At 61.3% G+C, this 227,596-nt stretch carries 198 protein-coding genes, 5 pseudogenes and 2 riboswitches (1 of these 205 running past the window's edge); of the genes and pseudogenes, 108 read left to right on the top strand and 95 right to left on the bottom strand.

The window, feature by feature from the left end; all coding sequences use genetic code 11:
- The first annotated feature begins 244 nt into the window (after positions 1-244).
- Positions 245-457, top strand: coding sequence for a phage tail protein (locus tag ACQ4W6_RS03275; RefSeq protein WP_436565750.1), 213 nt, complete (start codon positions 245-247; stop codon positions 455-457).
- A 13-nt stretch (positions 458-470) separates the two neighbouring features.
- A complete protein-coding gene (locus ACQ4W6_RS03270; RefSeq protein WP_436565749.1) occupies positions 471-1,007 on the top strand; it encodes a phage tail protein in 537 nt (178 codons plus the stop codon).
- Positions 1,008-1,091: 84 nt separating this feature from the next.
- On the opposite strand, the gene ACQ4W6_RS03265 is transcribed toward ACQ4W6_RS03270, so the two are convergent.
- Genes ACQ4W6_RS03265 through ACQ4W6_RS03255 form a run of 3 tightly spaced genes read right to left on the bottom strand, consistent with a single transcriptional unit; the run spans position 1,092 to position 3,912 of the window.
- The gene (locus tag ACQ4W6_RS03265; protein ID WP_436565748.1) at positions 1,092-3,275 is read right to left on the bottom strand and encodes an HlyD family efflux transporter periplasmic adaptor subunit; all 2,184 of its coding nucleotides are present in this window, start codon (positions 3,273-3,275) and stop codon (positions 1,092-1,094) included.
- On the bottom strand, positions 3,248-3,721 hold the full coding sequence (locus ACQ4W6_RS03260) for a GNAT family N-acetyltransferase (RefSeq protein WP_436565747.1): 474 nt from the start codon (positions 3,719-3,721) through the stop codon (positions 3,248-3,250). Before ACQ4W6_RS03260 ends, ACQ4W6_RS03265 begins: the two co-directional genes overlap by 28 nt.
- Before the next feature lie 2 nt (positions 3,722-3,723).
- The gene (locus ACQ4W6_RS03255; RefSeq protein WP_436565746.1) at positions 3,724-3,912 is read right to left on the bottom strand and encodes a hypothetical protein; all 189 of its coding nucleotides are present in this window, start codon (positions 3,910-3,912) and stop codon (positions 3,724-3,726) included.
- A gap of 250 nt (positions 3,913-4,162) precedes the next feature.
- Between ACQ4W6_RS03255 and ACQ4W6_RS03250 the strand changes: the two genes are divergently transcribed.
- The 4 genes from ACQ4W6_RS03250 to ACQ4W6_RS03235 are packed head-to-tail and all read left to right on the top strand — an operon-like array spanning position 4,163 to position 17,593.
- Complete coding sequence (locus ACQ4W6_RS03250) at positions 4,163-13,450, top strand: Ig-like domain-containing protein (RefSeq protein WP_436565745.1); 9,288 nt, start codon at positions 4,163-4,165, stop codon at positions 13,448-13,450.
- A gap of 49 nt (positions 13,451-13,499) precedes the next feature.
- Positions 13,500-15,431, top strand: coding sequence for a TolC family protein (locus ACQ4W6_RS03245; RefSeq protein WP_436565744.1), 1,932 nt, complete (start codon positions 13,500-13,502; stop codon positions 15,429-15,431).
- Positions 15,431-16,216: an efflux RND transporter periplasmic adaptor subunit gene (locus ACQ4W6_RS03240; protein WP_436565743.1), complete on the top strand. Its 786-nt coding sequence runs from the start codon at positions 15,431-15,433 to the stop codon at positions 16,214-16,216. Before ACQ4W6_RS03245 ends, ACQ4W6_RS03240 begins: the two co-directional genes overlap by 1 nt.
- A 33-nt stretch (positions 16,217-16,249) precedes the next feature.
- Complete coding sequence (locus ACQ4W6_RS03235) at positions 16,250-17,593, top strand: efflux RND transporter periplasmic adaptor subunit (RefSeq protein ID WP_436565742.1); 1,344 nt, start codon at positions 16,250-16,252, stop codon at positions 17,591-17,593.
- Positions 17,594-17,750: 157 nt separating this feature from the next.
- On the opposite strand, the gene ACQ4W6_RS03230 is transcribed toward ACQ4W6_RS03235, so the two are convergent.
- Complete coding sequence (locus tag ACQ4W6_RS03230; protein ID WP_436565741.1) at positions 17,751-19,331, bottom strand: hypothetical protein; 1,581 nt, start codon at positions 19,329-19,331, stop codon at positions 17,751-17,753.
- Between the two features lie 332 nt (positions 19,332-19,663).
- On the opposite strand from ACQ4W6_RS03230, the gene ACQ4W6_RS03225 reads away from it, so the two are divergent.
- Positions 19,664-20,071, top strand: coding sequence for a hypothetical protein (locus ACQ4W6_RS03225; RefSeq protein ID WP_436565740.1), 408 nt, complete (start codon positions 19,664-19,666; stop codon positions 20,069-20,071).
- A gap of 138 nt (positions 20,072-20,209) precedes the next feature.
- A complete protein-coding gene (locus tag ACQ4W6_RS03220) occupies positions 20,210-20,653 on the top strand; it encodes a DUF411 domain-containing protein (RefSeq protein ID WP_436565739.1) in 444 nt (147 codons plus the stop codon).
- A 101-nt stretch (positions 20,654-20,754) separates the two neighbouring features.
- Here the strand turns inward: ACQ4W6_RS03220 and ACQ4W6_RS03215 are convergent, their stop codons facing one another.
- Together ACQ4W6_RS03215 and ACQ4W6_RS03210 are read right to left on the bottom strand one after the other, a co-directional pair.
- Positions 20,755-22,986, bottom strand: coding sequence for an NADP-dependent isocitrate dehydrogenase (locus tag ACQ4W6_RS03215; protein ID WP_436565738.1), 2,232 nt, complete (start codon positions 22,984-22,986; stop codon positions 20,755-20,757).
- 484 nt (positions 22,987-23,470) lie between these two features.
- Positions 23,471-25,315 carry a beta-galactosidase gene (locus ACQ4W6_RS03210; RefSeq protein WP_436565737.1) on the bottom strand — a complete coding sequence of 615 codons (1,845 nt, stop codon included), beginning with the start codon at positions 25,313-25,315 and terminating at the stop codon, positions 23,471-23,473.
- Positions 25,316-26,019: 704 nt separating this feature from the next.
- On the opposite strand from ACQ4W6_RS03210, the gene ACQ4W6_RS03205 reads away from it, so the two are divergent.
- Positions 26,020-31,056 carry a diguanylate cyclase domain-containing protein gene (locus ACQ4W6_RS03205; protein WP_436565736.1) on the top strand — a complete coding sequence of 1,679 codons (5,037 nt, stop codon included), beginning with the start codon at positions 26,020-26,022 and terminating at the stop codon, positions 31,054-31,056.
- 384 nt (positions 31,057-31,440) lie between these two features.
- On the opposite strand, the gene ACQ4W6_RS03200 is transcribed toward ACQ4W6_RS03205, so the two are convergent.
- On the bottom strand, positions 31,441-32,610 hold the full coding sequence (locus ACQ4W6_RS03200) for a 4-hydroxybenzoate 3-monooxygenase (protein ID WP_436565735.1): 1,170 nt from the start codon (positions 32,608-32,610) through the stop codon (positions 31,441-31,443).
- A gap of 126 nt (positions 32,611-32,736) precedes the next feature.
- On the opposite strand from ACQ4W6_RS03200, the gene ACQ4W6_RS03195 reads away from it, so the two are divergent.
- Positions 32,737-33,648: a helix-turn-helix domain-containing protein gene (locus ACQ4W6_RS03195; protein WP_436565734.1), complete on the top strand. Its 912-nt coding sequence runs from the start codon at positions 32,737-32,739 to the stop codon at positions 33,646-33,648.
- Between the two features lie 102 nt (positions 33,649-33,750).
- Here the strand turns inward: ACQ4W6_RS03195 and ACQ4W6_RS03190 are convergent, their stop codons facing one another.
- Positions 33,751-34,524: an IclR family transcriptional regulator domain-containing protein gene (locus ACQ4W6_RS03190; RefSeq protein WP_436565733.1), complete on the bottom strand. Its 774-nt coding sequence runs from the start codon at positions 34,522-34,524 to the stop codon at positions 33,751-33,753.
- Between the two features lie 142 nt (positions 34,525-34,666).
- Here ACQ4W6_RS03190 and pcaH point away from each other — a divergent pair, with 142 nt between their 5' ends.
- From pcaH to pcaCD, 4 genes are read left to right on the top strand one after another with little or no spacing between them, the layout of a single operon-like run.
- Positions 34,667-35,359, top strand: a complete 693-nt coding sequence (gene pcaH / locus ACQ4W6_RS03185; RefSeq protein ID WP_436565732.1) for a protocatechuate 3,4-dioxygenase subunit beta — start codon at positions 34,667-34,669, stop codon at positions 35,357-35,359.
- Between the two features lie 13 nt (positions 35,360-35,372).
- Positions 35,373-35,891 carry a peptidase associated/transthyretin-like domain-containing protein gene (locus ACQ4W6_RS03180; RefSeq protein ID WP_436565731.1) on the top strand — a complete coding sequence of 173 codons (519 nt, stop codon included), beginning with the start codon at positions 35,373-35,375 and terminating at the stop codon, positions 35,889-35,891.
- An 18-nt stretch (positions 35,892-35,909) separates the two neighbouring features.
- Positions 35,910-37,325 carry a 3-carboxy-cis,cis-muconate cycloisomerase gene (pcaB, locus tag ACQ4W6_RS03175; protein ID WP_436565730.1) on the top strand — a complete coding sequence of 472 codons (1,416 nt, stop codon included), beginning with the start codon at positions 35,910-35,912 and terminating at the stop codon, positions 37,323-37,325.
- Positions 37,322-38,584, top strand: coding sequence for a bifunctional 4-carboxymuconolactone decarboxylase/3-oxoadipate enol-lactonase PcaCD (gene pcaCD, locus ACQ4W6_RS03170; RefSeq protein WP_436565729.1), 1,263 nt, complete (start codon positions 37,322-37,324; stop codon positions 38,582-38,584). Before pcaB ends, pcaCD begins: the two co-directional genes overlap by 4 nt.
- Positions 38,585-38,627: 43 nt before the next feature.
- Here the strand turns inward: pcaCD and ACQ4W6_RS03165 are convergent, their stop codons facing one another.
- From ACQ4W6_RS03165 to ACQ4W6_RS03155, 3 genes are read right to left on the bottom strand one after another with little or no spacing between them, the layout of a single operon-like run.
- Positions 38,628-39,824, bottom strand: coding sequence for an ABC transporter substrate-binding protein (locus ACQ4W6_RS03165; protein ID WP_436565728.1), 1,197 nt, complete (start codon positions 39,822-39,824; stop codon positions 38,628-38,630).
- A gap of 56 nt (positions 39,825-39,880) precedes the next feature.
- Positions 39,881-40,843: a PDR/VanB family oxidoreductase gene (locus tag ACQ4W6_RS03160; protein WP_436565727.1), complete on the bottom strand. Its 963-nt coding sequence runs from the start codon at positions 40,841-40,843 to the stop codon at positions 39,881-39,883.
- Complete coding sequence (locus ACQ4W6_RS03155; protein WP_436565726.1) at positions 40,840-41,871, bottom strand: aromatic ring-hydroxylating dioxygenase subunit alpha; 1,032 nt, start codon at positions 41,869-41,871, stop codon at positions 40,840-40,842. Before ACQ4W6_RS03155 ends, ACQ4W6_RS03160 begins: the two co-directional genes overlap by 4 nt.
- A 121-nt stretch (positions 41,872-41,992) precedes the next feature.
- On the opposite strand from ACQ4W6_RS03155, the gene ACQ4W6_RS03150 reads away from it, so the two are divergent.
- Positions 41,993-42,499, top strand: a complete 507-nt coding sequence (locus ACQ4W6_RS03150) for a MarR family winged helix-turn-helix transcriptional regulator (protein ID WP_436565725.1) — start codon at positions 41,993-41,995, stop codon at positions 42,497-42,499.
- Here ACQ4W6_RS03150 and ACQ4W6_RS03145 read toward each other — a convergent pair.
- Positions 42,496-43,398, bottom strand: coding sequence for a LysR family transcriptional regulator (locus ACQ4W6_RS03145; protein WP_436565724.1), 903 nt, complete (start codon positions 43,396-43,398; stop codon positions 42,496-42,498). The genes ACQ4W6_RS03150 and ACQ4W6_RS03145 overlap by 4 nt on opposite strands.
- 130 nt (positions 43,399-43,528) lie before the next feature.
- Between ACQ4W6_RS03145 and ACQ4W6_RS03140 the strand changes: the two genes are divergently transcribed.
- From ACQ4W6_RS03140 to ACQ4W6_RS03130, 3 genes are read left to right on the top strand one after another with little or no spacing between them, the layout of a single operon-like run.
- Positions 43,529-44,701: an ABC transporter substrate-binding protein gene (locus tag ACQ4W6_RS03140; protein WP_436565723.1), complete on the top strand. Its 1,173-nt coding sequence runs from the start codon at positions 43,529-43,531 to the stop codon at positions 44,699-44,701.
- A 21-nt stretch (positions 44,702-44,722) separates the two neighbouring features.
- The gene (locus ACQ4W6_RS03135) at positions 44,723-45,766 is read left to right on the top strand and encodes a Rieske 2Fe-2S domain-containing protein (protein ID WP_436565722.1); all 1,044 of its coding nucleotides are present in this window, start codon (positions 44,723-44,725) and stop codon (positions 45,764-45,766) included.
- 4 nt (positions 45,767-45,770) lie between these two features.
- Entirely contained in the window at positions 45,771-46,721 is a 951-nt protein-coding gene (locus ACQ4W6_RS03130; protein WP_436565721.1) for a PDR/VanB family oxidoreductase, read from the top strand.
- A 205-nt stretch (positions 46,722-46,926) separates the two neighbouring features.
- On the opposite strand, the gene ACQ4W6_RS03125 is transcribed toward ACQ4W6_RS03130, so the two are convergent.
- From ACQ4W6_RS03125 to ACQ4W6_RS03105, 5 genes and pseudogenes are all read right to left on the bottom strand, one after another.
- Positions 46,927-47,631, bottom strand: a complete 705-nt coding sequence (locus ACQ4W6_RS03125) for an ABC transporter ATP-binding protein (RefSeq protein ID WP_436565720.1) — start codon at positions 47,629-47,631, stop codon at positions 46,927-46,929.
- Positions 47,624-48,385: an ABC transporter ATP-binding protein gene (locus tag ACQ4W6_RS03120; RefSeq protein WP_436565719.1), complete on the bottom strand. Its 762-nt coding sequence runs from the start codon at positions 48,383-48,385 to the stop codon at positions 47,624-47,626. Before ACQ4W6_RS03120 ends, ACQ4W6_RS03125 begins: the two co-directional genes overlap by 8 nt.
- Complete coding sequence (locus tag ACQ4W6_RS03115) at positions 48,382-49,392, bottom strand: branched-chain amino acid ABC transporter permease (RefSeq protein ID WP_436565718.1); 1,011 nt, start codon at positions 49,390-49,392, stop codon at positions 48,382-48,384. Before ACQ4W6_RS03115 ends, ACQ4W6_RS03120 begins: the two co-directional genes overlap by 4 nt.
- Entirely contained in the window at positions 49,389-50,255 is an 867-nt protein-coding gene (locus ACQ4W6_RS03110; RefSeq protein WP_436565717.1) for a branched-chain amino acid ABC transporter permease, read from the bottom strand. Before ACQ4W6_RS03110 ends, ACQ4W6_RS03115 begins: the two co-directional genes overlap by 4 nt.
- A 146-nt stretch (positions 50,256-50,401) precedes the next feature.
- A pseudogene (locus ACQ4W6_RS03105) lies at positions 50,402-50,530 on the bottom strand (CoA-transferase); the annotation flags it as partial.
- 231 nt (positions 50,531-50,761) lie between these two features.
- Here ACQ4W6_RS03105 and ACQ4W6_RS03100 point away from each other — a divergent pair.
- Positions 50,762-51,622, top strand: a complete 861-nt coding sequence (locus tag ACQ4W6_RS03100) for an IclR family transcriptional regulator domain-containing protein (RefSeq protein WP_436565716.1) — start codon at positions 50,762-50,764, stop codon at positions 51,620-51,622.
- Positions 51,623-51,688: 66 nt separating this feature from the next.
- Here ACQ4W6_RS03100 and ACQ4W6_RS03095 read toward each other — a convergent pair whose 3' ends face one another.
- Positions 51,689-52,780 carry a porin gene (locus ACQ4W6_RS03095; protein WP_436565715.1) on the bottom strand — a complete coding sequence of 364 codons (1,092 nt, stop codon included), beginning with the start codon at positions 52,778-52,780 and terminating at the stop codon, positions 51,689-51,691.
- Between the two features lie 257 nt (positions 52,781-53,037).
- Between ACQ4W6_RS03095 and ACQ4W6_RS03090 the strand changes: the two are divergent.
- A pseudogene (locus ACQ4W6_RS03090) lies at positions 53,038-54,055 on the top strand (ABC transporter substrate-binding protein).
- 201 nt (positions 54,056-54,256) lie between these two features.
- Here the strand turns inward: ACQ4W6_RS03090 and ACQ4W6_RS03085 are convergent.
- From ACQ4W6_RS03085 to ACQ4W6_RS25740, 3 genes and pseudogenes are all read right to left on the bottom strand, one after another.
- A pseudogene (locus tag ACQ4W6_RS03085) lies at positions 54,257-54,459 on the bottom strand (IS110 family transposase); the annotation flags it as partial.
- A gap of 180 nt (positions 54,460-54,639) precedes the next feature.
- The gene (locus ACQ4W6_RS03080; RefSeq protein ID WP_436565714.1) at positions 54,640-56,280 is read right to left on the bottom strand and encodes a methyl-accepting chemotaxis protein; all 1,641 of its coding nucleotides are present in this window, start codon (positions 56,278-56,280) and stop codon (positions 54,640-54,642) included.
- 396 nt (positions 56,281-56,676) lie between these two features.
- Positions 56,677-56,888: pseudogene (locus ACQ4W6_RS25740) on the bottom strand (porin); the annotation flags it as partial.
- Between the two features lie 222 nt (positions 56,889-57,110).
- Here ACQ4W6_RS25740 and ACQ4W6_RS03070 point away from each other — a divergent pair.
- From ACQ4W6_RS03070 to ACQ4W6_RS03060, 3 genes are all read left to right on the top strand, one after another.
- Positions 57,111-58,289, top strand: a complete 1,179-nt coding sequence (locus ACQ4W6_RS03070) for an ABC transporter substrate-binding protein (RefSeq protein ID WP_436565712.1) — start codon at positions 57,111-57,113, stop codon at positions 58,287-58,289.
- 443 nt (positions 58,290-58,732) lie between these two features.
- Entirely contained in the window at positions 58,733-59,116 is a 384-nt protein-coding gene (locus ACQ4W6_RS03065) for a DoxX family protein (protein WP_436565711.1), read from the top strand.
- Between the two features lie 10 nt (positions 59,117-59,126).
- Entirely contained in the window at positions 59,127-60,221 is a 1,095-nt protein-coding gene (locus tag ACQ4W6_RS03060) for an FUSC family protein (protein ID WP_436565710.1), read from the top strand.
- Between the two features lie 142 nt (positions 60,222-60,363).
- Here the strand turns inward: ACQ4W6_RS03060 and ACQ4W6_RS03055 are convergent, their stop codons facing one another.
- The 4 genes from ACQ4W6_RS03055 to ACQ4W6_RS03040 all read right to left on the bottom strand — a co-directional run bounded on the left by ACQ4W6_RS03055 (position 60,364) and on the right by ACQ4W6_RS03040 (position 64,856).
- On the bottom strand, positions 60,364-60,762 hold the full coding sequence (locus ACQ4W6_RS03055; protein ID WP_495542717.1) for a transposase: 399 nt from the start codon (positions 60,760-60,762) through the stop codon (positions 60,364-60,366).
- Between the two features lie 391 nt (positions 60,763-61,153).
- Positions 61,154-62,764, bottom strand: coding sequence for a glutamine-hydrolyzing GMP synthase (gene guaA, locus ACQ4W6_RS03050; RefSeq protein ID WP_436565709.1), 1,611 nt, complete (start codon positions 62,762-62,764; stop codon positions 61,154-61,156).
- 175 nt (positions 62,765-62,939) lie between these two features.
- Positions 62,940-64,400 (bottom strand): IMP dehydrogenase, encoded by a 1,461-nt coding sequence (gene guaB / locus ACQ4W6_RS03045; protein ID WP_436565708.1) that lies wholly within the window; start codon positions 64,398-64,400, stop codon positions 62,940-62,942.
- A 27-nt stretch (positions 64,401-64,427) separates the two neighbouring features.
- Positions 64,428-64,856, bottom strand: a complete 429-nt coding sequence (locus ACQ4W6_RS03040; protein ID WP_436565707.1) for a DnaT-like ssDNA-binding protein — start codon at positions 64,854-64,856, stop codon at positions 64,428-64,430.
- 103 nt (positions 64,857-64,959) lie between these two features.
- Between ACQ4W6_RS03040 and ACQ4W6_RS03035 the strand changes: the two genes are divergently transcribed.
- A complete protein-coding gene (locus tag ACQ4W6_RS03035; protein ID WP_436565706.1) occupies positions 64,960-65,604 on the top strand; it encodes a PEP-CTERM sorting domain-containing protein in 645 nt (214 codons plus the stop codon).
- 153 nt (positions 65,605-65,757) lie between these two features.
- Here ACQ4W6_RS03035 and ACQ4W6_RS03030 read toward each other — a convergent pair whose 3' ends face one another.
- The 3 genes from ACQ4W6_RS03030 to ACQ4W6_RS03020 form a co-directional block, all read right to left on the bottom strand.
- Positions 65,758-66,096: a hypothetical protein gene (locus ACQ4W6_RS03030; RefSeq protein ID WP_436565705.1), complete on the bottom strand. Its 339-nt coding sequence runs from the start codon at positions 66,094-66,096 to the stop codon at positions 65,758-65,760.
- 186 nt (positions 66,097-66,282) lie between these two features.
- Positions 66,283-66,579 (bottom strand): RnfH family protein, encoded by a 297-nt coding sequence (locus ACQ4W6_RS03025; RefSeq protein WP_436565704.1) that lies wholly within the window; start codon positions 66,577-66,579, stop codon positions 66,283-66,285.
- Complete coding sequence (locus ACQ4W6_RS03020) at positions 66,572-67,003, bottom strand: type II toxin-antitoxin system RatA family toxin (RefSeq protein WP_436565703.1); 432 nt, start codon at positions 67,001-67,003, stop codon at positions 66,572-66,574. Before ACQ4W6_RS03020 ends, ACQ4W6_RS03025 begins: the two co-directional genes overlap by 8 nt.
- Before the next feature lie 92 nt (positions 67,004-67,095).
- Between ACQ4W6_RS03020 and smpB the strand changes: the two genes are divergently transcribed.
- Positions 67,096-67,545, top strand: a complete 450-nt coding sequence (gene smpB, locus ACQ4W6_RS03015) for an SsrA-binding protein SmpB (RefSeq protein WP_034752217.1) — start codon at positions 67,096-67,098, stop codon at positions 67,543-67,545.
- Positions 67,546-67,560: 15 nt separating this feature from the next.
- Positions 67,561-67,716 (top strand): hypothetical protein, encoded by a 156-nt coding sequence (locus tag ACQ4W6_RS03010; RefSeq protein ID WP_436565702.1) that lies wholly within the window; start codon positions 67,561-67,563, stop codon positions 67,714-67,716.
- Positions 67,717-67,845: 129 nt separating this feature from the next.
- Here ACQ4W6_RS03010 and ACQ4W6_RS03005 read toward each other — a convergent pair whose 3' ends face one another.
- The 5 genes from ACQ4W6_RS03005 to ppsA all read right to left on the bottom strand — a co-directional run bounded on the left by ACQ4W6_RS03005 (position 67,846) and on the right by ppsA (position 73,473).
- On the bottom strand, positions 67,846-68,154 hold the full coding sequence (locus tag ACQ4W6_RS03005; protein WP_436565701.1) for an H-NS histone family protein: 309 nt from the start codon (positions 68,152-68,154) through the stop codon (positions 67,846-67,848).
- Between the two features lie 652 nt (positions 68,155-68,806).
- Entirely contained in the window at positions 68,807-69,751 is a 945-nt protein-coding gene (locus ACQ4W6_RS03000) for an SPFH domain-containing protein (protein WP_436565700.1), read from the bottom strand.
- A gap of 15 nt (positions 69,752-69,766) precedes the next feature.
- A complete protein-coding gene (locus ACQ4W6_RS02995; protein WP_436565699.1) occupies positions 69,767-70,183 on the bottom strand; it encodes an NfeD family protein in 417 nt (138 codons plus the stop codon).
- Between the two features lie 175 nt (positions 70,184-70,358).
- Positions 70,359-70,856 (bottom strand): Dps family protein, encoded by a 498-nt coding sequence (locus ACQ4W6_RS02990; protein WP_436565698.1) that lies wholly within the window; start codon positions 70,854-70,856, stop codon positions 70,359-70,361.
- A 166-nt stretch (positions 70,857-71,022) separates the two neighbouring features.
- The gene (ppsA, locus tag ACQ4W6_RS02985; RefSeq protein ID WP_436565697.1) at positions 71,023-73,473 is read right to left on the bottom strand and encodes a phosphoenolpyruvate synthase; all 2,451 of its coding nucleotides are present in this window, start codon (positions 73,471-73,473) and stop codon (positions 71,023-71,025) included.
- 152 nt (positions 73,474-73,625) lie between these two features.
- On the opposite strand from ppsA, the gene ppsR reads away from it, so the two are divergent.
- Entirely contained in the window at positions 73,626-74,474 is an 849-nt protein-coding gene (ppsR, locus tag ACQ4W6_RS02980) for a posphoenolpyruvate synthetase regulatory kinase/phosphorylase PpsR (protein WP_436565696.1), read from the top strand.
- Positions 74,475-74,537: 63 nt separating this feature from the next.
- Here ppsR and ACQ4W6_RS02975 read toward each other — a convergent pair whose 3' ends face one another.
- The 16 genes from ACQ4W6_RS02975 to rpsB all read right to left on the bottom strand — a co-directional run bounded on the left by ACQ4W6_RS02975 (position 74,538) and on the right by rpsB (position 90,185).
- Complete coding sequence (locus ACQ4W6_RS02975) at positions 74,538-75,320, bottom strand: TrmH family RNA methyltransferase (protein WP_436565695.1); 783 nt, start codon at positions 75,318-75,320, stop codon at positions 74,538-74,540.
- Positions 75,317-75,955 (bottom strand): ribonuclease HII, encoded by a 639-nt coding sequence (gene rnhB / locus ACQ4W6_RS02970; protein ID WP_436565694.1) that lies wholly within the window; start codon positions 75,953-75,955, stop codon positions 75,317-75,319. Before rnhB ends, ACQ4W6_RS02975 begins: the two co-directional genes overlap by 4 nt.
- A gap of 53 nt (positions 75,956-76,008) precedes the next feature.
- Positions 76,009-77,181, bottom strand: a complete 1,173-nt coding sequence (lpxB, locus tag ACQ4W6_RS02965) for a lipid-A-disaccharide synthase (protein ID WP_436565693.1) — start codon at positions 77,179-77,181, stop codon at positions 76,009-76,011.
- Complete coding sequence (lpxA, locus tag ACQ4W6_RS02960) at positions 77,165-77,953, bottom strand: acyl-ACP--UDP-N-acetylglucosamine O-acyltransferase (RefSeq protein WP_436565692.1); 789 nt, start codon at positions 77,951-77,953, stop codon at positions 77,165-77,167. Before lpxA ends, lpxB begins: the two co-directional genes overlap by 17 nt.
- A gap of 1 nt (position 77,954) precedes the next feature.
- A complete protein-coding gene (gene fabZ, locus ACQ4W6_RS02955) occupies positions 77,955-78,437 on the bottom strand; it encodes a 3-hydroxyacyl-ACP dehydratase FabZ (protein ID WP_436565691.1) in 483 nt (160 codons plus the stop codon).
- Entirely contained in the window at positions 78,434-79,489 is a 1,056-nt protein-coding gene (lpxD, locus tag ACQ4W6_RS02950; protein WP_436565690.1) for a UDP-3-O-(3-hydroxymyristoyl)glucosamine N-acyltransferase, read from the bottom strand. The genes fabZ and lpxD overlap by 4 nt, the downstream gene beginning before the upstream one ends.
- 25 nt (positions 79,490-79,514) lie before the next feature.
- On the bottom strand, positions 79,515-80,033 hold the full coding sequence (locus ACQ4W6_RS02945; RefSeq protein WP_436565689.1) for an OmpH/Skp family outer membrane protein: 519 nt from the start codon (positions 80,031-80,033) through the stop codon (positions 79,515-79,517).
- A 52-nt stretch (positions 80,034-80,085) separates the two neighbouring features.
- Complete coding sequence (gene bamA / locus ACQ4W6_RS02940; protein ID WP_436565688.1) at positions 80,086-82,422, bottom strand: outer membrane protein assembly factor BamA; 2,337 nt, start codon at positions 82,420-82,422, stop codon at positions 80,086-80,088.
- An 82-nt stretch (positions 82,423-82,504) separates the two neighbouring features.
- A complete protein-coding gene (rseP, locus tag ACQ4W6_RS02935) occupies positions 82,505-83,866 on the bottom strand; it encodes an RIP metalloprotease RseP (protein ID WP_436565687.1) in 1,362 nt (453 codons plus the stop codon).
- A complete protein-coding gene (gene ispC, locus ACQ4W6_RS02930; RefSeq protein WP_436565686.1) occupies positions 83,863-85,047 on the bottom strand; it encodes a 1-deoxy-D-xylulose-5-phosphate reductoisomerase in 1,185 nt (394 codons plus the stop codon). The genes rseP and ispC overlap by 4 nt, the downstream gene beginning before the upstream one ends.
- Positions 85,048-85,055: 8 nt before the next feature.
- Entirely contained in the window at positions 85,056-85,889 is an 834-nt protein-coding gene (locus tag ACQ4W6_RS02925; RefSeq protein WP_436565685.1) for a phosphatidate cytidylyltransferase, read from the bottom strand.
- Positions 85,889-86,656: a polyprenyl diphosphate synthase gene (uppS, locus tag ACQ4W6_RS02920; protein WP_436565684.1), complete on the bottom strand. Its 768-nt coding sequence runs from the start codon at positions 86,654-86,656 to the stop codon at positions 85,889-85,891. The genes ACQ4W6_RS02925 and uppS overlap by 1 nt, the downstream gene beginning before the upstream one ends.
- A 98-nt stretch (positions 86,657-86,754) precedes the next feature.
- Positions 86,755-87,315: a ribosome recycling factor gene (frr, locus tag ACQ4W6_RS02915; protein ID WP_436565683.1), complete on the bottom strand. Its 561-nt coding sequence runs from the start codon at positions 87,313-87,315 to the stop codon at positions 86,755-86,757.
- A gap of 172 nt (positions 87,316-87,487) precedes the next feature.
- A complete protein-coding gene (pyrH, locus tag ACQ4W6_RS02910) occupies positions 87,488-88,204 on the bottom strand; it encodes a UMP kinase (protein WP_070347215.1) in 717 nt (238 codons plus the stop codon).
- A gap of 146 nt (positions 88,205-88,350) precedes the next feature.
- Positions 88,351-89,262 carry a translation elongation factor Ts gene (gene tsf, locus ACQ4W6_RS02905; RefSeq protein WP_436565682.1) on the bottom strand — a complete coding sequence of 304 codons (912 nt, stop codon included), beginning with the start codon at positions 89,260-89,262 and terminating at the stop codon, positions 88,351-88,353.
- A 170-nt stretch (positions 89,263-89,432) separates the two neighbouring features.
- Positions 89,433-90,185, bottom strand: a complete 753-nt coding sequence (gene rpsB, locus ACQ4W6_RS02900; RefSeq protein ID WP_436565681.1) for a 30S ribosomal protein S2 — start codon at positions 90,183-90,185, stop codon at positions 89,433-89,435.
- Between the two features lie 388 nt (positions 90,186-90,573).
- Here rpsB and map point away from each other — a divergent pair, with 388 nt between their 5' ends.
- The 4 genes from map (at position 90,574) to ACQ4W6_RS02880 (ending at position 95,717) form a co-directional block, all read left to right on the top strand.
- Entirely contained in the window at positions 90,574-91,386 is an 813-nt protein-coding gene (map, locus tag ACQ4W6_RS02895) for a type I methionyl aminopeptidase (protein WP_436565680.1), read from the top strand.
- A gap of 48 nt (positions 91,387-91,434) precedes the next feature.
- Positions 91,435-94,002, top strand: coding sequence for a [protein-PII] uridylyltransferase (locus tag ACQ4W6_RS02890; RefSeq protein ID WP_436565679.1), 2,568 nt, complete (start codon positions 91,435-91,437; stop codon positions 94,000-94,002).
- Positions 94,003-94,043: 41 nt separating this feature from the next.
- Positions 94,044-94,793 carry a pseudouridine synthase gene (locus tag ACQ4W6_RS02885; protein WP_436565678.1) on the top strand — a complete coding sequence of 250 codons (750 nt, stop codon included), beginning with the start codon at positions 94,044-94,046 and terminating at the stop codon, positions 94,791-94,793.
- Between the two features lie 153 nt (positions 94,794-94,946).
- Positions 94,947-95,717, top strand: coding sequence for a flagellar brake protein (locus ACQ4W6_RS02880; RefSeq protein ID WP_436565677.1), 771 nt, complete (start codon positions 94,947-94,949; stop codon positions 95,715-95,717).
- Positions 95,718-95,795: 78 nt separating this feature from the next.
- On the opposite strand, the gene def is transcribed toward ACQ4W6_RS02880, so the two are convergent.
- The 7 genes from def to ACQ4W6_RS02845 all read right to left on the bottom strand — a co-directional run bounded on the left by def (position 95,796) and on the right by ACQ4W6_RS02845 (position 105,889).
- A complete protein-coding gene (def, locus tag ACQ4W6_RS02875) occupies positions 95,796-96,332 on the bottom strand; it encodes a peptide deformylase (RefSeq protein WP_436565676.1) in 537 nt (178 codons plus the stop codon).
- Positions 96,329-97,222, bottom strand: a complete 894-nt coding sequence (galU, locus tag ACQ4W6_RS02870) for a UTP--glucose-1-phosphate uridylyltransferase GalU (protein WP_436565675.1) — start codon at positions 97,220-97,222, stop codon at positions 96,329-96,331. The genes def and galU overlap by 4 nt, the downstream gene beginning before the upstream one ends.
- Before the next feature lie 53 nt (positions 97,223-97,275).
- Complete coding sequence (ligA, locus tag ACQ4W6_RS02865; RefSeq protein WP_436565674.1) at positions 97,276-99,633, bottom strand: NAD-dependent DNA ligase LigA; 2,358 nt, start codon at positions 99,631-99,633, stop codon at positions 97,276-97,278.
- Positions 99,634-99,647: 14 nt separating this feature from the next.
- The gene (locus ACQ4W6_RS02860) at positions 99,648-100,820 is read right to left on the bottom strand and encodes a cell division protein ZipA C-terminal FtsZ-binding domain-containing protein (RefSeq protein WP_436565673.1); all 1,173 of its coding nucleotides are present in this window, start codon (positions 100,818-100,820) and stop codon (positions 99,648-99,650) included.
- The gene (gene smc / locus ACQ4W6_RS02855) at positions 100,817-104,344 is read right to left on the bottom strand and encodes a chromosome segregation protein SMC (protein WP_436565672.1); all 3,528 of its coding nucleotides are present in this window, start codon (positions 104,342-104,344) and stop codon (positions 100,817-100,819) included. The genes ACQ4W6_RS02860 and smc overlap by 4 nt, the downstream gene beginning before the upstream one ends.
- A gap of 205 nt (positions 104,345-104,549) precedes the next feature.
- A complete protein-coding gene (locus tag ACQ4W6_RS02850) occupies positions 104,550-105,149 on the bottom strand; it encodes a phosphatase PAP2 family protein (RefSeq protein WP_436565671.1) in 600 nt (199 codons plus the stop codon).
- Positions 105,150-105,328: 179 nt separating this feature from the next.
- Complete coding sequence (locus ACQ4W6_RS02845) at positions 105,329-105,889, bottom strand: ATP-dependent Clp protease proteolytic subunit (RefSeq protein ID WP_436565670.1); 561 nt, start codon at positions 105,887-105,889, stop codon at positions 105,329-105,331.
- 168 nt (positions 105,890-106,057) lie between these two features.
- A riboswitch (glycine riboswitch) is annotated at positions 106,058-106,144 on the top strand.
- A 26-nt stretch (positions 106,145-106,170) separates the two neighbouring features.
- A riboswitch (glycine riboswitch) is annotated at positions 106,171-106,277 on the top strand.
- A gap of 79 nt (positions 106,278-106,356) precedes the next feature.
- Here ACQ4W6_RS02845 and gcvT point away from each other — a divergent pair.
- The 7 genes from gcvT to ACQ4W6_RS02810 all read left to right on the top strand — a co-directional run bounded on the left by gcvT (position 106,357) and on the right by ACQ4W6_RS02810 (position 115,793).
- A complete protein-coding gene (gene gcvT / locus ACQ4W6_RS02840) occupies positions 106,357-107,478 on the top strand; it encodes a glycine cleavage system aminomethyltransferase GcvT (protein ID WP_436565669.1) in 1,122 nt (373 codons plus the stop codon).
- 77 nt (positions 107,479-107,555) lie between these two features.
- The gene (gcvH, locus tag ACQ4W6_RS02835) at positions 107,556-107,936 is read left to right on the top strand and encodes a glycine cleavage system protein GcvH (protein WP_436565668.1); all 381 of its coding nucleotides are present in this window, start codon (positions 107,556-107,558) and stop codon (positions 107,934-107,936) included.
- A gap of 102 nt (positions 107,937-108,038) precedes the next feature.
- The gene (gene gcvP / locus ACQ4W6_RS02830; RefSeq protein ID WP_436565667.1) at positions 108,039-110,945 is read left to right on the top strand and encodes an aminomethyl-transferring glycine dehydrogenase; all 2,907 of its coding nucleotides are present in this window, start codon (positions 108,039-108,041) and stop codon (positions 110,943-110,945) included.
- A gap of 475 nt (positions 110,946-111,420) precedes the next feature.
- The gene (locus ACQ4W6_RS02825; RefSeq protein ID WP_436565666.1) at positions 111,421-112,116 is read left to right on the top strand and encodes a PA4824 family protein; all 696 of its coding nucleotides are present in this window, start codon (positions 111,421-111,423) and stop codon (positions 112,114-112,116) included.
- A 69-nt stretch (positions 112,117-112,185) separates the two neighbouring features.
- Entirely contained in the window at positions 112,186-114,870 is a 2,685-nt protein-coding gene (gene mgtA / locus ACQ4W6_RS02820) for a magnesium-translocating P-type ATPase (RefSeq protein ID WP_436565665.1), read from the top strand.
- A 36-nt stretch (positions 114,871-114,906) separates the two neighbouring features.
- Positions 114,907-115,248, top strand: coding sequence for a hypothetical protein (locus tag ACQ4W6_RS02815; protein WP_436565664.1), 342 nt, complete (start codon positions 114,907-114,909; stop codon positions 115,246-115,248).
- The gene (locus ACQ4W6_RS02810) at positions 115,245-115,793 is read left to right on the top strand and encodes a ribonuclease HI family protein (RefSeq protein WP_436565663.1); all 549 of its coding nucleotides are present in this window, start codon (positions 115,245-115,247) and stop codon (positions 115,791-115,793) included. The genes ACQ4W6_RS02815 and ACQ4W6_RS02810 overlap by 4 nt, the downstream gene beginning before the upstream one ends.
- On the opposite strand, the gene ACQ4W6_RS02805 is transcribed toward ACQ4W6_RS02810, so the two are convergent.
- On the bottom strand, positions 115,790-117,427 hold the full coding sequence (locus ACQ4W6_RS02805) for a methyl-accepting chemotaxis protein (protein WP_436565662.1): 1,638 nt from the start codon (positions 117,425-117,427) through the stop codon (positions 115,790-115,792). The two genes, ACQ4W6_RS02810 and ACQ4W6_RS02805, sit on opposite strands and share 4 nt — an antisense overlap.
- Before the next feature lie 216 nt (positions 117,428-117,643).
- Positions 117,644-118,135: a chemotaxis protein CheW gene (locus ACQ4W6_RS02800; RefSeq protein WP_436565661.1), complete on the bottom strand. Its 492-nt coding sequence runs from the start codon at positions 118,133-118,135 to the stop codon at positions 117,644-117,646.
- Between the two features lie 339 nt (positions 118,136-118,474).
- Between ACQ4W6_RS02800 and ACQ4W6_RS02795 the strand changes: the two genes are divergently transcribed.
- From ACQ4W6_RS02795 to ACQ4W6_RS02780, 4 genes are all read left to right on the top strand, one after another.
- Positions 118,475-119,125: an HD domain-containing protein gene (locus ACQ4W6_RS02795; protein WP_436565660.1), complete on the top strand. Its 651-nt coding sequence runs from the start codon at positions 118,475-118,477 to the stop codon at positions 119,123-119,125.
- Positions 119,126-119,279: 154 nt separating this feature from the next.
- Positions 119,280-120,563, top strand: coding sequence for a TCR/Tet family MFS transporter (locus ACQ4W6_RS02790; protein ID WP_436565659.1), 1,284 nt, complete (start codon positions 119,280-119,282; stop codon positions 120,561-120,563).
- Positions 120,564-120,663: 100 nt separating this feature from the next.
- The gene (locus tag ACQ4W6_RS02785; protein WP_436565658.1) at positions 120,664-121,485 is read left to right on the top strand and encodes a substrate-binding periplasmic protein; all 822 of its coding nucleotides are present in this window, start codon (positions 120,664-120,666) and stop codon (positions 121,483-121,485) included.
- 9 nt (positions 121,486-121,494) lie between these two features.
- Positions 121,495-122,352 carry an EamA family transporter gene (locus tag ACQ4W6_RS02780; RefSeq protein WP_436565657.1) on the top strand — a complete coding sequence of 286 codons (858 nt, stop codon included), beginning with the start codon at positions 121,495-121,497 and terminating at the stop codon, positions 122,350-122,352.
- Positions 122,353-122,378: 26 nt separating this feature from the next.
- On the opposite strand, the gene ACQ4W6_RS02775 is transcribed toward ACQ4W6_RS02780, so the two are convergent.
- Positions 122,379-124,328 (bottom strand): CocE/NonD family hydrolase, encoded by a 1,950-nt coding sequence (locus ACQ4W6_RS02775; protein WP_436565656.1) that lies wholly within the window; start codon positions 124,326-124,328, stop codon positions 122,379-122,381.
- Positions 124,329-124,658: 330 nt separating this feature from the next.
- On the opposite strand from ACQ4W6_RS02775, the gene trpS reads away from it, so the two are divergent.
- The 3 genes from trpS to ACQ4W6_RS02760 all read left to right on the top strand — a co-directional run bounded on the left by trpS (position 124,659) and on the right by ACQ4W6_RS02760 (position 128,727).
- Entirely contained in the window at positions 124,659-125,735 is a 1,077-nt protein-coding gene (gene trpS / locus ACQ4W6_RS02770) for a tryptophan--tRNA ligase (RefSeq protein WP_436565655.1), read from the top strand.
- 89 nt (positions 125,736-125,824) lie between these two features.
- A complete protein-coding gene (locus ACQ4W6_RS02765) occupies positions 125,825-127,414 on the top strand; it encodes a pyridoxal-dependent decarboxylase (protein WP_436565654.1) in 1,590 nt (529 codons plus the stop codon).
- Between the two features lie 71 nt (positions 127,415-127,485).
- Complete coding sequence (locus tag ACQ4W6_RS02760) at positions 127,486-128,727, top strand: voltage-gated chloride channel family protein (protein ID WP_436565653.1); 1,242 nt, start codon at positions 127,486-127,488, stop codon at positions 128,725-128,727.
- Positions 128,728-128,743: 16 nt separating this feature from the next.
- Here ACQ4W6_RS02760 and ACQ4W6_RS02755 read toward each other — a convergent pair whose 3' ends face one another.
- The gene (locus tag ACQ4W6_RS02755) at positions 128,744-129,511 is read right to left on the bottom strand and encodes an SDR family NAD(P)-dependent oxidoreductase (protein WP_436565652.1); all 768 of its coding nucleotides are present in this window, start codon (positions 129,509-129,511) and stop codon (positions 128,744-128,746) included.
- A 115-nt stretch (positions 129,512-129,626) separates the two neighbouring features.
- Between ACQ4W6_RS02755 and ACQ4W6_RS02750 the strand changes: the two genes are divergently transcribed.
- A complete protein-coding gene (locus ACQ4W6_RS02750; RefSeq protein ID WP_436565651.1) occupies positions 129,627-130,571 on the top strand; it encodes a LysR family transcriptional regulator in 945 nt (314 codons plus the stop codon).
- Between the two features lie 41 nt (positions 130,572-130,612).
- On the opposite strand, the gene ACQ4W6_RS02745 is transcribed toward ACQ4W6_RS02750, so the two are convergent.
- The 5 genes from ACQ4W6_RS02745 to ACQ4W6_RS02725 all read right to left on the bottom strand — a co-directional run bounded on the left by ACQ4W6_RS02745 (position 130,613) and on the right by ACQ4W6_RS02725 (position 136,928).
- The gene (locus ACQ4W6_RS02745; protein ID WP_436565650.1) at positions 130,613-131,572 is read right to left on the bottom strand and encodes a cupin-like domain-containing protein; all 960 of its coding nucleotides are present in this window, start codon (positions 131,570-131,572) and stop codon (positions 130,613-130,615) included.
- 183 nt (positions 131,573-131,755) lie between these two features.
- Positions 131,756-132,499 carry a DNA-binding protein gene (locus ACQ4W6_RS02740; RefSeq protein ID WP_436565649.1) on the bottom strand — a complete coding sequence of 248 codons (744 nt, stop codon included), beginning with the start codon at positions 132,497-132,499 and terminating at the stop codon, positions 131,756-131,758.
- A 142-nt stretch (positions 132,500-132,641) separates the two neighbouring features.
- Positions 132,642-133,259 carry an LON peptidase substrate-binding domain-containing protein gene (locus tag ACQ4W6_RS02735; RefSeq protein WP_436565648.1) on the bottom strand — a complete coding sequence of 206 codons (618 nt, stop codon included), beginning with the start codon at positions 133,257-133,259 and terminating at the stop codon, positions 132,642-132,644.
- Positions 133,260-133,313: 54 nt separating this feature from the next.
- Entirely contained in the window at positions 133,314-134,552 is a 1,239-nt protein-coding gene (locus tag ACQ4W6_RS02730; RefSeq protein ID WP_436565647.1) for a DEAD/DEAH box helicase, read from the bottom strand.
- A gap of 132 nt (positions 134,553-134,684) precedes the next feature.
- The gene (locus ACQ4W6_RS02725) at positions 134,685-136,928 is read right to left on the bottom strand and encodes a TonB-dependent receptor plug domain-containing protein (RefSeq protein WP_436565646.1); all 2,244 of its coding nucleotides are present in this window, start codon (positions 136,926-136,928) and stop codon (positions 134,685-134,687) included.
- 240 nt (positions 136,929-137,168) lie between these two features.
- On the opposite strand from ACQ4W6_RS02725, the gene asd reads away from it, so the two are divergent.
- The gene (gene asd / locus ACQ4W6_RS02720; protein WP_436565645.1) at positions 137,169-138,017 is read left to right on the top strand and encodes an archaetidylserine decarboxylase; all 849 of its coding nucleotides are present in this window, start codon (positions 137,169-137,171) and stop codon (positions 138,015-138,017) included.
- A gap of 17 nt (positions 138,018-138,034) precedes the next feature.
- On the opposite strand, the gene ACQ4W6_RS02715 is transcribed toward asd, so the two are convergent.
- On the bottom strand, positions 138,035-138,940 hold the full coding sequence (locus ACQ4W6_RS02715; protein WP_436565644.1) for a LysR family transcriptional regulator: 906 nt from the start codon (positions 138,938-138,940) through the stop codon (positions 138,035-138,037).
- A 125-nt stretch (positions 138,941-139,065) separates the two neighbouring features.
- Between ACQ4W6_RS02715 and ACQ4W6_RS02710 the strand changes: the two genes are divergently transcribed.
- The 3 genes from ACQ4W6_RS02710 to ACQ4W6_RS02700 all read left to right on the top strand — a co-directional run bounded on the left by ACQ4W6_RS02710 (position 139,066) and on the right by ACQ4W6_RS02700 (position 141,742).
- Positions 139,066-139,665 carry an FMN-dependent NADH-azoreductase gene (locus ACQ4W6_RS02710; protein ID WP_436565643.1) on the top strand — a complete coding sequence of 200 codons (600 nt, stop codon included), beginning with the start codon at positions 139,066-139,068 and terminating at the stop codon, positions 139,663-139,665.
- An 85-nt stretch (positions 139,666-139,750) separates the two neighbouring features.
- Positions 139,751-140,635, top strand: a complete 885-nt coding sequence (locus ACQ4W6_RS02705) for a pirin family protein (protein WP_436565642.1) — start codon at positions 139,751-139,753, stop codon at positions 140,633-140,635.
- Positions 140,636-140,761: 126 nt separating this feature from the next.
- Positions 140,762-141,742, top strand: coding sequence for a cation diffusion facilitator family transporter (locus tag ACQ4W6_RS02700; protein WP_436565641.1), 981 nt, complete (start codon positions 140,762-140,764; stop codon positions 141,740-141,742).
- On the opposite strand, the gene ACQ4W6_RS02695 is transcribed toward ACQ4W6_RS02700, so the two are convergent.
- The 3 genes from ACQ4W6_RS02695 to ACQ4W6_RS02685 are packed head-to-tail and all read right to left on the bottom strand — an operon-like array spanning position 141,739 to position 145,310.
- Entirely contained in the window at positions 141,739-143,991 is a 2,253-nt protein-coding gene (locus ACQ4W6_RS02695) for a RelA/SpoT family protein (RefSeq protein ID WP_436565640.1), read from the bottom strand. The two genes, ACQ4W6_RS02700 and ACQ4W6_RS02695, sit on opposite strands and share 4 nt — an antisense overlap.
- 31 nt (positions 143,992-144,022) lie before the next feature.
- Positions 144,023-144,373 (bottom strand): RidA family protein, encoded by a 351-nt coding sequence (locus ACQ4W6_RS02690; protein ID WP_436565639.1) that lies wholly within the window; start codon positions 144,371-144,373, stop codon positions 144,023-144,025.
- Between the two features lie 55 nt (positions 144,374-144,428).
- Entirely contained in the window at positions 144,429-145,310 is an 882-nt protein-coding gene (locus ACQ4W6_RS02685) for an alpha/beta fold hydrolase (RefSeq protein WP_436565638.1), read from the bottom strand.
- A gap of 213 nt (positions 145,311-145,523) precedes the next feature.
- Here ACQ4W6_RS02685 and ACQ4W6_RS02680 point away from each other — a divergent pair, with 213 nt between their 5' ends.
- Both ACQ4W6_RS02680 and ACQ4W6_RS02675 read left to right on the top strand, forming a co-directional pair.
- The gene (locus ACQ4W6_RS02680; RefSeq protein ID WP_436565637.1) at positions 145,524-146,861 is read left to right on the top strand and encodes a dicarboxylate/amino acid:cation symporter; all 1,338 of its coding nucleotides are present in this window, start codon (positions 145,524-145,526) and stop codon (positions 146,859-146,861) included.
- A 243-nt stretch (positions 146,862-147,104) separates the two neighbouring features.
- Positions 147,105-147,515 carry a DoxX family protein gene (locus ACQ4W6_RS02675; RefSeq protein ID WP_436565636.1) on the top strand — a complete coding sequence of 137 codons (411 nt, stop codon included), beginning with the start codon at positions 147,105-147,107 and terminating at the stop codon, positions 147,513-147,515.
- 54 nt (positions 147,516-147,569) lie between these two features.
- Here the strand turns inward: ACQ4W6_RS02675 and ACQ4W6_RS02670 are convergent, their stop codons facing one another.
- Positions 147,570-148,220: a CoA transferase subunit B gene (locus ACQ4W6_RS02670; RefSeq protein ID WP_436565635.1), complete on the bottom strand. Its 651-nt coding sequence runs from the start codon at positions 148,218-148,220 to the stop codon at positions 147,570-147,572.
- Between the two features lie 20 nt (positions 148,221-148,240).
- Positions 148,241-148,942 (bottom strand): CoA transferase subunit A, encoded by a 702-nt coding sequence (locus tag ACQ4W6_RS02665; protein ID WP_436565634.1) that lies wholly within the window; start codon positions 148,940-148,942, stop codon positions 148,241-148,243.
- Between the two features lie 146 nt (positions 148,943-149,088).
- Here ACQ4W6_RS02665 and ACQ4W6_RS02660 point away from each other — a divergent pair, with 146 nt between their 5' ends.
- The gene (locus ACQ4W6_RS02660) at positions 149,089-149,655 is read left to right on the top strand and encodes a LuxR C-terminal-related transcriptional regulator (RefSeq protein ID WP_436565633.1); all 567 of its coding nucleotides are present in this window, start codon (positions 149,089-149,091) and stop codon (positions 149,653-149,655) included.
- Between the two features lie 144 nt (positions 149,656-149,799).
- Here ACQ4W6_RS02660 and ACQ4W6_RS02655 read toward each other — a convergent pair whose 3' ends face one another.
- A complete protein-coding gene (locus ACQ4W6_RS02655; protein WP_436565632.1) occupies positions 149,800-150,576 on the bottom strand; it encodes an SDR family oxidoreductase in 777 nt (258 codons plus the stop codon).
- A gap of 250 nt (positions 150,577-150,826) precedes the next feature.
- On the opposite strand from ACQ4W6_RS02655, the gene ACQ4W6_RS02650 reads away from it, so the two are divergent.
- The 15 genes from ACQ4W6_RS02650 to ACQ4W6_RS02580 all read left to right on the top strand — a co-directional run bounded on the left by ACQ4W6_RS02650 (position 150,827) and on the right by ACQ4W6_RS02580 (position 169,645).
- Positions 150,827-152,503 carry an electron transfer flavoprotein-ubiquinone oxidoreductase gene (locus ACQ4W6_RS02650; RefSeq protein ID WP_436565631.1) on the top strand — a complete coding sequence of 559 codons (1,677 nt, stop codon included), beginning with the start codon at positions 150,827-150,829 and terminating at the stop codon, positions 152,501-152,503.
- A gap of 210 nt (positions 152,504-152,713) precedes the next feature.
- Positions 152,714-155,383, top strand: a complete 2,670-nt coding sequence (locus tag ACQ4W6_RS02645; RefSeq protein ID WP_436565630.1) for a tetratricopeptide repeat protein — start codon at positions 152,714-152,716, stop codon at positions 155,381-155,383.
- Complete coding sequence (gene vioA / locus ACQ4W6_RS02640) at positions 155,380-156,510, top strand: dTDP-4-amino-4,6-dideoxy-D-glucose aminotransferase VioA (protein WP_436565629.1); 1,131 nt, start codon at positions 155,380-155,382, stop codon at positions 156,508-156,510. The genes ACQ4W6_RS02645 and vioA overlap by 4 nt, the downstream gene beginning before the upstream one ends.
- Positions 156,507-157,208 (top strand): WbqC family protein, encoded by a 702-nt coding sequence (locus ACQ4W6_RS02635; RefSeq protein WP_436565628.1) that lies wholly within the window; start codon positions 156,507-156,509, stop codon positions 157,206-157,208. Before vioA ends, ACQ4W6_RS02635 begins: the two co-directional genes overlap by 4 nt.
- A gap of 55 nt (positions 157,209-157,263) precedes the next feature.
- Positions 157,264-157,491: an acyl carrier protein gene (locus ACQ4W6_RS02630; protein WP_436565627.1), complete on the top strand. Its 228-nt coding sequence runs from the start codon at positions 157,264-157,266 to the stop codon at positions 157,489-157,491.
- On the top strand, positions 157,488-158,240 hold the full coding sequence (locus ACQ4W6_RS02625) for an SDR family NAD(P)-dependent oxidoreductase (RefSeq protein WP_436565626.1): 753 nt from the start codon (positions 157,488-157,490) through the stop codon (positions 158,238-158,240). Before ACQ4W6_RS02630 ends, ACQ4W6_RS02625 begins: the two co-directional genes overlap by 4 nt.
- A gap of 10 nt (positions 158,241-158,250) precedes the next feature.
- Complete coding sequence (locus ACQ4W6_RS02620; RefSeq protein ID WP_436565625.1) at positions 158,251-159,813, top strand: AMP-binding protein; 1,563 nt, start codon at positions 158,251-158,253, stop codon at positions 159,811-159,813.
- The gene (locus ACQ4W6_RS02615) at positions 159,810-160,490 is read left to right on the top strand and encodes an acetyltransferase (protein ID WP_436565624.1); all 681 of its coding nucleotides are present in this window, start codon (positions 159,810-159,812) and stop codon (positions 160,488-160,490) included. The genes ACQ4W6_RS02620 and ACQ4W6_RS02615 overlap by 4 nt, the downstream gene beginning before the upstream one ends.
- Before the next feature lie 24 nt (positions 160,491-160,514).
- On the top strand, positions 160,515-161,519 hold the full coding sequence (locus tag ACQ4W6_RS02610; RefSeq protein WP_436565623.1) for a class I SAM-dependent methyltransferase: 1,005 nt from the start codon (positions 160,515-160,517) through the stop codon (positions 161,517-161,519).
- Complete coding sequence (locus ACQ4W6_RS02605; protein WP_436565622.1) at positions 161,516-162,505, top strand: glycoside hydrolase family protein; 990 nt, start codon at positions 161,516-161,518, stop codon at positions 162,503-162,505. The genes ACQ4W6_RS02610 and ACQ4W6_RS02605 overlap by 4 nt, the downstream gene beginning before the upstream one ends.
- Positions 162,502-163,224 (top strand): class I SAM-dependent methyltransferase, encoded by a 723-nt coding sequence (locus ACQ4W6_RS02600; protein WP_436565621.1) that lies wholly within the window; start codon positions 162,502-162,504, stop codon positions 163,222-163,224. Before ACQ4W6_RS02605 ends, ACQ4W6_RS02600 begins: the two co-directional genes overlap by 4 nt.
- Positions 163,225-163,284: 60 nt before the next feature.
- Positions 163,285-163,857 (top strand): GNAT family N-acetyltransferase, encoded by a 573-nt coding sequence (locus ACQ4W6_RS02595; protein ID WP_436565620.1) that lies wholly within the window; start codon positions 163,285-163,287, stop codon positions 163,855-163,857.
- A gap of 328 nt (positions 163,858-164,185) precedes the next feature.
- Positions 164,186-167,176, top strand: coding sequence for a tetratricopeptide repeat protein (locus ACQ4W6_RS02590; RefSeq protein WP_436565619.1), 2,991 nt, complete (start codon positions 164,186-164,188; stop codon positions 167,174-167,176).
- A 112-nt stretch (positions 167,177-167,288) separates the two neighbouring features.
- Positions 167,289-168,455 carry a flagellin N-terminal helical domain-containing protein gene (locus ACQ4W6_RS02585; RefSeq protein ID WP_436565618.1) on the top strand — a complete coding sequence of 389 codons (1,167 nt, stop codon included), beginning with the start codon at positions 167,289-167,291 and terminating at the stop codon, positions 168,453-168,455.
- 98 nt (positions 168,456-168,553) lie between these two features.
- Positions 168,554-169,645, top strand: coding sequence for a hypothetical protein (locus ACQ4W6_RS02580; RefSeq protein ID WP_436565617.1), 1,092 nt, complete (start codon positions 168,554-168,556; stop codon positions 169,643-169,645).
- A gap of 43 nt (positions 169,646-169,688) precedes the next feature.
- On the opposite strand, the gene ACQ4W6_RS02575 is transcribed toward ACQ4W6_RS02580, so the two are convergent.
- Genes ACQ4W6_RS02575 through ACQ4W6_RS02540 form a run of 8 tightly spaced genes read right to left on the bottom strand, consistent with a single transcriptional unit; the run spans position 169,689 to position 176,182 of the window.
- Positions 169,689-171,776, bottom strand: coding sequence for a flagellar biosynthesis protein FlhA (locus ACQ4W6_RS02575; protein ID WP_436565616.1), 2,088 nt, complete (start codon positions 171,774-171,776; stop codon positions 169,689-169,691).
- Positions 171,773-172,912 carry a flagellar type III secretion system protein FlhB gene (flhB, locus tag ACQ4W6_RS02570; protein ID WP_436565615.1) on the bottom strand — a complete coding sequence of 380 codons (1,140 nt, stop codon included), beginning with the start codon at positions 172,910-172,912 and terminating at the stop codon, positions 171,773-171,775. The genes ACQ4W6_RS02575 and flhB overlap by 4 nt, the downstream gene beginning before the upstream one ends.
- Positions 172,902-173,702: a flagellar biosynthetic protein FliR gene (locus tag ACQ4W6_RS02565; protein ID WP_436565614.1), complete on the bottom strand. Its 801-nt coding sequence runs from the start codon at positions 173,700-173,702 to the stop codon at positions 172,902-172,904. Before ACQ4W6_RS02565 ends, flhB begins: the two co-directional genes overlap by 11 nt.
- Positions 173,703-173,713: 11 nt before the next feature.
- Entirely contained in the window at positions 173,714-173,986 is a 273-nt protein-coding gene (locus ACQ4W6_RS02560; RefSeq protein ID WP_289905390.1) for a flagellar biosynthetic protein FliQ, read from the bottom strand.
- Position 173,987: 1 nt separating this feature from the next.
- Positions 173,988-174,758, bottom strand: a complete 771-nt coding sequence (gene fliP / locus ACQ4W6_RS02555) for a flagellar type III secretion system pore protein FliP (RefSeq protein ID WP_436565613.1) — start codon at positions 174,756-174,758, stop codon at positions 173,988-173,990.
- Positions 174,755-175,120: a FliM/FliN family flagellar motor switch protein gene (locus ACQ4W6_RS02550; protein ID WP_436565612.1), complete on the bottom strand. Its 366-nt coding sequence runs from the start codon at positions 175,118-175,120 to the stop codon at positions 174,755-174,757. Before ACQ4W6_RS02550 ends, fliP begins: the two co-directional genes overlap by 4 nt.
- A 1-nt stretch (position 175,121) precedes the next feature.
- Positions 175,122-175,997 carry a FliM/FliN family flagellar motor switch protein gene (locus tag ACQ4W6_RS02545; RefSeq protein ID WP_436565611.1) on the bottom strand — a complete coding sequence of 292 codons (876 nt, stop codon included), beginning with the start codon at positions 175,995-175,997 and terminating at the stop codon, positions 175,122-175,124.
- The gene (locus tag ACQ4W6_RS02540) at positions 175,994-176,182 is read right to left on the bottom strand and encodes a hypothetical protein (protein WP_436565610.1); all 189 of its coding nucleotides are present in this window, start codon (positions 176,180-176,182) and stop codon (positions 175,994-175,996) included. The genes ACQ4W6_RS02545 and ACQ4W6_RS02540 overlap by 4 nt, the downstream gene beginning before the upstream one ends.
- Before the next feature lie 386 nt (positions 176,183-176,568).
- Between ACQ4W6_RS02540 and fliE the strand changes: the two genes are divergently transcribed.
- The 17 genes from fliE (at position 176,569) to ACQ4W6_RS02455 (ending at position 190,645) form a co-directional block, all read left to right on the top strand.
- The gene (fliE, locus tag ACQ4W6_RS02535; protein ID WP_436565609.1) at positions 176,569-176,907 is read left to right on the top strand and encodes a flagellar hook-basal body complex protein FliE; all 339 of its coding nucleotides are present in this window, start codon (positions 176,569-176,571) and stop codon (positions 176,905-176,907) included.
- 60 nt (positions 176,908-176,967) lie between these two features.
- A complete protein-coding gene (fliF, locus tag ACQ4W6_RS02530; protein ID WP_436565608.1) occupies positions 176,968-178,698 on the top strand; it encodes a flagellar basal-body MS-ring/collar protein FliF in 1,731 nt (576 codons plus the stop codon).
- Entirely contained in the window at positions 178,676-179,716 is a 1,041-nt protein-coding gene (locus tag ACQ4W6_RS02525; RefSeq protein WP_436565607.1) for a flagellar motor switch protein FliG, read from the top strand. The genes fliF and ACQ4W6_RS02525 overlap by 23 nt, the downstream gene beginning before the upstream one ends.
- Positions 179,713-180,402, top strand: coding sequence for a flagellar assembly protein FliH (fliH, locus tag ACQ4W6_RS02520; protein ID WP_436565606.1), 690 nt, complete (start codon positions 179,713-179,715; stop codon positions 180,400-180,402). The genes ACQ4W6_RS02525 and fliH overlap by 4 nt, the downstream gene beginning before the upstream one ends.
- Positions 180,399-181,709, top strand: coding sequence for a flagellar protein export ATPase FliI (gene fliI, locus ACQ4W6_RS02515; RefSeq protein ID WP_436565605.1), 1,311 nt, complete (start codon positions 180,399-180,401; stop codon positions 181,707-181,709). The genes fliH and fliI overlap by 4 nt, the downstream gene beginning before the upstream one ends.
- Before the next feature lie 8 nt (positions 181,710-181,717).
- On the top strand, positions 181,718-182,155 hold the full coding sequence (locus tag ACQ4W6_RS02510) for a flagellar export protein FliJ (protein ID WP_436565604.1): 438 nt from the start codon (positions 181,718-181,720) through the stop codon (positions 182,153-182,155).
- Positions 182,156-182,241: 86 nt separating this feature from the next.
- Positions 182,242-183,645 carry a flagellar filament capping protein FliD gene (fliD, locus tag ACQ4W6_RS02505; protein WP_436565603.1) on the top strand — a complete coding sequence of 468 codons (1,404 nt, stop codon included), beginning with the start codon at positions 182,242-182,244 and terminating at the stop codon, positions 183,643-183,645.
- Between the two features lie 69 nt (positions 183,646-183,714).
- Positions 183,715-184,104: a flagellar export chaperone FliS gene (fliS, locus tag ACQ4W6_RS02500; protein WP_436565602.1), complete on the top strand. Its 390-nt coding sequence runs from the start codon at positions 183,715-183,717 to the stop codon at positions 184,102-184,104.
- Positions 184,097-184,405, top strand: a complete 309-nt coding sequence (locus ACQ4W6_RS02495) for a hypothetical protein (protein WP_436565601.1) — start codon at positions 184,097-184,099, stop codon at positions 184,403-184,405. The genes fliS and ACQ4W6_RS02495 overlap by 8 nt, the downstream gene beginning before the upstream one ends.
- 14 nt (positions 184,406-184,419) lie before the next feature.
- Positions 184,420-185,925, top strand: coding sequence for a flagellar hook-length control protein FliK (locus ACQ4W6_RS02490; protein ID WP_436565600.1), 1,506 nt, complete (start codon positions 184,420-184,422; stop codon positions 185,923-185,925).
- Positions 185,925-186,401, top strand: a complete 477-nt coding sequence (locus ACQ4W6_RS02485) for a flagellar basal body-associated FliL family protein (protein ID WP_436565599.1) — start codon at positions 185,925-185,927, stop codon at positions 186,399-186,401. The genes ACQ4W6_RS02490 and ACQ4W6_RS02485 overlap by 1 nt, the downstream gene beginning before the upstream one ends.
- 39 nt (positions 186,402-186,440) lie before the next feature.
- Complete coding sequence (locus ACQ4W6_RS02480) at positions 186,441-187,184, top strand: FliA/WhiG family RNA polymerase sigma factor (RefSeq protein ID WP_436565598.1); 744 nt, start codon at positions 186,441-186,443, stop codon at positions 187,182-187,184.
- Positions 187,185-187,241: 57 nt separating this feature from the next.
- Entirely contained in the window at positions 187,242-188,156 is a 915-nt protein-coding gene (gene motA, locus ACQ4W6_RS02475; protein ID WP_436565597.1) for a flagellar motor stator protein MotA, read from the top strand.
- Positions 188,140-189,144, top strand: coding sequence for a flagellar motor protein MotB (locus ACQ4W6_RS02470; protein WP_436565596.1), 1,005 nt, complete (start codon positions 188,140-188,142; stop codon positions 189,142-189,144). The genes motA and ACQ4W6_RS02470 overlap by 17 nt, the downstream gene beginning before the upstream one ends.
- Positions 189,145-189,160: 16 nt before the next feature.
- Positions 189,161-189,451, top strand: coding sequence for a flagellar biosynthesis anti-sigma factor FlgM (flgM, locus tag ACQ4W6_RS02465; protein WP_436565595.1), 291 nt, complete (start codon positions 189,161-189,163; stop codon positions 189,449-189,451).
- On the top strand, positions 189,448-189,888 hold the full coding sequence (gene flgN / locus ACQ4W6_RS02460) for a flagellar export chaperone FlgN (RefSeq protein WP_436565594.1): 441 nt from the start codon (positions 189,448-189,450) through the stop codon (positions 189,886-189,888). Before flgM ends, flgN begins: the two co-directional genes overlap by 4 nt.
- Positions 189,875-190,645, top strand: a complete 771-nt coding sequence (locus ACQ4W6_RS02455) for a glycoside hydrolase family 73 protein (RefSeq protein WP_436565593.1) — start codon at positions 189,875-189,877, stop codon at positions 190,643-190,645. Before flgN ends, ACQ4W6_RS02455 begins: the two co-directional genes overlap by 14 nt.
- A gap of 7 nt (positions 190,646-190,652) precedes the next feature.
- Here the strand turns inward: ACQ4W6_RS02455 and flgA are convergent, their stop codons facing one another.
- Complete coding sequence (flgA, locus tag ACQ4W6_RS02450) at positions 190,653-191,300, bottom strand: flagellar basal body P-ring formation chaperone FlgA (protein WP_436565592.1); 648 nt, start codon at positions 191,298-191,300, stop codon at positions 190,653-190,655.
- Positions 191,301-191,554: 254 nt separating this feature from the next.
- Between flgA and flgB the strand changes: the two genes are divergently transcribed.
- The 13 genes from flgB (at position 191,555) to ACQ4W6_RS02385 (ending at position 202,745) form a co-directional block, all read left to right on the top strand.
- A complete protein-coding gene (gene flgB / locus ACQ4W6_RS02445) occupies positions 191,555-191,917 on the top strand; it encodes a flagellar basal body rod protein FlgB (RefSeq protein WP_436565591.1) in 363 nt (120 codons plus the stop codon).
- An 8-nt stretch (positions 191,918-191,925) separates the two neighbouring features.
- Positions 191,926-192,342 carry a flagellar basal body rod protein FlgC gene (gene flgC, locus ACQ4W6_RS02440; protein WP_289887204.1) on the top strand — a complete coding sequence of 139 codons (417 nt, stop codon included), beginning with the start codon at positions 191,926-191,928 and terminating at the stop codon, positions 192,340-192,342.
- Positions 192,343-192,345: 3 nt separating this feature from the next.
- The gene (locus tag ACQ4W6_RS02435) at positions 192,346-192,999 is read left to right on the top strand and encodes a flagellar hook capping FlgD N-terminal domain-containing protein (protein ID WP_436565590.1); all 654 of its coding nucleotides are present in this window, start codon (positions 192,346-192,348) and stop codon (positions 192,997-192,999) included.
- A gap of 64 nt (positions 193,000-193,063) precedes the next feature.
- Positions 193,064-194,326, top strand: coding sequence for a flagellar hook protein FlgE (locus ACQ4W6_RS02430; protein WP_436565589.1), 1,263 nt, complete (start codon positions 193,064-193,066; stop codon positions 194,324-194,326).
- 26 nt (positions 194,327-194,352) lie between these two features.
- Complete coding sequence (locus tag ACQ4W6_RS02425) at positions 194,353-195,081, top strand: flagellar basal body rod protein FlgF (protein ID WP_436565588.1); 729 nt, start codon at positions 194,353-194,355, stop codon at positions 195,079-195,081.
- Positions 195,082-195,111: 30 nt separating this feature from the next.
- Complete coding sequence (gene flgG / locus ACQ4W6_RS02420; protein ID WP_436565587.1) at positions 195,112-195,900, top strand: flagellar basal-body rod protein FlgG; 789 nt, start codon at positions 195,112-195,114, stop codon at positions 195,898-195,900.
- An 11-nt stretch (positions 195,901-195,911) separates the two neighbouring features.
- On the top strand, positions 195,912-196,574 hold the full coding sequence (flgH, locus tag ACQ4W6_RS02415) for a flagellar basal body L-ring protein FlgH (RefSeq protein WP_436565586.1): 663 nt from the start codon (positions 195,912-195,914) through the stop codon (positions 196,572-196,574).
- 9 nt (positions 196,575-196,583) lie between these two features.
- Complete coding sequence (locus tag ACQ4W6_RS02410; RefSeq protein WP_436565585.1) at positions 196,584-197,696, top strand: flagellar basal body P-ring protein FlgI; 1,113 nt, start codon at positions 196,584-196,586, stop codon at positions 197,694-197,696.
- On the top strand, positions 197,696-198,088 hold the full coding sequence (locus ACQ4W6_RS02405; RefSeq protein ID WP_436565584.1) for a rod-binding protein: 393 nt from the start codon (positions 197,696-197,698) through the stop codon (positions 198,086-198,088). Before ACQ4W6_RS02410 ends, ACQ4W6_RS02405 begins: the two co-directional genes overlap by 1 nt.
- 81 nt (positions 198,089-198,169) lie before the next feature.
- A complete protein-coding gene (gene flgK, locus ACQ4W6_RS02400) occupies positions 198,170-199,534 on the top strand; it encodes a flagellar hook-associated protein FlgK (protein ID WP_436565583.1) in 1,365 nt (454 codons plus the stop codon).
- A 10-nt stretch (positions 199,535-199,544) separates the two neighbouring features.
- Positions 199,545-200,456, top strand: a complete 912-nt coding sequence (gene flgL, locus ACQ4W6_RS02395; RefSeq protein ID WP_436565582.1) for a flagellar hook-associated protein FlgL — start codon at positions 199,545-199,547, stop codon at positions 200,454-200,456.
- Positions 200,457-200,461: 5 nt separating this feature from the next.
- Positions 200,462-201,505, top strand: a complete 1,044-nt coding sequence (locus ACQ4W6_RS02390) for a hypothetical protein (RefSeq protein ID WP_436565581.1) — start codon at positions 200,462-200,464, stop codon at positions 201,503-201,505.
- Positions 201,506-201,638: 133 nt separating this feature from the next.
- Positions 201,639-202,745, top strand: coding sequence for a glycosyltransferase family 9 protein (locus ACQ4W6_RS02385; protein ID WP_436565580.1), 1,107 nt, complete (start codon positions 201,639-201,641; stop codon positions 202,743-202,745).
- Positions 202,746-203,055: 310 nt separating this feature from the next.
- Here the strand turns inward: ACQ4W6_RS02385 and ACQ4W6_RS02380 are convergent, their stop codons facing one another.
- Both ACQ4W6_RS02380 and ACQ4W6_RS02375 read right to left on the bottom strand, forming a co-directional pair.
- Complete coding sequence (locus tag ACQ4W6_RS02380; RefSeq protein WP_436565579.1) at positions 203,056-203,739, bottom strand: DUF5672 family protein; 684 nt, start codon at positions 203,737-203,739, stop codon at positions 203,056-203,058.
- A gap of 307 nt (positions 203,740-204,046) precedes the next feature.
- The gene (locus tag ACQ4W6_RS02375) at positions 204,047-204,496 is read right to left on the bottom strand and encodes a hypothetical protein (protein ID WP_436565578.1); all 450 of its coding nucleotides are present in this window, start codon (positions 204,494-204,496) and stop codon (positions 204,047-204,049) included.
- A 177-nt stretch (positions 204,497-204,673) separates the two neighbouring features.
- Between ACQ4W6_RS02375 and ACQ4W6_RS02370 the strand changes: the two genes are divergently transcribed.
- Entirely contained in the window at positions 204,674-205,153 is a 480-nt protein-coding gene (locus ACQ4W6_RS02370) for a PACE efflux transporter (protein WP_436565577.1), read from the top strand.
- Here the strand turns inward: ACQ4W6_RS02370 and ACQ4W6_RS02365 are convergent.
- From ACQ4W6_RS02365 to ACQ4W6_RS02355, 3 genes are all read right to left on the bottom strand, one after another.
- On the bottom strand, positions 205,117-206,010 hold the full coding sequence (locus tag ACQ4W6_RS02365; protein ID WP_436565576.1) for a LysR family transcriptional regulator: 894 nt from the start codon (positions 206,008-206,010) through the stop codon (positions 205,117-205,119). The two genes, ACQ4W6_RS02370 and ACQ4W6_RS02365, sit on opposite strands and share 37 nt — an antisense overlap.
- A 71-nt stretch (positions 206,011-206,081) precedes the next feature.
- Positions 206,082-206,831: a YcbK family protein gene (locus tag ACQ4W6_RS02360; RefSeq protein ID WP_436565575.1), complete on the bottom strand. Its 750-nt coding sequence runs from the start codon at positions 206,829-206,831 to the stop codon at positions 206,082-206,084.
- 99 nt (positions 206,832-206,930) lie between these two features.
- Complete coding sequence (locus ACQ4W6_RS02355; RefSeq protein WP_436565574.1) at positions 206,931-207,767, bottom strand: EAL domain-containing protein; 837 nt, start codon at positions 207,765-207,767, stop codon at positions 206,931-206,933.
- Between the two features lie 253 nt (positions 207,768-208,020).
- On the opposite strand from ACQ4W6_RS02355, the gene ACQ4W6_RS02350 reads away from it, so the two are divergent.
- Positions 208,021-208,833 (top strand): class II glutamine amidotransferase, encoded by an 813-nt coding sequence (locus ACQ4W6_RS02350; RefSeq protein WP_436565573.1) that lies wholly within the window; start codon positions 208,021-208,023, stop codon positions 208,831-208,833.
- Between the two features lie 66 nt (positions 208,834-208,899).
- Here the strand turns inward: ACQ4W6_RS02350 and ACQ4W6_RS02345 are convergent, their stop codons facing one another.
- Positions 208,900-209,430 carry a GNAT family N-acetyltransferase gene (locus ACQ4W6_RS02345; RefSeq protein WP_436565572.1) on the bottom strand — a complete coding sequence of 177 codons (531 nt, stop codon included), beginning with the start codon at positions 209,428-209,430 and terminating at the stop codon, positions 208,900-208,902.
- 301 nt (positions 209,431-209,731) lie between these two features.
- Between ACQ4W6_RS02345 and ACQ4W6_RS02340 the strand changes: the two genes are divergently transcribed.
- Complete coding sequence (locus tag ACQ4W6_RS02340; protein WP_436565571.1) at positions 209,732-210,787, top strand: sulfate ABC transporter substrate-binding protein; 1,056 nt, start codon at positions 209,732-209,734, stop codon at positions 210,785-210,787.
- 42 nt (positions 210,788-210,829) lie between these two features.
- On the opposite strand, the gene ACQ4W6_RS02335 is transcribed toward ACQ4W6_RS02340, so the two are convergent.
- Complete coding sequence (locus ACQ4W6_RS02335; protein WP_436565570.1) at positions 210,830-211,978, bottom strand: helix-turn-helix transcriptional regulator; 1,149 nt, start codon at positions 211,976-211,978, stop codon at positions 210,830-210,832.
- Positions 211,979-212,156: 178 nt separating this feature from the next.
- On the opposite strand from ACQ4W6_RS02335, the gene ACQ4W6_RS02330 reads away from it, so the two are divergent.
- From ACQ4W6_RS02330 to ACQ4W6_RS02315, 4 genes are all read left to right on the top strand, one after another.
- Positions 212,157-213,437 carry a hypothetical protein gene (locus tag ACQ4W6_RS02330; protein ID WP_436565569.1) on the top strand — a complete coding sequence of 427 codons (1,281 nt, stop codon included), beginning with the start codon at positions 212,157-212,159 and terminating at the stop codon, positions 213,435-213,437.
- 265 nt (positions 213,438-213,702) lie between these two features.
- On the top strand, positions 213,703-213,921 hold the full coding sequence (locus ACQ4W6_RS02325) for a TOBE domain-containing protein (protein WP_034757699.1): 219 nt from the start codon (positions 213,703-213,705) through the stop codon (positions 213,919-213,921).
- 192 nt (positions 213,922-214,113) lie between these two features.
- Complete coding sequence (locus tag ACQ4W6_RS02320; RefSeq protein WP_436565568.1) at positions 214,114-215,328, top strand: AAA family ATPase; 1,215 nt, start codon at positions 214,114-214,116, stop codon at positions 215,326-215,328.
- Positions 215,325-216,065, top strand: a complete 741-nt coding sequence (locus tag ACQ4W6_RS02315) for a hypothetical protein (protein ID WP_436565567.1) — start codon at positions 215,325-215,327, stop codon at positions 216,063-216,065. The genes ACQ4W6_RS02320 and ACQ4W6_RS02315 overlap by 4 nt, the downstream gene beginning before the upstream one ends.
- Here ACQ4W6_RS02315 and ACQ4W6_RS02310 read toward each other — a convergent pair.
- The 3 genes and pseudogenes from ACQ4W6_RS02310 to ACQ4W6_RS02300 all read right to left on the bottom strand — a co-directional run bounded on the left by ACQ4W6_RS02310 (position 216,062) and on the right by ACQ4W6_RS02300 (position 218,053).
- Positions 216,062-216,502, bottom strand: coding sequence for a LytR/AlgR family response regulator transcription factor (locus tag ACQ4W6_RS02310; RefSeq protein WP_436565566.1), 441 nt, complete (start codon positions 216,500-216,502; stop codon positions 216,062-216,064). The genes ACQ4W6_RS02315 and ACQ4W6_RS02310 overlap by 4 nt on opposite strands.
- 127 nt (positions 216,503-216,629) lie before the next feature.
- Positions 216,630-216,737: pseudogene (locus ACQ4W6_RS02305) on the bottom strand (DNA-binding response regulator); the annotation flags it as partial.
- A 56-nt stretch (positions 216,738-216,793) separates the two neighbouring features.
- Entirely contained in the window at positions 216,794-218,053 is a 1,260-nt protein-coding gene (locus ACQ4W6_RS02300; protein ID WP_436565565.1) for a sensor histidine kinase, read from the bottom strand.
- A gap of 415 nt (positions 218,054-218,468) precedes the next feature.
- On the opposite strand from ACQ4W6_RS02300, the gene ACQ4W6_RS02295 reads away from it, so the two are divergent.
- Positions 218,469-219,347 carry a serine hydrolase gene (locus ACQ4W6_RS02295; RefSeq protein ID WP_436565564.1) on the top strand — a complete coding sequence of 293 codons (879 nt, stop codon included), beginning with the start codon at positions 218,469-218,471 and terminating at the stop codon, positions 219,345-219,347.
- Positions 219,348-219,357: 10 nt separating this feature from the next.
- Here ACQ4W6_RS02295 and ACQ4W6_RS02290 read toward each other — a convergent pair whose 3' ends face one another.
- The gene (locus ACQ4W6_RS02290; RefSeq protein WP_436565563.1) at positions 219,358-220,290 is read right to left on the bottom strand and encodes a DMT family transporter; all 933 of its coding nucleotides are present in this window, start codon (positions 220,288-220,290) and stop codon (positions 219,358-219,360) included.
- A 122-nt stretch (positions 220,291-220,412) separates the two neighbouring features.
- Here ACQ4W6_RS02290 and ACQ4W6_RS02285 point away from each other — a divergent pair, with 122 nt between their 5' ends.
- The gene (locus tag ACQ4W6_RS02285) at positions 220,413-221,312 is read left to right on the top strand and encodes a LysR family transcriptional regulator (protein ID WP_436565562.1); all 900 of its coding nucleotides are present in this window, start codon (positions 220,413-220,415) and stop codon (positions 221,310-221,312) included.
- On the opposite strand, the gene ACQ4W6_RS02280 is transcribed toward ACQ4W6_RS02285, so the two are convergent.
- Positions 221,309-223,240: a methyl-accepting chemotaxis protein gene (locus tag ACQ4W6_RS02280; RefSeq protein ID WP_436565561.1), complete on the bottom strand. Its 1,932-nt coding sequence runs from the start codon at positions 223,238-223,240 to the stop codon at positions 221,309-221,311. The two genes, ACQ4W6_RS02285 and ACQ4W6_RS02280, sit on opposite strands and share 4 nt — an antisense overlap.
- Before the next feature lie 279 nt (positions 223,241-223,519).
- Here ACQ4W6_RS02280 and ACQ4W6_RS02275 point away from each other — a divergent pair, with 279 nt between their 5' ends.
- Positions 223,520-223,915: a DoxX family protein gene (locus tag ACQ4W6_RS02275; protein WP_436565560.1), complete on the top strand. Its 396-nt coding sequence runs from the start codon at positions 223,520-223,522 to the stop codon at positions 223,913-223,915.
- On the opposite strand, the gene recD is transcribed toward ACQ4W6_RS02275, so the two are convergent.
- Positions 223,912-225,888 (bottom strand): exodeoxyribonuclease V subunit alpha, encoded by a 1,977-nt coding sequence (gene recD, locus ACQ4W6_RS02270; protein ID WP_436565559.1) that lies wholly within the window; start codon positions 225,886-225,888, stop codon positions 223,912-223,914. The two genes, ACQ4W6_RS02275 and recD, sit on opposite strands and share 4 nt — an antisense overlap.
- Positions 225,878-227,596 carry the end of an exodeoxyribonuclease V subunit beta gene (gene recB / locus ACQ4W6_RS02265; protein ID WP_436565558.1) on the bottom strand. It continues 1,941 nt past the right edge of the window, so only the last 1,719 of its 3,660 coding nucleotides appear in the window; the start codon falls outside the window, past its right edge — the gene reads right to left on this strand; it ends in the stop codon at positions 225,878-225,880. The genes recD and recB overlap by 11 nt, the downstream gene beginning before the upstream one ends.

The following is a 227,596-nucleotide window of genomic DNA, read 5'->3' as shown; positions in this document are numbered from 1 at the left end:
CGTGGTCAGAACGGACATGGCAGCCAGTGGAAATAAAAATCCACACTGCCCGCCGCGATTTTAATTCGATGTCAAGTGTATTTATATTAATGTTGAAAATAAATTACTTAAACGCACGCCAATCCCTTAACTTGGGTGGATTGGGGTTCCCGTTGGCTCCGGCACCCCCTATATACAAGGCAAGGCGGCCGGCGAAGAAAACCATACGCTGCTGCTCGCCGAGATACCGCAACACACCCACGTCGTGAAAGCATCGTCCACCGCTGTCGATACGACGACACCCAAGAATGCCAGTTGGGGCAGTTTTGCCGACGGCTACGCCGCCAGCGCCAACGCCACGCTCAATCCGGCGGCCATCGGCATCACTGGCGGCAGCCAGCCACATAACAATATGCAACCCTATCTGGCGCTGTATTTCTGCATCGCCACGCAGGGCATTTATCCACCACGTCCATAAAGGGGAATAGACAATGGCAGATCCATTTGTCGGAGAAATTCGGATTTTTTGTGGTAGCTTCGTGCCGCGCGACTGGGCGCCCTGCGATGGCGCAACCTTGCCACTACAACAATACAACGTGCTGTATTCAGTCATCGGCACCCAGTATGGCGGCAACGGCACCAGCACCTTCATGTTGCCTGACTTGAACGGTAAAGTCGCGCTGCACCAGGGGACGGGGGTGGGCCTGACACCCAGGGCACTGGGTGCCACGGGAGGCGCCCCCAGCGTCACGCTGATACCCGATACCATCCCCGCCCACACGCATGCGGCGATGGCGTTCGATGCCGAAGGCGCCAGCATGAATCCCCGCAATGCGGTGTGGTCGCAAAATGTCAGCGCTGGCCGCCAGCCCGTGCCTCAGCTGCAATATGCGACAACCGTGAACGCTGTCATGAGCCCGGCAGCGCTGTCGCAAGCGGGCAGCAACCAGCCCCACAACAATATGCAACCTTATCTGCCGCTGCAATTCATGATCTGCCTGTACGGCGAATACCCGTCCCGCCCATGACCGATCCAGCGCCTGCAGCAGCAGGCGCATGGCGGCGGATAAAGCTTACTCACTTCATCCGCCGCCAGTGCGCACCTCGCCCCTTTACAAGCCGCTTTCGCGTATCAGCACGCCGGCAACCTTGCGCGCACCATTCCACAGCATGCTGCTGCGCTCCCCATCGATATGCGCCACCACGGGCGCCATGCTGGCCACGCCGCCGTCGAGCTGCAAGGTGACGCGATACAAGGCTTCATTCGCCAACGACTCGCCATGCGCGCCACCGCGCGCGGCAATCGGCCCGCCATGCAAGGACGACAACATCGGCTCCGGCAAGAGGCGGCTGGCCGTGCTGTCGACGCGCACCACGGTGGCCGCCATCGCCGCCGCGTCGTGGCGGCGCGGCAGCAAGCGCGCTTGCGCGCCCACCTTCACCCTGGCGATATCCGATTCGTGCACAAACACCTGCGCCTGCCCTGCGCCGTTGCCCACCACGCGGCCCAGCACATGGCCTGCGCCCACCCATGCGCCGGGAAACAGGCCCGGATCGAGGTCGCGCACCACGCCCGCATGCGGCGCCACCACGCTCAAACGTCCCACTTCGGCGCTTTGCAGCGCGTATTGCGCCCGCGCTGCCGCCAGTTCCTGCTCCATCACGCGCGCCCGTTCATGCAGGTCGGCATTGTCGATGGCGCCATTGATCTGCCGCTCCAGCCCGGCGATCCGGCTTTGCATCTGCTGCAACTGGCTATCCACCGCGGGCGCGGCGAACCGGAACAGGGCCTCGCCGGCGCGTACCGCCTGCCCTTCCCTGACCAGCACCTGCTCCAGGCGCGCCGGCATCGGCGGAAACAGCTGGCTATGCATGTCCGCCTGCCAATAGCCGTCGGCTACCACGTCCGAGCGCCATGGCACGATCACCAGGGCTAGCAGGGCCAGCAATACCAGCCCACTGCGGGCGGCATTGCGCGACCAGCGCGCGCGCAAATCGCGCCAGACGCGCAGCTCATTCCAGATCGGACGCAAGACAAACCAGCTGATTTCCACCGCAAACAAAATCACCCCCAGGGCTTTGAAAAAGAACAAATACACGGCCGCCGCGATGCCGGTGAACATGATCAGCCGGTACAGCCACGTCGCATAGGCATAAAAGGCCAGCCAACTGGCCCGCTTTTCCAACTGCGGCTCCGGAAACGGTGCCGCGATGCCCAGCAGCACTTTCCGCAGTTGCCAGCGAGCAATTGCAAAACTGCGCTCGGACAGGTTCGGGATATCCAGCAAATCCATCAGCAGGTAATAACCGTCGAAACGCATGAAGGGATTCAGATTGATGGCCAGGGTGCTGACCCAGGTAACGGCGGCCAAAATGTACAGGGCGCTCTTGAAGCCGCCATCCGGCGCCAGGCTCCACAACAGCGCGGCCATGCCTGCCAGCAACAGTTCGGCCACCACGCCAGCGCCGCCGATGGCCAGGCGGGCACGGCGCGACGTCAGCTTCCATGCCTCCGACGTATCGGTGTAGAGCAGCGGCCACATCATCATCAGCGCTACGCCCATGGCGGGCACCCGCACGCCGTAATGCTTGCAGGTGTAGGCGTGCGCCAGTTCATGCAAGATCTTTGCCAGAGCCAGCGCCAGGCCGTAATACAGGGCGCCCTGCCACGTAAAAAAATACAAAAAAGTGCTGGAAAAGGCGGGCCACTGGTCCAGCACGCGCCATACGCCCACCAGCGACAGCAGGCCGCAGGTGATGAAGAAGCCGGGCCGAAACAGCGGTTCTACATACGCCTGCGTGCGGTTCAGAAAGGCCTCCGGCCTGACCAGGGGAATGCGGAAAAACAGGTAATGGTGTAACAGCCACTGCAGCGGCGAGGGCTTGCGCCCTGCCGCCACCTTCTGCAGGTGCGCGCGCAGCCCCACTGCGTCGGCGCGCAACAATTCATTTGCTTGCAGGAATTGCTGCACGGCCAGCACATCCTCGGGATCCGGTGCCAGCGCCGTGTCGCGCGCGACGGCGTCGCACAGCTCGCCGGCCGCCATGCCACCGCGCCAGCGCGACAGCAATTCGAACTCCAGCCAGCCGATGCGAAAAAAACGGTTGCGCACCGCATCGTGCACATGCCAGTGCGGCGCGCCGTCGATGCCGGGCGGCGCCGGCAACAGCGACAAATCTTCGCGCAAGGCAGCCAGGCGTTGCGCGGCCGGCGCGTCCTGATTGGCCATCTGCCCGTTCAGCACGCCAGCGCCGGCATCGCTCAGCTTCATGCGCGCCACTGCAGCTGCGCGCACAGGGCGTCTTCCGACTCGACGGCAAAGCCCAGTGCCAGATACAGGCGCCGGGCGCCGGGATTGTCTTGATGCACGCAGAGGCACATCTCCTGCCCTGCCGCTGCAGCGCGGCCCTGCAAGCGCAGCAATACTTCGCCCGCACAGCCCTGCCGGCGCGCCGACGGCAATACGCTGATATCGACGATACGCAAGGTAGCGGCTACGCTATTAATAACCACGCTCCCTATTGCCTCACCTTGCCTTTCAATCATCAAATATTCAGCCTCAGGATAAGTCGATCGATAAGCGGTAATTTGGGCCTTATGCTGCATTAATATCAATAAATCAATATTAATTAATTCCGCTACAAACGCCCGCAAATCATCGCGCGTCGATGCATACAAAACCTGCATAAATTCCGCATCGGCTACTGCGGCAGGACGCAATACCAGTGTGCAAGCTGCCATGCTCACGCGTCCTGCCACGCCAGCAAGCGCGCTGGAATGCGGCCTTGCATAATCGCGGCACGCTCTGCATCAAATTCGGCACGCATGAAATAACTCCTTTTCGTCACTTCACATAAGTTATCAATAGTTACAATCAGCACAAATGAACATAATACGGCATTCATCCGCGGCGCAAAAAATTTATCCGGCATTTTCTTCCTTCAAGCTTAATTGCGCGCAAAAAAACTGCCTAATCGAGTTTACAATTATTGCCTTTAAGCAGCTACAATTATTAGTTGAGAAATTACTTAGTTTTAATTTCCCGGTGATTTTTGGTGACAATTATTTTAAACGCATTCAATGCCGCCAGTTGCTAACAGCGGCAAGGCGATATTTTTTGAATAACCTACCCCCTGCTGCCGGACGCGCCACACGGCGCCTGGCAGCGCAAAGGAAGCAGCGATGAAACGATACGACGACCCCAGCGCCCTCAATCACCCCGCCGCTGCGCCAGCGCGTGCCAGAACCGGGCAAGGGTCGCCTCTGCGCCCGGCGCGCAGCATGCTGGCACTGGAAACGCGTATCGTCTTTGATGGCGCCATCGCTGCCACCGCGCTGGCCGATCCGCATGATGCAGCTGCGAGCGGACTGCACCAGCCGGCCATCGCCGGCACGGCCGTCGATGCGGGACGCACTGCCGCCGACGCGGCCCGCGCCGCCGCGCTGGCGCCCGAGCGCGCACCGGCCGAAGCCCCCACCCGTCCCGCTGGCGCCGGCACCATCGTCTTCATCGATGCCTCGGTGGCCAACCCGCAAACGCTGCTGGCAGGGCTGAAACCGGGCGTGGAAGTCGTCATGCTCGACAAGAACCGCGATGGCGTGCAGCAGATCGCCGATGCCCTCAAGGGCCGCCACGACCTCGACAGCATCCAGATCATTTCCGAAGGCAGCACGGGGCGCATCATCCTGGGCTCTTCCGTGCTCTCGGACCACAATATCGACAGCTATCAAAGCGCCCTGGCCAACTGGGGCGCCGCCTTGCGCAGCGGCGGCGATATTTTGTTGTATGGATGTAATGTTGCCGATAATCAAACAGGCGAGCATTTTGTCAACCGCCTGGCCCAGCTGACGGGCGCCGACATCGCCGCCTCGACCGACGCCACGGGCGCTGCCGCGCTGGGCGGCAACTGGGTGCTGGAAAAACATACGGGGTCGATCGAAGCGGAGAAGGCCATCAGCGAGCGCGCGCTGGCCGACTACGCCGGCCTGCTGCTGACGGGCAACGGTACCGCCGACGGCACGTATGACTTTGGCGGCACTTACGGCTCTGCCAGCGGCGGCTTCCGCCCGCTCGCCGACAAATTGAAGGTCAGCGACATGCTCGCCCAGGATGGCACCGTCCTGTTCGCCAACAGTGCGGCCGCCGCGACCGACGGGGGCGCCATCACCGCCGTCTTCAAGGCCGAAGGCGGCTCTGTCGCCAAGACCTTCACCTTCGTCGATTTCAATTTCAGCGTCACGTCGCGCGGCGCTGGCCTGAATACGCGCACTGTCGACCAGCTGGTGGTAGTGCTGACCGACACTGCCGGCAACATCATCACCACCTTGCAAATGGCCGGCTCCACGCTAACCTTGTCAACGGCGGGCAATTCCCTGAGTTCGCTGATCAATGGCGGCGTCGCATTTTCGTATGCCGATGTCGCCTCGGTCAGCATTACCATCAGCCTGTGGAAGACCACCGATCACGGCGGCGACGGCGGCGCGGCCAGCGAAATCAATTTCGCCTCCATGACGATGAGCAACATCAGCGCGGGCCCCGTCAACACGGCGCCCGTCTTCGTTGGCGCGGCCACCACGCTGAGCATCCCACAAAACGGCGGCACCTTCGACGTCAGGAGCCTGCTGCACGCCAGCGACAGCGACAGCGGCCAGACCCTGAGCTGGACGACGTCCACCGCACCCTTGCATGGCACCTTGAGCATCAGTGGCGCCACCGGCGCCTCGGGCAACACCGACATCACGCCGGGCGGCACCATCACCTATACCCCGGCGGCGGGCTACGCCGGCACCGATACCTTCACCGTACAGGTCAGCGACGGCACGTCCACCGTCACGCGCACCATCACCGTTATCGTCACGCCGGCCACGCCGGGTACACCGGACTTGGCGGCGGGCAGCGACACCGGCAACAGCAATACCGACAAAGTCACCAATGCAGCCAGCCTCACATTCAGCGGCGCCAGCGCCGCCGGCGACAACGCCAGCACGGTGCGCGTTTTCCTCGACGTCAACGGCAATGGCGTGTATGACGCCGGCACCGACGCCTCCGCCACCGCGACCGTCAACAATGGCGCCTGGACCGTCACGGGCCTGAGCACGGCCGGCGTCGGTGACGGCAGCTACAGTGTGTATGCCATCACCACGGCGACGACGGGTAGCCTCAGCAGTACCCGCAGCGCAGGGCTGGCCGTCACCATCGACAAGACCCTGCCTGGCTCGCCGAGCAACCCGATCATCATGTCCGCGGCGTCCGACAGCGGCAGTTCGAATTCGGACGGCCGCACCAATGTCACCAATCCACTGCTGCGCATCAGCCTGGCCGGCACCAATGCGGTGTCCGGCGACACGCTCGAGTTGCTGCTGGGCGGCAATTCCTTCGGCACGCCGATGCGCGCCACCCTGAACAGCACCAATATCGCCAACGGCTATATCGACATGGCCATCGTCAGCGGCAGCCTGGGCGCCGACGGCACCAAAGTCCTGGCCTCGCGCGTGACGGACATCGCCGGCAACGTGGGCACGGCCGGCGGCAGCTTTACCATCACGCTCGACACGACACGGCCCGGCACGCCGAGCAACCCGATCCTGATGGCCGCCGCCTCCGACAGCGGCAGCTCGAATTCCGATGGCCGCACCAACGTCACCAACCCGCTGATGCGCATCAGCCTGGCCGGCACCACTGCGGTGATCGGCGACACGCTCGAACTGCTGCTGGGCGGCAATTCCTTCGGCACGCCGATGCTCGCCACCCTGAACGCCACCAATATCGCCAATGGCTATATCGACATGACCATCGTCAGCGGCAGCCTGGGCGCCGACGGCACCAAGGTCTTGACCTCGCGCGTCACCGACATGGCCGGCAATGCCGGCACGGCCGGCGGCAGCTTTACCATCACGCTCGACACGACACGGCCCGGCACGCCGAGCAACCCGATCGTACTGGCCGCCGCCTCCGACAGCGGCGCATCGAACTCGGACGGCATCACCAATGTCACCAACCCCACCGTGCGCGTCAGCCTGGCCGGCACCAATGCCGCCGTTGGCGACACAGCCGAACTGCTGCTCGCTGGCGCCACCTTTGGCACGCCGGTGCGCGCCACCCTCACCAGCACCGATATCAGCGCCGGCTATATCGACCTGACCGTCAGCAGCGGCGGCCTGGGTGCCAATGGCAGCAAGGTCTTGACGGGCCGCGTCACCGACGTGGCCGGCAATGCCGGCACGGCCGGCAGTGCGCTGACGATCACGCTCGACACAACCGTCGCACCGCCGTCCATGCCGGCACTTTCCAGTGCCAGCGACAGCGGCAGCTCGAACTCCGACCGCATCACGAATGTCACCACGCCCATCATCACCGGCACGGCAGAAAGCGGCAGCACCGTCACCCTGTACGACACGAACGGCACCACTGTGCTGGGCACGACCATCGTCACGGGCGGCACCTGGAGCATCACCAGCAGCGCGCTAGGCAATGGCGCGCATAGCCTGACGGCCAGGGCCGTCGATGCTGCCGGCAATACCAGCGCCGCATCCGGTGCCCTGTCCGTCACCATCGACGCCACTATGCCCGCAACGCCAGCCGTGCCGGTGCTCGACCCCGCCAGCGACAGCGGCGTATCGAATTCGGACCGCATCACGCGCGTGACCACGCCCGTGATAAACGGCACGGCCGAAAGTGGCAGCACCGTCACCTTGTACGACAGCGACGGCAGCACCGTACTGGGCACAACCGTGGCCACGGGCGGCGTGTGGAGCATCACCAGCAGCGCGCTGGCTGACGGCGTGCACAATTTGAGCGTCAAGGCCACGGATACGGCCGGCAACACCAGCGCCGCCTCCGGCGTCCTGGCGGTCACCATCGCCACCGTTGGCGTTGCGCCCGGCGCGCTGACCCTGGACGCCGCCAGCGACAGCGGCAGTTCGAATGCGGACCGCATCACCAACGTCACCACGCCGACCATCAATGGCACCGCCCTGTCCGGCTCCATCGTGACGCTGTATGACAGCGATGGCATTACCGTGCTGGGCACGACAGTGGCCGCTGGCGGCGTATGGAGCATCACCAGCAGCGCACTGGGCCAGGGTGTGCATACCCTGACCGCCAAGGCGTTCGACGCCGTCGGCAATACCAGCCCCGCCTCGACGGCGCTGAGCATCACCATCGACACCAGCATCCCGGCCGCACCCTCTGCGCCCTCGCTCGACAGCGTCAGCGACAGCGGCGGGTCGAATTCGGACCAGATTACCAAATTTACCAACCTGCTCATCACCGGCACGGCTGAAAGCGGCAGCACCGTCACCCTGTATGGCACCGACGGCGTCACCGTGCTCGGTTCCACCATCGCCAGCGGCGGCGCATGGAGCATCAGCACCAGCACACTGGCCGATGGCATGCATATCTTGCGCGCCAAGGCCAGCGACGCGGCAGGCAACGTCAGCGCCGCCTCCGACCCGCTTTCCATCACCGTCGATACCAGTGTCGCAGCGCCGGGCACCCCCTCGCTGGCCAGCGGCAGCGACACTGGCGCCTCCAATTCGGATGGCATCACCAGTGTCACCAACCCGCTCATCAGCGGCACGGCCGAAGCCGGCAGCAGCGTCACCCTGTACGACAGCGACGGCGTCACCGTGCTGGGCACCACTATCGCCACCGGTGGCGTGTGGAGTATCACCAGCAGCACGCTGGGCGATGGCAGCCACACCTTGAAGGTCACAGCCACGGATACGGCAGGCAATACCAGCGCCGTATCCAGCCTGCTGTCCATCACCATCGATAGCAGCGCTCCCGCCGCGCCGCCCGCACCCGTGCTGTCTGCCGCCAGCGACAGCGGCGTATCGAACAGCGATGGCGTCACGAATATCAGTCGTCCAACCATCACGGGCCGCGCCGAAAATGGCAGCAGGGTCACCCTGTACGACAGCGACGGCGTCACCGTGCTGGGCACGACAGTCGCCACTGGTGGCGTGTGGAGCATCACCAGCAGCACGCTGGGCGACGGCACTCACACATTAACCGCCAAAGCCACGGATACGGCAGGCAACTCCAGCGCCGCGTCCAGCCTGCTGTCCATCACCATCGATAGCAGCGCCCCGGCCGCGCCGCCCGCACCGGTGCTGTCCGCCGCCAGCGACAGCGGTGCTGCGGATGGCATTACCCGCGTCACCACGCCCGTCATCACCGGCACAGCCGAGTCCGGCAGCAGCGTCACCCTGTACGACAGCGACGGCGTCACTGTGCTGGGCACCACTATCGCCACCGGCGGCGTGTGGAGCATCACCAGCAGCACGCTGGGCGATGGCAGCCACACCTTGAAGGTCACAGCCACGGATACGGCAGGCAATACCAGCGCCGTATCCAGTGCTCTGTCCATCACCATCGACAGCAGCGCCCCGGCCGCGCCGCCCGCACCGGTGCTGTCTGCCGCCAGCGACAGCGGTGCTGCGGACGGCATTACCCGCGTCACCACGCCCGTTATCACCGGCACGGCCGAAGCAGGCAGCAGCGTCACCCTGTACGACACTGACGGCGTCACCGTGCTGGGCACCACTATCGCCACTGGTGGCGTGTGGAGCATCACCAGCAGCACGCTGGGCGATGGCAGCCACACATTAACCGCCAAAGCCACGGATACGGCAGGCAACACCAGCGCCGCGTCCAGCCTGCTGTCCATCACCATCGACAGCAGCGCCCCGGCCGCGCCGCCCGCACCGGTGCTGTCCGCCGCCAGCGACAGCGGTGCTGCGGATGGCATTACCCGCGTCACCACGCCCGTCATCACCGGCACAGCCGAGTCCGGCAGCAGCGTCACCCTGTACGACAGCGACGGCGTCACTGTGCTGGGCACCACTATCGCCACCGGCGGCGTGTGGAGCATCATTAGCAGCACGCTGGGCGATGGCAGCCACACATTAACCGCCAAAGCCACGGATACGGCAGGCAACACCAGCGCCGCGTCCAGCCTGCTGTCCATCACCATCGACAGCAGCGCCCCCGCCGCGCCGCCCGCACCGGTGCTGTCTGCCGCCAGCGACAGCGGTGCTGCGGACGGCATTACCCGCGTCACCACGCCCGTTATCACCGGCACGGCCGAAGCAGGCAGCAGCGTCACCCTGTACGACACTGACGGCGTCACCGTGCTGGGCACCACTATCGCCACTGGTGGCGTGTGGAGCATCACCAGCACGACGCTGGGCGACGGCACTCACACATTAACCGCCAAAGCCACGGATACGGCCGGCAACTCCAGCGCCGCGTCCAGCCTGCTTTCCATCACCATCGACAGCAGCGCCCCCGCCGCGCCGCCCGCACCGGTGCTGTCTGCCGCCAGCGACAGCGGTGCTGCGGACGGCATTACCCGCGTCACCACGCCCGTCATCACCGGTACGGCCGAAGCAGGCAGCAGCGTCACCCTGTACGACAGCGACGGCGTCACCGTGCTGGGCACCACTATCGCCACCGGTGGCGTGTGGAGCATCACCAGCACGACGCTGGGCGACGGCGCGCACACCTTGAAGGTCACAGCCACGGATACGGCAGGCAACACCAGCGCCGTTTCCAGCGCTCTGACCATCACCATCGACAGCAGCGCTCCCGCCGCGCCGCCCGCACCAGTGCTGTCTGCCGCCAGCGACAGCGGTGCTGCGGACGGCATTACCCGCGTCACCACGCCCGTCATCACCGGCACGGCCGAGTCCGGCAGCAGCGTCACCCTGTACGACAGCGACGGCGTCACCGTGCTGGGCACCACTATCGCCACCGGTGGCGTGTGGAGTATCACCAGCAGCACGCTGGGCGACGGCGCGCACACCTTGAAGGTCACAGCCACGGATACGGCAGGCAACACCAGCGCCGCGTCCAGCCTGCTGTCCATCACCATCGACAGCAGCGCCCCGGCAGCGCCGCCCGCTCCCGTGCTGTCTGCCGCCAGCGACAGCGGTGCTGCGGACGGCATTACCCGCGTCACCACGCCCGTCATCACCGGTACGGCCGAAGCAGGCAGCAGCGTCACCCTGTACGACAGCGACGGCGTCACCGTGCTGGGCACCACTATCGCCACCGGTGGCGTGTGGAGCATCACCAGCAGCACGCTGGGTGATGGCAGCCACACCTTGAAGGTCACAGTCACGGATACGGCAGGCAACACCAGCGCCGTTTCCAGCGCTCTGACCATCACCATCGACAGCAGCGCTCCCGCCGCGCCGCCCGCACCAGTGCTGTCTGCCGCCAGCGACAGCGGTGCCTCGAACAGCGACGGCGTCACGAATATCAGCCGTCCAACCATCACGGGCCGCGCCGAAGCCGGCAGCAGCGTCACCCTGTATGACACTGACGGCGTCACCGTGCTGGGCACCACTATCGCCACTGGTGGCGTGTGGAGCATCACCAGCAGCACGCTGGGCGACGGCGTGCACACCTTGAAGGTCACAGCCACGGATACGGCAGGCAACTCCAGCGCCGCGTCCAGCCTGCTGTCCATCACCATCGACAGCAGCGCCCCGGCAGCGCCGCCCGCTCCCGTGCTGTCCGCCGCCAGCGACAGCGGTGCCTCGAACAGCGATGGCGTCACGAATATCAGCCGTCCCACCATCACGGGCCGCGCCGAGTCCGGCAGCAGCGTCACCCTGTATGACACTGACGGCGTCACCGTGCTGGGCACGACTATCGCCACCGGTGGCGTGTGGAGCATCACCAGCAGCACGCTGGGCGACGGCGTGCACACCTTGAAGGTCACAGCCACGGATGCAGCCGGCAACTCCAGCGCCGCGTCCAGCCTGCTGTCCATCACCATCGACAGCAGCGCCCCGGCCGCGCCGCCCGCGCCCGTGCTGTCTGCCGCCAGCGACAGCGGCGTATCGAACAGCGACGGCATCACCAATGTCAGCCGTCCAACCATCACGGGCCGCGCCGAGTCCGGCAGCAGCGTCACCCTGTATGACACTGACGGCGTCACCGTGCTGGGCACGACAGTCGCCACCGGTGGCGTGTGGAGTATCACCAGCAGCACGCTGGGTGATGGCAACCACAGCCTGACGGCCAAGGCCACGGATACGGCAGGCAATACCAGCGCCGCGTCCAGCCTGCTGTCCATCACCATCGACAGCAACGCCCCGGCCGCGCCGCCCGCGCCCGTGCTGTCTGCCGCCAGCGAAAGCGGCGTATCGAACAGCGACGGCATCACCAATGTCAGCCGCCCCACCATCACGGGCCGCGCCGAGTCCGGCAGCAGCGTCACCCTGTACGACAGCGACGGCGTCACCGTGCTGGGCACGACAGTCGCCACCGGTGGCGTGTGGAGTATCACCAGCAGCACTCTGGGCGATGGCAGCCACAGTTTGAGCGCCAAAGCCACGGATGCGGCCGGCAACAACAGCGTGGCATCGACCACGCTGACCATCGTCATCGATGCCAGTGTTCTCTCGACGCCAGAGACCCCGCAACTGGTAGGCGGCGGCACCTCGACCACCAGCACCACGCCTGTCTTCAGCGGCAATGCCGAAGCCAACAGCAATGTCACCGTGCGCAGCGATGGCCTGGTGATTGGCACGGTGCAGGCCGACGCCAGCGGCAAGTGGAGCCTGAGCGTGCCATTGGCCCTGGGTGTACACCAGATCACGGCAACTGCCACGGATGCCGCCGGCAATAGCGGCAATCCTTCGCCCGCCCTGACCCTGAACATCGTGGCGCCGCCGATACCCGTGACGACCCCGCCGCCCCTGTCGGCCCCGCCCGTGCTGGCGCTTGCGCCTGATGTGACGCCGATTGCCGCGCCACCGATCAGGGATGCGGCACAGGGCCAGGTCAGCATGTCGCCGCTGGCCGCCGTGATCGATGCCGCCAGCGGCCAGGCGGATGAGCGCTTCGGCAGCGCGCCGCCGCCGAACACCCCCTACACGCCACTGCCGCCCATCCGCACGGAGCTGGTGCTGAACCGGGAAATCAGCAATCTGTCGATCAACTCGCAGCAAGGCTTGAACCTGTCGATTCCGCGCGATACGTTCGCCAGCGCGGACGGCAGCATGCCAACCCTGACGGCCCGCCTCGCCGACGGCAGCCCACTGCCGTCATGGATACAATTCGATCCGCTCACCGGCACGTTCACCGGCAAGCCCCCAGCGGGCGAGGCGGCGGCACTGGAAATCGAAATCGTAGCGAAGGATGCCAAGGGCAACGAAGTCAAGACCGTCTTCAAGCTGCACAGCGGCAAGCAGGAAGCCGCACCGCCACAGGCCAGCCTGTCGGGCAAGGATCTGCTGCTGGCGCTCGGCCTGTCCAAGCGCGCCGGCAGCGACGCGTCGATGGACGGCGGCACGGCCTTCCCCGACGCGGTCCTGGACGCGTTGCCCGATGCCACGCAGGAGGCGTCCCAGGATGCGCCCTACGCCAGTGCCCTGAGCGGGCAATTGGCGCGCGAAGCGCAGCGCTTTGCCCGTGATGCGAATACCACCTTGCGCCACCTGGCACAACTATAAGTTGTGCCAAGAATACATGACAAGAATTCATAACCCAGGAGCATCATCGATGACTTTCCTTACCCGCGTCACCCGCACCCTCCGGAACGCACCTCCGGCAACGCTGCGCCGCCTGCCCATGGCCATTTTGCTGGGCGCCGCCCTGAGCGCCTGCAGCGTCCTGCCCGAGCCTATCGATGCGGAAACCCGCAACGCGCGCGCACGCAACGATGTCGAAACCCTGTTCAAGGACGTCGAACCGGTCACTGGCGAGGTCACCTTGCATGAGGCATTCGCACGCGCACTGAAGTACAACTACGATTACCGCCTGCGCTCGATGGAGCAAAGCATGGCGTCGAGCCAGCTCGACCTGGCCAAATACGACATGCTGCCGCGCCTGACCGTGGCGGCCGGCTACAGCTCGCGCAGCAACGACGCAGGCTCGCGCTCGGTCGACCTGACCACGGGCGTGGAAAGCAATCTGTTCTCGGGCGCCCAGGAGCGCACCCGCAACACCCAGAACGCGGTGCTGGCCTGGAACGTACTCGATTTCGGCGTCAGCTATGTGCGCGCCCAGCAGCAGGCCGTGCAAGTGATGATTGCCGAGGAACGCAAGCGCAAGGTGGTGCAGAATATTTCGCAGGACGTACGCCAGGCATTCTGGCGCGCCTATGTTGCCCAGCAAACGCTGCCGCGCATGGACGAATTGCTGAACCGGGTCAAGGAAGCCTTGTTGCGCAGCGAGCGCATGGAAACCGAACGCATGCTGCCGCCACTGCAGGCGCTGGCTTACCAGCGCGCCATGCTCGACCTGCACCAGCAGATCGTGGCGCGGCGCCAGGAACTGATACTCGCCAAGTCCGAGCTGAATGCCCTCATCAATCTACGGCCCGGCTCCGTGGTGACCCTGTCGGCCGGGCAGGAAGAGCAGGAAACGAGCAAACTGCAGCCGTTCGACGACTTGAACGCGCTCGACCAGGCGGCGCTGAACAACCGGCCGGAATTGCGCGAAGAAGACTACCGCAAGAAAATCTCCGTGCTGGAAGCACGCAAGGCACTGCTGGCCTTCCTGCCCGGTATCGAGCTAAACCTGTCGAGCAACCGCGACAGCAATAAATTCCTGCTCAATAACACCTGGGGCGAAGCCGGCAGCACTGTCTCGCTGAACCTGATGCGCGCGTTCGCCTACCCGGCCACCAAGCGGGCCCAGGAAAGCCAGGCCCAGCTGGACGACACGCGCCGCGTCGCACTGACGATGGCCGTGCTGACCCAGGTGCGCATCGCCACCCAGCGCTTCCAGGAAGCGCGCGCCGACTATTTCATCAGCAGCCAGGCGGCCAAGGTCGATGCCCGCATCGAGCAGCACACCTTGTCGGCCACCAAGGCCAGCGCCGAATCGGAAATGGAATTGCTGCGCACAGAAGTACGCGCGGCGCTATCGGAAATGCAACGCTATGTTGCCCTGGCTAACTTGCAGAGCGCGTATGCCCGCGTGGCCAACTCGGTGGGCGCCGACCTGCTGCCGGAACAGCCGCAGAGCGCCAGCGTCAGCGCCTTCACGGCGCAACTGGCGACAGCCGACCAGGACTGGCGCAAGACCAGTTTCCATACGGCCGACAACGCGCCGCCGGCGCCGCAAGTGAGCCTGGGCGCCATTGCCTCCCCAGCCGGCAGCGGCCTGGACCTGGCTTCCCTGCTGCGCGCACGCCTGCCGGAACACGGCGCCGTGGTCGCTGGCGCGGGCAGCGAGCTCACGCCCGTGGTCAGCGCCACCGCCAGCGTGGGCCAGCCCAGTGCCGGCATGCGTTCGGTCGAAGTGACGTGGCTGGTCAAGCGCGGCGACGTGGTCCTGGCCACCATTGCCTACCGCTCAGCCATTCCCGACAGCGTGGCCTCGGCCTGGCCCGTGTTCGGCCAGGCGGCGGCAGAATCGGCCGCCGCCAAGATCAGCAGCCTGCTACGCAGCGACGCCGCATCCAGCCGCCGGCAGGTGAGCAATTGATGCGCCTTTTGCACCGCACGCCGCTGGCCGGCGCCACGGCGCTGCTATCGACCCTGCTGTCGGCCAGCGCCCTGGCGGCGGCGCCAGCAGCGCCGGCCAAGGTGGCCCCAGCCGATGCCAGCAAGAGCATCCGCGTGCTCGTCGCGGCGGACCAGGAAAGCGTGCTGGCCTCGCAAATGGCGGGCCGCATCGACCAGATTTCCGTCAAGCTGGGCAGCACCATCAAGGCTGGCCAGCTCCTGCTGCGCTTTAACTGCGATGAACAGGATGCCCACTTGAAGATGGCCAACGCCGAATTTTACGGCGCCCAGCAAACCTATGAATCAAAGCTCAAGCTGCAATCGATGCAATCGGTAGCCGAAATCGACGTGCAGCAGGCCGGTGCGGCAGCGCAAAAAACCAAGGCGCAAATCCAGCTATACCAGGCACAGATGCGCCAATGCAATATCGTCGCGCCCTTCGCCGGCCGGGTCACGCGCTTGCTGGCCAGGCAGTACGCCAGCGTCAACATCGGCCAGCCACTGATCGAGATCGTCAACGACCGCAAGCTCAAGGTACAGCTGAACGTGCCTTCGCTGTGGCTGTCCTGGCTCAAGGCGGGTCAGCCGTTCACGGTGCACATCGATGAGACGGGCAAGCGCTACGAAGCGAAGGTACAGCGCATCAACGGTCGCGTCGACGCCGTCAGCCAGTCGATTGAAATCGAAGGCGACGTGCTGGGCAATCCCGACAACCTGTTGCCAGGCATGAGCGGCGTAGCCAGCTTCACGCCGCCCGCACGCTAAACGCCCCCTTTCCACGCCTCACCAGGAAGACCCTTGTCCGAAACATCGATCAATTTGCACAGTATCGGCACCCTGCTCCAGATCGAGCAGGATGTGCGCCAGGCCGGCAGCGAAAGCGCCGTCGAATTCATCGCCGTCAACGACAGCTGGCGCATCCTGCCCTACCGCCAGGCCGTGCTGTGGCGCCTCGACGATGCCGGCATTGCATCGCTGAAGCTGGTATCGGGCCTGGCTGAGCTGCCGGCCGACTCGCCGTACCGGCAATGGATGAACCAGGCCTTGCGCCATGTGGTGCCAACCTTGATTCCCGGCACGGCGCAGCGCCTGGCACGCGACGCGCTGCCGGACGCCATGCAGGCGGGCTGGGATGAATGGGCGGCGCACTGCGTCTTGCTGGTGGCCCTGCCGACACCCGTGGGCGGCAGCACCGGTGGCCTGTGGCTATCGTTGGAAAACGATGCAGGCGAGGCCGAAACGGCGCTGGTTGAACGCCTCGCCGGCGCCTACGGCCAGGCGCTGTGGGCGTGGCGTGCGCGGCCGTCCGGCTGGCGCAGCGCCGTGGCCAGGCTCAAGGCCCGGCCCAAGCGCCTGTGGCTGGCCATCGCGCTGGTGGCGCTGATTCCCATGCGCCTGACGGTGCTGGCGCCGGCCGAGATCATCGGCAAGGATGCCAAGCTGATCGCCGCGCCGCAAGATGGCGTGGTGGCGCGCTTTTTCGTCAAGCCGAACCAGATGGTGGCGGCGGGCGCGCCGCTGTTCGCGCTGGAAGACACAGGCGCGCGCAACCGCAACGAAGTGGCAGCCAAGTCGCGCGCCGTGGCGGCGGCAGAATACCTGCGCGCCACGCAGAAATCGTTCAGCGACGGCGCCAGCAAGGCCGACCTGTCATCGCTGAACGCGCGCCTGGAAGAAAAATCGGCCGAAGCAAAATACGTGCAGGACATGCTCGACCGCATCCAGGTGCGCGCGCCGGAAGCGGGCATCGCCGTGTTTTCGGACGCGAACGACTGGCTGGGGAAACCCGTGCAGACGGGCGAGCGCATCATCCTGCTGGCCGATCCGGCCAAGGTGCAGATCGCGATCCGCCTGCCCGTCGATGACGCGCTCAGCCTGGAACCAGGCGCCGCCGTCAAGCTGTACCTGAACGTGGCGCCGCTGGGCACCGTAGCCGGCGTGCTGACCCAGTCCAGCTACGAACCAACCCTGAGCAGCGAGGGCGTGGTCGCCTACCATTTGAAGGCCGACCTGGCATCCGGCGAACCGGTGCAGCGCATCGGTTTGAAAGGCACGGCCAAGCTGTACGGCGGCTGGGCGCCGCTGATCTACCACGTGCTGCGCAAGCCGCTGGCCGTGGCGCGCCGCACGCTGGGGGTCTAAGTAACCTCCAAATAAATTCTTGTTATTTCCAGCTTGCATCAACGGCGCGCTGCGTTGTTGCCCGCCGCTCGCAGTGCTCGCACTGCGTCGCGACGGGCGCCTGGCGCCACATCCGTTTCTGGTCGCCATAAATTCACAATCATTTCCCGTGGATTACTTAGCGGAACGCCTGCAGGAAGACGTCGTCATTCAGGGCCGACAGCATCTGCGTGCGCTGGGCGTCCTTTTTCTCGGTGCTCAAAGCGGCGTCGCCAGGCTGGTAAGGTGCCAGGGTCGAGACCAGGTCGCGCAGCAGCGACGTATTTTTCGGCGTGGCCAGGTCCGATTTCAGCTTGCCCATCGCGTAGGTCATGATGCGTTCCGACTGGCTGGACGACTGCTGCAAGGTCGCGTTGACGAGTTTTCCTTCCTTGTACTGCATCTGCGCGTCGCTGCTGGCAGCGTCGTCGATCTGGTGATAAGTGTAGTTCTGCGATGCGGCCGTACCGTCCAGGCGCAACTGCGTGCCGGCGGTCAGCGGCATGTGGTAGCTGGCGTTGAGCTGCGATGTCTGCTGCTGCGAAATGGCGCGGTCGTCGTAACTGCGTCCGGCCACGCTGGTGCTTTGCGCTACCTGATAGGCAAAGGCGTCCTGTTCCGACAGGCGCATCGGATTGCTCATTTTCGGCGCCTGCGATACCGACGCGCTGAAGTCGGCCAGGCCGGTCAGCATGGCACGCTCTTCGGCAGCCAGCGCCCATTTTCCTGGCGCAGCGCCGCCCGTACCGAGCTGCGTGGCGGCGCCGACATTGCTGTTCATGGCGCTGAACGCATCCTTGAACATGTCCATCAGCGCACCGTCGGCGTGGCCGCGCGATGCCGCCAGGTCAAACTGCTTCATGTAGCTGGCCATGGCCCTGGCTTGCTGATCCTGGTTGCCCAGGCTGGCGAGCTTGCTCGTGTCGACCTTGACGTCCAGGGTGCCGGCAGTGCCGCTGAAACTGACTTTTCGCTGCGCACTGTCGGCGTGGAAGGCCAGCGTCTGCACGCTTTCGGGCTCGGTATTCAATTTGACCTGGGCGCGCAAGTCCACCGACGACAAGACCTTCGCATCGAACTGCATCAGGCCGGCCAGCTTGATTTGCGGCGGCTCCTGGGCCATGCCGTCGATGGCTTCCTGGAAGGACTTAGCCAGGGCACCGAGCGCACGCGTCTCGTCCTCGCTGAGTTCACCGCTGCTGCTCATCTGCACGGCCAGGCCGTCGCCTTCGCCATCGAGCGCCAGCCGCACCTCGACCCCGCTCCTGGTAACGATATTCAGGCTCACCTTGTCCTCACCTGCGCCATGCAAGGCGCTGGCAGCATTGCTGCCGATCGCCGCGTAGGTATCGGGCGCCATGCCCGATGGCGTACGCAGCGCCGATTGCGACAGATTCGTCACGCCGCCCTTGAGCTGGTCGAGCAAGGCCGCGCCCAGGCCGCTGAAACGGCTGCCGCCAGAGTACGTGGCGAAATTTTTCGCCATCAGTTCGCTCACCGGGTCGCGCGACGAGCGTTCCCACGTCAGCGACGGCGCCGACGCTGCAGGCGCCGCCGAGCGGCCATTAGCGGCGCTGCCGAGACTTTCACGGCTGAGGGCAACAATGGTCGACGGCGTCGCCGCCGAGGCGCTTTGCGGCGCATCATCGTTGCCCGCCGTGGCGCTAACACTACGGGAAGGAGTCGGATTCCAGCTCGATAGGGAGGAAACTGTGGTCATGGTCGCTGTGCCTTGCTGAACGAAAACTATGTTGAGAAGCAATCTTGATCCACTTGAGAGCGTACGTATCTGAAGCGGACACAGCTATAACGGCATGCATTGCCAAATAATGAGTATTATGCAACATGAAAGTTTTTCATTGGTCACGCTGGCTGCAATCTGACCCCACGCGAAGAACCGTCCGACATGGACCGCATTGCCGCCGCCATGGCCGCTGAAAGAGAAGCAGTCGCCTGAGGCAAAGGGCCCGGGAGACAGCGGCCAGCCGCTGTCTCCCGGCGCAGTCTGCCTGCGCAGTCTCCCTGTATAACTGCATGTTATACTTTGCGGGCATGATACGATTCTTCACAACATGGCTGATCTTGATACTGGTCACGGCGATTCCGCTGCACGCGGGCGCCGTGCGGATGGGCTTGGCTTGCGCGCCAGCGCCGCAGCAGGCGGCGCACGGGCTGGCCGCCGAGCCTTGCCATCACCATACAGCAAGCCTGGCGACGGCCGGCGCACCATCTGAACAGCTGGCCGGGCAAGCCGGCGACGACGGCGCCACATCCCAGCATGCCACTTGCCATGCCTGCTCTGCCTTTTGCATGGCAGCGCTCATGCCGCCGGCCTGCTTCTGCGTGCCAGCCTTCACGGCATCGGAAAACGTCACCATTGCCACCGCCACCCTGGCTGCGGGCTTCATACCCGACGGCCCGCGCCGCCCTCCCCGGCATATACGCGCGCAATTGGCGTAAGCCGCCAATACAGATAAGTGCAGGAACGCCACCGGACGGTCGCCGCCCGGGGTGAACTTGCCAAAAAATAACTATTCGATACTGATGTGGCCGCATATGTGGCCATACGACATGCATTCCGACTTTGAAAGATATACCATGATCACAAACCTGTTACTGCGCGGCGCCTTCGCCGGCATGCTGGGCCTGCCCGTGCTCGCCATGGCGGCCGCCCCTGTCATCGACGTCTACAAAAGCGCCTCGTGCGGCTGCTGCTCCGAATGGATCAAGCACCTGGAAGCAAACGGTTTTAGCGTGCGCGCGAAAAATGTGGAGATGCCGGCGCAATACCGCAAGCTGGCCGGTATTCCGGACCAGCTGGGCTCCTGCCACACGGGCCTCGTGAATGGCTACGCCATCGAGGGCCATGTGCCGGCCAGCGAAATCAAGCAGCTGCTGCGCGAAAAACCCAAAGCGAAAGGCCTGGCCGTACCCGCCATGCCGATGGGCTCGCCAGGCATGGAAGGGCCGCACAAGGACCCATACGACGTCCTGCTGGTAAAAAACAATGGCAGCACCAGCGTCTACAAGCACTATAAATAAGTCTGCGGGAAAATAAAAAACGCCACCGGGATCGCTCCCGGTGGCGTTTTTTTGCAGCAAACTACCAGCGCAAGCTGGCCATGCTACCGGTCAAGACTGCATCAGATGGTGTCCAGCACTGCGTTCAGGCTGGCGCTCGGGCGCATGACGGCGTCCGTTTTCACCGGGTCAGGCAGGTAGTAGCCACCGATATCCATCGGCTTGCCTTGCACTACTTTCAGCTCCTCGATGATCTTCGTCTCGTTTTCCGCCAGAGCTTTCGCCAGTGGGGCGAAATGCGCTGACAGTTCCGCATCGTCCGCCTGGGCTGCCAGGGCTTGCGACCAGTACAGGGCCAGGTAGAAATGGCTGCCGCGGTTGTCGAGTTCGCCGGTGCGTGGCGATGGCGACCGGTTGTTGTCCAGCAATTTACCGGTAGCTTCGTCCAGGGTCTTGGCCAGGATTTTTGCCTTGGCATTGCCCGTCTTGATACCCATGTCTTCCAGCGACACGGCCAGGGCCAGGAACTCGCCCAGCGAATCCCAGCGCAAGTGGTTCTCTTCCACCAGTTGCTTGACGTGTTTCGGCGCCGAACCGCCGGCGCCCGTTTCGTACATGCCTCCACCGGCCATCAAGGGCACGATCGACAGCATCTTGGCGCTGGTGCCCAGTTCCAGGATCGGGAACAGGTCGGTCAAGTAGTCGCGCAGGATGTTGCCGGTCACGGAAATGGTGTCCAGGCCGCGGAAAGCGCGTTCCAGCGTGTAGCGCATGGCGCGCGTTTGCGACATGATCTGGATGTCCAGGCCCTGGGTGTCATAGTCTTTCAGGTAGGTTTGCACCTTCTGGATGACTTCGTTCTCATGCGGACGGTAGGAATCGAGCCAGAACACGGCAGGCATGCCCGAGTTGCGCGCGCGCGTGACGGCCAGCTTGACCCAGTCGCGGATCGGTGCGTCCTTGACCTGGCACATGCGCCAGATATCGCCTTCCTCAACCGTTTGCGTCAGCAGCACTTCGCCCGTTGCCAGGTCGGTGATGTTGGCGATGCCGCCTTCCGGCACTTCGAAGGTCTTGTCGTGCGAGCCGTATTCTTCGGCTTGCTGCGCCATCAGGCCCACGTTTGGCACGGTGCCCATGGTCTTCGGATCGAAGTTGCCATGCCATTTGCAAAAGCCAATCATTTCCTGGTAAATACGCGCAAAGGTCGATTCCGGCATGACTGCCTTGACATCCTTCGGACGGCCATCGGCGCCCCACATCTTGCCGCCGATACGGATCATGGCCGGCATCGATGCGTCGACGATGATGTCGTTTGGCGAATGGAAGTTGGTAATGCCCTTGGCCGAATCGACCATGGCCAATTCCGGACGGTTGGCGTGGCAGGCGTGCAGATCTTTCAGGATTTCATCTTTTTGCGACGCTGGCAGGGTTTCAATCTTGTCGTACAGGTTGCTCATGCCATTGTTGACATTCACGCCCAGTTTGTCGAACAGCGCAGCGTGCTTGGCGAACGCGTCCTTGTAGAAAATACGCACGCAGTGGCCGAAGACGATCGGGTGCGATACCTTCATCATGGTGGCCTTGACGTGCAGCGAGAACATCACGCCCGTCTTGAAGGCGTCGTCGATTTCCTTCTCGTAGAACTCCAGCAACGCTTTCTTGCTCATGAACATGCTGTCGATGATTTCGCCCGCTTGCAGGGAAACCTTGGGTTTCAGCACGATGGTCTTGCCCGAGGCGGTGACCAGTTCCATCTTGACATCGCGCGCCTGCGTCAGCGTCAGCGATTTTTCGCCATGGTAGAAGTCGCCGTGGTGCATGTGTGAAACGTGGGTTTGCGACGCCTGGCTCCACTCGCCCATCGAATGCGGGTGCTTGCGTGCATACTCTTTGACCGCCTTTGGTGCGCGGCGATCCGAGTTGCCTTCGCGCAAGACCGGGTTGACCGAGCTGCCGATGCTCTTGCCGTAGCGTGCCTTCAGGGCTTTGTCTTCTTCCGTCTTCGCGTCTTCCGGATAATCCGGCAGCTTGTAGCCACGGCCTTGCAATTCGCGCACGCAAGCGATCAGCTGGCCCTGGGAAGCGCTGATGTTCGGCAATTTGATGATGTTGGTATCTGGATTCTGGGTCAATTTGCCCAGTTCAGCCAGCGTATTCGGGACTTTTTGCGCGTCCGTCAGGAATTCGGGAAATTCAGCCAGTACACGCGAGGCCACCGAAATATCGCTGGCGACCACGTCCACGCCGGCCGGCGCGGTGAATTTTTTGATGATTGGCAGCAGGGAATACGTCGCCAGCAGCGGCGCCTCGTCAGTCAGCGTGTAGATGATTTTGGATTTCTGTGTTGCCATGTTTATTCCCTCGTATGCGGTGATGCCTGGTGGTTAACTTTCTTCATTCCAAACACAAGACGGTTAGCCTTGCTTTGGATGGCTAGTGTGTCGGCGGTGACGCCGTGCTTGCCCACCACGTATTTTAGACTGTCCTGAAGCTGTTTGTGTATCAGATACCGAGGAATCTTATATAAGACAGCAAATATGCCGAGGCAGACAGGCCCAGATGGCCGTTTACCTTCCTGTAACGCCCGCGAGGTATGTTTGCGGCATGTGTAAATTATTAAAAAGTTAATTTACTAAAAACAATATTGCAGCTGGCTGGGTTGCTGCGACAGTGTATTTATTTGCAACAAGCGTCTGGCGTATGAGGTCCGCATCGAGACGCCTCGTTTTTGACAACTCCGCGCCCATTCGTCAACGCCAGGCAGGCATTGAGCGCGATCTATGCCCAGGCTTCGTCATGCCAGCCCCAAGCCAGCTGGCGGTGCCACTGGCCGTCTCACGCCAGCGTGTGTTCAAGCGCGATGGTTGCCGGCAAGATCTGGTGAAGATCGAAGATGATGATTTCGTTAGCACCGGCCTTGAGCCACGGCGCCGGGCAATACAGACGCTGTTGCGGGCCAAGGTTCCAATAGCGTCCGAGGTTGTTTCCGTTCACCCATACCACACCTTTGCTCCAGTGCTGCATGTCGATATACGTATCGGCCGCCTGCTCAAGGGTGAGCACCAGTTTGAAGAACAGGCCGGGTTTCATGGCCACCGGTGTTGCCGCTTTCAATTGCGCGATGAACTGCTTGTCCATGGGTAACTGGAACATCTGCCAGTCGGCCAGCTCCAGCGCCGTTGCATTGTTCTGTTTGAATGAAACAGGCTTCAGGAGACCCTTGCGATCGACCAGATTGGGGCCGAAATTGATACGCCCCATCGCCTCGACCAGGATGTCCAGCGACGGATTCTCGCGCAAGGCCGCGATGGGCAAGGCGCCTTTTCTGCTTGCCAGCTTGAGCGGCGCCGACTTCGCTGCGGGCATGCGCGTGCGCGTGAATCCACCCATGTAGCGCTGATCGAGGAACACTGTGCCATAGTCATTGAGTTCAGGCGCACGCAATTCTCCGGCGATGTATCCCGTCAACTGCTTGCGATACAAAATAAAGCCGCTGCGCTGTCCCAGCGACTCGAACGATTGCGCATGCTCGCTGGCGACCGGGGCCGGCAAATTATCCCAGACCGAGGCAAATAGCTGCGGCGTCAAATCCGTTCCGCCGTCAAGCTGAACAGTTGGGATCGGCGCCGGAATAGCCGGCAGTGTCACTTTGAGCATGTCGCCGATCACCTTGCGATACAAATGGTAGGCCTGGGTCGGCGTGCCCTGCTCGCTGATCGGCGCAGCATAGTCGTAGCTGGTCACGTCCGGCAGGTAGTTGCCCTTGTCGTCATTGGCGCCGGCAGTGAAGCCGAAGTTGGTGCCGCCATGAATCACGTACATATTGAATGAAAAATTATTCCGCATGAGCTCGTGCAAGGCATCGCTCAGATTGACATCGCGTCCCTGGAACTGCGCCTCGCCCCAGTGGGTCAGCCAGCCCGGATACAACTCGCCGGACATCACCGGTACGGACGGATACTCGGCGCGCGCCTGCCTGATATCGGCTGCCTCGCCGCCGCTCAGGGCAATTGCGCCGCCGGCCACGTGCGTTTTATTCTTGAACAGCTGCCCCAAGCCGTCTTCGGTATAAAACGGGCCGTCGATGCCGTTCGCGAGCCACAACTGGCGCAACTCTTCCAGGTATGGTGCGTCGCTACCGAAGGAGCCGAATTCGTTTTCAATCTGCAACATCAGGATCGGTCCACCGTTGTTGATCATCAACGGTTTGATGAAACTGGCAACGCGTGCGATGTAACGCTGCACTGCCGCCATGTACTGCGGCGCCACGCCGGAGTTTGCGCGCAATCTGACGCCGGGATGGCGCAACAAATAGGAGGGAATCCCGCCCAGGTCCCATTCCGCGCAGACATATGGCCCCGGACGCATCAACACCCACATGTCTTCACGCTGGCAAAGGCGGATGAAGGCGGCGATATCGCGATTCTCGCTGTGGAAATCGAACTCGCCTTCGTTCACTTCATGGTAGTTCCAGATCAGGTAAACGGCGATCGTATTCATCCCCATTGCCTTGGCCATGCGGATGCGGTGTTGCCAGTATTGCACCGGGATGCGGGCAGGATGCATCTCGCCGCTGCGAATCTGGAACGGCATCTCGTTCAACAGGAATTGGCTGCCGTCCGCACTGAACGAGAATTTTCCGGCCGCGCCATCACCGAGTGCAGCCGCCAGCGCAGGCAAGATCGGACTCAAGGCACCCAGTGCGCCAAAGCTGCTCATTGACAAAAAACTACGTCGCTTCATCCCCTTGCCTCCGTTTTTATAGGTTAACTATTCGTCCTGCCCCCCGGGCGCAACACCGGGTTTCATTGGCGCAATTTCAATTAATCCACTATATGAATAAACGAAACCAAGGTCAACAATAAACGCAAGAATTTAACGAAAAATAGAATTGAATAGAAATTTTATCGCGGATATTACTTTCGATTTAATCGATTTTTACTTTTATTTCTTTCGATTTTATTGCGAAATTATCGAAAGCATCATTGACAGTTCGGGCAATAGCTTCGATATGTGCACGCTTTGCGAGTGAGGATAAATACGCTCGCGTCAGCACTTTTCCGGGCGATCATTTTGTATGCAAAGGGAGGCGGATCGCCAATACAAAAAGCCGATCACATGAATGTGTCGGCCTTAATATAAGTACTTGATTTTATATAGAATTCTTGCTGAAAAGTACAAGTTCGAATTAGCAATGAAGTAACCATTTATCACAATAGGCGACGAAGGCGCAAGCTAATACTATCAATGGCGATTCAAACAACGCCCATCGCAGCGCGCATTCACCCACGACTCCCTACTGATATAATTCTTGTAATCGGGAAATACTGCGAATTTTGCTCCCCTAGGCTCCCGCAACCATCTGTGCACCGCAAGCCCAGCCCATGAGCTCTTTTTTCGACTACGAGATCATCGAACAGCTGCACAGCGGTTCCCGCTCGCTAGTCCACCGCGCCAGCGCCGCCGATGGTACCGCGCTGATCGTCAAGGTGCCTAATCAGCAGTTCCCTTCTTTTCAGCAACTGGCTCAGTTCAAGCGTGAGTATGCGATTGCGCGCCGCTGCCTGCATCCAGGCGTGGCGCAGCCGCTTACGCTGCAACTGCATGGTGGGCGCTGGACGATGATCCAGGAAGACACCGGTGGCCATGCGCTCGACAAGATTCTACGCGCGCGGGTGGCAGCGCGCCAAACGCCATCGCAGCCTGCGTTGGCGCTCGACGATTTCTTCGACATCGCGCTGCAACTGTGCGCAGCGCTGGAGGAGGTCCACCGGCAGGGCGTGATCCATAAGGACATCAATCCATCCAATCTGGTGTGGAATGGCGATCGGCGTCTGCTGCAGCTGATCGATTTCGGCATTGCCTGCGAACTACCATACGAAAGCCATGGCATCGTCAATCTCCATACACTGGAAGGCACGCTACGCTACATGGCACCGGAGCAGACCGGGCGAATGAATCGGCGAGTCGATTACCGCGCCGATTTCTACGCACTCGGAGCCACCTTGTACGAATTATTGGTCGGCCATACGCCGTTCGAGGCGAGCGACGAGATGGAACTCGTGCATTGCCACATTGCGCGCATTCCGGACTGGTCGCACCCGGCGCTCACAAGCCTGCCTGGCCAGCTGCTGCCGATCCTGCAGCGGCTGCTGGAAAAAAATGCTGATCAACGCTACCAAAGCTTGCAAGGCTTGCGCAGCGACCTCGAAGCATGCCGCGCGCCACAGCCGGCGCATGCACCAAGGCTGTCCGACCACAACGACCGCTTCCTGATACCACAAACGCTGCACGGCCGCGAGGATGCGATCGCTGTACTGCTGGCGGCGTTTGAACGCAGCGCGGCGGGCGGGTGCGAGATGCTGTTGGTGGCCGGCCATTCAGGTATCGGCAAGTCAGCGGTAGTAAACGAAGTGCAGAAGCCGATCATCGCCAGGCGCGGCTGTTTTTTGTCTGGTAAATTTGACCAGCTCCAACGCGACGTACCCTATGCATCGCTGATCCAGGCCTTCGAAGGGCTGGTGCGCCAGTTACTCGGCCAGCCCGAAGAAACACTGCGGCAGTGGGCCGGCAAACTGCACGATGCCTTGGGCAGCAGCATAGGCGTGATAGTCGAACTGATTCCCCCACTGGCGTTAATCGTCGGCCCCACCGAAGCGGTACCGGCCGCGACGCCGGCACAGGCCCAGCTCCGCTTAGATCGCCTGTTCCCCCGTTTCGTCAAAGTATTCGCCTCCGCCGGGCATCCGCTGGTGCTGTTCCTCGACGACCTGCAATGGGCAGATGCCGCCACACTGCGCATGATCGAGCTGCTTATGCTCTCCTGCGACAATTGCCGCATGCTGTTCATCGGCGCGTACCGCGACAACGAAGTCAGTGCCGAGCATCCACTCATCGGGCTGCGCGACAAGCTGCTCGCTCGCGGCGTGCGCCTGTCAACGCTGGAGCTAAGCGCACTGACCGAGCCGCAGGTTGCGCAAATGGTATCGGCCACTGTGCGCAAGGCGGCCACCGACTGCACTCCACTGACCCGCATCTGCTACCGCAAGACCGCTGGCAATCCATTTTTCCTCAACCAGTTCCTGGATTTGCTCAATGATAGCGGCCATCTGCACTACCGGGCAGCCGACGATTGCTGGGACTGGGACCTACCAGCGATAGAACAAGCCAAGTACACTGACAACGTGGTCGAGGTGCTGCTTGAGAAAATCCGCCGCCTGCCCATAGCGACGCAGCATCTGCTGCAACTTGCAGCATCAAGCGGCAACCGCTTCACGCTCGACACGCTCACGCTGGCAGTTGAACGCGTGCCCTGGCACACGCAGCAAGACCTATGGCCGGCGCTCAATGCGGGACTGATCCAGCCGCTCGACGAACGCTATAAATACGTCAATGGCGTCGCCGATGCTGTCAATACTGGCGTCAGTTACCAATTTTTACACGACCGGGTACAGCAGGCAGCCTATCTGATCGCCGATGCAGGTAAGCGAGCGGCCAACCATCTTCTCATCGGTCGGTTGCTACTGCAGCACACGACGCAGGCGCGTCAGGACGAGAAGCTGTTTGAAATCGTTGAGCAGCTCAACGCCGGCCGTGCGCTGATCGAGGACGCAGGCGAGCGCGTGCATCTGGCGGCGCTGAACCTGCAGGCCGGCGGCAAGGCACGACGTTCTGCCGCGTTCCAGAAGACGCTGGAGCACATGCAAACTGGTCTCGACCTGCTGCCAGTGGAAGCATGGCGCATCCACGCCGACCTCTGGCTCGACCTGCAGCTCGGCGCGGCTGAAGCGGCCTACCTGTGTGGCCAGTTCGATACTGCCGATGAGATATATCCACAGGTTCGCGCTCGTACCCTAACGCCGCTGCGACAGGTGCGTTGCATCGTCATCCAGGCGCACCAGTATCAATTACAGGGCCGCCTTCTCGAAGCCATTGCCGTGCAGCGCGAAGGTCTGGCGCAATTAAACGTCGACATTCCACGCGATGTAGCGCACATGAAGGCGCTCTTCGGCGACATTTTCTCCGACATCGGGCTGCTGCTTGGAGCACGCGCGCCCGACACATTGATGGCTGCCGACGAAATGTGCGATCCAGGCGCGGTGGCCTCGATGCAGATGATGCAGGGCCTATGGATGGCCAGCTACTACGCCGGCCAGGCGGATCTAAGCGCGCTGATGATGGTGTCGATGACGCGACTGTCCTTGCAGCGGGGGAACAGCGATTTCAGCGCTGTCGCCTATGTCGGCTACGCGCTGATGCTTACGCTGCACGGCGACGCCTCGCGCGGCTACGACTTTGGCGCGATGGCGATGGCGCTGGCCAGGCGCCGTGCCAATCTGCAGACGCGTACACTCGCCGGCCTGATGTTCGCCGCGCTGACCAACCACTGGACGCAGCCACTACGCAGCTCCGACGCGCTGTACGAAGAAGCATTTGCCTGGGCACTGGAACTCGCTGATTTCGTTCAAGTCGGTGTGGTGGCCGCCGTGCGCGCGACCGAGCGCATTATCCTCGGCGACTACTTGCCGCACCTGATGCACGACATCGAGCACGACCTGGCGCTGATGCGCGCCAACGGCCAACTGGCGATGGCCGATTGCTGTGTCGCCGCCGCGATCCAGCCGATCAAATGCCTGATGGGCCTCCCCCCACGTAACGACAGCTACGATGATGCGACGTTCAGCGAGGCGCATTTCCTCGATCAATATGGTGATTCGCAACTGTACCGCGCCTACTACTTGCAAGGGAAAATCCGCAACGCCTACATGTTCGACGGTGACGACGCCGAAATGCTGGCCGGTCAGCTCCACATCGTGGCCCGAATCATGCGCGGCCAAGCCAAGGTGGTTGAGTCCAGCTTCTACGCCGCGCTGATATGGATGCGCGCGTTGCGGCGCGACCCTGCGCGCCTCGATGCAGGTGATTTGCTGACAGTCATCGAAGCGCTGCAGGCGAGTCTCGCCGACTGGGCCAGGCAGGGATCGGACAATAGCGGCGCCAAACATCTGCTGGTGACGGCCGAGATGGCACGCTACCGGAACGACCTGCAACTGGCCACACGCTTCTACCAGCAGGCGGTCGACGCCGCCAGCCTGGCAGGCTACGTCAACATGCAAGCGCTAGGCAATGAACTGTGCGGCGAATGCTGGTACGACCAGGGGCAAGCGCGCGTCGCCGCAGTATTCATTAAAGACGCCATCGCCGGTTACGGCCAGTGGGGCGCGCAGGGGAAAGTGGCGCAGTTGCGAGCGCGCCACGGTACGCTGCTGTCAAGGGTGGACGGACGCACTACGCAGTCGCATTTTGGCTCCCATGCGCACAGCAGTTCCGCGCTCGACATGGTTTCGCTTCTGAAAGCGGCACAGATCCTGTCGAACGAAGTCGGCCTGCGCAACGTGTTGACGCGCCTGATTTCCATCGTTTGCGAAAACGCTGGCGCGCAGGTAGCGCGTCTGCTGCTACTGTCCGATGGAATTTACCAGCTAGAGGGCGACATCGACGGCGATGTCATTACCGTGCTGCAATCGCGCCAGCTCGACCTCAACGCCGCCAGCGACCCGCAATTCCCGCTGTCTCTTCTTCGCTACGTCATCCGCACCGGCACCGAGGTGATCGAAGACAGCATCACGGGCGTCTCGCGCTTTGCCGACGACCCGTACGTACAGCAGCAGCCGCGTGCGGTCATGTGCCTGCCGATCCGGCACGGCGGCCAAATCGACGGCATCCTGTACTTCGAGAACCGGCTGGCCGAAGCCTCGTTCACGGAGGAGCGCGTCGCGTTCCTGCGCATGCTCGGTGCACAGGCAATGATCTCGATCTCCAGCGCCAGGCTACATGACAGCCTCGAACAGCGCGTCGCTGAGCGCACTGAACAGCTGGAGGACGCCAACCGCAAACTGGCGACCTTATCCATCACTGACGGCCTGACCGGCCTGGCGAACCGGCGCCATTTCGACAACGTACTGCGCACCGAATGCGCGCGTGCGACCCGCATCGGCCAGCCGTTTGCTGTCATCATGCTCGATGTCGACTACTTCAAGAGATTCAACGACCGCTACGGCCACCAGGCCGGTGACGCATGCCTGATCAGTGTCGCCCATGCGTTGGTCGCCGGCATGCGGCGCGCAAGCGACCTCACGGCGCGCTACGGCGGCGAAGAGTTTTCGATCGTGCTACCGAACACCGGCGCAGACGAGGCGCACCACATCGGCGAAGCACTGCGGTGCGCGATCGAAGATCTGAACATCGCCCACGCGAGTGCGGATGCGGGACAGGTGACGATCAGCATTGGCATCGCGATCCAGTCGGCATTGGGTGTCGCCGATCCGGACGCACTGATGCGGTTGGCCGATGCCGCGCTTTACCGCGCCAAGGATGCGGGGCGCAATTGCGTCGTTCTCGATGTTTTGTCGCGCTCTTGATCAGAGGGCGAAGCTTTCCTGCCCTCGCATAAAATTGCTCAGCGAATGACGCCGTATCTGCGCCAGTGATCATGCGCTGCCCCTTGCCAATCATGTGCATGAGCTCGATATCCGCCAGTACAAAGTAGACCACAAAGGCCTTGCGGCCAACTTCGATGTAATTCATCCGTATTCGGCGGACATCCTGTCGTGGCGGAGATCCAAAATTACACGACATGCTAAGCGGTACGCCCCCTTTAAAATGAAACCTTTGCCAACTGGACGGCTGAGGCTAGGCGCGGCACTTCGCCGAAAACAGCACCGAAGGCGACGGTGACCAAGCCGCACAAAGAACCCGCAAAGATCCGCTTTCGTTAAAAAACCAACCCGCTGCCACCTGACACATCAAAATGCACCAACGTAGTTTTCCGCCAGCGCGGTTGCCATGGCGCGCGAGCTGACGATATTTTCCAGCTCGGCGCGCTGCATCTCGCGTTCAAATGGCGTAGCGTCGGAGAAGGTATGCAGCAGGCGTGTCATCGTCCACGAAAAGTATTCCGCGCGCCAGATACGCTTCAAGGCTTTGTCACTATAGCCATTCAGGCGTTCTTCACTGCCCTGGCGATAAAACTGTTCTAGTCCGCGCGCCAGCAGTTGGACGTCGGACACGGCCAGATTCAAGCCCTTGGCGCCAGTCGGCGGCACGATGTGCGCGGCGTCGCCCGCCAGGAACAAACGCCCGGCCTGCATTGGCGTCGAGACGAAACTGCGCATGCCGATGATATTTTTCTGGAAGATGCGGCCCTCACCCAGCTTCCAGCCATTGTGGTTTTCCAGCCTCGCATGTAGTTCCGCCCAGATGCGATCATCGGACCAATTGTCCACATGGTCGCTGGGGTCGCACTGGAAGTACAGGCGCTGTACCGTGGGCGAACGCGTGCTGACCAAGGCAAAGCCCCGTTCGTGTTGCGCGTAGATTAGTTCGTCGGACGATGGCGCCGACTCCACCAGAATGCCGAACCAGCCGAACGGATAGATGCGCTGGTAGTTCTTGCGTAATTCCTGGGCTGGCATGGCCGGCCGCGCCACACCATGATAACCATCGCAGCCAATGATGAAATCGGCTTCCAGCTTACACGCTGCACCACCGTGGCGGAACGTCACGCGGGGGCGCTGCGTCTGCGTGTCATGCAGCGCCACGTCGGCCACTTCGAAAAGCAGGCAGCCTTGCGCCGCCAGCCGCGCCGCCACCAGGTCCTTGATCACTTCATGCTGGGGATAGACAGTGATGGCCTTGCCCGTCAGTTCGCTCAGGTCGATGCGGTGGCGCGCACCGCCAAAGGCCAGCTCGATGCCCTGATGCAGCGCCCCTTCGCTGCGCATCCGTTCGCCGACACCTGCCTGCGTCAGGATATCCATCGTGCCTTGCTCCAGCACGCCGGCACGAATGGTCGACTCGATATCGGCGCGCGAACGCGACTCGAGCACGACAGATTCGATGCCCTCCAGATGCAGCAGGTGGGATAATAGCAAGCCGGCTGGGCCGGCGCCGATGATCGCGATTTGGGTACGCATGGCATGTCTCCGATATGGTGTAGGTATGCCTGCATCGTAGCGGCGATGCGCCGCAAAAAACATGGATGAAATGGTTTAAAACCTGTACTATTTATACATGCCAGACTTTGCAACCACCACCCAACCATGGCCAATCAGACTTTGACATCCACGCCGGAAGTTCCCCAATTCGCCCTGTATGGCGAGCAATCAAGGGTGGGAAATGCGGAATTCGTGCATATCGAGCTGATCGAAACGCGTAGCCGGCTGTACGACTGGCATATCGCCAGGCATACGCACCCAGGCCTATTTCAGGTACTTTTTTTATTCGGCGGCCAAGTCAACGCAAGCATCAACGATGCGTTGTGGCAGCGCAGTGGGCCAGTCGCCATCACCATCCACTCCTCGGTGGCGCATGGCTTCGACTTTTCTCAGGAAGCACAAGGCTACGTGCTGACGGTGGACCAGAACGTGGTCTTCACCGTGGCGGAAAATCATGTCGACCTGTACTCTTCGCTGTTCATCGAACCGCTGGCGATCGACTTGGCCGGTGTGCCCGAAATACGTGGCCGCCTGGAATCGCTGCTGCAAAACCTGATCGTAGAGGCGGCCTGGCCCCAGTACGGCCATACGCTCATGCTGGAATGGCTGGCGCGCAGCGCCCTGCTGCTGCTGGTGCGCGTCCACGCCGAGCATCGGCTGGCAGACCAGTCGGGGCGCAGCGACTTCGAACTTTTCAGCCGCTTCCGCGCCGAGGTGGAGCGGCATTTCAAGCAGCAGTGGCAAGTCGGCCAGTACGCCGATGCGCTGCGCGCCACGCCGACGCGGCTGAACCGCCTCTGCCTCAAGCTGTCGGGCAAGTCTGCCTTCGATATTACGCAAGACCGGCTGATACTCGAAGCCTGCCGCAAGCTGACCTATGTCCCGGCCAGCATCGCCAGCATCGCCTATGAGCTGGGCTTCCAGGACCCGGCCTATTTCAGCCGCCTGTTCAAGAGACGCATGGGCATCACGCCCAAGGAGTTCCGCCGCCATCCGGCCAAGATGGAAGAAGGCTAAGTAATCCTCGGGAAATGATTGTAAATTTATAGCGAACAGAAGCGGATGCAGCGCGCCGCTTATGGAAGCTAGAAATAACAAGAATTTATTGGGGGGGGTTACTTAAAGCAAGGCGTTCAGTTCAACCTGGATCTTGATCAGCGCCGGCAGGTAGCGCTCTACCATCTGTTCGATCGGCATGCGGCCGGCGTGCACACTGATATTCATCGCCGCCACCACCTCGCCGCGGAAGTTACGCAGCGGGACTGCGATGGTGCGCAAGCCAAGCTCCAGCTCCTGGTCCACCAGCGCATAGCCCCGGGCACGGGCGCGCGCGATCTCCAGCGCCAGGCGCTCCTTGTTGACGATGGTGTGCTCCGTGATCTGCTCCGGTTGGGCACGCGCCAAAAAGGCCTCGATCTGCTCCTGCGGCAGGCTGGCCAGCAGCATGCGGCCGTTGGCGGTGCAATAAGCAGGCACCCGCGTGCCCGGCTGCAGCGTGGCCGACACCAGTTGCCCGGCACTAACGGCGGCCACGCACACCAGTTGGTCGTGATCGAGCACGCCGGCCGACGCGGCCTCCCCGAGGGAATACGCAAGACGGTACAGCAGCGGCTGCACCATGCGCGGCAAGCGCGCCGAATGCAGATAAGACTGCCCCAGCCGCAGCACCATCGGCGTCAATGAAAACAGTTTGTTCTCGTGCCGCATATAACCGAGGTGCGTCAGCGTGATCAGGTAGCGCCGCGCCGCCGCGCGCGTCAGGCCGGTGCGTTCGGCCACCTCCGCGATGTTCAAACGGCTGCGTTCCTGGTCGAAGGCGACGATCACTTGCAGGCCTTTTTCCAGTCCGGCGATCAAGTCGCGACTGGCTGGTGGGGCGATTTCAGTATCCATGATGAAGAAAGTGCCGATTGGGGCGGTATTCGCACAAATTGTGCGTATAGCGAATATAGCACGTCTTGAACACCTTGCGATGAGGTGACAGCTTGCTTACCATCACCCTCACCCTGCAGCATTACATACAAGGAGACCTGCTTTGAAATTCGACGCCATCGCGCCCGGTGTTTATCCGGAACTGATCTACCCCCCCTATAAATCGACCGCCAAGCGCGGCCCCGTTCAGCCGCCGCTGCGCCTCGCCGCAGGCTTGCCAGTAACGCAGAACATCGCGCCCTCGCCGACCATCCTCCTGCCCAACGATATGGACTTGACGGCACAGGGCGACGCCGAGCCGCTGGGCGAGAAAATCGTTGTCACCGGCCGCGTGCTGGACGAAGACGGCAAGCCCGTGCGCAACTCGCTGCTGGAAGTCTGGCAGTGCAACTCTGCCGGCCGCTACCGCCACAAGCGCGACCAGCACAACGCACCGCTCGATCCGAACTTCCACGGCTGGGGCAAGATGATGACCGATGATGAAGGCCGTTACCGTTTCGTCACCATCAAGCCCGGCCCTTACCCCTGGGGCAATCACGACAAGGCCTGGCGTCCGGCCCACATCCATTTTTCCCTGTTCGGCAATGTGTATGCGCAGCGCCTGGTGACGCAGATGTACTTCCCCAACGACCCTCTGTTCGACTACGACCCGATCTTCCAGAGCATTCCGGACCTGGCCGCGCGCCAGCGCCTGATCTCCCGCTACAGCCTTGAACACACCGTCAGCGACCAGATGCTGGGCTATGAATTCGACATCGTCCTGCGCGGCCGCGACGCCACGCCGCTGGACATCTAAGGAGAGTACACGCATGAGCAAAATCACGACATCGCAAACCATCGGCCCGTTTTCCCACGAAGCCTGGAAATGGGCGGTCGAACTGAGCGCCGCAGACCGTTTGCAAACCAGCGCGCCGACCATCATCGTCAGCGGCATCATCTACGACGGCGATGGCACCCCGATCAACGACGCGCAGATTGAAGCCTGGCAGCCGGCCGCCGCCGCTGCCGAATCCACCCTGTCCATCCCGGGCTTTCGCCGCATACCCAGCGACGACGCGGGGCAATTCAGCCTGCGCCTGTCGGTCTGCCCACAGGCACCAGGGGAACCCGTGGCCTACGTGACGGTATTCGCGCGCGGCCTGGTCAAACACCAATTCACCGCCATCTTCCTGGAAAACGACGCTGGACTGGAGCAATCGGCGATACTCGAACAAGTGCCGGCCGCGCGCCGCGCCACCCTGCTCGCCGCCCGGACAGCCGAAGGCCAGTACCGCTGGGATATCCATATGCAGGGCGAGCAGGAAACGGTGTTTTTCGACTATGTATAAATCTGAACAGGAGCCGCAGTGAGTGTATCCATCTTCGATAGCTTCCTGACCACCAGCGACATGATCGCCGTGTTCGACGACACGGCGATCGTGCAAGCCATGTTCAGTTTCGAACAGGCCCTGTCGCAGGCACAGGCCGACGAGGGCCTGCTGCCGCCTGCCGCGGCGCACGCCATCGCCTCCGTCTGCAATGCGCAGCTGTATGACATCCCCGCCATCATCACTGCCGGGCGCCGCGCCGGCAGCCTGGCGATACCATTAGTGAAGGAACTGACCAAGACCGTGGCGCTGTACGACGCCGAGGCTGCCACCAAGGTCCATTGGGGCAGCACCAGCCAGGACGTGCTCGACACCGCGATGGTGCTGGCCACGCGCGACGCCCTGCAGTTGCTGGACGACGGCCTGCGCGAGCTCGGCGACCGGCTGCTGCAACTGGCGCAACAACACCTTGCCACGCCGGTGCTGGCGCGCACGCTGATGCAGCCGGCCCAGGTGAGCAGCTTCGGTTTCAAGCTGACCGGCTGGCTCGCTCCGCTGGTACGCGCGCGCGTGCGCCTGCGCGAGTGCGCTGCCCGCGCGCTGCAGCTGCAGCTGGGCGGCGCCGTCGGCACGCTGGCCGTCATGGGCGAACAAGGCCCTGCCGTTGCCCTCCGCGTGGCCGCCCTCCTGGGCCTGAAGGTCGCCGATGCGGCCTGGCATACCCAGCGCGACGAATGGGTGCGGCTCGGCCTGGAAGTGGCGGTGCTGACCGGTAGCTTGGGCAAGATCGCCACCGACCTGAGCCTGATGGCGCAAGGCGAGATCGGCGAACTGGCGGAACCATCGGGTAATGGCCGCGGCGGTTCGTCCGCGATGCCGCACAAGCGCAATCCGGTATCGGCCATGATCGCACTGGCCGCCGCCACGCGCACGCCGCAGCGCGCTGCCGCCCTGCTGGCCAGCATGGGCCAGGAGCACGAGCGCGGCCTGGGAAACTGGCAGGCCGAACTGGCCGAGTGGCCTGGCTTGTTCCTCAGCGCGCACGGCGCCCTGCAGGCGCTGAACGATGCCTGCGCCGGCCTGCACGTCGACAGCGCGCGCATGCTGCGCAATATCGATGCGCTGCAGGGACTGGTGTTCGCCGAAGCCGCAGCTGCCTATCTGGCCGGTGCCATCGGCCGTCCGCAATCCCATGCACTGCTGGAAAAGATGAGCGGCGTCGCCCTGTCCACGCAGCGCCATCTGGCCGACGTGCTGAGCGAGGCGGTGCAGGCCGATCCCGCGCTACGCGGGCATGTCGATCTGCAGCACTTGAAGACACTGTTCGATCCCGCCGCGGCAACAGCGCCGGCACACCGTTTGGCGCAGCGCCAGTTGCAAAGCCTGCGTGGCGATATTGCCGCATTGAACGCGGTCTCCATCTACCACACCTATCCATCAGCGAGCACAGCATGAGCCATGACCCCATTGACCACGACTTCGAGCGTGGCCTGAACAACCGCCGCAGCATCCTGGGCGACGCCTGGGTGGAGCGCTCCCTATCCAACGCCAACAGCTTCAACGCCGACTTCCAAAACCTGATCACGCGTTTTGCGTGGCAGGAAATTTGGGGACGGCCGGGTCTGGAACAAAAGACCCGGCGCGCCATCGTCCTGTCGATTACCATCGCGCTGGGCCGCTGGGAAGAATTCGACCTGCACGTGCGCGCCGCACTGCTGGGCGATCCGGCCAACCGGTTGACGCCGGACGAACTGAAGGAAGTGCTGATACAGTCGGCCATTTACGCTGGCGTACCGGCGGCCAACACCGCATTTACGCATGCCATGATCATCCTGCGCGAAATCGGCCCGCAGATCGGCTACGCGCTCGAACCGATGGCGCCGGCAGCCACCCATCACCCCGGCGTCGGCCGCGAAGGCCGCAGCAGCGGCAGGCCCGCGCTGCACTACAGCGTGCGCGCCCCCCGCAACGGCAAGGCGCCGCGCCACACGGTGGTATTAAGCCATGCACTGGGCTGCGACTTGAGCATGTGGGACGCGCTGGCCAATACGCTGGCCGAAGATTGCCGCGTGATCGCTTATGACCATCGTGGCCACGGCAGCTCGGAAGCGCCTCCAGGCATGTACGACATGGCCTCGCTGTGCGATGATGCCGCCGCCCTGCTGCGCGAACTCGATACCGGACCGGTGGTATGGATAGGCCTGTCGATGGGCGGCATGGTCGGCCAGGAACTGGCGCTGCGCCATCCGGCGCTGGTACGCGCACTGGTGCTGGCCAATACCACGTCCGGCTATCCGGACGCGGCGCGGGCGATGTGGCAGCAACGCATCGCCACCGTACAGGCGCAAGGCGTGGAGACCATCGGCGATGCCGTGATGGGGCGTTACTTCACGGAGCATTTCCGCACCGGCCATGCCGCCACGGTGGCGCGCTTTCGCCGGCGCGTGGTCAGTACCGATGCCGTCGGCTACGCCGGATGCTGCCATGCGGTCGGCAACGTCGATACCACCGCGCGGCTGGGCGCCATCGCCGCGCCCACGCTGGTGATCGCCGGCGAACTGGATCAGGGCACGCCAGTGGCGATGTCGGAGGCGCTGGCGAACGGCATACCAGGCGCCCGGCTGGAAGTGTTGAAAGACGCGTCGCACCTGAGCTACATCGAACAGCCGCAGGCCTTCGGCCAGGCGGTACGCAGCTTCATCGCGACGCTCTAAGCAACTGCGGCAGCGCCTCAGCCAGGCGCCGCCGCAAACAAGCTTATGCGCCCGGATCGCGCACCTTGTCGACCTGGTCGAACTCCACGTTATAGAAGGAACCGCCGCTCGCTTCGGCCTTGCGGATATACACCGTCTGCACGATGTCGCGCGTAGCGGGGTCGATACTGACGGGGCCGCGCACGCTGGTCCACGCCATGCCCTTCATCGCCGCGAGCAGCTTCTCGCCGTTGCTGTCGCCATTGGTCTGCTTGAGCGCCTGATACAGCAAATGCATGCCATCGTAGGCGCCGACCGAATGGAAGTTCGGCCGCATGCCCTGGTTCGCTTTGCCGAATGCCTCGACATACGCCTTGTTCTCGGCCGACGGATGCGCCGCCGAGTAATGGTGGCTGCTGACCACGCCGGCGGCGGCCGGGCCGATGCTGGCCATCAGGTCGTCATCGAGTACATCTCCCGTGCAGATCAAACGTATGCCGGCCGCAGCCAGTCCCCGCTCGGTGAACTGCTTGAGCACTGCGGCGCCCTCGCCCGACGGCACGAAGACGAATAGCGCATCCGGCTTGGCATCCTTGACGCGCGCCAGGAACGGCGCATAGTCCGGGTTGCGCAAGGGTGCGCGCAGGCTGTCGATCACCTTGCCGCCGCCTTCGGTGAAGCCCTTGACGAAGACCTTCTCCGCATCCAGTCCCGGGCCGTAGTCGCTGACGAATGTCACCACGCTCTTGATCTTGTTCTTCGCCGCCCACTGCGCCATCGGCGCCGTTACCTGGGCCAGCGTGAAGCCGGTACGCACGATGAATGGCGAGCGCTGCGGGATCACTGACGTGGCGGCAGCCATCACGATCATCGGCACCTTGGCCTGCGTGGCGACGGGCGCGGCGGCAAAAGCCAGCGGCGTCAGGCCGAAGCCGGCCAGCACCTCTACCTTCTCGCGCGCCACCAGTTCCTGTGCCAGGCGCTTGGTTACATCCGGTGCGACGCCGCCGTCATCCTTCAGGATAATTTCGATCTGGCGCCCGGCAACCGTTGCACCGTGCTGCTGGATGTACAGCTTCACGGCCGCCTCGATCTGGCGGCCGGTGGAGGCGAACGGGCCGGACATCGGCACGATCAGGCCAACCTTCAAGGGTCCGGACGCGGCGCCGAAGGCCAGCGACGGCAGCAAGCCGGTCGACAGCGCAGCGGCAGCCGTGCCTAATACCAGGTGGCGGCGGTGCAAATTGATTGGTGCGGTCATCTTGTCTCCTTTATGGTTTTTTTAATAGCCTGCATGCAGGCTTGGGGGTGTAACGCTTACAGATCGAGCAACAGCAATGCGCTTTTCGAGCGCGAACAGCATGGGGTGAACTGGTCGTTGGCGGCGCGTTCCTCGTCCGTCAGGTAGACGTCGCGATGCTCGGGCACGCCATCGAGCACGCGCATCAAACAGGTGCCGCAGACGCCCTGCTCGCACGACACAGGAATGTCGATGCCGTTCTCGGCCAGCACCTCGACCACTGTGCGTCCGACCGGTATCTTGAACACCTGGCCGCTGCTGGCCAGTCTCACGTCGAACGGCGCATCGCCGCCTGCGTCCACAGGCGCTGCGCTGAAGTACTCGCGGTGCACCTGCGCCGGCGGCCAGCCCAGCGCGCTTGCGCTGGCGAGCACATGGTCGATGTAGCCTCCCGGTCCGCACACATAGATGTGGGTACCCGGTTCCGGCGCACCGAGCGAGCGCAGCGCATCGAGCTTTTGCGCGGCATCGCCGCTATCGTAGTGAAAATGCACGCGCCCGGCGAACGGCGACTTGGCGATGCGCGCGCGAAATGCCGCGCGTTCCGGCGTGCGCGCGCTGTAATGCATCTCGAAGTCGGCGCCGGCGGCAGACAGCGCTTCGGCCATCGCCAGGATGGGGGTCACGCCTATGCCGCCGGCGAACAGCAGGCTGCGAGCGGCTGCCTGCAGCGGAAAATGGTTCTTCGGCGCACCGATGGTGACGACGTGGCCCACTTCGATCTCGTCATGCATCGCCATCGAACCGCCGCGCGAAGCCGGTTCGCGCAGTACGCCGATCTGATAAGAATGACGCTCGTGTGGGCGGCTGCACAACGAATACTGGCGCACCAGGCCATCGCGCACATGCACGTCGATGTGCGCGCCCGCTTCGAAAGGCGGCAGCTCCCCTTCGACGGGAAGCAGCTCGAAGCTGCAGATGTCGTCAGCCTCGCACACCTTGGCCGTCACGCGTACTTGAAGCACTGGTGCGCCGTTCATGCCGCCACCTCCCTGGCCAGCCACTTGTCGAGCATGCGGCGCGATTGCACGCCGCCAGCATCGATATTGAGCATCAACAGCTTGCGCTCCGGGTGGCGCAATATATTTTGCTGCTGCAGTTCGAGCATGGCACGGTCTTCGCTGAATATCTGGCCCTGGCCTTCGCGGATGGTAGCCGTCAGCGCCGCGTCGTCCGGCTTGAAGTTGCGCGCCATGCCCCAGAAATACCAGTGCGTGGTTTCCGTTTCGGGCGTGATGAAATCGACCACGATGCTCGACGCCTTGTGCTGCGGCGCGGCGTCATAGCCGCCGTTGCCGGCGTGGGCCACGCCGACCTCGATCATCACGTGGCTGGGTGGCGAAAAGCGGCAGATCTGCCAGCGGTCGACCAGCACATCGTCGGCCAAGCCGTTGCCGCGCAAGGCGGCGCGCCAGAATGGCGGCGCGCTGATGTTTTCCATGTAGCGGCTGGTGACGACTTCTTCGCCCTCGACCTTGGTGGCGACCGGCGATTCATCGATTTCCTTCTGGCCGATGCTCGACGCATGCACATACGTCTCGTGCGTCAGGTCCATCAGGTTGTCTATCATCAAACGGTAATCGCAGTTGATGTGAAACAGGCCGCCGCCGTAGGCCCACTCGGGATTGTCGGCCCATTCCAGGTGATGGATCAGGGCCGGATCGGCCAGTTCCTGGTCGCCGGGCCAGACCCAAATGAAGCCGTAGCGCTCTTCCACCGCATAGCTGCCGATGCACGGAAAGCCGCGCACGCGCTGGCCAGGCATGCTGACGACCTTGCCGTCGCAACCCATCTCCAGGCCGTGATAGCCGCACACCAGATTACCGTCGCGGACAAAACCCAGCGACAGGGGCGCGCCACGGTGCGGGCAAAAATCCTCGACCGCGGCAACCTTGCCCTCAGGGCCGCGATAAAACACGATCTTTTCGCCGCACACCTGGCGGCCCAGCGGACGCTCGGCAATTTCATCGGGCGTGCACGCAACGTACCACGTATTTTTTGGGAACATGCTGGTCTCCTTCTTACTATTTTTTAAATATTCAGTACACTGAATGTCGAGCCAAGTATACTGTGTTGGAAGACGAAGTAAACTACCGATTCAAACTTTCAATGCTGCGATGCACAAGCCGATGACCAAGACCACACCGACACCACAAGCCGTGCGCGAGAGCGACCTGACCCGGATCGACGAACATCCCGGCCATTTGCTGCGCCGCGCCCAGCAAATCTCGGTTTCCATCTTCCACGATGAAGTCGGCGGCGAGCTGACGCCCGTGCAATTTGCCATGCTACGCTGCCTGGCCGATCACCCGGGCATCGACCAGGTGTCGCTGGCCGGCATCGCCGCCATCGATACCTCGACCGGCGCCACCGTCTGCGCGCGGCTGGAAGAAAAGGGCCTGCTCGAACGCAAGGTGATTCCGCACAACCGGCGCCAGCGCGCGCTGGCCATCACGGCCGAGGGAGAACACATGCTGGCCGCCTTGATCCCCGCCACCCAGCGGCTGCGCCAGCGTTTGCTGGCCCCGCTGTCGGACAGCGAGCAGCAGCAGTTCATGCTACTGCTCGCGCGGCTGGTTCACGACAACAACGAGCAGAGCCGGGCTCCGCTATCCAGGCCGGCCGCCAGCGACTAGTCCCCGCCAAACAGTTCTGCCACCACCGAGCGCAGCCAGGCGTTCGAGCCATCCTTGGCGTACTTGCGGTGCCAGTGCTGCTTCAGGTCGAAACGTGGAATCTCCAGCGGCGGCTCCACTAGCCGGATGGCGGCGAACTGCGCAAAGCTCTCCCCCACCGCACGCGGGACCGTCGCCACCAGGTCGCTGGCGGCAATCAGGAAGGGGATCGACATGAAGTGCGGCGTGGACAGCACCACGCGGCGCTCGATGCGCTGGCGTAGCAGGAATTGCTCGAACAGTTCCTGGCTGCGGCCTTCGGCCTTGATCACCGCATGCCCCATCTCCAGGAACTGCTCCATGCCGAGCTTGCGCCCGCGGTAGGGATGCGCCGCACTGATCAGGCAGATGAAGGAATGCGAAAATAGCCGCTGCTGGAAAAAATTACGGTTCTTCAGGTCTGGAAAATAACCGATGGCCAGGTCGACTTCGCCGTGTTCGAGCGCCAGCGCCAGTTCCGGCGGCGACAGCGATACCGAGCAGATCGAAGCGCCCGGGGCATCGCGCCGCAATCGATCGAGCAGCCGCGGCAAAAATGTCATCTCGCCGATATCCGTCAGCGCGAGGGTGAACTTGCGGTCGGTGCTGGCGGGATTGAACTGTTCACTGGCCAGCACATCCGTCTGCAAACGCAGGAGGATATCCCTGGTCGGATTAATCAGGCTCAGCGCTCTTGGCGTGGGCTCCATGCCGCGCCCGGTGCGCACGAACAGGGGGTCGGCCAGCGCCTTGCGCAGCTTGTTCAGCGCAACGCTGACGGCAGGCTGGCTCATGCCCAGCTTGCGCGCCGCACCACTGACACTGCTCTCCTCGTAGATCGCCAGTGCCACCGGCAGCAGGTTCAGGTCGAATGCATGCATGGAATCTCCGCGTCGCGATTGATATTTGAAAAACGAATAAATATTATGTAGTAAATTCTATTTTCAAATAATTTGATTTCCGTATGATCGCTTAAAACAAAGCGGCATAAACCACAAACGGAGACAAACCATGCATCGCATTTCCCTGGCGCTGACAGGCGCATTGCTATCCTTCACCCTGAGCGCTGCACGCGCCGAAGCACCAACCGTGCGCATCGGCGTCATCACCTCGCTCAGCGGCGTGGCCGCGCAAAGCGGCGAGCAGATGAAAGCCGGCATCGACACCTGGCTGCACATGCACGGCGCCAGCGTCGCCGGCAAGAAGCTCCAAGTCATCTACAAGGATGACACCGGCCCGCAGGCTGACGTCGCCAAACGCCTGGCCACGGAACTGATCAGCCGCGACAATGCAGACATCCTGGCCGGCTTCGTGTTCACGCCGAATGCCATGGCGGCAGCCAGCGTGGCCGACCGCGCCAAGCGCCCGATGGTGGTCATGAACGCCGCCGCCTCCTCCATTACCGGACGCTCCCCCTACATAGTGCGCACCTCCTACACGATTGCGCAATCGGTCAAGCCATTGGCCGAATGGGCGTACAAGACTGGTTCGCGGCGCGTGTTCTCGATCGTGGCGGACTATGCGCCGGGGCAGGATGCGCACACCTGGTTCAGCAGCACCTTTACCGCACTCGGCGGCACCATCATCGAGAGCGTCAAGGTGCCTTTGAGCACGATCGACTTCAGCGCCTACCTGCAACGCATCAAGGACAGCAAACCTGACGCCATCCACGTGTTCCTGCCGAACGGCCAGCCCATGGTGTCGTTCATGAAGGCCTACCGCGAAAAGGGCCTGGACAAGGCCGGCATCCGTTTCCTCGGCGGTGAAGGCTGGGCCGACGACGATGTGCTGAGTGCTGCCGGCGAAGCCATGCTCGGCATCTATAGCGCCGGCTTCTATTCCTTCTCCCGCCCCGGCGCCGATAACGCAGCCTTCCTGGAGGCATTTTCGAAGACCGTCAACGGCCGCTTCAAGCCCAACTTCCAGGCCGCTTCCGCCTACGACGGCATGGCCCTGATTGCCGCCACGCTGGTCAAGACCAAGGGCAGCGCCGAGGGCGACGCCTTCATGAAGGCGGTCAAGGGCTACAGTGCGGCCAGCCCTCGCGGCACGGTCACCATCGACAGCAAGACCCATGACATCGTGCAAACCATCTATATCCGCCGCATCGACAAGCTCGCCGGCGGCAAATACGGGGCCACGGAAATCGACCGCTACGACGCCGTCAGCGATCCAAGCAAATAATCCCCCTCGAAAGGAGTCATCATGTTTCCCTTGAATCAATGGTATGCCGCAGGCTTTGCCTGGGAATTGCAGGACAAGCCGCTGGCGCGCACCCTGCTGAACCATCCCATCGTCATGTTCCGCACCGACAGCGGCGAGGTGGCCGCGCTCGAGGACCGCTGCTGCCACCGCAGCGTGCCGCTGTCCTGCGGCTCGCTCGACGGCGGCGGCATCCGCTGCGGCTACCATGGCCTGCTGTATGCGCCTAGCGGCCTATGCATCGAAATTCCTGGCCAGCTCAAGATTCCCGGCAAAGCCCGGGTCGGCGCCTATCCCGCCATGCTGCGCAACGAGGTCATCTGGATCTGGTTCGGCGACCAGCCGGGCAGCGAGCCATCGGGCCCGCCGCCCGAAGTCGCCGCGCATGACAATCCGCGCTATCGCTACAAGGGCGGCGCCTTCCACTACAAGGCGCCCTACCAGCTGATCCACGATAACTTGCTGGACCTGAGCCATGTCGGCTACGTGCACGGCAAGACCATAGGCGGCAATCCCAAGGTGCACATGGCAGCGCCGACCACCGTCAGCGGCGAAGGCGAGCAGGTGCGCGTGGTGCGCTGGATGAAAGCGTCGCAGCCGCCCGCCACCTATACCGCGGCATGGCCGTTCAAGGGCCTGGTGGACCGCTGGCAGGAAATCGATTTCCACGTCAGCCACCTGAACATCTTTACCGGCGCGGTGGATGCGGGCAGCGATGCGCTGGACGACCCGCAGCGCGGCGGCTTCCATATGCGCGGCTTCCACGGCATTACGCCGGAGACCGACACCAGCTCGCACTACTTCTGGACCATGGCCAGCTGCGCGCACCCGGACCAGCCGGACAACGCAGAACTGGTCTACCGCCAGACCGAACTCACCTTCGAGGAAGACCGGGTGCTCATCGAGGCACAGTACCGCAACATGCTCCAGTTCGGCGACGCAACCATGATCGACATCCACGTCGACGCCGGCGCCAACCGCGCGCGCCGGATTATCGCCGCGCAGATAGCCCTGCGCACCCCGGCCGCTGCGCCTGGGATGGAGTGAGGCCATGGAAGTCATCATTGCATCGATCGCCGACAGCGGCGGCGTCAGGGTCTTCGAGCTGCGCGCAGCGGACCGTGCGCCGCTGGCGCCCTACCAGGCCGGCGCCCACATCGACGTAACGTTGGGGAACGGCATGCTGCGGCAATATTCGCTGTGCTGCCGCCATCCCGGCGACGGCTACCGCATCGCCGTCAAGCGCGAGCCTGACTCGCGCGGCGGTTCGGAATGGCTGCACACACAGGCGCGCATAGGCGATGTCGTTCGCATCGGCATGCCGCGCAACGCCTTCGCGCTGACGCCGGATGCGCAGCTGCACCTGCTGTTCGCCGGCGGCATCGGCATCACGCCTATTCTGGCGATGGCTTACGAACTGCGGCGGCGCGGCCAGCCATTCCGGCTTGCCTACTTCGTGCGCGATGAAAACAGCATCGCATTTGCCGACGAACTGGCAACGGCGCCGCTGGCCTGCGAGGATGTGGATATCTGCGTCGGCCTGTCGCCCCAGGAAAGCGCCGCGCGCATCGACGCCCTGCTCGGCGCGGTGCCTGCAAGCGGCACACATGTGTATGTATGCGGGCCCGCCGCGTTCATGCAGACGGTAGTAACACAGGCCGGCACACGGGTCGGCGCGGCCGCCGTACACAAGGAATCATTCTCTGCAGCGCCTGCCGTTGGCGGCGCGGCAGAAGCGCCATTCGTGTTGCGGCTGGCGCGCTCGCAGCGCGACATCGCCGTGCCAGCCGGCAGCAGCGCCCTGGCCTGCCTGCTCGATGCCGGCATCGAAGTCGATTGTTCATGCGAAGTCGGCGTCTGCGGCACCTGCCGTACGACGCTGCTGGAGGGCATTCCAGAACATAGGGATGTGGTGCTGAGCGCACAGGAAAGGCAGGCCAACAACTGCTTCCTGCCATGCGTGTCGCGTGCGCTCACGCCGGTCTTGACGCTCGACCTCTAGCGCAATTGCATGCGCCGTCATCAGGCCATCGTTCCTAAAGCAGATCATGGCCAGCCTCCACCCTATAAGTTACTAAACTTATAGGGTGTTTTCATTTCCAGGGCAGGCCAATCGGGCAAGCTGGCGTGCACGTCGATGGCTGTGCTTCCCGTTTGCCTTTTTTTATGCAGGCTCCGGGCTGCAAGCCCGGAGCCGCTTGGACTCGTCAGGCCGCCACCGACACCAGCCGGTCCAGCTTGTCGCCGTCGGCCAGCAAGCTGGCGCTATCGGAATCGTGCACGATGCGGCCACGATCGAGCACGATGGCGCGCTCAGTCAGCGACAGCGCAAGGCGGGCGTGCTGCTCCACCACGATGACAGACAGGCCCTCGTCCTTGACCAGCCGACGCACCACCCGCACCAGCTCTTGCACGATGATGGGCGCCAGGCCTTCCATCGGTTCGTCCAGCAGCAGGATGCGCGGATTGGTCATCAGCGCGCGCGCGATCGCCAACATCTGCTGCTCGCCGCCGGACAGCTGGTTACCCATGTTCTGACGCCGCTCCAGCAGGCGGGGAAAGACCTCGTAGACCTTTTGCAGATGCCACGGGCCGGGACGCGCCACCACCGTCAGGTGCTCCTCCACCGTCAGCGAAGGAAACATGTGGCGCTCCTGCGGCACCCAGCCCAGCCCAGCGCGCGAGCGCTTCCAGGTGGGTACGCGCGCCAGGTCGCCGCCGCTCCAGCGGATGGCGCCCCGGTGCAAACGGGTCAGGCCCATCAGGGTCACCAGCAAGCTGGTCTTGCCGACGCCGTTGCGTCCCAGCAGCGCCAGACTGTCGCCTTCGTTCATCGCGAACGACACGTCTTCCAATACGATCGACTCGCCGTAACCGGCGCTGACCTTGTCCAATGCCAGCAGCTCACGCATGTTCGGCCTCCCCCAGATAAACTTCCTTGACGCGCGGATCGGCCGCAATCTCCGCCGGCGTGCCTTCCGTCAGCACCTTGCCGCCCACCATGACCGTGATGCGGTCGGCAAAGCGGAACACCAGGCCCATGTCGTGCTCGATGAATACCACCGTGACATCGCGCGGCAATTGCGCGATCACCTCGAACAATTCCTTGCTTTCAGCCGAGGGAATACCGGCGGCAGGTTCATCGAGCAGCAGGATGGTCGGCTTGGTGGCCAGCGCCAGGGCGATTTCCACCAAGCGCTGCTTGCCGTAAGCCATGCTACGCGTGATGCTGTTGATCTCGGCCGTCAGCTTCAGGCTGGCCAGCAGGGTCATGGCTTCCTCGACCACCTCGGCCTGACTGGCCACGGTCTGGTACCAGACCGACTGCAAGCCGCGCCGTTCGCTGATCGCCAGCACCACGGATTCAAGCACCGTCATGCCCGCAAACAGATTATTAATCTGGAAAGTACGCGTCATGCCCAGCTTGACGCGCTGGTGCTGCGGCAAGCTGGTGATGTCCGTATCGCCCAGCCACACCTTGCCGCCGCTGGGTGGAAACGTGCCCGTCAGCAGGTTGATGAACGTGGTCTTGCCGGCGCCGTTCGGACCGATCAGCGCATGGCGCGCACCCGGCTGGAACGTCAGGCTAATGTCGCTGTTGGCGGCAAAGCTGCCCCATTTTTTCGACAGCGCTTCGGTGCGCAGTGTCTTCGCGGCGGTGCTCATGCTTTCTCCTTGGCAAACAATTTCTGCAGCCGCTCCAGGCCACCCAGGACGCCGCCGCGTGCAAACAGCACGATCAGCACCAGCAGCAGGCCAATATAGAATTGCCAGTAGGCTGGATTGAGGCCGGCGATATAGTCTTGCGCCAGCATGAACACGGCCGCGCCGATCAGCGCGCCGTACAGACGCCCAGTGCCGCCCAGCACCAGGATGATCATCAGTTCGGCCGAGCGCGAGAAGCCCAACATGTCCAGGCCGACGAACTGCGTGGTCTGTGCCAGCAGGGCGCCGGCCACGCCGGCGACAGCCGCGCTGATGGTAAATATGGCGCCCAGGCGGCGGTTGACGTCCACGCCGATGGCGGGCATGCGCTGGCCGCCTTCGCGGATGCCGATCAGGCTCAGGCCGAACGGCGAGTGCACCAGGCGGCGAATCAGCACGAACAACAGGAACAGCACGACAAAGCTGTAGATGTATGCCGTCTTGCCAGCGAGGTCGAATTCAAACACGCCGAACAGTTTGCCAACCACCATGCCGGACAAGCCATCGACGCCGCCCGTGATGAAGGCGGCCTTGTTGGCCGCTTCGAACAGCATCAGGCCGATGCCCATCGTAACCATCAGGCGCGTCAGGTCCTGCCCGCGCACCACCAGGAAACTGGTGACATAGCCAAATACGCCAGCCACCAGCGCCGCCGCCAGCAAGCCGCTCAGCGGTTCGCCCCAGCCATGTACTGCCAGCAGACCGGCGGTGTAGGCGCCCAGGCCGAAAAAGGCGGCATGGCCCAGCGACACGATGCCCGCATAGCCGAGGATCAAATCGAGCGACAGGGCAAACAGGCCGACGATCATGATCTGGCTGATCAGCACCAGGTAACCCGTAAAGGCAAAGTAGGCGCCCACCGGCAGCAGCCAGAAAGCGATTTCCAGCGCGCGCCAGCGGCCATTGGCCAGGCGCGGAACAGGTGCGGCAACGCGCGGTATGGCGGGAACTTCATGCATGGCGCTCATGCTTTTCTCCTGATCAGGCCTGCGGGGAAGACGATCAACAGCACCACCATCAGGCCGTAGATCACAAAGGCGCCCAACTGCGGCACATAGTATTTGCCGGCAACGTCAAAGACGCCGAGTATCAGTGCCGCCACCAGCGGTCCCTTGATAGTGCCGGCGCCGCCGACGGCGACCACCAGCAGGAAGTACACCATGTATTTCATGGGAAAGGTCGGGTCCAGGCCCAGCACGTCGATGCCCAGGCCGCCGCCCAGGCCGGCCAGGCCGGAACCGAGTGCAAAGGTCAGACTGAATACGCGGCTGACATTGATGCCCAGGCCGGCGGCCGCCGTCTGGTTATCGACCGAGCAGCGGATCTGCGCGCCGAAGCGGGTACGCTCGATCAGCAGGCCGAGGGCCAGCGTGATCACCACCACCACGCCGATCAGGAACAAGCGATAGGCGCCGACGTCCATGCCGAACAGCGAAACCTGGCCGCGCAGCCAGTCGGGCAGTACCACCGGTTGCTGGGTAGGGCCAAAGAAGTAGGTCGCGCCGGCCACCGCCATGAAGGTCAGGCCGATGGAAAACAGCACCTGGTCGAGGTGGCTGGCCTTGTACAGGCGCCGGTACAGCGTGCGTTCGAGCAGCAGGCCGACCAGCGCGGAAATGAGGAAGGCCAGCGGCAGCGTGGCCAGGAAGGGCAGGCCTAGCTGCGACAGCAGCATGACGCAGACATAGCCGCCCAGCATGGCGAAAGCACCGTGGGCCAAGTTGATGAAGTTCATCAGACCCATCGTCACCGAGAGGCCTACGCTGATGAGAAATAACAGGCTGCCGTAGGCGATGCCGTCGAATAAAACGCCGATGAAGTTGCCTAGCATGTGCAGGCCCTCCCCGCGCGCGCGCTGTGATGTGCTGTTGTCATTACTGTCTCCTGTTGTTTCTTATAGTGTTGCTCGTTACTCGTTACTGCGTGCAAGCGGCATGCTGGCAAGACCATGTCGCTAACACGTCATACCCGCTCGATGACAATCGCGAATTCGCGCGCTCCCTGCGCGATCAGCGCATCGATCAGCGCGGACGGCATGCCCGCATTGCCGAAGCCGCCGCTCATGACGTGGGCGCCGTTAGGCACATCGGCCACGGCTAGTTCCAATGACGCAAAATTTCATTGATCACGATGTCATCTTTTCAGTGAAATATTGGCTTGTAAAGCCCCATAGAATGTTCGATAATCGAACTAATTCGTTATTACCGCACAAATAAGTGTACCCACGCGTAGCTACCGCAGTCAAGTGAAACATGCGACGAACACAAACTGCGGCCACTCGAATAGAATCACCCCGTATACCGCTGCAATATCTAGCGTGCCTGCCATAACCCGACCATGACCATGCCAAAAAAAACCATCAACCGCCCTATTACCACGCCGCACGACGAGCCCATCGCGAAAGAACCGGCTGAGCGCACTATCGCCGAGGAAATTGATGCGCTGACCGACCCCAGTTTCATGACATCATTGGCGCGCGGCTTGGCCGTGCTCCGGGCGTTCAGCGACTCGCACCGCGCCTTGACAATCGCACAGATTAGCCAGAAGACAGGTATTTCACGCGCGGCGGTGCGGCGCTGCCTGTACACATTAAAGCAACTGGGCTACGCCGAAGCGGAAATGAACAATTTTTCATTGCGTCCCAAAGTACTCACGCTCGGTTACTCCTATCTATCGTCGACGCCGCTGGCGGTATCGTCGCAGCTATACCTGAACAACATCAGCCGCATCCTCAACGAGTCATGCTCGCTGGGAGTACTCGATGATAGCGAGGTGCTCTACGTCGCCCGCTCGGCCGCGTCGCGCGTGATGTCGGTAGCGCTGAACACCGGCAGTCGGCTACCCGCCTACTGCACTTCGCTCGGACGCGTGATGCTGGCGCACTTGGAGCCGGACGAGCTTGATGCCTATTTCGCAAAGACCAAATTGCGTCCGATGACCGAACGAACCGTCGTATCACAAAAGCGGCTACGTGAAATCCTGGTAAGCGTGCGCCAGAACGGTTATACGATCAATGATGAAGAACTGGAACTGGGACTGCGCTCGATCGCGGTGCCTGTGCGCGGTGCCTCGGGCAAGGTACTCGCGGCGCTGAATGTCGCCGCACAGGCGTCACGCGTCAGTGCCATGCAGATGGAACATGAATTTCTGCCGGTGCTGCAACGTGGCGCCCAAGAATTATCGGTACTGCTGCCCTAGCGGACTTGGTGCCATCTAAAGTAGAGGCAACAAGGCCACCTCTACTTTTTAACGGCAAGGCGCCGCTTAGAACGTGTGACGCAAGCCGCCCATTAAGCCGTTTTGCGTCTTGCCAACACCGACCGTGCCGCCTGCATCGAGCGAGACCGCCGAAGCACCCTTGTTCTTCATCTGGCCGATCGAGGTGTACACCGCTGTACGCTTGGACAGGAAATAGGTCACACGCGCCACCAGCATACCGACATCCGAAGAGCTAGCCTTGGTGTCGCGGTACGCGACCTGGGCATCCAATATCAGCGCCGGCGTCAGCGGATGGCTGACCCCAAGGTAGTATAGATCCGAATCAACCCGACCGGTCGCTGCGCGCGTCTTGCGATCGACCACGCCGGCGCCGATCTTGGTCTGGCCCAGCATCGCGTAGGCATTCAGTGTCGCGCGCTTGTCGGTGTTGTCGCTGCTGGTCAGCCCGCCGGCAGCGCCGACGTTGCCATTCATGACATCGTACGAGGTGCTGACGCCAAATTCCTTGCTGTCATAGGCAAGCATACCGGTTACCTGGCGGCAAGCCTTGGCATTGCCCGCCACTTCGCCGGCGCAACCGGTCGCCGACGGGCCGCCCGCAGCGGATGCGTCGCGGCCGAAACTGTAGGTCGCACCCACCGTCACGCCGGAGAATACGCCGAGGTAACCGATCGCATTGTCGCTGCGCGCATTCGGCAGGTAGGCATCGATGCTGCCGATGGCGAACAGGTTCGGGCCCAGCACGTCAGCCTTCATCGGCGCAATGTAGCTCATGTTGACCTGGCGGCCCAAAGTGATCGTGCCGAACGCGCCCTTCAGGCCGACATTGGCCTGGCGGCCGAACAGGCGCCCGCCCTGCCCGATTGAACCGGTGTCGACGCCGAAGCCGTTTTCCAATACAAACACCGCTTGCAGGCCGTCGCCGAGGTCTTCGACGCCGCGAAAGCCAAGGCGCGACGGGAACGAACCCGTCAGCGAGGGCACTTTCGTGACCGAGTCGCCTGCTGCGTTGGCATTGGTCATGTAGGCCAAGCCGCTATCGACGATGCCGTAGACGGTCACCGAACTTTGCGCCATGGCCGTGCTTGCACACAGGCTGCCAAGCAATGTCACAGCACTGCGGGTTATCTTATTCATTGTGTTGTCTCCTCCGAGTTGTAAAACGGGATGCCCTGCAAATTGCAGAATTTTTTATATTATTATTTGTGCGTTAATCGAACAATGAGCTGCTTATCGAACGGCAATTGAGATACTATTGTTCCTGTGATGCATTGTCAAGAACACCGATATGATCCCACCAAGACACTGTCGTCCGCACGCGACAATACGGTCCTTTGCCGAACCGCATGCTAATTGAAGCTATAAATAAAACACACTGGAGACTGAAGACTGAAATGATGATGAAAAAAACAGCGGTACTGGCAATGTTGGCCGGAACAGCCATGCTCAATACGGGTTTGGCGCAAGCACAGGAGACCATCAAGGTTGGTGTCATCGCCCGTTTTCCGGCCCCTTTGCCGAATATGGCAAGCAAATGGAAGGCGGAATAAAAACTTACATGGCACAGCACGGTGGTAGCGTGGCAGGCAAGAAAATAGAGATCATCATCATGAATGCAGCCACCTCAGTCATCACCACCAAGTCCAACTACATCGCGCGTTTTTCCATGACGCTGCCACAGATCTCGGCACCAATGGCCACTTGGGCGGTGAAAAACAACATTAAGAAAGTAGTGACCCTTGTCGCCGACTACGGACCAGGCATCGATGCGGAGACTGCCTTCAAGGCAGAGTTGATCAAGGGTGGTGGCACGGTGATTGAGGTGATCCGCGTACCGCTGCGCAATCCAGATTTTTCTCCGTACATCCTGCGCATCAAGGATGCCAAGCCTGACGCAGTCTTCGTCTCGTACCGGCCGGCGAACAAAGCATCGCCTTCATGAAAGGCTACCGCGAACGGGGCCTGGCTGAAGCGGGCATCAAGGTGATCGCCACAGGCGGCCTGACGGATGACCATGTGCTGCCGGCGATGGGCACGGCGACCCTGGGCGTCATCACCACCTTTCACTACTCGGCGGCGCACAAGTCACCGGAGAACGCGGCCTTCCTGAAGAGTTTTGCCAGCGCCAATCCAGGCGCTGGCCGGCCGAACTTCATGGCTGTCGGCGCGTATGACGGCATGGCGGCAATCTATGCGGTGGCGCGCAAGTTGAACGGCAAGATCGATGGCCCGCAAGCCATGGCGGTGCTGAAGGGCATGAAGCTGAACAGCCCGCGCGGTCCGATCATGATCGATCCGGCGACGCGCGATATCGTGCAAACCGTGTATGTGCGCAAGGTGGAACAAGTCGGTGGTGAAATCTATAACGTGGAATTCGATCAATTCACAAACCAGAAAGATCCGGGCAAGTAAGGAGTACGTCACCTCCAGGCAAGATAGCCGCACACCACTGGCGGCGCGCGGCCATCCGTCGCGACAGGCCAACGATGTATGCAATATAAGCACCTGTTCGGATGTAGACCGCTCAAAGTTACGCAAAGGCGGCGCGGCGCTGGCATTCTGCTACGAGGCCGGCCCCTGTGGCTATGGCATTCATCGCCAACTCACGTAGCACTGGGCAGTACGTGCTTTCACCACCTTGCGCACCCGCTGCACCGCCAGAACCGCTTGCGGCGCTACGTCTTTGATCGATTCGGCCGCCCAACAGCCTCGCAGATCGCCTCAGCATCCGCGACATCGTTCATATTTGTCTTCACCCAGGGTTTGACGCATTGCGGCGCCATCAGGCGTACGGTGTGGCCCAGTTCCTGCAGCTGGCAGTGCCCAATGGTGGGTGAGTTACATAATAACAATAACTTAATTTGGCGCGGATAAGGATGGCCTCTTCGACCCGCGCCGCGTTCTGCTGGGTCACTTCGTCCATCTGTGGAAGAAGCGGCCAAGGAAGCGCTGGCCTGAAGCCCGCCTCTTTGGCTCTACCGAGGATGTCAGAACTGCTACCACTGGTCGCTGACAGCGGCCCGCGTAGACGCAATCCGTACTGGTGTGGCGACGCTGGCGCGCACTGGCGCCGCAAGTGTCACAGCACGCTGCGTGTCGAGCTTGAAGACGCTGACCGCGTGCGCTAGGTTGCCGGCCTGCTCGCGCAGCGAACCGGCGGCAGCTGCCGCCTGCTCCACAAGCGCGGCGTTCTGCTGCGTTACCGAGTCCATCTCGCCGATGGCCTGGTTGATCTGCTCGATGCCCGCTTCCTGCTCTTGGCTGGCGGCGGTGATCTCGCTCATGATGTCGGTCACGCGCGCCACACTGGCGACGATGTCGCCCATCGTCACGCCAGCCTGGTCGACCAGCTTCGAGCCGGTTTCGACCGCGGCGACCGAGTCGCCGATCAACACCTTGATTTCCTTCGCCGCGGCGGCCGAACGCTGCGCCAAGTTGCGCACTTCAGTCGCGACCACCGCGAAGCCGCGCCCCTGTTCGCCGGCGCGCGCCGCCTCGACGGCCGCGTTCAGCGCCAGGATATTGGTCTGGAACGCGATGCCGTCGATGACGCCGATGATGTCGACGATCTTGCGCGCCGAGGCGTTGATCGCACCCATCGTGTCAACTACTTGCGCCACTACCTGGCCGCCCTTGACGGCGACGTCCGAGGCGGAGCCGGCCAGCACATTGGCCTGGCGCGCATTATCGGCGTTCTGCTTGACGGTCGACGTCAGCTCTTCCATCGAAGACGCTGTCTCTTCGAGCGCGCTGGCCTGCTGTTCGGTGCGCGATGACAGGTCGAGGTTGCCGCTGGCGATTTCGTCCGACGCCGTGGCGATGGCATCGGTGCCGCTGCGTACTTCGCCGACGATCTTGTTCAGGCTGTCGTTCATGTGCTTCAGGGCCATCATCAGTTGGCCGGTTTCGTCGCGAGCGTTGATCTCGACCGTGCTGCTCAAGTCGCCGGAAGCGACCGTCTCGGCCAGCGCAACGGCGGCGCGGATCGGGCCGGTAATCGAACGCGTGATGTACCAAGCGACTGCGGCGCCCCCCAGGATCGCCAAGGCGCCGATGATCAGCATCAGGCGATAGGCGCTCGCATATTCCGCACTCGCTGCGGCGGCCGCGTCGCGAGCCAGTTTTTTCTCCAACAGCACGATCTCGTCGACGAGGCTAATGGCGGCCGCAAGTGCCGGCGTCGCCTCTTTCAACATGTGTTCGGTGGCCTCGGCCTTGGAGCCGGCCATGCCCAGCTCGACCGTCGTGTTGGTCTTCGGCTTGCCGGCCTTGATCGATTGATCAAGCTTCGCCAGCAGATCCTTCTCGTTGTCGTTCAGTGGCGTCGCGAGCAGGATTTTCTTTGCGGCGCCATAGCGCGCGCGGGCCGCCCCCAGTCTTTCACCTTGCGCCTTTAACTCCGACGGGTCGACCAGCAGCACGATATTGGCTATCGCCAGCGAGATATCGCGGAAACCTTCGCCCATCGCGCTGGCCGAGGAAATCTTCACGTTGTGGTTGTCGACGATCTGCGTCATGTGCGCCTCGATCCGGCCCATCGAGGCCAGGCCCAGGGCGCCGACCGCGGTCAGCAAAGCAAGCACCAAGGCAAAGCCGAGCCCCAGGCGTGCACCGATTTTCAGATTTGATAATGACATGTTGCTCCTTGTCTAGTATTAACGGAAATTCAAACGAACGCAGATCGCCATCGCGGCGCCAGAGGTCTACTTAAGGCAAAAACAGAAAGTGGCAAATTGTTGATTCAACAGGTTCTTGTGGAACCCTTTCGTACCAACACATTTTTTCCTGTCTACATGCCGCTCCATGCCATCGAGCATCCCAATCAACTTGTTGTTGGTGTGCTTCTTTGTGGAACAGCAGTGGCAGCGAGCGCCTTGATCCAGCGCTCTCGGCGTGGCGCTATCTTTCGAGGCGGTCGTCGATGGCCGGCGAACCGGCGCCGTATTTGACGAACAGCAGGTAGCCACCGGCCATCGCCAGATTTTTCAAGAAATTGTTCATCTGGTTCGGATCGGCAAAGTTGGTGTGGCGTCGAGGCCTTCGACGCCCCTGAAGCCCAGGCGCGACGGGAACGAACTCGTCAGTGAAAGCATCGTGGTGATCGCGTCGCCTACGGCGTCGATGTTGGTCGTGTAGACCAGGCAGCTGCGAAGATGCCGTAGACGGTTACCGAGCTTTGCGCCATGGCAGTGCTCGCGCACAGGCCGCCCAGCGACGCCACTACGCTGCGAAATGTGTTATTCATTATGTTGCCTCCTCCGAATTGCAAAACGAATTACTTGCAAATTACATAATTTATATTGTTAATGATATGTACGACTATCGAACAATAGTCTGTTTATCGAACGACGATTGGGATATTATTGTTACTGTGACGCATTGTCAATAACGCAGTCAGGATCTGGCCTGCGACAGTGTCGTCCACACGCGACAGCAACGCCCACTACTCAACAAACTGGAGACTGAAATGACGATAAAAAAAACAGCTGCGCTGGCCATACTGGCCACAACGGCCATGCTGGGCGCGCCCCTGGCACAGGCGCAGGACACCATCAAGGTCGGTCTGATCGCGCCGTTTTCCGGCCCGTTCGCCGACTACGGCAAGCAGATGGAAGGTGGCATCAAGGCCTACATGGCGCAGCATGGCAGCACGGTCGCCGGCAAGAAGGTCGAAATCATCATGAAGGACACCACCGGCCCTGCGCCAGAGATCGCCAAGCGCCTGGCGCAGGAACTGGTGGTGCGCGACAAGGTTGACTTCCTGGCCGGCTTCGGCCTGACGCCCGAAGCGCTGGCCGTGGCGCCTATCGCCGAGCAGGCGAAGAAACCGATGATCATCATGAACGCGGCCACATCGGTCATCACCACCAAGTCGAACTACATCGCGCGGGTGTCGATGACGCTGGCGCAAAGCTCCGCGCCGATGGCGGCATGGGCGCTGAAGAACAACATCAAGAACGTCGTCACGCTGGTGGCCGACTACGCGCCGGGCATCGACGCCGAAGCCGCGTTCAAGGCGGTCCTGGTCAAGGGCGGTGGCACAGTGCCGGAAACGATCCGCGTGCCGCTGAAAAACCCCGACTTCGCACCCTACATCCAGCGCATCAAGGACACCAAGCCGGATGCGGTGTTCGTGTTCGTACCGCCGGGCGAGCACACCATCGCTTTCATGAAGGGTTACCGCGAACGCGGCTTGGCCGAAGCGGGCATCAAAGTGATCGGCACGGGCGACCTGACTGACGACCATATGCTGCCGGCGATGGGCGACGCAACCCTGGGCGTGATCACCACGTTCCACTACTCGGCGGCGCACAAGTCGCCTGAAAACGCAGCCTTCCTGAAGAGCTTCGCGAGCGCTAACCCGGGCGCCGGGCGGCCCAACTTCATGGCGGTCGGCGCGTACGACGGCATGGCGGCGATCTACGAGGTGGCGCGCAAATTGAACGGCAAAATCGACGGTGACAAGGCGATGTCGATCCTGAAAGGCCTGAAGCTGAACAGCCCGCGCGGACCGATCATGATCGACCCGGCCACGCGCGACGTAGTGCAAACCGAATACGTGCGCAAGGTGGAGAAGATCAACGGCGAGTTGTTCAACGTCGAATTCGATCGTTTCCCGGACCAGAAGGACCCGGGCAAGCAATAGCAGTACTGGGGTCGGGTCAGACATTCGGCCATTTTGTGAAAAGTGTCTGGATGTCCGGCCGCACCAACGTGATGATTGTGGGCGCCGACGAATTTTTGACCCAAGCTGCCGATTTTCGGTGATCCACGTTTGTAGCCGACAAACCGGCATGCAACAACGGTTCCAGATGTTTTGAGTTGGGTCAGTTGGAATCGGCAGCCTGGAGCAATTGGATGCCGGCGCCAACAGCGCCGTGCAAATGTGAACCTACCCTTCTAATGCGTGTTATATTTAATATCATAAAAACAGGGCTGCCTTGGTTCCCATGCCCATTGAGGGCCTGATGATGGCACGACCAGGACGATATCTGGAAGAGCCGTTTGTGCAGTGAAACATGTCTGGCTGGCGGTAATAAATGGCTGCGAGTCCCGCTCGTACAATATGACTAACCAAGGGAGCACAGAATGGACCAAGCATTGACGGTTTTGGCAAGATTTCTGATGTCGCTTATTTATATCGTATCAGGGTGGGGCAAGTTGACCGGATACAGCGGCACGCTAGGCTATTTTGCATCGATGGGCTTGCCTTTTCCCGCGGTGGTGACGCCGCTGGTCATCCTGATCGAACTTGGCGGAGGTCTGGCCTTGCTGGTGGGGTTGAAGACCCGCTGGGTGGCAGCCATCCTGGCCGCATTCAGCGTTGCTTCGGCTCTGATTGCGCACACCAATTTCGCCGATCCCAATCAGCTGAACAATTTCTTGAAAAACCTGGCGATGGCCGGCGGCTACCTGCTGTTCGTCAAGTACGGGGCCGGCTCGCCAAGTATTGATGCCAGGCTTGAGAAATAGGCGGCTGTACATGGCGGAGTTGGGCAAGTTGGCAAGGTTTCAGGCACTGCTGACGGAGGAACTGCGTCAACTGATGACGGTCCAGGCCAGCGACCGGGTATGGCAAATGCCGTTCGCGGCTGCACTCGCGTCGGGTTTGCCGCTCCTGATCGCCGCGTATTTCGATCGCCTTACGTACGGCCTGGTCGCATCGATCGGCGCCCTGGTATTTCTTTACCTGCCCAGCACGCCACTATCGCACCGCATGGTATCACTGATGGCGTGCTCGTTCGGCATGATCGCCTGCTACACCTTGGGGCTGATGAGTCATCTGTATCCGCCATCGATGATGCCGGTCATTGTTTTCATTGCTATCCTGGTGACAATGGTCTGCCGCTTCTACAACATAGGGCCGCCCAGCAGCCTGTTTTTCATTATGGCGGCAGCGATTGGCGCTTACTCGCCGATCGCGCTGCCGCAACTGCCGTTGATGGTCGGGATATTCACCATGGGTTGCCTGCTGGCCTGTCTGGTCGGTTTCGTCTACAGCGTGTATATGTTGCGGCGACATGCCCCCAAGCCGGTGCCGCACCTGCAAGCGCCGACCTTCGATTATGTTGTGCTCGACGCTGTAATCATTGGCATTGCGGTGGGCGTTTCGCTGGCTGCGGCCCAACTGCTGCATTTGGAAAAGGCCTATTGGGTGCCTGTCAGTTGCATGGCGGTGATACAGGGCGCATCATTGCGCGCCGTCTGGACCAAGCAGTTGCACCGCTTGATCGGTACCGTCATCGGCCTGTTGCTGTCCTGGGGACTACTGTCGCTGCCGCTGAATCAATGGTCTCTTTCAATAACGATGATGGTGCTGACTTTCCTGATCGAGTTGATCGTGGTGCGGCACTATGCGTTCGCGGTGATCCTCATCACGCCCCTGACGATCCTGCTTGCGGAAGCAGCCACGCTGGGGCACGGGTCGCCATCGCTGCTGATCCAGGCGCGCTTTATCGATACCATGCTGGGGTGCGCGATCGGCCTGGCAGGCGCAGTCTGTCTGCATAGCCCAGGCTTTCGCGCCGCGGCGGGCGAATTGTTACGACGATTGATTCGCTTACCGCCGATTCCTTAGGGCACCTCGAATAAGCGGAAATTCGAAGCTGGGGGGAAGAAATAGCGGCATGAAAAGCGATAACGCCGCCAATTCGGCTTAGCTCATGGCCATTTTATTCTCCGAATCTGCCTTTTTCGGCAGTCCGAATGGACCTCGGGCGTCAGAACGCCACGATCTTGGCCTCTTTCAGATAGGAAAGACGCTGCAGCTTGTATGCGGCGGCTTTCCAGTGTAGATGCAGCGTGGCGCGCGCCAGACCGATCGAGCGCAGCACCTTGTCGCCCATCTGTGCCAGACCGGCAAAGACGTGTTCGACGCGCGCACGGGTCTTGGCGATGCGCTTATTACGGCGCTCCTGTGTTTCCGAGATCGGCTTGTTTTTGCTTCCCTTGCGCTGGATGTGCATACGCCAGCCTTGCCCTTTCAGCCGCATCTCACGCTCGCCATCGACATAACCCTTGTCGGCATCGATGTCGCAGTTGGTGCTGGCCGGGTCAATCACCTCTTCAAAGTGCAGGGTGTCGTGTTCGCTGGCGGTGCTGATCTTGATCTTGCGAATGACGCCGTCGCCCTTTCAGGCATGAGACGAGATCGCCCCAGGTAAGAACGCACTCCTTCCCTGCACAACCGCCGGATTTACGCCGCCTGATCTTTGACCACAAGAGCTTCGCGGTTTCTGGCCCGCTCGCCCTGATCGGCACCGCCTTCTATCCCGTTCTTGTTCATCGGCTCGCAGTTTCGCTCCGTGCCGTGCCGCATGCGACACGTCCCCACGGTCGGTCGCCCTTCCGCAGTTGCGCTTCACTTCGTTCGCTGTGGTCAGCTTACGGCGGGACTTTCACCCACAAGAGTGCGCCCATGCTGGGCGCACAAAAGAAAAAGCCCCTGAAAAATCAGGGGCTTGGTCTCATCCATTTACCCGACGATGCCAGAGGCTGCCGGAAGCTGGATCATTCCCACTCAATGGTCGCCGGCGGCTTGCCCGAGATATCGTACACGACGCGGTTGATGCCGCGCACTTCATTGATGATGCGGTTCGAGACCTTGCCCAGCAAGCTGTGCGGCAGGTGCGCCCAGTGGGCCGTCATGAAGTCTTGCGTTTGCACGGCGCGCAGGGCCACCACGTACTCGTAGGTGCGGCCGTCGCCCATCACGCCTACCGATTTGACGGGCAGGAAGACCGCGAAGGCCTGACTGGTCGCTTCGTACCAGTTCGCTGGCAGCGCATCCGGATCGACGGCCTGGCCGGCAACGAATTCATATGGCGTGTTGCGCAGCTCTTCGATGAAGATGGCGTCGGCGCGGCGCAGCAAGTCGGCGAAGTCTTTCTTGACTTCACCGAGGATGCGCACGCCCAGGCCCGGGCCCGGGAACGGGTGGCGGTAGACCATGTCATGCGGCAAGCCCAGGGCGACGCCCAGTTTGCGCACTTCGTCCTTGAACAGTTCGCGCAGCGGTTCCAGCAATTTGAGCTTCATGGTGTCCGGCAAGCCGCCCACGTTGTGGTGGCTCTTGATGGTCTGGCCCTTCTTGCCCTTGCCGGCCGATTCGATGACGTCCGGGTAAATCGTGCCTTGCGCCAGCCATTTTGCATTGACCAGCTTGCCCGACTCGACCTGAAACACTTCGACGAATTCGCGGCCAATGATCTTGCGCTTCTGCTCGGGGTCAGAGACGCCCGCCAAATGGCCCATGAACTGGTCTTCCGCGTCGACGCGGATGACTTTCACGCCCAGGTTCTTGGCGAACATGTCCATCACCATCTTGCCTTCGTCCAGGCGCAGCAGGCCGTGGTCGACGAAGACGCAGGTCAGCTGGTCGCCGATGGCGCGGTGAATCAGGGCAGCGGCCACGGACGAGTCGACGCCGCCGGACAGGCCCAGGATGACGTCATCGGTGCCCACTTGCGCACGAATCTTTTCTACCGCTTCGCTGATGTAGTCGGGCATGTTCCAGTCCGATTTGCAGCCGCAGATTTCATGCACGAAACGGCCGATGATGGCCTTGCCCTGCACCGTGTGCGTCACTTCCGGGTGGAACTGCACGCCGTAGAACTGGCGCTCTTCGTCAGCCATGGCGGCGATCGGGCAGCTAGGCGTGTTGCCCATCAGCTTGAAGCCCGGCGGCATTTCAAGCACCTTGTCGCCGTGGCTCATCCATACTTTCAGCATGCCGTGACCTTCGTCGGTGACGAAGTCGGCGATGCCGTTCAACAACTTGGTGTGGCTGCGGGCGCGCACTTCGGCGTAGCCGAATTCACGCACCAGGCCGTTTTCCACTTTACCGCCCAGCTGGGCCGCCATGGTTTGCATGCCGTAGCAGATGCCCAGCACGGGCACGCCCAGCTCGAACACGGCTTGCGGCGCGCGCGGCGAATCGCCGTCCAGGGTGGAATTGTGGCTGCCCGACAGGATCACGCCGGCGGCGCCATAGTTGCGCACGAATTCGTCGCTGACGTCGTACGGGAAGACTTCGGAAAACACGCCGGAATCGCGCACGCGGCGGGCGATCAACTGGGTGACTTGGGAACCGAAATCGAGAATGAGGATTTTAGAATGCATGATGGGGGCTTTATCTGGTGTCATTACAAAACCGGCGCACTAGGCGCCGGTCAGGTCTGTCGCTACCACAATAGCGTAGCTGGAAAACTGTTCAGGGCAAGGCGCAGTGCCGAAGACAGTACGAATAGTACGGCGAGGCACTGGAACGCAGCCATGGACAGTTTCTCCAGGACGCTTACTCGGAGCGGTAGTTTGGGGCTTCCTTCGTGATCTGCACATCATGGACATGCGATTCGCGCATGCCGGCCGATGTGATTTCCACGAATTCCGCTTTTTCGCGCAGTTCGTCGATGGTGGCGCAACCGCAGTAACCCATCGATTGACGCACGCCGCCCACCAGTTGGAAGATGATCGCCAGCACGCTGCCTTTATAGGCGACGCGGCCTTCGATACCTTCAGGCACGAACTTGTCGGCCTTCATGGTGGCATCCTGGAAATAGCGGTCAGCCGAACCATCGGACATCGCGCCCAGGCTACCCATGCCGCGGTACGATTTGTAGCTGCGGCCCTGGTACAGGATCACTTCGCCTGGAGCTTCTTCCGTACCGGCAAACATGGAACCCATCATGACGGTCGAGGCGCCAGCTGCCAGCGCTTTCGAAATGTCGCCCGAGAAGCGGATACCGCCGTCGGCGATACATGGCACGCCTGTACCTTCCAGTGCTTCGGCCACGTTCGAGATAGCCGTGATTTGCGGCACGCCCACACCGGCGACGATACGCGTGGTGCAGATCGAGCCAGGGCCGATACCGACCTTGACCGCATCGGCGCCGTATTCCACCAGCGCCTTGGCGGCAGCGGCGGTAGCGATGTTGCCACCAATCACTTCCACGTGCGGATACTTGGTCTTGATCCAGCGGACGCGGTCCAGGATGCCTTGCGAGTGGCCGTGGGCCGTGTCGACCACCAGCACGTCGACACCGGCGGCGACCAGCAGGTCGATGCGCTCTTCATCCTTGACGCCAACGCCGACGGCAGCGCCGACCAGCAGCTTGCCCTGGCTGTCTTTCGACGCGAATGGGTGCGACGTCGATTTCTGGATATCCTTGACGGTGATCAAGCCGCGCAATTCAAATGCGTCGTTGACGACCAGCACGCGCTCGAGGCGGTGCTTGTTCATCAGGCGCTTGGCTTCAGCCGTATCGGCCCCTTCGCCAACGTACACGAGCTTGTCGCGCGGGGTCATCTTGGCGGAAGCTTCCGCATCGAGTTCCTGTTCGAAGCGCAAGTCGCGGTTGGTGATAATGCCGACCACTTCCTTGCCCTTGACGACAGGGAAACCGCTGATGCCGTATTGTTCCGTCAGGGCGATCACGTCGCGGATTTTCATGTCCGGCGGAATCGTGATCGGATCGCGCAGCACGCCTGCTTCGAAACGCTTCACGCGGGCCACTTCACGCGCCTGGTCTTTCGGATTCAAATTCTTGTGAATGATGCCGATGCCGCCTTCCTGGGCCATCGCGATCGCCAGGCGGGCTTCCGTCACCGTGTCCATGGCTGCGGACAGCAAGGGAATATTCAGGGTGATATTGCGGGTCAGGCGAGTTTTTAGGGACGTATCGGCGGGCAGAACGTTGGAGTAGGCTGGGACGAGCAGCACGTCATCGAATGTGAGTGCTTTTTGAAGTAGACGCATAGCATTTCCTATTGGCGCAAAAGCAGATTATACAGAAATTCTCGCTCCCTGTCTTAAACCTTTACAAACCACTGTGGCCATAGTGCAGATGGAAAGAGGGACTTGAATTGCCTGCCTGGAAAGGGCTGGAATGGTCTGCGTTTTCGCCCACGTTTCGCCCAAATTTTGAAGCCTTCTTGCCCCGCCCTGCTCAATCACCTCCAGCGCTCCCTCATACTTTCGCCCGTGCGGCCAGTCCAGCGCCTGATGCGAATACACGCGGCGTCCGGCCCAGCGCGTGCGGTAAGTAGGCATGAAGATCATTGCCTTGCGCAACGCGATTTCCTTGGCTGCCTGGTCCAGCGCCGACAATGCGGCCAGGCCCAGGCTGGCGCAACGGGCGTCTGCCGCGGCAATGCCGGCGTAGGAGTCGGCATTAGGCAGGCCGGTGCCAGATTCTATGATGACCACAATCATTCCTGCTGTTTTAATAATAAAAATCTATACCCTAAATACGTCATGAAAATTATCGTATAATTAATTTTAGTACCTTTCTAACATCAAAAATACGGGGGAAAAAATGAACTTACCTGTCGTTATAAAAATGGCACTCAGCGCTCTCATTTGCTGTGCCTCTATCCATGCACAAGCCACGACCTATTCCAACGTCGGGACAATAGGTAATGGAATCAACTCCCTCGGCGCTCCTGACACGACCAGTTATGGCGAAACTTTCACCTCACTCGGCGGAGTACTTCAAGATTTCACCTTTTATGCGAATTCAGGTGCTAGTGGCAACGTCGGATTGACAATTGCAGCCTGGGATGGCAGCAAAGCCATCGGGCCCGCCTTGTACACCAGTTCACCCATCGCGTACGCCGGCGGCATCCAGACGCTCGGAGCAAATGGAATCAATTTGACATTACAGGCCAATGCAGATTACATCGCATATTTAACAGTCGCGGGCATCACCAATCCAATTTCAAGCGTGACGATGCAAGGATCAACCGGCGACGGTGGCTTGGCAGGTAATTTCGTATATCTGAATTCCGATGGCGCCAATCCCCTTGGTTTGGATCAGGCGTGGAGCAACTTTTATGTAAGCAATATGACCTATACGGCGAATATCACCGCCGCCGTACCTGAGCCGGAAACCTACGCCATGCTGCTGGCAGGCCTGGGCCTCCTCGGCTTCTTGGCTCGTCGCAACGCCAAGTCGGCTTAATCGAAACCGGCGCCTGGCACGATGGCGCCGGTTTCGTTGCCAGTCACGACTGACTCATGCAAGCGCCCAGCAGCGCTTGCAATTCAGCCTTGTTTGCTGTTGCGGGGTATTTGATGCCCTTGTCATCCAGCGCAGTCTGCAGTTGCTCCTTGCTCAGGCCGGTAACTTGCGAATTGGCGACAGCACCAGCAGCCAGGGCTGCCGCTTAGTCGCGCAGACGCTGCGCTTCGACTTCGTTGGCGCGGGCTTGATCGGCCAAGCGCTGCTCCAGGTCGGCAATGCGGTCTTTCTCGGCCGCCAGCTCATGCGCGCGTTCCAGCAACTGATCGCGGGCAGCCAGCAACTCGGCCATGGTCGGATGCGCTCGGTGGGCGCGCCCAGGTCCTGGTCATCGCCGTAAGGCTCGTGCACATCGGGATTGAAGTCGGTGCGATTGACGACGACGAAATCGCCCTGCGTGCGCGGATCTGTGGATTTGATTTTGATGGTCATGGTGAATTCCGGGTGAGCCCGACGGCGCCGACGCGCAAACCGGGCCGGGTTGAGGATCGGCCTGCAGTGCTTACGCGCCGATCAGGATGCCCATATGGCGCGGCGCCACTGCTTTCACTCCCCAGGCCAGATTGACGTCCCAGCGGACCGAGCGCTTGCCAGCAAGTTTGCCGCTACCCTGCCCGCTCATGCCTTGGCAGGCTTGCTGCTGGCGCGGCGCCGGCGCGCTTCTTTCGGATCTGCCTGCAAGGGCCGGTACACCTCCACGCGGTCATGCGCGCGCAAAACGGTGTCCAACGGCTTCTTCTTGCCATGGATACCGACCATATTGATGGCCAGGTCGATGCCGGGGATGTCCTGCAGCAAACCGCTCCGCTCCACCGCCTGTTGTATGGTGGTGCCCGCAGGCACCGTCAAGGCGCGCAAAAAGCTGCTAGCGGGCAAGGCATGGCAAACTTCCACCTCGATGCTGGGCTCAGCCATACACCGTCTCGGCGCGCTTGCAGAAGGAATCGACCATGCTGTTGGCGATCATGCCGAAGACGGGGCCGATGATCTGTTCCAGCACGCGGCTGGAAAATTCATAGTGCAGGTCCAGTTCGATCTTGCAGGCGTCGTCGCGCAGCGCCTTGAAGGTCCACACGCCATCGAGGGTCTTGAAAGGACCGTCCACCAGCTTCATCTTGATGGAACTGAAAGGCACGTTCTCGTTGGACGTGGTGAAGCTATGACGCACGCCGTGGTAATGTATGCCCACGCTGGCGACGACCGTACCCTCGCCACGCTCGCGTATCTCGGCCGCACCGCACCAGGGCAGAAATTTGGGATAATCTTCCACCGCCGCCACCAGCGCGAACATTTGTTCGGCGCTGTAGCCGAGAAAAACTGATTTATGTACTACTGCCATTGAAGAACCATTTGCTATGATGTTGGATATAGTGATTTTATCGCGCTTGCGCGAGACAGTAGTTTAACCGACCCGCGCACATTTACCATCTCATGACCATAGCAGACAACAGAAAAGCATTCCACGACTACTTTATCGAGGATCGCTACGAAGCGGGCATCGTGCTGGAAGGCTGGGAAGTCAAAGCCATCCGCGACGCCCGCGTACAAATCAAGGAAGCCTACGTCGTCGTCCGCGGCGACGAGCTATTCCTGTTCGGCGCGCATATCAGCGCCCTGCCGACCGCCTCCACCCATATCCACCCTGAAGCCGTGCGCACGCGCAAGCTGCTGCTGCACCGCACGGAAATGGATAAACTGATCGGCAAGGTCGAACGCTCCGGCTATACGCTGGTGCCGCTCAACTTGCATTACAAGGGCGGCCGCGTGAAATGCGAGATTGGCCTGGCCAAAGGCAAGAAACAGCACGACAAGCGGGCCGCTGAACGCGACCGCGACGGCGCGCGCGAAGTACAAGCCGCAATGAAGTCGCATCGCCGCTAATCCAGGCATGCATGCGTGCTGCAGCAATACCAACAGCCCGGCTATATGCCGGGTTTTATTTTAGCTATTGCCAATCACCGGCAGGAAAATAAAAGGCGAGGCAATAAACGCAAAGAGGATCAGGAAATAAATAAGGTGGAAGCAAAGAATGGCATTATCGAAATACCATGAAGATAAGCGGGGATGTCAGACTGGCCCGGCAGGCCAAAGACGTACAGATAAAGAAAGTTCCGGATGCTTGTATGCTGCTCTTTACCACACCTGCCACTACACAGGACAAGCATCCGAATGAATGGTCTATCAGACCTTCAGCAGATCACGCGACTTGCCCGAATCGGTCCATTCTTTGACCCATTTCGGTTGACGGCCACGGCCAGTCCATTGCTGCGTCGGATCATTCGGATTGCGATAGCGTACAGCGACGGTACCGGTTTTAGCGCGGATACCCGTACCAACCAGGTCTTTTACCGAAACACCGACACTTTGGGCAATCGCCAGGATTTGCTCGCGTGCTTTTGAGAGATCGTCCTGTTCGCGTTTTTTCATTTGCTTCTTGATGTCATCTTGCAGCGTACGCAGTTCGGACAGGGATAAGCTGGACAGATCCATGGTATTTCCTTTGTGTGAGTTGAAAAATATAACTGAACAGTTAAATTCTATCCAATTGTAACGCGACTGAGGTGATTTTTCTTAATATTTGATTGTTTTTTACAATTATTTTACTAAAAAACCTACTTTTGACGGCCTTGACGATGCAAGCCTTCAACTCCGCAAGGTTGCGCAGCACGCGGGTAGTCCCGCCCTTCTTCCTCACTTCATCTGATCGCCATTCAATGCAGCACCATGGCGCAGCATTTATTTTGCAGTACTTTTTTCATTAAAATTTATAGCACCAATAAAGTGCAATGCAAAAAAAAACACATTGGCGCAATACCATCGCAATCGCTTATCTGCTTCAAAGTGAACACGATGCCATCACCGTATATTTACCCGCCATACTTGCCTGGCATGGCCAGATGCCCCGGCTCCATTGGAAAACAAAAATAAGCACCGCACCAGGGTTGAATACCTGAAGCACGTACAGCATAGCATAAAGACAAAATATCCAACGTTCTCGATTCCACGCAGGATTTCCCTCGCCACAGCGACATAAGCAACATCAGCACGGCGCTCCAAATGCAAACTGCCCGCTATAAAGCGGGCAGTCTTCACTCTGAACTTGCCATGAAGTTACTATTAAATAACTAGTCAAGCCTGATACTCAGGGAATGACTACGCCGCTTTTCGGCTTCTGACTTTTCACTACCTGCATCGCCGTTGCAATCAACCCGCTCATGTCGCCCAGATTGGCCGGCACGATAATCGAATTATTTGTTTTTGCCAATTGCGCAAAGGCTCCAACATACTGCTCTGCAACTTTCAAATTGACGGCATCCTCGCCACCCGGTTCGCGAATGGCGGCACCCACCTGGCGCAACGCTTCGGCACTAGCCTGCGCCAGCGCCACGATGGCCGTGGCTTGCCCCTCGGCACGGTTGATGGACGCCTGCTTCTCGCCTTCCGAACGGGCGATCGCCGCTTCACGCTCGCCGGTGGCAATATTGATTTGCTCCTGCTTGCGCCCTTCCGATGCGGCGATCAGCGCGCGCTTTTCACGTTCAGCCGTAATCTGCGCCTGCATTGCATGCAGGATTTCCTTCGGCGGCGTCAAATCCTTGATTTCATAACGCAATACCTTCACGCCCCAATTGGCCGCCGATTCATCGATGGCATTCACAATGGCCGTGTTGATATGGTCGCGCTCTTCAAATGTCTTGTCGAGTTCCATCTTGCCGATGACCGAACGTAAGGTCGTTTGCGCCAGTTGCGTAATGGCGGCAATGTAATTCGACGAACCATACGAGGCGCGCATGGCATCGGTAATCTGGAAATACAGGATACCGTCCACCTGCAATTGCGTGTTGTCGCGGGTAATGCAGACCTGCGGCGGCACATCGAGCGGAATTTCCTTGAGTACGTGCTTGTAGGCGATGCGGTCAACAAAAGGCACGACAATATTCAAGCCGGGGCCCAGTACCGAGTGGAATTTACCCAGGCGTTCGACGACCCAGGCGTGCTGCTGCGGCACCACATTGACCGTCTTGAAGACAAAAACCAATGCCAGCAATAACAAGATCAGCGATACGTTTCCAATGCTTACTTCCATAATCTACTCTCCAGGTTATCCAACAATCAAATGGCTGCCACGCACGGCACGTATGGTGTAATGACCGGCCTGCGTATCGCTGCCGGGAATCAACTCCACATCCCACAAGGCGCCGCGATACATGACCCGCGCCGCGCCATCGACCCAATGCGTTACCGCAATGCTTTGGCCGATATCGAGATTCACATTCGGATCCTGGGCCGCATCGCGCCGCGACGCCTTGCCAAAACGGCTGCGCCGCAATAACAGGGTGGCCGCCACGCCGACAATAGCCGTCGTCACGGCTTGCCAGCTGCCATTTCCGCCCACCAGCGCCACCAATCCACCCGCACTGATGCCGATGGCGATCATCAGCAGATAAAACGTGCCCGTAAACAGTTCCAGGATCAATACCGCGCCAGCGGCCACGAACCAGCCTACCCATTCAGCCATGATGCCTCCATCCTTGTGAATCCGAAAATAAAAAACCCCGCAGCCTATATAAGCGACGGGGTTTAATGCGTAGTACTGCCTGATATTAATCTTGCCACACCTATATGCAAGCAGTCTAACGCAATTCCTGATGGCGTCAATAGCCAGCGGCGAATTAGCGCCGCCGGCCAGGCATTTACTCTTCCAGCAGGCTGCGCAGCATCCACGCCGTCTTTTCATGCAAATCCAGGCGCTGCGTGATCAGGTCGGCCGTCGGCTGGTCATTGGCTTTTTCCAGCAGCGGGAACAAACGGCGCGCCGTGCGCGCGGTTGCCTCCTGTGCGGAGACCAGATGGCTGACCATGTCCAGCGCCGGTGGCACGCCATCGATTTCCTTGATCGAGGCGAGCTTGACGAATTCCTTGTAGGTGCCCGGTGCCGGATAACCGAGGGCACGGATGCGCTCGGCGATCAGGTCGAGCGCACCCCATTGTTCCGTATATTGCGTCATGAACATCAAATGCAGGGTGTTGAACATCGGCCCCTTGACGTTCCAGTGAAAATTGTGGGTCATCAGGTACAGCGTGTAGCTGTCGGCGAGCAGGCCGGACAGGCCTTCCGCGATCTTCGCGCGGTCCGCTTCGGAAATGCCGATGTCGATCTTTGTAGCTTTGGTCAGTTTCTTGCTTGCCATGTGAACTCCCGTTTCAATGTATTGGTGGAATCATTTTAGCTGATCTGGCGCAAGCCCATCGAATACAGGCGTGCGCAACATGGTTATCTTCATTTATATTGATACAGGCATAAAAAAACCCGCTGCCAGGGCATGGCAGCGGGTTTTATGGGGCGAAAAAAGAAACTTACGCTTTCAGCGCAGCCAGTTTTTGCCAGGTATCAATCACCGAGTCGGGATTGAGCGACATCGATTCGATGCCCTGCTCCATCAGCCAGACGGCGAAGTCCGGATGGTCGGAAGGACCCTGGCCGCAGATGCCGATGTATTTACCGCGTGCCAGGCAAGCCTTGATGGCCAGCGACAGCAAAGCTTTCACGGCAGGGTCGCGCTCGTCGAAGTCGGCAGCCAGCAATTCCATGCCGGAATCGCGGTCCAGGCCCAGGGTCAGCTGGGTCAGGTCGTTCGAGCCGATCGAGAAGCCGTCGAAATGATCGAGGAACTGGTCGGCCAAAATGGCGTTCGACGGCACTTCGCACATCATGATGACGCGCAAGTCGTTTTCACCGCGCTTCAAGCCATTTTTCGCCAGCAGATCGATGACTTTCTCGGCCTGGCCCAGGGTACGCACGAATGGCACCATGATTTCCACGTTTGTCAGGCCCATGTCGTTGCGCACGCGTTTCATCGCTTCGCATTCCATGTTGAACGCTTCGGAGAAGTCGGCCGACAGGTAGCGCGCCGCGCCGCGGAAGCCCAGCATCGGGTTTTCTTCGTCCGGCTCGTAGCGCGAACCGCCAATCAGCTTCTTGTACTCGTTCGACTTGAAGTCGGACAGGCGCACGATGACTTTTTTCGGCCAGAACGCGGCGGCGATGGTGGCGATCCCTTCGGCCAGCTTGTCGATATAGAACGCTTTCGGCGAAGCGTGGCCACGGGCCACCGATTCCACGGCCTTCTTCAGGTCGGCATCGATGTTCGGGTATTCCAGGATCGCGAGCGGATGCACACCAATATTGTTATTGATGATGAATTCCAGGCGCGCCAGACCCACGCCGGCATTCGGCACGGACTGGAAATCGAACGCCAGCTGTGGATTACCCACGTTGAGCATGATCTTGGTATCGAGCTTCGGCAATTCGCCGCGCGACACTTCCGACACTTCCGTTTCCAGCAAGCCATCGTAGATCTTGCCTTCATCGCCTTCCGAGCAGACTACTGTCACGAACGTGCCATCTTTCAGCACATCGGTCGCGTCGCCGCAGCCAACCACGGCCGGCACGCCCAGTTCACGCGCGATAATTGCCGCGTGACAGGTACGACCGCCACGATTGGTGACGATGGCCGCCGCGCGCTTCATGACCGGCTCCCAGTTCGGGTCCGTCATGTCCGCTACCAGCACGTCGCCTGGCTGCACGCGTTCCATGTCGGCCGCGTCGTGAATCACGCGCACAGGGCCGGCGCCGATCTTCTGGCCAATGGCACGGCCAGAAGTCAACACGGTACCCGTGCTTTTCAGCTTGAAGCGCTCTTGCACGTCGGTCGCCTTTTGCTGCGACTTGACGGTTTCAGGACGCGCTTGCAGGATGTACAGCTTGCCGTCGCGGCCATCCTTGCCCCACTCGATATCCATCGGACGGCCGTAGTGGTTTTCGATGATGACGGCGTATTTCGCCAGTTCCACCACTTCGCTGTCGTTCAGCGAGTAGCGGTTGCGCATTTCGACGGGCACGTCGACGGTTTTCACGGAACGGCCAGCTTTCGCTTCGTTCGTAAATTCCATCTTCAGCAGCTTCGAGCCAATATTGCGGCGGATCACGGGCGACTTGCCTTTTTCCAGCATTGGCTTGTGCACATAGAACTCGTCGGGGTTGACGGCGCCCTGCACCACGGTTTCGCCCAGGCCATAACTGGAGGTGACGAACACCACGTCCTTGAAGCCCGATTCGGTGTCGATGGTAAACATCACGCCAGCGGCGCCAAGGTCGGAACGCACCATGCGCTGCACGCCAGCCGACAAGGCCACTTCGGCGTGGGTAAAGCCTTTGTGCACGCGATACGAGATGGCGCGGTCGTTGTACAGCGACGCAAACACCTGTTTCATTGCGTCGAGCACGTTGTCGATGCCGACCACGTTCAGGAAGGTTTCTTGCTGACCAGCAAAAGAAGCGTCCGGCAAGTCTTCGGCGGTAGCCGAGGAACGCACGGCAAACGACATTTCAGTGTCGGAGTCGGCCACCAGTTTGGTGTAGAACTGGTCGATTTCAGCGGCCAGGCGCGGCTGGAACGGCGTTTCCACGATCCACTGACGGATCTCGGCACCGGCTTGCGCCAGCGAACGCACGTCGTCTGTGTCCAGGCCTTCGAGGCGCTGGGCGATGCGTTCGGCCAGCGGCAAGCCGCCGTTGGCGCTATACGACAAGAAGTCGCGGAATGCCTGCGCCGTGGTGGCAAAGCCACCGGGCACGCGCACGCCAGCTTCGGCCAGCTGGCTGATCATCTCGCCTAGGGAGGCGTTCTTGCCGCCGACCGATTCAACATCCGTCATGCGCAAATGTTCGAACGCGGCGACGTAGACCGCGTCCAGATCTGCCTCCTGAACCTGTTTCTCCTGCTGTTGCAATGTTGCGTTGGTCATAATGACACCCTTACTGATGATAGAAATCTTTAGGCGCAGCGCACAGACAGTCTTCTTGTTATTCTTGGCGTCGTGCAGCACAATCATACCGTTCCAGCCATTTTACCTTGTGCGGCGCAAATTGACGACGCACAATCTTGATCCGAAGACCAATGACCCAAGAACCACGCCCCCCTCTGCCCCCCGCGGCCCGCACCGTTTTCTTCGTCTCTGACGGTACCGGCATCACCGCCGAGACCTTCGGCCATTCGGTGCTGACGCAATTCGAACTGCGCTTCCGCCAGATCCGCCTGCCCTTCATCGATACCATGGACAAGGCTTATGAGGCGGCGCGCAAGATCAACGAAGCCTTCGCCGCCGACGGCCAGAAGCCCATCATCTTTTCGACCCTGGTAAAAACCGACCTGTCGGCCGTGATCCGCAAGTCCAGCGGCATGCACATGGACCTGATCCAGACCTTCGTCGCCCCGCTGGAGCAGGAACTGGGCGTGAAGTCGACGCATACCATCGGCCGCTCGCACAATATCGTCGACAGCGAGGAATACAAGAACCGCATCGAGGCGATCAACTATTCGCTGGCACACGACGATGGGCAGTCGCACAAGAACCTGTCATCGGCCGATGTCATTCTGGTGGGTGTTTCCCGCTCTGGCAAGACCCCGACCAGCCTGTATCTGGCGATGCAGTACGGCATCAAAGCAGCCAATTATCCTTTGATTCCCGACGATTTCGAGCGCGACAAGCTGCCCACGGCCCTGTACGAATTTAAGAACAAAATTTTTGGATTGAGCATTACGCCCGAACGTTTGTCGGAAATACGCAACGAAAGACGCGCTGGCAGCAAGTATGCGGCGCTTGGGAATTGCCGCTACGAGGTCAATGAAGCAGAAAAAATGATGAAACGCGAGGGTATCCGCTGGCTGTCGTCGACCACCAAGTCGATCGAGGAAATCTCCACCACGATCCTGCAAGAGATCAAGCCAAACCGCCGCGAGTATTAAGCAAGGGGTCTGACCCTTCGGGTCATACCCCAGCTCTTGCTTTTGGGTTAACAGCAGCCCGAGTTACTGGTTCTGGCGCACCTGCTCGAAGAAACACACGGCGGCGCAGGCGGCCACGTTCAGGGACTCTATCTGGCCCAGGTGGGGAATGACCACCTGGTGCGTCGCCATCGACAGCAGATCGTCAGCGACGCCCTGCCCTTCGTGGCCGAACAGCCAGGCGACGCTCTGGCGCAGGTCGACATCGTACAAGCGCTGCGTGGCATAGCCGCTGGTGGCCAGGGTGGCCACCTTCGCGCCCGATACCAGCGCGGCCAGGTCGACGTTTTCAAAGATGTCGATGACAAAATGTGCGCCCATGGCGGCGCGCAGCACTTTCGGCGACCAGCAAAATGCCGTGCCGGCGCTGCAGTACACCTGCGTGATGCCGGCGGCGGCCGCGCTACGCAGGATCGATCCTACGTTGCCCGGGTCTTGCAGGTTATCGAGCAGCACGGCCGAGACGCTCAGCGGCTGCGTCACGGCGCGTTCGGGCGTCTCGATGAGGAACATCACGCCGACACCGTGTTCCACCTGGCTGACCGCGTTGTACAGCGCATCGGGCATGCCCAGTACGTGCGCGCGCTGGCTTTCCAGCTGGCCGACGATGTCTGCCACCTCCGGGTTCTGCAGCGCGCTCTCACTGACGATGCACTGCTCCGGCATGCCGCGCAGTTGCAGATACGACTGGCACAGATGCACGCCGTCGAGCAGGGTGCGGCCCGACTTGCGGCGCGCCTGCGAACTGCCCGCCAGCTTCAGCAAATCCTTGTATTGTGCGTTGTCGCGCGAGGTGATGGTCTTCATGCGGCCACCTCTTGCGCGCCAAACAGTGCGATCACATTACGCACAGGCGCGAACGAGCGGCGGTGCACGGGCGAGGCGCCGTGCAGATGCAGGCGTTCCAGGTGCAGCTTGGTGCCGTAGCCCTTGTGCTGGTCGAAACAGTACTCGGGATAGGCGGCGTGCAAATGCACGAGGGCTGCGTCGCGTGCCGTCTTGGCCAGGATCGAGGCGGCGGAAATCGAATCGACCTTGTCGTCGCCGCCCACGATCGCCATGCCGCGCACCAGCATCACGGGGCAGCGGTTGCCATCGATCAGCGCCAGTGTCGGCACGGTAGCCAGCGCCTCGACGGCGCGGCGCATGGCCAGCATCGATGCCTGCAGGATGTTCAGGCGGTCGATTTCCTCTTCCGACGCTTCGGCAATGGCCCAGGCCAGGGCCTTGGCCTTGATCTGCGGCGCCAGCAAGTCGCGCTTCGCTTCGGTGAGTTTTTTAGAGTCGCGCAAGCCGTCGATCGGCTGGTTCGGATCGAGAATCACGGCGGCGGCGAAGACCGGGCCGGCCAGCGGACCGCGCCCTGCCTCGTCGACGCCGCAGATGATTTCATCGAGCGAGAATGGCAAGTCGTCAAACAGGCCGGGATAGATATTTTTCACGTTGAATCTTTGGTTGGAACTGCAATTGAAACGGTGTTCTGCTTACTTTCTGCTTACTTGTTGGCGGCAATGACCTGCATCACCGCGTTGGCACTGTCGCGCGCACTGTCGCGCAGCAGGCTGTGGTGCATGTCCGTGAAGCGCTGCACCAGGCGCAAACGCCCCGGCACGTCGTTCAGTTGCTGCCACACGGCTTCGGCCAACGCTTCCGGGCTGGCCGCGTTTTGCAGCAACTCGGGCACCAGGTAATCGCGTGCCAGGATGTTCGGCAAACCTATCCACGGCTGGTAGCCCATGTGGCGCATGATTTCCCACGAGGCGCGCATCATCTTGTAGGCAATCACCATGGGCTTCTTGTACAGCGCGACTTCCAGCGAAGCCGTGCCGGACGCCACCAGCACCGCATCGGCGGCGCAGATGGCCGTGTGCGAGCCACCATCGGTGAGCAAAATGTCGACGTCCTGCAAGCCAGCTTCCGCAATCAGCTGCAGGAAGTACTGGCGCTGCTTTTCACCGGCCATGGGCGCGACGAAACGCAGCGAACGGTCACGCGCCGCTAGCTGCTTGCAGGCGGCCACGAAAGCCACCGTGTTGTATTTGAGTTCGCCCATGCGGCTGCCCGGCATCAGGGTCACCACGTTGGCGTCGTCAAGCAAGCCCAGAGTGCGCCGCGCGGCCGCCTCGTCGGGCTGCAGGGGGATCATTTCGGCCAGCGGATGGCCCACGTACGTGACGGGCACGCCCGCCTTGCGGTAAATCTCTTCCTCGAACGGGAAGATCACCAGCATGTGCGAGACGGCCTTGATGATTTTCTTGATGCGTCCACCGCGCCAGGCCCAGATCTGCGGCCCGATGTAATGCACGGTGGGGATGCCGGCCGCCTTCAGCTGCATTTCCAGTCCCAGGTTGAAACCGGGATAGTCGGCGCCGATGAAGACGGCGGGCCGCTCAAGCAGCAACTGGTCGCGCAGCGCGTTCTGGATACCCTTGATCTCGCGGTAGCGGGGAATGATCTCGAACAAGCCGCGCACTGTCAGCTTGTCCAGCGACCAGTCGGAAACAAAGCCCTGTTTGGCCATGTGCTCGCCACCGATGCCGTGGAAACGCGCACCGGGCAGCTGCGGCACGAGGCCGGACAGCAACCTGCTGGCCAGCAGGTCGCCCGATACCTCGCCGGCGACGATGGCGACCGACAGGTCGCCTGCCTGGTCAGCGGACGATGCCACGCGAGGCCACGCCAAGGAATTCGCGCATGGCGCGAATGTGCGGCGCCGCTTCCGGCGCAGCCACTTCTTCTTCGAACAGGGCTGCCTTGGCTTCTTCCAGGGTCAGTCCCGAGCGGTAAATCAGCTTGTAGGCGGTGCGGATGCCGTTGATCTGCTCGCGCGTAAAGCCACGCCGCTTCAAGCCTTCGATATTCACGCCATGCGCCTGCGCCGGATTGCCACTCAGGAGCACGAATGGCGGCACGTCCTGCGTCAGGCTGGTGCTCATGCCCACGAAAGCATGCGCGCCAATCTTGCAAAACTGGTGCACATTGGCGAAACCGCTCATAATGACCCAGTCGCCGATCTCCACGTGGCCCGCCAACTGGGCGTTGTTTGAAAAAATCGTGTTATTGCCAATCAGGCAATCGTGCGCCAGGTGCACATACGCCGAGATCCAGTTGTCATTGCCCAGACGCGTCACGCCGCCACCCTGCACCGTGCCGGTGTTGAAGGTACAAAATTCGCGAATCGTGTTGCGGTCGCCGATTTCCAGGCGCGTCGCCTCACCGGCCCATTTTTTGTCCTGCGGCTGCGCGCCGATGGATGAAAACTGGAACAGGTGGTTGTCCGCGCCTATCGTCGTATGACCGTCGATCACCACATGCGGACCGACCTTGGTGCCGGCGCCGATGCGCACGTGCGGACCGATGACGGAATACGGACCCACCTCGACCGAGCTGTCGAGCTCGGCCTTCGGATCAATCACTGCCGTAGAGTGGATGGCCGCCATGTTACCGCCCCGCTGGCTGGCTCGCGTCGAGCGTGCTGCGGATGGTGCACATCAGTTCCGCTTCCAGCGCCACTTTGCCGTCGACCGAGCCGACAGCCTTGTATTTCCAGATGCCGCGCGAGACGCGCAGGATTTCCACGTCCATCTTCAGCTGGTCGCCCGGTTCGACAGGACGCTTGAAGCGCGCATTGTCGATGCCGACAAAATACACTACCGAGTTTTCATCGGGTTTCACGCCCATCGTCAGGAACGACAGCAAGGCCGCCGTTTGCGCCAGCGCTTCGATCATCAGCACGCCGGGCATGACTGGCTTGTGCGGGAAATGGCCCTGGAAGAACTCTTCGTTGACCGTCACGTTCTTGATGGCGGTGATGGATTTGTTCGCTTCCCAGTCCAGCACGCGGTCAACCAGCAGCAGCGGATAGCGGTGCGGCAGCAGCGATTTGATGGCCAGGATGTCGAGGGTCTTTTTTTCAGTAGTCATTTTTCGTCTTGCGTGGTCAGTGTTTTAATTGTTTTTTCAAGCGCGCGGATTTTTTCGCGCATGCTTGACAGGTTGCGCACGATGGCGGCGCTCTTTTCCCAGTCGGCGTTCTTGGCCAGCGGGTAGAATCCCGTGTACTGGCCCGGTTCAAGAATCGAACGCGAGACCATGCTGCCCGACCCGACGTGGACGCGGTCGGTGATCGTCAGGTGGCCCAGCACCATGGCGGCGCCGCCAAAAGTGCAGTATTTGCCGATGATGGCGCTGCCCGCCACGCCGACGCAGCCGGCCATGGCCGTGTGCGCGCCGATATGGCAGTTGTGGCCAATCTGGATCTGGTTGTCCAGCTTGACGCCGTCTTCGATGATGGTGTCGGCCAGTGCGCCGCGGTCGACGGTGGTGTTGGCGCCGATATCGACATCGTCACCGATCACTACCCTGCCCGTTTGCGGAATTTTGATATACACGCCGCCTTCGTTGGCGAAGCCAAAACCATCGGTGCCGATCACGGCGCCCGAATGGATGATGCCGCGCTGGCCGATCACGCAGCGCGCGTGGAAGGTCACGTTGGCGAACAACTGGGTGCCGGCGCCGATCACCGCATCGCGGCCCACTACGCAGCCGGCGCCAATGCTGCAGCCGGCGCCAATGACGGCGCCCGCCTCGATCACCGCATGCACGCCGATGGAAGCGCTGGCGTCCACCTGCGCGCTGGCGTCGACAAAGGCGCTCGGATGGATGCCTACTGGGGCCTTGATTTCATGCAGGGCGGCGAAAAACTGCGCCGCGCGCGCGAAATACACATAGGGATTCGGTGTGACGATACGCGCGCCGGCGTAGTCAAAGCCGATCAGCGCAGCGTCGGCCGGCGTCAGGATCAGCGCGGCAGCGCCACTTTGCGCCGCCTGTGCGCGAAATTTACTATTGCTGAGAAAGCTGATGTGCGAAGCGCCGGCGTCGGCCAGCGGTGCGATACCCGTTACTTCCAGGTTGGGATCGCCCGCCAACTGTCCGCCGAAGCGTTCGACCAAGTCTCCTAGTCGAGTGCCCATCTTGATAACCTTTATTCTGTTGCTGTTACTTGTCCAGCGCCTTCAAGACCTTGTCGGTGATGTCGATGCGCGGGCTGGCCCACAGGGCTTCCTGCAGCACGATGTCATATCCTTCGATATGCGCCAGCTGCTGGATGATGGTATTGGCTTTTTCCGCGATGGCGCTGCGCTCTTCATTCGTGCGCTGGTTCAGGTCTTCGCGAAATTCACGCTGCAGGCGCTGCAATCCCTTGTCCAGCTCGAAAAAATCGCGCTGGCGCTTGCCACGCTCCGCCTCGCTCAGGGTCGGCATGTCCTTTTCCAGGGCCTCGTTGGCCACCTTGAGACGGGCAGCCAGTTCCTGCACGGCTTTTTCACGCGAGCGGAACTCTTCGGCCAGCTTGGCGCTGGCCAGCTTGGCCAGCCTCGATTCGTTATAAATACGTTCGCTGCTGATCCAGGCGATTTTCGACTCCTGAGCCTGCGCCTGCACCGGCAACAGCGAACTCCAGCACAATGCAATCATGGCAAGGGTCTTGGGCAGGGTAGCGGATGCGGTGTTCATGATACTCCATGGTCAAAAAGTGAAAGCTGGCGCCTGGTTCGGGTGAGCCCGGTCAGAAACCGGTACCCATCTGGAACTGGAAACGCTCCAGGCGGTCCGTCGGCTTGGCGTTCAGCGGCTTGGCATAGCTCAGCTTGAGCGGGCCCACCGGTGAAATCCAGCTGATCCCCAAGCCAGCAGAATAGCGCAATTGCGAGATCCGCATCTTTTCGCCTTCCTGGTAAACCTGACCGCCGTCAAGGAAACCGAACCAGCGCAGGCTGCGGTCATTGCCCGAACCGGGGAATGGCATCTGCAGTTCTGCATTGCCGATCAGGCGCGAAGCGCCGCCCAAGGCATCGTTGGTGGACGGTTCGACCGCGCCCAGCGAGGAACTCAGGTAGCCGCGCACCGAACCGATACCGCCGCCGTAGAAGTTCTTGAAGACAGGATAGACGTGGTTGCCGATACCATGGCCGTAATCGAGTTCGCCCTTCAGCGCCAGGGTGACCTTGCTGAACAACGGACGGAAATACTGGTGCTCATAGATGGCACGGAAGTATTTCTGGTTGCCGATCAGGTCAGCCTCCAGGTTGATGCGCTGGTAGCGGCCGACCGATGGCGTCAGGGCACTGTCGCGGCTATCGCGCTGCCATGCCGCCGTCAGCGGGATCGAGTTGGTGGTGGCCGTACCGATACCGTCGGATGGGCCGCCGTTATCGATCACATACTGTTTGAAACGCACCGGGCTGGTGATATCGGTTTCGATTTGCGAGCGCTCGGCGCCGATGCCGAAGAAGATGGTGTCGACTTCCGAGAACGGCACGCCGAAGCTGACGCGGCCACCCGTTTGCTTGATCTTGTAGCTGCCGATGTTGAGCGCCGGCGGTTCCGTCGTGCGCAGGTAGATTTCGAAGCTGCGCGAGATGCCGTCGTCCGTGTAGTACGGATTGGTCTGCGAAAACGCGATGGTGCGGCTGTAATGGCTGGTATTGAGTTCAATCCCCACCGTGTTGCCGCTACCGGCAAAGTTGGCCTGCGAAATCGAGGCCGACAGCGTAAATTTCTCTGATTGCGAGAAGGCGCCGCCGATCAGGAAATTACCGGTCGGTTTTTCCACTACCGTCACGTTGACGTCAACCTGGTCGGTCGTGCCCTGCGCTTCCGGCGTGTCGATGGTCACGTCCTTGAAGTAGCCCAGGCGGTCGACACGGTCGCGCGACAGCTTGATCTTGTTGCTGTCGTACCAGGACGATTCGAACTGGCGGAATTCGCGGCGGATGACTTCATCGCGCGTGGTGGTGTTGCCAGCGATGTTCATGTGGCGCACGTAGACGCGCTTGCCCGGATCGATGAAGAAGGTGAATGCCACTTCATGCTTTTCGCGGTTGATCTCGGGATTGGCGTTGACGTTGGCAAAGGCGTAGCCGAACGTGGCCAGGCGGTCCTGGATGCGCTTGTTGGTCGCCGTCAGGCGCGCGCCCGAATAGATCTCGCCTTCGCGCATCAGGTTCAGGGCTTTCAGCTCTTCTTCGCGGCCGAACATTTCGCCTTCGAACTTGGTGCCGGAGACTTTGTATTTCTCGCCTTCGGTGATGTTGATGGTCAAATAAATGTCTTTTTTATCGGGCGTGATGGAGACCTGGGTCGAATCGACCTGCATCTCAATATAGCCGCGATCGAGGTAGTACGACTTGAGCGATTCAATATCGCCCGTCAGTTTGGTCTTCGAATACTGGTCCGCCTTGGTGTACCAGCTGAACCAGCCGCCCGTGTTCAGGGCCAGCTGCTCGCGCAGTTCCTTGTCCGAGAAAGCCTTGTTGCCAACGATGTTGATCTGCTTGATGCGGGCCACGTCGCCCTCGTCGACGGCGAACACCACATTGACGCGGTTGCGCTCGATCGGCGTGACGGTGGTGGTGATCTTGACGCCGTACAGGCCATGCGACAGGTACTGGCGCTTGAGCTCCTGCTCCGCGCGGTCGACCGAGGCCTTGTCGAAAATCTTGGCTTCACCGACGCCAATTTCCTTCAAAGCCTTGACCAGCACGTCTTTTTCAAATTCCTTGGTGCCGGTAAATTCCACGCTAGCGATGGCCGGGCGTTCCTCGACCAGCACCACCAACACGTCGCCATCGACTTCCAGGCGCACGTCCTTGAACATGCCCGTCGCATACAGGGCCTTGATGGCGGCAATACTCTTCTCGTCGGAGAACGTCTCGCCGACCCGCACCGGCAGGTAAGCGAAAACGGTGCCCGCCTCGGTACGCTGGATCCCTTCGACCCGGATGTCCTTGACGGTGAACGGCTGGACGGCCAGCGCGTGGCCGGCACAGAAGGCCATAACGGCAGCGCCGATCAGGCTGCGGCGAAAGGAAGGCAAGACAAAACGAGCAGAATGTAATTTCATTGGGGTTATTCAATGGTAAATCAATGGACAACATACACAAAAGATTGCTTGTGCGACTCACTCAATGGCATCAACCATCGCCTTAATTAAGCAGCCGCAATACGTCATTAAAGACGGCAAGCACCATCAAGGTCAGCAACAGACCGATCCCCAGGCGTTGGGCAATCTCGCCTACGCGTTCCGGCACGGGGCGTCCGGTCAAAACTTCCAGCGAATAATACAGCAAATGCCCGCCATCCAGAACAGGAATGGGTAGCAAATTCATCACGCCCAGACTGATACTGATGAAGGCGATGAAGCTCAGGTAGCTTACCAGGCCAATGCGCGCCGTCTGGCCCGCGTAATCGGCAATGGTAATGGGCCCTGTCACATTCTTCAGCGAAACCTGGCCGGTAATCATTTTACCCAGCATTTTCAGGCTCATCACGCTGGTATCCCAGACCTTGGTGGACGCCTTGCCCACCGCGGCGAACGGGTCCGATGCCACAACGATCATATCCGGCACCTGGCCCAGTTTCGCCTGGATCTTACCAACTGTTACAGCTCCCTCTGGCCCGGCACCCGGCACGGCTTGCGGCGTGATGGGCAGGGTCAAATCCTGTCCCTGGCGCAAAAGTTGCAATTGCAAGGTCTGCCCCGGTGCCCGGCTCAGGGTAGCGATGATGGCCGCCACGTCATGCATGGGCTTGCCGTCGATGGCCAGGATCTCGTCGCCCTTCTGCAAACCGGCGCGCTCGGCAGCGCCACCGGGCAGGATTTCCATCATGGTGGGCGCCGAACGGGCCAGGGTCAGGCCCAGCTTACCCAGTACGTCGCCTTCCAGGTCCGTTTCCGTCACGCTGGCCGTCGGCAAGGTCGCTTCCTGCATGCCGCGGTCAAAACGGCGCACATCGATGCGCGCCGGCTGCTTGTCGAGGGCGGCCTGGATCAGCTCCCAGCGCAGGTCGGACCAGCTGGCCACGGCCTTGCCATTGACCGATTCGACGATATCGCCACTGCGCAAGCCGGCCGTGTAGGCAGCCGTCTCTTCGGCAACAGGGCCGAGTTTGCTCGACGGCTCTTCGATGCCATACATGAACAGGCCCGCGTACAGCACGATGGCGACGAGGAAATTGGCCAGCGGACCGGCAGCGACGATGGCAATGCGGCGCCACACGCTCTGGCGCGTGAATTCACGGCGCAATTCATCTTCCGGCAAGTCACTGAGGTCTTGCGCGCGGCTGTCGAGCATGCTCACATAGCCGCCCAGCGGCAGCGCGGAAATGGCCCATTCCGTCTGATCCTTGCCAAACTTGCGCGAATACACCACTTTACCCATGCCGATGGAAAAGCGCAGCACTTTCACGCCGCACCAGCGCGCCACCAGGTAGTGGCCCAGTTCGTGCAAGGTGACCAGCGAACCCAGCGCGACGATAAACGCCAGCAAGGTGGTAATGAGCGTCATGCGGCCAGCCTGGTGGCGATATACGCCTGTGCCGCCGATCTGGCCAGGCGGTCCTGCTCCATCACTGCCTCGATGCTGGAGGCAGCGCCGTGCGGCACCGTTTCGATCACGTGCGCGATGACGCGGTCGATCTGGCGGAAGCCTATCTGTTCGTCGAGGAAGGCTTGCACGGCCACTTCATTGGCCGCGTTCAACAGGGCCGGCGCCGTGCCGCCCGCGCGCAAGGCGTCAAACGCCAGTGCCAGGCAAGGGAAACGGCGCAAATCGGGGCGTTCGAACTGCAAGGTGGCCACTTGCGCCAGATCAAGCTGCGCCACGCCGGAATCGATACGCCGTGGATACGCCAGCGCATGTGCGATCGGCGTGCGCATGTCCGGGTTGCCCAGCTGTGCCAGCACGGAACCGTCGATGTACGAGACCATCGAATGGATCACGCTTTGCGGGTGGATCAGCACCTCGATCTGCTCGGCCGGCGCGCCGAACAGCCAGTGCGCCTCGATCACTTCCAGGCCCTTGTTCATCATGGTGGCCGAATCGACGGAAATCTTACGCCCCATGGCCCAGGTCGGATGCTTGCAAGCCTGCTCCGGCGTCACGCTGTCGAGGGTCGCGACGTCGCGCGTGAGGAACGGGCCGCCAGAAGCCGTCAGCACGATCTTCGCCACGCCGGCGGCGCCCGGCGCGCGGCCGTAGGCGTGCGGCAGGCACTGGAAGATGGCATTGTGCTCGCTGTCGATGGGCAGCAGCACGGCGCCATTGTCGTGCACGGCGTCGATGAACAGCTGGCCGGACATGACCAGCGCTTCCTTATTGGCCAGCAACACTTTCTTGCCGGCGCGCGCAGCAGCCAGGGTCGGCGCCAGGCCGGCGGCGCCGACGATGGCTGCCATCACGCCCGTCACTTGCGGCGCGCTGGCGATGGCGCACAAAGCCTCCACGCCGTAGTCGACTTCGGTAGACACGCCCTGCCCGCGCAGCAAACGCGTCAGTTCAAGGGCGGCGGCGGCCGTGGCGACAACGGCGCGCTGCGGACGGAACTGCAGGCATAGTGCAGCCAGCTCGGCTACACGGGTATGCGCGCTCAGCGCATAGACGCTGTATTGCTCAGGATGGCGCGCGAGCACGTCCAGTGTGGACACGCCGATCGAGCCGGTCGCGCCAAGGATGGTGATGTATTGCATGAGTTTCCTTAAAGCCAGCTGGCCACCAGGGCGGCAAACGGCAAGACCGGGATCAACGCGTCGATACGGTCAAGTACGCCGCCATGGCCAGGCAGCAGCTTGCTGCTGTCCTTGATGCCGGCACGGCGTTTCAATTGGGATTCGAACAGGTCGCCGACGATGCTGGCGGCGACGATCAGCAGCAGCACCAGCAGGGCCACCAGCGAGCCGCGGCGCAATTGCAGCTGCACGGCGAAGGTGTCTTGCAGCAGCGGCAGCGATGGCGCGGCGACGATGGTGATGGCGGCAATGACCAGTACGGCGATGCCGCCGCCGATGGCGCCTTCCCAGGATTTACCCGGAGAAATACTTGGCGCCAGCTTGCGCTTGCCGAAGGCCTTGCCCGAGAAATACGCGCCGATATCGGCGATCCACACCAGGGCCATCACGGACAGCAGGAACAAAGGGCTATGCAGGAACAAGGCGATGATGGCCACGAAGCAGCCAACGATGGTCACCGGGTACACCACGCTGAGCAAGGTGTTGCCCAGGCCTTTCGTGGGAGGCAGGCCCGTCGCCAGCGACGGCACGAAGCGGATCAGCCAGATGGCCACGCACAGGGCGAACCAGAAATTGAGCTGCGCCATGCCGTTGCCGACAAAAAACGTATAAGCGAAGGCGGCGGTCCAGACGACAGCGATTAGCAGCGCCTGGCGATTTTTGAAGAGTCGGAAACTTTCCCACACGGCGGCGCCGAAGAACGCCGTGGCGATCACGGCGAAAGCGGGGAAATAATTAAGATACAGAACCGGCAGCAAGACCGCCAACAAGACCAGGGCGGTGATTATGCGTGTTTTCAGCATCAGTTTGTCTTTTCAATTAATTGCGCGCTGGTACGGCCAAAGCGCCGTTCGCGCTGCTGGTAGGACGCGATTGCTGCGTCGAGGCAGTCGACATTGAAGTCGGGCCAGAAAGTGTCAGTGAAAAACAACTCAGTGTACGCCAGTTGCCACAGCAGGAAATTGGAAATGCGCTGCTCGCCGCCCGTGCGGATGAACAAGTCAGGCTCGGGCGCATAGGCCATGGCCAGGTGGGGTGCCAGTTGCTCTTCCGTATAAGCATGCCCGGCAGCCTGGCCATTGGCTGCCGCCTCTGCCGTCATTTTGTTCACCGCCTGCATGATGTCCCAGCGGCCACCGTAGTTGGCGCAAATGCTTACCGTCAAACGCGTGTTGCTCGCCGTCTTGCGCTCGGCATTGGCAACCAGCGCTTGCAGCTGCGCATTGAAGCGCGACAAGTCGCCCACGACCTTCAGGCGGATATCGTTAGCATGCATTTTGACCACTTCGCGTTCGAGCATGGTGACGAACAGACGCATCAGCATCGACACTTCCTCTTCGGGACGGCGCCAGTTTTCCGAACTGAAGGCAAACAGGGTCAGATATTCGACACCCCGGTCAAGGCAAGTCTCGACGACACGGCGCACGGCGTCAGCGCCCTTGACGTGGCCAGCCACACGAGGCAGGAAGCGCTTGGTTGCCCAGCGGCCATTGCCATCCATAATGATTGCCACATGGCGCGGCACCGTGCCCACCTCCGGTACTGCCGTTGTCGAACTCGAATAGATCATGAAAACACGAATACCAAAAATAAAAGATAGCTATTATGCGCCAAATAGCACTGCCCGGAAAAGCAATGCTGTTCCGGGCAGTGTGGAGCGGCTGAAAACTAGACCGTCAGTACTTCTTTTTCTTTATCGACAACCATCTTGTCGATGTCGGCAATAAACTTGTCTGTCAGCTTCTGCACTTCGTCCGACGAGCGGCGCTCGTCGTCTTCGGAGCAGGCTTTTTCCTTGACCAGTTTTTTCAGCGATTCATTGGCATCGCGGCGAATATTGCGCACGGCAATTTTTGCATCTTCCGCTTCGCTCTTGACCAGCTTGACCATTTCCTTGCGGCGCTCTTCCGTCAGCGCAGGCGTTGGTACGCGGATCATGTCGCCCTGTGCCGATGGGTTCAGGCCCAGGTCAGCATCGCGAATGGCTTTTTCGATGGTGGTGGCCATCTTCTTTTCGTACGGCTGCACACCGATGGTACGCGCGTCGACCAGGGTCACGTTGGCAACCTGGGTCAGCGCCGTTGGCGAACCGTAGTAATCGACCATCACGTGGTCCAGGATACCCGTATGCGCGCGGCCGGTACGCACTTTGGCCAAGTCGGCCTTCAGTGTTTCCAGCGACTTCGTCATGCGTTCCTGGGTACTTTTTTTAACGTCAGCTAAGGACATGCTGCTCTCCCGTATTAGGACGCCTGTCAAAACCTACTGCGCGTCGGTATAGGCGGCCTGCGATGCTCACCGTACCTTCGTACGGTTGCGCTTCTCAGCCACCTCTCCCTTCCGCTCGCTACGGTTTTGTCAGACGTTGTTAGTGATAATTAATCTTAAAATTGCATCTTATTTACACGTGCACCAAGGTGCCTTCATCTTCGCCCATGATGACGCGCATCAGTGCGCCTGGTTTGGTGATCGAAAACACCTTGATCGGCAGTTTCTGGTCGCGGCACAGGGCGAATGCGGTGGCATCCATCACTTGCAGGTGCTTGGAGATGGCGTCGTCGAACGTAATCGTGTGGAACAGGGTGGCGTTCGGATCCTTCTTCGGATCGGCCGTGTAGACGCCGTCAACCTTGGTGGCTTTCAGGACAATTTCGGCGCTGATCTCGGAACCGCGCAGGGCAGCTGCCGTATCGGTGGTGAAGAACGGATTGCCGGTACCGGCGGCGAAGACGACAACTTTACCTTCTTCCAGGTATTGCAGGGCTTTCGGGCGGACGTACGGCTCGACAACTTGCTCGATGCCGATGGCCGACATGACGCGCGCGGTGATGCCCACGTGGCGCATGGCATCGGCCAGGGCCAGTGCGTTCATCACCGTGGCAAGCATGCCCATGTAGTCGGCGGTGGCACGGTCCATGCCTTGCGCGCCGGGCGCTACGCCACGGAAGATATTGCCGCCGCCAATCACGATTGCCAGTTCCACACCCAACTTTGCCACCTCGGCCACATCGGCCACCATGCGCTCGATCGTGGCGCGGTTGATGCCGTAGGGATCATCGCCCATCAGGGCTTCGCCGGACAACTTGAGGAGGACGCGCTTGTAGGCTGGTTTTGACATGAGCTGGGGCTCCATAAATGAGATTATTCGAGTATGACATGGCGCAGCGCCTTGCAGCGCCGGATAGGCGCGCGGGCTGCCCATGCTTGCGCCCGGCACGACAGGTGCGGGCGGGCCAAAAAAACGGGCCTCTCGGCCCGCTTTACTTACGCTCCCTGGGAGGCAGCGATCTGTGCTGCGACTTCTGCTGCGAAGTCGTCTTGCTTCTTCTCAATGCCCTCGCCCACGACGTACATGGCGAAACCTTTGACACTGGTGTTAGCCGCCTTCAGCATTTGCTCAACCGACAGCTTGTCGTTTTTCACGAAAGCCTGGTTCAGCAGGGAAACTTCTTTCAGGTACTTCTGTACGGAACCTTCCAGGCGCTTGGCCAGGATTTCCGCCGATTGCGCTGGCTTGCCTTCTGCAGCCGCTTTCACTGCGTCTTCTTCGGCTTTCAGTTGTGCAACCGAACGCTCTTTTTCGATCAGTTCCGCAGGAACTTCGCTCGAAGACAAGGACACTGGCTTCATTGCAGCGATGTGCATGGCCACGTCTTTACCAACTTGCTCATCGGCACCGTCGAATTCGACGATCACGCCAATGCGCGCGCCGTGCAGGTACGACGCCAGCTTGTTGCTGGTTTCGAAACGCTGGAAGCGGCGGATGGTCATGTTTTCGCCGATTTTGCCGATCAGGGCAGCGCGCACTTCATCCAGGGTCTTGCCATCGAGTGGCAGGGCCAGCAGGGCAGCTACGTCAGCCGGGTTGTGTTCTGCGACCAGACGGGCGGCATTGTTTGCCAGCGCCAGGAAGTCGTCGTTTTTCGCAACAAAGTCGGTTTCCGAGTTCACTTCGACCAGGGCGCCTACGCCATTGGCGATGTAGGTTGCCACTACGCCTTCAGCGGTGATGCGTGCCGATGCTTTCGATGCCTTGCCGCCCAGCTTGACGCGCAGGATCTCTTCCGCACGTGCCATGTCGCCATCGGCTTCGGTCAGTGCTTTTTTGCATTCCATCATTGGTGCGTCGGTTTTGCCGCGCAATTCGCCTACCATCGCTGCTGTAATCGCTGCCATGTGTTTCTCCTGATTCGGTGAGTCAATAGTCGCGGCCCGGGCTTGCGTCGCGCGCTTGCGCCTAGCCTGCATATTACTATCGTTTTTTTGTTAAAAAAAAGGGGGAGCTGCTGCCACCCCTTTCCCTTACTGCTGTGCTTACAAACAGCTATCTTGCGATAGCCTGGCCATTAAGCCTGTTCGTTAACTTCGACGAATTCGTCGCCAGCGGCTGCTTTAACCATTTCAATAACTTCGTTACCGGCAGCTGCACGGCCTTCGATGATTGCATCTGCAACACCGCGAGCGTACAACATGATGGCTTTCGAGGAGTCATCGTTACCAGGGATCACGAAGTTCACGCCTTCTGGGGAGTGGTTGGTATCGACAACGCCGATGACCGGGATACCCAGTTTAGCTGCTTCGGTGATCGCGCCTTTGTGGTAGCCGACGTCGACGACGAAGATTGCGTCAGGAATGCCGCCCATATCCTTGATGCCGCCGATCGATTTTTGCAGCTTGATCATTTCGCGGGAGAACATCAGCGCTTCTTTTTTCGACAGCTTCTCAACCGAACCGTCTTCGACCATCGCTTCCATGTCCTTCAGGCGCTTGATCGAGGTTTTGATCGTCTTGAAGTTGGTCAGCATACCGCCCAACCAACGTTGATCAACGAAAGGCACGCCAGCGCGTTGTGCTTCAGCAGCGATGATTTCGCGCGCTTGACGCTTGGTGCCAACCATCAGGATGGTGCCACGGTTTGCAGCCAGTTGACGCACGTGCTTCATTGCGTCCTGGTACATCGCCATGGTTTTTTCCAGGTTGATGATGTGGATCTTGTTGCGATGGCCGAAGATGAACGGTGCCATTTTTGGATTCCAAAAACGGGTTTGGTGACCAAAGTGGACACCGGCTTCCAGCATTTCGCGCATTGTTACGGACATTATTAACTCCAGGGTTGGGTCTGGAATCCGATCAGTCACCATACAGGCACCCTTGTCGACCGGATTCGCGTGTTTATATAAATTAAAGACACTGTTTTACTGCATTGCTCAAAAGGGAATTCAAGCAACCCGGGATTCTACACCGAAATGGCCGCTGCATCAAGTGTGCGCTGCAAATCGCGCGCAGGTGGAAAACACCCGGCGCACCAGCTTGGTGCAATCGGAGGCGGCGCCGTCCTTTCATCCACAAATCCCCCTCGGCCATAGGAAGGAGGCGGCGGATTCAGGGCGCCTCGTTTATAATTTCGACATATTTGCAGACTTTCCCCACTCAGCGGGCATCGTCTGTGCTTTTCACCCGAATATCTTGCAGATTGCGAATCACACCATGTCCACCATCCGTATCAATAGCGCCGCCGACATCGAAGGCATGCGCGTCGCCGGCAAGCTCGGCGCCGAAGTACTCGACTACATCACGCCTTTCGTCAAGGTCGGCGTCACGACGGGTGAACTGGACCGCCTGTGCCACGAATACATGCTCAACGTGCAAGGCACCATCCCCGCCCCGCTGAACTATTGCCCTCCTGGCTACACGCCCTACCCGAAAGCCATCTGCACTTCCGTCAACGACGTCATCTGCCACGGCATTCCCGGCGACAAGGTCCTGAAAAGCGGCGACTCCGTCAACCTCGACATCACCGTCATCAAGGATGGCTACCACGGCGACAACAGCCGCATGTACCTCGTCGGCACGCCGACCATCCTGGCCAAGCGCCTGTCGGAAATCACCTACGAATGCATGTGGCTGGGCATCGCCCAGATCAAGCCGGGCGCCCACCTGGGCGATATCGGTCATGCCATCCAGCAACATGCGGAAAAAGCCGGCTACAGCGTGGTGCGCGAATTCTGCGGCCATGGCATCGGCAAGGTCTTCCACGAAGAACCGCAAGTATTGCACTACGGCAAGCCAGGCACGCTGGAACGCCTGGAAGCGGGCATGATCTTTACCGTCGAACCGATGATCAACGCGGGCCGGCGCGAGATTCGCGAAATGAACGACGGCTGGACCATCAAAACCAAGGACCGCAGCCTGTCGGCGCAGTGGGAACACACGGTGCTGGTGACGGATGCGGGCTATGAAGTGCTGACCGTCTCGCCAGGCATGCCGCCAGCGCCGGCCTTGATCCTGAGCAAGGCCTGATTTCAACGCCTGATTCTTTAATCACACGCACCGCCACCCAGGGCCCAGATGAAAAAGCAAATTCAGGAACAGCTGAAACAGCAACTGAAAGCCGACCGCCAGGTCGTCGTCGCCGCCTTCCAGGCCGACGGCAAGCCCGAAAAACTGCTGCGCAGCTTGCGCCACAGCGTCGATGGCGCGCTGGCGCGTGCCTGGCAGGAAGCCGGATTACCTCCCGGCACGGCCCTGGTGGGCGTGGGCGGCTACGGCCGCGGCGAACTATTTCCGTATTCCGACGTCGACCTGCTGATCTTGCTGCAGGAAGCGCCGGACGCGGCCGCGCAGGAAAAGCTCGAAGAACTGGTGCAGTTGCTGTGGGACCTGGGCCTGGAAATTGGCCACAGCATCCGCACCGTCGATGAATGCATGGTCGAATCGAAGGCCGATATCACCGTGCAGACCAGCCTGCTCGAAGCGCGCCTGGTGTGCGGCAACGCGGAGCTGTTCGCGCAATTGCAGCAGCGCTACGCGGCGGCGATGGATCCGCAAGCATTTTTCCAGGCAAAAACGGCGGAAATGCGCCAGCGCCACGCCAAATATGAAGATACGGCCTTCAGCCTGGAACCCAATTGCAAGGAAAGCCCGGGCGGCCTGCGCGACTTGCAGGTGATCCTGTGGGTGGCCAAGGCGGCCGGCCTGGCCAATTCCTGGCGCACCCTGGCCACGGGCGGCCTGATCACCCTGACGGAAGCGCGCCAGCTGATGGAAAAGGAGCGCGCCTTCAAGGATATCCGCGTGCGCCTGCACCTGCATGCGGGCCGGCGCGAAGACCGCCTGGTGTTCGACGTGCAGACGGCGATCGCCGAATCGCTGGGCTTGCAGGCCACGGGCAGCGGGCCGCACATGCGCCGCGCCAGCGAATACCTGATGCAGCGCTATTACTGGGCGGCCAAGACGGTGACCCAGCTCAACACGATCCTGCTGCAAAACATCGAAGCGCGGCTGTTTCCGCAAGACGATGTACCCGTGCCCATCAACGCGCGCTTCAATGAAGTCAATGGCTTGATCGATATCAGTGCCGACGATACGTTTGAGCAGCATCCGTCGGCCATGCTGGAAATTTTCGTCCTGATGACGGAGCGCACGGCCCTGAAGGGCATGACTTCGCGCGCCACGCGGGCCCTGTGGCACGCGCGCTTCAAGATCGACGCCGCCTTCCGCCAGGATCCGGCCAACCGCGCCCTCTTCCTGCGCATCATGCAAGCCCCGGTCGGCATCATCCACGCGCTGCGGCGCATGAACGAAATGAGCGTCCTGGGGCGCTACCTGCCCAATTTCCGCCGCATCGTGGGCCAGATGCAGCACGATCTGTTCCACGTGTACACGGTCGACCAGCACATTTTGATGGTGGTGCGCAATATGCGCCGCTTCACCATGAGCGAACACGCGCACGAATACCCGTTCTGCAGCCAGCTGATGGCCAATTTCTCGCAACCGTGGCTGCTGTACGTGGCCGCCTTGTACCACGATATCGCCAAGGGCCGCGGCGGCGACCATTCCAAGCTGGGCGTGGCCGACGCCACCCAGTTCTGCCAGGACCACGGCCTGTCGTTGGATGAAACGGAACTGGTGGCTTTCCTGGTGGAAAATCACCTGACCATGTCGCAAGTGGCGCAAAAGCAGGATCTGTCCGATCCCGACGTCATCGCTGCCTTTGCGAAAGTGGTCAAGGACGAGCGCCACCTGACGGGGCTGTATTTGCTGACGGTGGCCGATATCCGCGGCACCAGCCCGAAAGTGTGGAACGCCTGGAAAGGCAAGTTGCTCGAAGACCTGTACAAGATCACCTTGCGCGTGCTGGGGGGCGAGCCGCACACGGCTGACCGCGAACTGAAAAACCGCCAGCAGGAAGCGCTGGCCACCCTGCGCCTGTACGGCTTGCCGCCGGATGCGCACCTAAAACTGTGGCAGCAGCTGGACGTGGCGTACTTCCTGCGCCATGACGCCTCCGACATCGCCTGGCAGACGCGCTCGCTGTATGACAAGCTCGACAGCAAGTTGCCGGTGGTAAAATGCCGGCTGGCGCCCATCGGCGAAGGCTTGCAGGTGGCCGTCTACGTGCCCGACCAGCCCGACCTGTTCGCGCGCATCTGCAGCTATTTCGACCGCAAGAACTTCAGCATCCTCGACGCGAAGATCCACACGACCAAAAATGGCTATGCGCTCGACACGTTCCTCGTCACCGAGCAGAACTTTGCCAAGAGCTACCGCGACATCATCAGCCTGATCGAGCATGAGCTGGGCGAGCTGCTGCAGTCGCAGGCGCCGCTGCCGCCGCCGGGCAAGGGCCGGCTGTCGCGCCTGTCGCGCACCTTTCCGTTCCAGCCGACGGTGGATTTGCGGCCCGACGAAAAGGGTCAGTATTACTTGCTGTCGGTGGCCGCCAACGACCGCACGGGCTTGCTGTACACGATCGCCAATGTGCTGACCAAGTACCGCATCAACCTGCATACGGCCAAGATCATGACCCTGGGCGAGCGGGTCGAAGACGTCTTCCTCGTCGACGGCCCCGCGCTCAACAATGCCCGCAACCAGATATTGCTGGAAACCGATTTACTCGATGCGCTGAAGGTATGAACTTCCCGCGCAGCGCCTACCCTTACTGAAACTGAAACAACATGACCGAAGAATTATTACGCTTGTCCAAACGCATGTCCGAACTGGGCCTTTCCTCGCGCCGCGAAGCCGATGAATGGATCGCGCGCGGCTGGGTCCGCGTGGACGGCAAAGTGGTATCCGAACTGGGCAGCAAGGTCTATCCCAGCCAGAAAGTCACCGTGGAACGCCAGGCGGCGGCCGAGCAGTCGAAGCGCGTGACCGTGCTGATCAATAAACCGATGGGTTACGTCAGCGGCCAGGCCGAAGATGGCTACACACCGGCCGTGGCCCTGATCAAGGCCGAGAACCGCTGGGCGGAAGACCGCAGCCCGGAACAGTTCCATCCCACGCAGCTGCGCAGCCTGGTGGCCGCTGGCCGCCTGGACATCGATTCCGTGGGCTTGCTGGTACTGACCCAGGACGGCCGCGTGGCCAAGCAATTGATCGGCCACGATACCGACATCGACAAGGAATACCTGGTGCGCGTGAGCTACACCAAGGGCGACACCCTGCCCGAGAGCGAATTGAAAAAGCTCAACCACGGCTTGTGGCTCGATGGCAAGCCTTTGCTGCCGGCCAAGGTGCGCTGGCAGAATGAAGATCAACTGAGCTTTACCTTGCGCGAAGGCAAGAAGCGCCAGATCCGCCGCATGTGCGAAGCTGTCGGCCTGAAAGTGCTGGGACTGAAACGCGTACGCATCGGCAAGGTCAAGCTGGGCGACCTGCCGACGGGCCAATGGCGCTACCTGAGCGCGGACGAACAGTTTTAAACACGCCAGCGCAACACGGCATGCCGCTCGGCATGCCCGCCCATGCCACCTGCAGGAATATGGTGTCATAAGGTTAATTATTGTGATTTAGTTAGCAAATATTGCTCTAAACCTATACACTCTCCCCCATCAGAACATAAGAGATACGCCGTCGTGAACGATCCCATTCCCACTCCCAATCCCCTGCGCAAGGGCGCGCCCAGCCTGGCCGACGTGGCCGAGCCAATGGCGCCCGGCACCATGCCGCACCACATGAGCGATCCGTGGGATATCGGCGAAACCCTGTGCAGCCTGGCCGATAACGGCGGCGCCATTTCCATCTATCCCAGCGGTGGTGAAGAGGTTATCATGGCGCGCATCTTGTCGGTTGACGACGACCTGCCGCAATTCGTACTGGAACTCAATGAAGGTGCCACCTTGCCCCCGGGCGGCGCCACGTTTGTCTCGTGGGTACAAAGCGCCAAGCTGCAATTTACCATCAATGGCGAGTGGCAAGCCTATCCCGAGCGGCCAAACGTCTACCTGACGAATTTCCCCAGCCATTGCCTGGTGCTGGAACGGCGCGAATCGGCGCGCCTGGAAACGCCGCTGGGCGTGTACTACCTGGCCGCCTTCGTGCTCGAAGGCCGTCCATACGAATTGCAACTGTATGATTTCTCGGCCGGCGGCATCGGCATGCGCGCCCATCCGCGCGATACGGTGGGCCTGTACGTGGGCCGCAAGCTGTCGCGCGTGCGGCTGGAACTGGGGCCGAGCAAGGTCATGATCGCCGACCTGGAAATCCGCCTGTCGCGCACCTTCCGCTCGTTTTTGCTGGGCGAACAGGTGCAGATCGGCTGCCGCTTCCTGAACCTGTCGGATGCCATGCAGGATGAATTGAAGGTGCTGCTCGATAACATGGGCAGCAACCGCAAGGTGCGCTGACCTGCGCCGGCATAAAAAATGGCCGCCCAGCTGATGCTGCGCGGCCATTTTTGTACCGATCAAGTGCCGAGGTGCCGCTTAATCGTCGTCGTTTGGATCCAAATCCGGAAACATCACGTCCGTGTAACCGAATTGCGTAAAATCAACGATGCGCATCGGATACAGAATGCCATGCAAGTGGTCCACTTCATGCTGCACCACGCGCGCATGGAAGCCGTCGCAGTCGCGGCTGATGGGCTGGCCGAACTGGTCCACGCCTTCATAGTGCAGCTCGCTCCAGCGCGGCACGCTGCCGCGCAGGCCGGGCACGGACAAACAGCCTTCGAAGCCCTCTTCCTTGCGCTCCGTCAAAGGCGTCAGCACGGGATTGATCAGCACGGTTTCGGGTACTTGCGGTGCGTCAGGATAGCGCACATTGTGCTTGAAGCCATAGATCACCACCTGCAGGTTGACGCCGATCTGCGGCGCGGCCAGGCCGGCGCCATTGGCCGCGTGCATGGTGTCGAACATGTCGGCGATCAGCGCATGCAATTCGGGCGTATCGAATTCGCGCACGGGCTCGGCCATCCGCAGCAAGCGCGGATCGCCCATCTTCAGAATGGAGCGTACGGTCATTTTTTTTCCTGGTTCACTTGCATCTGATCGAGATACGCACGGAAAGCGGCACCCGTTTCCGGATGCTTGAGGCCCATCGCCATGGTGGCCTTCAGGTAACCGAGCTTGGAGCCGCAATCGTAGCGCTGGCCCGCGTAGCGGTAGGCCAGCACGCGCTCTTCGCGCATCAGGGCGGCGATGCCATCGGTCAACTGGATTTCGCCACCGGCGCCCGTGCCGATGTTTTCCAGGTGGTCGAAGATGCGGCTGGTCAACACATAGCGGCCCACCACGGCCAGGGTCGATGGTGCCTCTTCCGGCGCCGGCTTTTCCACGATGGCCGAAACCAGTTCCAGGTCAGGCTGATAATGCTGGGCGCTGACGATGCCGTACTGCCGGGTTTCCGCGCGCGGCACATCCTGCACCGCCAGCAGCGAGCAATTTTCATACTGGAAGACATCGGCCATTTGCGCCAGCACGGGACGCACGCCAGCCTCCACATCCATGAAATCGTCGGCCAGCAGCACGGCAAACGGCTCGTCGCCGATCACCGGACGGGCACACAGCACGGCGTGGCCCAGGCCCAGTGGCGCCGACTGGCGGATATAAATACAGTTGATGTGCTTAGGAATGACGTTTTGCACCATCTCCAGCAACTGGCGCTTGCCGGCCGCTTCCAGTTCTGTTTCCAGTTCATAAGCCGTATCAAAATGGTCTTCGATGGCGCGCTTGTTGCGGCCCGTGATGAAGATCATTTCCGTGATGCCGGCCGCCACGGCCTCTTCCACCGCATACTGGATCAGCGGCTTGTCGACGATGGGCAGCATTTCCTTCGGTTGCGCCTTGGTCGCAGGCAAGAATCGGCTGCCCAGGCCGGCGACGGGAAAGACTGCTTTTCTGATTTTTTTCATGGGTCTGTCTGCAAAATATTAATGAATACCGATGACCATGGATCATTAGCGCGTTATTCTTGTGCCAGCAAGGCCATCAAGCCAGCCTCGTCGAGCACGGCCACGCCCAGTTCCTGGGCCTTGGCCAGCTTGCTGCCGGCGTCCGCGCCGGCCACCACGTAACTGGTTTTTTTCGACACGGAACCGCTGACCTTGCCACCGGCCGCCTCGATCAATGCAGCTGCATCGTCGCGGCCCATGCTGGGCAAGGTGCCCGTCAAGACAAAAGTCTTGCCGTCCAGCTTGCCGTCAGCGGCTGGCATTTCAGGCAATTGTGACAGTAATTCATGGCGCAAGCCGTCCAATTGACCGAGCAGCGCGACATTGGCATCCATCGCCAGCCAGGCAGCCAGCGCTTCGGCCACGGCGGCGGGCAAGCCAGCATGAAAACTGGCGCCTTGCGCCGCCAAGCTGGCCAGGGTCACGCCCCGCTCCACCAGCTGCTTGCTGCGCGGCTCGGTCAGCTTGGGGATGCCCAATGCGGCCAGCAGTTTGGTTTGTTCCAGCTGCGTGCGCAGCTTGGCGCTGGGTGCATGTTCGCCTTGCGGCGTGACGCCGGCGTCGAGCAAGGCCTGCAAGGCTTGCTGGTTTTTTTCTTCGGCAAAGAAATCGGCGATCGATTCGGCCACCGTGCCGCCGATATCGGGCAACACGCGCAGCAGGGCCGCTGGCGCATGGCGCACGTATTCCAGCTTACCCAGCCATTCGGCCAGGGTCTTGGCCGTCGATTCGCCCACGTGGCGGATGCCTAGCGCAAACAGGAATCGTTCAAGCGGCGGCCGCTTGCTCGCTTCTATGCCCGCCAGCAAGTTTTCCGCCCATTTGGTGGGAATCTTGCCTTGTTGCACTGTTTCCGGTGTGGAACCATCGCGCTCATCGGCGCGCACTTTCATTTCCAGCAGTTTATCCAGGCTCAGGCTGTACAGATCGGCCAGGCCATGCACGTATTCCAGTTCGACCAGGGTATCGATATAACGTTCGCCCAGTCCCTCGATATCCATCATGCGCCGCCCGGCAAAGTGGCGGAACGCTTCCTTGCGCTGGGCCGAGCAGAACAGGCCGCCCGAGCAGCGGGCGATCGCCTCGCCTTCTTCGCGCACCACGTGCGAGCCGCAAACCGGACAGGTAGTACGCATGACGAAAGGCTCGCTACCTTCTGGACGCTTGTCGGGTAACATTGCCAGCACTTCCGGGATCACGTCGCCGGCGCGGCGCACGATCACCGTATCGCCAACGCGAATATCCTTGCGCTGAACCTCGCCCTCGTTATGCAGCGTAGCATTGGTCACCGTCACGCCGCCCACGGAAACGGGTGCCAGACGTGCCACGGGCGTCATGGCGCCCGTGCGGCCCACCTGGATATCGATGCCCAGCACTACCGTCAGCGCCTCTTCGGCGGGAAACTTGTGCGCCAGCGCAAAGCGCGGCGCGCGCGAGACAAAGCCCAGCTCTTGCTGGTCTTCGCTGCGGTTCACCTTGTAGACCACGCCATCGATTTCGTAGGGCAAGTCGGAGCGCCGCGCGCCGATATCACTGTAGTAATCCAGCAAGCCCTGGGCGCCCAGCACCACACGGCGCTCGGACGAGACGGGAATGCCCAAGATCACGTACCAGTCCAGCAAGGCCGAATGGGATACCGGCATGGCGGCGCCATCGAGAGCGCCGATGCCGTAGGCATAGAAGCGCAGCTTGCGCTGGGCCGTGATGCGCGAATCGAGCTGGCGCAGGCTACCGGCAGCCGCGTTGCGGGGATTCGCAAATTCCTTCTGGCCCGCCTCGCGCTGGCGTGTGTTCAGGCGGGCGAAGTCCGCCTTGAACATCATCACTTCGCCGCGCACATCGAGCAGCGCCGGCACAGCTTGACCATGCGTGCCATGCAGGCGCAGGGGGATGCCGGCAATGGTGCGGATATTGGCCGTCACGTCTTCACCCGTGGCGCCATCGCCGCGCGTAGCGGCCTGCACGAACAGGCCATTTTCATAGCGCAGATTGATGGCCAGGCCGTCAAATTTCACTTCGGCCGCATACGCGACTTCCTGCGCGTCCAGATCCAGGCCTTCGCGCACGCGGCGGTCGAAATTGAGGATATCGTCGTCGGTGAAACCATTATTTAGCGACAACATCGGCACCGTGTGCGTGACTTGCTCGAATTGCGGTAGCGGTGCCGCCCCCACGCGCAAGGTGGGCGAATCGGGCGCGCGCAGCTGGGGATGGGCTGCTTCCAGCGCCTGCAGTTCGGCAAACAGCTTGTCGTACTCGGCATCAGGAATGGTGGGATTGTCGAGCACGTGGTAGGCGTGCAGGTGCCGGTTCAGTTCGGCAGTCAATTCCAGGGCGCGCCGGGCGGCGCCCTGGGTGGTCAGATCAGTCATTATTACGCGATTCTTCAGCTAAATAAACGCAGCGCGCGGGTGGAACCGGCCGGAATGTCGGCCGCGTCCATTTCCTGGTAAAACTCTTGCACCTGGCCGGCGATCTCGGCCAGCGCCGCGTCCGACAATGCCTGGTTGTAATCGTCGACGATGGTCGCGTCCAGGCGCCCCACCAGTGCGCGGGCGCAGGCGATCATGGCGCCAAAGCCGTCGCGCGCGGGCGCCACGCATGGCACGTCGAGCAACAGGGTCAGGCGGGGCGTGGTTTGCTCGGCCAGGGTGACATTGGTCGACAGCGAGAACAGATGGCTGCCATCGCCGTCAGGCATGACGAAGCGGCCATCGGGACGCACGTCGAAGCCTTGTTTCTCCAGTGCAACGAGCAAGGTGGAAATGGCCCACGGCGCGCCGTTCGTGTGCAGGTTGACGCCCAGCTGCGCGTCATGGCCGGAGACGAAGCGGTGCAGAGTGCGCGCTTCGGCCATCACTTCCATCATGTCGGGCACTTCCGATTCGGCACCGATCTCGTCAGCCACACCGCGCAGACGCGTGACCAGTTCCGAGTATTCCAGTTCATTCAAGGCCGTGCTGCGGCTGGCCAGCTGCACGCCACCCTGCATCCTGGTATAGACACCGCCATGCGTGATCGGTTCCCAGTCGCCATTCACGTGCAAACCGATGAAGTGCACGGGCTTGTTGCCCACCAGGCGCAGGGTTTGCAGCACAGGCAGGATCTTGTCGCCGCGCACGGGCGCTTCCAGCGACAGGGGCAGCAGGCAATCGATCAGCGGGTCGACCAGGCTGGTCGCCTGTTCGCTGGCGGCGCTCACTTCCTGCACCGGCGCGGTAACGGGAGCGGCGGCTGGCGACGATTCTGTGGCTGCGGCGCCCAGCGAGGGTTCCGCATGCACGGGCGCGTCTGGGACAATGGCCGCTGGCGGCGCGCCGAACGACGGTTCAGCCTTGGCGGCGGGCGCCTTATCGAAACGCGGTTCCTGGCGCAGGACGGGTTCCTGGGCTGCGGTTGCGGGGGCATCGCCATCACGCATCAGCACGTCGTCGTGATCGGTGGAAAAGGCCCGCTCCACGCTTTTCTTGGCCTTGTATTCCTGCCATTTGTTGTAGGAGAAAACACCGACGATAAAGACGCCGCCGGCGCCGAACAAGGTAATTTGAAGGTCTGTCATGCTGCTTGTGCCTCAGTAGCAAAATTTGCGGCGGACTCCATGTCCACCGCCACGATGCGCGATACGCCCTGCTCCTGCATCGTCACACCGATCAATTGATGGGCCATTTCCATCGCAATCTTGTTATGCGAAATGAAAAGGAATTGGGTCTGCTCGGACATGCGCTTGACCATGCGGCAGAAGCGTTCCGTGTTCGAATCGTCCAGCGGCGCATCGACTTCGTCGAGCAGGCAGAACGGCGCCGGATTCAGGCGGAACATGGAAAACACCAATGCGGTCGCGGTCAGCGCTTTCTCTCCACCGGACAACAGGTGGATGGTGGCATTTTTCTTGCCAGGCGGCTGTGCCATGACTTGTACACCGGAATCGAGAATCTCGTCGCCCGTCATGGTCAGTCTGGCCTGGCCGCCGCCAAACAGGATGGGGAACAGCTCGGAAAAGTGGTGGTTGACCTTGTCGAACGTGTCTTGCAGTAAGTCGCGCGTTTCCTTGTCGATCTTGTGGATCGCGTCTTGCAGCGTGTTGATCGCTTCGGTCAGGTCGGCATTCTGGGCGTCGAGGAAATTCTTGCGCTCGGACGCCTGCGCCAGCTCGTCGAGCGCGGCCAGGTTGACGGCGCCCAGCGCCGTGATGGCATTGGTCAGGCGCGTCACTTCGCCCTGCAGGTACGATGGCCGCATGTCAGGATGCAATTTTTCGCTCAAGACAGCCTCATCGGCGCCCGACTCCAGCAGTTGCTGGGCAAATTGCTCCTGGTTCAGGCGCGCGGCCTGTTCCTTGAGCTGCATTTCCATGATCTTGTCGCGCTGTGGCTGCAAGCTGCGTTCCGATTGCGTGCGCGCATCTTCGGACAGGCGCAGCTGCTGCGTGATCTGGTCCAGTTCATGGCGCGCGTCCGCCAGCGCCCGCTCTTGCGTGGTGCGGCGCTCGAGCAAGTCCTGCAAGCCGTCGGCGGCGGCGCCGCTTTCCAGGTTCGCCAGTTCCAGCTGGCCCGCCTGCAAGCTTTCAGTCACCTGCTGCGCCTGCGTGCTGGCCGTGGCGATGTTGCGGCGCAACTCCTCGATCTTCGCGCGGTGGGATTTTTCCGCGTATTCCGTATCCTTGGCGTTGCGTTCCAGGTCGCGCAAGGCTTCGCGCGCTTCGGCCAGGCGCTGCTCCTTTTGCAAGAAGTCCGTATGGCCGTCTTCGTGCGCTTCCTGCAAGTTGCCCAGCTCCATGTCGAGCTGTTCGAATTTCTCTTCCGACTCCAGCTTGGTGTGCATCTGCTCGGCTTCCTGCGCGGCAATTTCGGCAAGATCGGCGCCGATCTGCGTGCTGCGCTGGTTGAAACGCGCTTCCACTTCCGACAGTTTGACCACGTCCAGCTGCAAAGTATGCACGGCAGACGTCAGCTGCTGTATGCGCAAGCGCAAGTCCGACAGATTGCGCGTCAAGTTGCCCACGGCCGCGTCGGCCCGCACGGAGCGGGCGCGCGCCTCTTCGGCCAGCAATTGCTGCGCGCGCAACTGTTTACCGATATTCTCGATTTCCTGCTGGCGGCCCAGCATGCCTTCCTGCTCAGAATCGGCCGCATAGAAGCGCACGCTGGACGCCGTGACCACGTGCCCAAGGCGCGTGACGAAATAGCCGCCCGGCGGCAATTTACTGCGTTCGGCCAGTGCTTCTGCCGCGTCTTCCACGGCGTAGGCGTTGTACAGCCAATCCTGCAGCAAGCCGCGTAAACCTGGATCGTTGAGTTTGAGCAAGTTCAGGAACGGTTTCAGGCCGGCCACTTCCGGCACTGGCAACGGCGCCACGCTGGACGGCGCGTACAGGGCCAGCTTGGCCGGTGGCGCGTCGGCAAAGAAAGCCTTGGCCCAGTCGATATTCGACAATTGCAAGGCCGACGTGCGCTCGCGCAGGATCGATTCCATGGCCGCTTCCCAACCCGCCTCGATCTGCAGCTTTTGCCACAGGCGCGGCAAGGTGTCGAGTTCGTGCTTTTTCAGCCATGGCTGGACCTTGCCCTGCGTCTGCACCCGTTCCTGCAATTGTTTCAATGCGGAAAGGCGCGCTTCGAGCTGGGCGTTGGCGGCAGTCTCGGCATTGACCTGCGTTTGCGCCTCTTGGCGTTCCTGCTCCAGCTTGGGCTGCTGCTCGAGCGCCTCTTCCAGGTAAAAACCCTGCTCTTCCAGCGTCTGCTGCTTTTCTTCCAGCTGCAGTTTCAGGTTTTCCAGGTGGCTGCTGTCGGGCAAGCTCAGACTGTTCTTTTCCTGCTGCAGGCGCTCGCGGCGCGTCAAGAGGCTGGCCAGGATGTTCGAGGCGTTGCGCTGGTGCGCCGATTCCAGCTCCAGCTGCTGCTGGGCCTGCATGATCTTCGCACGCGATTCCGTGCTCTTGTGCTGGGCGGCGCGCCAGGCGGCGTCCAGTTCGGGCAACTGCTCGCCCTTTTGCTCGGCCATCATTTGCGATTGTTCAACCTTCGCGGCCAGCTCTTCGAGGTGGAATTGCGCTTCCTCGATCTGTTCCTGGTACTCGCTGCCTTGGCTGCTCCACTGGTCGCGCTGGGCCGTCAAGGTGGCCAGTTGCGCCTGCAGGCGCGCACGCGACTCGATGACGAACTTGATCTGCGCTTCCAGGCTGCCGATTTCCGCATTCGTCTGGTACAGGTGGCCTTGCGCCGTGTGCAGGCGGTCGCCCACGGCAAAGTGCGCCTGGCGCATCTGTTCCAGGGTCAGCTCCACGTTGCGCAGCTTGGCCGTCTGCTCTTCCAGGTCCGTTTGCGCCTGCTCGACTTCGCGGAAATAGCGCGTCTGCTCGTTTTGCGCCTCGTTCTTGCGCAGCAGCCACAACAGTTTCTGTTTTTCTTCCTGGTCCGCCTGCAAGGCGTGGAAACGCGTGGCCACGGCCGCCTGCGCTTCGAGTTTTTCCAGGTTGGCGTTCAGTTCGCGCAGGATGTCTTCCACGCGCAGCAAGTTTTCGCGCGTATCCTGCAGGCGGTTTTCCGTCTCGCGGCGGCGTTCCTTGTATTTCGACACACCGGCCGCTTCCTCGAGGAAGATGCGCAATTCTTCGGGGCGCGATTCGATGATGCGCGAAATCATGCCCTGGCCGATGATGGCGTAGGCGCGCGGACCCAGGCCCGTGCCGAGGAAAATATCCTGGATGTCGCGCCGGCGCACAGGCTGGCCATTGATGTAATAGGTGGAGGTGCCGTCGCGCGTCAGCGTGCGCTTGACGGCGATCTCGGCGTACTGGCCCCACTGGCCCGAAGCCTTGCCATCGTTGTTGTCGAACACCAGCTCCACGGAAGCGCGCCCGGCCGGTTTGCGGTGCGTGGAACCATTGAAAATGACGTCCTGCATCGATTCGCCGCGCAATTCGGACGCTTTCGACTCGCCCAGCACCCAGCGCACGGCGTCGATGATGTTCGACTTGCCGCAGCCATTCGGCCCGACCACGCCCACCAGCTGGCCTGGCACCTGGAAATTGGTGGGATCGACGAAAGACTTAAATCCCGACAACTTGATGGAAGAGAGACGCACGTGTTTTAGAGTTCCTGGCCTATACTGGCGTTTGAATTATGGATGAACCCGCTGCATATTGCGCTCATGCTCACAATCGCGGCGGCAGTCTGGCCACGCACCGCAGAAAAGTGGCTGATCATACCCGAATCATAGCCGCATCATAGCATTTCCTGCTGCTTTTCTGGCCAAAAAACAGCAGCTCCAGGCACGTCCTGGCGCCCGCTCACAGGGCTGGGCGCCCATCTTGCGCCAGTTTCCAGTCTTCACGGGAAAAAACGCGCTCATGGCCGGACAGCACCATGGCCAGTTTCTGCAGCCAGCGCTCGGTCGGCATCGGCTCGGCCTTGAAGCTGAGCGCCACCATCAACACCAGGCTGGTCAGGGCCAACGCATGGCTGACGGCAATATTCACGGCGCCGCGGGCATTCCACATGAAACCTTGCGCCACTGCCAGACCCAGCACGCAGCCGCTGACCGCTTCGGACACGCTGTGCGCATGCACGACGACGCGCGAAATAGCCACCAGCACGGCAAACGCCACGCCAGCCATGACGCCCGCATGGCGCCAGCGCAGCGCGGCCCGCTGCAGCAAGACATACAGCAGGACGGGAAAGACGGCGCCGGCACGCATGGCATGACCGCTGAAACCGGTAAAGTCGAGGCTGCTGCTGCCCACGCCCCAGCTCATGAAGGCCAGCTTCGACAGCACCACCAGCGCCAGGCCGCCGCCGTACCACAGGCTCCAGCTGAGCACCAGCTTCCACTGGCGCGACACCAGCAGCCACAGGGCAATCGCCACGCCTGCCGGCCCCATCAGGGACATGTCGGCCGCAAAAGAAACTCCATTCCACCAAATCATCGTGCCAGTACTTATTTCATGATCAGCTTGCACTATGCCATGACTGGCCCCTGTTTCGCGCGGCTTTTGATGCGCAGCAGCAAAGAATTACATTCCATTACAAAATTTCAACAAGAACACTCCTGCCCTGCCAGCCCAGCGGCTCAGATATTCGTCAGGCGCCTGCCCTTCGGCGGCGCAAAGTCGCGAATCGAATCGATCAAGCCCACGTCCAGCGCCTGGTCGGCCGTCAGGTGCAGGTCGGAGTAGGCGTGCACCAGCCACTGCTCTTGCGTCAGCTTGACGTGGCTGCGCAGGATGCGTTCGGTGCGCATGTCGTCGGCACGCAAGCCTTCGACGATAATGCTGAGCGCGTCGGGCCGCGAACCGGGCGATGCCGTCGCGTGCGACTTGTGCACCATGAAACGGGCCGTATCGCTGGCATGGCGCTGCCGCCCCGATAAAAACAGGGTCACGGCAATGGACGCCACGGCGCCCGCGTTATAGGTGATGATGTCGAGCGGCAACTTGGTCAGGAAGTTGTACAGACAGATGCCATCGCTGACATAGCCGCCGTTCGACTGGATCAGAATGTGCGCGGTGGTGAGCTTGTCTTCGGTGATGTCGGCCACGGCGTCGAAGACGCGCCGCACCATGTCGCTGTTGACGTCACCCGAGAGAGTGAAGTAACCATGCTGCTCGGTGTTGTTTTGCGTATCGTCCATGGCATGTACCCGCAAGAAAAACCAGAACTTCATCATAGCAAATTGGCGCACTGGAGGGCGTTCTCTTGCCGTTGCCAGCCCCGCAAACAGGCGCTTTTTCACACCTTTTGCCACACCTGAACAACGACTTTACAGATTGACAGAATACCCCTGCTGGCATATATTCCTCACACTTGATCGGGAGAGGGCAATCCAGCGTTGCCGCCGAAGGGGCACTACCCAAAAACTCTCAGGCAAAAGGACCGATCAGGCGGACTGAAGTTGTTGCTTTGGCGACAACTCAGCTCAACTCTGGAGAGCGGCCGCGGCGTGATGCCGGCGGCCCACCGAAGGGGCGCACGGGGCAAGCTCCCGTAATCTCTCAGGTACAAAGGACAGGGGGGTCAGTGATCACGATGGATAGCCGTGTCGGCTCTCCGTATTCTGTGTTCTGTTAACTTCCCCTTTACCTTCGTCCCGAGGAATCCATGACGCTCAAAGCGACCCCACTCAATAACGCCCACCGTGCCCTCGGCGCCCGCATGGTCGATTTCGGCGGTTGGGACATGCCCGTCAACTACGGTTCGCAAATCGAAGAGCACAACGCCGTGCGCGGCGACGCCGGCATGTTCGACGTCTCGCATATGTGCGTGGTCGACATCGAGGGGCCAAACGTGCGCGCCTTCTTGCGCGGCTTGCTGGCCAATAACGTCGACAAGCTGCAAGTATCGGGCAAAGCGCTGTATTCGTGCATGCTCAATGCCGAAGGCACCGTCATCGATGACCTGATCGTCTACTTCTTCAACGAAAACTGGTTCCGCCTGGTCGTCAACGCGGGCACGGCCGAAAAAGACGTGGCCTGGATGCAGCAGCAAAACGCCGCCAGCAACAGCGGCTTGACGATTACCCAGCGCCGCGATGGCGGCGACGCCATGGCCCTGGTGGCCGTGCAGGGTCCGAACGCACGCGCCAAGGTGTGGCAGGTGCTGCCGGAAACGCAAACCGCTTCCGAAGCCATCAAGCCATTCAATGTCGTCATCGTCAAGGACACGGCATTCGGCGAAGTGATGCTGGCGCGCACCGGCTACACGGGCGAAGACGGTTTTGAAATCGGCGTGGCGGCAAGCCAGGTCGAAGCGCTGTGGAACGCCTTGGTAGCCGCTGGCGTCAAGCCGGCCGGCCTGGGCGCGCGCGACACCCTGCGCCTGGAAGCGGGCATGAATCTGTACGGCCAGGACATGGACGAAACGGTCAACCCGCTCGACGCCGGCCTGGCATGGACCATCGACCTCGTCAGCGAGCGTGATTTCATCGGCAAGGCAGCCTTGCTGGCGAAAGGCCAGAACGCGCAATTCGTGGGCCTGATCCTGCGCGAAAAAGGCGGCGTGCTGCGCGCGCACCAAAAAGTCATCATCGCCGGCAGCGAGCAAACAGGCGAAATCACCAGTGGCACCTTCAGCCCGACGATGCAGGAAGCAATTGCGCTGGCACGCGTGCCGAACGGCGTGAATGTAGGCGACAGCGTGCACGTGGAAATCCGCGGCAAGCAACTGGCCGCCTCCGTCGTCAAGCTGCCTTTCGTGCGTAACGGTAAAATCCTGGTTGCGTAAGCGTAGAGCCGCCCGCGAGACCGAACAAACATCATCAATACACAAATACACAAAACACTTACCATCTGGAGCCACACATGAACATTCCTGCAGACCTGAAGTACACCGCTTCCCACGAATGGGTACGCCTTGAAGCGGACGGCAGCATCACCGTTGGCATCACCGAATACGCGCAGGACGCCCTGGGCGACATCGTCTTCGTCGAACTGCCAACCGTGGGCAACAGCTACACCGCCGGCGACGACGCCGCCGTGGTGGAATCGGTGAAAGCAGCCAGCGACATCTACGCCCCCGTATCGGGTGAAGTCGTGGCCGTCAACGACGACGTCGTCAACTCGCCAGAGTCGATCAACGCCGATGCCTACGCCAACTGGCTGTTCAAGATCAAGCCAGCAGACGTGTCGGCCCTGGACGGCTTGCTCGACGCTGCCGCCTATGGCGCCACCACCAGCGCCTAATCGCGTTTGACTCACGGGCCGCGTTTGCGGCCCGTTTGCATTTCCCCCCGCCGCGCCTGCGCGCAGCATCCCGGTTTTTCAGTCTTTTTTGGCCTCTATATCATGACCCGCACCAGCCTGACCCAACTCGAAGCACGCGATGCCTTCATCGCCCGCCACATCGGCCCTTCCCACACCGAACAGCAAGCCATGCTGGCGACCCTCGGCTACCCATCGCGCGCCGCGCTGATCGACGCCCTGGTGCCCGCCAACATCCGCAACAAGGGCGCCCTGCCACTGGGCGCGTACTCGCAGCCGATGCCGGAACAGGAAGCCTTGTCGCGCCTGAAAGCCATCGCCGGCAAGAACCAGGTGCTGAAGACCCTGATTGGCCAGGGCTATTACAATACCTTCACCCCTGGCGTCGTTTTGCGCAACATCTTTGAAAACCCCGCCTGGTACACGGCCTACACGCCTTACCAGCCCGAGATTTCGCAAGGCCGCCTGGAAGCCATTCTGAACTTCCAGCAAGTCATCACCGACCTGACCGGCATGGGCATCTCGAACGCGTCGATGCTCGACGAAGGCACGGCCGCCGCCGAAGCGATGACCCTGATCCAGCGCGTGGGCAAGTCCAAATCGAACGTGCTGTATGTGGCCAATGACGTGCTGCCGCAAACGCTGGAAGTGGTGCAGACGCGCGCCCAGCCGATCGGCATCGACGTGCGCACCTTCGATCCCGCCGAAATCGAATCGCTGGATGCCTGCTTCGGCGTGCTGCTGCAATACCCTGGCGTCAACGGCGTGGTGCGCGACTACCGCGCCGGCGTGGAAAAACTGCATGCGAATGGCGCCATGGTCATCGTCGCGGCCGACTTGCTGGCCCTGACCATGCTCACGCCACCGGGCGAATGGGGCGCCGACGTCGTCGTCGGCAACAGCCAGCGCTTCGGCGTGCCGCTCGGCTTCGGCGGCCCGCACGCAGGCTATTTGTCCACGCGCGATGAATTCAAGCGCAATATGTCGGGCCGCCTGGTGGGCGTGACCGTCGATGCGCAAGGCAACAAGGCGTATCGTCTGGCCCTGCAAACGCGCGAACAGCATATCCGCCGCGAAAAAGCCACCTCGAACATCTGCACGGCGCAAGTGCTGCTGGCCGTGATGGCTTCGATGTACGCCGTCTACCACGGCCCAGCCGGCCTGCTGCAGATCGCCCAGCGCGTGCACCGCTTTACGGGCGTGCTGGCCGCCAACCTGCAAGCTCTGGGCCACAAGGTCGTCAACACTACCTACTTCGACACGCTGACCATCAACGTCGCGGATGCAGAAAAACTGCACGCCACGGCCGTCCGTCACGGCGTCAACCTGCGCAAGATCGACAGCACCCATGTCGGCCTGTCGCTCGATGAAACCACCACGCGCGACGATATCGCGCTGCTGTGGAGCGTATTTGCCGACGGCGTGGCCAATGCGCCAGCCGCCCCTGACCTGGACTTTGTTGAAGCTGGCGTCACCAGCGCCCTGCCGGCGCAGCTGGCACGCACAAGCGCCTACCTGACCCACCCCGTCTTCAACAGCTACCACTCGGAACACGAAATGCTGCGCTACCTGCGCAGCCTGGCCGACAAGGACCTGGCGCTGGACCGCACCATGATACCGCTGGGTTCCTGCACCATGAAGCTGAACGCGACGAGCGAAATGATCCCCGTCACCTGGCCGGAATTTTCCAACATCCACCCGTTCGCGCCGGACGCGCAAACCGTGGGTTACCGCGAGATGATTTCGCAGCTGGAAGAAATGCTGTGCGCGCTGACGGGCTACGCAGCCGTCTCGCTGCAGCCGAACGCCGGCTCGCAAGGCGAATACGCCGGTTTACTGGTGATCAAGGCCTACCATGAATCGCGCGGCGAAGGCCACCGCAACATCTGCCTGATCCCCTCGTCGGCGCACGGCACCAACCCCGCATCGGCCAATATGGTCGGCATGCAGGTCGTCGTCACCAGCTGCGACGCCAACGGCAACGTGGACCTGGCCGACCTGAAAGCGAAAGCGGAAAAACACAGCGCCAACCTAGCCTGCGTGATGGTCACCTACCCATCCACCCACGGCGTGTTTGAAGAAGGCATCCAGGAACTGTGCGACATCATCCACGCGCACGGCGGCCAGGTCTACATCGACGGCGCCAACATGAACGCGCTGGTCGGCGTGGCCGCCCCCGGGTCGTTTGGCGGCGACGTCTCGCACCTGAACCTGCATAAAACCTTCTGCATCCCGCACGGCGGTGGCGGTCCGGGCGTGGGCCCGATCGGCGTTGGCGCCCACCTGGCGAAATTCCTGCCGAATCAGCGCTCTTCCGGCTACCGGCGCGACGCGGCCGATGCGGGCATCGGCGCCGTCAGCGCCGCGCCATTCGGCTCGGCCAGCATCTTGCCGATTTCGTGGATGTACATCGCCATGATGGGTGCAGAAGGCTTGACGGCAGCGACCGAGACGGCGATTCTGGCAGCGAACTACATCGCGCGCCGCCTGGCGCCGCACTATCCGGTGCTGTACTCGGGCCACGACGGCCTGGTCGCGCACGAGTGCATCCTGGACCTGCGCCCGATCACGGACGCCACCGGCATCAGCAATGAAGACGTGGCCAAGCGCCTGATGGACTTCGGTTTCCATGCGCCAACCATGAGCTTCCCCGTGCCGGGCACCTTGATGATCGAGCCGACGGAAAGCGAATCGAAAGTCGAGATCGACCGCTTCATCGACGCCATGATCGCCATCCGCGCAGAAATCACCAAGGTCGCCAGCGGTGAATTCGACCACGACGACAACCCCTTGAAAAACGCGCCGCACACGGCGCAGGTGTTGATGTCGGACAACTGGGAACGCAAGTACAGCCGTGAAATTGCGGCCTACCCCGTCGCTTCTTTGCGCCAGCGCAAATACTGGCCACCGGTCGGCCGTGCCGACAACGTGTACGGCGACCGCAACCTGTTCTGCGGCTGCGCACCGATCAGCTCTTACGAAGAAGAGTAAACGCCATCAGCCCGGCTCGCCGGGCTGATGAAAATCAAAACGGCAGGCCACGCGGCCTGCCGTTTTTTTATGGCTGCAGTGACAGCGCCGGCAACGCAGCGGCATATCCTGCCGGACTCGCTGGCCATGACGCACGCTGCCTAACATTACGCTTCAGTAATGTTGACTTATTTTGCTTGACCTCGTCCGCATGCACTTTTATCATGCGCTCATTCTTAATTCTCGGAGTTACACGTGGGAACTTGTTCTAGTGACAGTAGTCGATCTTGTATCGACGATTAATCCCAGCAAGCCCGCGCACTCCCCTGCCGCGCCTTGCTGAGCAAGGCGCGGTGCCTGCGGCAATCACTTGCCGCAACACCTCCCCCTGATAATCGGCCAGACGGCCGGCTACTGACCCCGACCCGCGGTCCGGCATGATGCCTGGCCCGGCTACAAGTCTCGCCTGTCCTCCCTGTACGCACAGGAGACGGTGATGATCTGGTATCAAACTTTACAACGCGCCCCAAGGCTGCCCGCCCTGGCTCTGGGACTGCTGCTGGCCGCCCCCGATGCGCCCGCCGGCCGCCCCCTGGCCGTGGACGATGCCAGCATCGCTGCGCCCGGCAACTGCCAGCTGGAAAGCTGGCACGAAGGTGGCGCCGGCGCCTCGGCCAGCTGGGCCATGCCAGCTTGCAATGTCACGGGCAACTGGGAAGTGGCGCTGGGCGCCGCCTCCTTCGCCGAGGCTGGTAGCCGGCGCACGGCGAGCATACTGCAAGGCAAGACCATCCTGCGTCCGCTGGCCGATGACGGCTGGGGCCTGGGCCTGGTACTGGCACGGCAACAAGGCGCGCAAGCGTCCAGCAGCATCAATCTGCCGCTCAGCCTGGCTTGGCAAGGCCAGGATACCTTGCTGCATGCCAACCTCGGCGCTACCCGCAGCCGCCACGCCGGCCGCACGGACGCCACCTGGGGCCTGGCGCTGGAGCAGCAGCTCGACAGCGCTACCGCCTGGAGCGTGGAACGCTACGGCCAGCACGGCGCTGGCGGCGCCACGCAGCTGGGCTTGCGCCACAGCGTGCTGCCGGGCCGCCTGCAACTGGACGCCAGCTGGGGCCGCCGTCTGGGCGGCGCGCGCGAATGCATCTGGTCACTGGGTCTGGTCTGGAGCGGCGCGCCGCTGCAATAAGCGTCCGCCCTTGTCCCCTGCCGGCCCTGGCGCCGTTACCTCACAACACATTGATTGAAAGGAAGAGCCATGAATCTCTTCACCCGCCTGTTCGAATCGTTCCTGCGCAAGCGCCATACGGCCGGCCATTTCCGCCGCCGCGCCATGCCGCTGGAAAACAGCAGCGCCCGCCCCGTGCCCGACCACCTGGCGCGCCAGTTGCTGGGCGCCGCCCATGAAGACCTGTCCAGCGCACTGAACCGCCTGCATACGAGGCCGGGAGGTTTGCGTGATGCCGAGGCGCAAGTTATCGCCGCGCAAACGGGTCCCAACGAGGTCGAGCACGAAAAACCGCTGACCTGGTACCAGCATCTGTGGCTGTGCTACAAGAATCCGTTCAACCTGCTGCTGACGGTGCTGGCGATTGTTTCCTACCTGACAGAAGACCCGAAGGCGACCATCGTCATCGGCACCATGGTCATTTTATCGACCCTGCTGCGCTTCGTGCAGGAAGGCCGCTCGAACCGCGCCGCCGAGCGCCTCAAAGCCATGGTCAGCAACACGGCCACCGTGCTGCGCAACGGCCAGCAAACGGAGCTGCCGATCCGCCAACTGGTGCAGGGCGACATCATCGTGCTGTCGGCTGGCGACATGATTCCCGCCGATTGCCGCTTGCTCAGCGCAAAAGACCTGTTCGTCAGCCAGGCCGCCATGACGGGCGAATCGTTGCCAGTGGAGAAGATGGCCGAACTGGCCGACGGCAATGGAAAAGACCCCATGGAACTGGCCAATTTGTTGTTCATGGGCACGAATGTGATCTCCGGCGCAGCCACCGCGCTGGTGCTGGCCACCGGCAACCGCACGTATTTCGGCACCATTGCCACGCGCGTGACGGCCACCGAGCGCACGCCCACCGCCTTTGAAGCGGGCGTCAACAGCGTCAGCTGGCTGCTGATCCGCTTCGCCCTGGTGATGGCACCGCTGGTGTTCCTGATCAATGGCTGGACCAAGGGCGACTGGATGGAAGCGTTCTTGTTTGCCCTCTCGGTTGCCGTGGGCCTGACGCCGGAAATGCTGCCCATGATCGTCACCAGCACCCTGGCCAAGGGCGCCGTGAAACTGTCGAAAAAGAAAGTCGTCGTCAAGCGCCTGGACGCCATCCAGAACTTCGGCGCCATGGACGTGCTGTGCACGGACAAGACAGGCACCTTGACGCAGGACAAGATCGTGCTCGAACGCCATACCGACGTATTCGGCAAGCCATCCGATGAAGTGCTGCAGTTCGCTTTCCTGAACAGCCACTACCAGACGGGCCTGAAAAACCTGCTCGACCGCGCCGTGCTCGACCATGTTGAATTGCAAACGGAAATGCAACTGGCGCGCGACTATGTGAAAGTCGATGAAATCCCGTTCGATTTCGTGCGCCGCCGCATGTCCGTCGTCGTTTCCGAAAGGAACGACCACCACGAGCTGATCTGCAAGGGCGCTGTCGAGGAAATCCTCGCCGCCTGCAGCCATCTGCGCCTGGGCAACATGAATGTCCCACTCGACGCGGCCCTGCTCAAGAAGGTGCTGGAAACCACGCATGGCTTGAATGCAGAGGGACTACGCGTGGTGGCCGTTGCCGTCAAGGAAGTGCCGCCGCATAAAACCGTGTATGGCGTGGCCGATGAAGCGGCGCTGACCTTGATCGGCTATGTGGCCTTCCTCGATCCGCCGAAGGAATCGACGGCGCCCGCCCTGCGCGCCCTGGCGGAACACGGCGTGACGGTAAAGGTATTGACGGGGGACAACCATCTGGTGACGGCGAAGATTTGCCGCGAAGTGGGCCTGGCCGTGCATGGCGTGCTGCAAGGCCCGCAACTCGACGAAATGGACGACGCCACCCTGGCCAAAGCGGCCGAAGATAACACCGTGTTTGCCAAGCTCAGCCCGCTGCACAAGGAGCGCCTGGTGCGCGCCCTGCGCGGCAATGGCCATATCGTCGGCTTCATGGGCGACGGCATCAACGACGCACCGGCCCTGCGCGCGGCCGACATCGGCATTTCCGTCGATTCGGCCGTCGACATCGCCAAGGAAGCGGCCGACATCATCTTGCTGGAAAAGAGCCTGATGGTGCTGGAAGAAGGCGTGCTGGAAGGCCGGCGCACCTTCAGCAACATGCTCAAATACATCCGCATGACGGCCAGTTCGAACTTCGGCAATGTATTTTCCGTACTGGTGGCCAGCGCCTTCCTGCCATTCCTGCCGATGCTGCCGCTGCACTTGCTGGTGCAAAACCTGCTGTATGACGTGTCGCAGATCGCCATTCCCTTCGACAACGTCGATGCCGAAATGATCCAGCAGCCTTTGAGCTGGAACCCGCGCGACATCGGCCGTTTCATGGTGTTTTTCGGCCCCATCAGCTCGATCTTCGACATCAGCACCTTCATTTTGATGTGGCATGTGTTTGGCGCCAATACGCCCGAACAGCAGACCCTGTTCCAATCCGGCTGGTTTGTCGTCGGCTTGCTGACGCAGACCCTGATCGTGCACCTGATCCGCACGCCCAAGCTGCCCTTCATCGACAGCATCGCCTCCGTGCCCCTGCTGGTGGCCACCACAGCCATCATGGCCGTGGGCGTGTTCCTGCCGATGGGGCCGCTAGCCACTTACTTCAAGCTGCAAGCCTTGCCACTCGCCTATTTCCCGTGGCTGGTGGGCATCCTGGTGGGCTACACCCTGCTGACGACGCTGATGAAACGCACCTATCTGCGCAAATTCGGCTGGCAATAGTATGATGAAACGCTCTTTCCCCCATACAAGGCGCGCATGAGCGGCTCTCCCCTATCCAGGCGTACGCAGGCACTGCTGCTGTCGGCGCTGGTGTTTCCCGGCAGCGGGCATTTTTTATTGCAACGCAAGGCGCGCGGCTGCGTCTTCCTCGTGCCTGCGCTGATTGCGCTGCTGTTCGCCTTGCGCCAGATCATGGCACGTCTGGACCAGTTAATGGCACAGATCAATAGCGGCGCCCTGCCCCTCGACGTGCAACTGATCGTGGAAAGGGTCGATGCCCTGTCGGCCAGCGACGGCCCCGCCATGACGCTGGCCGTGGGCGTGCTGGCGGCATGCTGGATAGCCAGCCTGGTCGATACCTGGTTTCTCAAGCCATGACGCTGGATGCAGAGGCGCGCAATCAGCGCAATGAACGCAAAACACTGAAGGAACAGAAAATGCAGGCGCGCCGCGCGCAGCTGGCGCTTGCACGCCAGGATGATGGCGGGCCGCTGGCCTGGCGCGGCTGGTTCGACGGCTCCGCCCACCCGAATCCGGGCAAGCTGGGCATAGGCGCCCTGCTGCTGGGGCCGCATGGCGAGCGCATCGAAGTGAGCCAGGGTGCCGGTTACGGCAACAGCAGCGAAGCGGAATATGCGGCCCTGACGGCCGTGCTGCAGGCGGCGCTGGAGCTGCGTCCGCCGCCCACCCAATTGCTGCTGTACGGCGACAGCCAGGTGGTGATCAACGATGTGCTGGGAACGACACCGCTCGGCGCCAAGGGGCTGGAAGCGCAGCGGGCCAGCGTCGTGGCCCTGCTGCAACAATTAAATGCGGTGACACTGCGCTGGCTGCCACGCCACCGCAATGGCGAAGCGGACCGGCTGTCACAGCTGGCGATCACCGCCTGGGTGGCGGAAGATCCGCCACCGCTGGAAGATTAAGCGGCGCGGCCGATCCGCAAAGCATCTTTCTGCTCTTTCGCCGCTGGGCGCTGCATGCCCTTCAAGCCGCTGACGCTGGCCTGCTGGCCATGCAATTTGAACACGCTGACCACTTGCGCCAGATTGTGCGCCTGGTGCTGCATCGATTCGGCGGCAGCCGCCGACTCTTCCACCAGGGCCGCGTTTTGTTGCGTCACGGCATCCATCTGGCCGATGGCGCGGTTGATCTCGTCGATGCCCACGCTTTGCTCGCTGCTGGCGGCCGTGATTTCCGTGATGATGTCGCTCACGCGCTGCACGCTGTCGACAATATCGTTCATAGTCGAACCGGCTTGCGCCACCAGCATGCTGCCCGCGTTGACCTGTTCCACCGAGGCGCCGATCAGGGTCTTGATTTCTTTGGCTGCCGAAGCGGAACGCTGGGCCAGGTTGCGCACTTCAGATGCCACTACGGCAAAGCCGCGGCCCTGCTCGCCGGCACGCGCCGCTTCCACCGCCGCGTTCAGGGCCAGGATATTCGTCTGGAAGGCGATGCCGTCGATGACGGAAATGATGTCGACGATCTTCTTCGAGGAACTGTTGATCGATTCCATCGTGCCCACCACCTGCGCCACCACTGCGCCTCCCTTGACGGCCACTTGCGCCGCCGAGGCCGCCAACTGGTTGGCCTGGCGCGCATTGTCCGCATTCTGCTTCACGGTCGAGGTCAGCTCTTCCATCGAAGAAGCCGTTTCCTCCAGCGAACCGGCTTGCTCTTCCGTGCGGCTCGACAAGTCCTGATTCCCGGCGGCAATTTGCGTCGACGAGGTGGCGATGCTATCCGTGCCGCTGCGCACTTCGCCGACGATATTGAGCAAGCTGGTGTTCATGTCTTTCAGGGCCAGCAGCAATTGCCCGGTTTCATCCTTGGCGCTGGCGTCGATTTGCGCCGTCAAGTCGCCATCGGCCACCTTGCGGGCAATCTCCACGGCCGTGCGCAGGGGGCGCACGATACCCATCGTCAATAACCAGGCGCACACGACGCCAAAGCCCAGCGCCAGCGCGGCCAACGCCAGCAGCAGGTTGCGGCTGGTATTGGCAACATCGTCAATGTCGCGCGCGGTGGCGTCGATGCTGGCGCGCTGGTGTTCCAGCAAGTCCAGCACCATCTTCTGGTATGTCGTGGCGGCCGGCACGAAGGTCTTGCCAAACACCTCATTGGCGGCATCGACCTGGGATTCGCCCTTGAGCTTGTAGACCTGGTCGCGCGAACTGATATATACCTTGCGCTGCTCCAGCAAGCGGGCAAACATGACCTTCTCGTCGGCCTTGTCGATCAGGGCCTCGATCTTCTTTTGCAGTTCGGCCGAGCTGGCCGAGGAGACTTTCGATTCTTCGGCGAAGTAGCCGCTGAGCGTGGTGTCGCTGCTACGGGCGATGGCGATGGTGCGGCGCACGGCGCTGTCGATGCGGCTGTACCAGTCGGAAATATAGCGTTCCTTGGCCAGCGGCTGCTCCATCATGTTGCGCGTGGCAGTGGCCACATCGTGCAAACGCCAGACGCTGATGCCCGTAATGAGCATGGAAAACAGCAAAATAACGGCAAAACCAAGCCCGAGGCGAACACCAATGCTGACGTTTCGTAATAAATTCATGTGACTATCCTAAAGAGCCCTACCGCCAGTATTGAAAGAGGCTGGCGACCACGCCAATGGGGCGTGCGCTGGCTGGCCTTTGTTACAAAGCGGCGTGAAAAATAAACTGGCGCACGGTTCGCTTGAACCGTGCGCCAGGAGATGCGTTAGCGTGCGCCTTGCAGAAAAACCACACAATGCTTGGGGTCAATAGTTTCTAAAAAAACCCCATAGCCGCTAGGCTGCCAGCTTCTCGATCAGGCCCATATCGGCGCTGGACATCAGCAAGTCGATATCGACCAGGATCAGCATGCGTTCATCGATGGTGCCCAGGCCGATCACGTATTCGGTATTGATCGAACGGCCCATGTCCGGCGCTGGCTTGATTTGCTCTGGCAGCAAGGTAGTGACGTCGGAAACGCGGTCGACGACCATGCCGACCACGCGGTTGCCGATATTGAGGATGATGACCACGGTAAACTGGTCATAGCTGGGCGTGCCCAGGTTGAACTTGATGCGCATGTCGACGATCGGCACGATGATGCCGCGCAAGTTGACCACGCCCTTGACGAACTCGGGCGCGTTGGCGATGCGGGTCGGCGTTTCATAACTGCGGATTTCGCTCACTTTCTGGATGTCGATGCCATACTCTTCCTGGCCCAGGGTAAAAGCCAGGTACTCGGCAGCTTTGGCGACAGCCGCGCCAGATTCGCTGGAAATGGTGCTCATGTTGATCCTTTAATTAAATCATGGCACGCTATGCGCATGCCTTTGACGTGACAAGAGCCATCCACAAGGAATGGCTCCCACCGATATCTTTTTGCAAATATTTTTTGGTCATTAGCTTATGCCTCTAATTTCCTTGCGGCAATGTTACCCCATGTAAATTTTACATGCACTAAAAAAGCGCAGGGCGCCACCTGCCGCCAGCGGCCAGCCACGCTTTGCAGGGCGAAATGGCATGCCGCGTCTGAGCTGTGTTGGATTGCCGCCACAGCTTGGGGGCGCTACCGGCGTCGGCGTTTTATGCCACACTAGCCGCCTTTGCTATTTACAAAGTCAGAACCCATGCATTCTTTGCTTTCCCAATGGCAGCCCCGCCTGCTGGCCCTGGCCATTACAGGGTTGGGCGACGACAGCGCCCACGACATCAATCATCTGCACCGCGTCTGGCGCAATGCAGCTCTCCTGCTTGACGAGCACAGCGAAGCGGACGCCCTGATCGTGATGGCCGCCTGCTATCTGCACGACCTGGTCAACTTGCCGAAAAACCATCCCGAGCGCCACCTGGCCTCGCGTCAGGCCGCCGCACTGGCCTGCCGTCAACTGGCGGAACTGGGTTTTCCGGCAGAAAAATTGGCCGGTGTGGCGCACGCCATCGAGACGCACAGCTTTTCCGCCAATTTGCCGGCGCGCACCATCGAAGCGCAGATCGTGCAGGATGCCGACCGTATCGATGCGTTGGGCGCCGTCGGCCTGGCGCGCCTGTTTTACACGGCGGCGCGCATGGACAGCGCGCTGGCGCATGGCAGCGACCCGCTGGCCCGGCAGCGCCCGCTCGATGACAAGGCTTACGCGCTCGACCATATCGTCACCAAGCTCGACAAGCTGCCGGGCAAGATGCAGACGCCGGCGGGCCGCGCCCTGGCCGAACAAAGGCTGGCCGTGCTGACGGATTTTCGCGCCGCCTTTGCCGAGGAATGGGGCAGCGCCGCATAGCATAGCTGGCGATAGCCAGCATCGCGCATGCTGTCTATAATAAGGTTCAGCTATCGCGCCGCGCATCAGCAGGAAGCTGGAACGCGCCGGCGCAACGCCAACAACTGCACTCTGCCAGCCGCACGGCTGCGCCGGGTGCGCGCAGAAAGCAGGCATGTCCGACAACACCTCGCCCGACAGTCATTCCCTGCCCTCCGCCGCCGCGCCTGTGCGCGCCGGCAACCTCAATTTCATCCTCGTGTGTGTTTTCATCGACATGCTGGGCATCGGCCTGGTGGTGCCCGTGCTGCCCATCCTGATCGGCGACTATGTCAGCGGCAAGGAGGCGCAGGCCTTCTGGTACGGCATCATGGCGGCCGTCTTCGGCTTGCTGCAGTTCATCTTCATGCCCATGCTGGGCGCCATCAGCGACCGCGTGGGGCGCCGCCCCGTGCTGCTGTATTCGATGGCCGGCATGGGCGTCAACTTCCTCGCCACCGCGCTGGCACCGAACCTGGCCTGCCTGTTCATCGGCCGCGCCATCGGCGGCGTGTCGTCGGCCAGCATGTCGGTGGCTGCCGCGTATGCGTCCGACATTTCCACCCCGGACAACCGCGCCAAGAGCTTCGGCAAGATCGGCGCCGCCTTCGGCCTGGGCTTCATCTGCGGACCCATGCTGGGCGGCCTGCTGGGCGACGTCAACCTGCACCTGCCCTTCTTTGTGGCGGCGGCCCTGTCGGCGGCCAATTTTATTTACGGCTATTTCTTCGTCCCCGAATCGCTGGCGCCAGGCCCGCGCGCGCCATTCACCCTGGCGCGCATCAATCCGTTTGCCGCCCTGCTGAAACTGGTGCGCCGCGTGGAAATTCGCGGCCTGGTGCTGGCCTTTGGCCTGATGACGTTTGCGCAAATGATGCTCAACACCACCTGGGTGCTGTACACGCACTTTCGCTTCGACTGGACGCCGCGCCAGAACGGCATCGCCCTGTTCTGCGTGGGCCTGTGCGCTGCCGTGGTGCAGGCCGGCCTGCTGGGCATGCTCATCAAGCGTTTCGGTGAAATCCGCCTGTCGCTGCTGGGCATGGCCTCGGGCGCCATCACCTATTTACTGTATGGCCTGGCCACGCAGGGCTGGATGATGTACGCCTTGATCCTGTGCAACTTGCTGGCCTTTGCCGCCGGCCCCGCCCTGCAAGGCATCATCTCGAAGGCATCAAGCGCCAGCGAACAGGGCGAACTGATGGGCTCATTGCAATCAATCAGCAGCCTCGGCATCATCATCATGCCCCTGCTGGGCAGCATGATCCTGGGCGAAGTGAGCCATTTGCCGCAGCAGGACTGGCGCATCGGCAGCACCTTCTATCTGTGCGCCATCATGCAAACCATGGGCATCGTGGTGGCATGGCGCTACTTCAAGGCGCAGCGGGCAGCCAGGCTTGCGGTTTTCACCACAAAGTAGTCGCCAGGATAATATTGTATTTGGGAAATAAATAGGCGAGAATGGAGAAATCAGCCGCGCGTTACCGACGCCCGGCATTTGATGTTGAGCAAGGATGGGTATGACTGACTTTTTTTCCAGCGCCTGGTGCCGAACCGTGGCCATGCTGGTGCTGGCGCTGCCGTCGTTGGCGGGCGCGCAATGCTCGCGCGACATTCGCGTGCCCGTCTCGGCGATCGGCGCCAGCGTCGTGATCAACGGCCCCAGCGTCAGTGGCATCTATCCCGACCTGCTGCGCAGCATGGGTGCCAAGGTCGGCTGCAATTTCGTTTTCACGGCCGTGCCGCGCGCACGCCTGGAAGCGATGTTTGAAGCGGGCAAGGCAGATATGCTGATACCGGCCAGCAGCACGCCGCGGCGCGACGTGCACGGCCTGTTCATTCCCCTGCTGGGCAACCGCCCTCTCCTGATCTCGCTGCAAAGCGCGCGCGCGCCCATCAATAACATGCAGGAATTGATCGAGCGGCGCGAATTGCGCGTGGCGCTGGTGCGTGGCTACGACTATGGCGCGCAGTACCAGGCGCTGGCCAGGGAACTGAGCAGCCAGGGCCGCCTGTTTTATGAAGTCGATGCGCTGTCTGTGGCGCGCCTGATGCAGAGCGGCTTCATCGACGCCACCATCATGGGTCCTACCATCCTCGCCGGCGTGGCGCAAATCGATGCGCGCGTGTACGGCCTGGCCGACCGATTGCGCCTGGAAGCGTTGCCGGAGTTACCCTGGGGCATGAGCGGCGTCTACCTGTCGCGCAAGTCGCTGACGGCGCAAGACCAGGCCACCCTGCGCGAACTGCTGGAAAAGGCCGGCCGCTCGGGTGCGCTGATGGACGGCTTCCAGCGCCATCACCGGCCGGAACTGCTATCGCTCAGCATACGCCCCCGTTAAGGTAGCCGCATGTCCGGCCTGGTCGCCGCCGTCGTTTTATTTGCCGCGCTGCTGCATGCCAGCTGGAATGCCATCGTCAAGTCGGGCAAGGATATTTTTCTCAGCACGGTGCTGGTGTCGGTGAGCGCCGCCTGCATTTCCCTGGCCGCACTCCCCTTTCTCGCCGCGCCCTCGCCCGCCAGTTGGCCTTACCTGAGCGCCTCGGCCGTGGTACAGCTGGCCTACTATTCGCTGCTGGCCGCCGCCTACAAGACGGGCGACATGAGCCACACCTACCCTTTGATGCGCGGCAGCGCGCCCTTGCTCGTGGCGCTGGCCAGCTGGCCGCTCATCGGCGAACGCCTTTCCCCCATGCAAATGGGCGCCGTCGGCTGCATCTGCGCCGGCATCTTCGGCCTGTATTTCGCCGCGCGCCTGCCCGCCACGGCCAGCGCGCCGAGCAGCACGGGGCGCGCCACCGCCTTTGCGCTGGGCAACGCCGTCGTCATCGCCAGCTATACCCTGATCGACGGCATCGGCGTGCGCCTGTCCGGCGCGCCAGCCGCCTATACCATGTGGATTTTTGTCTTGAACGGCGCCGGACTGCTGCTGTGGACGGCAATGCGCCGCCCGGCCGACTTGCTGGCGTATGCGAAAACGCGATGGCCTCTGGCCGCCTTTGGCGGCTTTGGCTCGCTGGCCTCGTACGGCCTGGCCCTGTGGGCCATGACGCAGGCGCCCGTCGCCGCCATCGCCGCCCTGCGCGAAACATCGATCCTGTTCGCCATCGCCATCGCGGCGCTGTTCCTGCGCGAAAAAATCAGCCGCCGCCGCTACCTGGCCATTGTCCTGATCGCGGCGGGGGCAGTGCTCATGCGTGCTGGCTAAATGCCAGCACGCATGAGCACTGAAAGTTACTCGTTTGGCGTGATCGGCAACTCGATCGCGCTACCCGCCCCTGCCGCGTGGTACACGCGCTGCGTCGCCTTTTTATAATCATCTGGCTGGGCCAGGAAGATGTTCGGCACGAAGGTTTGCGGGTTGCGGTCGTACAGCGGGAACCAGCTCGACTGCACTTGCACGGCGATGCGGTGGCCGGGCAGGAAGACATGGTTGGCGTTTGGCAAGGCAAAACGGTAGCGCTCGACCTTGCCGGCTGGAATGGCCGTCGGATGCTCGAAGCTGTCGCGGTAGCGGCCGCGGAAGATATCCATCGCCACGCCCAGCTGGTAGCCGCCCATGGCTGGCTGCGACGGCACTTCGTCCGGGTAGACGTCGATCAGTTTCACCACCCAGTCGGCATCCGTGCCGCTGGTGGCGGCAAACAGATTGACCACGGGCGCGCCGGCGATGCGCACGGCCTGTTGCAACGGTTCCGACAGATAGCTGAGCACGTCCGTGCGGTCGGCATAGCCGCGCTGGTCGCTGACCAGCCATGGTTTCCACTGATCGCCGTCACTCAGACGCACGGGCCGCGCCACGAACGGCACGGGCTTGGCCGGGTCGGCCACGTATTCATCGAATGCGCCACTGGCCGCGTCCACCGCCGTTTGCGCTGGCGCAAAGCCCAGCTTGTAGCCATCGTGCAGGTAGATCGGCGTCAGCCTGGTATCGCAGGTGTCGCACGCCAGCGGCCACTGCTGCAAACGCTGCCACTGGTTGGTGCCGCTCTGGTACGAGGTGACAGGGGCCGTGTTCGCTTCCGGCGCGCCATCCTTCAGGTATTGATTCAGGAACGGCTGCATGACTTTTTCACGGAACTGGCGCGCCGTGTCGCCGTCAAATTTCAAGGCGCCGAGGCTGGAGCCTTCATAGTTGACGCCGCTGTGGCGCCACGGCCCCACGGCCAGGTAATTGAGGTTGTTGCGCTTGTCGCGCCCTTCCATCGCCGCATAGGTCGCGTAGGCGCCGTAGATATCTTCCTGGTCCCATTGCCCCACCACATGCATGGTGGGCACAATCAAAGGGCGGTTCGCGAGGATCTTGTCGAGCGCCTGTTCCTGCCAGTAACTGTCGTAGGCCGGGTGTTCGAACAGCTTTTTCGTGTAGGTCAGCTTGTCGATGCCGAATTTCTTCGCATAATCGCTGGCCGAGCCGATGCGCAGGTAGGCATCATACTCGTCGTAGACGCCCAGCACGGGCGACTCGGCGCTGCCGCGCACGCTCGTCTGCCAGGCCAGGTATGACAGGCTGGGCATGCGGAAGGCGCCGTTGTGGAACCAGTCGTCGCCACGCCAGCCATCGACCATGGCGCTCATGGGAATGGCCACCTTCAGCGCCGGATGCGGATCGACCAGGGCCATCAGCACCGTGTGGCCCTCGTACGAGGAACCCAGCATGCCCACCTTGCCATTGCTTTCGGGCACGTTCTTCACCAGCCAGTCTATCGTATCCCACGCGTCCGTGACGTTGTCGACGCGGCTTGCGTTCAGGGGACCGCGCACGGGCCGCGTCATCACATAGTCGCCTTCCGAACCGTGCTTGCCGCGCACATCCTGGAAGACACGGATATAGCCGTTTTCCACCAGGGTATCGTCGCCCTGCGGCAAGGTGGCCAGCATGCTGGCGCTGGCCACGCGCTGGGCCCGGCGGGCGGCGTTGTACGGCGTGCGCGTCAGCATGATCGGCGCTCTTTTCGCGCCCTGCGGCACCACGATTACCGTGTACAGCTTGACGCCGTCGCGCATGGGCACCATCACCACGCGCTTGACGTAATCGTTCACATCGGGCATCACCAGCCTGGCGCCGATATCGGGCGTCATCGGAGGCGTTTGCGCCAGCACGGGCGCAAAAAATAGGGAACTGCACAGGGAACTGATAACCAGGGCCAGGCCGGGGAGCCGAACGGGTGACGACACGCGCATACTGTTCTCCAATGGATTCATGCCACGCAAAAGTGGCCGAACGGCAATAGTACCCGGAAAGCAAGTCCGGCAGAAGGCAAGCCGATCATGCAGCTCGACCATGCAGCGCTGCAGATAAATCGGGGCGCAACTTGACAGAACGCGTGCGAACTGCAACCATAACGCCATGAAATTTATCCCGTCACAACACGCCTGCTTGAATTGGTGGTCCCGCTCACTCCGCGCGGCCACTGCATAGTGATGTGATCATGATCAACGCCGCCTCGATCGGTGGCGTAACAGGCTCCAGCCTGGATCATCCCCGATGCAGGCGGCTCAAAAGGAAACTTGATGAGCTTGCCTAATACCCCAGATACTCCCGACACCGACAACACCCCGGCAGCCCCTCTGTCCGCCGCTGCCATCGCTTCGCAATCGGTGATCCTGACGGGCGACCGCCCGACCGGCCCATTGCACCTGGGCCACTACGTGGGCAGCCTGCGCGACCGCGTTTCCTATCAGAACAGCTACAAGCAATTCATCATGCTGGCCGACGCCCAGGCGCTGACGGACAATATGGACGACATCGCCAAGGTGCACCGCAACGTCGTCGAAGTGGCGCTGGACTATTTGGCCGTCGGCATCGACCCCACCAAGACCACGGTCTTCATCCAGTCGCAGATTCCCGAACTGGCCGAGCTGACCTTTTACTACTTGAACATCGTCACCGTGGCGCGCCTCGAGCGCAACCCTACCGTCAAGGAAGAAATCCGCCTGCGCGGCTTCGAGCGCGACATTCCAGCCGGCTTCTTGACCTACCCGGCCAGCCAGGCGGCCGATATCACGGCCTTCAAGGCGGGCGTGGTGCCGGTCGGTGAAGACCAGATCCCGATGATCGAGCAAACGAATGAAATCGTGCGCCGCTTCAACCGCATGTACAACCGCGAAGTATTGATGGAATGCAAGGCGCTGGTGCCGGACATCGGCCGCCTGCCCGGCATCGACGGCAAGGCGAAGATGAGCAAGTCGCTGGGCAACACCATCAACCTGGGCGCGACATCTGCCGACATCACGGCCGCCGTGAAAAAAGTCTATACCGACCCGCTGCACCTGCGCGTGGAAGATCCGGGCCACCTGGAAGGCAACGTTGCCTTTACCTACCTCGATGCGTTTGACCCGGAAAAAGCGGCCCTGGCCGAAATGAAAGCCCATTACGTGCGCGGCGGCCTGGGTGACAGCATCGTCAAGAAGCGCCTGGACGTGGTGCTGCAAGAATTGCTGGCGCCGATCCGCGCGCGCCGCGAAGAATTCGCCAAGGACAAGGGCCAGGTCATCCAGATGCTGAAAGAAGGCACGTTCAAGGCGCGCGAAGTGGCAGCCCGCACGGCCGATGAAGTCAAGTCCGCGCTGGGCCTGAACTACTTTTAATTAAAATCAACCCAACGGCGAAATCAGGGGCCGGACCCACCGGGTCTGGCCCCGATGTTCCTACGCCACTGATGTAAAGACAAGGCGCAATGACCGATACCGCTATCGAACAGCTGCTGCAGCAGCATTTTTCCATCGATGCACTGCAGCGCTCGCCCGCGCCTTTGCAAGAGGCGCTGCGCATGCTGGGCGGCTGGCTGGCCGCCGACCGCGCCGCGCCGTATCCGCACACGCCGTATGCTGAACTGCTGACGCAATTGTCCGACACGAGCCTGCCCGAGCACGGCATGCCCGTGGCCGCCTTCCTGGAGCAACTCGACACCACCGTGCTGGCCAATACGGCCCAGCTGAACCACCCGCAATACATCGGCCACATGACCCAGGCCTTGCCCTGGGTCAGCGTGCTGGCCGAAGCGTTTACAGCCGCCCTGAACCAGAACCAGGTGAAGATCGAGACGGCGTATGTCTCGACCCTGATCGAAAAGCAGGTCCTCGGCTGGCTGCACCGCCAGGTGTACCAGCAAGCCGACGCCGTCTACACGCAAGCCATGGCCGCCACCAGCGGTGCACTGGGCAATGTCGTCAATGGCGGCACCATGGGTAATTTGACGGCGCTGGCCGTAGCCCTGGAGAAACAATTGCCCGGCACGCGCAAGCGCGGCCTGTTTGCCACCATGCAAGACTGCGCTTACGCCGGAGTGGCCGTGATCGGCTCGGCGCGCAGCCATTATTCCGTCAAGAAAGCCCTGGCCACCCTGGGCCTCGGTGAAAACGCCCTGCGCCTGGTGGCCGTCGAGCGCGACAACCGCATCGATATTGCCGCGCTGGAAAGCACGATTGCGGACTTGAAATTGCGCAATATCAAGATCATCGCCATGGTCGGCATCGCCGGCACCACGGAAACGGGCGCCATCGACCCGCTGGCCGCCATGGCGCAAATAGCCGCGCGCGAAGGCATCTGGTTCCACGTGGACGCGGCCTGGGGCGGCGCCCTCTTGATCGCCGAGCAGTACCGCGCCCTGTACGACGGCATCGCCCTGGCCGACTCCGTCGTCATCGACGGGCATAAATTGCTGTGGGTGCCGATGGCGCAAAGCATGGTGCTGTTCAAGGACAGCGCCAGCCTGAACTTGCTGAAACACAATGCCAACTACATCTTGCGCGACAACTCGGGCGACTTGGGCCAGACGTCCCTGGAAGGCTCGCGCCGCTTCGATGCCTTGAAGCTGTGGACCTCGTTCAAGGTGCTGGGGGTGTCCGGCTACACCACCCTGCTGCAGCAGGCGGCCACCCTGTCCAGCCAGTTGCTGGCCTTGCTGGCCGACCAGCAGGATTTCGAGCTGCTCACGCGCTCCGACACCTTCATCCTCACCTACCGCTACGTGCCCGCACACTTGCGCCAGTGCATGGAAAGCTTGCTGGCCGGCGGCCAGGTGGATGCGGCCGCCGAGCTCAACAAGCAGTTGAACACGCTCAACGCCAGGCTGCAGAACCGCCAGAAGGCGGAAGGCCGCAGCTTTGTCTCGCGCACGGTGCTGGAATCGACGCGTTATCCGGGACCAACGAATGTATTGCGCGTGGTGATGACCAACGTCAAGACGCGCCCCCACCATTTGCGCGCCATCCTGGCCGAGCAGCGCGCCATCGGGCAGGCGCTGGTGGCTGAGCTGGGCTTGTAAGGCCTGGGCTTATCCGCAGCATCTGCAATATCAGCCATACCACCCACCCATCAGCCCTGACTGGATGCCCGATGCAGCGGATTTCCGCCCTGACAGATTTACTCATGTATCTCATCAAATGGCTGCTGCTAGCCTTGGCTGTGGCCATGCTGGCGGGGTCGGCCTCGGCCGGTTTCCTGTTCGCCCTCGAATGGGCCACCGCGACGCGGCGGGCGCACGCCTGGCTGATCTGGCTGCTGCCCGTGGCGGGCTTTGCCGTCGGCTGGCTGTATTTGCGCTATGGCAATAGCGTGGAAGGCGGCGCAAATTTGCTCATCGATGAAATCCACGATCCGAAAAAAATCATTCCGTTGCGCATGGCGCCGCTAGTGCTGGGCGCCACCGTCGTCTCGCACCTGTTCGGCGCCTCCGTGGGGCGTGAAGGCACGGCCGTGCAGATGGGTGGCGCGCTGGCCGACCAGCTCACGCGTTTGTTTCGCCTCAGCAACGAGGACCGCCGCATCATCTTGATGGCCGGCATCAGCGCCGGCTTTGCCTCCGTCTTCGGCACGCCGCTGGCAGGCGCCATCTTCGGCCTGGAAGTGCTGGCCATCGGCCGCTTGCGCTACGAAGCCATGCTGCCCTGCCTGGCGGCCGCCGTCATCGCCGACCAGGTGGGTCTGCTGTGGGGTGTGCATCACACCCACTATGCCGTGCCCCTCATTCCTGCCCTCTCGGCCTGGACCCTGGGCGCCATGGTGGTCGCCGGCATGCTGTTCGGCGTGACCGGCAAGGTGTTTGCGCAAGCCACGCACGGCTTGAGCGGCTCGATGCAGCGCTGGATCAGCTACGCCCCGCTGCGCCCGCTGGCCGGCGGCGTGGCCGTCGCTGGCGCCGTATGGCTGCTGGGCACGGACAAATACATCGGCTTGGGCATTCCTACCATTGTCGAGGCCCTGAAGGAACCGCTGCCCGCCTGGGATTTCCTCGGCAAGATGGCGTTGACCATCGTTTCACTGGGCACGGGCTTCAAGGGCGGCGAAGTGACGCCCCTGTTCTTCATCGGGGCAACCCTGGGCAATGCGCTGGGGCCTTTGCTGCATCAACCCGCCACCTTGCTGGCCGCCATCGGCTTTGTCGCCGTCTTCGCGGGCGCTGCCAACACGCCGATCGCCTCGACCCTGATGGCGATGGAACTGTTCGGCGCCGAGATCGGCGTATATGCGGCCATCGCCTGCGTGGTGGCGTATCTGTTTTCCGGCCACGCAGGCATCTACCGGGCGCAGCGCAGCGGGCATGCCAAGCGCCATCGCGGCCAGGATCTTGCGCCATGACCGCCCATGCTGTACATCAGAGCATCATGCCGCCAGACACTTCGATGCGCTGGCCGGTGACCCAGTTGTTGCCCTCAGACAGTAGTGCCGCTATCGCGCCGCCCACGTCGTCGGGAAGTCCCACGCGGCCGAGTGCAGTGACACTGGAGAGGTGGGCATTTACCTGCGGGTTGTCGCGCACCATGCCGCCGCCAAAATCGGTCTCTATGGCGCCCGGTGCAATGGTGTTGACTGTGATCCCCCGTGATCCCAGTTCCTTCGCCAGGTAACGCGTCAGCACCTCGATGCCGCCTTTCATCGTCGCGTAAGCGGCGTAGCCAGGGAAGGTGAAACGGGCCAAGCCGGACGATGTGTTGACGATACGCCCGCCGTCCTTGAGCAGCGGCAACAGCTTCTGTGTCAGGAAGAAGGTGCCCTTGAGGTGGATGTTGAAGAGCAAGTCAAACTGCTCTTCCGTCGTGTCTGCGAATGACGCCTGAAAACCGATGCCGGCATTGTTGACCAGGTAGTCAAACTGCTCACGTTGCCACGACTGCGCCAGCACGGACTTCACGCAGTCGGCGAACGCGCCAAAGCTCCTGCTGTCGGCCATGTCGAGGCGAAGCGCTACGGCGCGGCGGCCCAATGCTTCAATTTGACGCACGACTTCATGCGCGTCGCTCTCGCTATCCTTGTAAGTAAGGATAAGGTCAACGCCTTGTTGTGCAAGCTTGAGTGCCGTGTTACGGCCCAGGCCACGGCTGGCGCCGGTGACCAGTGCGATGCGGGTGCTTGATTTGCTCATGTCGGTTTCCTTAAAGTTGATACAGATTGGCATTGGAAGACTTTAAGCGTTTATTTAAAAATGATAAAGTAGTAAAAACCGATAGAACTGTTCTCTTTAAAAGGATAATCAAGCAATGGAATTGAACGCGCTTCGCATCTTTGCCCGCGTCGCCGAACTGGGCAGTTTCACCCAAGCGGCTGAGCAGCTCGGGCTGGCGAAAGGCCGCGTCTCCACGGCGGTGCAGCGGCTCGAAGGGCATGTGGGTACGCGGCTGCTGCAACGCACTACCCGGCACGTTCGACTCACTGCGGATGGCGAGCAATTTCTTGAGCGCTGCAAGGAGCTGATCGCTGATGCGGAGCAGTTACAGACGATGTTCCAGCCAGCAACTAGCGGTTTGCGCGGCCGGTTGCGCATCGACCTGCCAAACACCCTGGCCAGTGAGGTGATCATCCCGCGATTGCCGGAGTTTCTCGCGGCGCATCCCCTGCTTGAAGTAGGCATCAGCACCACTGACCGCCGCGTGGACCTGGTGCAGGAGGGGTTCGACTGTGTGCTGCGCATTGGCGCACTGACCGATACGGACTTGATCGCCCGCCCGCTCGGCGTGATGACGATGTGCAACCTGGCCAGCCCCGCATATTTGCGCACGCACGGTACGCCCGCGACGTTGGCTGACCTGGCACAGCATCGCCTCATCCACTATGCCGCCAAGCTGGGAACGCAGGGAGCCGGTTGGGAATACCAAGATGGCGCGGCGGTGCTTGTCCAGCCGATGCGCAGCCTGATTGTTGTCAACGGCACGGATGCCTACCAGGCTGCGTGCGTGGCCGGCCTGGGGCTCATCCAGGCGCCCCTTCGCGGCTCGCAATATTTGATTGATGAGGGCTTGCTGGTGAAAGTCATGCCCGGGTTCACTGCCGCGCCCATGCCGGTGTCGCTGCTCTACCCGCACCGGCGCCAGATTGCGCCACGGGTGCAGGCTGTCCTGAACTGGATCACACAGGTGGTCGAGCCTTATCTGATGGGTTCGCAAGCGGCCAGGGCAGGCCGGGGTAGTGATACCGACCTTGAATAGCCGCTAAAAAACAGGTAATAGCGGCGCATTGCCCAGCAAGTTTACTCCGCCGGCCGCCGCAGCGCCGCCTCGCCTTGCAGGACCAACGGCACGGCCCTGGCCCAGCGGTTCGAAGACAGCGAAAACGTCAGCGCGCGCACCTGGTGGTACCAGCCGGCGGGCACGTACAGCATATCGCCCGGCTCGACGATGCATTCGATCATGCTGGCCTGGCGCGCCAGCGGGAACTTGTCGAAATCGGGCGCTTCCGGGTCGAAGGGCGAGCCGAACAGGATGGCGTTCGCTTCGCTGGGGTAGAGAAAGGCGTCGTGATGCGGCGGCGATAAAAAGATGCGCTTGCTGCCCCACACTTGCGCGAAGATATTGTCGTCGTAATCGCAATGCAGGGGCGTCACCGTGCCGGCCGGGCCCACCCAGAAGCGCGGCGGCCCCATCTTGTCGAAATACGTGGGCCAGTGGCACAGGCGGTTCAATTCGCGCAATTCCAGGTTGCCCAGGTAAGGCGGCAGCGCGTTAGCACCCTCTTGCCTGCCCGCTTCCACCAGGTCCAGGTATGCCAGCATGGACATATCCTGCATGGCACGGTCCGCCGCAAAAGCCGTGTTGATGTAGTCGCCCACGCGCGCGCGCACGGGCACGTGGCCGTAGCGTTCGCGCAAGACTTCAGGCGCCAGCTTGGATAAGGGCCAGCGCTTGACCAGTCCGCGCATCAGGAAAGGCAATCCTTGCGCGGCGCGTGCGCGGAAGGCGGCCGCGTCCAGCATGCCCAGGCGCGGCACGGCAGCCATGGCCGGCAGCGCGCGCGCGGCGTGACGGATGGCATCGCGCATGGCATGAATGGACGTGACACCGCGCACCTGCGCATCCTTGTGCTCACGTGCTTGCTTGCGGGCAAGAGCCGCTTCGGGCGAACTGAACTCGGCTGGTGGCCGGGGTGGCAATGCGCGTGGCAGCGTTTGTGCCGCAGCACAATGGGGAAGTAACTTTTTCTCTACTGACATAAACCTTCTACTCTAGCCGCGTCGCACGGCATGGCGCGACAGTGCGCTATTTTAAGCCAGCAAGGTCCACCTTGGCGGCCAGGTGCGGAGACAGGCGCACTTTTCTTGCCGCACCCGCACTGGCGTGATGAGCAATGCCTGGCTGTGCAGGCACAGGTGCAGCCAGGCCGATGACTGGCAGGCTTAGACGGGGCTTTTGAACATCGGGTCGACGATGAACTGCTGCGCCTTGATGCGCAGGGTGCGCTCTTCGTCCAGCTCGGCGCGTGTTTCGCCCAGTTCCTCGCGCTCCGCTTCCAGTTCCAGGCGCACGCTGGCCAGTTCCGTTTCCACGCGCGTCAGGCTTTCCAGCTTCAGCTGGGCCTGGATCAGTTCGGCGCGTGCCGCTTCGGCAGCCTCTTCCAGGCGCGGGATGCCTTCGAGCTTGAATTGCGCCTTGGCCAGGTCCATGCGCGCCTGCTCGGCCGCCTCTTCCAGGCGCGGCAAGCCTTCCAGGCGCAGTTGCGCCTTGGCCAGGTCCGTGCGAGCCTGGTTCGCCACTTGCCGCTCGCGTTCAAGTTCTGCGCGCAACGTGTCCAGTTCGCCCGCCTGCAAGTCGAGCAGCTCTTGCTGACGCTCGTTCTCGCTGGCCAGGTCCATCAATTCCTGTTGATTGTCGTTCATCTCGGCTTCATGCGCGCTGTGGCTGGCGCTCAACTCCTGTCCTACATAATCAAGGATGGCTTGCTGCAGCACGGGCGACAATTCGGCGGCAGCGGCGATCTGGCGCTGCGCGCCGGCCTTGCGGCGCAGCAAGAGCTTGCTGATGGTGCCCAGGCAGGCGCCATTGCCCAGCCGCTCGCGCAGCGCGCGCACCGTGATGGCCAGGCCTTCGCCTGCCATCGCATCCATCGCCGCATTGATCTGTTCCGCGCTTGCTTTTGCCATGTCGTGTTCTCTTGAATGTTACTCGGGGCCATCTTGCTCCGGGGCATTATCTTAGTCCAGCGGCGGCAAAGCGTAAAGTATTTCTCAATGGAAATTGTAATTTCACAACGGAACGTTGTGGAAACATGCGGCCCGGCCGTTTTCAGTCTTCCAGCAAGCCATTTTCCGTGAGCATATCCTGCACCAGTTCCAGGCGCAGCACGGGATTGTCCTGGCTCAGCAAGAGTTGTTTTTGCATGGCCGTCAACGACAGCAGCTCGCACCAGCGGTTCGCCACCCAGCCGCATTCATCGAGCCGGTATGGCGGCTGCAGCGGCATTTGCTCAGGCGGAATTTTTTGTTCCTGCAAGGTGCGTATCAACGCACCCAGCGCGTCGGCCACGTTCTGCTGCTCCTGGGGGATGGGAATGGTCTTATCGGGCGGCAAGGTTTCGATCTGCGCCGTCCACAGGCCGTGCTTCAGCTGCTCGCTGGAGACGATGTGAAAGCGCTGCTGTCCCATGCATTTGATTTGCAGCAAGCCCGACAAGGGGGCCGCCCAGTCGATGACACGCGCCAGGGTGCCCACGGGCGCCAGGGTTTCCAGCTGGCCCGGCTTGCGCACTTCGGCGCCGTCCAGCAACTGCACCACGCCGAACGGCTGCTCGCCCATGATGCATTTGCGTATCATGTCCAGATAGCGCACCTCGAAGATCTGCAGCGGCAGATAGCCATCGGGATACAGCACCGTATTGAGCGGGAACAAAGGTATCGAGGTCATGGACGCATGATGGCACGAATGGCCTATCCGTGCAGCGCGCCTCGCATCTGGCGCTTACTTGTAAAAGCGCTGCTTTTTCGCCCGCTCGGCCGCCTTCGGCGCCATCACTTTCACGGCCTTTTTTTGGATGGTGCCGCCAGCGGAGGTGCCCGGCACGCGGTGCTCCGCCTCGAAACCGGGCTCTTCGCTGCGCTTCAGGGTTTGCCGGGTCAGCGCTTCCACTGCCGACAGCAGCTCCACCTCATCGGCACAGACCAGCGAAATCGCCTCGCCCGAGGCGCCCGCGCGGCCCGTGCGGCCGATGCGGTGAATATAGTCTTCGGCTACCGTGGGCAAATCGAAATTGACGACGACCGGCAATTGATCAATATCCAGGCCACGGGCGGCCACATCGGTAGCCACCAGCACTTGCACGTCAAGAGCCTTGAAGCGGGCCAGCGCGCGTAGCCGGTTCGGTTGCGTCTTGTCGCCATGAATCGAATCGGCGCGCACGCCCTGCTCCAGCAAGGTGTTGACCAATTGCTCGACACCCTTGCGCGTCTTGACGAAGATCAATACCTGGCCCCAGCGCTTTTTCTTCAGCAAGTGCAGGAACAGTTCCGGCTTGCGTTTCTTGTCGCACACGATCACCGACTGCTTGACTGCCTTGACGGTACTGTTGCGCGCGCTCACTTCCACTGAAACGGGGTCCTTCAGCATGGTCTTGGCCATGGCGCGGATGGCGTCCGAGAAGGTGGCCGAAAACAGCAAGGTCTGGCGCTGCTTGGGCATGGTCATCAGCAGCAAGTCCAGCTCGCGCTCGAAACCCAGGTCCAGCATACGGTCCGCCTCGTCCAGCACCAGGGTTTGCACTTGCTCGAACTTGACGGCACCCTGCGTCTGCAAGTCCAGCAAGCGCCCTGGCGTGGCCACCAGCACATCGAGGCCCTTGCGCAACTTGGCAATCTGCGGCTCGATCGGTACGCCGCCATAGGCGACAAAGCTGCGCAGCGGCAAGTTGCCGCCGTAGCTGCGGAAGCTGGCATAGACTTGCTCGGCCAATTCGCGCGTGGGCACCAGCACCAGCACGCGCACGCACTGCGGCGCCACCACGCCGTCCAGGGTCAGGCGCTGCAGCAGCGGCACGGCAAAGCCGGCCGTCTTGCCCGTGCCCGTCTGGGCGGCGGCCATCAAATCGCGCCCTGCCAGCACGGCAGGAATCGCTTGTGCCTGCACGGGCGTGGGCTTGGCATAGCCGAGCTCGTCAAGTTTGCGGACCAGGGGATCGATCAGGCCGAGGGAGGAAAACGTCATGGGAAAAGCAATCTTGGCAAAGGAAAAGGCGGCGCGCACGGGTTGGCCGTGCGCGCGATTGCCGAGATTATAGGCCAGCAGGGATGGCGGCCGTGGTTTTCACTGCTTATTTACAACGAAAGCACACGCTCATCAGAACTTCATTTCCATCGTCGCGCGCGCCTGCGGCGAGCTGGGGGAAATGCTGTTGCGCTGTATCGTGCCGCTGGCGTCCGCATAGCTGGTGTTGCTTTCGAAGTCTTGCGCCAGCAGATTCGACACGGCCAGGCGCAGCTGGTTCTTTGCATCGAATTTCCACAGCGCATAGATATCGACGTCGCGCCGTGGCGACGTATAGGCGCTCTGGCGCTCGGTGATGCGCACCGGCCCGCCATTGCGGAAATTGAAGCTGCCGCCCGTGCTGAGCACGCCGTCCGGCGTCTTGTAGTCGAGGCCGAAGTTGCCGCTGACGGGGGTTTGCTGGTCGAGACGGTTGTCCGGTCCCGGCACCTGCTCCACCTGCGACCAGTTGCGGCTGACGCTGGCGCGCAAGTCGAGCGCCGGCACAGAAGCGGACGCGGACGCGGGCACGGACAACACGGCGCGCAGCGGGAACTTCGCTTCCAGTTCCAGTGTCTGAGTATTGGCGCGGCCGTCGTTGACGGGCGTGGAAACCCAGCGTTCATTGCTATATAACAAGCCCTGGCGCGTATAACCGTCGATGCGGCGGGCCGAGGCGCGCGCACTGAGCAAGGCGCCTTCGGCCCAATAATGCTCGTACGAGGCGTCGATGCCCAGCGCCAGCTCCGGTTTAAGATACGGATTGCCTTCGCGGTCGGGGTCAGTCTGGCTATTATTCGTCGACGTATTGCGCCGCGGAATCAAACTCGACGTGGGCTGCGCCTTGTAGGTGCGCGTCAGTGCCAGGCGCACCTGGTCGCCCTTGGTATCGGGCAACTTCCACAGGGTTTGCAGCAGCGGACTCCAGACGCTGGTGCGCTGCTGCACCTCGTCATACGTGTCACCGGCGCTGCGCGTGTCGATGCCTTCCCAGCGCACGCCCGCATACATGGACCAGCGCGGCGTGATGTCCCATTCATCCTGCACATACAGCGCCAGGCGCGCAATGGTGGCGTCAAAGCCTTCGTCGCTGTTGACGGGACGTGCGCCAGGCAAGGCTGCTTCGCGCTGCCGGCGCGCTTCATCGCGCCCGGTGTGGGCGCCATCCCAGCCCATCGACAAAGCATGGCCGGGCAGCAGGGGCGAGGAATACTTGCCAGTCGAACTGACGCCGTTTTCCGTGGCCTTGACGCCCACCGTGCGCTCCAGCGCCAGGCCGCTGCCGTCGATAGTGCCCTGCTGCAAGCTGTCGGACGTATTGCGGGCGGCCGAAGCGCCAATTTTCAATTCCAGCTTGGCACCGCCGGCCAGCTTGTGCATCCACGTCAGGTCGCTGCGGCCAAAGGCATTGTGGTTGCTGGAGCTGCCAGTGCTGGTATCGTAATCGGGGCGCAAGCCCTGCTGCGTGTCGACGCGGCTGAAACTACGGTGATTCGAGCGGCCGCCATTGAAGAACAATTGCGCCGTCAAGTTATCGCCGCCCGGCAAGACCCAGTTCAAGCGCGGCGACAGGTTGATGCCTTCCGGGCGGCCATCACCCGTGCCATTCGTGCGCCGCAGCAAGTTTTGCCGGCCATCGGGCGCGTAGCCCAGTTCCAACCCCGGATTGTCGTAATGATAGTCATAGCGGAACATGGAAGCGGCCAGCGAATACGAGAAATTGCCTACCCGGTCGGACAGCAACAGGTTCACGCTGGGCGAAAAACTCACATCGCTGCCCTGCACGCCCAGCTTGAGCTCGTGCTGCGCCGTTTTCACGGCTTTTTTCAGCACCACATTGATGGTGCCGGCAATCGACTGCGTGCTGAATTCGGCGCTGGCCGCGTGCAGGATTTCGATGCGTTCGATCACGTCGGGCGACAAGGTGTCGAGCGAAAAACCGGCCGGTGCGCGTTCGCCGTTGAGCAAAATCTGCGTGTAGCCGCTGCCCAGGCCGCGCATGCGGATCTCGCCGCCCGTGCGCCCGGCCGCGCCGGAGATGGTAATGCCGGGCAAGCGCTTGAGCACGTCGGTGACATTGGTATCGCCATACTTGAGGATTTCCTCGCTGCTGACCACCATCTTGCTGGCCGTATCGTCGCGGCGCGGATCATAGCCGCTGCCCTTGACTTCGACGGTTTGCATGGCGGCTGGCTCGGACTTGGCCGCCTTGTCGGCCTTGCTGGGCGCGCTGGCGGCAGCGGCATTTTGCGTTTGCTGGGCCTGGACATTCCAGGCAAAAAAGACGGCGGAAGCGGCAACGGTGAGGCGGAGGGAAAACAGGCTGCGTGGCATCATGGTTTAGCGGAAAAAAGTTGGCTGAATAAAAATGGCTAAAAGCTAAAAATAGGCCGCCATATTGTGCTGTAATTTTGCTACCACTGGCACGGTTTCCTGAAAATATTTCCTATAGCAAATTAAATTCGGTCGCACGCCCTGATGCGCCCTATCGCGTGCGGCCCATATCATTGCGCGCCACATCGCCGCTATAATGCGTTTTCGCCATTATTCCCCTCACCCCGTCAAAGGCTACCCATCGTGTCTGACCGTCTTGCCGTTTTGCCTCAATATCTGCTGCCCAAGGGAGCGCTGACCAATTTCGCCGGCCGCATCGCCGGCGCCAAGGGCGGCGCCATGACGACGCGCCTGATCCGCTGGTTCGTCGGCCGCTACAACGTCAACATGGATGAGGCGCTGGACCCGGACATTACGCACTACACCAGCTTCAACGACTTTTTCACGCGCGCGCTGCGCCCGGACGCGCGCCCGCTGGCGCAAGCCGACTACATCTGCCCCGTCGATGGCCGCATCAGCCAGTTCGGCACGATCGACAAGGACCAGATCTTCCAGGCCAAGGGCCACCATTTCAGCACCACGGCCCTGGTCGGCGGCGATGCAGCCCTGGCGGCGCAGTTCGAGCACGGCAGCTTCGCCAATCTGTACCTGAGCCCACGCGACTACCACCGCATCCACATGCCGTGCGACGGCCGTCTGACGCGCATGATTTATGTTCCCGGTGAATTGTTTTCCGTCAACCCGACGACGGCGCGCGGCATCCCCGGCCTGTTCGCCCGCAACGAGCGCGTCGTCTGCGTCTTCGACACGGCCAAGGGGCCATTCGTCATGACACTGGTGGGCGCCACCATCGTTGGCAGCATGGCCACCGTCTGGCATGGCGTCGTCAACCCGCCCCGCACGGGCCAGGTGCGCGACTGGAGCTATGCCAACGACAATGTGGTGCTGAAACAGGGCGAAGAACTGGGCCGCTTCCTGCTCGGCTCCACCGTCGTCATGCTGTTCCCCAAGGGCAACGTAGAATTTAATGCCAACTGGCAACCAGCCGGCGCCGTGCAATTGGGCGAAGTCATGGGCAAGCAGCCCAAGTAATTCATCTGGGCGCGCGCCTATACGGGCACGTCCGTGCGGTACATTTCTTCCATCAAGTCAAGAAACGCGCGCGTCTTGGCCGGCATCAAGCGCCGGCCGGGAAACACGGCCCAGCCCGTCACGAGCGGAAAACTCCACTCCGGCAATACGCGCACCAGTTCCCCCGTCGCTACATATGCCTTGGCAAAGCGGTCCGTGCTGGCGGCGATGCCCACGCCCGTGCAAGCCATGCGCACCAGCAATTCCGGTGAATTGGCCAGCAGGCGCACGGGCAAGTCGCGCTGCCACGTCGTCTTGCCGCGGATCAAGGTCCAGTGCACGAGGCCATGCACGGCGCGCGGCAAACTGAGCAAATCATGCCCATACAGATCGTCGGGATGTTCGGGCAAGCCGTGCACGCTCGTGTATTGTGGCGAAGCATACAGGGCCAGGGTGCTGAAGGCCACGCGGCGCGCAGCCAGGCTGGCGTCGTCGGGCAAATTGCCCATGCGAATGGCCACGTCAAAGTTTTCCTCCAGCAAATCCACCCTGCGCGCCGACAAATCGAGTTCCAGCGAAATGGCCGGATAGCGGCGCACGAACTCGGCCAGCACCTGGCGCATCAGGGCGTCGCCAAAGTCGGCCGGCATGGAAATGCGCAGCAAGCCGCTGGGCCCCGCCTGGCGATGCTGCGCCAGGGCGCCTGCCGCCTCCGTTTCTTCCACCACCTTGCGCGCGTGGTCGAGCAGGCTGGCGCCAAACTCCGTCAGCGCCAGCTTGCGCGTGGTGCGCAGCAAGAGGCGCTCACCCAATCTGGCTTCCAGCTGCGAGATGCGCCGGGAAAGCGTCGACTTGGGCAAGTCCACGCGCACGGCGGCGCGCGAGAAACTGCCGCATTCCACCACTCTTGCGAACAGCAATAAATCTCCGGGATCGATATCCATACGCTACCTTTACACTCGATTGTTCCATCAGTGGATTAATATTATCCATTTTAACGGCTTCCGCATCAATTTTGGAATTGCTATAGTTCATCCATCGCAACACACCTCACAACGGAGAACACAAGATGAACATCCTGCAAATCAATTCCAGCGCCCGCAGCACCGGTTCCGCCTCGACCCGCCTGGCTGACGCCCTCGCCGCCCGCGTTCTCGCCAGCAACCCTGACGCCTCCCTCACCCGCCGCGACCTGGCCGCTGAACCGCACCCCGTGCTCGACGAGCCGACCCTGCAAGCGCTGTTCACCCCAGCCGAGCAGCGCACGCCGGAGCAGGCGGCCCGCATCGCCCTGGACGACGCGCTGATTGCGCAAGTGCAAGCAGCTGACGTGATCGTCATCGGCGCGCCGATGTACAACTTCGGCATCACGGTGCAACTGAAAAGCTGGTTCGACGCGATTGCCCGCGCCAACGTCACCTTCAAGTACACGGAAAACGGCCCCGTTGGCCTCTTGACGGGCAAGAAAGTTTACGTCGGCCTGTCGCGCGGCGGCTTGCACCGCGATAGCGCCCACGACAGCCAGGTGCCATACCTGAACACCATGTTCGGCTTCCTGGGCCTGACCGACGTGCAATATGTGTATTCGGAAGGCATGGGCATGGGCCCGGACGCCGTGGCCAAGGCGCAAGCCCAGGCGGACGCCGAGATCAACGCCATCTTGGTGTAATAGCAAGTATCACGAGAGCATCAGACGAGTATCAAACCGAACGAGAACGGCGCATTGGCGCCGTTCTTGCTAACAGGAGAGAACCATGAACGACATCACCACCGTCACGAAAGTCACAAAACCGCGCGCCGTCGAGCGCGTGATCGCCGGCCAGGCCGTCATGGATGGCGCCGGCGTGAAGATCAACCGCGTGCTGACGCAGCAATTGCAGCGCCGTCTCGACCCGTTTTTGATGCTCGACAACTTCGCCAGCGACAAGCCGAACGACTATATCGCCGGTTTCCCCGAGCATCCGCACCGCGGCTTCGAGACGGTTTCGTACATGATCACGGGGCGCATGCGCCACAAGGACAGCGCGGGCCACGAAGGCTTGCTGACCTCGGGCGGCGTGCAATGGATGACGGCCGGCAGCGGCGTGATCCATTCGGAAATGCCGGAACAGGAAGATGGCGTGATGGAAGGCTTCCAGCTGTGGCTGAACCTGCCTGCGCGCGACAAGATGCGCACGCCCTGGTACCGCGACTTCACCAGCGATGAAATCCCCCGCTACACGACGGATGCCGGCGTGGCCGTGCAAGTGATCGCCGGCACCAGCCATGGCGTGGCGGGCGCCGTGCAGCGCGATGTCACGGAACCGCTGTATATCGATATCGACTTGCCGCCTGGCACCAGCTTCGAGCAGCCAGTGCCGGAAGGCCACAATGCCTTTTTGTACACCTTCCGTGGCGAAGTGCAGGCGGGCGGCAAGGCCGTGCCCGCCCTGCGCATGGCGATCTTTGCCAATACGCCGGGCAGCGATGGCGTGCGCATCGAAGCGCCCGAAGGCGGCCGCGTGATCCTGATCGCCGGCAAGCCCTTGAACGAGCCCATCGCGCAGTATGGCCCGTTCGTCATGAACACCCAGGCGGAAGTCTTCCAGGCCGTGCAGGATTTCCGTGAAGGAAAGTTCGGCGAGAGCGCCCCGCAGTAAATGTCGTCTTAAGTGCCGTCTGCACAAAAAACCTGCATCGCCTTCGGGCAAGCAGGTTTTTTGTGCGCCCACCATTTTGTTGCTTTTCAATTACACTAGCGGCAAGCCCATTCCACAAAGTATTCCATGCACGATAGCACCGAACAAAACGCCGCCCATCTGCATGCCCATTTGAAAGGCGACGCCAAGCATACCCACTCGTTCGAGGGGCGCAGCCAGAGCATCCTGGCGTGGGCGCTGGGCTTGACTTTGTCGTTTGCCGGCATCGAGGTGGTCGCCGGCTTCATGTCCAATTCGCTGGCCCTGATTTCCGACGCAGGCCACATGGTGACCGATGCGGCCGCGCTGGGCTTAGCCTTGCTGGCGCAGATCATTGCGCGCCGCCCGCCGTCGCCGCGCCACTCGTTCGGCTTCGGCCGCGCCGAGGCGCTGGCCGCCTTCGTCAACGGTCTGGCCATGCTGTGCGTGGTGGGCTGGATCTTCTACGAAGCCGTGCTGCGCTTTTCCGCCCCGCAAGCCGTGCAGGGCGGCATGGTCTTCGTGGTCGCCTTCATCGGCTTGCTGATCAACCTGGTGGTGGCGTGGGTATTGTCGAAGGATAAGCAAAGCGTGAATACGCGCGCCGCCCTCGTGCATGTGATGGGCGATTTGCTCGGTTCGGTCGCCGCCATCGTCGCCGGCGCCGTGATTTACTTTACGGGCTGGATGCAAATCGACCCGCTGCTGTCGGTGCTGGTGTGCCTGCTGATCCTGAAATCGACCTTTGGCGTGCTGCGCGAGTCATATCACTTCCTGATGGAAGGCGTGCCGCTGCATATCGATTACATCGAAGTGGGCACGGACGTGGAACAGGTCGACGGCGTGATTGCCGTGCATGACCTGCATGTGTGGGACATGTCGCCGGGCCAGCCGGCCCTGATCGGCCACGTGGAAATCGAACACCTCGACCACTGGCCGAGGGTATTGCGCGCGATCAAGAAAATGTTATTGAGTAAGCACGGTATCGACCACATTACCCTGCAGCCGGAGACGGCGGCGATGGCGGGACTGCATGCTGGTGACAAAACCCACCGGCAAGCATCTGCCGTTGGGTTCAAACAAGACTAACTCCTTTTTGCCTCCAGCACGCCACTGACATCCTTGATCACATTCAAGGCCTTCAGCAACTGCGCCGTCGAGCTGATCTCGGCCGTAAACGTCATGCGGGCCTGACCCTTGGCGCTTTGGGTGTTGACGCCGATAACATTGATCTTTTCGCGCGAAAAGATTTCAGAGATGTCGCGCAGCAAGCCCTGGCGGTCGCCAGCGAGAATGAAGATGTCGACCGGATACACCGTATCGTGCCCGCCCGTGCTGCCCCATTCCGTGAAGATCACGCGTTCGGGCGCCTTGGCGCGCATTTCCTCGAAGTTCTTGCAGGTAGCGCGGTGGATGGAGACGCCCTTGCCGCGCGTGACGAAACCGACGATGCTGTCCGGCGGCGCCGGCTTGCAGCACTTCGCCAGCACCGTCATCAAGCCTTCCGTACCCACCACCAGCACGCCGGACTTGGCGCCCTGCTCCACGCTGGAGGCGCGGCTCTTGCCCACCAGCACGGCGTCTTCCGGCACCACCACTTCGCCATTGTCGTGCAGCGCCTGCTCCACGTGGCGCAGGCTGAATTCCTCCTTGCCCACTGACAGGAACAGTTCATCGACCTTGGTAAAACCCAGCTTTTGCGCCAGCGCCTCGAGGTTGACGGCCGTCTTGCCTTCGCGCTGCAGGGATTTCTCTACCAGCGCGCGGCCGTGGGCCAGGGTTTCCTGCATGTCGATGGCGTGGAACCAGGCGCGGATCTTGGAGCGCGTGCGCGTGCTGACGGCGTAGCCGGCGCCGAGCCAGTCGCGCGACGGCCCGGCCGTGCCCGGCGCGCCCTTGGCGGTGATGATTTCGCAGGTCTGGCCGTTCTTCAACTGCGTATTCAAGGGCACCATGATGCCATCGACCTTGGCGCCACGGCAGCGGTGGCCCACGTCGGTGTGCAAATGGTAGGCAAAATCGACAGGCGTGGCGCCCACGGGCAGTTCCAGCACGCGCGCTTGCGGCGTCATGACGAAGATGCGGTCATCCAGCGTGGCCGATTTGAGCTTTTCCACCCATTCGCGCTGGATTTCTTCCTGGCCCACGACGGCGTCGGCTACTTCGGTCTTCCAGGCCAGCAACTGGCGCAGCCAGGCGATCTTTTCGTCGTATTTCTGGCCGGCAAAGTTCGAGCCGCCCTCTTCCTTGTAGCGCCAGTGCGCCGCCACGCCGTACTCGGCAAAACTGTGCATTTCATTGGTGCGGATTTGCACTTCCAGCGGTCGGCCGTCTTCGGCATTCACCACCGTGTGCAGCGACTGGTAACCGTTCGGTTTCGGCCGCGAAATGTAATCGTCGAATTCTTTCGGGATGGGGGTCCAGATATTGTGCACCACGCCCAGCACCGTGTAGCAAGTCTTGACGTCGGCGACGATGACGCGGAAGGCGCGCACGTCGTACAGGGCCGTAAAGTCCAGTTCCTTGCCGCGCATCTTGTTCCAGATGCTGTAAATATGTTTCGGGCGGCCAAAGACTTCCGCCTGGATGCCGGCCGAAGCCAGTTCCGTTTGCAGGCGCAGGATCGCGGAGGCAACAAAGCCCTCGCGCATCATGCGCTTTTCTTCCAGCATCTTGGCGATGCGCTTATACGCTTCGGGCTCGATGAAGCGGAACGACAGGTCTTCCAGTTCCCACTTCAGCTGCCAGATACCGAGGCGGTTCGCCAGCGGCGCGTACAGATCCAGCGTTTCCTTGCCATATTCGCGCGTCATTTCGTTGAACAGTTTCAACTCGGCAAAATAGCGCAAGGTCGTCACGCAGGCGGCCAGGCGCACCAGCACGACACGCATGTCGGACGCCATCGCCAGCAGCATCTTGCGCAAGGTTTCCACCTGGGCCATGGCTTGCTGCGCCGCATTCTTGCCGCGCCCGCCAGCGCTGCCATGCTGCGCCTGGGTCAGCGCCCGCAAGCGTATCAGCTGGCGCACGCCGGTGGCCAGATCGCACACCTGCTTGCCGAAGCGCGGCTCGATGTCGGCCGCCGTGTCCGGCTCCAACAGGGTCAGCTCGAACATCAGGCCGGCAATGCGCGTTTCCGCATCGCTGCGCAGGAAAGCCAAGGTAGTGGCCACGCCGATGGCAAATTCCAGCGCAGAGCGGCCGGCGAAGGTCTGCTTGTCGCCATACGCCTCGGTGGCATAGGCAAGCGCGTCCAGCACGCGCGCGCTGTCCGGCGCACTCAGGCCCTCTACCAGTTGTTCCGATGTGGCGCTATGCGGGGCCGAGATGGAAACCATGTAATACCTTATTAACGTAGAAACTAACTACTTAGCGCTCTGCTGCGACGACGACGATTTCAACCAGGCATGCCGGATTGGCCAGCTTCGCTTCCACCGTGGCGCGCGGCGGCGTGTGGCCCATGGCCACCCAGTCGTCCCACACTTCATTCATGCCAGGGAAGTCTTTCATGTCGGCAATGTAGATCTGGCACGACAGGATGCAAGTCTTGTCGCTGCCCGCTTCCATCAGCAGGCGGTCGACGTGACCGAGCACTTCGCGCGTCTGGCCGATGATACCCTGCGTAGTGTCGTCGGCGATCTGGCCAGCGAGGTAGATGGTGTTGTTGTGAATTGCCACTTCGGAGAGGCGTTTGCCTACGTGCAGTCGTGTGATTTCCATGCTTTTTCTTTCGGTTGTTTCAAAATCTGTCCAGCGTTACTAATGACTAGCTCTATTACTTGCCCAGCAAAAACTTGCGCGCGATAGCGATCTGGTCGTCATGGATGAAGGTGGGTGCATGGCCGACACCGGCAATTTCCACCAGCTCCGCCTTCGGGCCACGGCCCAGCATGCTTTGCGCCGTCGCATGCGACAGCAGATCCGATTCCGCCCCGCGCACCAGCAAGGTGGGGCAGCGCACGGCATCATACGCGGCCCACAGCAGGGCTTCGTCGCTGGCCGCCGATTCGGGCGTGGCCGAGCGGAACGGCATGGCCAGGCCCATATCATAGTGGCGGCGCCAATGGCCATCCTTATCCTGGCGCAACACATCAACCGCCAGTTTATGCCATTCGGCGTCCGTGTGCGGACCGAAGCTGGCGGAGACGTCGCGCACGAACCGGGCGCCCTGCTCGAACGTCTCGAAACGCAAGTCCTGGCCGATATAGTCGCCGATGCGCTGCAAGGCTTCCGGCGCCAGGGTCGGGCCGATATCGTTCAACACCAGCTTGCTGATCGGACTGTCCGGCAACGATGCCAGGCCCAGGCCGATCAAGCCGCCCATCGAGGTGCCAAACCAGTCCACCGTCTGGCGCTCGCCGTTGGCCAGCACGCGCGCCAGCAGGGTCACCATGTCGCTCACATATTGCGGCACGCGGTAAAACTGCGGATTGGCCAGCCAGCCCGAGCGGCCACGCCCCACCACGTCGGGGCAGATGACGCGGTAATCGCTGGCCATGGCGCGCGCCAGGCTGTCGAAGTCGTCCGAGACGCGCGTCACGCCATGGGCGCAGACGAGCACGTTCGGATTATCCGCCGCGCCCCACTCCTTGTACGACATGCGGTGCAGGCCCGCCGGCGAGATGCATTGCACTGACTTGATGCTGGCTTCGATCATCCGATTTCCTTATTCGATGTAAAAAGAGCACCATTTCTGCACTCTGGCGGCTGTCCCGCGCGCGACTCTTCGGCAGTGTAGCGCAGCGCGGGCAATGCTCCAAGCGCACGCCTGAAATGCTGCGACGCAGCACAGCCGCATGGAGCAATACCCGATATAGCGAAAATGCATATCTGCGGTTATCCACAATTGAGCTGCCCCTCCAATCGGCGGATGATCGCAGCATCAACCCGCAAGAGGAGACCACTCGTGAAAAAACCATTCTATAAAATCCTGTACGTCCAGGTGCTGTTCGCCATCGTGGCCGGCGTGCTGCTGGGGGTGTTCTACCCATCGAACGCCGTCGACATGAAACCGCTGGGCGACGGCTTCATCAAACTGATCAAGATGATCATCGCCCCCGTCATCTTCTGTACCGTAGTGTCCGGCATCGCCGGCATGCAAGACATCAAGAAAATCGGCCGCGTGGGCGGCAAGGCCCTGCTGTACTTTGAAGTGGTGTCCACCTTCGCGCTGGCCATCGGCTTGCTCGTTGCCAACATCCTGAAACCGGGCGCCGGCTTCAACGCCGACCCGGCCCACCTGGACGTCAAGTCGATCGCGCAATACACGCATGCCGAAGGTCTGACGACGACCGACTTCCTGATGAATATCATCCCGAAGACTTTCGTCGATGCCTTCGCCAAGGGCGACATCCTGCAAGTGCTGCTGATCGCCATCCTGTTCGGTTTTTCGCTGTCGCTGCTGGGCGAGCGCGGCCGTCCCGTCACCAAGCTGATCGACGAACTGTCGCATGCCATCTTCGGCATGGTCAACATCATCATGAAGGTCGCGCCTATCGGTGCCTTCGGCGCCATGGCCTTTACCATCGGTAAATTCGGCCTGGCTTCGCTGATTCCACTGGCTAAACTGATGGGTTCGTTCTACCTGACCTGCTTCCTGTTCGTCTTCGTCGTGCTGGGCCTGATCGCCCGCTACACGGGCTTCTCCATCGGCCGCTTCTTGTTGTACATCAAGGAAGAACTGCTGATCGTACTGGGCACGAGCTCGTCGGAATCGGCCCTGCCGGCACTGATGAAAAAACTCGAGCGCCTGGGCTGCTCGAAACCGGTGGTCGGCCTGGTCGTGCCTACCGGCTACTCGTTCAACCTCGATGGCACCAACATCTACATGACCATGGCTGCCCTGTTCGTAGCGCAAGCGACCAACACGGAGCTGACCATCTGGCAGGAATTGACCATCCTCGGCGTGGCGATGCTGACCTCGAAAGGCGCCTCCGGCATCACCGGTGCCGGCTTCATCACCCTGGCCGCCACCCTGGCGGTGGTGCCGACCATCCCCGTGGCCGGTATGGCGCTGATCCTGGGCATCGACCGTTTCATGAGCGAATGCCGCGCCCTGACCAACTTCGTCGGCAACGGCGTGGCCACCATCGTCGTGTCAAAATGGGAAAAAGAACTCGACATGGACAAGCTGCAAAGCGAGCTGGCCAATCCAACCCACCCGACCGACGACGCCTATGCGGCCCCGGCCGTGAGTATCGTCAAGTAAGCAGCACTCCTTTCGAAAAGCCCCGCAGAGCGATCTGCGGGGCTTTTTTCATGTGCGCATGCTTCCTCATCATCAATAAAGAGTAAATCATGCATCAATATTTTATTGGATGATCAATAAATGGAAAACAATTACAGTCGCTATCACTGTTCACCGGCAAGCTCCCGCGCAATGACATTGCGCTAATGCAAGCCTAACTGCCAGCCTGACACCGAACCATCCACCTTTTGAATGGAGTACGTCATGTCCCTCTCGCCCGCCTTCTACGCCACCTGGAGTCCACGCCTGCTGGGCCTGCTTCGCATCATCCTCGGCTTCCTCTTCCTGCAGCACGGCACAGCCAAGCTGTTCGGCGCGCCGCACGTGGCCATGTTCGATGGCTTGCAACTGTTTTCCATGATGGGCGCGGCTGGCGTGATCGAGTTGGTGGGCGGCGCGCTGTTGCTCGTCGGCCTGTTTACGCGCCCCGTCGCCTTCATCCTCTCGGGCCAAATGGCGGCCGCCTACTTCATGGCGCATGCACCAAACGGCTTCCTGCCGATCCTGAACGGCGGTGAAATGGCCGTGATGTACTGCTTCACCTTCCTGTACTTCGCGGCAGCGGGCGGCGGCGCCTTCAGCCTCGATGGCTTGCGCGGCAAGGCTGGCGCATAAAGCACAAGGGCGGACATCGCTGTCCGCCCTTGTTTGTTGATTACTACAAAACGTTTATACGCCCGACACGTCCAGTTCAGCGCCCGTGGCCGCCTGTACTTGCTCCTTGCTCACGCCCGGCGCCAGTTCCACCAGTTTCAGGCCGTTTTCCGTCACCTCGATCACGCCCAAGTCGCTGATGATGACGTCGACCACGCCCACGCCCGTCAGCGGCAGGTCGCACTGTTTCAGCAGCTTGTGCGAAGTGGTGCCATCCTTGGCCGTGGCCACGTGCTCCATCAGCACCACCACGCGCTTGACGCCAGCCACCAGATCCATCGCGCCGCCCATGCCCTTGACCATCTTGCCTGGGATCATCCAGTTCGCCAGGTCGCCCTTTTCCGACACTTGCATGGCACCCAGGATGGCCAGATTAATCTTGCCGCCACGAATCATGCCAAACGAGTCGGCCGAGCTGAAGTAGGCAGCGCCCGGCAAGGCCGTCACCGTCTGCTTGCCGGCGTTGATCAGGTCCGCATCGACTTGCGCGTCGGTGGGGAACGGGCCAATGCCCAACAGACCGTTTTCCGACTGCAGGAACACCTCGATGTTCTGCGGCACATAATTGGCCACCAGGGTCGGCAAGCCGATGCCCAGGTTCACATAAAAGCCATCCTGCAATTCTTTTGCCGCGCGTGCGGCCATTTCGTCACGTGTCCAAGCCATGATTATCTCCGTATTCTTTTTTATGCTTCGGCGCGCACGGTGCGCTGCTCGATGCGTTTTTCCGGGTTCGCGTTGACCACGATGCGGTGCACGAAGATGCTGGGGGTATGCACCTGGTCCGGGTCGATCTCGCCCACTTCGACCAGTTTTTCCACTTCGACGATGGTGATCTTGCCGGCCATGGCTACATTCGGGTTGAAATTGCGTGCCGTCTTGCGGTAGACCAAATTGCCCGCGCGGTCGGCCATGTAGGCTTTCACCAGCGACACATCGGCCACCAGGCTGTGTTCCATCACGTATTGTTCGCCGTCGAATTCGCGGATTTCCTTGCCGTCGGCAACGATGGTGCCCACGCCCGTCTTGGTGAAGAAAGCGGGAATGCCGGCGCCGCCGGCGCGCAGCTTCTCGGCCAGGGTGCCTTGCGGCGTGAATTCCAGCTCCAGCTCGCCGGCCAGGTACTGGCGGGCGAATTCCTTGTTTTCACCCACATAGGAGGCGATCATTTTTTTGATCTGGCGCGTGGTGAGCAATTGGCCCAGGCCGAAGCCATCCACGCCCGCGTTATTGGAAATGGCCGTCAGGCCCGTCACGCCGGAATCGCGCAAGGCGCCGATCAGCGCTTCGGGTATGCCGCACAGGCCGAAACCGCCGACGGCGATGGTCTGGCCATCATGTACGATGCCGGCCAACGCCGAGGCGGCGTCAGGATAAACTTTATTCATGGGTGTCCCTCTATTTTTTGTTAAGCTGGGTCAAGAGTCCAAGGCTCTGGCTGCGACTCAGCATAAAATACGCGCGTGGAAAGTACAATACCGTAGAACTACCGGCGCCGTGCCCGCCATCCCCCTGTGAGAGTGAAACGTATCAGATGAATGCCGCGTCAGCCATCGATTATAAAAGCATCTTCCTGCACGCTCCCGTCGGCATGTGCATGTCGGAAAACCGCATCATGCGTAGTTGCAACGAAGCGCTGGCCGGCATATTCGGCTATGCCCGCGCCCAGCTTGACGACCAGTCGTTCGAAGTACTCTACCCCACGCACGATGAATTCCTGCGCACGGGCGAACGCATCATCCCCATCATGAATGCCAAGGGCCGCTATTCGGACGAGCGCATCATGCGCCGCAGTAATGGGGAATTGTTCTGGTGCCACGTCACGGGCCACGCCATGCTGCCCAATCAGCCGCTGGGAGCGGGCATCTGGACGTTCGAGGATGTCAGCGAGAAACGTCCCGTGACGGCGGAACTGACGCCGCGCGAGCGCGAAATCGCCGCGCTGCTGGTGGAGGGCAAGACCAGCAAGGTGATCGCCCGCCAGATCGACCTCAGCCCCCGCACGGTAGAAATGCACCGCGCCAAGCTGATGCGCAAGTTTGCCGCCTCGACGTCATCCGAACTGGTGCACAAGCTGGTGGGAATGCGGCCGCCGCGCTAGGGTTGCTTTGGTTTAACGCCAAATAAAACCGTAGCGAGCGGCAGTGATTTGTGGCCGAGAAGCGCAACCGTGCTAGAGCACGGGGGCGCCGAGCCGGTGAGCATCGCAGGCCGCTAAGCGCGACGCGCAGCAGGTTTTATGGCGTTAAAACGTGCTCATGCCGCCATCGGCGGAGATAATCGCGCCGTTAATAAAATGCGAATCCTCGCCCGCCAGCAGCAATAGCAGGCCGTCGAGGTCTTCCGGCTTGCCCGGGCGTTTATTGGGCAGCATTTCGATCAGCTTCTTGCCTTGCTCGGTGGCAAAGTAATCTTCGTTGATCTCGGTGGAAATGTAGCCGGGGCAGATCGCATTGGTGTTGATGCCATATTTGCCCCACTCCACCGCCATGGCGCGCGTCATGTGCACCATGCCCGCCTTGCTCATGCAGTACACGCCGATCTGCGGCAGCACTTGCAAGCCCGCCATCGAGGCGATATTGATGATGCGGTGCTGTTTCTTCGGGTCGCCCTTGGCGCGCGCGATCATGCGCTTGGCCGTTTGCTGGGCCACGAAGAAGGCTCCGCGCAGATTGGTATCCATCACGAATGAGTAATCTTCCGGCGTGACGTCGACCAGGCGTTGCGTCGTTGATACACCTGAATTGTTGACCAGGATATCGATGGGGCCCGCTTCCGTTTCCGCGTGCGCGATGGCCGACTTGATGCTGGCAAAGTCGGTCACGTCGAGCGAGACCACGTGCGCGGCGCCGCCGTCCGCTTCGATCTCGGCGCGCAACTCCTTCAGGCGTTCGGTGCGGCGCGAGGCCAGCACGACCTGGGCGCCGGCCTGGGCCAGCACTTTCGCAAAGCGCGCGCCGAGGCCGCTCGATGCGCCGGTAATCAGGGCAATCTTGCCCTCGAAATTGACTTCTATGCCCACGAGCTACTCCTGTTTTATTTTAGATAACACTTTACACCGTGCCTGTGGCAATCGGGCAAAATCCCCCGCGGCGCACTTGAGCAAAAGTAAACGCCATCATTACACAAAATGGCCGAAATTAGATTGCGGCGAGGGGCAATGTCACGCAAAATGGCGCCAAAGTTGCAATCCTCGCTAAAAACAAGCACACTCGTGCTTAAATTTCTTCGAAGATTCCTCACCCACTCACTAGTGACTAACAATCGAGACCATGACACAGCCTAATAACTTAGTTGAACAGTACGGACCGCGCGAAACCATGGAGTATGACGTCGTCATCGTGGGCGGCGGCCCCGCAGGCCTGGCGGCGGCAATCCGCCTGAAACAGCTGGCGGCAGAGAAAAACCAGGAAGTGTCCGTGTGCGTGCTGGAAAAAGGCGGCGAACTGGGCGCGCACATCCTGTCGGGCGCCATCATGGACCCAAAGGCCCTGACCGAACTGATCCCAAACTGGAAGGAACTGGGCGCGCCACTGAACACGGAAGTCACGGAAGACCGCATCCTGTTCCTCACCGAAACAAAAGCCTACAAGACACCGAACTTCGCCGTGCCGGCCTGCTTTGAGAACCATGGCAACTACATCGTCTCGCTGGGCAATGTGGTGCGCTGGATGGGCCAGCAGGCGGAAAACCTGGGCGTGGAAATCTTCCCCGGCTTCCCTGCCGCAGAAATCCTCTACAACGACGACGGCTCCGTGAAAGGCGTGGCGACCGGCAACATGGGCGTCAAGCGCGACGGCCAGCCGGGCCCCGACTTCCAGCTGGGCATGGAATTGCACGCCAAGTACACGCTGTTCGCCGAAGGCGCGCGCGGCCACCTGGGCAAGCAATTGATGGCCAAGTATGACTTGAACGCCGGCAAGGACCCGCAATCGTATGGCATCGGCATCAAGGAACTGTGGGAAATCGACCCGGCCCTGCACCAGCCGGGCCTGGTGATCCACTCGACCGGCTGGCCGCTGGACGCGAAAACCTACGGCGGCTCCTTCCTGTACCACATGGAAAACAACCAGGTGATGGTCGGCTATGTGGTCGGCCTGGCGTATGAAAACCCCTACCTGTCGCCGTACGAGGAATTCCAGCGCTACAAGACGCATCCGGAAATCCGCAAGTTCTTCGAAGGCGGCAAGCGCATTTCGTACGGCGCGCGGGCGATTACGGCCGGCGGCCTGCAATCGCTGCCGAAACTGGTGTTTGCCGGCGGCGCGCTGATCGGCTGCGATGCGGGCTTTTTGAACATGAGCCGCATCAAGGGTAGCCACGCCGCCATCAAGAGCGGCATGCTGGCAGCCGATGCGGCGTTTGTCGCGCTGGGCGAACAGCGCCAGCACGATGAATTGGCCAGCTACCCCGTCGCTTTTGCCCAGTCCTGGCTGCACGAAGAGCTGCACGTAGCGCGCAACGTCAAGCCATGGCTGTCGAAAGGCCTGTACCTGGGCAGCCTGATGACGGGCATCGACCAGATCATCTTCCGTGGCAAGGCGCCATGGACCCTGCACCACACGCATGGCGACCACGAATGCCTGAAACCGGCCGCGCAATCGAAGCAGATCGTCTACCCGAAACCGGATGGCAAGTTGACTTTTGACAAAATGTCATCCGTCTTCATCTCCAACACCAACCACGCGGAAGACCAACCGATCCACCTGACGCTGAAAAACGCCAGCGTGCCCGTCGACGTCAACCTGGCCACCTATGCGGGCCCGGAAGCGCGCTACTGTCCTGCCGGCGTGTACGAATTCGTGAAAAACGACGACGGCGCCGAACGCCTGCAGATCAATGCGCAAAACTGCGTGCACTGCAAGACCTGCGACATCAAGGACCCGACGCAAAATATCGTCTGGGTCACGCCGGAAGGCGGCGGCGGGCCGAATTATCCAAACATGTAAGCTGCCTGCATGGCAAGTTGCATAAATGGCGTGGACACTTGTTGGTGTCCACGCCATTGTTCAAAAGAGCTATCGTTTCCACTGATACGAAAATTATTTTTGCGCTATCGTCGATATCACAACCAAAAAACGAACTTTCTACATAAGAAGTTTCTCTAAAGCACTGCCAGCCATTACAATTCAAGGTGGCACCCACTCTCCCCTTCTCTCATGCACGCAACCGATCCCACCGCATCGCCCCCCAGTGACGGGCAGCAGCCGACTCAGCAGGAGTTCGATCATATCGTTTGCCTGTATGAAAGCGGCGAGCATGCGCAAATGGAAGAGGCGACGCGCGCCCTGCTGGACAGCTATCCTGCATCGGCGCTGGGCTGGAGCGTGCTGGGCATGGCCTTGCAACTGCAGGGCAAGGACGCCTTGCCGGCATTGCAAAAGACAGTGGACCTGGCCCCAGGCGACGCCGAAGCGCAGCTGCACCTGGGCAATGCGCACATGGAGGTCGGTCAACTGGACCTGGCCATGGGCAGTTTCATGCGCGCACTGGAAATCGCACCCGCCTTTGCCGAGGCGCTCAGCCGCCTGGGCGACGTACTGCAAGCGCAAGGGCACTTGAAGGAAGCGGCGGAATGCTACCGCGGCGCGCTGGACCTCGATCCGGCGCTGGCCATGGCGCACATCGGCAAGGGCGACATCTTGCAGGCGCAGCGGCAATTCCAGGCTGCGGAAACCAGCTACCGCCAGGCCCTGACGCTGGTGCCAGGCGCGGCCGAGATCCACCGCAAGCTGGGCGATATGCATGTCGCGTTGAACCGGCCAGAACAGGCAATGCAGAGCTATGCTGCGGCGCTGCAAGACGATCCCCACAACGCCATGGCGCATGGCGGCATGGGCAACGTGCTATTCCGGCTCGATCGCAATGCGCAGGCGGCGGCCAGCTACCAGGCGGCCACGGCGCTGCCGACGGCGATTGCGGCCCACCATCACGGCCTGGGGCGCAGCCTGCATGCCATCGGTGAAACTGCTGAAGCGGAAACGGCCTACCGGCAAGCCATCGCGCTCGACCCATCCATCGCTGCGCCCATGCTGCACTACGCGGACTTGCTGCGGGAAACCCGGCGCAAGGAGCAGGCGATCGCCATCTATCAGGCGGCACTATTGCTCGAACCGCAGAATGTCGACACCCTGAACAACTTGGGCATGGCCCTGCAGGAAGACGGCCAACTGGAGCAGGCGCTGGCCTCTTTCCAGCAAGTGCTGGCGTTGTCGCCGAACAACCCTGTCAGCCATAGCAATATCGCCGCCGTCCTGAACGCCATGGGCCGGCAAGACGCTGCGCTGGAAAGCTGCCGGCGCGCCGTGAAACTGGGGCCCAAGTCCGCGCCCGCCCATGTCAACCTGGGTACGTGCCTGATGGAGATGGGCCGCCTGAGCGAGGCCGTCAACAGCTTCGAGACCGTCGTCAAACTCGATCCGCATCACCGCAGGGCGCATGTGAATATCAGTGCCGCCCTGACCCGCCTGGGCCGCATCGACCAGGCCATCATCCACACCCGCCAGGCGCTGAAGATCAATCCGGACTGGGATGAACTGCACAGCAACCTGCTGTTCTACCTGACCCATAGCCAGGAAATGAATGCCGCTGCATTGTTTGCGGAGCATCTGCGCTATGCCGAGCATTTCGAGGCGCCGCTGCGCACATCCTGGCCGCAACACGCCAATACACGCGATCCTGAGCGCCGCCTGCGCATCGGCTTTGTTTCCGCCGACCTGTACAACCACGCGGTAGCCAATTTCATCACGCCCATCCTGGAGCACCTGGCCCATTCGCCGCGCCTGGAAATCGTGGCATACGCCAACAGCTTTCATGACGACCCGGTCAGCCGGCACCTGCATGGCCTGGTCAGCATCTGGCGCCAGGTCGAGAAGCTGACCCATGCAGAGCTGGCGCAGCTGATCACCAGCGACGCCATCGACATCCTGATCGACCTGTCGGGCCATACCGGCTTCAACCGCCTGCCAGCTTTCGCGCGCAAGCCAGCGCCGCTACAGGTGACCTGGATCGGCTATCCGGGCACGACGGGCTTGCAGGCGATGGATTACTACCTCACTGACCGCTATTTGGCGCCAATAGGCATGCTCGACGGGCAGTTCACTGAAAAATTGCTATTCTTGCCCGCTTCCGCGCCGTTCCTGCCCTCGCCAGTGGCGCCACCGGTCAGTCCTGTTCCCGCATGCGAAAATGGCTACATTACCTTTGGTAGCTTCAATCGGGCCAGCAAACTGAGCCGCGACGTCATCGCCCGCTGGTCGAAATTGCTACGCGCCGTGCCCGGATCCAAGATGGTGCTCGCCGGCATGCCTAGCGAAGATATCAGCAACAAATTGCGCGCCTGGTTTGCCAGAGAAGGCATCGCCGCTGAACGGCTGAGTTTTTACGCGCACACCAACACTGGCGACTATCTGGCCCTGCATCGCCTGATCGACATCTGCCTCGACACCGCGCCCTACACTGGCGGCACGACAACCCTGCACGCATTATGGATGGGCGTACCGACCTTGACAATGACGGGCTCGAACTTACCTGGCAGGGTGGGCGCGACGCTACTCGAACATGTGCATCTGAACGCGTTCATTGCCCTGGATGACGCAGATTTTGTACAAAAAGGCAGCTTAATTGCCGAGGACATTGGCTATCTTGTTTCCTTGCGCACAAGCCTGCGTGAGCGGGTAAAAAATTCGGCGATGGGTCAACCAGGAATGATCGCCTCGGGACTGGAGCGTGCACTGCGCACCATGTGGCAACGCTGGTCTGCCGGCCTGCCGCCAGTATCCTTTGAGGCCAGAATCGCGGATAGCGAGGCAGAAGGGAAAGACCAGTGAAAGACCATCATAAAAAGAGTCCCATCTATGTGACTCAACCCCTGCTACCTCCGCTGGAAGAATTCATACCTTATTTGGAAAGTATCTGGGCGAATAAAATTCTCACCAATGGCGGCCCTTTCCATCACCAACTGGAGCAGGCACTCTGTGATTATCTGGGCGTCAAATACATATCGCTCTTCACCAATGGCACACTGGCGTTGATGACTGCTTTGCAGGCGCTGCGTGTAACAGGCGAAGTCATTACCACGCCGTACTCGTTTGTCGCCACCGCTCACTCCCTGCTATGGAATGGCATCAAGCCAGTTTTTATCGATATCGACCCATTGACGTTCAATATCGATCCAGGAAAAATAGAAGCGGCTATAACGCCGCACACCACAGCCATTTTGCCAGTACACTGCTATGGTCATCCATGCGACGTGGACCGCATCGAGAAGATTGCGGATAATTATGGGTTAAAAGTAATCTATGATGCGGCGCATGCCTTCGGCGTAAAAAAACATGGCCTCAGCGTACTCAATCATGGCGATCTGTCCGTCCTGAGCTTTCACGCGACCAAGGTCTTCAATACATTTGAAGGCGGTGCCATTATTTGTCCGGATGCCAAGATCAAACAACGCATCGACCATCTGAAAAATTTCGGTTTTGTCGACGAAGTGACCGTCGTCGCTCCCGGCATCAATGGCAAGATGAGTGAAATCAATGCGGCTTTTGGCATCTTACAGCTCAAGAATATAGATAGCGCCCTGGCCAGGCGCAAGGCAATCGATACCCAGTATCGCACCAGCCTAGCCGGGACGCCTGGCATACATTGTTTGCCTGAAGACTCGAACGAGACGGCAAATTACGCCTATTTCCCCATCCTCGTGCAAGATGCCTACCCGCTGGAACGCGATGCCCTGTATCAAAAACTAAGCGAACATGAGATTTACGCGCGACGCTATTTTTATCCTCTCATCAGCGATTTTCCTATGTACCGCGGCATGCCATCGGCTGCTCCGGCCAATCTGCCGGTTGCGCAAAAAGTCGCCAGCCAGGTGATTTGCCTGCCGATCTATCCTACATTAAATCAAGAACAAGTCGATACCATCGTGAATCTGATCACTGCTCCTTTTGCGCGATGACTACCCTCGCCATCATGCAGCCGTATTTTCTTCCCTACCTAGGCTATTTTCAACTGCTTGCGGCGGTAGATAAATTCGTGTTGTTCGATGATGTCAATTACATACAACGCGGCTGGATTAATCGCAATCGACTGTTGATGAATGGCGCAGCGCATATTTTTACAGTACCGTTACGGGGCGCCAGCCAGAACCGGCTGATTTGCGATATTACCCTGCTCGAAGAACGCGCCTGGCGTGACAAATTGTTGCGCACCCTGCGCCAGGCATATGCTCGTGCGCCCTACTACCGCGTCGTCGCCGAATTGCTGGAACGCGTGATATCCCATCCAACCTTGCGGTTGGACCATTTTTTACTCAATAGCTTGCGCGAGGTAATGAGCTATCTATCACTGGAAACGGAGCTCATCAATACGTCGCGCGTATATGGCAATGCCAGCCTGAGTGGCCAGGATCGCATACTCGATATTTGCATCAAGGAACATGCTACCTGTTACATCAATCCCATAGGCGGCACTGCACTGTATCAGCGTGAAACCTTCTTACAGCACGGCATTGCTCTACAGTATTTGCAAGCCCGTCCAATCAGCTATCCCCAGGGCAAGAACCTACCTGTTTCAGGCCTGTCGATAGTCGATGTGTTGATGTACAATTCCATCCCAGTCGTACAGCAATTTCTTATAGAAAAGGATCTGGTTTGAACAGTGTGTAGCAGCTTCCAGAAGCTGTCCACTCCCCTCAAAACAGAAAAATAATATGTCTTTTGAAAAAATTTTCGCAGAAGTCTTTACGATCCCGGAAAATACGGTGATCGACTCCATGAAGCTGAGCGAGATTGCCAGTTGGGATTCGCTGGCACACATGCTGCTCATCACACGACTTGAAGAGGTTTACCAGATCGAGTTTACCGGTGATGACATCGCCGACATGGCTTCGGTCGGAGATGCACGCAGCGCTTTACGCAAGTGCGGAGCTACGTTGTGAAAATCGAAGGAGCCGGCATTCTGATCACCGGAGCCGGCCGCGGTATTGGCCGCTATCTGGCTGAACAATTCAGCGCCGCGTCGGCGCGTGTCGGTGTCATTGAAAAAGATCCTGCCTTGTGCGAGCAATTGCGCCAGGACAGCGAAGGTCGCATCCAGGCCTGGTGCTGCGATGTCACTGATCCGGCAGCGGTCGACGCAACCCTGCAAGCCATCGTCGATTCCGGTTTCGACATCGATGTTCTCATCAATAACGCAGGCATCATTCATAGCGAACCCCTGGTCAATCTGTTGTCGCGGACCGACCGCGTACATTCTCGCGACAATTGGCGGCAAGTCATCGCGACCAATCTGGATGCGGTTTTTTTTGTTACCAGCAGGGTCGTCGAGCGCATGCTCGCAAAGCGCAGGAAAGGCGTGGTCATTTCCATCAGTTCGATTTCGGCCAATGGCAATCCCGGTCAATCTGCTTACTCGGCAGCCAAGGCCGGCGTCAATGCGTTGACCCATACCTGGGCCAAGGAATTGGGCGGCATGGGACTGCGCTTCGCCGCAATCGCCCCCGGTTTCATCGATACACCATCAACCCGCGCCGCATTAAGTGAGGCGACGCTGGCGAAACTCCAGCAGAAAATCCCGTTACGCCGCCTTGGCGACATGCAATCCATATTCCAGTCGGCACGCCATATCGTCGAAAATGACTATCTGACGGGCAGCGTACTGGAAATTGATGGCGGCTTGGTACTCTGAGAACGTTATCATGACATCGTTCACCAATCTGGGGCTGGCCTTTGACGATATCGTGCGCCGCCGTGCGGACCATTGCGCGCTGTACTACCCGGCAAGCGGCGAACGCATCAGTTACGCGCAATTAAGTAGCCTGGTCGAACGCTTGGCTGTCATATTCCATGCAAAGGGACTGCGCCAAGGCCAGGTGGTAGCGCTGTTTCACGATAAATCACCGGCCGCATTTGCCGCCATGCTGGCATGCCTGCGTCTGGGCCTGATCTATACCAATCTCGACCGTGACAGCCCATGGGAGCGTATACGCAAGATCCTGCAGACTTGCCAGCCTGCCCTCATTGCCAGCGGGTTTACGGATCGTCCTTTCCATGCAGAACTGACTGCCGACGGCTTGCCCGAGACCCTGCTGTTGCAGCAAGCTCTTGATATGGCTGTGGCCAGCCCTGCCGACATGCGCTTGCCGCCCGTCACCACAGCGGATGGTGGCGCCCCGGCCTATATCATGTTCACTTCCGGTTCCACCGGCATGCCCAAGGGGGCGGTCATGTCACATGCCAACCTGCTCTGGTTCATTGCCTGGGCAAGGGAGCGTTTTGCCATCGTCCCTGATGATGTCATTTCCAACGTCAATCCGATGTATTTCGATAACTCGGTGTTCGACTTCTATTCGTCTATCCTGTCGGGCGCGACCCTGATTCCCGTTACCGCCGAGCAAGTGCGTGATACACGGCTGCTGGTACGGCTGATCAACCAAGCTGCTTGCACGCTGTGGTTTTCCGTACCGTCGTTACTGGTCTATTTGCTTACCACGCGCGCCTTGTCGGCCACCGATTGGCCGGCGCTACGCAAGATTGTGTTTGGCGGCGAAGGTTTCCCTAAAACCCGGCTGCGTCAACTGTACGAGCTGTTTGGCCAGCGCGCCGACCTGGAAAACGTCTACGGCCCAACGGAATGCACTTGCATCTGCTCCGCCCACACTGTCACTGCGCAAGATTTCGACGACATGCAGAATCTGGCCCCACTTGGCCTGTTGGCACAGAATTTCAATTTTGAAATAATTGCTTCGGATCCGGCCTTGCCAGAGCGTGGCCAACTGTTTTTGCGCGGACCACAGGTCGGCCTCGGTTATTACAACGACCCGGTGCGCCGCGCTGGTGCTTTCATTCAGAATCCACGACACACGCTGTACGCCGACGTCGGTTACCTCACCGGCGATATTGTGCAGCGCGATGCGCAGGGCTGGCTGCATTTCAAGGGCCGCGCGGATTTTCAAATCAAGCATATGGGTTACCGCATCGAACTGGAAGAAATAGAAGCAGCTCTGGGCAGCGTGAGCGGCGTCATGGAATGCGCGGTGATTTACCAGAAAACCGGTGACGCAACGGGACAGATCCACGCCTTCGCGGTGGCCAATGCGTCGCTGTCGGCAAAACAATTGCAGGCGGCACTTGCCGCCATTGTTCCGGCATATATGCAGCCGCGACACCTAACAGTCCTGAAAGTGCTGCCGAAAAATGCCAATGGCAAAATCGACCGACTTGCACTTCAAATTCCTGCCACCTACTCTGAACCTCAATGAAACCAGTCATCCTTTTCGGCACCGGAAAAATCGCGGAAGTGATACTCTATTTCTTGCGCCATCACAGCCAGCGCCAGGTCGTTGCCTGCTGCGTCGACCGCGAGTACGTGCCGGGGCCGCACTGGCAAGATCTGCCCGTAGTGGCCTTCGAAGAAATAAGCAGCCGGTACCCGGCCGAGACCCATGACATGTTCATCGCCCTCGGTTATCAAGGCATGAACGCTTTACGCGCAGAAAAATGCGCGCAGGCGCGGCAACTAGGTTACACCCTGGCCTCGTATGTGCATCCGGATGCGGGTTTGCCACTAGATTGCCGGTATGGCGACAATTGCTTTATCATGAATCAGGTACACGTGCACCCTTGTGTCACGCTGGGCGACAATGTGTTTGTCTGGAGCGGCGCCCTGATCGGTCATCACAGTAGCATAGCCAACAATTGCTGGCTCACTTCCGCCACCAATATTTCCGGCAACGTCAAGGTCGGCGAAAACTGCTTCTTCGGCATCAACAGCACCATAGGCAATAGTGTTCAGATTGGCGCCTCCTGCTTCATCGGCGCCAATACCCTGGTCACCAAATGCACCCAGGATGAGCAAGTATTTCTGCAGGAAAGCAGCAAGGCATTCCGACTGAATAGCCGGCAATTTCTTCGCATGTCCCGTTTCGACGATTTATAACTCCTCATTTCGACTGTCCACATCATGAATCTCTGGGAATTACCATTTTTTATCTCGCCTCTGGACAAGCAAGCGCTTCAATACAAAGGCACGAGCAGCGCTAGTGGAGATATTGAGCAAGGAGTGCTTCACGCTGGCCAGGCTGAGTTTCCAATCATCGATGGCTTCCCGAATTTCGTGCCGACCCATAACTTATCGGACAAAACCAAGTCAGTGGTCGCGTTTTACGATGATCGTTCGGAAACTTACGATCAATACCTGCACCTCACCTTCCATACGCATGGCGAAGACGAAAACAAGGTACGCAATGGCCTGATCGACTTGCTTGAACTCACTCCTGGCTCGACGGTACTGGAAGTGGCTGCCGGCAGCGGACGCGACTCGGAAATCATCGCCAGCCGCCTGGGTGTCAACGGTAAGCTGTTTCTGCAAGACATATCAAGCGGCATGCTGAATAAGGCGCGCCAACGGATGCAATCTTGTGCTGTGCCGGTTTCCTATGCCCTTGCCGACGCCTGCGCGCTGCCCTATGCCGACAATAGCGTCGATTGCGTCTACAGCTTTGGCGGGCTGGGTGAATTTCCGGACATCCGCAGCGCCCTGGCCGAAATGGTACGCGTCTGCAAACCTGGCGGGAAAATAGTTGTTGGAGACGAAAGTATCCCTGTCTGGCTGCGTAATACTGAATTTGCCAAAATCCTCAGCACCACCAATCCGCAGTTCATGGCCCCCTTGCCACTCGAACAGATGCCGGTCGAAGCGCGCGAGGTATGCGTGCGCTGGATCATCGGCGGTGTATTTTATCTGATCGATTTCCGTGTAGGCAACGGTGCTCCGGATGGCAATTTCGACTATCCGATCCCAGGTCCACGCGGTGGTACGCTACGTAGCCGCTATCTGGGCCAGCTTGAAGGCGTCACGACAGAAACCAAGGAATTGGCGCACCAGGCGCGCAACAAACGCGGCATGAGCATGCATGCTTGGTTGGAAGAAGTGGTGCGCAAGGCCGCCGCCGACGATCTGAAATGATCCCCCAGCCGCAAAGCCTGAATTGGCACAAGCTGGGCAAGGTGTTTGGCCCCGAGATGGGGCCATCCTGGATGAAGACCCATGCTCAGGTACCTACGCCCTTGCTCGACGAGGCAGCCGGCCTGATACGCGTGTATTTTTCCTCGCGCCCGGAAAATGGCGTCAGCATGACCAGCTATGTTGACCTCGATGCGAACTACCCCCTGCGCATAATACATGTCAATCAGAGCCCCTTATTGCCGTTGGGCAAGCCTGGCAGTTTTGATGAACACGGCATTATGCCAAGCTGTGCGGTCCGGCACGGAAACCTGGTCTATCTGTACTACAGTGGTTGGAGTCGGGCCACGACCGTGCCATATACGAATTCAACCGGGCTGGCCATCAGTGAAGATGGTGGCCGCACGTTCCGACGAGCTGGAGACGGCCCGGTGCTGGCCAAGTCACTTGGCGACCCCTACTCCGCCACGTCGCCGTTTGTCATGCAGCACGATGGCGCATGGCGTATGTGGTATTGCTCCGGTACCGACTGGCCCCTTGTCGACGGCAAGTACGAACATGTCTACGACATCAAGGAAGCGCATTCCGATGACGGCATATTTTGGCGGCCAAGCGGTAAGGTCAGCTTGCCGGCCACCTCAGAAGAACAGGCGCTGACCCGCCCCTGGGTAGTGCAACTGGGCTCCCACTGGCATTTAAATTATTGCCACCGCAACGCCAGCGACTTTCGCGACGGCGCGGGGGCATATCGCATTGCAGCGGCCACCTCTACCGACCTTGACACGTGGCAACCGATGGGCGCCGATGGCCCCAGCAGTTGCACCAATCCGGCAGGCTCAAAAGCGCAATGGGATGAAAAAACGCACGCCTATCCGGCTTTGCTGCTGGTCGGTTCGCGGCTTTTGATGTTTTATAATGGCAACGGATTCGGCGCTGGCGGCTTTGGTGTCGCGTATGCCGACCTTGACCACTTAACAGGTAAACAATGATTAAACCACACGATTATATTCCTGGCGAACTTGAGTCGGTAAAGTTCAGTCACCGCAGGGAAGGCTATTATCAGGGCTTGGAAAAAATCAAATCGTTAGGCTACACAACCGAAGATTTCATCCATCATTTCCCCGCCTTCGTTGGCCACATGACACTGGGCCGTTTTTTCAGCCTGTACGAGGCTTACAAGGCGACGCTGGGATTGGCTGGTCATATTGCTGAAATCGGTGTCTACAAAGGTGCTTCCACACTGTTTTTTGCCAAGCTGGTGGAACTGTTTGAACCTAACAGCCTGACCCAGGTCCACGGTTTTGACTGGTTCCAGGGGAATCAGCCCTCAGCCAACGAGCCGGGAATCGTACCGGGTGCGGACGTCGAAACCTACGAACGGGTGTCGGCACTGGTGGAAGCACAAAATCTGCAGCACGTGGTGCATATCCATCCGCTCGATGTGACACGCGAACTCGACGCGTTTTTCGACAAGCACAGCCACCTTCAGTTCAAACTGGTTTTCCTTGATGCAGGTATGTATGAAGTGGTGAAGGCGGCATTGCCGCACTTCTGGAGCCGCTTGAACACGGGTGGCTACCTGGTACTCGATCAATTCAATTTCGATATTGCACCAGGCGAGACGAAAGCGGTACGGGAATTGCTGCCAAACGCCTCGATACGCACCTTCCCGCATGGCTGGATGCCATCTGCCTACATCGTTAAATAAACTGGCAGTCATCTGCGTTGGCTTGGCAACGCAGATGACTCCGAGAACACCGAGGTAAAATTGCAACCAGAAAATCTCACATTACACACCGAGCGTCTGCTGCTGCGGCCGATCACCCGCGACGATCTGGAACTGGTTTGGCCGCACGTTACCGATCCGCGCATCAGCCGGCTCATGTCTTGGCATGCCCATCAGGATAAGGAAGAAACAGCCGCCTTCCTGGAATCGTTGGAGCAGAGTCGCCTGGCTGGGCGCGGTATCACCTGGGCCATTTTCAAGGACGGCCATTTCTGCGGCATTATTTCGCTGATTAATATCCAGCGCCAGCACCGTGCATTAACTTACAACTGTGCCGAACTGGCGTATTGGCTGGCACTCGATAGCCGCGGGCAACGCATCATGTCCGAAGCCGGCCGACGAGTCATCGCATTTGCCTTCGCAGAACTGGCCATACATCGCCTGGAAGTCGGGCATTTTTCCAGCAACGCCGAATCCGAGCGCATCATCAAGCAGTGGCAATTTCGCTACATCGGCGAAAAGCGCCATGCATTCATGAAGGATGGCGTCTGGCACGATGCGAAATTTTATGACTTGCTCCTGTCAGACCTATCCAGGCCGGTCGCTGGGGATTAAAGTCAGATACCTCTGGAAAGCTTCTGTTGGTACTTTTAACAGGGCATTGAAATAGTCGCCGCGTCCGTCAACCGCCACGGGACGGCAAACCTTGTCAATCCGCCCCATCCCACCGCCATCCGGACACTGTTCGCCATCCGTTCCGAGCGCCAGCTGGTACCGCACTTCGACCACAACCTGCTGTATCGTTGGGACAGGCGGGTACAATCCGATGGCTCATCGGCCCCTCTTCTTACCCAACACGTCTGTCAATATGTGCCCAAACAATGCATCACCTTTACCCATCGGCCGTCGGTCACAATCTGCCAGCGGCGAAAGCCGGACGCAAATGGCAATCGCTGCTGCGCTGGACAACTACCAGCATGCGCAAGCCGAGCTGCCACACGATGCGGCAGTTCACCTTGATATCGCCAAGACACTCAGGGAAATGGGAAAGATCGAGGACGCCGAGGCGGCTTACCGCCGCGCGATCATATTGTCACCCTCGTCGGTACCGGCTTTCTGCAAACTGGCAGAACTATTGACTGGTGAAGGCCGCAATGAGGAAGCCATTACTGCCTACCATTCCGCTTTACTCCTCCAACCTGAAGAGCCATCGATCCATAACGACCTGGGCAATGCGTTGCAAAAAGCCGGGCGCCCTGACGAGGCGCTTGCCGCGTACGAACACATGCTGCGACTAGCCCCACACAACGCGCTTGCCGAAAGCAATATTGGTTCAGTGCTGCAGGCGCAAGGGAAAATTGAGTTGGCCATGCAACGCTACGACACGGCACTGGCTCTCGCTCCCCATTTCGCGGCCGCCCATTTCAATCTGGGTACTTGCAAGCTCTTGTTGGAAAAAATCGATGAATCGATTGTGCATTTTTCCAATGCCATTCAATATGACCCAAGTTTCTATCTGGCCCATATCAATCTCACCACCACGCTGAGCAAAGCAGGTCGTATCGATGAAGCGGCACAGGCTTGCCGGGATGCGATTGAAATCAATCCTCAATGGAATGAGATGCATAGCAATCTGCTGTTCTCGCTCACACATGATGCAACAATCACTCCAGCCAGTTTATTTGAGGAGCATCTACGTTTCGGCCGACAGTTCGAAACACCGTTTCAATCTGCTTGGCCACAGCACGACAACAACCGGGATCCTGATCGCATTCTGCGGGTAGGCTTTGTCTCGGCAGACTTGAACAATCATGCGCTGGCTAATTTCATCACGCCCGTACTGGAACATCTGACGCATGCAACAGGACTGGAACTATATGTTTACTGCAACAACCGGGTCGACGACCGCACGACTGACCACCTGAAAGGGATAGTTCGCAGATGGCAAGCGATTCAGGCACTGTCTGACCAACAGTTAGTCGAGCAAATCACCAGGGATGGTATCGATATCCTGATTGACCTGTCGGGTCACACGGGTTCAAATCGTTTGCTGGCGTTTGCTCGCAAGCCGGCGCCGTTGCAAGCAAGCTGGATGGGCTATCCGATGACGACGGGGCTGGAGGCCATGGACTACTTTCTGACAGACCGCTATTTATCACCCGCAGGCCTGCTGGACGATCAATTTACGGAAAAATTCTTGGCGCTGCCGGCCTCCGGGCCCTATGTGCCATCGCCCGATGCGCCAGCGATCGCCAGCGCGCCAGCATTGGCGCACGGCCACATCACCTTTGGCAGCTTCAATCGCGCCAACAAGCTGAGTCGCGCGGTCATCGCTGGCTGGTCCGCGTTGCTACGTGCGGTACCGCAAGCCAGCATGGTCGTCGCTGCCATGCCCAGCGAGCAATTTCGTGAGATGCTGCTCGGCTGGTTTAAAGAAGAAGGCATCGCCGGCGAGCGCCTGAGCTTTCATGCGATCACCGGCACACGTGACTATCTGGCTCTGCACAGGCTGGTTGATGTGTGCATCGACACCTGGCCTTACAACGGCGGCACGACGACCTTTCATGCATCATGGATGGGCGTACCCACCCTGACGATAGCCGGCAACACCTTGTTAAGCCGTGTGGGTGCCACCATCATGGGCTATTTGGGGCTGCAGCAGTTTATTGCACACGACCTGGACGATCTCATACAAAAAGGCAAAGATCTTGCCAATGACCTGGACGCGTTAGTTGAATTGCGCATGAGCATGCGTACAAGGCTGGCAAACTCTCCCGCCGGACAACCGGCACTGATTGCAGCTGGCCTGGACAATGCTCTGCGCACCATCTGGCAGCGTTGGTGCGCCGGCTTGCCTGCAGAACCATTCGAAGCCGATCCATTACAAAGCTCTCTTGCAAAACGCGCTGCAAGCATGCATGCGCTGTATAGCGTCAATGTCGATGCCGCATTGTTGCTCGCCATCGAACACCATCAGGCCGGTCGGTTTGCCGAGGCAGAAACACTGTATCTGGCCATCATCCACAGTATGCCCCAGCATGCCATCGCCAACCATAACATGGGTCTGCTCGCGGTGCAGCTCGGCTATCAGGACAAATCGCTGCCCTACCTGCGCGCAGCGGTACTGGCCTGTCCAGAGGAAGTTCAGTTCGTTCTCTCTTATGCACAGTCGCTGCTGCAAGCCGGACAGGCCGAAATAGCAGCAGATGTTGTTACGCAAGCTATTGCCAAGGGTATGGATGGCGCCGATTTACAGGCCATCTTGCTTCGGGCACGACAGGCAGCGACAGATGAGCCGCTCGCGCCAACACAGCTAGAAGCAGAGCATATCGTCGAACTGTATCAGGCTGGCCACCTTGTCGCCATGGAAGACGCCGCACTCTTGCTGGTCAACCGCTACCCGGACTCAGGCTTTGCCTGGAGCGTCCTCGGCACCGCTCTGCAAGCGCAGGGCAAAGATGCCTTGTCGGTGCTGCAGCGCGCGGTGCAACTCAGTCCGGGAGACGCCCAGGCACATGGCAACTTGGGTAACGCATGGCAGGATGCAGGCGATTACCACAGCGCCATTGAATGCTATCGGCGGGCGCTGGAACTAGAGCCAACGTTTGCCGAAGCATCAGGCAATATGGGCAGCGCCCAATACGCTATTGGCGATGCTGGCGGCGCGGTTGACAGCCTCCGGCAAGCCGTACTGCTCGATCCTGCCTATGCCCTGGCGCATGCCAATCTGGGTAACATGCTGGCAGCCATGCACGATCTCAATGGAGCAGCCATGCATTATCGGCATGCACTCCTGCTCGCTCCCGGCGATCCGCAATTACATCGCGACCTGGCTCAGGTACTGCAGGCACAGGGTTACATTGAAGAAGCGCATGCCAGCTTTGCACTCGCGCAAGAGCTTGAGCAAGGCGGTGAGATCATGCCCGCCAAATAAATTTAAAAAAATTCTCATAAGCATTTAATTTATCTAGAGCAATGGTCGTCTTGTACTAGGGAGAGCGCAAAACTGCTGCTCCGCACCGTAACCACCTAACTGGAGTATCTTCATGCTGAGCCTTCACACCAATGCAGCGGCCTTGTCCGCGCAAAATTCGATCTCCAAAACACAAAACTCGCTGTCGACTTCGATGACGCGCCTGAGCACCGGCTACCGCATCAACTCGGCAATGGATGACGCTGCCGGCCTGCAAATTGCAACTCGCCTGAAAGCACAAACCAGCGGTATGGCCATGGCCATGCGCAACACCCAAAACGCCACCTCGATGATCCAGACCGCCGATGGCGCACTGGGCGAAACCGTCAACATCCTGGTTCGCATGAAAGACCTGGCAACGCAAGCTGCCGATGCATCGTCTACGACTGACGACAAGACAGCCATGCAAGCTGAATTCGATACCCTGACGGCCGAGCTGACCAACATTGTTGGCAACACATCCTTCGGTGGCGCCAAGCTGCTGACCGGCAAGGCAACTGCCGCCGACGCTACCGCCGCTGGCACCGCCAACACCGCTGCGCTTGCTGACAAAACCGCAAAGACTACCGCTTACGGCGATGCCACCACCGGCATGGTAAAAGCTTACAACGATGCTGTTACGGCTAACACCGGCGGCACTTCTGCCCAACTGACTGCTGTAGCAACCACGGCTGAAGCCATGCGCGTCGGCGAAATCGCTATGAAAGATGCAACTAAAGTAGCTGACGTTGCTGCTGCATTCGTCAGTGCCGTGACTACTTCGGTTGGCAGCAGCGACACCGGCGGCAAATTCAACGCCTCGCTGGACTTCCAGATCGGTGCTTCGACCACTGAAAAAATGGGCCTGGACCTGTCGGCCGAATTGAGCGCAATGCACACAACAATCCGTGGCGCGACTGGTGAATACAATGCATTCGGCCTGGCGGCTGACCTGAAAGGTGCTGAACTGACCGCCGTTGGCACCGCATCGACCACGATCGACAAACTGCAAACGGCCATCGACTCTGTCGGTACCGTACGTTCGGCACTGGGCGCTGCTGGTAACCGCCTGGACCACGTAGCCACCAATTTGGCCAACGTCAGCACCAACACGCAAGCTGCTTCGGGCCGCATCATGGATACCGACTTCGCGACCGAAAGCTCGAACATGACCGCTTCGCAAATGCTGCTGCAAGCTGGTACCGCAATGTTGAAACAAAGCAACAGCATGTCCTCGATGGTCATGTCCCTGCTGCAATAATAGCAAGCGCGTCCTGACCTGGCTCGGGTCGGGCCGACCAGAGCCAACTGCGCGAGCAGTTGGCTTTTTTTTATTCATCCCATGCGGGAGGAGTAGCAATGGCGATAGACCGCGTTTCCGCAGGCAATGCCCTGCCCCTGATCACGCAGCGACTCGACGTCAGCAACGCTACGCCGATGGTGCCGGGCGTGGTGCAGCCGCTGGTGCCGATCGGCCCCTACATGGCGCCCGCGCCCGATGCCGGCACCCTGCCCGCGCAACTGCAGCAGAAAACGCAAGACAGCCTGGCGTCCCTGGTCAAGCCGAACGCCGAGGGTTTTGGCGCCACCGCGCGCGACAGCAGCGCCATGCAAGTCAATCAACTATTCTTTACGCGCCAGCTGGTGTGGCAGGCGCCCGACGCGGCGCAGCTGGCCGCCTCCTGGCGCGTGATGGTCAAGACCTATGGCCAGCAATATGCCGCGCTGCAGGAACAGGCGCGCGGCCAGCACGTGCCGGGCAACCTCTTCATGGCCGAGCAGCAGCCGGCCCTGCTGCGCGAAGGCCCCAGGCCACCGTTGAGCATCGACAGCGAAGCATGGCGCTTTGCCGTCTACGGCTGGGGCGGGCAACGCCTGCTGCTGCGCGTGCTGGTCAGCGACGAGGACGAAGAAGGTGCACCGCCGAAGCGCCGCGGCAAGGTGGCGCTGCGCGTCGAACTGATCATCATCGGCATCGGCCGGGTGGTGATCCAGATGGAGCCGGCCGGCGACGGCGTGCTGCTCGAACTGGCCGCCGATGAAGAGGCCGCGCTGCGCCATCTGCGCCTGGCGCTGCCCGAGATCGCCGACGCCGTGCGGCGCGCCGGCCTGCGCGTGGTGCGCTGCCGCCTGAACCGCCAGCTGCATGCGCAGCGCGTGCACGGCAACTATCCCATGCAGTCGGCCGCCGCCGCGCTGTCGCTGCCCCTGTTCCGCGCCATGGCCGAAGTGGCGCTGCTGCTGACGCAGCCGGAAGCGGAAACGGCCACCAAGCCCGACAGCACAGGCACAGCCTCCCCTCCAGCCGAGCCGGAGGACGCAATCATTGCCTCGAAGGAAGTGGCAGCCCCGCTGGGCTACGATTATGGCGATGACTATGGCGACGACGCCGTGCTGCTGGCCGACGGGCTGGAGCACGCGTTACTGCCGCCCATCGACGAGCAGGATTGAAGCAGCATGCAAAAACGGCGCCTGAAGCGCCGTTTTTTTATAGTTATCCCACCGTACCGATGATGCTCACTTCGCGGTTTTCCGGAATTTCATTGTAGGACAGCACATGCAGGCCCGGCGCAAACAGGCGCGCATAGCGGGCCAGCAGCGGGCGGATCTGCGGCAGCACCAGCAGCAGCGGCGGCGTGGCCTGCTGCTTCATCTGTTCGCGCGCCACCGGCATGTTGACTTGCAGTTGCGACAGCAAATGCGGGTCGATCGGATAATTGTCCAGCGTGACCTTGCCCGCCTGGCGCGCCTGGTTCAAAGAGCCCAGCAGCATGTTTTCCAGCTCGCCACCCAAATTGAATGCCTGCATTTCCATCTTTTGGCCGAACAGGCCGCTGACGATCTGGCGCCGCAGCGCGCAGCGCACTTCGGCCGCCAGCAGGATCGGATCCTTGGTGGTTTCCGAACTATCGAGCAAGGTGGTGGCGATGGGCACGATATCTTTCAATGACACGTTTTCTGCCAGCAAGACGCGGAACACGCGCAGCATCTGCGTGTGCGTCAGGGCCTTGTCGAGTGCACCGGCCAGCTTGGGCGACAGGGCCGCCAGGCGCTCCATGATGTTTGATACGTCTTCGTGGCGGAACAGTTCCGGCAAGTATTCGCGCACCATCTTCGACAGATGCGTGGCGATCACGCTCGGCGCCTCGATAACCTGGTAGCCCAGGCCCAGCGCATGCGCCTTGTCGCCCGGTTCGATCCAGGTGACGGGCATGCCGTAGGCCGGCTCGATGCCGGGAATGCCGTCCAGCTGGCCGTACACATTCGGCGACGGAATCGCCATCAGGCGGTCGGCCTGCACCTCGGCCTGCGCCACCACGGTGCCCGACAGCATGATCGCGTATTGCGACGGCTTTAAGGACAGATCGTCGCGCACGCCGATATTGGGCAGCAGCAAGCCCATCGACTCGGACAGGCTCTGGCGCACGCCCTTGACGCGCTTGTTCAACGGTTCGCCTTGCGTTTTGTCAACCATGCCCACCAGCTTGTAGCCCAGCATCACCATCAGCGGCTGCACGGCCGGCAGTTGCTGCCATTCCAGCTCGGCAGGTTTGTCATCACGCAAGGCCGCTTCGATGGCGGCCATGCCGGCCGAATCGGGCGCCTTGACGCGCTGCGTGAGGCGCCAGGCAACGAAAGCCAGCACGCCGGCAAAGGTCATGAACATGAACCACGGCATGCCCGGAATCAGGGCCAGCGCCACCATCATGCCGGACGCGCTGTAGATCACCGTCGGCGAGGTCAGCACCTGGCCCGCCACTTGCTGTTCGAAATCGCCCGCATCGCTGATACGGGTCACGAGAATGGCGGCAGCGGCCGACAGCAGCAGCGCCGGGATCTGCGCCACCAGGCCATCACCGATGGTCAACAGCGCGTACTGGCGGAAAGCCTCGCCAAATGACAGGTCGTGCATCAGCGAACCGATGGCCACGCCACCGACCATATTGATGATCAAGATCAAGATACTGGCGACGGCGTCGCCGCGCACGAACTTCGAGGCACCGTCCATGGCGCCATAGAAATCGGCCTCGGCAGCCACGTCCTTGCGGCGCGCCTGGGCTTTTTCCTGGTTGATCAGGCCGGCGTTCAAGTCGGCGTCGATGGCCATCTGCTTGCCCGGCAAGGCGTCGAGCGTAAAGCGGGCCGACACTTCCGAGATGCGCTCGGCACCCTTGGTGACCACGGCGAAGTTGATGATCATCAAGATCACGAAGACCACGATACCGACGACGAAGTTGCCGCCAATGACCACGTTACCGAAGGCCTCGATCACCTTACCGGCCGCGTCCGCGCCCGTATGGCCGTGCAGCAACACCACGCGCGTGGAGGCCACGTTCAAGGTCAGCCTGAGCATGGTGGTGGCCAGGATCACCGTCGGGAAGACGGAGAAATCGAGCGGCCGCTTGGCCGAGACGCTGACCAGGATGACGATCAGTGCCAACACGATATTGAACGTGAACAAGATATCGAGCAGCACCGGCGGCAGCGGCAGGATGATCATGGCCAGGATCACCAGCAGGAACAGCGGCGTGACGAACTTGTGGCGGCGCATTTCGGCAACCACGCGGTTCAGGAAATTCATGAAGGTACTACCTCGCTCAAATGAGATGGCACGACCACCTCGGTGGGAAATGGGGGCTGGGCGGCACGCTGCCCAGAACGGAATGCTTTCAGCTGCAAGATATAGTTCAGCACCTGCGACACGGCCTGGTACAGCTGCGCGGGGATCTGCTGCTGCACCTGGCTGGTGTTGTAGATGGCGCGCGCCAGCGGCGGCAGCTCCAGCGTTTCAATATTATTTTCCTTCGCCACTTGGCGGATATACAGCGCCATCTCGTCGACGCCCTTGGCGACGACAAAGGGCGCCTCGGCGCGGTCCTGGTCATACTTCAATGCCACGGCGTAATGTTCGGGATTGACGATCACCACGTCGGCGCCGGGCACGGTCTTGCGCACGCTGCGCCGGCCGATCTGCTGCTGCAGCTGACGGATGCGCTGGCGTACTTCGGGCCGTCCTTCACTGCTCTTGTGCTCTTCCTTGACATCCTTCTTGCTCATGCGCTGGTTGCGGGCAAAGAAAAAGGCCTGCGCCGGCACGTCGATGACGGCAAACAGGACGAACACTGCAACGAGCGCCATCAGGCTGTCGAGCATCAGGGCCGAGCCGTCGAGCATGGCTTGCGACAGTGGCCGGTGCTGCAAATCCACATACTGCGTCAGGCTGGAACGGCTCACATGCACCAGCACCATGCCCAGCACGGCAGCCTTGGCGATGGACAAGCCGAATTCAAAGGCATGCTTGGGCGACACCAGGCGGCCCAGGTTCTTGGCCGGACTCAGGCGCTCCATCTTCGGCATCCAGTTCTTGCTGCTGATGACCCAGCCGCCAGGGATCAATGAACCGAGCACCACGAACAGGGGCACGCAAAACAGCGGCACGATCATCTGGATCAGCAAGCTCACCGAGGTGGTAAACGCCATCGACATGGCATTATCGAGCGCACCTTTGCCGTCGAGCGGCATGAAGGCCATGGCGAACAATTGCCGAAAGGCATCCAGGTAGCCAGGCAGCAGGAAGACGAACAGCTTCATGCTGATCAGGATGCCCAGCGCCGTCGACAGGTCGCGCGAACGCACCACCTGCCCTTCCTGGCGCGACTTCTTCAGCTTTTGCTGTGACGCCTTTTCGGTCTTGTCGCCCGTGCTGCTATCCGCCATGGGCCACCCGCATCTGTTCGGCGATCATGTCGAGCACCCGGTTTGTCATGGCGATATAGTGTTCCGGCACGAAACGCACGATCTGCGCCAGCATCAGTAAGCCAAACACGGTGATCAGGGAAAAACCCAGCGAAAACAGGTTCAGCGACGGCGCCACGCGGTTCAGGAAACCAAAACCCAGTTGCACCACCATGGTGGAAAACACGATTGGCAAGGCCAGCAGCATGGCGGCGGCGAAGATCCAGGCCACGTTGTAGGCCACCGTCTGCAGCAGCAGCGGAGCAAAGCCGTGCCCCACGGGCCATGCCTTGAAGCTGGCGCCGATCACGCCCGTCAGCACCAGATGGCCATCGACGGCAAAGAAGACAATCATGCACATGATGGTCAGCATGCCGGAAATCACATCCGACGAAGTGCCATTCAAGGGGTCATTCATGACGGCCATGGAAAAGCCCACCTGGCTCGACACCATATAGCCCAGCACGGACATGACCGACATGGCGAAGTGAAACGCCAGCCCCAGGATGAAGCCGATGACGGCCTGCTCCAGGGTGGCGACGATGGCGTACAGCGAAAATGGATCGATCTTCAGCAATTCCTGCGAGATGCCCGAGGCCTGCATCACGGGCAGCATCAGGATCGCCAGGATCAGGGAAAGCAGGATGCGCACCGTGACGGGCACGGCGCCGTCGCCGATCACGGGCGAGGCGCTGAGCATGGCCAGGATGCGGCAGAACGGCCACCACACGGCCAGCAGAAACGGCAGCACCTGATTGAAAATCTGATCCATGGTGCGCGGCGCTATCCAACCAGCGTGGCGGCGCGCTGAAATATCGACACGCAATAATCCATCAGGTAACCGGCCATCCAGCGCCCGGCCAGTATCAGGGCCAGCAGGGTCACCAGCAGACGCGGCAAAAAGCTCATGGTCTGTTCATTGATCGACGTGGCCGCCTGCACCAGCGCGACCAAGAGGCCCATCAGCAAACCCGGCACGACCAGGATGACCACCAGCAGCATGACCACATGCAGGGCTTCAATGATGAGGTCGACGGCAACTTCAGGGGTCAGCATGTCAGTACGCCTGTATGCTGGTAACCAGGGTGTTGACGGTCAAGGTCCAGCCGTCCACGAGCACGAACAACAGCAGTTTGAACGGCAGCGAAATGACCAGCGGCGAGAGCATCATCATACCCATCGCCATCAGTACGGACGCCACCACCAGATCGATGATCAGGAACGGGATGAATAGCATGCAGCCAATCTGGAACGCCGTCTTGAGTTCGGACAAGACAAACGCTGCCAGCTTGACCGTGAAGCTGTGGTCTTGCGGGCGCATGGTCGACGGCTCGCCGGCCAGGTGCGCAATCTGCGCCAGCGCGGCCTTGCTCGTCTGCGCCAGCATGAAGCGTGAAATCGGCACTTCGGCGATCTTCAAGGCTTCCTGCATGCCGATCTGGTCGCGGTCATACGGCACGAAAGCCTCTTTCCACATCTGCTCACCGATGGGGCGCATGACCAGCAAGGTCAGGATAAGGGCGATGCCGGTGACGATACGGTTAGGCAAGCCCTGCTGCAGGCCCAGGGCCTGGCGCAGCAGGGAGAGCACGATGACGAAGCGGGTAAAGCTGGTCATCATCATGACCATTACGGGCAGCAGCCCGAGCAGCGTCATGACGACCAGGATCTGCATCTTGACCGACAGGTCAGTCTTCGCGCCCGGCACGATGCCGGACAGCAAATCCTGCGCGCCGGCGGCGCTGCAATACAGCATCAGAACGGGAATGGCGAGCGCGGCGGCCAGCGGGCCGTGGCGCCGGGTCACACCGGGTACCACCAGCTTCATGCTGTCATCAGGTCGAGATTGAGGCCGTCGAGGTCGATGACTTTCAAGCCGTAATTCTCGCCCGCCACCACCACTTCGGCGCGGCCGATCGGCGTGCCGTTGACCTTGATCACCAGCGGTTCGCCAGCGAGCATGTCAAGTTCGATCACGCTCTCGGGGCCGATGGCCATCAATTCTTCCAGCGAAATGCGCGCCGAACCGACTTCCAGCGTCAGGGTGACGGGAATCTTGCGCATCATTTGCGGAATATCACGGCGTGCGCGGGTGCTGGCGACATCGGCAACGTCGCCCTGGTCGATGATCATATCGTCGCCCAGGTCTTCCAGCAAGGTTTCGCTCTGGTTGCTATCGGTCATATTCATATTATTCGACATCTTCAAATGAGGTTAAACAGAGCTTGCCCTTGTGTTCGGAAACCGCTGCTGTAAATAAACGGGAGTCATCGAGCATCACATCGGTGCGGCTCAGGCTGACGGGAATCACGTCGCCCACGCGCAGGTCAAACAGGGCACCCAGCTGCACCTGCTTGCTGACCAGCCGGCCTTCCAGCGTCACTTGCAGGCGCGAAGCGAGCGGACGCACGCTGCGCAAGGCCTTCTTCGCTTGCGCGCGCTCGGGCAGCAGGCCGCGCAGCACATCGGCCATCAGGCGCTTGTCGAGCGAGAACCAGAAGGAACCGCTCTGTCCCGCATCGACATCGCTCAGCGATACCGTCACGATCCAGCTGCCGCGCGCCGGATGCACGCCCGACTGCACGGCGAGCTCGGCACTGGCATCGATGGCGCTGGTCTTGCCCAGCGCCTGCAGATTCTTGTGGATGCGCGCAAACAGCCTGGTCACTAACTGTTGTCCCAGCACCACAGCCAGACGCTCTTCGGTGGCCGTCACGCGCACCTTCACCGGATCGGGCAGCGCGCCCTTGGCGCCGGCACTACCATAGCGATAGTTCAGCACGCTCAAGAGTATCTGGCGTTCGAGGGCAAAGCCGGCCTGGCCGGCGGGCGTGGAGAAACTCAGCCAGCGGTTCACGCTGTCGTCGTTGTCGACCCGCGACAAGGCCACGGCGTCGATCTGAAAATTACCCCAGTAGCGCCGGCTCATGGGCTGGCGCAGCGCCACGGTCAGGTCGTCGCGCAACTGGGCAGCGAATACATGCAGCAAGTGGACAGGACGTCCAAGCAGACAGGAATCGAGGACTTGATGGCGCGTAGTTTGATCTGTCTTGGTAATGGTTGTCATGTAGTGGTCATGTCGGTATTGCGGTGGCAGAACAAATTATACGGATCGCCCGAAATTAAATACAGCATCATCGTGGCCTTGTTGACGGCAATGCAAGCAAACGATGGCAACGATTGTGCCTGGTACGCATGCCAGATGACTACGGTGCTGAACAATACATGATAATCACAAATATTGCCATGCATCAATATTCCTTGAGCCAATCCGCTCTTTACTTTATAGTTGCCGCAAGGTAAGCTTCTGCCGACAAAATGTTGATTTGCAGTGCGCCATTGCGCTTACCTGATTCCGGTTTTTATGGCAGTTTTCAGTCCCTCTTATTGCCACCTGTAGAAACTTTTATCAGCTATATATTGGTTATCATGGCCATCTGTAAATCACGTCGGCGTAGGTTGGCAAGATTTGCTGGATTTGTTTAAGTCTGCTTGCAGCGGATGGTGTGGCAACTGATAAAACTGATGCGGCCTGGGAATCGGGCCGGGCGCGATGGCATCGCAATGCCCTTGCGCCTGCATGGCAACACCAGTATTTCTGATTGATACGTCACCGCATATTGAAAGTAGAGGGCAACATGAGCAATGAACTCGCAGGTCTGATCAAGGCCGACCTGGCAGCACTGAGCAACGACGCACACGCCCTCGGCGCCAGCATTGCGCCGGCCGCCAATATCGGCGCAGGCGAACAATCCGGCTTCTCGTTCGCGCAAAGCATGAAAGACGCCGTCGGCAAGATCAACAACGATGACCGCATGGCCGCGCAAAAAATGAGCGACGTCGACAGCGGCAAGAGCGACGACCTGGTCGGCGCCATGCTGGCCAGCCAGGAAGCGAGCCTGTCCTTCTCCATGTTGATGCAAGTGCGCAATAAAGTCATGGGCGCCGTCGACGAACTCATCAAACTGCCTTTGTAATCTGCACGTCCAGATCCACGCCCAGCCTCCCAGCGAAAGTTACCCCAAGTGATTACCACCATGAAGTCCGCATTTGCGCGCTGGCGCCCTGGCGCCCAGCCCGCTATCCCGCCTGCCCTGCTGAAAAACCTGGTTCCCATCCTTGTACTGGCCATCGGCATTACCGCCATGGTGACCATGTACTTCTGGCGCGACCAGGCGAGCTACAAGCCGGTCTTTGGCGCGCGCGAAAAAGTGGCCGTGACCGATATGATGGCAACCCTGGACGCCGAACATATCCCCTACCGCCTGCATCCGGACAGCGGCCAGGTGCTGGTGCCGGACGCCATGCTGGGCAAGGTGCGCATGCTGCTGGCCTCGAAAGGCGTGACGGCGCAGCTGCCGGCCGGCCTGGAGCTGATGGACAAGAATGACCCGCTGGGCGTGTCGCAATTCGTGCAGGACGTGCGCTTTCGCCGCGGCCTGGAAGGCGAGCTGGCACAAAGCATCATGACGATGGATGCGATCGCTTCGGCGCGCGTCCATCTGTCGATTGCCAAGTCGACCTCGTTTGTATCGAGCGACGGCGACAAATCCTCCGCGTCGGTAGTGGTGGCCTTGAAACCGGGCCGCACGCTGGCGCCGGAACAGATCGCCGCCGTGATCAACATGGTCGCCGGCAGCGTGGCCAGCCTGGCGCCGACGCGCGTGAGCCTGGTCGACCAGGGCGGCAACCTGCTATCCTCGCACATCGACCTGACGGACGGCTTCGACGCTTCGGCCGCCGGCAATGAAGGCGCAAAACGTTTCCAGGATGAGATTCGCCGCAACATCACCGGCCTGCTTGGCCCCGTCATCGGCGAAGACAATTTCAAGCTCAGCGTGACGGCCGCAGTCGATAACGACCGCGTCGAGGAAACGCTGGAAAAGTACGGCGAAGCCCCGAAAGTGACCAGCGAAGCGATGCGTGAAGAGCAGGAGCGCAACCGCACCGTGGCCGGCATTCCCGGCAGCCTGTCGAACCGTCCGCCCGCCGCCGCCGTGCCCACCCCGGCCGACGCCGCAGCAGCAGCCGCAGCCGCTGGCGCACCAAGGGCTGCCGACGATGGCACGGCGCGCAAGAACGCCACCACGCGCCAGTACGCGTATGACCGCACCATCACGCAGATCAAGCGCAGCCGTGGCCGCCTGGAAAAACTCAGCGTGGCCGTCGTGCTCAACAGCGCCGCCGCACCGAATCCAAAGAGCGGCTGGACCCCGGCAGAACTGGGCAACATCGAAAAAATGCTGCGCAGCGGCCTGGGCATCAACGCCCAGCGCGGCGACAGCTTGAGCCTGACGGCGCTGGCCTTCCCCGCCAAGGCCCCCGTGGCGCAGTGGTGGGAAGAACGCGACACCGTCGTCGATTTCAGTAGCTGGCTGCTGTACGCACTGGGCGCCGTGCTTGCTTACTTCCTGATCCTGCGCCCGCTGCTGCGCCTGCTGACCTCGCGCCTGGCGCCGCCACCGCTGAAACAGCTCGATCCGGCCCTGGCCCTGGCCGGCAGCAGCACCGCCGGCGCGAATGGCGTCACGGCCGCTGGCGCGCCAGCCCTGGGTCTGAATGGCTTGCCTGCCCTCGAAGGTGAAGCCAGCGCTGCCGGCAGCATGCCGGTGGTGCCGCTGCTGGAAAACTATAACTTGCCGCCGCCTGGCTCGGCCGTCGACGTGATGGTCGACCACTTGAAAGTGCTGGCCGAAAAAGAACCCGAGCGTGTCGCCGAAGTCGTCAAACAATGGATGCAGAAAAATGGCCGAACTCAACAACAATAACTTCCCTGACGCCGCCGAATACGAGAGCGTCAGCTTAAATCCCGTGGAACAGGCCGCCATCGTGCTGCTGAGCATAGGCGAAGAGCAGGCAGCCAACGTGCTGCGCTGCCTGTCGCGCGAAGAATTACTGGAAGTCACGCAAGTGATGTCGCGCATGAGCGGCATCAAGGTCGAAGCCGTGAAAACGGCCATGCAGACCTTTTTTGATGACTACCGCCAGCAAAGCGGCGTGCATGGCGCCTCGCGCAGCTACCTGAAGCGTTCGCTGGACATGGCGCTGGGCAGCGATATCGCCAATAGCGTGCTGAACAACATTTATGGCGACGCCATCCGTCCAAAAATGGCACGCCTGCAGTGGGCTTCGCCAAAATGGCTGGCCGAATACATCGTCAACGAACACGTGCAGATGCAGGCCGTGTTCCTGGCCTTCCTGCCGCCCGCGCTGGCCGGGCAGATTCTCGACGCCCTGCCCGTCGAAGGCCGCGACCTGGTCTTGCTGAACCTGGCCCGCTTAGACGAGATCGACCGCGACCTGCTGGTCGAGCTCGATGAACTGGTGGGCCGCTGCCTGGGCACGCTCGACACGCAAAGCACCAGCGTGGAAGGCATTCGCCAGGCGGCCGAGATTCTCAACCGCATGCCGGGCAACCGCGCCGCGCTGGTCGAGCTGCTGCGCGCGCACGACCCGGACGTGGTTTCGGAAATCGAGCTGAGCATGTACGACTTCCTGATCCTGGCCACGCAGAGCGATGTCACGCTCACCCGCATCCTGGAAGACGTGCCGATGGAACAATGGGCCGTCGCCCTCAAGGGCGCGGAACCGTCGATCCGCGATGCCGTGCTGAAAACCATGCCGCGCCGCCAGGCACAGAGCTTCGAAGACATGATGCGCCGTTCCGGCCCCGTGCCACTGTCCCGTATCGAACAAACGCGCCAGGAAATCATGGCTACCGTCAAGGGTTTGGCCGATGCGGGCGAGATCGAAGTGCAACTGTTTGCCGAAGCGGTGATCGAATGAAGCACTTCCGCGCGTATCGTTTTCCGCCATTGTCGCAATTCATCGCCGCCGGCCAGCGCGCCTCGAACGAGGATACCGATGGCCAGTGGCAGGCGTCCGTCTCGGAAGGTTTTGAGCAGGGCCAGCGCGACGGCTATGAGGTGGGCATGGTGCAAGGCCAGCAGGATGGCTACGACTCCGGGCGCAGCGATGGCATGGCACACGGCCGCGAAGAAGGCCGCAATGAAACCCTGGTCACGCTGGACCGCCTGGCACGCCCCGTCGACGCGATCTTGCGCGACCTGAAAAAAGTGCGCGCCGACTACCGCGCCGCGCAGCGCAAGGAAGTGGTCGACCTGGTGGCCAAGGTGGCGCGCCAGGTGATCCGCGCCGAACTGGCGCTGCAGCCCGTGCAATTGCTGGCCCTGGTCGACGAAACCCTCGCTTCGATGCCGCCCACGCGCGAAGAAATCGACGTCTTCCTCAACCCGGAAGAATTGAAACGCATCAGCGAACTCGATCCGAAGCGCGCCAAGCGCTGGAATTTGATCGCCGACGCCCGCTTGGATGCAGGCGAATGCCGCATCAAGGCCGGCGACAATGAAGTCGACGCCGGCTGCCATCAGCGCCTGACCGCCTGCATGGAGCAGGTCAGCAGCCACCTGGCGCTGGCCGCCGAACACGCAGACCAAGGCGCGCCTGCATGATCGCCGACACGCTGCGCAGCTTCGAGATCGGCGATATTCCGGTGGCGACACCCACCGGCCGCCTGGTCGGCGCCTCCGGCTTGCTGCTGGAAAGCGCCGGCTGCCGCCTGCACACGGGTCAGCGTTGTCAAATTGAAACTGTGAATGGCGAGTGGCTGGACGCGCAAGTGGTCGGTTTTCGCGAAAAACTGTCCTACCTGATGCCGTTCAAGAAGGCCACGGGCCTGACCACGGGCGCGCGCGTATTGCCCCTGCCCGACAAGGCCAGCCTGCAGATCGGCCCGTCGTGGCTGGGCCGCATGGTCAACGGCCTGGGCGAGCCGATCGACGACCTGGGCCGCTTAGGTGGCGAGCACATCCTGGAAGTGACGCCGCCAAAAGTCAATCCCCTGAAGAAGCAAGCGGTGATCGAACCGCTGGACGTGGGCGTGCGCGCCATCAACAGCATGTTGACCCTGGGCAAGGGACAGCGCGTGGGCCTGATGGCCGGTTCCGGCGTGGGAAAAAGCGTGCTGCTGGGCCTGATCACGCGCCAGACGGTGGCCGATGTCGTCGTCGTCGGCCTGATCGGCGAACGGGGACGCGAAGTGCGCGAGTTCGTCGAAAAATCGCTGGGCGCCGAGGGCTTGAAGAAGGCCGTGCTGGTGATCGCCCCGGCCGATGAATCGCCATTGATGCGCATCATGGCCACCGAACTGTGCCACTCCATCGCCGCGCACTTCCGCGACCAGGGCAAGCACGTGCTGCTGCTGGTCGATTCGCTGACGCGCTATGCGATGGCGCTGCGCGAAGTGGCGCTGGCCTTGGGCGAGCCGCCGGCCACGCGCGGCTATCCGCCATCCGTGTTTTCGAATTTGCCGCAACTGGTGGAGAGTGCCGGCAATGGCGCCCACCCGCAAGGCAGCATGAGCGCCATCTACACCGTGCTGGCCGAAGGCGATGACCAGCAAGACCCCGTGGTCGATACGGCGCGCGCGATTCTCGACGGCCATATCGTACTCACGCGCGAACTGGCCGAGCGGGGCCACTACCCCGCCATCGACATCGCCGCCTCGATCAGCCGCTGCATGGCGCAGGTGATCACCCCTAGCCACATGCTGGCGGCGCGCGCGCTGAAAGCATCGATGGCGCGCCATGCGCGCGTGCGCGACCTGATCCCGCTGGGCGCCTACGTGCCCGGCGCCGACCCGATCACCGACCGCGCCGTGCAGTTGCACGCGCCGATCGAGGCATTTCTGTGCCAGGGCACCACGGAAGAGGCGCCGATGGGGCCTTGCATCGCACAACTTGAACAGATCATGGCCTAGGAGCATTTGTGAGCGATGCGCATACGATACGCAACCTGACCACCCTGGTCGGCCTGCGCAGCACCGAGGTGGAACGCCTGCAAAGCGACATGGCGGCGCAGACGGCCGTGCGCGAGCGCTACCAGAAGAACCTGGAGCGCCTGACGGACCTGTACACGGATAGCGGCCCCAGCGGCGCCCTGCCCCTGGCGCTGTCCGTCAACTGCGGCAATTTCAAGCAGGCGGTCATGCAGATGGCCGACCAGCACCGTACCGACCTGCACCTGCACGTAGCGAACATGGCCGTCTCGCAGCGCGCCCTGAATACGGCCTGGGCCAAACGCGAGGTGCTGGGCCAGGTGCTGACGCAAAAACAGAAACATGTTGCAAATGAGCAACAAAGAGTGGACGCCAAGCGGCAGGACGAACTGGCAACCCAATTCTGGTTCCGTGGGCAGGTAAAATGATGTATTACAGAAATAATTTCAGAAAAGTGAATATTTGGTCGCCTTGTCATGAGGTATATCCTGCATGCTAATTTTAGGAGTCTGACATGGCCATATCCACTACCTCTTCGAATACCTATGACCCGACGGCGTCGGCCCAGGCACTGACCGACAAGTACACGGCCGATCTGCAGGCGCGCATCACCGCCCAGACCAAGGCGGCGACGGCCACGTCGGGCGGGCTGACGAACCTGAAGATGGCATTGACCACCTTCAGTTCCAGCCTGTTGGGCTTGACCAACGGCAAGACCTTGCTGACGCAGGGCGCTACTTTCAGCAATACTGCCCTGGGCAGCGCCACGGCTTCGTCGACGGCGGCGCCCGGCACGTATTCGCTGTTCGTGGAAAAAGTGGCCACAAATCATCAGGTATCGTTCGGCGGCCTGGGCGATACTCCCGCTGCCGAGGCCGGCACACTGACGATCAAGGTCGGCACGGGCGACTTCGCGGTGGACTTGAGCAAGGCCAACAGCGATGGCAATCCGTCGCTGTCGGTCAAGGAAATTGCCGCCGCCATCAATGCGGAACCGAAAAACAATGCGCGCGTGACGGCGTCCGTCATCACCATCGGCGGCGTAGCCCAGCTGGTGCTGACCTCGAATGTCAGCGGTGAAGAAGGTAAACTGGACTTCGACGTCAGTGCGCTGGGTGCTGGCGCCCTGGAAACGGCAATGACACCTGCGCCGAAAGAGCTGGTCAAGGCGGAAAATGCCATCCTCTGGGTTGGCGGCAAGCCTGCCGATGGCGTCGACAATGGCAACCGCATCGAGCAATCGTCGAATACCTTCAGCAACATCGATGGCGTGAAGATGACGTTTACCAAGGCCCAGGCGAGCGGCGACGCGCCGATGACGCTGACCGTGGCGCTCGACACCTCGGCCACGACGACCAATGCGCAAAGCTTCGTCACGGCCTACAACAAGCTCAAGGCCGTGCTCGACGGCCTGACAGATCCAGGCGATCCATCGTCCGGCAAGGCGGCAGGCGTCTTCTCTGCCGACAGCGGCGTGCGCGTGCTGCGTGACCAGCTGGTGCGCACCCTGCGCGAAACGGTCACGGGATCGCTGGCCAATTTTGGCATCACGGCGCAGCGCAACGGTACCCTGGCGCTCGACTCGGCCAAGTTCGAAGCGGCCGTGAAAGCCAATCCGACCGGACTGGACAAGGCCATCGGCAACAATTCGGCCAGTGCACCGAGCGGCATCGCAGGCAAGCTCGACAAGTTCATCGAAAGCTGGACTTCCACCAACGGCGTGCTGACCCAGCGTGAAACCTCGGTAGCCAAGCTGCAAAAGACGCTCGACGAGCGCCAGACCAAGTTCGAGGCCGACTACACGACCATGTACAACCGCTACAAGGCGCAATTTACGCAACTGCAAACATTGCAGGCGCGCATGTCGCAAACGACAGATATGTTCGATGCCCTGTTCAGCACCGACAAGACTACCTAGAGGCTGACGCCACCCGCGTAACGGGTGGCGCCAGCCTGCCAGTTGCACCCAGCTTTTAAGTGAGAAAAAATGATGAACCACGATGCATACAGTAATTACCACGCCGTCAACCTGGATGCGCAAACGTCGCGCGCCACGCCAGTCGAACTGGTCTTGCTGCTCACGGACGGCTTGCTGGAAGAACTGGCGCGCGCACGCGGACATATCGTCGGCAAGCGCTATGAACAAAAGGCGATCAGCCTCAACAAATGCGCGGAAATCATCAACGGCCTGTCGAGTTCACTTGATTTCGAGCATGGTGGCGAAGTCGTCGCCAATCTTGGCCGCCTGTATGAATACTGCACTGGCCGCCTGTATTCGGCCGGCATCACGCTCGACCCGGCCCTGATCGACGAAGTGACGACCCTGCTGACCACGATCAAGCAAGGCTGGCAGGGCGTGCAGGCTAAAAATGGCTAATGCCAGCGCGTGGCTGCAACTGGCCAGGGAGCTGCAGGCCGCAGCCGCCAAACAGGACTGGAACGCACTGGCCTTGCTGGATCGAAAACTGGCCCAGGAACTGGCCGGCGTCGCTGCCGTGCTGGAACACGAGCGCGCCGCCCTGTTGACCTTGCGCAAAGTGCACGCGCAGGCATTGCAGCTATGCTCCGACGAGAAGCAGCGCCTGGGACTGCAGCTAGGCGAAATACACTCGAAGCAAGAAGGCTGGGTCGCGTATGCGATTGAAGGCGCCATGTATCACGATGAGAATCCAGTATGAATATGCGTTTTAATATGGCTAATACAAGCACAGCCTTCCCTCCCAGCGGCAAATCGGATGCGGATATTTCCCCATCCGTGGCAACCGGCATGTCGGCCAACGCCGGCGCCGATGCCAGCCTGTATAGCCCGCCAGTACCCCTTTTCGCCTTGGTCATGGGCACGGCCATGACCGATATACCGGCAGCGCATCACGCAGACGCACGGACGGATACGGATGCGAACGAAGGCGCGCCAGCCGATATCGCCAGTGCCGCAACATCACCTGAAAGCAGCCTGCCCGCCATGGCAGTGCCACTGATGATGCCGCCTGCCAACATCTTGCCGCAGGCAGATGCGGCGGCAATTGACGCGCGCAACGAGGCAGCGCAGGTCCAAACGCAAGTAACTGTCCATGGCACGCAAGCCTATCCTGCCCTAAATATCAGCCCGCACCCCGCCACATTCAGCCGGCATACCCAGGCGGCGCTGCCAACGAAAGGCGGCGCACGTGAACCGTTGGCCGCCGCCAATCCGCTGCCAGTTGGCGCAGGCAGCACGCCTGCCGCCCCTGCCGAAGCGCCGTTGGCTCGGAACGCGCCCGTGGCCAGCGCCGTCACCGTCCTCGATGGCGAACGCACAGCCAAAGGCAGCGTGCACGGCACGCCTGCCACCCCTGCCGCGCCGCCGTTGATTCAAGACGCGCCCATGGCCAGCGCCACCAGCGCGCCTGCCACCCCAGTCGAGCCGCTGTTGGCGCAGAACACCCCCGTGGCCATCGCCGCCACCGTCCGCGATGGCGAACGCACAGCCAAAGGCAGTGTGCGCAGCACGCCTGCCACCCCTGTCGGGGCGCAGTGGGTTCAGAACGCGTCCATGGCCAGCGCCGCCACCATCCAGGATAGCGGACGAACCGCCAACCCGGCGCCCTCCATTGCTGTCGAACCGCTGAAGGTTCAGAGCGCGTTCGCGCCCAGCGCCGCCACCGTCCGCGATGGCGAGCGCGCCGCTGCACCGTTCACCCCCCCCACGCCCAACCTGGGCTTGAGCGCCACGCTGGCGAATGGCGCACCGGCGCTGCCGGGCAGCGAAACCATCAAACTCAACGGCCCTGCTCAGCAATGGCAGGAACCGCTGCGCGAAGCGCTGGGCGAGCGCCTGCAGACGCAGATAGGCCGCAACAGCGAGCACGCCATGATCCGCCTCGAACCGCCGATGCTGGGCCGCATTGAAATTTCCATCCGCCACACGGCCGGCGCGCTGCAGGTCAACGTCACGGCGTCGAACCCGGAAGTGCTGCGCCAGCTGCAAAGCATCGGCGAGAACATGCGCAGCGACCTGGCGCAACGCCAATATACCGAGGTGGCCGTGAATATCAGCGCCACCCCGCGCAGCCCCGCCGCCCAGGCATTTGCCGAAGGCGATGCGCGCGGCCAGCGTCAGCCTGGGCGCCAGAATGACGATGCGGAGCCGGGCCGTGCCCTGTCCGACGGCAACACTGCCGCTGCCACTTACGCCCTGCATGAACGAGAAACTACCTGATGAATATGAAAATCAAACTGATCGGCGCCTTTGTCGCGGTGGCCGTGCTGGCCGCCGGCGCGGCCGGGGGCGCCATGTGGTACCTGGCCAAGCCTGTCTCCGCGCCCGGCGCTGCTGCCGAGGTGAAAGCCCCGCCACCGCCCGCCACGGGCAAGAAGGCACGCAAGTTCATCACGCTCGACAAGGTCATCGTGATGCTGCGCCGCGGCCCTGGCGACACGGACACGCACTACCTGTCGGCCGACCTGGTAATCGCCACCACCGAAGAAAAGGAAAAGCTGACCAAGGACCACTTGCCGCTGATGCGTTCGATCGCCGTCAGCACCCTGTCGAGCTTTCCGGTGGACAAGGCGCAAACCATGACCGTGGAACAATACGCCGAACATATCAACAAGGCCTTCAATGTCAGCTATGAGCGCGAACAGATGGAAAAGCCGTTCACCGAAGTCATGGTCGGCAAGCTGATCATTGAATAAGCCGACGCCAACACGCCAGCCGACTTGGTGGGAGACCCCGTGGCCTATGTAGAGCAATACCAGGAAGCGTATGGCGCCGGCGAATATGCCGCCGCCAGCGCTTGCGCGGCCGTGCTCAGTGTTGCTGAAGAGCAACAGCATCTGCTGGCCTATTCGCCGCTGGTGAAACGCATCGTGCGCCAGCTCAATTCGCAGGTGTCGGGCGCCATCGACCGCGACGACATGGAGCAGATCGGCCTGATGGGCTTGCTCGAAGCGCTGCGCCGCTACGGCCTGCCCGACCAGTCCTTCGGCAGCTATGCCAGCCTGCGCATCCGCGGCGCCATTCTCGATGAGCTGCGGCGCCAGGACTGGCGTCCGCGCGCCGTGCGCCAGGAAAGCCACCGCCTGCGCGACAGCGTGCGCGCCCTGACCCGGCGCCTGGGGCGCGAGCCGCTGGACGGGGAAGTCATGGCTGCGCTGAAGCTGACGCCGGAAGCGTTCCAGGAATATCAGCTGGCGGAAAACGCCGAGCTGATCGCCAGTTTCGACGAAGTGCTGCAGGAAAGCCTGGGCCAGGCCGATAGCGCACCGAGCCCGGAAGAGCAATTGATGCTGCGGCGCAGCCTGGAGCAAGCCTTGCGCACGCTCGATGAGCGCGAGCAGCGCGTGGTGCAGATGTATTACGAATTCGAACTGAGCTATAAGGAAATTGCCGCCGTGCTGGACCTGAGCGACGCCCGCGTCTGCCAGCTCAACAAGACGGCACTGGGCAAGATGAGAGCCATGCTGCAGGACGCATAAGAGTTAAGCAACATCCACAAAATTGACGCAGCACAATGACGCAGAAAGGCAGTTGACATGGTAATTATCGGTATCTTAATCGTGATGGTATGTGTATTCGGAGGCTTTGCCCTGATGGGCGGCACCGTCCACGCGATCTGGCAACCGGTGGAGTTGATCATCATCATCGGCGCCGCCGTCGGCGCCCTGGTGCTGGGCAACCCCAAGCATGTACTCGGTGAAATGCTGCACCAGATGCGCAAGATCGTCACGCACAAGAAGCAAGGCTCAGAATTCCAGCGCCAGTTGCTGCTGCTGATGTATGAACTGCTGCAAACGGCCGCCGGCGGCCTGAAGGCGCTCGACGCGCACGTCGAGGCGCCGCGCGAAAGCGCCCTGTTCCAGCGCTATCCGCTGGTGCTGGAAGAGCCGAAACTGCTGGCCTTCATCGTCGACAACTTCCGCCTGATGGCGATGGGCAAGATCAACGCGCATGAACTCGAAGGCGTGCTGGAGCAGGAACTGGAAGCCATTCATGACGAATTGCTGCAACCGTCGAAATCCTTGCACAAGATCGCCGAAGCCATGCCAGGTTTCGGCATCCTGGCGGCCGTGCTGGGCATCGTGATGGCCATGAATTCGGTGGCCGACGGCGCCGATGCGGCGGAAATCTCGGAAAAAGTGGGCGCCGCCATGGTCGGCACCTTCATCGGCATCTTCTTCTGCTACGGCGTGCTCGATCCGATGTGCAACATGATGAAGCAACTGGTGGGGGAAGAAGGCTCGACCATGGAATGCGTGAAAGTGGTGCTGGTCACGCACGTGGCGGGCAAACCGCCGCTGCTGGCCATCGATGCGGGCCGCCGCCTGGTGCAGCTGAACATCAAGCCGAGTTTCGCCCAGCTGGAAAGCTGGATCACTGCGCTCGAAGACCGCGGCGCCGAACAAGAGCAAAGCCAAGGGCGGGGAGGCCGCCGTGCTAAAGCCGCATGAGAAACATGAACAGGCCATCATCAAGCGCGCCGGGCGCAAGCATGATGAGGATAGCCACGGCGGCGCCTGGAAAGTCGCGTTCGCCGACTTTTGCCTGGCCCTGCTGTCGCTGTTCCTCGTGCTGTGGCTGATGGCCGCGCGCGAGCAGCAGGCGATGAAGGAAATCATGATGGATGCGTCGGCAGGCAGCCGCCAGGGCGAAGGCCAGGGCGTCATGCCGGAACAGAAAGGCGGCCCGCGCGGCAGCCTGATCGAGCGCTTCCCCATGCCCCGCAAAGGCACGGGAGACACGCGCACGGAAGGCAAGCAGACGCAAGACGGCAAGGCCGGTTCGGCGTCGCAAAACCAGACGAAAGTGAGCTACCAGTCGCCGGAAGACTTGCTGGCCCTGTCGCGCGCGCTCGACAAGCTCAGCGATGAAGCTGGCCTGAAGAGCAACTTGCAATCGGTCATCACGCCGTACGGCTTGCGCGTCATGCTGCACGATACGGACAAGCAAGGCATGTTCGTGCGCGGCAGCGCCGTGCCGACCGACCGCTTCCGTAAATTGCTGCGCCAGATGGGCCCGGTTTTCGCCCAGATGGACAACCAGATGCTGATTGTCGGCCACACGGATTCAATCCAATACGCCAATACCGGCTATGAAGGCTATTCCAACTGGACCCTGTCGGCCAACCGCGCCATGTCGGCGCGCGCGCAATTGTTGGTTGGCAGCATGAGTCCGGACAGCGTGCTGCAAGTGGTGGGCATGGCCGACCGCGCACCGCTGGACGTCAAAAATGCCGGCGCCGGCATCAACCGCCGCATTGAACTGTTAATATTGACGCGCGGCCAGGCCGACAACATCGCCGCCATGTTCGGCATGGCCGGTAAAAAGGCGCAGGGCGAAGAGCTGCAAGTGGGCGAACCGGACGCGGGAACGCTGCAGCGCCTGCGCGACAAGCTGGGCTTGCCCGCGAAGAAAGAACGGGACGAGCATGCAAATTAAAGGCAAGGGACAACGTATGAAAATCTCCTCCGGCAATACCGGCGCTGCCGTACGCAGCAGCGCCGTGGCGCCGGCCGAGGCGATCGCCGAGAACGCGGCAGCCGGTGCGGTCACGCCCGGCTCGGCAGCGGGCGAGCAGATGCAATCGGCCGTGCTGCAACCGGCCATGGCTGCCCTGCGCGCCATGCCAGAGATCGACCACGAGCGCGTGGCCATGCTGCGCGATGCGCTCGCCAAGGGCGAATTGCCATTTGATCCAGCGAAACTGGCGGGCCTGATCCAGCGTTTTCACGGCGGCGAATCATGACCGCGCCGCGCAAGGGCATCACCCGTCAGGAAGCCATGCGCCGCGTGCTGCAAGGCATCAGCGACGACAGCATCGGCTACAGCGCCCTGCAAGGTTTACTGGAAGAACAATTCCAGGCCAGCTTGCGCCACCAGAGCGCGCAACTGACGGCGCTGGCCGACCAGGTCATCGCCGCCGTCGAGCCGCTCGATGCGCGCCGGCGCCAGCGCGTCAGCCTCGTCAGCGCCCTCCTGGGGCCGCAAGGCGATATGCCGCAACTGTTTGCGCTACTGCAAGAAGAAGCGCGCATGACGGCCGTGCGCGACTGGGCCGCGCTGGAACAGATGGTGCTTGAATGCAAGCGCCTGAATGCCCGCAACAGCGATTTATTAACCGAGCAGTACACCATCATGCAGCGCGTGCTCAATGGCGAGGAAGATACCTATGCGCCAGCCTGATTTTTTAAGCACCCGCGCCACGCCGGCGACGCCATCGACGATGGCGACCAATGCGGTACAGGGCAATATGCGCGCCACCAATGCCACCAACGCCACGGCTGCCACGGCCAACAGCGGCAGTTTCAGCAGCGTATTCCAGCAGGTGCAAGGCGACGTGGCCCGCTTCATCGAACAGGGCGGCGGCAGCGCGACCACCTTGAACCCGCAAGGGCGCGCCTATCTGGAGCAGAGCCAGCCGGTCAATGTACTGGGCAGGATCAGCCAGGGCGGCGAGATCGGCGAAGTGCAGCAGCAGTTTCTCGCCTCGATCAAGCCGTGGACGCAAGAAACCGGTGCGCGCCTGGGCGTGGCGCCGGAAATCGTTGCCGCCCATGCGGCGCTGGAGTCCGGCTGGGGCCAGCGTCCACTGCGCCAGGGCACGGGGGAGGACACGAATAACTTGTTCGGCATCAAGGCTGGCGGCAAATGGCAGGGTGAAGTGGCCAGCAACCTGACCACCGAGTATGAAGCGGGCAGCGGCACGGCCCTGAAGAAAACTGAACGCTTCCGCAGCTACCCGGACCAGGCCAGCGCCTTCCGCGACTATGCGCAAGTGCTGCTGGACAATCCACGCTACCGCGCTGCCCTGAACACGGGCGCTGACGCGGGCGCCTTCGCGCAAGGCCTGGCGCGTGGCGGCTATGCCACCGATCCCAACTACGCCGCCAAGCTGACCCAGCTGGCGACGCGATTGCAGCGCACGGCCGCCGCAGAATAATCCTGCCTCAACGGCCGGCCATATCGGCCGGTTCCACCACGCCCGCATCGAGCACCCTGGCACGTATCACCGTGCCGCTGGTGGCGTTGCGCACGCGGATCAATTGCCCCAACGCACCAGGCTCCAGCGCTTCACCGGCCATGCTCACTTCCACCTGCTCCTTGCGCGCAACGATACTCACGGCACTGCCGCGCTTGACCAGCACGGGCGACGCCAGCTGGCCCTGGCGCAGCACTTCGCCGCTGCGCAGGCTGCGCCGGCTCGACTGGCCAACGGCGCCGGGCAAGGAGGAAATGCTGTCCGGCACCATCGTCACGTCGCGCCGTGCCAGCACCACGTCGCCCGATTGCAGCGGCGTATTGGCCGTCACGGGCGCGCTGGTCACGGCGACCTGCGCCGTAATGCTGCCGCGCACCAGCATTTCGTAGCGCCAACCGTTGCTCCCAGGACACACCGCCACGAAGCGCATGCGCTGCGCCGAACGGCTGTCCGCCGCTTCGAGCGCGACGCTCGCCGCGCAGGCCGGCATGGGCCGTGTGCTTTTCACCACGGCCACTTGAAACTGCGGCGCCAGCAACCCGGCCGAGGCCGCCTGCAGTGCCAATTGCTCGCGCGCCAATAGTTCCACACGTGAAAATATATTGTCGGCTGGCAATTCTGCGCGTCCTGCACTACTATATAGGCTGGTCAGTAAAAATAGGCCAGGAAGCAGTATGTGAAGACGTGGCCGCTTGTTTCGGATCATGGAAATACTGTTGAAATGAATCATTGCTAACCTTAATCAAAGATACTGAAGCGGCATGACCTTACCATGCGTCAACATGACCAGGCTGGGATTTTACCTCTGCACCACCTATTTTCTAGCCCGAACTGCAAAAAGCACGATCGAATTCAATACAAAGGATGACCATGGGGATTAATTTCAAGGACGCACTCGGCGTGCATGCCGATGCACTCGCGCTGCGTGCCGACCGTACACGCGTGCTGGCGGCCAACATCGCCAATGAAAACACGCCCGGCTTCCAGGCCATGGACATGGATTTCGGCAGCGCCCTGCAGCAATTGCAGGACAATGAAGCGGGCCTGCTGTCGACCGATGACGATGCCAGCGGCCTGTACCGCGTACCCTACCACCCCAGCCGCGACGGCAACACCGTCGAAATCGGCGTCGAACAGGCGGCATTCTCGCAGAATGCCACCGATTTCCAGACCAGCCTCACTTTCGTCAACATGAAACTGCGGGGCCTGTCCAAGGCCATTGCCGGACAATAAGGATCAGCATGAGCTTCCAGGATATTTCCAAGATCGCCGGCTCGGCGATGGCGGCGCAAACCGTGCGCCTCAATACCATCGCCAGCAACCTGGCCAATGCCGATTCCGTTGCCGGTTCCGAGGGCGAAACCTACCGCGCGCGCAAACCCGTGTTTTCCGCCGTGATGGATGGCCCTGGCGCCAGCGGTGCGGGCGGCCGCGTGCAGGTACTCGACGTGGTGCAAAGCGATGAACCGCTGCGCAAGGTCTACGAGCCGGGCCACCCGATGGCCAATGCCGATGGCATGGTGTACTACCCCAACGTCAATCAAGTGGCCGAGATGACCGACATGATGTCGGCCTCGCGCGCGTTTGAAACGAATGTCGAAGTTCTGGGCCGCATCAAGTCGATGCAGCAGTCGCTCCTCAAATTAGGTGAAGCATAAGTCATGGAAACCAATCTCTTTACAAATAACACCAGTAGCAGCGGCACCGGCAGCAATACGGTCGCCTCGCAAAACAATGCCACGCAGGACATGTTCACCAAATTGCTGGTGGCGCAGATCCGTAACCAGGACCCGCTCTCGCCAACCGATCCCAGCCAGTTCGTCAATCAATTGACGCAGCAGGCGCAGACAGAAGCGATGCAGAACCTGTCGACGCTGACCAGCGCCAATGCCAGCGTGCTGCAATCGATGCAAGTGCTGGCTCTGGGCGCCCAGGTGGGCTCGGAAGTCATGGTCAATACCGACACGGTACAACTCGACAGCAGCAAGGTCAGCGGCAGCATCGCCCTGTCCTCCAACAGCAGCAAGACCACGCTGACCCTGAAAGATGCGTCCGACAAGGAATACACGATCGAGCTGGGCGCAAAGTCGGCCGGCAACGCGACGTTTACCATCGACCCGGAAAAGTTGGGCCTGCCAGCCGGTACCTACACAATGGCTGTCACTACCAGCAGTGCCGAGAAGCCGTCGATCGATATCGCGGGCAAACTCAGCAGTGTTCGCCTGTCGGCCACCGGCAGCATGATTTTGAATGTCGCCAACCTGGGTGAAGTCAGCCCTGGCGCGATCACTGGTTTCAACGGCAAGACATCTTGATACGCCTGTAGCGTCCCTGGCTTTTCATACTAACAACCCAGTCCTTCACTAAAGGAAGTTCACCATGAGTTTCGACATCGCGCTGTCCGGCATCCAGGCCATCAATCAGCAACTGACCACGTCGAGTAACAATATCGCCAATGCCGGCACCTATGGCTTTCGCAGCAGCCGCGCCAACTTCTCGTCGATGTACGCTGGCGACCGCGCCACGGGCGTGGAAATCGGTTCGACCACGCAAAGCATGAGCGTCAACGGCGGCGTGCTGAACACCGGCCGCACGCTCGACGCAGCCATCGATGGCCGCGGCTACTTCGTCAGCCGCGATGCGCAAAACACACTGAGCTACAGCCGCGTCGGCATTTTCAGCGCGTCGAGCAGCGGTTACCTGACCGATTCGAACGGCAAGATGGTACAGGGCTATGCGCCTGCGGCAAAAGGCAGCACCACGCTTGGCCCGATGGGCGACATGAAAATCCCGACCGGACAAATTCCTGCAGAAGCCACCGGGAACCTGTCGTACGTCGCCAACCTGTCGTCCGAATGGACCATCAAGGATGGCACCAAGTTCGACAAGACCGACATCCAGACCTACAACAGCGCCAAGGTATCGGTGCTGTATGACTCGCTGGGATCCAAACATACGCTGAGCCAGTATTTTGTGAAAACCGGCGCCAACACCGTGGAAGTGCAATACACGCTCGACGACAAGCCACTGACCCCGCCATTGTCCAGCAAACTCGAGTTTGGCACCGATGGACAACTGGCCTTGGTCAACAACGTAAAACCAAACAATGAGCCAGTGCCGCCGGCAGTCAAGGGCGCCGACTGGAAGCCGACGTTTGATCCGGTCAAGATGGCCAACCCCGCCAACTCCGGCGCTGCAGCCCTGGCGTTCGACCTGAACTACTCGGACACGACCCTGTACGCGGGCGAGGCGACCACCTCGACGAATAAATCGGACGGCTATGCCTCGGGTACCTACACCGGCGTGGAACTGGCCTCGGACGGCTCGATCATGGCGAAATATACCAACGGCGAAACCAAGAACGTCGGCACCATCGCGCTGGCCAACTTTGCCGATGAAGGTGCGCTGACGGCCGTCAACAACACCAGCTGGATCGCCTCGACCGCCTCCGGCGCACCGCTGTACGAGCGTCCTGGCGTGGGCATGGCCGGCAAGCTGGCGACGAGCTCGCTGGAACAGTCGAACGTCGATATCACCACCGAACTGGTGGGCCTGATGACGTCGCAGCGCAACTACCAGGCGAACTCGAAGGTCATCTCGACCGAGAGCGCCATGCTGCAATCGCTGATGCAAGCGATGTAATCGACGATACGCAAGGGTAAAGAGCTATGGATGCGCTGATTTATACCGCCATGAGCGGGGCCGACCGTGCCCTGCGGGCACAGCAGGTACACGCCAACAATCTGGCCAACATCGAGACGGGCGGCTTCCGCGCCAATCTGGAGGTATCGACCGTCCAGCCGCTGCAAAACGGCTATGGCTACGACGACCGCCACATGACGCAGACGCAGGCTAGCGCCATCGGCACGCGCACGGGTGCCATCAAGGAAACCGGACGCGAGCTCGACGTGGCCATCACGGGCAACGGTTTTCTCGCGGTGCAGTGGCAAAACGGCGAAGCCTACACGCGCGCCGGCGCCATGGATCTCGATGAAACGGGCGCGCTGACCATCAATGGCCGGCCCGTGCTGGGCGAAGGCGGTCCGATCACGATTCCCGAACACACCAGCCTGTCGATCGGCGGCGATGGCACCATTTCCATCCAGGTGCCGGGCACCGCGCAAATGCAGACCGTCGACAAGCTCAAGCTGGTCAACGCCGAAGCGGGCGAACTGACCAAGAACGAGGCGGGCCTGATCGTGGCGCGCAGCGGCGAAGACTTGCAAGCCGACCCGGCGGTACGCCTGCGCGACCGCCATCTGGAAGGCAGCAATGTCTCGGCCGTCGAGGAAATGGTCGCCACCATGAGCCTGAACCGCAGTTTCGAGATGCAGATGAAAGTTTTCAAGGCCAGCGATTCGATGACCGAATCAGGCAACCGCCTGCTCGGCGCCTGAGCCACCTGACCAATGATCAAGGAGTAAACCATGAATCCAGCAATGTGGATCAGCAAGACCGGCGTGCAAGCACAAGATGCAAAACTGCAAGCCATCGCGAATAACCTGGCCAACGTCAACACGGTCGGCTTCAAGCGCGACCGCGTCGTCTTCGAAGACTTGTTTTACCAGGTCGAACAGCAGCCAGGCACGCAGCGCGCCGACAATACGTTGTCGCCATCGGGCGTGCAGCTGGGTAACGGCACGCACATGGTGGGTACGCAAAAGGTGTTTACCACCGGCAGCCTGCAAACGACCAGCCGCGAATTCGACGTCGCCATCACCGGCAATGGTTTCCTGCAAGTGCTGCGTCCGAACGGCGAAGCGGCCTATACGCGCGCCGGCCAACTGAGCCTGAATGAAAACGGCGTGATGGTCAACGCCCAGGGCTTGCCGCTGGTGCCGCAGATCACCGTGCCGAACAATGCCACGGCGATCACCATCGGCGAAAACGGCATGGTCACGGCCACCGTGCCAGGCAATGTCGCCGGCACCGAACTGGGCCAGCTGAACCTCTCCAGCTTCGTCAACCCGACCGGTTTGCTGGCACTGGGCGAAAACCTGTTCCAGGAAACGGCATCGAGCGGCACGCCGACCGAAGGCCGTCCTGGCGAAGGCGCCCTGGGCAAACTCAAGCAATTCGCGCTGGAAGGCTCGAACGTGCAGGTGGTCGAAGAGATGGTCGACATGATCGCAGCCCAGCGCACCTATGAAATGAATACCAAGGTGTTGTCGGCCGCCGACAATATGCTGCAATACCTGGCGGCCGCGGCGCGTTGATGACAGTCGCAATGAAAGCCGTAGCAGCCCTGCTGCTGGTGCTGACGGCCGGTTGCGCCAGCCGCCCAGCCGCGCCCGTTGCGCCCAGCTTTTCCGACACGCCGCTGCCGGTGGCGCCGCGCAGCGTGGCGCGCGGCGGCATTGCGGGCGGCGTCTTCAATCCCGACGCCGGCCTGGCACTGACCTCCGACAGCCGCGCCTTCCGCGTCGGCGATGTCGTTACGGTGGCCTTGCAGGAAACCACGCAGGCGAGCAAGAAGGCGGGCACCTCGTTCAACAAGGGCTCCTCCGTCGGCGTACAGGCCGCCACCCTGCTGGGCAAGGCCTTCCCCAAGACGGGCATCGACCTGTCCGCCGACCGCAATTTCGCTGGCGACGCGACCAGCACACAGCAAAACGCGCTGTCCGGCGCCATCACCGTGATCGTGCAGGAAGTGCTGCCGAACGGTTTATTGCGCGTGCAGGGCGAGAAAACCCTGACCCTGAACCAGGGCGAAGAATTCGTGCGTTTGCGCGGCTACCTGCGCGCGGCCGACATCGATTCCAACAACCAAGTGTCGTCCTTGCGCATCGCCAATGCACAGATCGCCTATTCCGGCCAGGGCACCCTGGCCGAAGCCAATACACCAGGCTGGCTGACACGTTTCTTCGTCGGCCCGTGGATGCCGTTTTAAGGTGACATCATGAAATTTCGCTCCGCCCTGCCCCTGGCAGCCATGCTGGCCGTGCTGTCCGGCCTATCCCTGCCCGCCACCGCCGCGCAAGTGCTGCGCAACCTGGTCAGCATCGAGGGCGTGCGCGACAACCCGCTGGTCGGCTACGGCCTCGTCGTCGGCCTGAATGGCAGCGGCGACACCACGCAGGTAAAATTTTCCAGCCAATCCGTGGTCAACATGCTCAAGCAGTTCGGCGTCAAGATGCCGGACGGCGCCGAATCGAAAAGCAAGAACGTCGCCACCGTCATGGTCAGCGCCGTGTTTCCACCAGGATATCGCCGTGGCCAGGCCATCGACGTCACAGTGTCGTCTCTGGGCGACGCGAAAAGCTTGCGTGGCGGCACCTTGCTGCTGACCCAGCTGCGCGCGGCCGACAATGAAACCTATGCGCTGGCGCAAGGCAACGTCGTCGTTGGCGGCCTGAACGCCACCGGCAAGAGCGGCTCGTCCGTCACCGTCAACACGCCCACCTCGGGCCGCATTCCCAACGGTGCCAACATCGAGCGCGAGATTCTCAGCGATTTTTCCACCCGGCCGAGCGTCACCCTGAACTTGCGCCACCCGCATTTCGAGACGGCCATCAATATCGTCGAGGCCGTCAACCGCCGCTTCGGCGCCGTCGCCACCACCAGCGACGCCACCAGCGTGGAAGTGCTGGCGCCGGAAAACCCGACCCAGCGCGTCGCCTTCATGGCAAAACTGGAAGCGCTGTCCGTCGAAGTCGGCACCGATACGCCGAAAGTGGTCTTCAATTCGCGCACCGGCACCGTCGTCATCGCCGAAGGCTTGCGCGTGAAGGCGGCCGCCGTCACCCACGGCTCGCTGAAAGTCGTCATTTCAGAAAGCTCGGCAGTCAGCCAGCCGGCGCCATTCGGCCGTGGCCAGACCACAGTCACGCCGCAGTCCAAGGTCTCGGTTGACCAGGGCAACGGCAATATGTTCAAATGGCCGGCCGGCGCCAAGCTGCAAGTCATCATCGACGTGGTCAACAGCCTGGGTGCTTCGCCCGATGATATCATGTCAATTTTACAAGCCCTCGACCAGGCAGGAGCCATCGAAGGCGAACTGGTCGTCATTTAATGCTTAATATCAACGACAGCAGCAGCGCCCTGCCTTCGGCGCTGGACGACAAGACCCCGGCTGCGGCCACGCCGGCCGATCCGCGCTACGCGGCCAAGGCCACCGAGGCGGCCGTCAAGTTCGAAGCCTTCTTCATCTCCCACATGCTGCGCCAGATGCGTTCGGGCACGCGCGAGATGGCCGGCGAAGACAGCGTCTTCAAGGATCCCATCAACAGCGACATGCTGGAAATGGCCGACAACCTGGTGGCCGACAAGATGGCTGGCCAGCGCGCCTTCGGCATCGCCGACGCCATCTTGCGCCAGTTGCTGCCTGCGGCGAACGCCCCGGCCGCCACCAAAAGCGCGATCAAAACAGACAATATTGCAGCGGCGCTTAATAAATCCGTCTGAAGCGTCGCCTGTTCAAGGTAACAACGATACCAGGCCTGCCCACCCGCGCGCGCCGCACTCTACACGAAAGAAACTTGCCCAATGAGCATCATCAGCAATGCATTGTCAGGCAGCATCGCCGCCCAGGCCGCACTCGGTGCGGCCAGCCAGAATATTGCCAATATGCAAACACCTGGCTACACGCGCCAAGGCGTGCTGTTGTCCTCGCTTGGCGCCGGTGCCGGCGTGCGCTCGGCCGGCACCGGCGTGGAAGTGTCTTCCCTGCTGCGCTTTGCCGATGCCTATAAAAGCCAGCAGATGTGGCGAGCCGCGTCCGACCAGGGCGCGCGCTCGCAAACCCAGCCGTATCTGACCCAGCTCGAACGCATCATGGGCGACGAATCGTCGAGCATCAGCAATGGCATCGACGGCTTCTTCACGGCCCTGAACGCGGCGGCCGTCGATCCAACTTCGACGCCGCTGCGCCAGCAGATCATCACGGCGGCCGATGCCATGGCGCAGCATTTCAACAGCATCAGCAATGTCATGAACAACCAGTTGCTGTCGCTACAGCAGCAACGCGCGGCGATCATGCCGCAAGCCAATACGGCACTGTCCAATATTGCTGCCTTGAACCAGCGCATCAGCGGCTCGACTGCTGCCGGCACCAACGTGTCGGCACTGATGGATGCGCGCGACCAGTTGATCGATGGCCTGGCCTCGCAAATGGCCATCGAAGTGACGGACCAGCCCGACGGCTCGCGCAATATCTCGCTCAAGTCGGGACAACCGCTGGTGATCGGCGCGCTGGCCGGTAGCCTGAGCAGCAGCATGGCGGCCACGGGCGAACAGGTGCTGAGCCTGAAATTCGCCAATTCGACCTTTTCCCTGGATAATGTCGCCGTCGGCGGCCAACTGGGCGGCCTCGGCGATTTCGAGCGCAACACCTTGCAGCCTTTACAACAATCGATTCAGGACCTGGCCAGCACGCTCAGCGCCAAGGTCAATGTGCAGTTGGCGGACGGCAAGACCATGACGGGCAATCCTGGCGGTCCCCTGTTCATTTACGCCAACGGAAGCTTGTCCATCAGCAAGGATTTCACGGCCGCCGACCTGGCGCTGGCGTCATCGACGGGTGCCGCCGGCGATAGCAAGAATTTGCAAAGCCTGATCGAGATCAAGAACCAGTCCGTCGACGTGGAGTGGGTAGGTTCCGTGCTGATCAGCGATGCCGACACGCAGCTGGTAGGCAAGCTGGGTATTTACAGTCAGCAGAACCAGGCCTTGCTGACGACAGCCGACACCGTGCGCACCCAGGCGATCAATGACTGGAAATCGACCAGCGCCGTGAACAAGGACGAAGAAGCGATGAGCCTGGTGGAGTTCCAGAATATGTATCAAGCCAATATGAAAGTCATTTCGGTGGCCAATGCCCTGTTTGACGCCACCTTGCAAATGATGGGCTAAGGAGAAGAATATGCGTGTCGCCAGTAGCCAATACCAAACGCTGATCAATATTTCGATCCAGCAAAACCAGGAGCGCATCAATTTCCTGACGCAACAGATGTCCTCGGGCTTGCGCATCCAGCTGCCATCGGACGACCCGATCGGCAATGTGCGCATTTCGCGCCTGACGCGCGAGCAAGCCATGGTGACCCAGTACCAGGAAAATATCACCTCGGTCAAGACGCGCCTGCTGAAAAATGAAAACTATCTGTCGAGCATGGTGACCGACATGGGCCAGGCGCGCGACCTGCTGGTCTGGGCCGCCGATGGCAGCAACGCGCCGGCCGACCTCAATGCCATGAGCGAATCGCTGCGCGCCATGCGCGACAGCGTCTTTTATACGTCGAACCTGAAGGACCAGGAAGGCCGCTACATGTTTTCGGGCACGGCCACGGACACCCCCGCGCTGAAGTACGATGATACCCAGCCTGTCGGTTCGCGCTACAGCTATACGGGCAATACGGAAACCCAGACCGTCGTCGTCGGCAATGGCGTGACGCAGGCGGCCAACGTCGACGTGAAGAGCCTGGAAGCGTGGCTCAACAAGATCGATACGACCATCGCAGCGCTCAGCACGCCGGGCGTCAATCCGTCGGATCCGGCCACGCGCGCCATCGTGACGGCCGGCCTGGACGGCACCGATGACGGCATGAATTTGCTCTCCGGCAAAATTGCCATCTTTGGCGGCGCGCAAAACATCCTCTCCACACTCGACAACAACCTGGCGAACGTGTCGCTGTCGAACCAGACCGCGCTGCTGGACTTGAAGAAGGCCGACATCGGCGCTGCCGCCATCGAACTGACAGGATACGAAACAGCGCTGCAGGCAACCTACAAGGCTTACTCGAAGGTCGGTAATCTTTCCTTGTTTGACGTTCTCTAACCCACATGCAAATCGTTCAGACCTCTTCCTCTTCCGGCATCAGCGCCAAGGGCACCGGCAGCGCCCGCGTCGCCGATGACGCGTCCGCCGCAGTCAAAGGCAGCGCCAGCGCGCGCACCGAGGGGACAGCGTCACGCAGCTCGACGGCAAAGCTGCAGCGTGGCCTGAGCAACTGGGATCACCAGCTGCAGGGAGAGATTTCCAACGCCCAGCAAACGCTGGACTACCTGGAGCGCAGCAGCAGCCAGCTGCAAGCCCTGAAAAGCGAGCTGGCAGCCAAGCTGGCCGCGCGCCAGGGCCGCGATGGCCAGGTCGAGGCCAGAGTGCGCCAGTTCAGTGCTACCTGGCGCCAGCGCGCCAGCGCGTCGGGCGGCACCCTCGATGCGCAGCTCGGCTATACCAGCCCGCAAGCGGCGCAGCAGAACTTCAGCATCCGCGGCCTGACCATGGCCAGCCTGCAAGAAGGCCCGCAGGAAGTGCTGGCCTTTTCCGTCGGTGGCGGCAACCAGGCCTTGCGCTCGGTCAATATCGAACCAGGCCTGAGCGACGAGCAAATCGTCGCCCGCTTCGACCAGGCGCTGATGCCGTCAGGCATCCGCGTCAAGCAAAACGAGAATGGCGAGCTGGTATTGAGCACGCCGGAAGCGTCGTGGGCCAACGTGCGCGACAGCCTGTCCGTGCGTGGCAGCGGCATCCGCTTCCCGACGGGCCAGATGAACCGCGTGCGCACGGATGCGGAACCGGCCGCCATTGCCCCGGAAGAGTGGAATACGAGCGACGTGGAAGCCCTGCGCGCCACCTTGCAGCAAGTGGTGCAGGCGCTGGCTCATCTGCAGCAGGCGCGCGGCTCGGTCAGCGTGGCCCTGGCGCAGGCGACCGGACGGGTCGCCAAGGCGCAACCGACGCAGGCCAGCGTCAGCATGGAAACCCTGGCGGAAAACTTCACGGTAACAGCCAGCCAGCCCGGCTATGCGTCGCTGCAGGCGATCAGCTCGGCGCTGGTCGGCATCAGCCGCGAAAGGGTAGTTGCCCTGCTGGGCCTGCGCTAAACCTGCGCTCCCGTGCGCCCCATGCTGGCGCACGCGGCAATATATCGGCACCGCCCCTAGCTGCGGGCGTTGGAAAACCGTAAGATGCTGCTTGCAAGCCAGCGTATCCCCGTCATCCACACCCGGAGTTCCATTGATAAAGACCGCCGCCCGGCTGATCAGCTACGCCCTGCTGGGCAAATCCGACAAGCAGCCCCTCGACATCGCCCGCGTGCGCAAGGTATTGATCTTGCGCAACGACAAGATCGGCGACATGATCGTCACCACGGCGCTGCTGCGCGAGCTGAAAAAGAATTACCCGCACTGGCAAATCGATGTGGCCGCCAGCAGCGCCAACCGCGATGTGATTGCCGACAACCCGCATGTCAACGACATCATCATCTGGGACAAGCAGCCGCTGCTGCGCGACTTGCGCACCACTATCGCCAGCCTGCGCCGGCGCCGCTACGACGTCATTTTCAACCCCTACAACCGCTTTTCGATTCCCTTGCTGTTGCGCATCAAATGGCTGGGTGGGCGCTATCTGACGGGCTTTGCCATTCCCAAATACGGCACCTCGACGGCCAGGCTAGGCATGTTCGACCATACGGCGCCCTGCGACCGCAGCGGCCACATCCTGCGCAGCTACTTTGCCGCGTTTGCCCAGTTTGGCCTGCGCGACATCGATGAACGCTATGAACTGTTCGGCGTGGACGCGCACGCGGCACAGGTCGACGTGGCCTGCGACGTGCTGCTGGGCACGCACGAGGGCTTGTTTTGCCTCAATTTCCAGGGCAGCAATGCGCAGCGCACGGTCAGCGTGGCCGACGCCCAGCGCTGCTGCGCCGCCCTGGCGGCGCGCTACCCGCGCCATGCCCTGCTGGTGATTGCCGCGCCCGGTACCGAGGCGCGCGCCGCCGAGATCGTACATGGCGCCGGCCATGCCAACGTGATGCTGGCGCCGCCCACCAGCCACATCCTGCAGCTGGCGGCCCTGATACGCCGCTGCCAACTGGTGGTCTCGCCCGACACGTCGGTGATCCACATCGCCTCGGCGTATGACAAAAAAATCCTCGGCTACTATATCCGCACCGACAACTACCGCTGGTTTTATCCTGCCAGCAGCCACTACCGCGTCATCCTGGCGCCGGGCCTGACCCTAGAGAGCGTCAGCGCCGCCGACACGCTGAACGCCGTCGAACAACTGATGGCCGAAGACAAGCAGGCGGAGAAATCCCTTCAGGTAGCAGGCGTGTCCTAAGCCGCCAGCTTGCCTTCGACTTGCTCCAGCACCAGGCGCAGCGCCTGGCCGCCCGAATCGGTGCTGCCGAGCAGACTGACCGGCAGGCCGGGCTCATGCGCGCCAAGCCAAACAATTCGGCGGCCGTCAGGTTGACCTGCAGGATCACGCTATCGAGGCCCAGCACGAAATAGGCGGCGGGCGCCAGCAGATATAAATCCTTGACATACGCCTGTTCGCGTTCGCCCCTGAGCCGTCGGGGGTTGAGGACGCCATCGTCGAGCGGGGGCGCGGCAAGCCGCGGCACGCGGTTGCCAGCGCGGTGCAGCTGTCAGGACAGCTTCGCCAGCGGCGAACTCGGACGCGAGCGACCATGCCTGAGCGCATGCAAGCTGGTGCGCAAAGCGAGCAGGCAGGCATCGGCAAACATGGCTGCACCGCCGTTGATGCGCCGACGCAGCACCTGTGCCGCCATCCGGTAGCGGCCGGAACGATACAGCTGCTTGATCATCCCGCGCACGGCAGGCGTGTGCATGGTGGCATCGTCGCAATTGCCGATGTAATCGCCCAGTTCAACGTCGTCCAGCACCTGGCCGAAGTTGAAAAAACCATGGAAGCCAAACGTGCGGCCGGTGGGCGCAATGCATTCGAAGGCAAACGCCGAAGCCAGCCTGGCATCTGCAAAACGAATGCCAAAATCTTGCTGCAGCTGTGCGCCATGCAGTTCGCAGATTGCATAATCCTCGGGATGGGGCTGCACGACAGATATCTGTGGCAAGACCTCGTAAAGACGCCGCGAGCGCAGCGAAAAACCGCCATTACCGACGACCACCGGACGATGCGACCAAGGCGCGCCAATGTAATCGCAGTCCAGGAAAGCGCTCTGCCACTGCTGGGGATGCACGATAAAGCTATCCCACTGCATGATCAGTACGTGCGTGCCGCTAAAATGCGCGCCCAGCTCATGCACCATGAACGCCGAATACGCCTCAACACTCTCGATGGGATCGATCATCACCTGGCGTATGTGCGCAGGCAGGTCATGCAAGCGGGACGTGAACAGCAAGCATTCCTTGAAATCGGCGCCGGCAAGACAGCGCTCGATGGCAAACCTGGCCAGCTCGGGATAGCGCGTTTCTACGCACACCAGGCTGATGTTGCGAAGGTCCAGTTTATCACTATGCATTGTAGGCATTTCGTCAGTGCGCACGGTGGCAGGTACGCCACAGGCGGGCGCGAAAAATTGGCAAGGATTGCATCCTACAGCGCCAGCCGCGCCCGGGCAAGCGACGCGGCTGGCGCAAGCCGGCGATGCGAACGGTTCAACGCCCCTGCCCCATGCTGCGCCGGCGCAAGCCGAAGTCGTGCCCCACCACCAACAAGGTGCTGGCCACCAGGCTGGACAAGCCCACGATCAGCTGGATCAGTTTATCGTCAGGCAAGATCCACAGCGACGACGATGGCGTCTCGCACAGCGTGGCGGCGCTGATCAACGGCGCTATCCAGGCCGCGTCGGGCGTCACGTCGAGCACGACGGCGCCGTCGGCGCTGGTCTGCATGTAAATGTCGCCCCCTTCGGCCAGGGTAAAGCAGATACCCACGCCCGTTTCCGTGGCGCCGATATTGTCCTGCATGCTGCGGTTATGTTCCTCGATCCACACTTCCACGTCATACGGCGTTTCCAGGTGCTGCCACGGACGGGGGCGAAAGCGCGGACGCTCGTCCGGGCTGGCGGGGGAATCGGGGATGTTGCTGTCTGCTGCGCCTTGCATGGGGCCTCTTCTGCGGTGAATCGGCGGGACCAGTCGCCCGCCAGCCGCCATTATCCATCGTTCGGGGCCCGCATGGGCTTGTCCTCAGCATTTCATCAGAAAAACTGATAGCTATTAACTTTTAACATCAGCATGACTGACTTAAAATACGCGCCACTTCTTCTTTACAGGCTTTACATGCAAGGCATCAAACGCAAAATTGTCTACGTCACCGCTTTTGAAATCATCGGCATGGCCATTTCCACGCTGTGGCTGACCCTGCTTTCGGGCGAATCGCCCACCAGCACGGGCCCGCTGGCACTGATGATCACCAGCATCGCCGTGATCTGGAACCTGCTCTACAACACGGCCTTCGAGTACTGGGAAATCCGCCAGGTATCGCGCACGCGCACCGTCTGGCGCCGCATCCTGCATGCGATCGGCTTCCAGATTACCCTGGTCATCTACCTGATCCCACTGATCGCCTGGTGGCTCGACATCAGCCTGTGGCAAGCCTTCGTGCTCGATTTTGCCCTGATGCTGATCATTCCCTGCTACAGCTTCATCTTCAATTACTTCTTCGATGGCCTGTTCGGCGTGCCCCTGTCGGCGCAGCAACCCAAGGAAGAGCCGGCCAGCGTTCAGGGCGCGGCTATTTCCACTTCCATGAGCAACTGACGAAAGGACCGCGCCGCCATGCCCAGCGGCCGGTCCTTCATCCACACCAGGTGGATCGGCAACACCAGGCCATTGCCCGTGTTCTTGAAGGCCACGCGGCGCACCCGCCCCGCCGCCAGCGAGTGGGCAATGGCCGAGGCGGCAAAATTGCCCCAGCCCAGGCCCGCCTCGACCATGGACAGCGCCATCGGCAAACTGTCCGTGCGCCAATAGGACAGCCCCACCACGGGGCGCGCATCGGCCAGGTCCAGCTCGCGGCTGGCAACGATGATCTGGCGCAAATTCACCAATTCCTCGATAAACAAGGGGCGCCCCGCCGCGCTGGGGGGATGCTGCGTGGAAATAATCGCCAGCAAGGCATCGCTGCCCACCAGCTGGAACTGCTCTTCATGATTGATGCGCCCGCCCGCGAAAGCCATGCAGGCGCAGATGCGGCCCCGGTGCAGCATGTCGAGCACATCGTCCTGCGGCGCCGTCAGCACCTCAATGTCGAGCAGCGGATGGCGCTGCGACAGCGCCTGCACGGCACGCAGGAACGGAGCATGGTCGAGTTCGGCAGCGATGCCCAGCGAGATGCGGCTTTCCAGCCCCTGCGACAATTGCTGCGCATGCAGGTGCAACTGTTTCAATTGCTCGGCGATCAGGCGCGCATGCGGGATCAGGGCCACGGCGGCCGGCGTGGGCACGGCTTCGCGCGCGCTGCGGTCAAACAGGACGATGCCCAGTTCGGCCTCGATGTTCGCAATGGCCATGCTGACGGCCGACGGCGCCCGCCCCAAGGCGCGCGCGGCGCTGGAAAACGAGCCGCCATCGACGACGGCCAGGAATAGTTCGATATTATGGCTGGAGAGTTTCATGGGAGCAGCGAAAGACCGGGAGCGCCCCGTGTATGTCATTGGGAAAACCCGGCAAAACCTGGGTCAGGTGCTTACCCCTTCCAGGTGCGCTGCAAGCCCGTATCGGCATGGATCCAGCCGCCACGGGGGCCGGAGCGGTAATAAAAGCCCACGCCGCCCTGCTTGAAGCTGCGCACCAGCGAACCGAGCACTTCCGCGTTCAGGTTCGCCACGCGGATGTCGGCAGCGCGCCCCGAGATGTGCAGCGACTGGCGCGCGGCCGGCACGCCCGCTTCGCGCAGGCGGCTGTTCGATTCGGCCGTGCGGTAGCCCGACAGGATTTCCAGCGGCTGCTCGATGCCGTAGCGGGCCACGAACGCTTGCGTGCCCCACAGGGTTTCCAGCAGTTTCGGGTCGATGGGCGCCGTTTTCTTGCCATTCACGTCGCGCAGCAAGTGGCACAGTTCCTGATAGGCTGAATCGATGACTTCGCCATCTTTCCAGTACAGCAGCCTGGCTTTCTCGTTGCTGGCCGGGCGCACCACTTCCAGGGTGCGCGGCTTGAGCCAGAATTCCAGGTCCAGCGCCTGCGCGTCGAAAATGTCCGGTGGCGGTTCCAGCTCGGTTACCGGCTGGCGCGTCTGCGACGTGATCGAGCGGTCGATGCTGGCCAGTTGCGTCGGCTGGGCTGGCACGCCAGTACGCAGGGCGCGCGGCTTGGCGCTGGCCGAAGCCGATGCGGGAGCGGCCGTGCGCGAGGCGCAGCCAACGAGAGGAGTGGCGACCAGGCCCAGCGCGGCCAGGCCCATACCGTGGTGTAGAAAATGTCTGCGCGATGCCATAGTCAGTCCAATATAACGATACGACTACTATAGCGTATTGTGCAGCGAAGAAAAACCCTCATTTCCTATCGTATCGGCCAGATTTCACCGCATTTTGTGTCAGGCCGCGGCCGCGATGCGTGTGAGGCCGTGTGTCGCCTGCACCAGGGCCATCAGGGGCTTATCCAGCAAATAACCCTGGGCCACGATGGGCAAGCCGATGGCGGCGGCGATACGCTGCAGGGCTGCCAGCGCGGCTGGCGTGTCGAGGCGCTTGAAGACCACGCGGATCTTTGCGGCGTGGCACACGGTGACGAAGCGCGCGGCCGCGTCCTCGTCGCTGAGGTTGCCTGCATCGAGCTTGAAGGCGTGCGGGTGCAAGCGCTCCAGCATGCCCGTTGCCTCGTGCACGCTGGCCACGTTGATGGCCAGGCGGAAACCGTTGCGGCGGTAATTGTCGGCCACGTAATTGAGCAGCCAGCCCTGGTTCGCCGTGACGGCCGGCAATTGCAGCACGATACGCTCGATCGGCAAGCCCAGCGCGTCGAGGATGCGCTGGAAGGCGTGGCCATGATTGCTGCTGACAGCGCTCAGCAGGCGGTCATGCACGTTCAGGTACAGGTCCGACTGCTCCGCTTCCGGCTGGCGGAAGAAATTAATGGCGTGCAACATACGGCACAGCCGGTCCAGCTCCACCGATTCATCGTCGCTGGCCGCATGGTCGAGCAGGCGCCACAGCGACAAGCCCTCGTCGGCCTTCGACACGCTGCGCGCCAGCCCTTCGAAGGCGACCAGCTTGCCACTGTCCAGTTCGCGCAGCGGCTGGAAGGCGCTGGTCATGGTGCAATTGAAAAAGCGCCCCAGCGCCCTGCCCTCGTCATCGAGCCAGACACTGGTGCCGGCCTGGGTTTGATGCGACAAACGGGCCAGATAATGCTTCAGGACGGGAAATGGCATTGAATGCTCCTTCATGGGACTGCGCCAGCCAAGCTCGTGGGCTCGTGGGGATAGCGGCGCCAAAGTGTGCAGACTAAGCCAGTGCGAACCAAAGGAGAACGAATGGTTTCGCCATTTGATATGCGCCCAGCAAATAAGGGCCGCAGCAGACAACACAACGGCCGGCGCATATCGATAGTCAGAAACATTCCTTCCCGCCCCTGGCGCCTGCCTCTACTGTGGCCGGGTACCGATAACCACAGGAAGGGCCGCCATGTGCCAGTTACTCGCAATGAACAGCAGCAAGCCGGCCGCGCTGGAGTTTTCCTTTGCCGGCTTTGCCGAACGGGGCGGCCGCACGGACGAACACCGCGACGGCTGGGGCATCGCCTTTCATGGCAGCGACGGCTGCACCTTGCTGACCGACCACCTGGCGGCCATCGATTCGCCGCTTGCGGCCCGGGTGCAGCAGCACCCCGTGAAGGCGAAAAACATCGTCGCGCATATCCGCAAGGCCACGCAGGGCCGCATCGCGCCAGAAAACACGCACCCGTTCGCCCGCGAACTGTGGGGCAAGACCTGGTCGTTCGCCCACAATGGCGACTTGAAGACGTGGCGCGCGCCCGTCAATGCGCACTACCGCGCCAGCGGCGACACGGACAGCGAACAGGCGTTTTGCCACCTGATGGCCAGCCTGCACACGCGTTTTCCCTTGGGCGAACCGGCGCGTGCCGAGTTGCGCAGCGCGATTGCCGCAGTGGCGCAGGACATCGCCGCGCATGGCAGCTTCAACTTCATCCTGTCGGACGGCGAGCTGCTGTTTGCCCACTGCTCCACGCATCTGCACTATGTGATCCGCGAATACCCGTTTTCCGTAGCGCAACTGATCGATTGCGAACGCAGCATCGACTTTCGCCAGCACAACCACCTCGATGACCGCATCGCCGTCATCGCCACGCACCCGCTGACGCAGAACGAGCAATGGGTCGCGTTTGCGCCCGGCGAACTGAAATTGTTTGCCGGCGGCACCTTGCTGCAGGCGACAGCGAGCGCACCGCAAGGCGTGTACATCCAGATCAGTTACTGAGGGGAAATTGCAGGACGGAGGGAAAGGCTCGCCGCCGGATGGGCGGACTGAAGCGTTGAATGGCCGTCAGGCCGAACTGCAGTTGCAAAAGCGCTTGCGCTTGGGGTCGCCGCTGGCCAGGCCGGCGGGATCAATCTGTTTCCAGCAAAAAATTGTTTCCACGCCATACGGCGAGCGCACATTCCCTGCATCTACATAGCCTTGCTTGACGAAAAAAGCCTGGCTGCTGGCCGTGCTGTGCAGTTGCAGGGCCTTGATGCCCCACTCTCGCGCCTGCACTTCGAGCTGCTCCAGCAGCGCCTTGCCTGCGCCGCGACCTTGCACTTCAGGCAACAGATAGCACAGGGCCAGCTTGCCGGCGCGCGTCAGCAGGCCCACGCCGACGACGGTGCCAGCGTCGACGGCGACGAGCGAAAAATTGGTGGGCGAGGCGAACCAGCACGCCACCATCTGCGGTGTTTTATTGCCCAGCCAGGCTTCCAGGATGGCCGGATCGTCCCGATGATCGAGGCTGCAGCATTCGACGATCGAGCGTCGTAATACATTGCACGCCTCGAAAGCGTCGGTCGATGTTGCAATACGAATTTCAAGACTCATGTACGCTCACAAAATATTCCAGTTGCCGATGCAGGCGGTTTCGCCGTGTATCGCGCCATTCGACTATACACCAAGCGGCGCATTCGGGTTTTTTCGCGCCCCGTCAAGAGGGGCTTTCACCTATGATGCTGCCCGTGCAGGCTAAGCCCTGGCAGGCGTCTTGCCCACGAATCATTTCAAAAATCCATATCTGTTTTTTGGCAGAAACGGGAATGTGATCTAAGCATATTACGAAAAATTCGTTTCTTTTCCGGCCGGAATTTTAGACTATGTCTATCTATTCTCACAACAAGAGTTCAACATGACCCATTCCAACGCCGTAACGACTGCCGTCCCGACGCTCACCGAACGCTCGCGCCGCTGGTTCCTGGCCAGCGCCCTGGCCGCTTCTGCCGCCGCCATGAGCCTGCCGACGGCTGCCAGCGCCGCCGAGCCGGTGGTCTTGCTGAACGTCTCCTACGACGTCATGCGCGAATTGTTCAAGGACGTGAATCCTGCATTTATTGCTGATTGGCAAAAAAAAACGGGCGAAACCATTACTATTAAGCAATCGCATGGTGGCTCCAGCAAGCAGGCGCGTTCCGTCGCCGATGGCCTGGAAGCGTCCGTCGTGACCATGAACCAGGCCAATGACATCGATTTGCTGGCCGACCGTGGCCTGGTCGTGGCCGATTGGGCCAAGAAATTCCCGAATAACGCGGCGCCGTTCTATTCCACCATGGTATATCTGGTGCGCAAAGGCAACCCGAAACAGATCAAGGATTGGGACGACCTGGCCAAACCCGGCATCAAGGTCATCGTGCCGAATCCGAAAACCTCGGGCAATGGCCGCTATACCTACCTGGCGGCATGGGGCTATGCCGTGAAAAAAGGCGGCAGCGAAGCGCAGGCGCGCGAGCTGGTCACCAAGCTGTTCAAGAACGTGCCTGTGCTGGACGGTGGCGGCCGCGGCGCCACCACCACCTTTACCCAGCGCGAAATCGGCGATGTACTGGTGACGTTTGAAAATGAAGTGCAGCTGGTGCGCAAGGAATTCGGCGATAACTTCGAAGTGGTGTATCCAAGCATTTCCATCCTGGCCGAGTCGCCAGTGGCCGTCGTCGACAAAGTCGTCGACCGCCGCGGCACCCGCAAGGAAGCCACGGCCTACCTGCAATACCTGTACTCGGAAGCGGGCCAGGAAATTGCCGCCAAGCATTTCCTGCGCCCACGCTCGGCAGCGGTGGCCAAGAAATACGCGGCCAGCTTCAAGCCGATCACCCTGTTTACGGTCGACGATGTGTTCGGCGGCTGGAAACAGGCGCAAAAGAAACACTTTGACGATGGCGGCGAATTCGACAAGATTTATCAGAAGTAAGCCAGCGCCACGCCAGGAAAACCGGGACATGTCCCGGTTTTTTTATGGCAATGCACCCGTGCCCCACTCCAATGCACTGAACAAGCTCGCGATCTCGTTGCTGCGCCGCGTCCCTGTCTTGCGCAAGATCGCCTGTATCTGGCTGCGCACCGTACTGATGCACACACCCTGCCGCAAGGCGTAGCTGGCCGACTCCACGCCGTCGGCCAGCGCCAGCGCAAGCGCCCACTCGGCGCCCGTCAACCTCCATGGCCGCGCCGCGACTGCCGCGCCCTGCCGCCTCGCCGCCCGAAACAGGGGCCGCAGCGACAGCATCGCCAGACGCGGCACTTCGCCATGCCACCCCTGCTCCAGGGGCAAGGCTACGGGCAGGATGCCAATTTCCAACGCTGGCCGGCCATCGGCATCGGCAAGATACAAGGGCGCGGGGCGGGCGCAGGCCAGGTTGGCACACGCCAGCCGCACACGCTGCGCCAACTGCTGCTGCACGCTGCCGACAACCAGGCCAAAGTTGCCGCCCCGCAATGCAATCAAGGGCGGCACCTGTGGCGTTACGGTCAGCAAGCACTGCGCTGCCGGGTTCATGTAGACTAGGCGCAGGCTGGCATCGACCAACAAGATGGCACGGGGCAAGGCGTCAAGCGCCTTCCAGGCCAGCGTCCCACGCACTTGCGCCTGCTGTGCCGTGTCGCGCAGGCGCAAGACATTCGGCAAATGGTCGAGTACCCGCTGCAACTGGGCACGCGTGCGCGCATCATAGCGTCCCTGCCCCGCCGCGCGGTGTGCCGACAGAATGGTCAGTCCGTCATCATCGCGCACGATACCACTACATGAATAGCGCACACCCACGCGCAGATAGAAATCCTGGAAATATTCGCTGTGCGCCACGGTGCGCTCGCTGAAATACTCCTGCATCAGATGCATGCGCCCTGGCGTGCCGCACGTCAGGACCGCATAGCCGGGATCGAGTGCATGGTAATAGCGGCGATAGCCGTCTTCCCAGGCCTGCTCTTCTATGCCGCTCAGATACGCGCGCGACGGTGCCGTGCCTGTTTCGGCCTTCAGGAAGCAGCAGGCGACCTCGCCGCCCGCCAGCTGCGCAAACGCCTGCATGGCGGCACACCACTGCCCTGGCTCCAGCGCCGCCCGGTAAAAGGCGGCGATGACCGGATCGGCACCTTGCGCATGCATTCTCACCTCCCGCCATTTCCATTCCCATGCGGATACAACCGGGCACAAACCTGGCCATCCATCCTTCACCTGACGGATGCGCGCGCACGCCGCCACGCGCAGCATGGCAAACATGGTGTCTGCGCTTCGGCGCACTGCCGCCAGCCGCCCGCCCCCTCAACCATCAAGGAGTAGCATCATGCCCGCCATCCATAGCGCTTCGCGCACTATTCAGCCGCCCCGTAGCACCGCCGCCTCGCTGTGCCTGGCCGTGGGCAGCGCAACGCTGCTGTCGCTCTCGGCCTGCGCCAACTTGCATACCATCAACCGCAGCACCGACTTGCCAGGCAACGGCAAAGCCATCCACCTTGATGCGGCCCAGCGCGTGATGCATGTCACGAGCGACGGCAAAGCCTGTGCCGAGCCGACGCCCGATGCCCTGCAATCGTATATTTCCTCGTTCGGCGGCGCATTCAGCGCGGGCCCCGATGGCGCCTCCGTCTCGAACGCACTCAGCGCCAATGCCGCCAGCGTCGGCCTGCATTCACAAAGCATCACCTTGATGCGCCAGCAACTATTCAATATCTGCGAATATGCGCAAAACAAATGGCTGAACGACGCTGACGTCATGCTGCTCATGGAGCGCTCGCAAGACCTGACCCTGGGCGTGCTGGCCATCGAGCAACTCACCGGCGCCGTGGTCGCCAGGCAAGCAGCCCTGACCGGCCATGCCGGCAGTACGGCGCAGAACCGCCTCAAGGCCTCGACAGCTGCCTTGGCCACGCAGGCGCAACTCGATCTTGCGATCAAAAAAGAAGAAGCCATGCAAGGCAATCTCGATGCCCTGCGTCCAACCATGCCAACTGTCCCCGCCGCCGGCAAGGGCGTGGCCGCAAACAGGCAAGCCATCATGCTTAAGACCGCACAGGATGGCGTAAGTTCCGCCGCCACGGACAGTGGCGCCGACACCACCTTGTCCGATGCGAGCGCGGCGCTGGCGCAGGCACAAGCCGAACGGGCCACACTCGAGGAACAATTGGCCGATAACTTAACGCAGAGCAAGGCCAGCGCACGCGGTACGTCCGACATGGCTGGGCCGCTACCCGGCACCACTATCAATGAAGGCACGGCTGCGCACCTGGCCAAAGCCAGCACCGAGATCGTGAAAATGGTCTTGAACAAGAGCCATCTGACCGATATGTGCATCACCTTCATGAACCATCCGAAAAAGCACCCTGAAACGGGACTGCATTACAAGAATGTGATGGAGCAGTGCAAGGCCGTGCTGGCAGCGGAAATACGAACAGGCACCACGGCAGCACCGTATTTCTACCCGTCTTCCGGGCCCATCGACGAGGGCATCAACGCCAGCGCAGCACCAGCGAACGACAAACCGGCAAGCAGGACCGCGCCGCGAGGAAGTAATGCAAGGGACAGTAGCGGCGATTCTAGACAGCAGCCCGGCTTGCCATCATCATAACGTTGGTACGCCTGCGGCGCCGCAGGGGGCGCTTCATCCGAGCCCAAGCCATGGCGCCATCACATTCGCCGCCAGTATTGCGGTGAGTTTCTCGTAGGCAACGTAGATGAAGGCCATCGAGATAGGCGAATAGTGTACTTGCGCCCTCATTTGCACGCGCTTTTCGCATAACCATATGCGCATCGATTCGTGGTCAAAAGCGCGTGCGCGCCGTACTCTGGCCATGTCGCGCCACACGGCGTCTTACTGGCACAAAGGAAACATCATGGCTATCTCGGAAGTGAATGTACGCAACCAGTTTCGCGGCAAGATCAAGGAAATCATCTTTGGCCCCGTCGTCTCGGAAGTGGACGTGGAAACGCCGCACGGCATCGTCACCTCGGTCATCACCTCGCGCTCGATCAAAGACCTGGACCTGAAGGTGGGCAGCGAAGTCATCGCGCTGGTGAAGTCAACGGAAGTGTCGATCGCCAAGATCCAGTAAGCAGCTCCCCGCCCGGCCCCTTGCTGTGGGCCGGCGCCCCATCATCTCTACACTCCAATCAGACTTTTCTTCGGACGACCCCACTTACACGTTCAGCTTTGCTATTCACGAATGAATAGCGATGTGGGATGATAGACAAAACTGAAATCCGTCAGGTTACGGGTTTGTCGCCTCATTCACTGGTAGCTATAAATGATTAAATACTGTCATATTTCAAACTTCAAATCATTGGTCAGTTTTCGAGTTGACCTACCCAAATTTACCGTTCTAATCGGTCTGAATGGGGCAGGCAAAACAACTATTCTGCAAGCATTTGATTTTCTTTCTCAACTGATGAATGGAAGAATCGACGAATGGTTGACATCACGTGGCTGGGATAAAGCAGATATTGCGTCAAAACTTGTCTCCACTAGCAATATTGCTTTTGGAGTAACAACAAGTTTTTCAAATGGAACGGCTTCAGGATTATGGGTCGGCTCTTTCAATCGAAAAGAGCTTGCCTGTTTTACTGAAGAGGCCGAACTTGTGGAAAATGGTAAGCTAACAGAAGAATTATTTCGTCTGAAAGACCGCCAGTACCGCATTGAGGATCGCGATTCTGTACCGGTAGCGTTCAGTTACCAAGGCTCTATCCTTTCACAATTGCGCGACAGCGAACTAGGTCCCGGGTTAAAACATATTCGCGATACCCTCCGCAATATCCGCTCACTAGAACTGCTCTCGCCCCATTTGATGCGCCAACGCACGCGCGACAGCGCCGCCAGCATCGGCATCGGCGGTGAAAAGCTGTCCGCCTATCTGCACTCGATCAAGGGGGGCGACAAGCAGCATCTGCTGGACCTGCTGCGCACGTTTTACCCGCGCGTGATCGATTTCAAGTCCTCGCCCACCAAGGGCGGCTGGAAACGCCTGTCCATCATCGAAGATTTCGACGGCAAGCATGTGGAATCCGAAGTACGCCACATTAATGATGGCTTGCTGCGCGTGCTGGCCATGCTGGCGCAAACGCTCGATGGCGACGCGATGCTGCTGTTCGACGAGGTGGAAAACGGCGTCAACCCGGAAATCGTGGAAAAGCTGGTGGACTTGCTGGTGAATGCCAAACAGCAAATCCTCGTCACGACCCACAATCCGATGATATTGAACTACCTAGCAGACGAGGTGGCGCGCGAGTCGGTGCTGTTTGTCTACAAGACGCCAGAGGGTTTTACCCGCGTGCGTCCGTTTTTCTCGCTGCCGGGCGTAGGCGAGAAACTCGACCTGATGGGCCCAGGCGAAGCTTTTGTCGACACCGATCTGGTAGCGCTGACAGCAACCTGCGTCGAACTCGACAAGCAGGAAAAGACGGCCAAGGATGCTGGCGAGAGCACGAAAAAGACACCCACTCCCAAGAAGGCCGCCACATGATACTGGTCTTGAGCGGCGAAGGCCCCAGCGACCTAGGCATGTGCACCAATGCCCAAGGCCGCTGCGGCGACAACAATTTCCAGGCCGGACCGATCACGGTGCTGCTGGAACAATTGATTGCGCCCAGGCTGGGATATACGCTGGCCGATCATCCCGGCGCCATTCAGTTGATCAACAAGGCTCACCTCATCGACCTTGCAGCCGAACGCAAGAAAAATAAGCGCAGCATGATTTTGCCTGGCAAAAAACATGGCATGGAAACAGGCTACTTCCACGCCAATGCCTTGATTTTGGGCCAGGCCAGCCTGGAGATCGAAGCGGAAAGCAATGATACCGCGATGGCAGTGCTGTTTCGCGACCACGACAAGATGCGTTCCGACCCGCCAGCGCTATGGCAACAAAAATGGCAATCGATGCTGGACGGCTTTCAGCGCGCCCAGTTTCCACGTGGCGTCCCAATGCTGCCCAATCCCAAGTCAGAAGCGTGGCTACTGTGCGCGGCAAAAAAACAACCTTTCCTGCACTGCGCCAAACTGGAAGACGTGCCGGGCAATGACGATGCGCCTGATTCGGCCAAGGCGCAACTGGCCCGCGCGCTGGGCGGCGAAAAAAGCGCCATCGAACTCGCCGAGTGGATGCGCGGCATTCAATTCGATGCCGCTGGCGCCTCGGCCATGCCCAGCTTTGCCGCCTTCCATGACCGTTTGCAAAACGTGCTGGGCGACATGTTGCACTAATCCCTGAACAGGTAAGTAAACGTGCGGCTGACGGGCAGCTTTTCCGTGCTGCCGCGCACCAGCACCTGCATGCGCTCGGCGTCGATGCGCTCGGCCGCCTCGATGGCTTTCACGTTGACCATGGTGCCACGGTGGATTTGCCAGAATTGTTCCGGATCAAGACCGCCCAACAGATCCTTCAGCGGCGTGCGCACCAGCGCTTCCGAGCCGGCCAGCACCACGCGCGTGTACTTGGTGTCGGCCTGGAAGAACAGTACGTCGTCGATGTCGATCAGGCGGATCTGCTTGCCCACGCTGGCCTTGATCCAGCGCGGCGGCGATGGCAGCGCGGCGCGCAGCGACCGCAGCAAGTTGGCCATGTCGGCCGGCTGCGCATCGAGCTTGTCGCGCAGCCGGGCCAGCGCGCGCTGCAGGCGCTCGGCTTGCACGGGCTTCACAGGTAGTCGATGGCGCCGGCATCAAACGCATCGACGGCGTACTGGTCATAGGCCGTGACAACACCACATGGGCGCGCTTGCCGATGCGCTCGGCCACTTCCAGGCCCGACAAGCCCGGCATGCGGATGTCGAGAAATACCACGGCCGGTTCGTGCTCAAAGAAACCATCCCAGGCATCGTTGCCGTTTTCCGCCACCAGCACGATCTGCGCTTCCGGCCAAGCCGCTTCCAGCATGCCCAGCAGGCGCTCGCGCATCAGCGGCTCATCTTCAGCGATCATGACAGTTGTTTTCATGCTTTTCCTTGGCTCAGTGTGTCCATGCTGGCAGGCAGCACAATATCGGCGATCACTCCGCCTTCGTCGGCGTTGCGCACCTCCAGGCGGGCGGCCGGGCAGCCATCGTGCGCCGCGATCAGTTGCAAGCGACTACGCACATTCTCCAGGCCCAGGCCGCCTCCCGGTGCAGGTGCAGCCCCCTGGGCCATGCCGACGCCCGTATCGTGCACGCGCAAGCACAGCATGCCATCGCTCATGCTGGCCGACAAGCCGATCTCGCCGCCGCGCAGGGCAGGCTCGATGCCGTGCTTGATGGCGTTTTCAGCCAGGGTGAGCAAGATCATGCTCGGTACCATGGCGTGCTCCAGGTGAGGTGGCAAGTCCAGGCCGAAGCGCAGGCGCTCGCCCATGCGCGCCTGCATCACGCGCAAATAGGTCGCCACCATGTCGAACTCAGCGTGCAGCGGCACTTGCTCTGTGCGCATCCCGGCCAGGCTGGCGCGCAAAAAGGCGATCAGGTCGGCCGTCAGCGCCGCCGCGCGGGGAGCGCCCTCTTCGGCCAGTTGCTGCACGGCACCCAGGGTATTGAACAGGAAATGCGGCTCGATCTGCGCGCGCAACAGGCGCAGCTGCGATTCGCTCAGTTCGCGCGCAAGCCGGTCGCGCTCGGCATCTTGCTGCAGGGCCAGCGTCAGCGCTTCGTACTGGCGATTGCGCCACATGGCGACGATGGCGAGCGGCACCATGTAGAACAGGCCTGCCACCAGCAAGGCCAAGCCAGTGACGCGGGCCAGGCGCTCGAATGACACGCTGCGGCCCCCACCATCGTTGAGGACAGCCAGGAAAACGCCGGTCAGCATGCCGAACATGCAGGGAAACAGGATCAGCATCGCCGTCTTGAATTTGTTGCGCATCAGCTTGCGGTAATTGAACCAAATGCCAAGCAAACCCCAGGCCAGCGCGAAGCCCGAGATATTACTGATCGCCAAGGCCTTGACCCAGTCAAACCTGACGGGAAACATCAGGTGCAGCAGCACGCCGATGGCGCTGAACAACAGCATCAGCTTGGCTGCCGCCATGTAAAAACTGGCGCCCCGATATTTCAGCATGAAAGCGCGGAACTGCTGGCGCTCGATCGGCGTCAGCTTTGCCAGGCGCAGGGCAATAAAGCGGCGCACGGCGCCGGTGACTTGCTCGGCCATCTCGGGGTGCTGGAGCACCAGCATGGTGTCTTCGTCGATATACTGATACCAGGCCTTGTATTTTTTCCACATGCTGCGTTCTCTTCGGTGCGCTATTCAGGCATGCAGGCAGTCTACGGCGGCGTCGTTCCACCGCACAGCAACAGGCGACGAAACACGAGTCGGAGGGGATCAGTGACGATGCGGCGGGAACAGTATCGACATGCTTGCATAAATGGCACGAAGTTTCCACAACGAAATCAATAAATGGTGAACAATTTTCACTCAGGCAATAAACAGGCGAGCGTCCGCACTTTTTTTAGCTGAGCGGCCTGAATGGGGGCCGCAAGCGCCTGTGTCGCATAGACATGCCAACGGCATTGATGGTATCGTCTAGGCTTGGCAAATATTGCTCCAGAGACATATGCTGCATCTGCCGGCATCGGTCGCGATCTTGCGCGCTGCGCCCACGTTGGCGCCCCAAAACTGCTACACCAGACATAATCCCATGCTCAAAAAAATCATTGCCACCGTGCTGATGACGCTTTCCACAGCGGCCATCGCCGTGCCCTTCGGTTCCCAGTCGATACTGGTGGTCGAGGATGGCACGGGTAAAATCTTGCTTGAAAAAAATTCCAACGTAGTCGTGCCCATCGCCTCGCTGACCAAACTTATGACTGCCATGGTCGTGCTCGACTCCAAGGCAAACATGCAAGAAGAGATCAGCATCGACCGCGAGGATGTCGATACCTTGAAGCACAGCACCTCGCGCGTGCCCGTGGGTGCCACTCTGAGCCGCCACGACGTGCTGCAACTGGCGCTGATGTCATCCGACAACCGCGCCGCCGCCTCGCTGGCGCGCACCTTCCCCGGCGGCCCGACCGCGTTTGCCGTGGCTGTCAACGCCAAGATCAAGGCCCTGGGCATGCGCCAGACCGTGATCGAAGAGCCGACCGGCTTATCGCCGAACAACCAGTCGACGGCTGCGGACCTGGTCAAGATGGCCGTGGCCGCCTCGCGCTACCCGGAAATCAGCCGCATTACCACCGATTCGAAGGATGTGATCCAGATCAAGGGGCGCGACGTGGAATACCACAACACGAACCGCCTGGTGGGCGCCAAGGGCTGGGATATCGGCCTGTCAAAGACGGGCTATACGACTGAAGCGGGCCGCTGCCTGATCATGCGCATCAAGTCGGCCGGCAAGTTCGCCACCATGATCTTGCTCAATGCGCGCGCCAATTCCGTGCGCTCCATGGATGCCGTCAACATCCGCCGCATGCTGGCGGCGGAAAACGGCATTACAGAGCCGAAAGTGATGCGCGCCTCGGTCAGCCGGCACAAGAAAGCGCCGGCGAAACCGTCGAAGCGCCGCCGCGCAAGATAAGCCAAGCGCGCTATTTGGCTTGCCGGTTGGTCATCACCACGCCGGCAATCGTTACCGCACCGCCCACCAGCATCGAGGCCAGCACCGGCTCGCCCAAGAGCGCCGCCGCCAGCACGATGCCGAACACCGGCACGAGGTTATTGAAGACGGCCGTGCGCGACGGTCCCAGCGCTTTCACGCCCTCGTAATACCAGACAAAGCCGATCACCGTGCCAAACACGCCCAGGTAGCCGATGGCGGCCCACACCTGCCAGCCAAAGCTGCGCCACGGCACCGTGGGAAACTCCACCGCCGCGCCCACCAGCAAGAAGGCCAGGCCCCACATCGAGGCATACGTGGTGGCGGCGATCGGCGACAGGCCCTTCAGTGCGACGCGGCCGATGAGGGTGTAGGCGGCCCAGCTGCAGATACCGCAAAACATGAAGATTTCACCGGCTTTGACGCCGCCGCCCGTGCCGTGCAGCAGGCCGGCGACATCCCCGCGCGTGATGACGATGGCCGTGCCGCAAAACGCCAGCATGATGCCCAGCCACTTGATGGCGCCCAGCCGTTCGCGGAACAGGCACGCCGAGGCCAGCGCCGTGACGATGGGGTTCAAGGCCACGAACAGGGCCGTGCGTCCCGCCGGCATGCGCGACAGGGCCGCCAGGAAGCACAGGTTGTACAGGAAGATACCCGTCAGGCCCAGCGCGGCCGTCGTCGCCAGCTGCTTGCGGTTCAGGCGCGGCAAGCCCCCTTCGAATTTCCAGGCCAGCAAGACCAGCAGCAGCACGGCGACGCCGAAGCGCCCGCTGGCGGCCGTCATGGGCGGCATCTGCTGCGCCAGCACGCGCCCCGCGATAAAGGTGCCGCCCCAGAACAGGGCAACGAAAATCAGTTTGATGTAGACGAGCGGCGACTGCACGGCGAGCAGCGGCGATGGGGATACGGCAGAAGAGCGCATGGGGATATCCGGTAAAGCCGCTTGTGCGGCGGGTGGTGTACGTATATATTAATACTAATATCAACTCATGAAATAATGAGTAAATACTCATACATAAAACAAATACTGAGGAAGCCACAGCCATGACCTTCACGCAACTGGAAATTTTTACCCTGGTGGCCGAACTGCACGGCTTTTCCGCTGCCGCCGCGCAGCTGGGCATCAGCCAGTCGGCCGTCTCGCACGCCTTGAAGGCGCTGGAAAAGGAAATGGGCGTGGGCCTCATCGTGCGCCACCAGGCCTCGGCCGAGCTGACGGACGTGGGCCGCCAGCTGCTGGTGCGCGCGCGCGAAATCCTTGGCCTGTCCGAAGCCATGCGCCAGGAAGCGGCCGACGTGCTGGGCCAGCGCCAGGGCACCCTGCGCATCGGCTCCTTCGGCCCTACTTCCTCATTGAATTTGCTGCCGGCCATCACGGCGCAATTTCGCCTGCGCTATCCGGGCATCGACCTGCGCATCGACGAAGGCCCCGACCATGAAGTGGTGCAATGGATACGCGAGCGCCGCGTGGACGTGGGCTTCGTCGTGCTGCCCGACGAGCGCTTCGACACGGCGCCGCTGGTGGAAGACCAGATGATGGCGCTGGTGCCGCGCAGCCACCGGCTGGCGCAGTTCAAGGCCATTACCCTGGCGCAACTGTGCGAGGGGCCGTTCATCATGTCCGAGGCGGGCTGCGCCTGCCTGATCGAGCCCCTGTTCGCCAACGCGGGGCTGCAGCCGCACGTGCCCTACCGCATCAGCCAGGTGATCACCATCCTCGACATGGTCAGCCGCGGCGAGGGCCTGTCCATCGTCGCCGAACTGGCTCTGCCGCAGCGGCTGCGCGAGCAGTATCCGGAGCTGGTCGCCCTGCCCTTGAGCCCGCCCGTCAGCCGCAAGGTGGGCCTGGCCGTGCGCGACCGGCGCCAGAATACGCCAGCCACGAATGCGTTTTTTGAAGTCGCGAAACAAATGGCGCCGACACTGGCGCCCCGGCGCGCCTAGAACGTTTCCCACTCCTCGCTGCGTTCCGGCTTGCGCTGCGTTGCAATCCTGGCACGTTGCGCTTGCGCAATACGCGCTGCGGCAAGCGGGCGCGCGGCAGGCCTGGCCGATTGCGCCGGCGCTACATGCCCGTCATCGAGCTTGAACACGCCCACTACCTGCGACAAGGTAGTGGCCTGGTCCTGCAAGCTTTCGGCGGCCGCCGCCGCCTCTTCCACCAGGGCCGCATTTTGCTGCGTCACCTGGTCCATTTGCGCAATCGCCTGGTTCACCTGTTCGATGCCGGAACTCTGCTCCAGGCTGGCGGAGGTAATCTCGCCCATGATGTCGGTCACGCGCTGGACGCTGTCGACGATCTCCTGCATCGTCGCGCCAGCGTCGTCGACCAGCCGGGTACCCGTGTCGACGGCGCTGACCGACTCGTCGATCAGGGTCTTGATTTCCTTGGCCGCCGCGCTGGAGCGCTGCGCCAGGCTGCGCACTTCCGTGGCCACCACGGCAAAGCCGCGCCCCTGCTCGCCGGCGCGCGCCGCTTCCACGGCCGCGTTCAGGGCCAGGATATTCGTCTGGAAGGCAATGCCGTCGATCACGCTGATGATGTCGACGATCTTGTGCGAGGAAGCATTGATCGAGGTCATGGTCTGGACCACTTGCGCCACCACCTGCCCACCCTTGCTGGCCACGCTGGACGCCGACACGGCCATCTGGTTGGCCTGGCGCGCATTCTCCGCATTTTGCTTCACGGTACTGGTCAGCTCTTCCATCGAGGCGGCCGTCTCTTCCAGCGAACTGGCTTGCTGTTCCGTGCGCGAGGACAGATCCTGGTTGCCGGCGGCAATTTCCGATGAGGAAATCTTCACCGATACACTGGCCGTGCGGATTTTCACCAGCACGGCGGCGATCTTGTCGACGAAGCGGTTGAAGGCGCCTGCGATCTGCGCCAGCTCGTCCACGCCGGAAGCGTCGAGGCGGCGCGTCAGGTCGCCCTCGCCTGAGGCGATATCGTCGAGCGCGGCGCGCACCAGTTCCAAACGCTTGAGCATGGCAAACACCAGCAGCGACAGCAGCGCTGCCGCTGCACCGGTCAGCAGCACGGCCGTGAGCGTAGCCGTCGCCAGCATCGTCTGCAAGGCCTGCATGGCTTCCTGCTGGTCCAGCACCACAGCCAGCAGCCAGCTGGTTCCCGCCACGCGCGTCACATACAGCTTGCCGTCGCGCTCGTTCAAGCGCACGGCCTCGCTCTGGGCCGCGCTTTCCAGCCGGTTGATCTGCTGGGGCGACAGCGCCGCATCGAGTTTCGCCACCGGCTGCAAGCTCAGATCCTTGTTCGCATGGGCGATGATGGTGCCGCCCTGGTCAACCAGGAAGGCAAAACTGTGCGGCGTCGGCTTGATCGCCACCACGTTGGCGATGACGGTATCGAGCAGCACGTCGGCGCCCGCCACGCCCGTCGGCGCCTCTTTCGGACCCACGGGCGCCGTGAACGAGACCACCAGCTGGTGGCTGGCCGCATCGACATAGGGCGGCGTCAGCATCGGCACGCCCGCCTTGACGGTATCGGTGTACCAGGCGCGCACGGTAGGGTCGAAATCGGCGGGGCGCCCTGGCTTGGTAAACAGCGAGCGCTTGTCCGCGTAGCCGATGAACACTTCCGCGAAATCGCCGGCCTTTTCCGCGATCTGCAAGGCGCGCAGCGGATCGGGCGTCTCGGCCGACAGCAACACGGAAGCCATGACCTTTTTCTTGCCATCGACCCATTGCGCCAGCACGGCAGACTGGCTGTGCAGCAACTGCTGCATCTGCTGGTCCGACGACGCCAGCATGCTGTTGCGCGTGGTGACGTAATTGGCCAGCGACAAGGCCAGCATGGACAGCACGACGATGGCAACGCAAATGAGCACCAGCCGCGTGCGCAATGATGAAAACATGATGACTCCCTGGATTTGATTTTTATGGTGTTGACACGCTGCGCTTGCGCTACCACGCCTGCCGTACGCCGGACAAGGCCAGGGAGTTCGCAAAAACATTTCCACGCATCAACACTTCGACTCTTCGCAGTTTTACACAAAAATCGGAACAAAAGGATGAAATATTCGGAATATTGAATTAAATAGCCACATGAATAGCGGCGCGGAAGATGTTGACAACATACGGAAATTGCCACATAGTTAATTTTCCCATCAACAGCAAGCGATTGCGCCTGCCACATGAAAGTCTCACATCAGAAAGCCTCGCCGCCACTGGCACGCTATGCGCTGGCGCTGTGCTTCAGCGTGGCAGGCTTGTTGCATTTCATTTTTCCCGCAGCCTACGCGGGCATCATGCCGCCCTGGCTGCCAGCGCCGCTGCTGCTCGTGTATGTCAGCGGCGCGTGCGAGCTTGCCGGCGCCCTCGGCCTGCTGCCCGTGCGGACGCGGCACCTGGCCGGCATCGGTTTGATCGCGCTGTCGCTGGCGGTGCTGCCGGCAAACGTGCAGATGCTGCTGAACGCGCGCGCGGCAGGCGACCCGGCCTGGCAACAAGGCTTGCTGCTGTTGCGCCTGCCCTTGCAGGCGGCGCTGATCTGGTGGATCTGGAGGGTCAGCAGGCAATCATGCCGCTAGTCTATCAGCCCCCGCAGCCCGCTGGCGCGCTGCGTGCGGCGCAGAATCGCGTCGAACAGCACGGCCTGCGTGGGCGAAACCAAAGTAAAGAAGTCGCGCGCGCGCGTGATGCCCGTGTAGACCAGTTCGCGCGCCAGCATGGCGCCGCCCTCCTGCGGCAGCACCAGCACCGTATGCCGGAATTCCGAACCTTGCGACTTGTGCACCGTCATGGCGAACGCCGTTTCCACGTGGCGCAAGCGCGTGGCCAGCACGCTGCGCACGTTCTCGCCCTCCAAAAAATACACGCGCAAGGAACCTGGCCGCGCCGGATCGCGCAGGGTCAGGCCGATGTCGCCATTGAACACGCCCGTGCCGTAGTCGTTGCGCGTGACCATCACGGGACGCCCCACATACCATTCGCTGCGGCGTATCAGGCCTTCCTTTTCCAGGCGCAGCTCGATGGCCGTGTTCAGGCCCGCCACGCCCCACTCGCCTTCACGCACGGCGCACAGGATGCGGAACGACTCAAAGCTGTGCAGCACGGCGCGCACCCAGTCGTCATGCTGCGCGTAGCCTTCTCCACCGGCATTCACCAGTTCCAGGTAGGGCTGGTAGCCGCCCGGCGCGTCAAGACGTCCGCGCAAGGCCAGGCGCAGCACGTCGTCCGGCTGCGCCGGCACGATCCACGCCACCTTGCCGCCGTTATCGTTTGCCAAACACGCCTGCGCGGCGCGCGGCTGGCCCGCATTCACGGCCAGCGCCAGTTCGCCGATCGGGCCGCTGAAACGGTGGCTGTGGCGCAGCATCACCGTCTGCTGCGCCAGCGCGCCAGCCGCGCCGGGTTCCCCTGAAAATTGCGCGGGAATGGCCACGCCGCTGGCCGCCTGTGCATAGGCGATGGTGTCGGCGGTGTAGCCGCCCGCCTGCGCGTCGTGGCACAAGTCGCCCAGCACGGCGCCCGCCTCCACCGACGCCAGTTGATCCTTGTCGCCCAGCAGGATCAATATGGCGGTGGACGGCAAGGCGTCCAGCACCGACGCCATCATCTCCAGGTGCACCATCGATGCTTCATCGACGATCAGCACGTCGACGTCGAGCGGATTGCCCGCGTGGTGGGCGAAGGCGCGCGTATCGGGCCGCGCGCCCAGCAAACTATGCAGGGTGCGCGCGGCGCCCATGCGCCGCGCCAGTTCCAGCAAGGGCAAGGCTTCCCCAACCTTTTCGGCCAATCCGCTCAATGCCTTGTCGATTGACTGTTTCAGGCGCGCGGCCGCCTTGCCTGTGGGCGCAGCCAGGGCGATGCGCAGCTGCTCCGGCTGCGGCGAGACGGCAAACAGCAAGGTCAGCAAACTGGCCACCGTATAGGTTTTTCCCGTGCCGGGGCCACCCGTGATGATGGCCACCTTGCCGCGCAGGGCGATGGCGCACGCCACTTTTTGCCAGTCCGGGCCAGCGTCCCTGGTGGGCTGGTCAAACAAAATATCCAGCCATTGCCGCACCTGCGCCAGTGGCGGCGTGGTCAAGTCCTGCGCGCGCGCGGCGATTTTCCCGCCCACCAGCGTTTCGTCGCGCCAGTAGCGGCGCAAATACAGGCGCTCGCCATCGAGCACCAGTGGCTGCTGCATCTCGGGGGCGCCTACCTGCCACACTTGCGGCGCCCGCGCCAGCAACGCGCGCCAGCCACCCGTCGATTCGGGCAGCGGGCCGGCAACGGCCAGCACCGCATGCCACAGCTCTTCGCTCCAGCCCAGCAACTGCGATGGCTCGCCAGCCAGGTCGGCCAGCATCAGACAGCTGTGGCCCCGCCCTTCCAGCTCGGACAGTACCACGCACGCCACGCCCACGGCAGCAGTATCGGGCCCGGCGGGTGCGCCCTCGTCCAGCGTGGCGATGAAACGGGCAAAGGCGGCGCTCAGGCGGCGCAGATGGCCCGCCTCGGCGGCGCCGTCAAAATGGCGGAACAGCGCGTCCAGCTTCGGGTCATGCTTCATGGTGTTCCGTTTCTTCTAACAATTGATCGAGTCCATCCAGCAGCTCCAGCTGCGGCGCCAGCCAGTAGCAGCCATGCGTCTGCGCATTGGCGATACCGCGCAAGAACAGGAAAATGGCGCCGCCCAAATGCTCGGCAGGGTCGTACGCATCACCGAGACGGCTTTTCAGCAGCCGGTGCAGCGCCAGCATGTAGATGGCGCCCTGGATATCGTAGCGGTGCTGCGCCATGCCGGCCGCCAGCGCGCCCGTGTGGTAAGCCCCGTCGTTGGCACCCAGCGCATTCGACTTGTAGTCGAGCACCCAGTAGCGCCCCTCCCTTTCGATGACCAAATCGGCAAAGCCTTTCAGCATGCCATGCAGCTGGCGCCGCGGCAGCACGGGACGGGGCGCGCCATCGAGCAGCAAGCGCGTGCACAGCCTGTCGAGCGCCTCGGTGGACAGGTGTTCGCTGGGGAACCAGAACTCCATCTCCGACAGGGTGCTATCGAGCTGCGACAGCGATGCATCCAGCAACGGCAGCGGCGTGATGGCCACCTCGCGCAGCCAGGCGATGGCGTCTTCCTGGCGGTGGCCCCAGCCCGCCCGCTCGCAGCGCGCGGCCATGCGCGTGTCGAAGTGCTCGTCGTGGACGCAGTCAAAGCCTTCGCCGCCCATCCACTCCAGTTGCTCGTGCAGGAAATTGCCGGGCACGGAGCCGCGCGGGAAACGGTGCCACGGCGCGTCGTCCGTGTGTAACTGCGGCACGACAGCGGCGCCCGCACCGTCTTCCAGCAAGGTCTCTTCCAGCGCGCGCTGCGGCACATGGGCGACAGACACAGCGCCGATCTGGCGCGTCAGCGAGGTAAAGCTGCCCACCGACCAGTCGCGCTCGAACTCGCCCACGAACACGGGCGCGGGGCGCAGCTCGGGCCGCTGTTCCACCCGATCGAGCACCGTGCAGGCATCGGGCTGCGCCAGCGTGCTGACATAAATGGCGTCGCAGCTACCCGCCACCTGCTGCCAGCGCAGCAGCAACTGCTCAAACGGCAGCTTGTCGCCGCCCGTCAGCAAGTAGCCCAGCGCCGATTCATGCAGGGTGTTTTCGCCCGCCTTGCGCGCCGCCTGCGCGGCCACGCCCAGCCACAGGAAGTGGCGCGCGCGCGTCAAGGCCACGTACAGCAGGCGCAAGTCTTCCTCGATGCGCGCCTCTTCGACAGCAGCCATGGCCTCGTCGGACAGCGACAAATCGATGCGCCGCTCGCCTTCGGCGTCCGCATACTCGAAGAAGCTGCGGTTGCGCTTGTCGACCTTGCGCGCCGTGACGGCAAACGGCAAATACACCAGCGGGTATTCAAGGCCCTTGGATTTATGCACGGTGATGACCTTCACCAGCTCCGCATCGCTCTCCAGGCGCAGCACGCGCTCGTCGCCACTCTCGCCCTCGCCGGCGATCTGCTCGGCCAGCCAGCGTATCAGGGCCTGTTCGCCGTCGAGCTGGCGGCTGGCCGATTGCAGCAGCTCGGCCAGGTGCAGCAGATTCGTCAAACGCCGTTCGCCGCCCGTCTGCTGCAGCAGCATGGCGGGTAATTGCAATTCATGGATGAAGCGGCGCAGCATGGCCAGCACGCCCTGGCGCTGCCAGATCAGGTGCAAGGCCTTCAGCTGCTCCACGCGCCTTTCCCATTCCAGTTCATCCTGCGACAAGCGCGCCAGCTCGCCCAGCGACAG

Source organism: Janthinobacterium woesei, assembly GCF_051380875.1.
GTDB lineage: Bacteria > Pseudomonadota > Gammaproteobacteria > Burkholderiales > Burkholderiaceae_D > Janthinobacterium.
Note: the sequence above shows the minus strand (reverse complement) of the source record. Positions and strands in the feature narration are given on the sequence as shown.

Excerpts from the sequence above, each read along its gene's own strand:
- ACQ4W6_RS03270 (WP_436565749.1), top strand. The coding sequence starts at position 471 with ATGGCAGATCCATTTGTCGGAGAAATTCGGATTTTTTGTGGTAGCTTC.
- ACQ4W6_RS03260 (WP_436565747.1), bottom strand. The coding sequence starts at position 3,721 with ATGGCAGCTTGCACACTGGTATTGCGTCCTGCCGCAGTAGCCGATGCG.
- ACQ4W6_RS03255 (WP_436565746.1), bottom strand. The coding sequence starts at position 3,912 with ATGCCGGATAAATTTTTTGCGCCGCGGATGAATGCCGTATTATGTTCA.
- ACQ4W6_RS03250 (WP_436565745.1), top strand. The coding sequence starts at position 4,163 with ATGAAACGATACGACGACCCCAGCGCCCTCAATCACCCCGCCGCTGCG.
- ACQ4W6_RS03245 (WP_436565744.1), top strand. The coding sequence starts at position 13,500 with ATGACTTTCCTTACCCGCGTCACCCGCACCCTCCGGAACGCACCTCCG.
- ACQ4W6_RS03240 (WP_436565743.1), top strand. The coding sequence starts at position 15,431 with ATGCGCCTTTTGCACCGCACGCCGCTGGCCGGCGCCACGGCGCTGCTA.
- ACQ4W6_RS03230 (WP_436565741.1), bottom strand. The coding sequence starts at position 19,331 with ATGACCACAGTTTCCTCCCTATCGAGCTGGAATCCGACTCCTTCCCGT.
- ACQ4W6_RS03225 (WP_436565740.1), top strand. The coding sequence starts at position 19,664 with ATGATACGATTCTTCACAACATGGCTGATCTTGATACTGGTCACGGCG.
- ACQ4W6_RS03220 (WP_436565739.1), top strand. The coding sequence starts at position 20,210 with ATGATCACAAACCTGTTACTGCGCGGCGCCTTCGCCGGCATGCTGGGC.
- ACQ4W6_RS03215 (WP_436565738.1), bottom strand. The coding sequence starts at position 22,986 with ATGGCAACACAGAAATCCAAAATCATCTACACGCTGACTGACGAGGCG.
- ACQ4W6_RS03205 (WP_436565736.1), top strand. The coding sequence starts at position 26,020 with ATGAGCTCTTTTTTCGACTACGAGATCATCGAACAGCTGCACAGCGGT.
- ACQ4W6_RS03200 (WP_436565735.1), bottom strand. The coding sequence starts at position 32,610 with ATGCGTACCCAAATCGCGATCATCGGCGCCGGCCCAGCCGGCTTGCTA.
- ACQ4W6_RS03195 (WP_436565734.1), top strand. The coding sequence starts at position 32,737 with ATGGCCAATCAGACTTTGACATCCACGCCGGAAGTTCCCCAATTCGCC.
- ACQ4W6_RS03190 (WP_436565733.1), bottom strand. The coding sequence starts at position 34,524 with ATGGATACTGAAATCGCCCCACCAGCCAGTCGCGACTTGATCGCCGGA.
- ACQ4W6_RS03180 (WP_436565731.1), top strand. The coding sequence starts at position 35,373 with ATGAGCAAAATCACGACATCGCAAACCATCGGCCCGTTTTCCCACGAA.
- pcaCD (WP_436565729.1), top strand. The coding sequence starts at position 37,322 with ATGAGCCATGACCCCATTGACCACGACTTCGAGCGTGGCCTGAACAAC.
- ACQ4W6_RS03165 (WP_436565728.1), bottom strand. The coding sequence starts at position 39,824 with ATGACCGCACCAATCAATTTGCACCGCCGCCACCTGGTATTAGGCACG.
- ACQ4W6_RS03160 (WP_436565727.1), bottom strand. The coding sequence starts at position 40,843 with ATGAACGGCGCACCAGTGCTTCAAGTACGCGTGACGGCCAAGGTGTGC.
- ACQ4W6_RS03155 (WP_436565726.1), bottom strand. The coding sequence starts at position 41,871 with ATGTTCCCAAAAAATACGTGGTACGTTGCGTGCACGCCCGATGAAATT.
- ACQ4W6_RS03150 (WP_436565725.1), top strand. The coding sequence starts at position 41,993 with ATGACCAAGACCACACCGACACCACAAGCCGTGCGCGAGAGCGACCTG.
- ACQ4W6_RS03145 (WP_436565724.1), bottom strand. The coding sequence starts at position 43,398 with ATGCATGCATTCGACCTGAACCTGCTGCCGGTGGCACTGGCGATCTAC.
- ACQ4W6_RS03140 (WP_436565723.1), top strand. The coding sequence starts at position 43,529 with ATGCATCGCATTTCCCTGGCGCTGACAGGCGCATTGCTATCCTTCACC.
- ACQ4W6_RS03135 (WP_436565722.1), top strand. The coding sequence starts at position 44,723 with ATGTTTCCCTTGAATCAATGGTATGCCGCAGGCTTTGCCTGGGAATTG.
- ACQ4W6_RS03130 (WP_436565721.1), top strand. The coding sequence starts at position 45,771 with ATGGAAGTCATCATTGCATCGATCGCCGACAGCGGCGGCGTCAGGGTC.
- ACQ4W6_RS03125 (WP_436565720.1), bottom strand. The coding sequence starts at position 47,631 with ATGCGTGAGCTGCTGGCATTGGACAAGGTCAGCGCCGGTTACGGCGAG.
- ACQ4W6_RS03120 (WP_436565719.1), bottom strand. The coding sequence starts at position 48,385 with ATGAGCACCGCCGCGAAGACACTGCGCACCGAAGCGCTGTCGAAAAAA.
- ACQ4W6_RS03115 (WP_436565718.1), bottom strand. The coding sequence starts at position 49,392 with ATGAGCGCCATGCATGAAGTTCCCGCCATACCGCGCGTTGCCGCACCT.
- ACQ4W6_RS03110 (WP_436565717.1), bottom strand. The coding sequence starts at position 50,255 with ATGCTAGGCAACTTCATCGGCGTTTTATTCGACGGCATCGCCTACGGC.
- ACQ4W6_RS03100 (WP_436565716.1), top strand. The coding sequence starts at position 50,762 with ATGACCATGCCAAAAAAAACCATCAACCGCCCTATTACCACGCCGCAC.
- ACQ4W6_RS03095 (WP_436565715.1), bottom strand. The coding sequence starts at position 52,780 with ATGAATAAGATAACCCGCAGTGCTGTGACATTGCTTGGCAGCCTGTGT.
- ACQ4W6_RS03080 (WP_436565714.1), bottom strand. The coding sequence starts at position 56,280 with ATGTCATTATCAAATCTGAAAATCGGTGCACGCCTGGGGCTCGGCTTT.
- ACQ4W6_RS03070 (WP_436565712.1), top strand. The coding sequence starts at position 57,111 with ATGACGATAAAAAAAACAGCTGCGCTGGCCATACTGGCCACAACGGCC.
- ACQ4W6_RS03065 (WP_436565711.1), top strand. The coding sequence starts at position 58,733 with ATGGACCAAGCATTGACGGTTTTGGCAAGATTTCTGATGTCGCTTATT.
- ACQ4W6_RS03060 (WP_436565710.1), top strand. The coding sequence starts at position 59,127 with ATGGCGGAGTTGGGCAAGTTGGCAAGGTTTCAGGCACTGCTGACGGAG.
- guaA (WP_436565709.1), bottom strand. The coding sequence starts at position 62,764 with ATGCATTCTAAAATCCTCATTCTCGATTTCGGTTCCCAAGTCACCCAG.
- guaB (WP_436565708.1), bottom strand. The coding sequence starts at position 64,400 with ATGCGTCTACTTCAAAAAGCACTCACATTCGATGACGTGCTGCTCGTC.
- ACQ4W6_RS03040 (WP_436565707.1), bottom strand. The coding sequence starts at position 64,856 with ATGATTGTGGTCATCATAGAATCTGGCACCGGCCTGCCTAATGCCGAC.
- ACQ4W6_RS03035 (WP_436565706.1), top strand. The coding sequence starts at position 64,960 with ATGAACTTACCTGTCGTTATAAAAATGGCACTCAGCGCTCTCATTTGC.
- ACQ4W6_RS03030 (WP_436565705.1), bottom strand. The coding sequence starts at position 66,096 with ATGACCATCAAAATCAAATCCACAGATCCGCGCACGCAGGGCGATTTC.
- ACQ4W6_RS03025 (WP_436565704.1), bottom strand. The coding sequence starts at position 66,579 with ATGGCTGAGCCCAGCATCGAGGTGGAAGTTTGCCATGCCTTGCCCGCT.
- ACQ4W6_RS03020 (WP_436565703.1), bottom strand. The coding sequence starts at position 67,003 with ATGGCAGTAGTACATAAATCAGTTTTTCTCGGCTACAGCGCCGAACAA.
- smpB (WP_034752217.1), top strand. The coding sequence starts at position 67,096 with ATGACCATAGCAGACAACAGAAAAGCATTCCACGACTACTTTATCGAG.
- ACQ4W6_RS03005 (WP_436565701.1), bottom strand. The coding sequence starts at position 68,154 with ATGGATCTGTCCAGCTTATCCCTGTCCGAACTGCGTACGCTGCAAGAT.
- ACQ4W6_RS03000 (WP_436565700.1), bottom strand. The coding sequence starts at position 69,751 with ATGGAAGTAAGCATTGGAAACGTATCGCTGATCTTGTTATTGCTGGCA.
- ACQ4W6_RS02995 (WP_436565699.1), bottom strand. The coding sequence starts at position 70,183 with ATGGCTGAATGGGTAGGCTGGTTCGTGGCCGCTGGCGCGGTATTGATC.
- ACQ4W6_RS02990 (WP_436565698.1), bottom strand. The coding sequence starts at position 70,856 with ATGGCAAGCAAGAAACTGACCAAAGCTACAAAGATCGACATCGGCATT.
- ppsA (WP_436565697.1), bottom strand. The coding sequence starts at position 73,473 with ATGACCAACGCAACATTGCAACAGCAGGAGAAACAGGTTCAGGAGGCA.
- ppsR (WP_436565696.1), top strand. The coding sequence starts at position 73,626 with ATGACCCAAGAACCACGCCCCCCTCTGCCCCCCGCGGCCCGCACCGTT.
- ACQ4W6_RS02975 (WP_436565695.1), bottom strand. The coding sequence starts at position 75,320 with ATGAAGACCATCACCTCGCGCGACAACGCACAATACAAGGATTTGCTG.
- lpxA (WP_436565692.1), bottom strand. The coding sequence starts at position 77,953 with ATGGCGGCCATCCACTCTACGGCAGTGATTGATCCGAAGGCCGAGCTC.
- fabZ (WP_436565691.1), bottom strand. The coding sequence starts at position 78,437 with ATGACTACTGAAAAAAAGACCCTCGACATCCTGGCCATCAAATCGCTG.
- lpxD (WP_436565690.1), bottom strand. The coding sequence starts at position 79,489 with ATGGGCACTCGACTAGGAGACTTGGTCGAACGCTTCGGCGGACAGTTG.
- ACQ4W6_RS02945 (WP_436565689.1), bottom strand. The coding sequence starts at position 80,033 with ATGAACACCGCATCCGCTACCCTGCCCAAGACCCTTGCCATGATTGCA.
- bamA (WP_436565688.1), bottom strand. The coding sequence starts at position 82,422 with ATGAAATTACATTCTGCTCGTTTTGTCTTGCCTTCCTTTCGCCGCAGC.
- rseP (WP_436565687.1), bottom strand. The coding sequence starts at position 83,866 with ATGACGCTCATTACCACCTTGCTGGCGTTTATCGTCGCGCTGGGTTCG.
- ispC (WP_436565686.1), bottom strand. The coding sequence starts at position 85,047 with ATGCAATACATCACCATCCTTGGCGCGACCGGCTCGATCGGCGTGTCC.
- ACQ4W6_RS02925 (WP_436565685.1), bottom strand. The coding sequence starts at position 85,889 with ATGCTGAAAACACGCATAATCACCGCCCTGGTCTTGTTGGCGGTCTTG.
- uppS (WP_436565684.1), bottom strand. The coding sequence starts at position 86,656 with ATGATCTATTCGAGTTCGACAACGGCAGTACCGGAGGTGGGCACGGTG.
- frr (WP_436565683.1), bottom strand. The coding sequence starts at position 87,315 with ATGTCCTTAGCTGACGTTAAAAAAAGTACCCAGGAACGCATGACGAAG.
- pyrH (WP_070347215.1), bottom strand. The coding sequence starts at position 88,204 with ATGTCAAAACCAGCCTACAAGCGCGTCCTCCTCAAGTTGTCCGGCGAA.
- tsf (WP_436565682.1), bottom strand. The coding sequence starts at position 89,262 with ATGGCAGCGATTACAGCAGCGATGGTAGGCGAATTGCGCGGCAAAACC.
- rpsB (WP_436565681.1), bottom strand. The coding sequence starts at position 90,185 with ATGTCCGTAACAATGCGCGAAATGCTGGAAGCCGGTGTCCACTTTGGT.
- map (WP_436565680.1), top strand. The coding sequence starts at position 90,574 with ATGTCCACCATCCGTATCAATAGCGCCGCCGACATCGAAGGCATGCGC.
- ACQ4W6_RS02890 (WP_436565679.1), top strand. The coding sequence starts at position 91,435 with ATGAAAAAGCAAATTCAGGAACAGCTGAAACAGCAACTGAAAGCCGAC.
- ACQ4W6_RS02885 (WP_436565678.1), top strand. The coding sequence starts at position 94,044 with ATGACCGAAGAATTATTACGCTTGTCCAAACGCATGTCCGAACTGGGC.
- def (WP_436565676.1), bottom strand. The coding sequence starts at position 96,332 with ATGACCGTACGCTCCATTCTGAAGATGGGCGATCCGCGCTTGCTGCGG.
- galU (WP_436565675.1), bottom strand. The coding sequence starts at position 97,222 with ATGAAAAAAATCAGAAAAGCAGTCTTTCCCGTCGCCGGCCTGGGCAGC.
- ligA (WP_436565674.1), bottom strand. The coding sequence starts at position 99,633 with ATGACTGATCTGACCACCCAGGGCGCCGCCCGGCGCGCCCTGGAATTG.
- ACQ4W6_RS02860 (WP_436565673.1), bottom strand. The coding sequence starts at position 100,820 with ATGACAGACCTTCAAATTACCTTGTTCGGCGCCGGCGGCGTCTTTATC.
- ACQ4W6_RS02850 (WP_436565671.1), bottom strand. The coding sequence starts at position 105,149 with ATGTCCCTGATGGGGCCGGCAGGCGTGGCGATTGCCCTGTGGCTGCTG.
- ACQ4W6_RS02845 (WP_436565670.1), bottom strand. The coding sequence starts at position 105,889 with ATGGACGATACGCAAAACAACACCGAGCAGCATGGTTACTTCACTCTC.
- gcvT (WP_436565669.1), top strand. The coding sequence starts at position 106,357 with ATGACGCTCAAAGCGACCCCACTCAATAACGCCCACCGTGCCCTCGGC.
- gcvH (WP_436565668.1), top strand. The coding sequence starts at position 107,556 with ATGAACATTCCTGCAGACCTGAAGTACACCGCTTCCCACGAATGGGTA.
- gcvP (WP_436565667.1), top strand. The coding sequence starts at position 108,039 with ATGACCCGCACCAGCCTGACCCAACTCGAAGCACGCGATGCCTTCATC.
- ACQ4W6_RS02825 (WP_436565666.1), top strand. The coding sequence starts at position 111,421 with ATGATCTGGTATCAAACTTTACAACGCGCCCCAAGGCTGCCCGCCCTG.
- mgtA (WP_436565665.1), top strand. The coding sequence starts at position 112,186 with ATGAATCTCTTCACCCGCCTGTTCGAATCGTTCCTGCGCAAGCGCCAT.
- ACQ4W6_RS02815 (WP_436565664.1), top strand. The coding sequence starts at position 114,907 with ATGAGCGGCTCTCCCCTATCCAGGCGTACGCAGGCACTGCTGCTGTCG.
- ACQ4W6_RS02810 (WP_436565663.1), top strand. The coding sequence starts at position 115,245 with ATGACGCTGGATGCAGAGGCGCGCAATCAGCGCAATGAACGCAAAACA.
- ACQ4W6_RS02805 (WP_436565662.1), bottom strand. The coding sequence starts at position 117,427 with ATGAATTTATTACGAAACGTCAGCATTGGTGTTCGCCTCGGGCTTGGT.
- ACQ4W6_RS02800 (WP_436565661.1), bottom strand. The coding sequence starts at position 118,135 with ATGAGCACCATTTCCAGCGAATCTGGCGCGGCTGTCGCCAAAGCTGCC.
- ACQ4W6_RS02795 (WP_436565660.1), top strand. The coding sequence starts at position 118,475 with ATGCATTCTTTGCTTTCCCAATGGCAGCCCCGCCTGCTGGCCCTGGCC.
- ACQ4W6_RS02790 (WP_436565659.1), top strand. The coding sequence starts at position 119,280 with ATGTCCGACAACACCTCGCCCGACAGTCATTCCCTGCCCTCCGCCGCC.
- ACQ4W6_RS02785 (WP_436565658.1), top strand. The coding sequence starts at position 120,664 with ATGACTGACTTTTTTTCCAGCGCCTGGTGCCGAACCGTGGCCATGCTG.
- ACQ4W6_RS02780 (WP_436565657.1), top strand. The coding sequence starts at position 121,495 with ATGTCCGGCCTGGTCGCCGCCGTCGTTTTATTTGCCGCGCTGCTGCAT.
- ACQ4W6_RS02775 (WP_436565656.1), bottom strand. The coding sequence starts at position 124,328 with ATGCGCGTGTCGTCACCCGTTCGGCTCCCCGGCCTGGCCCTGGTTATC.
- trpS (WP_436565655.1), top strand. The coding sequence starts at position 124,659 with ATGAGCTTGCCTAATACCCCAGATACTCCCGACACCGACAACACCCCG.
- ACQ4W6_RS02765 (WP_436565654.1), top strand. The coding sequence starts at position 125,825 with ATGACCGATACCGCTATCGAACAGCTGCTGCAGCAGCATTTTTCCATC.
- ACQ4W6_RS02760 (WP_436565653.1), top strand. The coding sequence starts at position 127,486 with ATGCAGCGGATTTCCGCCCTGACAGATTTACTCATGTATCTCATCAAA.
- ACQ4W6_RS02755 (WP_436565652.1), bottom strand. The coding sequence starts at position 129,511 with ATGAGCAAATCAAGCACCCGCATCGCACTGGTCACCGGCGCCAGCCGT.
- ACQ4W6_RS02750 (WP_436565651.1), top strand. The coding sequence starts at position 129,627 with ATGGAATTGAACGCGCTTCGCATCTTTGCCCGCGTCGCCGAACTGGGC.
- ACQ4W6_RS02745 (WP_436565650.1), bottom strand. The coding sequence starts at position 131,572 with ATGTCAGTAGAGAAAAAGTTACTTCCCCATTGTGCTGCGGCACAAACG.
- ACQ4W6_RS02740 (WP_436565649.1), bottom strand. The coding sequence starts at position 132,499 with ATGGCAAAAGCAAGCGCGGAACAGATCAATGCGGCGATGGATGCGATG.
- ACQ4W6_RS02735 (WP_436565648.1), bottom strand. The coding sequence starts at position 133,259 with ATGACCTCGATACCTTTGTTCCCGCTCAATACGGTGCTGTATCCCGAT.
- ACQ4W6_RS02730 (WP_436565647.1), bottom strand. The coding sequence starts at position 134,552 with ATGACGTTTTCCTCCCTCGGCCTGATCGATCCCCTGGTCCGCAAACTT.
- ACQ4W6_RS02725 (WP_436565646.1), bottom strand. The coding sequence starts at position 136,928 with ATGATGCCACGCAGCCTGTTTTCCCTCCGCCTCACCGTTGCCGCTTCC.
- ACQ4W6_RS02715 (WP_436565644.1), bottom strand. The coding sequence starts at position 138,940 with ATGGATATCGATCCCGGAGATTTATTGCTGTTCGCAAGAGTGGTGGAA.
- ACQ4W6_RS02710 (WP_436565643.1), top strand. The coding sequence starts at position 139,066 with ATGAACATCCTGCAAATCAATTCCAGCGCCCGCAGCACCGGTTCCGCC.
- ACQ4W6_RS02705 (WP_436565642.1), top strand. The coding sequence starts at position 139,751 with ATGAACGACATCACCACCGTCACGAAAGTCACAAAACCGCGCGCCGTC.
- ACQ4W6_RS02700 (WP_436565641.1), top strand. The coding sequence starts at position 140,762 with ATGCACGATAGCACCGAACAAAACGCCGCCCATCTGCATGCCCATTTG.
- ACQ4W6_RS02695 (WP_436565640.1), bottom strand. The coding sequence starts at position 143,991 with ATGGTTTCCATCTCGGCCCCGCATAGCGCCACATCGGAACAACTGGTA.
- ACQ4W6_RS02690 (WP_436565639.1), bottom strand. The coding sequence starts at position 144,373 with ATGGAAATCACACGACTGCACGTAGGCAAACGCCTCTCCGAAGTGGCA.
- ACQ4W6_RS02685 (WP_436565638.1), bottom strand. The coding sequence starts at position 145,310 with ATGATCGAAGCCAGCATCAAGTCAGTGCAATGCATCTCGCCGGCGGGC.
- ACQ4W6_RS02680 (WP_436565637.1), top strand. The coding sequence starts at position 145,524 with ATGATCGCAGCATCAACCCGCAAGAGGAGACCACTCGTGAAAAAACCA.
- ACQ4W6_RS02675 (WP_436565636.1), top strand. The coding sequence starts at position 147,105 with ATGTCCCTCTCGCCCGCCTTCTACGCCACCTGGAGTCCACGCCTGCTG.
- ACQ4W6_RS02670 (WP_436565635.1), bottom strand. The coding sequence starts at position 148,220 with ATGGCTTGGACACGTGACGAAATGGCCGCACGCGCGGCAAAAGAATTG.
- ACQ4W6_RS02665 (WP_436565634.1), bottom strand. The coding sequence starts at position 148,942 with ATGAATAAAGTTTATCCTGACGCCGCCTCGGCGTTGGCCGGCATCGTA.
- ACQ4W6_RS02660 (WP_436565633.1), top strand. The coding sequence starts at position 149,089 with ATGAATGCCGCGTCAGCCATCGATTATAAAAGCATCTTCCTGCACGCT.
- ACQ4W6_RS02650 (WP_436565631.1), top strand. The coding sequence starts at position 150,827 with ATGACACAGCCTAATAACTTAGTTGAACAGTACGGACCGCGCGAAACC.
- ACQ4W6_RS02645 (WP_436565630.1), top strand. The coding sequence starts at position 152,714 with ATGCACGCAACCGATCCCACCGCATCGCCCCCCAGTGACGGGCAGCAG.
- ACQ4W6_RS02635 (WP_436565628.1), top strand. The coding sequence starts at position 156,507 with ATGACTACCCTCGCCATCATGCAGCCGTATTTTCTTCCCTACCTAGGC.
- ACQ4W6_RS02630 (WP_436565627.1), top strand. The coding sequence starts at position 157,264 with ATGTCTTTTGAAAAAATTTTCGCAGAAGTCTTTACGATCCCGGAAAAT.
- ACQ4W6_RS02620 (WP_436565625.1), top strand. The coding sequence starts at position 158,251 with ATGACATCGTTCACCAATCTGGGGCTGGCCTTTGACGATATCGTGCGC.
- ACQ4W6_RS02615 (WP_436565624.1), top strand. The coding sequence starts at position 159,810 with ATGAAACCAGTCATCCTTTTCGGCACCGGAAAAATCGCGGAAGTGATA.
- ACQ4W6_RS02610 (WP_436565623.1), top strand. The coding sequence starts at position 160,515 with ATGAATCTCTGGGAATTACCATTTTTTATCTCGCCTCTGGACAAGCAA.
- ACQ4W6_RS02605 (WP_436565622.1), top strand. The coding sequence starts at position 161,516 with ATGATCCCCCAGCCGCAAAGCCTGAATTGGCACAAGCTGGGCAAGGTG.
- ACQ4W6_RS02600 (WP_436565621.1), top strand. The coding sequence starts at position 162,502 with ATGATTAAACCACACGATTATATTCCTGGCGAACTTGAGTCGGTAAAG.
- ACQ4W6_RS02590 (WP_436565619.1), top strand. The coding sequence starts at position 164,186 with ATGGCAATCGCTGCTGCGCTGGACAACTACCAGCATGCGCAAGCCGAG.
- ACQ4W6_RS02585 (WP_436565618.1), top strand. The coding sequence starts at position 167,289 with ATGCTGAGCCTTCACACCAATGCAGCGGCCTTGTCCGCGCAAAATTCG.
- ACQ4W6_RS02580 (WP_436565617.1), top strand. The coding sequence starts at position 168,554 with ATGGCGATAGACCGCGTTTCCGCAGGCAATGCCCTGCCCCTGATCACG.
- ACQ4W6_RS02575 (WP_436565616.1), bottom strand. The coding sequence starts at position 171,776 with ATGAATTTCCTGAACCGCGTGGTTGCCGAAATGCGCCGCCACAAGTTC.
- flhB (WP_436565615.1), bottom strand. The coding sequence starts at position 172,912 with ATGGCGGATAGCAGCACGGGCGACAAGACCGAAAAGGCGTCACAGCAA.
- ACQ4W6_RS02565 (WP_436565614.1), bottom strand. The coding sequence starts at position 173,702 with ATGGATCAGATTTTCAATCAGGTGCTGCCGTTTCTGCTGGCCGTGTGG.
- ACQ4W6_RS02560 (WP_289905390.1), bottom strand. The coding sequence starts at position 173,986 with ATGCTGACCCCTGAAGTTGCCGTCGACCTCATCATTGAAGCCCTGCAT.
- fliP (WP_436565613.1), bottom strand. The coding sequence starts at position 174,758 with ATGAAGCTGGTGGTACCCGGTGTGACCCGGCGCCACGGCCCGCTGGCC.
- ACQ4W6_RS02550 (WP_436565612.1), bottom strand. The coding sequence starts at position 175,120 with ATGAATATGACCGATAGCAACCAGAGCGAAACCTTGCTGGAAGACCTG.
- ACQ4W6_RS02545 (WP_436565611.1), bottom strand. The coding sequence starts at position 175,997 with ATGACAACCATTACCAAGACAGATCAAACTACGCGCCATCAAGTCCTC.
- ACQ4W6_RS02540 (WP_436565610.1), bottom strand. The coding sequence starts at position 176,182 with ATGCATGGCAATATTTGTGATTATCATGTATTGTTCAGCACCGTAGTC.
- fliE (WP_436565609.1), top strand. The coding sequence starts at position 176,569 with ATGAGCAATGAACTCGCAGGTCTGATCAAGGCCGACCTGGCAGCACTG.
- fliF (WP_436565608.1), top strand. The coding sequence starts at position 176,968 with ATGAAGTCCGCATTTGCGCGCTGGCGCCCTGGCGCCCAGCCCGCTATC.
- ACQ4W6_RS02525 (WP_436565607.1), top strand. The coding sequence starts at position 178,676 with ATGGCCGAACTCAACAACAATAACTTCCCTGACGCCGCCGAATACGAG.
- fliH (WP_436565606.1), top strand. The coding sequence starts at position 179,713 with ATGAAGCACTTCCGCGCGTATCGTTTTCCGCCATTGTCGCAATTCATC.
- fliI (WP_436565605.1), top strand. The coding sequence starts at position 180,399 with ATGATCGCCGACACGCTGCGCAGCTTCGAGATCGGCGATATTCCGGTG.
- fliD (WP_436565603.1), top strand. The coding sequence starts at position 182,242 with ATGGCCATATCCACTACCTCTTCGAATACCTATGACCCGACGGCGTCG.
- fliS (WP_436565602.1), top strand. The coding sequence starts at position 183,715 with ATGATGAACCACGATGCATACAGTAATTACCACGCCGTCAACCTGGAT.
- ACQ4W6_RS02495 (WP_436565601.1), top strand. The coding sequence starts at position 184,097 with ATGGCTAATGCCAGCGCGTGGCTGCAACTGGCCAGGGAGCTGCAGGCC.
- ACQ4W6_RS02490 (WP_436565600.1), top strand. The coding sequence starts at position 184,420 with ATGGCTAATACAAGCACAGCCTTCCCTCCCAGCGGCAAATCGGATGCG.
- ACQ4W6_RS02485 (WP_436565599.1), top strand. The coding sequence starts at position 185,925 with ATGAATATGAAAATCAAACTGATCGGCGCCTTTGTCGCGGTGGCCGTG.
- motA (WP_436565597.1), top strand. The coding sequence starts at position 187,242 with ATGGTAATTATCGGTATCTTAATCGTGATGGTATGTGTATTCGGAGGC.
- flgM (WP_436565595.1), top strand. The coding sequence starts at position 189,161 with ATGAAAATCTCCTCCGGCAATACCGGCGCTGCCGTACGCAGCAGCGCC.
- flgN (WP_436565594.1), top strand. The coding sequence starts at position 189,448 with ATGACCGCGCCGCGCAAGGGCATCACCCGTCAGGAAGCCATGCGCCGC.
- ACQ4W6_RS02455 (WP_436565593.1), top strand. The coding sequence starts at position 189,875 with ATGCGCCAGCCTGATTTTTTAAGCACCCGCGCCACGCCGGCGACGCCA.
- flgB (WP_436565591.1), top strand. The coding sequence starts at position 191,555 with ATGGGGATTAATTTCAAGGACGCACTCGGCGTGCATGCCGATGCACTC.
- flgC (WP_289887204.1), top strand. The coding sequence starts at position 191,926 with ATGAGCTTCCAGGATATTTCCAAGATCGCCGGCTCGGCGATGGCGGCG.
- ACQ4W6_RS02435 (WP_436565590.1), top strand. The coding sequence starts at position 192,346 with ATGGAAACCAATCTCTTTACAAATAACACCAGTAGCAGCGGCACCGGC.
- ACQ4W6_RS02430 (WP_436565589.1), top strand. The coding sequence starts at position 193,064 with ATGAGTTTCGACATCGCGCTGTCCGGCATCCAGGCCATCAATCAGCAA.
- ACQ4W6_RS02425 (WP_436565588.1), top strand. The coding sequence starts at position 194,353 with ATGGATGCGCTGATTTATACCGCCATGAGCGGGGCCGACCGTGCCCTG.
- flgG (WP_436565587.1), top strand. The coding sequence starts at position 195,112 with ATGAATCCAGCAATGTGGATCAGCAAGACCGGCGTGCAAGCACAAGAT.
- flgH (WP_436565586.1), top strand. The coding sequence starts at position 195,912 with ATGAAAGCCGTAGCAGCCCTGCTGCTGGTGCTGACGGCCGGTTGCGCC.
- ACQ4W6_RS02410 (WP_436565585.1), top strand. The coding sequence starts at position 196,584 with ATGAAATTTCGCTCCGCCCTGCCCCTGGCAGCCATGCTGGCCGTGCTG.
- ACQ4W6_RS02405 (WP_436565584.1), top strand. The coding sequence starts at position 197,696 with ATGCTTAATATCAACGACAGCAGCAGCGCCCTGCCTTCGGCGCTGGAC.
- flgK (WP_436565583.1), top strand. The coding sequence starts at position 198,170 with ATGAGCATCATCAGCAATGCATTGTCAGGCAGCATCGCCGCCCAGGCC.
- flgL (WP_436565582.1), top strand. The coding sequence starts at position 199,545 with ATGCGTGTCGCCAGTAGCCAATACCAAACGCTGATCAATATTTCGATC.
- ACQ4W6_RS02390 (WP_436565581.1), top strand. The coding sequence starts at position 200,462 with ATGCAAATCGTTCAGACCTCTTCCTCTTCCGGCATCAGCGCCAAGGGC.
- ACQ4W6_RS02380 (WP_436565579.1), bottom strand. The coding sequence starts at position 203,739 with ATGATCGATCCCATCGAGAGTGTTGAGGCGTATTCGGCGTTCATGGTG.
- ACQ4W6_RS02375 (WP_436565578.1), bottom strand. The coding sequence starts at position 204,496 with ATGCAAGGCGCAGCAGACAGCAACATCCCCGATTCCCCCGCCAGCCCG.
- ACQ4W6_RS02370 (WP_436565577.1), top strand. The coding sequence starts at position 204,674 with ATGCAAGGCATCAAACGCAAAATTGTCTACGTCACCGCTTTTGAAATC.
- ACQ4W6_RS02365 (WP_436565576.1), bottom strand. The coding sequence starts at position 206,010 with ATGAAACTCTCCAGCCATAATATCGAACTATTCCTGGCCGTCGTCGAT.
- ACQ4W6_RS02360 (WP_436565575.1), bottom strand. The coding sequence starts at position 206,831 with ATGGCATCGCGCAGACATTTTCTACACCACGGTATGGGCCTGGCCGCG.
- ACQ4W6_RS02355 (WP_436565574.1), bottom strand. The coding sequence starts at position 207,767 with ATGCCATTTCCCGTCCTGAAGCATTATCTGGCCCGTTTGTCGCATCAA.
- ACQ4W6_RS02350 (WP_436565573.1), top strand. The coding sequence starts at position 208,021 with ATGTGCCAGTTACTCGCAATGAACAGCAGCAAGCCGGCCGCGCTGGAG.
- ACQ4W6_RS02345 (WP_436565572.1), bottom strand. The coding sequence starts at position 209,430 with ATGAGTCTTGAAATTCGTATTGCAACATCGACCGACGCTTTCGAGGCG.
- ACQ4W6_RS02340 (WP_436565571.1), top strand. The coding sequence starts at position 209,732 with ATGACCCATTCCAACGCCGTAACGACTGCCGTCCCGACGCTCACCGAA.
- ACQ4W6_RS02335 (WP_436565570.1), bottom strand. The coding sequence starts at position 211,978 with ATGCATGCGCAAGGTGCCGATCCGGTCATCGCCGCCTTTTACCGGGCG.
- ACQ4W6_RS02330 (WP_436565569.1), top strand. The coding sequence starts at position 212,157 with ATGCCCGCCATCCATAGCGCTTCGCGCACTATTCAGCCGCCCCGTAGC.
- ACQ4W6_RS02325 (WP_034757699.1), top strand. The coding sequence starts at position 213,703 with ATGGCTATCTCGGAAGTGAATGTACGCAACCAGTTTCGCGGCAAGATC.
- ACQ4W6_RS02320 (WP_436565568.1), top strand. The coding sequence starts at position 214,114 with ATGATTAAATACTGTCATATTTCAAACTTCAAATCATTGGTCAGTTTT.
- ACQ4W6_RS02315 (WP_436565567.1), top strand. The coding sequence starts at position 215,325 with ATGATACTGGTCTTGAGCGGCGAAGGCCCCAGCGACCTAGGCATGTGC.
- ACQ4W6_RS02300 (WP_436565565.1), bottom strand. The coding sequence starts at position 218,053 with ATGTGGAAAAAATACAAGGCCTGGTATCAGTATATCGACGAAGACACC.
- ACQ4W6_RS02295 (WP_436565564.1), top strand. The coding sequence starts at position 218,469 with ATGCTCAAAAAAATCATTGCCACCGTGCTGATGACGCTTTCCACAGCG.
- ACQ4W6_RS02290 (WP_436565563.1), bottom strand. The coding sequence starts at position 220,290 with ATGCGCTCTTCTGCCGTATCCCCATCGCCGCTGCTCGCCGTGCAGTCG.
- ACQ4W6_RS02285 (WP_436565562.1), top strand. The coding sequence starts at position 220,413 with ATGACCTTCACGCAACTGGAAATTTTTACCCTGGTGGCCGAACTGCAC.
- ACQ4W6_RS02280 (WP_436565561.1), bottom strand. The coding sequence starts at position 223,240 with ATGTTTTCATCATTGCGCACGCGGCTGGTGCTCATTTGCGTTGCCATC.
- ACQ4W6_RS02275 (WP_436565560.1), top strand. The coding sequence starts at position 223,520 with ATGAAAGTCTCACATCAGAAAGCCTCGCCGCCACTGGCACGCTATGCG.
- recD (WP_436565559.1), bottom strand. The coding sequence starts at position 225,888 with ATGAAGCATGACCCGAAGCTGGACGCGCTGTTCCGCCATTTTGACGGC.